195 protein-coding genes, 6 tRNA genes, 5 rRNA genes and 1 pseudogene (2 of these 207 only partly in view) are annotated in these 225,302 nt (G+C 64.2%); 86 read left to right on the top strand and 121 right to left on the bottom strand.

All coding sequences use genetic code 11. From position 1 onward, the window contains the following. A protein-coding gene (locus tag ADJ79_RS08750) for a DUF937 domain-containing protein (protein ID WP_050715632.1) crosses the window boundary here: on the top strand, positions 1-58 show its 3' portion. The gene continues 599 nt to the left of window position 1, outside the view; only the last 58 of its 657 coding nucleotides appear in the window; its start codon lies beyond the left edge, outside the window; its stop codon occupies positions 56-58. Between the two features lie 245 nt (positions 59-303). Next, positions 304-2,112 carry a glutamine--tRNA ligase/YqeY domain fusion protein gene (locus ADJ79_RS08745; protein WP_050715631.1) on the top strand — a complete coding sequence of 603 codons (1,809 nt, stop codon included), beginning with the start codon at positions 304-306 and terminating at the stop codon, positions 2,110-2,112. Between the two features lie 286 nt (positions 2,113-2,398). Here ADJ79_RS08745 and ADJ79_RS08740 read toward each other — a convergent pair whose 3' ends face one another. Both ADJ79_RS08740 and ADJ79_RS08735 read right to left on the bottom strand, forming a co-directional pair. After that, positions 2,399-4,207 (bottom strand): M61 family metallopeptidase, encoded by a 1,809-nt coding sequence (locus ADJ79_RS08740; protein WP_050715630.1) that lies wholly within the window; start codon positions 4,205-4,207, stop codon positions 2,399-2,401. A 179-nt stretch (positions 4,208-4,386) separates the two neighbouring features. Further along, complete coding sequence (locus ADJ79_RS08735; RefSeq protein WP_050715629.1) at positions 4,387-5,097, bottom strand: DsbC family protein; 711 nt, start codon at positions 5,095-5,097, stop codon at positions 4,387-4,389. Positions 5,098-5,507: 410 nt separating this feature from the next. On the opposite strand from ADJ79_RS08735, the gene ADJ79_RS08730 reads away from it, so the two are divergent. Then, on the top strand, positions 5,508-6,161 hold the full coding sequence (locus tag ADJ79_RS08730) for a glutathione S-transferase family protein (RefSeq protein WP_050715628.1): 654 nt from the start codon (positions 5,508-5,510) through the stop codon (positions 6,159-6,161). A 177-nt stretch (positions 6,162-6,338) separates the two neighbouring features. Here ADJ79_RS08730 and ADJ79_RS14310 read toward each other — a convergent pair whose 3' ends face one another. Next, a complete protein-coding gene (locus ADJ79_RS14310) occupies positions 6,339-6,488 on the bottom strand; it encodes a hypothetical protein (protein WP_156304107.1) in 150 nt (49 codons plus the stop codon). On the opposite strand from ADJ79_RS14310, the gene ADJ79_RS08725 reads away from it, so the two are divergent. Further along, entirely contained in the window at positions 6,487-7,116 is a 630-nt protein-coding gene (locus ADJ79_RS08725; RefSeq protein ID WP_050716529.1) for a Crp/Fnr family transcriptional regulator, read from the top strand. The two genes, ADJ79_RS14310 and ADJ79_RS08725, sit on opposite strands and share 2 nt — an antisense overlap. 184 nt (positions 7,117-7,300) lie before the next feature. Here the strand turns inward: ADJ79_RS08725 and ADJ79_RS08720 are convergent, their stop codons facing one another. The 4 genes from ADJ79_RS08720 to ADJ79_RS08705 form a co-directional block, all read right to left on the bottom strand. After that, positions 7,301-8,080, bottom strand: a complete 780-nt coding sequence (locus ADJ79_RS08720) for a nucleotidyltransferase family protein (protein ID WP_050715627.1) — start codon at positions 8,078-8,080, stop codon at positions 7,301-7,303. An 8-nt stretch (positions 8,081-8,088) separates the two neighbouring features. Further along, positions 8,089-8,520, bottom strand: a complete 432-nt coding sequence (locus ADJ79_RS08715) for a hypothetical protein (RefSeq protein ID WP_050715626.1) — start codon at positions 8,518-8,520, stop codon at positions 8,089-8,091. A gap of 140 nt (positions 8,521-8,660) precedes the next feature. Further along, positions 8,661-10,565 (bottom strand): MFS transporter, encoded by a 1,905-nt coding sequence (locus ADJ79_RS08710; RefSeq protein ID WP_050715625.1) that lies wholly within the window; start codon positions 10,563-10,565, stop codon positions 8,661-8,663. 155 nt (positions 10,566-10,720) lie between these two features. Further along, on the bottom strand, positions 10,721-11,521 hold the full coding sequence (locus tag ADJ79_RS08705) for a hypothetical protein (RefSeq protein ID WP_050715624.1): 801 nt from the start codon (positions 11,519-11,521) through the stop codon (positions 10,721-10,723). Positions 11,522-11,660: 139 nt separating this feature from the next. Here ADJ79_RS08705 and ADJ79_RS08700 point away from each other — a divergent pair, with 139 nt between their 5' ends. Together ADJ79_RS08700 and ADJ79_RS08695 are read left to right on the top strand one after the other, a co-directional pair. Continuing rightward, positions 11,661-12,392 (top strand): helix-turn-helix transcriptional regulator, encoded by a 732-nt coding sequence (locus ADJ79_RS08700; protein WP_050715623.1) that lies wholly within the window; start codon positions 11,661-11,663, stop codon positions 12,390-12,392. A gap of 2 nt (positions 12,393-12,394) precedes the next feature. Next, a complete protein-coding gene (locus ADJ79_RS08695; protein ID WP_050715622.1) occupies positions 12,395-13,786 on the top strand; it encodes an MATE family efflux transporter in 1,392 nt (463 codons plus the stop codon). A gap of 182 nt (positions 13,787-13,968) precedes the next feature. Here ADJ79_RS08695 and ADJ79_RS08690 read toward each other — a convergent pair whose 3' ends face one another. Continuing rightward, on the bottom strand, positions 13,969-15,096 hold the full coding sequence (locus ADJ79_RS08690; protein ID WP_050715621.1) for a Fic family protein: 1,128 nt from the start codon (positions 15,094-15,096) through the stop codon (positions 13,969-13,971). 319 nt (positions 15,097-15,415) lie between these two features. Between ADJ79_RS08690 and ADJ79_RS08685 the strand changes: the two genes are divergently transcribed. Continuing rightward, a complete protein-coding gene (locus ADJ79_RS08685) occupies positions 15,416-15,613 on the top strand; it encodes a heavy-metal-associated domain-containing protein (RefSeq protein ID WP_050715620.1) in 198 nt (65 codons plus the stop codon). A 323-nt stretch (positions 15,614-15,936) separates the two neighbouring features. On the opposite strand, the gene ADJ79_RS08680 is transcribed toward ADJ79_RS08685, so the two are convergent. The 6 genes from ADJ79_RS08680 to proV form a co-directional block, all read right to left on the bottom strand. Next, positions 15,937-16,479, bottom strand: coding sequence for a zf-TFIIB domain-containing protein (locus tag ADJ79_RS08680; protein ID WP_050715619.1), 543 nt, complete (start codon positions 16,477-16,479; stop codon positions 15,937-15,939). Between the two features lie 73 nt (positions 16,480-16,552). Beyond that, a complete protein-coding gene (locus tag ADJ79_RS08675; RefSeq protein WP_050716528.1) occupies positions 16,553-18,079 on the bottom strand; it encodes a serine protease in 1,527 nt (508 codons plus the stop codon). Positions 18,080-18,092: 13 nt separating this feature from the next. After that, a complete protein-coding gene (locus ADJ79_RS14995) occupies positions 18,093-18,407 on the bottom strand; it encodes a hypothetical protein (protein ID WP_172674046.1) in 315 nt (104 codons plus the stop codon). Positions 18,408-18,708: 301 nt separating this feature from the next. Beyond that, positions 18,709-19,734 (bottom strand): glycine betaine/L-proline ABC transporter substrate-binding protein ProX, encoded by a 1,026-nt coding sequence (proX, locus tag ADJ79_RS08665; RefSeq protein ID WP_050715617.1) that lies wholly within the window; start codon positions 19,732-19,734, stop codon positions 18,709-18,711. Positions 19,735-19,784: 50 nt separating this feature from the next. Beyond that, positions 19,785-20,849, bottom strand: a complete 1,065-nt coding sequence (gene proW / locus ADJ79_RS08660; protein ID WP_050715616.1) for a glycine betaine/L-proline ABC transporter permease ProW — start codon at positions 20,847-20,849, stop codon at positions 19,785-19,787. Beyond that, entirely contained in the window at positions 20,846-22,102 is a 1,257-nt protein-coding gene (gene proV / locus ADJ79_RS08655) for a glycine betaine/L-proline ABC transporter ATP-binding protein ProV (RefSeq protein WP_050716527.1), read from the bottom strand. The genes proW and proV overlap by 4 nt, the downstream gene beginning before the upstream one ends. Before the next feature lie 228 nt (positions 22,103-22,330). On the opposite strand from proV, the gene ADJ79_RS14305 reads away from it, so the two are divergent. From ADJ79_RS14305 to ADJ79_RS08630, 7 genes are all read left to right on the top strand, one after another. After that, positions 22,331-22,597 (top strand): hypothetical protein, encoded by a 267-nt coding sequence (locus tag ADJ79_RS14305; protein ID WP_156304106.1) that lies wholly within the window; start codon positions 22,331-22,333, stop codon positions 22,595-22,597. A gap of 8 nt (positions 22,598-22,605) precedes the next feature. Then, on the top strand, positions 22,606-22,893 hold the full coding sequence (locus ADJ79_RS14300) for a hypothetical protein (protein ID WP_156304105.1): 288 nt from the start codon (positions 22,606-22,608) through the stop codon (positions 22,891-22,893). Further along, positions 22,890-23,525, top strand: coding sequence for an aminoacyl-tRNA hydrolase (gene pth, locus ADJ79_RS08650; protein ID WP_050715615.1), 636 nt, complete (start codon positions 22,890-22,892; stop codon positions 23,523-23,525). Before ADJ79_RS14300 ends, pth begins: the two co-directional genes overlap by 4 nt. A gap of 152 nt (positions 23,526-23,677) precedes the next feature. Next, complete coding sequence (gene rpsU / locus ADJ79_RS08645) at positions 23,678-23,890, top strand: 30S ribosomal protein S21 (protein WP_012346814.1); 213 nt, start codon at positions 23,678-23,680, stop codon at positions 23,888-23,890. A gap of 94 nt (positions 23,891-23,984) precedes the next feature. Continuing rightward, positions 23,985-24,431, top strand: coding sequence for a GatB/YqeY domain-containing protein (locus ADJ79_RS08640; RefSeq protein WP_050715614.1), 447 nt, complete (start codon positions 23,985-23,987; stop codon positions 24,429-24,431). 228 nt (positions 24,432-24,659) lie between these two features. Beyond that, positions 24,660-25,220: an HMA2 domain-containing protein gene (locus tag ADJ79_RS08635; protein WP_050715613.1), complete on the top strand. Its 561-nt coding sequence runs from the start codon at positions 24,660-24,662 to the stop codon at positions 25,218-25,220. Positions 25,221-25,370: 150 nt separating this feature from the next. Continuing rightward, positions 25,371-26,012 (top strand): DUF6806 family protein, encoded by a 642-nt coding sequence (locus tag ADJ79_RS08630; RefSeq protein ID WP_050715612.1) that lies wholly within the window; start codon positions 25,371-25,373, stop codon positions 26,010-26,012. Between the two features lie 227 nt (positions 26,013-26,239). Here the strand turns inward: ADJ79_RS08630 and ADJ79_RS08625 are convergent, their stop codons facing one another. Beyond that, positions 26,240-27,430, bottom strand: coding sequence for a phosphatase (locus tag ADJ79_RS08625; protein ID WP_050716526.1), 1,191 nt, complete (start codon positions 27,428-27,430; stop codon positions 26,240-26,242). A gap of 205 nt (positions 27,431-27,635) precedes the next feature. Continuing rightward, the gene (rlmD, locus tag ADJ79_RS08620) at positions 27,636-29,138 is read right to left on the bottom strand and encodes a 23S rRNA (uracil(1939)-C(5))-methyltransferase RlmD (protein WP_050715611.1); all 1,503 of its coding nucleotides are present in this window, start codon (positions 29,136-29,138) and stop codon (positions 27,636-27,638) included. A 122-nt stretch (positions 29,139-29,260) separates the two neighbouring features. On the opposite strand from rlmD, the gene ADJ79_RS14295 reads away from it, so the two are divergent. Beyond that, positions 29,261-29,518 carry a hypothetical protein gene (locus tag ADJ79_RS14295; protein ID WP_156304104.1) on the top strand — a complete coding sequence of 86 codons (258 nt, stop codon included), beginning with the start codon at positions 29,261-29,263 and terminating at the stop codon, positions 29,516-29,518. Between the two features lie 186 nt (positions 29,519-29,704). Here ADJ79_RS14295 and ADJ79_RS08615 read toward each other — a convergent pair whose 3' ends face one another. Beyond that, on the bottom strand, positions 29,705-30,280 hold the full coding sequence (locus tag ADJ79_RS08615; RefSeq protein WP_050715610.1) for an NAD(P)H-dependent oxidoreductase: 576 nt from the start codon (positions 30,278-30,280) through the stop codon (positions 29,705-29,707). Between the two features lie 149 nt (positions 30,281-30,429). Continuing rightward, positions 30,430-32,673, bottom strand: coding sequence for a ribonuclease R (rnr, locus tag ADJ79_RS08610; RefSeq protein ID WP_050715609.1), 2,244 nt, complete (start codon positions 32,671-32,673; stop codon positions 30,430-30,432). Positions 32,674-32,707: 34 nt separating this feature from the next. Between rnr and ADJ79_RS08605 the strand changes: the two genes are divergently transcribed. Then, positions 32,708-32,792: transfer RNA gene (locus tag ADJ79_RS08605), tRNA-Leu, on the top strand. Positions 32,793-33,129: 337 nt separating this feature from the next. Here ADJ79_RS08605 and ADJ79_RS08600 read toward each other — a convergent pair. From ADJ79_RS08600 to phaR, 4 genes are read right to left on the bottom strand one after another with little or no spacing between them, the layout of a single operon-like run. Further along, the gene (locus ADJ79_RS08600; protein WP_050715608.1) at positions 33,130-33,522 is read right to left on the bottom strand and encodes a lysozyme inhibitor LprI family protein; all 393 of its coding nucleotides are present in this window, start codon (positions 33,520-33,522) and stop codon (positions 33,130-33,132) included. Between the two features lie 35 nt (positions 33,523-33,557). Then, positions 33,558-33,821, bottom strand: coding sequence for a putative signal transducing protein (locus tag ADJ79_RS08595; protein WP_050715607.1), 264 nt, complete (start codon positions 33,819-33,821; stop codon positions 33,558-33,560). Positions 33,822-33,846: 25 nt separating this feature from the next. After that, positions 33,847-35,277 (bottom strand): 30S ribosomal protein S12 methylthiotransferase RimO, encoded by a 1,431-nt coding sequence (gene rimO, locus ADJ79_RS08590; protein ID WP_050715606.1) that lies wholly within the window; start codon positions 35,275-35,277, stop codon positions 33,847-33,849. Beyond that, the gene (gene phaR, locus ADJ79_RS08585) at positions 35,252-35,836 is read right to left on the bottom strand and encodes a polyhydroxyalkanoate synthesis repressor PhaR (protein ID WP_050716525.1); all 585 of its coding nucleotides are present in this window, start codon (positions 35,834-35,836) and stop codon (positions 35,252-35,254) included. Before phaR ends, rimO begins: the two co-directional genes overlap by 26 nt. A 326-nt stretch (positions 35,837-36,162) precedes the next feature. On the opposite strand from phaR, the gene ADJ79_RS08580 reads away from it, so the two are divergent. Continuing rightward, positions 36,163-37,452 (top strand): NRAMP family divalent metal transporter, encoded by a 1,290-nt coding sequence (locus tag ADJ79_RS08580; protein ID WP_050716524.1) that lies wholly within the window; start codon positions 36,163-36,165, stop codon positions 37,450-37,452. Positions 37,453-37,455: 3 nt separating this feature from the next. After that, positions 37,456-38,214 (top strand): LamB/YcsF family protein, encoded by a 759-nt coding sequence (locus ADJ79_RS08575; protein ID WP_050715605.1) that lies wholly within the window; start codon positions 37,456-37,458, stop codon positions 38,212-38,214. Positions 38,215-38,308: 94 nt separating this feature from the next. On the opposite strand, the gene ADJ79_RS08570 is transcribed toward ADJ79_RS08575, so the two are convergent. Then, positions 38,309-38,815 (bottom strand): hypothetical protein, encoded by a 507-nt coding sequence (locus ADJ79_RS08570; RefSeq protein ID WP_156304103.1) that lies wholly within the window; start codon positions 38,813-38,815, stop codon positions 38,309-38,311. Between the two features lie 56 nt (positions 38,816-38,871). Here ADJ79_RS08570 and ADJ79_RS08565 point away from each other — a divergent pair, with 56 nt between their 5' ends. From ADJ79_RS08565 to ADJ79_RS08550, 4 genes are all read left to right on the top strand, one after another. After that, a complete protein-coding gene (locus ADJ79_RS08565) occupies positions 38,872-39,645 on the top strand; it encodes a putative hydro-lyase (protein ID WP_050715603.1) in 774 nt (257 codons plus the stop codon). 122 nt (positions 39,646-39,767) lie between these two features. Beyond that, a complete protein-coding gene (locus tag ADJ79_RS08560) occupies positions 39,768-41,471 on the top strand; it encodes a carboxyltransferase domain-containing protein (protein WP_050715602.1) in 1,704 nt (567 codons plus the stop codon). Beyond that, the gene (locus ADJ79_RS08555; RefSeq protein WP_050715601.1) at positions 41,468-43,222 is read left to right on the top strand and encodes a biotin carboxylase N-terminal domain-containing protein; all 1,755 of its coding nucleotides are present in this window, start codon (positions 41,468-41,470) and stop codon (positions 43,220-43,222) included. Before ADJ79_RS08560 ends, ADJ79_RS08555 begins: the two co-directional genes overlap by 4 nt. Before the next feature lie 477 nt (positions 43,223-43,699). Beyond that, positions 43,700-44,575 (top strand): sulfurtransferase, encoded by an 876-nt coding sequence (locus tag ADJ79_RS08550; protein ID WP_050716523.1) that lies wholly within the window; start codon positions 43,700-43,702, stop codon positions 44,573-44,575. Positions 44,576-44,691: 116 nt separating this feature from the next. Here the strand turns inward: ADJ79_RS08550 and ADJ79_RS08545 are convergent, their stop codons facing one another. The 18 genes from ADJ79_RS08545 to ADJ79_RS14290 all read right to left on the bottom strand — a co-directional run bounded on the left by ADJ79_RS08545 (position 44,692) and on the right by ADJ79_RS14290 (position 61,142). After that, positions 44,692-45,309: a glutathione S-transferase N-terminal domain-containing protein gene (locus ADJ79_RS08545; RefSeq protein WP_050715600.1), complete on the bottom strand. Its 618-nt coding sequence runs from the start codon at positions 45,307-45,309 to the stop codon at positions 44,692-44,694. Positions 45,310-45,526: 217 nt separating this feature from the next. Next, entirely contained in the window at positions 45,527-46,159 is a 633-nt protein-coding gene (locus tag ADJ79_RS08540; RefSeq protein ID WP_050715599.1) for a riboflavin synthase, read from the bottom strand. Positions 46,160-46,263: 104 nt separating this feature from the next. Next, positions 46,264-46,340 (bottom strand) — tRNA-Arg (locus ADJ79_RS08535). 433 nt (positions 46,341-46,773) lie between these two features. After that, a complete protein-coding gene (locus ADJ79_RS08530; protein WP_156304102.1) occupies positions 46,774-47,856 on the bottom strand; it encodes an AraC family transcriptional regulator in 1,083 nt (360 codons plus the stop codon). Positions 47,857-47,944: 88 nt separating this feature from the next. Beyond that, positions 47,945-50,107 carry a TonB-dependent receptor gene (locus tag ADJ79_RS08525; protein ID WP_050715597.1) on the bottom strand — a complete coding sequence of 721 codons (2,163 nt, stop codon included), beginning with the start codon at positions 50,105-50,107 and terminating at the stop codon, positions 47,945-47,947. 315 nt (positions 50,108-50,422) lie between these two features. Next, entirely contained in the window at positions 50,423-51,946 is a 1,524-nt protein-coding gene (cls, locus tag ADJ79_RS08520; RefSeq protein WP_050715596.1) for a cardiolipin synthase, read from the bottom strand. Positions 51,947-51,978: 32 nt separating this feature from the next. After that, positions 51,979-52,329 (bottom strand): VOC family protein, encoded by a 351-nt coding sequence (locus tag ADJ79_RS08515; RefSeq protein WP_050716522.1) that lies wholly within the window; start codon positions 52,327-52,329, stop codon positions 51,979-51,981. A 100-nt stretch (positions 52,330-52,429) separates the two neighbouring features. Next, positions 52,430-52,777: a hypothetical protein gene (locus ADJ79_RS08510; protein WP_156304101.1), complete on the bottom strand. Its 348-nt coding sequence runs from the start codon at positions 52,775-52,777 to the stop codon at positions 52,430-52,432. Between the two features lie 631 nt (positions 52,778-53,408). Beyond that, positions 53,409-54,254: a pseudouridine synthase gene (locus ADJ79_RS08505; protein ID WP_082203217.1), complete on the bottom strand. Its 846-nt coding sequence runs from the start codon at positions 54,252-54,254 to the stop codon at positions 53,409-53,411. A 151-nt stretch (positions 54,255-54,405) separates the two neighbouring features. After that, positions 54,406-55,464 carry a cell envelope integrity protein TolA gene (gene tolA, locus ADJ79_RS08500; protein WP_050715593.1) on the bottom strand — a complete coding sequence of 353 codons (1,059 nt, stop codon included), beginning with the start codon at positions 55,462-55,464 and terminating at the stop codon, positions 54,406-54,408. Between the two features lie 38 nt (positions 55,465-55,502). Next, positions 55,503-55,934: an ExbD/TolR family protein gene (locus tag ADJ79_RS08495; RefSeq protein ID WP_050715592.1), complete on the bottom strand. Its 432-nt coding sequence runs from the start codon at positions 55,932-55,934 to the stop codon at positions 55,503-55,505. 24 nt (positions 55,935-55,958) lie between these two features. Continuing rightward, complete coding sequence (tolQ, locus tag ADJ79_RS08490) at positions 55,959-56,666, bottom strand: protein TolQ (protein WP_050715591.1); 708 nt, start codon at positions 56,664-56,666, stop codon at positions 55,959-55,961. Between the two features lie 33 nt (positions 56,667-56,699). Continuing rightward, on the bottom strand, positions 56,700-57,158 hold the full coding sequence (locus ADJ79_RS08485; RefSeq protein WP_050715590.1) for a YbgC/FadM family acyl-CoA thioesterase: 459 nt from the start codon (positions 57,156-57,158) through the stop codon (positions 56,700-56,702). Continuing rightward, positions 57,155-58,342: a pyridoxal phosphate-dependent aminotransferase gene (locus tag ADJ79_RS08480; RefSeq protein WP_050715589.1), complete on the bottom strand. Its 1,188-nt coding sequence runs from the start codon at positions 58,340-58,342 to the stop codon at positions 57,155-57,157. Before ADJ79_RS08480 ends, ADJ79_RS08485 begins: the two co-directional genes overlap by 4 nt. After that, the gene (nusB, locus tag ADJ79_RS08475) at positions 58,339-58,974 is read right to left on the bottom strand and encodes a transcription antitermination factor NusB (RefSeq protein WP_253273804.1); all 636 of its coding nucleotides are present in this window, start codon (positions 58,972-58,974) and stop codon (positions 58,339-58,341) included. Before nusB ends, ADJ79_RS08480 begins: the two co-directional genes overlap by 4 nt. Next, positions 58,971-59,435: a 6,7-dimethyl-8-ribityllumazine synthase gene (gene ribH, locus ADJ79_RS08470; RefSeq protein ID WP_050715588.1), complete on the bottom strand. Its 465-nt coding sequence runs from the start codon at positions 59,433-59,435 to the stop codon at positions 58,971-58,973. The genes nusB and ribH overlap by 4 nt, the downstream gene beginning before the upstream one ends. Before the next feature lie 69 nt (positions 59,436-59,504). Next, on the bottom strand, positions 59,505-60,710 hold the full coding sequence (ribBA, locus tag ADJ79_RS08465; protein WP_082203216.1) for a bifunctional 3,4-dihydroxy-2-butanone-4-phosphate synthase/GTP cyclohydrolase II: 1,206 nt from the start codon (positions 60,708-60,710) through the stop codon (positions 59,505-59,507). 111 nt (positions 60,711-60,821) lie between these two features. After that, the gene (locus ADJ79_RS14290; RefSeq protein WP_156304100.1) at positions 60,822-61,142 is read right to left on the bottom strand and encodes a hypothetical protein; all 321 of its coding nucleotides are present in this window, start codon (positions 61,140-61,142) and stop codon (positions 60,822-60,824) included. Positions 61,143-61,429: 287 nt separating this feature from the next. On the opposite strand from ADJ79_RS14290, the gene ADJ79_RS08460 reads away from it, so the two are divergent. After that, the gene (locus ADJ79_RS08460; RefSeq protein WP_050715587.1) at positions 61,430-61,852 is read left to right on the top strand and encodes an OsmC family protein; all 423 of its coding nucleotides are present in this window, start codon (positions 61,430-61,432) and stop codon (positions 61,850-61,852) included. Between the two features lie 49 nt (positions 61,853-61,901). Here ADJ79_RS08460 and recA read toward each other — a convergent pair whose 3' ends face one another. Beyond that, positions 61,902-63,038 (bottom strand): recombinase RecA, encoded by a 1,137-nt coding sequence (recA, locus tag ADJ79_RS08455; protein WP_050715586.1) that lies wholly within the window; start codon positions 63,036-63,038, stop codon positions 61,902-61,904. Positions 63,039-63,390: 352 nt separating this feature from the next. On the opposite strand from recA, the gene ADJ79_RS08450 reads away from it, so the two are divergent. From ADJ79_RS08450 to ADJ79_RS08440, 3 genes are all read left to right on the top strand, one after another. After that, on the top strand, positions 63,391-65,469 hold the full coding sequence (locus ADJ79_RS08450; protein WP_050715585.1) for a TonB-dependent copper receptor: 2,079 nt from the start codon (positions 63,391-63,393) through the stop codon (positions 65,467-65,469). A 424-nt stretch (positions 65,470-65,893) separates the two neighbouring features. Continuing rightward, positions 65,894-68,068 (top strand): TonB-dependent Fe(3+) dicitrate receptor FecA, encoded by a 2,175-nt coding sequence (gene fecA, locus ADJ79_RS08445; protein ID WP_305809690.1) that lies wholly within the window; start codon positions 65,894-65,896, stop codon positions 68,066-68,068. 4 nt (positions 68,069-68,072) lie between these two features. Continuing rightward, positions 68,073-68,435, top strand: coding sequence for a TonB-dependent receptor domain-containing protein (locus ADJ79_RS08440; RefSeq protein WP_050715584.1), 363 nt, complete (start codon positions 68,073-68,075; stop codon positions 68,433-68,435). A gap of 347 nt (positions 68,436-68,782) precedes the next feature. Here ADJ79_RS08440 and kdsB read toward each other — a convergent pair whose 3' ends face one another. Both kdsB and ADJ79_RS08425 read right to left on the bottom strand, forming a co-directional pair. Beyond that, complete coding sequence (gene kdsB / locus ADJ79_RS08430; RefSeq protein ID WP_050716519.1) at positions 68,783-69,559, bottom strand: 3-deoxy-manno-octulosonate cytidylyltransferase; 777 nt, start codon at positions 69,557-69,559, stop codon at positions 68,783-68,785. Between the two features lie 141 nt (positions 69,560-69,700). After that, positions 69,701-69,928 carry a hypothetical protein gene (locus tag ADJ79_RS08425; protein WP_050715582.1) on the bottom strand — a complete coding sequence of 76 codons (228 nt, stop codon included), beginning with the start codon at positions 69,926-69,928 and terminating at the stop codon, positions 69,701-69,703. Here ADJ79_RS08425 and ADJ79_RS08420 point away from each other — a divergent pair. From ADJ79_RS08420 to ADJ79_RS08405, 4 genes are all read left to right on the top strand, one after another. Beyond that, positions 69,927-70,928 carry a thiamine pyrophosphate-dependent dehydrogenase E1 component subunit alpha gene (locus ADJ79_RS08420; RefSeq protein ID WP_050715581.1) on the top strand — a complete coding sequence of 334 codons (1,002 nt, stop codon included), beginning with the start codon at positions 69,927-69,929 and terminating at the stop codon, positions 70,926-70,928. The genes ADJ79_RS08425 and ADJ79_RS08420 overlap by 2 nt on opposite strands. Beyond that, complete coding sequence (locus tag ADJ79_RS08415; RefSeq protein WP_050715580.1) at positions 70,925-71,917, top strand: alpha-ketoacid dehydrogenase subunit beta; 993 nt, start codon at positions 70,925-70,927, stop codon at positions 71,915-71,917. Before ADJ79_RS08420 ends, ADJ79_RS08415 begins: the two co-directional genes overlap by 4 nt. A 175-nt stretch (positions 71,918-72,092) precedes the next feature. Continuing rightward, positions 72,093-73,130: a DctP family TRAP transporter solute-binding subunit gene (locus ADJ79_RS08410; RefSeq protein WP_050715579.1), complete on the top strand. Its 1,038-nt coding sequence runs from the start codon at positions 72,093-72,095 to the stop codon at positions 73,128-73,130. A 9-nt stretch (positions 73,131-73,139) separates the two neighbouring features. Next, positions 73,140-73,691, top strand: coding sequence for a TRAP transporter small permease (locus ADJ79_RS08405; protein ID WP_216597112.1), 552 nt, complete (start codon positions 73,140-73,142; stop codon positions 73,689-73,691). 211 nt (positions 73,692-73,902) lie between these two features. Here the strand turns inward: ADJ79_RS08405 and glmM are convergent, their stop codons facing one another. Further along, the gene (glmM, locus tag ADJ79_RS08400; RefSeq protein ID WP_050715578.1) at positions 73,903-75,258 is read right to left on the bottom strand and encodes a phosphoglucosamine mutase; all 1,356 of its coding nucleotides are present in this window, start codon (positions 75,256-75,258) and stop codon (positions 73,903-73,905) included. 213 nt (positions 75,259-75,471) lie between these two features. Between glmM and ADJ79_RS08395 the strand changes: the two genes are divergently transcribed. The 9 genes from ADJ79_RS08395 (at position 75,472) to ADJ79_RS08360 (ending at position 82,651) form a co-directional block, all read left to right on the top strand. Further along, complete coding sequence (locus ADJ79_RS08395) at positions 75,472-76,047, top strand: DUF177 domain-containing protein (RefSeq protein ID WP_050715577.1); 576 nt, start codon at positions 75,472-75,474, stop codon at positions 76,045-76,047. A gap of 107 nt (positions 76,048-76,154) precedes the next feature. Then, positions 76,155-76,337, top strand: coding sequence for a 50S ribosomal protein L32 (rpmF, locus tag ADJ79_RS08390; RefSeq protein ID WP_050715576.1), 183 nt, complete (start codon positions 76,155-76,157; stop codon positions 76,335-76,337). Positions 76,338-76,670: 333 nt separating this feature from the next. After that, positions 76,671-77,150 (top strand): DNA polymerase, encoded by a 480-nt coding sequence (locus tag ADJ79_RS08385; protein WP_256381523.1) that lies wholly within the window; start codon positions 76,671-76,673, stop codon positions 77,148-77,150. A 45-nt stretch (positions 77,151-77,195) separates the two neighbouring features. Continuing rightward, positions 77,196-78,458, top strand: coding sequence for a hypothetical protein (locus tag ADJ79_RS15220; RefSeq protein ID WP_156304099.1), 1,263 nt, complete (start codon positions 77,196-77,198; stop codon positions 78,456-78,458). Between the two features lie 117 nt (positions 78,459-78,575). Beyond that, entirely contained in the window at positions 78,576-79,622 is a 1,047-nt protein-coding gene (locus ADJ79_RS15215; RefSeq protein ID WP_216597111.1) for a hypothetical protein, read from the top strand. 74 nt (positions 79,623-79,696) lie between these two features. Then, positions 79,697-79,837, top strand: a complete 141-nt coding sequence (locus ADJ79_RS14275) for a hypothetical protein (protein WP_156304098.1) — start codon at positions 79,697-79,699, stop codon at positions 79,835-79,837. A gap of 101 nt (positions 79,838-79,938) precedes the next feature. Further along, positions 79,939-80,589, top strand: coding sequence for a DUF421 domain-containing protein (locus ADJ79_RS08370; protein WP_050715573.1), 651 nt, complete (start codon positions 79,939-79,941; stop codon positions 80,587-80,589). Beyond that, positions 80,586-81,629, top strand: coding sequence for a phosphate acyltransferase PlsX (gene plsX, locus ADJ79_RS08365; RefSeq protein WP_050715572.1), 1,044 nt, complete (start codon positions 80,586-80,588; stop codon positions 81,627-81,629). Before ADJ79_RS08370 ends, plsX begins: the two co-directional genes overlap by 4 nt. Positions 81,630-81,673: 44 nt before the next feature. Beyond that, positions 81,674-82,651 (top strand): beta-ketoacyl-ACP synthase III, encoded by a 978-nt coding sequence (locus tag ADJ79_RS08360; RefSeq protein ID WP_050715571.1) that lies wholly within the window; start codon positions 81,674-81,676, stop codon positions 82,649-82,651. A gap of 450 nt (positions 82,652-83,101) precedes the next feature. Here the strand turns inward: ADJ79_RS08360 and yihA are convergent, their stop codons facing one another. Further along, a complete protein-coding gene (gene yihA, locus ADJ79_RS08355; protein WP_050715570.1) occupies positions 83,102-83,794 on the bottom strand; it encodes a ribosome biogenesis GTP-binding protein YihA/YsxC in 693 nt (230 codons plus the stop codon). A gap of 89 nt (positions 83,795-83,883) precedes the next feature. Here yihA and ADJ79_RS08350 point away from each other — a divergent pair, with 89 nt between their 5' ends. The 4 genes from ADJ79_RS08350 (at position 83,884) to ADJ79_RS08335 (ending at position 90,302) form a co-directional block, all read left to right on the top strand. Then, on the top strand, positions 83,884-84,597 hold the full coding sequence (locus ADJ79_RS08350; protein ID WP_082203211.1) for a cytochrome c: 714 nt from the start codon (positions 83,884-83,886) through the stop codon (positions 84,595-84,597). Positions 84,598-84,795: 198 nt separating this feature from the next. Then, positions 84,796-86,970: a cytochrome c biogenesis protein ResB gene (locus ADJ79_RS08345; RefSeq protein WP_050716515.1), complete on the top strand. Its 2,175-nt coding sequence runs from the start codon at positions 84,796-84,798 to the stop codon at positions 86,968-86,970. A gap of 2 nt (positions 86,971-86,972) precedes the next feature. Next, positions 86,973-88,349: a c-type cytochrome biogenesis protein CcsB gene (ccsB, locus tag ADJ79_RS08340; protein WP_082203210.1), complete on the top strand. Its 1,377-nt coding sequence runs from the start codon at positions 86,973-86,975 to the stop codon at positions 88,347-88,349. Positions 88,350-88,781: 432 nt separating this feature from the next. After that, positions 88,782-90,302, top strand: coding sequence for a DASS family sodium-coupled anion symporter (locus ADJ79_RS08335; RefSeq protein WP_199170947.1), 1,521 nt, complete (start codon positions 88,782-88,784; stop codon positions 90,300-90,302). A gap of 134 nt (positions 90,303-90,436) precedes the next feature. Here the strand turns inward: ADJ79_RS08335 and ADJ79_RS08330 are convergent, their stop codons facing one another. From ADJ79_RS08330 to ADJ79_RS08320, 3 genes are all read right to left on the bottom strand, one after another. Then, positions 90,437-92,353 (bottom strand): hypothetical protein, encoded by a 1,917-nt coding sequence (locus tag ADJ79_RS08330; protein ID WP_050715569.1) that lies wholly within the window; start codon positions 92,351-92,353, stop codon positions 90,437-90,439. A gap of 200 nt (positions 92,354-92,553) precedes the next feature. Continuing rightward, positions 92,554-92,994 (bottom strand): D-aminoacyl-tRNA deacylase, encoded by a 441-nt coding sequence (gene dtd / locus ADJ79_RS08325; RefSeq protein ID WP_050715568.1) that lies wholly within the window; start codon positions 92,992-92,994, stop codon positions 92,554-92,556. Then, positions 92,991-93,929, bottom strand: coding sequence for a cation diffusion facilitator family transporter (locus ADJ79_RS08320; protein WP_050715567.1), 939 nt, complete (start codon positions 93,927-93,929; stop codon positions 92,991-92,993). The genes dtd and ADJ79_RS08320 overlap by 4 nt, the downstream gene beginning before the upstream one ends. Positions 93,930-94,097: 168 nt before the next feature. Between ADJ79_RS08320 and ADJ79_RS08315 the strand changes: the two genes are divergently transcribed. Then, a complete protein-coding gene (locus ADJ79_RS08315; RefSeq protein ID WP_050715566.1) occupies positions 94,098-94,505 on the top strand; it encodes a septal ring lytic transglycosylase RlpA family protein in 408 nt (135 codons plus the stop codon). A 305-nt stretch (positions 94,506-94,810) separates the two neighbouring features. Here ADJ79_RS08315 and ADJ79_RS08310 read toward each other — a convergent pair whose 3' ends face one another. Next, a complete protein-coding gene (locus ADJ79_RS08310; RefSeq protein ID WP_050716512.1) occupies positions 94,811-95,743 on the bottom strand; it encodes a 23S rRNA (adenine(2030)-N(6))-methyltransferase RlmJ in 933 nt (310 codons plus the stop codon). A gap of 196 nt (positions 95,744-95,939) precedes the next feature. On the opposite strand from ADJ79_RS08310, the gene rplM reads away from it, so the two are divergent. The 4 genes from rplM to erpA all read left to right on the top strand — a co-directional run bounded on the left by rplM (position 95,940) and on the right by erpA (position 97,741). Then, the gene (gene rplM, locus ADJ79_RS08305) at positions 95,940-96,368 is read left to right on the top strand and encodes a 50S ribosomal protein L13 (protein WP_050715565.1); all 429 of its coding nucleotides are present in this window, start codon (positions 95,940-95,942) and stop codon (positions 96,366-96,368) included. A gap of 12 nt (positions 96,369-96,380) precedes the next feature. Further along, entirely contained in the window at positions 96,381-96,773 is a 393-nt protein-coding gene (gene rpsI / locus ADJ79_RS08300) for a 30S ribosomal protein S9 (protein WP_050715564.1), read from the top strand. Between the two features lie 155 nt (positions 96,774-96,928). Then, positions 96,929-97,312 carry a polymer-forming cytoskeletal protein gene (locus ADJ79_RS08295; protein ID WP_172674045.1) on the top strand — a complete coding sequence of 128 codons (384 nt, stop codon included), beginning with the start codon at positions 96,929-96,931 and terminating at the stop codon, positions 97,310-97,312. 87 nt (positions 97,313-97,399) lie between these two features. Further along, complete coding sequence (gene erpA, locus ADJ79_RS08290) at positions 97,400-97,741, top strand: iron-sulfur cluster insertion protein ErpA (RefSeq protein ID WP_102284480.1); 342 nt, start codon at positions 97,400-97,402, stop codon at positions 97,739-97,741. A 67-nt stretch (positions 97,742-97,808) separates the two neighbouring features. On the opposite strand, the gene ADJ79_RS08285 is transcribed toward erpA, so the two are convergent. Beyond that, a complete protein-coding gene (locus ADJ79_RS08285) occupies positions 97,809-99,137 on the bottom strand; it encodes a M23 family metallopeptidase (protein WP_253273803.1) in 1,329 nt (442 codons plus the stop codon). Between the two features lie 150 nt (positions 99,138-99,287). Here ADJ79_RS08285 and tyrS point away from each other — a divergent pair, with 150 nt between their 5' ends. Next, a complete protein-coding gene (gene tyrS / locus ADJ79_RS08280; protein ID WP_050715561.1) occupies positions 99,288-100,538 on the top strand; it encodes a tyrosine--tRNA ligase in 1,251 nt (416 codons plus the stop codon). Positions 100,539-100,820: 282 nt separating this feature from the next. Here tyrS and ADJ79_RS08275 read toward each other — a convergent pair whose 3' ends face one another. Then, on the bottom strand, positions 100,821-101,555 hold the full coding sequence (locus ADJ79_RS08275) for a pseudouridine synthase (RefSeq protein ID WP_050716510.1): 735 nt from the start codon (positions 101,553-101,555) through the stop codon (positions 100,821-100,823). A 226-nt stretch (positions 101,556-101,781) separates the two neighbouring features. Here ADJ79_RS08275 and ADJ79_RS08270 point away from each other — a divergent pair, with 226 nt between their 5' ends. Then, the gene (locus ADJ79_RS08270; RefSeq protein ID WP_050715560.1) at positions 101,782-102,771 is read left to right on the top strand and encodes a nitroreductase; all 990 of its coding nucleotides are present in this window, start codon (positions 101,782-101,784) and stop codon (positions 102,769-102,771) included. A gap of 583 nt (positions 102,772-103,354) precedes the next feature. Here the strand turns inward: ADJ79_RS08270 and secA are convergent. Beyond that, a complete protein-coding gene (secA, locus tag ADJ79_RS08265; protein ID WP_050715559.1) occupies positions 103,355-106,156 on the bottom strand; it encodes a preprotein translocase subunit SecA in 2,802 nt (933 codons plus the stop codon). A 399-nt stretch (positions 106,157-106,555) separates the two neighbouring features. On the opposite strand from secA, the gene ADJ79_RS08260 reads away from it, so the two are divergent. Continuing rightward, positions 106,556-106,897, top strand: a complete 342-nt coding sequence (locus ADJ79_RS08260; protein ID WP_050715558.1) for a DciA family protein — start codon at positions 106,556-106,558, stop codon at positions 106,895-106,897. Positions 106,898-106,918: 21 nt separating this feature from the next. Here the strand turns inward: ADJ79_RS08260 and ADJ79_RS08255 are convergent. The 6 genes from ADJ79_RS08255 to petA form a co-directional block, all read right to left on the bottom strand. Then, a tRNA-Thr gene (locus ADJ79_RS08255) sits at positions 106,919-106,994 on the bottom strand. Between the two features lie 28 nt (positions 106,995-107,022). Continuing rightward, entirely contained in the window at positions 107,023-107,508 is a 486-nt protein-coding gene (locus tag ADJ79_RS13230) for a ClpXP protease specificity-enhancing factor (protein WP_082203208.1), read from the bottom strand. A 25-nt stretch (positions 107,509-107,533) separates the two neighbouring features. Next, positions 107,534-108,145 (bottom strand): glutathione S-transferase N-terminal domain-containing protein, encoded by a 612-nt coding sequence (locus tag ADJ79_RS08245; protein ID WP_050715556.1) that lies wholly within the window; start codon positions 108,143-108,145, stop codon positions 107,534-107,536. Between the two features lie 99 nt (positions 108,146-108,244). After that, the gene (locus ADJ79_RS08240; RefSeq protein WP_050715555.1) at positions 108,245-109,009 is read right to left on the bottom strand and encodes a cytochrome c1; all 765 of its coding nucleotides are present in this window, start codon (positions 109,007-109,009) and stop codon (positions 108,245-108,247) included. A gap of 18 nt (positions 109,010-109,027) precedes the next feature. After that, entirely contained in the window at positions 109,028-110,473 is a 1,446-nt protein-coding gene (locus tag ADJ79_RS08235; RefSeq protein WP_050715554.1) for a cytochrome bc complex cytochrome b subunit, read from the bottom strand. A 12-nt stretch (positions 110,474-110,485) separates the two neighbouring features. After that, positions 110,486-111,082: a ubiquinol-cytochrome c reductase iron-sulfur subunit gene (gene petA, locus ADJ79_RS08230; protein ID WP_050715553.1), complete on the bottom strand. Its 597-nt coding sequence runs from the start codon at positions 111,080-111,082 to the stop codon at positions 110,486-110,488. Between the two features lie 160 nt (positions 111,083-111,242). On the opposite strand from petA, the gene mscL reads away from it, so the two are divergent. Next, positions 111,243-111,656 (top strand): large conductance mechanosensitive channel protein MscL, encoded by a 414-nt coding sequence (gene mscL, locus ADJ79_RS08225; RefSeq protein ID WP_050715552.1) that lies wholly within the window; start codon positions 111,243-111,245, stop codon positions 111,654-111,656. 83 nt (positions 111,657-111,739) lie between these two features. Here mscL and pdxA read toward each other — a convergent pair whose 3' ends face one another. Beyond that, on the bottom strand, positions 111,740-112,756 hold the full coding sequence (pdxA, locus tag ADJ79_RS08220) for a 4-hydroxythreonine-4-phosphate dehydrogenase PdxA (RefSeq protein ID WP_050715551.1): 1,017 nt from the start codon (positions 112,754-112,756) through the stop codon (positions 111,740-111,742). A gap of 141 nt (positions 112,757-112,897) precedes the next feature. Continuing rightward, entirely contained in the window at positions 112,898-113,650 is a 753-nt protein-coding gene (locus ADJ79_RS08215; protein WP_050716509.1) for a Nif3-like dinuclear metal center hexameric protein, read from the bottom strand. Positions 113,651-113,760: 110 nt separating this feature from the next. On the opposite strand from ADJ79_RS08215, the gene ADJ79_RS08210 reads away from it, so the two are divergent. After that, on the top strand, positions 113,761-114,900 hold the full coding sequence (locus ADJ79_RS08210) for a S1C family serine protease (RefSeq protein ID WP_050715550.1): 1,140 nt from the start codon (positions 113,761-113,763) through the stop codon (positions 114,898-114,900). Between the two features lie 342 nt (positions 114,901-115,242). Here the strand turns inward: ADJ79_RS08210 and ADJ79_RS08205 are convergent, their stop codons facing one another. Further along, positions 115,243-115,773, bottom strand: a complete 531-nt coding sequence (locus tag ADJ79_RS08205; RefSeq protein WP_082203207.1) for a CNP1-like family protein — start codon at positions 115,771-115,773, stop codon at positions 115,243-115,245. After that, positions 115,770-116,408, bottom strand: a complete 639-nt coding sequence (locus tag ADJ79_RS08200) for an RNA pyrophosphohydrolase (RefSeq protein WP_050715548.1) — start codon at positions 116,406-116,408, stop codon at positions 115,770-115,772. The genes ADJ79_RS08205 and ADJ79_RS08200 overlap by 4 nt, the downstream gene beginning before the upstream one ends. A gap of 136 nt (positions 116,409-116,544) precedes the next feature. Between ADJ79_RS08200 and ADJ79_RS08195 the strand changes: the two genes are divergently transcribed. Both ADJ79_RS08195 and ADJ79_RS08190 read left to right on the top strand, forming a co-directional pair. Then, complete coding sequence (locus tag ADJ79_RS08195) at positions 116,545-118,287, top strand: proline--tRNA ligase (protein WP_050715547.1); 1,743 nt, start codon at positions 116,545-116,547, stop codon at positions 118,285-118,287. Continuing rightward, on the top strand, positions 118,284-119,132 hold the full coding sequence (locus tag ADJ79_RS08190) for a lytic transglycosylase domain-containing protein (protein ID WP_082203206.1): 849 nt from the start codon (positions 118,284-118,286) through the stop codon (positions 119,130-119,132). Before ADJ79_RS08195 ends, ADJ79_RS08190 begins: the two co-directional genes overlap by 4 nt. A gap of 155 nt (positions 119,133-119,287) precedes the next feature. Here ADJ79_RS08190 and ADJ79_RS08185 read toward each other — a convergent pair whose 3' ends face one another. The 8 genes from ADJ79_RS08185 to ADJ79_RS08165 form a co-directional block, all read right to left on the bottom strand. Next, positions 119,288-119,869 carry a GspH/FimT family pseudopilin gene (locus ADJ79_RS08185; RefSeq protein WP_050715546.1) on the bottom strand — a complete coding sequence of 194 codons (582 nt, stop codon included), beginning with the start codon at positions 119,867-119,869 and terminating at the stop codon, positions 119,288-119,290. Next, positions 119,866-120,339 carry a type IV pilin protein gene (locus ADJ79_RS13225; RefSeq protein WP_082203205.1) on the bottom strand — a complete coding sequence of 158 codons (474 nt, stop codon included), beginning with the start codon at positions 120,337-120,339 and terminating at the stop codon, positions 119,866-119,868. The genes ADJ79_RS08185 and ADJ79_RS13225 overlap by 4 nt, the downstream gene beginning before the upstream one ends. Then, entirely contained in the window at positions 120,336-124,847 is a 4,512-nt protein-coding gene (locus ADJ79_RS13220; RefSeq protein ID WP_253273802.1) for a pilus assembly protein, read from the bottom strand. Before ADJ79_RS13220 ends, ADJ79_RS13225 begins: the two co-directional genes overlap by 4 nt. 16 nt (positions 124,848-124,863) lie before the next feature. Then, positions 124,864-125,550: a PilX N-terminal domain-containing pilus assembly protein gene (locus ADJ79_RS13215; protein WP_082203203.1), complete on the bottom strand. Its 687-nt coding sequence runs from the start codon at positions 125,548-125,550 to the stop codon at positions 124,864-124,866. Between the two features lie 32 nt (positions 125,551-125,582). Beyond that, on the bottom strand, positions 125,583-126,614 hold the full coding sequence (locus tag ADJ79_RS13210) for a PilW family protein (protein WP_256381522.1): 1,032 nt from the start codon (positions 126,612-126,614) through the stop codon (positions 125,583-125,585). A 41-nt stretch (positions 126,615-126,655) separates the two neighbouring features. Further along, positions 126,656-127,258, bottom strand: coding sequence for a type IV pilus modification protein PilV (gene pilV / locus ADJ79_RS13205; protein WP_082203382.1), 603 nt, complete (start codon positions 127,256-127,258; stop codon positions 126,656-126,658). A 204-nt stretch (positions 127,259-127,462) separates the two neighbouring features. Continuing rightward, complete coding sequence (gene ftsH / locus ADJ79_RS08170; RefSeq protein ID WP_050715543.1) at positions 127,463-129,370, bottom strand: ATP-dependent zinc metalloprotease FtsH; 1,908 nt, start codon at positions 129,368-129,370, stop codon at positions 127,463-127,465. A 142-nt stretch (positions 129,371-129,512) separates the two neighbouring features. Then, positions 129,513-130,190, bottom strand: a complete 678-nt coding sequence (locus tag ADJ79_RS08165) for an RlmE family RNA methyltransferase (RefSeq protein ID WP_050715542.1) — start codon at positions 130,188-130,190, stop codon at positions 129,513-129,515. A 31-nt stretch (positions 130,191-130,221) separates the two neighbouring features. On the opposite strand from ADJ79_RS08165, the gene ADJ79_RS08160 reads away from it, so the two are divergent. After that, on the top strand, positions 130,222-130,695 hold the full coding sequence (locus ADJ79_RS08160; protein WP_050716508.1) for a YhbY family RNA-binding protein: 474 nt from the start codon (positions 130,222-130,224) through the stop codon (positions 130,693-130,695). 16 nt (positions 130,696-130,711) lie between these two features. Then, complete coding sequence (locus ADJ79_RS08155) at positions 130,712-131,470, top strand: hypothetical protein (protein ID WP_050715541.1); 759 nt, start codon at positions 130,712-130,714, stop codon at positions 131,468-131,470. A gap of 93 nt (positions 131,471-131,563) precedes the next feature. On the opposite strand, the gene proB is transcribed toward ADJ79_RS08155, so the two are convergent. The 7 genes from proB to ADJ79_RS08120 form a co-directional block, all read right to left on the bottom strand. Beyond that, positions 131,564-132,694: a glutamate 5-kinase gene (gene proB, locus ADJ79_RS08150; protein ID WP_050715540.1), complete on the bottom strand. Its 1,131-nt coding sequence runs from the start codon at positions 132,692-132,694 to the stop codon at positions 131,564-131,566. 383 nt (positions 132,695-133,077) lie between these two features. Next, positions 133,078-134,301, bottom strand: coding sequence for an NADH:ubiquinone reductase (Na(+)-transporting) subunit F (gene nqrF / locus ADJ79_RS08145; RefSeq protein WP_050715539.1), 1,224 nt, complete (start codon positions 134,299-134,301; stop codon positions 133,078-133,080). Further along, entirely contained in the window at positions 134,298-134,906 is a 609-nt protein-coding gene (gene nqrE, locus ADJ79_RS08140; RefSeq protein ID WP_050715538.1) for an NADH:ubiquinone reductase (Na(+)-transporting) subunit E, read from the bottom strand. The genes nqrF and nqrE overlap by 4 nt, the downstream gene beginning before the upstream one ends. A 1-nt stretch (position 134,907) precedes the next feature. Then, positions 134,908-135,576, bottom strand: a complete 669-nt coding sequence (locus tag ADJ79_RS08135; RefSeq protein ID WP_050715537.1) for an NADH:ubiquinone reductase (Na(+)-transporting) subunit D — start codon at positions 135,574-135,576, stop codon at positions 134,908-134,910. Between the two features lie 15 nt (positions 135,577-135,591). Continuing rightward, positions 135,592-136,389: a Na(+)-translocating NADH-quinone reductase subunit C gene (locus ADJ79_RS08130; protein ID WP_082203201.1), complete on the bottom strand. Its 798-nt coding sequence runs from the start codon at positions 136,387-136,389 to the stop codon at positions 135,592-135,594. Continuing rightward, entirely contained in the window at positions 136,382-137,593 is a 1,212-nt protein-coding gene (locus ADJ79_RS08125) for an NADH:ubiquinone reductase (Na(+)-transporting) subunit B (protein WP_050715536.1), read from the bottom strand. Before ADJ79_RS08125 ends, ADJ79_RS08130 begins: the two co-directional genes overlap by 8 nt. Positions 137,594-137,599: 6 nt before the next feature. Further along, complete coding sequence (locus tag ADJ79_RS08120) at positions 137,600-138,949, bottom strand: Na(+)-translocating NADH-quinone reductase subunit A (protein WP_050715535.1); 1,350 nt, start codon at positions 138,947-138,949, stop codon at positions 137,600-137,602. A gap of 241 nt (positions 138,950-139,190) precedes the next feature. On the opposite strand from ADJ79_RS08120, the gene ADJ79_RS08115 reads away from it, so the two are divergent. The 5 genes from ADJ79_RS08115 (at position 139,191) to ADJ79_RS08095 (ending at position 144,270) form a co-directional block, all read left to right on the top strand. Next, positions 139,191-139,811, top strand: a complete 621-nt coding sequence (locus ADJ79_RS08115; protein ID WP_050715534.1) for an SCO family protein — start codon at positions 139,191-139,193, stop codon at positions 139,809-139,811. Positions 139,812-139,859: 48 nt separating this feature from the next. Further along, positions 139,860-140,363, top strand: coding sequence for a copper chaperone PCu(A)C (locus tag ADJ79_RS08110; RefSeq protein WP_050715533.1), 504 nt, complete (start codon positions 139,860-139,862; stop codon positions 140,361-140,363). Between the two features lie 574 nt (positions 140,364-140,937). Further along, positions 140,938-141,627, top strand: coding sequence for a MarC family protein (locus ADJ79_RS08105; protein WP_050715532.1), 690 nt, complete (start codon positions 140,938-140,940; stop codon positions 141,625-141,627). Positions 141,628-141,664: 37 nt separating this feature from the next. Further along, positions 141,665-143,140: a D-alanyl-D-alanine carboxypeptidase/D-alanyl-D-alanine-endopeptidase gene (gene dacB, locus ADJ79_RS08100; protein ID WP_050715531.1), complete on the top strand. Its 1,476-nt coding sequence runs from the start codon at positions 141,665-141,667 to the stop codon at positions 143,138-143,140. A 53-nt stretch (positions 143,141-143,193) separates the two neighbouring features. Beyond that, the gene (locus ADJ79_RS08095) at positions 143,194-144,270 is read left to right on the top strand and encodes an acyltransferase (RefSeq protein ID WP_050715530.1); all 1,077 of its coding nucleotides are present in this window, start codon (positions 143,194-143,196) and stop codon (positions 144,268-144,270) included. A gap of 22 nt (positions 144,271-144,292) precedes the next feature. Here ADJ79_RS08095 and ADJ79_RS08090 read toward each other — a convergent pair whose 3' ends face one another. Beyond that, the gene (locus tag ADJ79_RS08090; RefSeq protein WP_050715529.1) at positions 144,293-144,658 is read right to left on the bottom strand and encodes a thioredoxin family protein; all 366 of its coding nucleotides are present in this window, start codon (positions 144,656-144,658) and stop codon (positions 144,293-144,295) included. An 88-nt stretch (positions 144,659-144,746) separates the two neighbouring features. On the opposite strand from ADJ79_RS08090, the gene tsaD reads away from it, so the two are divergent. Together tsaD and ADJ79_RS08080 are read left to right on the top strand one after the other, a co-directional pair. Continuing rightward, on the top strand, positions 144,747-145,802 hold the full coding sequence (tsaD, locus tag ADJ79_RS08085) for a tRNA (adenosine(37)-N6)-threonylcarbamoyltransferase complex transferase subunit TsaD (RefSeq protein WP_050715528.1): 1,056 nt from the start codon (positions 144,747-144,749) through the stop codon (positions 145,800-145,802). Continuing rightward, entirely contained in the window at positions 145,796-146,386 is a 591-nt protein-coding gene (locus ADJ79_RS08080) for a class I SAM-dependent methyltransferase (RefSeq protein ID WP_050715527.1), read from the top strand. The genes tsaD and ADJ79_RS08080 overlap by 7 nt, the downstream gene beginning before the upstream one ends. Positions 146,387-146,537: 151 nt before the next feature. Here ADJ79_RS08080 and asd read toward each other — a convergent pair whose 3' ends face one another. Together asd and ADJ79_RS08070 are read right to left on the bottom strand one after the other, a co-directional pair. Then, complete coding sequence (gene asd, locus ADJ79_RS08075; protein WP_082203199.1) at positions 146,538-147,515, bottom strand: archaetidylserine decarboxylase; 978 nt, start codon at positions 147,513-147,515, stop codon at positions 146,538-146,540. A gap of 228 nt (positions 147,516-147,743) precedes the next feature. Continuing rightward, entirely contained in the window at positions 147,744-149,165 is a 1,422-nt protein-coding gene (locus ADJ79_RS08070) for a malonyl-CoA decarboxylase (protein WP_050715526.1), read from the bottom strand. Between the two features lie 200 nt (positions 149,166-149,365). Here ADJ79_RS08070 and ADJ79_RS15705 point away from each other — a divergent pair, with 200 nt between their 5' ends. After that, positions 149,366-149,476: an IPTL-CTERM sorting domain-containing protein gene (locus ADJ79_RS15705; RefSeq protein WP_156304095.1), complete on the top strand. Its 111-nt coding sequence runs from the start codon at positions 149,366-149,368 to the stop codon at positions 149,474-149,476. A 213-nt stretch (positions 149,477-149,689) separates the two neighbouring features. On the opposite strand, the gene ADJ79_RS08065 is transcribed toward ADJ79_RS15705, so the two are convergent. The 3 genes from ADJ79_RS08065 to ADJ79_RS08055 form a co-directional block, all read right to left on the bottom strand. Beyond that, a tRNA-Arg gene (locus ADJ79_RS08065) sits at positions 149,690-149,765 on the bottom strand. Between the two features lie 22 nt (positions 149,766-149,787). Continuing rightward, on the bottom strand, positions 149,788-150,372 hold the full coding sequence (locus ADJ79_RS08060) for an acyloxyacyl hydrolase (protein WP_050715525.1): 585 nt from the start codon (positions 150,370-150,372) through the stop codon (positions 149,788-149,790). Then, positions 150,311-151,021: a TetR family transcriptional regulator gene (locus tag ADJ79_RS08055; RefSeq protein WP_082203197.1), complete on the bottom strand. Its 711-nt coding sequence runs from the start codon at positions 151,019-151,021 to the stop codon at positions 150,311-150,313. The genes ADJ79_RS08060 and ADJ79_RS08055 overlap by 62 nt, the downstream gene beginning before the upstream one ends. Before the next feature lie 191 nt (positions 151,022-151,212). Here ADJ79_RS08055 and ADJ79_RS08050 point away from each other — a divergent pair, with 191 nt between their 5' ends. The 8 genes from ADJ79_RS08050 to ADJ79_RS08015 all read left to right on the top strand — a co-directional run bounded on the left by ADJ79_RS08050 (position 151,213) and on the right by ADJ79_RS08015 (position 164,169). Next, a complete protein-coding gene (locus ADJ79_RS08050) occupies positions 151,213-152,502 on the top strand; it encodes an efflux RND transporter periplasmic adaptor subunit (RefSeq protein ID WP_305809689.1) in 1,290 nt (429 codons plus the stop codon). Positions 152,503-152,529: 27 nt separating this feature from the next. Continuing rightward, the gene (locus tag ADJ79_RS08045) at positions 152,530-155,712 is read left to right on the top strand and encodes an efflux RND transporter permease subunit (RefSeq protein WP_050715524.1); all 3,183 of its coding nucleotides are present in this window, start codon (positions 152,530-152,532) and stop codon (positions 155,710-155,712) included. 25 nt (positions 155,713-155,737) lie between these two features. After that, on the top strand, positions 155,738-157,222 hold the full coding sequence (locus tag ADJ79_RS08040; protein ID WP_305809688.1) for an efflux transporter outer membrane subunit: 1,485 nt from the start codon (positions 155,738-155,740) through the stop codon (positions 157,220-157,222). 116 nt (positions 157,223-157,338) lie between these two features. Beyond that, positions 157,339-157,869: a c-type cytochrome gene (locus ADJ79_RS08035; RefSeq protein ID WP_050715522.1), complete on the top strand. Its 531-nt coding sequence runs from the start codon at positions 157,339-157,341 to the stop codon at positions 157,867-157,869. Between the two features lie 638 nt (positions 157,870-158,507). Beyond that, a complete protein-coding gene (locus tag ADJ79_RS08030) occupies positions 158,508-159,656 on the top strand; it encodes an HlyD family efflux transporter periplasmic adaptor subunit (protein WP_082203381.1) in 1,149 nt (382 codons plus the stop codon). Between the two features lie 259 nt (positions 159,657-159,915). Then, entirely contained in the window at positions 159,916-161,772 is a 1,857-nt protein-coding gene (locus ADJ79_RS08025) for an ATP-binding cassette domain-containing protein (protein WP_050715521.1), read from the top strand. 103 nt (positions 161,773-161,875) lie between these two features. Continuing rightward, positions 161,876-163,033 (top strand): ABC transporter permease, encoded by a 1,158-nt coding sequence (locus ADJ79_RS08020; RefSeq protein WP_050715520.1) that lies wholly within the window; start codon positions 161,876-161,878, stop codon positions 163,031-163,033. Between the two features lie 5 nt (positions 163,034-163,038). Beyond that, positions 163,039-164,169, top strand: coding sequence for an ABC transporter permease (locus ADJ79_RS08015; protein ID WP_050715519.1), 1,131 nt, complete (start codon positions 163,039-163,041; stop codon positions 164,167-164,169). Between the two features lie 79 nt (positions 164,170-164,248). On the opposite strand, the gene ADJ79_RS08010 is transcribed toward ADJ79_RS08015, so the two are convergent. Further along, a complete protein-coding gene (locus ADJ79_RS08010) occupies positions 164,249-165,394 on the bottom strand; it encodes a hypothetical protein (protein ID WP_050715518.1) in 1,146 nt (381 codons plus the stop codon). A gap of 160 nt (positions 165,395-165,554) precedes the next feature. Further along, complete coding sequence (cyaY, locus tag ADJ79_RS08005; RefSeq protein ID WP_050715517.1) at positions 165,555-165,884, bottom strand: iron donor protein CyaY; 330 nt, start codon at positions 165,882-165,884, stop codon at positions 165,555-165,557. A 14-nt stretch (positions 165,885-165,898) separates the two neighbouring features. Between cyaY and ADJ79_RS08000 the strand changes: the two genes are divergently transcribed. Both ADJ79_RS08000 and lysA read left to right on the top strand, forming a co-directional pair. Then, positions 165,899-166,171, top strand: coding sequence for a lipoprotein (locus ADJ79_RS08000; protein WP_082203196.1), 273 nt, complete (start codon positions 165,899-165,901; stop codon positions 166,169-166,171). Beyond that, positions 166,168-167,448, top strand: coding sequence for a diaminopimelate decarboxylase (gene lysA, locus ADJ79_RS07995; RefSeq protein ID WP_050715516.1), 1,281 nt, complete (start codon positions 166,168-166,170; stop codon positions 167,446-167,448). The genes ADJ79_RS08000 and lysA overlap by 4 nt, the downstream gene beginning before the upstream one ends. Positions 167,449-167,726: 278 nt before the next feature. Here lysA and ADJ79_RS07990 read toward each other — a convergent pair whose 3' ends face one another. Next, positions 167,727-168,854 carry an acyl-CoA dehydrogenase family protein gene (locus ADJ79_RS07990; RefSeq protein WP_050715515.1) on the bottom strand — a complete coding sequence of 376 codons (1,128 nt, stop codon included), beginning with the start codon at positions 168,852-168,854 and terminating at the stop codon, positions 167,727-167,729. 177 nt (positions 168,855-169,031) lie between these two features. Here ADJ79_RS07990 and ADJ79_RS07985 point away from each other — a divergent pair, with 177 nt between their 5' ends. Beyond that, positions 169,032-170,336 carry a solute carrier family 23 protein gene (locus tag ADJ79_RS07985; RefSeq protein WP_050715514.1) on the top strand — a complete coding sequence of 435 codons (1,305 nt, stop codon included), beginning with the start codon at positions 169,032-169,034 and terminating at the stop codon, positions 170,334-170,336. 104 nt (positions 170,337-170,440) lie between these two features. On the opposite strand, the gene ADJ79_RS07980 is transcribed toward ADJ79_RS07985, so the two are convergent. From ADJ79_RS07980 to trxA, 3 genes are all read right to left on the bottom strand, one after another. Further along, positions 170,441-170,695: a type B 50S ribosomal protein L31 gene (locus tag ADJ79_RS07980; RefSeq protein WP_050716503.1), complete on the bottom strand. Its 255-nt coding sequence runs from the start codon at positions 170,693-170,695 to the stop codon at positions 170,441-170,443. A gap of 208 nt (positions 170,696-170,903) precedes the next feature. Further along, on the bottom strand, positions 170,904-172,169 hold the full coding sequence (rho, locus tag ADJ79_RS07975; RefSeq protein WP_050715513.1) for a transcription termination factor Rho: 1,266 nt from the start codon (positions 172,167-172,169) through the stop codon (positions 170,904-170,906). Between the two features lie 309 nt (positions 172,170-172,478). Next, a complete protein-coding gene (gene trxA, locus ADJ79_RS07970) occupies positions 172,479-172,808 on the bottom strand; it encodes a thioredoxin TrxA (RefSeq protein ID WP_050715512.1) in 330 nt (109 codons plus the stop codon). Positions 172,809-172,897: 89 nt separating this feature from the next. On the opposite strand from trxA, the gene ADJ79_RS07965 reads away from it, so the two are divergent. Further along, positions 172,898-175,525 (top strand): PD-(D/E)XK nuclease family protein, encoded by a 2,628-nt coding sequence (locus ADJ79_RS07965; protein ID WP_253273801.1) that lies wholly within the window; start codon positions 172,898-172,900, stop codon positions 175,523-175,525. Positions 175,526-175,551: 26 nt separating this feature from the next. On the opposite strand, the gene ADJ79_RS07960 is transcribed toward ADJ79_RS07965, so the two are convergent. Beyond that, positions 175,552-177,102 carry a subtype B tannase gene (locus ADJ79_RS07960; RefSeq protein WP_082203195.1) on the bottom strand — a complete coding sequence of 517 codons (1,551 nt, stop codon included), beginning with the start codon at positions 177,100-177,102 and terminating at the stop codon, positions 175,552-175,554. 324 nt (positions 177,103-177,426) lie between these two features. On the opposite strand from ADJ79_RS07960, the gene ftsY reads away from it, so the two are divergent. Further along, positions 177,427-178,800, top strand: a complete 1,374-nt coding sequence (ftsY, locus tag ADJ79_RS07955) for a signal recognition particle-docking protein FtsY (RefSeq protein ID WP_082203194.1) — start codon at positions 177,427-177,429, stop codon at positions 178,798-178,800. A 292-nt stretch (positions 178,801-179,092) separates the two neighbouring features. On the opposite strand, the gene ADJ79_RS07950 is transcribed toward ftsY, so the two are convergent. The 4 genes from ADJ79_RS07950 to ADJ79_RS07935 all read right to left on the bottom strand — a co-directional run bounded on the left by ADJ79_RS07950 (position 179,093) and on the right by ADJ79_RS07935 (position 184,180). Beyond that, on the bottom strand, positions 179,093-179,983 hold the full coding sequence (locus ADJ79_RS07950) for an ABC transporter ATP-binding protein (protein WP_050715511.1): 891 nt from the start codon (positions 179,981-179,983) through the stop codon (positions 179,093-179,095). Beyond that, positions 179,980-180,792: an ABC transporter permease gene (locus ADJ79_RS07945; RefSeq protein ID WP_050715510.1), complete on the bottom strand. Its 813-nt coding sequence runs from the start codon at positions 180,790-180,792 to the stop codon at positions 179,980-179,982. Before ADJ79_RS07945 ends, ADJ79_RS07950 begins: the two co-directional genes overlap by 4 nt. Beyond that, on the bottom strand, positions 180,789-181,844 hold the full coding sequence (locus ADJ79_RS07940) for an ABC transporter substrate-binding protein (RefSeq protein WP_050715509.1): 1,056 nt from the start codon (positions 181,842-181,844) through the stop codon (positions 180,789-180,791). Before ADJ79_RS07940 ends, ADJ79_RS07945 begins: the two co-directional genes overlap by 4 nt. Before the next feature lie 236 nt (positions 181,845-182,080). Beyond that, positions 182,081-184,180 carry a TonB-dependent receptor gene (locus ADJ79_RS07935; protein WP_050715508.1) on the bottom strand — a complete coding sequence of 700 codons (2,100 nt, stop codon included), beginning with the start codon at positions 184,178-184,180 and terminating at the stop codon, positions 182,081-182,083. 391 nt (positions 184,181-184,571) lie between these two features. On the opposite strand from ADJ79_RS07935, the gene ADJ79_RS13200 reads away from it, so the two are divergent. Continuing rightward, a complete protein-coding gene (locus ADJ79_RS13200) occupies positions 184,572-185,852 on the top strand; it encodes a DUF4198 domain-containing protein (RefSeq protein WP_156304094.1) in 1,281 nt (426 codons plus the stop codon). Positions 185,853-186,115: 263 nt separating this feature from the next. On the opposite strand, the gene ttcA is transcribed toward ADJ79_RS13200, so the two are convergent. The 4 genes and pseudogenes from ttcA to ADJ79_RS14260 form a co-directional block, all read right to left on the bottom strand. Further along, positions 186,116-187,009, bottom strand: coding sequence for a tRNA 2-thiocytidine(32) synthetase TtcA (gene ttcA, locus ADJ79_RS07925; RefSeq protein WP_050715506.1), 894 nt, complete (start codon positions 187,007-187,009; stop codon positions 186,116-186,118). Between the two features lie 91 nt (positions 187,010-187,100). Then, on the bottom strand, positions 187,101-187,460 hold the full coding sequence (locus tag ADJ79_RS15445; RefSeq protein ID WP_172674102.1) for a dihydroneopterin aldolase: 360 nt from the start codon (positions 187,458-187,460) through the stop codon (positions 187,101-187,103). 72 nt (positions 187,461-187,532) lie between these two features. Next, positions 187,533-188,294: pseudogene (locus ADJ79_RS15440) on the bottom strand (SDR family oxidoreductase); the annotation flags it as partial. An 878-nt stretch (positions 188,295-189,172) separates the two neighbouring features. After that, positions 189,173-189,532, bottom strand: coding sequence for a hypothetical protein (locus tag ADJ79_RS14260; protein WP_156304093.1), 360 nt, complete (start codon positions 189,530-189,532; stop codon positions 189,173-189,175). A 72-nt stretch (positions 189,533-189,604) separates the two neighbouring features. Here ADJ79_RS14260 and ADJ79_RS07910 point away from each other — a divergent pair, with 72 nt between their 5' ends. The 6 genes from ADJ79_RS07910 to ADJ79_RS07885 all read left to right on the top strand — a co-directional run bounded on the left by ADJ79_RS07910 (position 189,605) and on the right by ADJ79_RS07885 (position 196,121). Further along, positions 189,605-190,822, top strand: a complete 1,218-nt coding sequence (locus tag ADJ79_RS07910) for a class I SAM-dependent methyltransferase (protein WP_050715504.1) — start codon at positions 189,605-189,607, stop codon at positions 190,820-190,822. Positions 190,823-191,441: 619 nt separating this feature from the next. Next, complete coding sequence (locus tag ADJ79_RS07905; protein WP_050715503.1) at positions 191,442-191,855, top strand: DUF2170 family protein; 414 nt, start codon at positions 191,442-191,444, stop codon at positions 191,853-191,855. 49 nt (positions 191,856-191,904) lie between these two features. Then, positions 191,905-192,657 carry a PspA/IM30 family protein gene (locus tag ADJ79_RS07900; protein ID WP_050715502.1) on the top strand — a complete coding sequence of 251 codons (753 nt, stop codon included), beginning with the start codon at positions 191,905-191,907 and terminating at the stop codon, positions 192,655-192,657. Beyond that, positions 192,654-193,037 (top strand): hypothetical protein, encoded by a 384-nt coding sequence (locus tag ADJ79_RS07895; protein ID WP_050715501.1) that lies wholly within the window; start codon positions 192,654-192,656, stop codon positions 193,035-193,037. Before ADJ79_RS07900 ends, ADJ79_RS07895 begins: the two co-directional genes overlap by 4 nt. Positions 193,038-193,249: 212 nt before the next feature. Continuing rightward, a complete protein-coding gene (locus ADJ79_RS07890; protein WP_050715500.1) occupies positions 193,250-193,930 on the top strand; it encodes a hypothetical protein in 681 nt (226 codons plus the stop codon). Positions 193,931-193,988: 58 nt separating this feature from the next. Then, entirely contained in the window at positions 193,989-196,121 is a 2,133-nt protein-coding gene (locus ADJ79_RS07885; RefSeq protein WP_050715499.1) for a hypothetical protein, read from the top strand. Between the two features lie 273 nt (positions 196,122-196,394). Here the strand turns inward: ADJ79_RS07885 and ADJ79_RS07880 are convergent, their stop codons facing one another. The 13 genes from ADJ79_RS07880 to ADJ79_RS07820 all read right to left on the bottom strand — a co-directional run bounded on the left by ADJ79_RS07880 (position 196,395) and on the right by ADJ79_RS07820 (position 211,852). After that, complete coding sequence (locus ADJ79_RS07880) at positions 196,395-197,345, bottom strand: tyrosine recombinase XerC (RefSeq protein WP_050715498.1); 951 nt, start codon at positions 197,343-197,345, stop codon at positions 196,395-196,397. Between the two features lie 98 nt (positions 197,346-197,443). After that, positions 197,444-198,283 (bottom strand): glycosyltransferase family 2 protein, encoded by an 840-nt coding sequence (locus ADJ79_RS07875; RefSeq protein WP_050715497.1) that lies wholly within the window; start codon positions 198,281-198,283, stop codon positions 197,444-197,446. A gap of 20 nt (positions 198,284-198,303) precedes the next feature. Beyond that, positions 198,304-198,861, bottom strand: coding sequence for a dTDP-4-dehydrorhamnose 3,5-epimerase (rfbC, locus tag ADJ79_RS07870; RefSeq protein WP_050715496.1), 558 nt, complete (start codon positions 198,859-198,861; stop codon positions 198,304-198,306). Between the two features lie 59 nt (positions 198,862-198,920). Beyond that, positions 198,921-199,526 (bottom strand): GNAT family N-acetyltransferase, encoded by a 606-nt coding sequence (locus tag ADJ79_RS07865; protein WP_050715495.1) that lies wholly within the window; start codon positions 199,524-199,526, stop codon positions 198,921-198,923. Next, positions 199,523-201,364: a hypothetical protein gene (locus ADJ79_RS07860; protein ID WP_050715494.1), complete on the bottom strand. Its 1,842-nt coding sequence runs from the start codon at positions 201,362-201,364 to the stop codon at positions 199,523-199,525. Before ADJ79_RS07860 ends, ADJ79_RS07865 begins: the two co-directional genes overlap by 4 nt. Further along, positions 201,351-201,749, bottom strand: coding sequence for a GtrA family protein (locus tag ADJ79_RS07855; protein ID WP_050715493.1), 399 nt, complete (start codon positions 201,747-201,749; stop codon positions 201,351-201,353). Before ADJ79_RS07855 ends, ADJ79_RS07860 begins: the two co-directional genes overlap by 14 nt. Next, positions 201,746-202,519 (bottom strand): WxcM-like domain-containing protein, encoded by a 774-nt coding sequence (locus tag ADJ79_RS07850; RefSeq protein WP_050715492.1) that lies wholly within the window; start codon positions 202,517-202,519, stop codon positions 201,746-201,748. Before ADJ79_RS07850 ends, ADJ79_RS07855 begins: the two co-directional genes overlap by 4 nt. Positions 202,520-202,523: 4 nt before the next feature. Next, entirely contained in the window at positions 202,524-203,447 is a 924-nt protein-coding gene (locus ADJ79_RS07845; RefSeq protein ID WP_050715491.1) for a glycosyltransferase family 2 protein, read from the bottom strand. Beyond that, positions 203,441-204,580: a DegT/DnrJ/EryC1/StrS aminotransferase family protein gene (locus tag ADJ79_RS07840; protein ID WP_050715490.1), complete on the bottom strand. Its 1,140-nt coding sequence runs from the start codon at positions 204,578-204,580 to the stop codon at positions 203,441-203,443. The genes ADJ79_RS07845 and ADJ79_RS07840 overlap by 7 nt, the downstream gene beginning before the upstream one ends. A gap of 17 nt (positions 204,581-204,597) precedes the next feature. Beyond that, positions 204,598-205,497 (bottom strand): glucose-1-phosphate thymidylyltransferase RfbA, encoded by a 900-nt coding sequence (gene rfbA, locus ADJ79_RS07835; RefSeq protein ID WP_050715489.1) that lies wholly within the window; start codon positions 205,495-205,497, stop codon positions 204,598-204,600. Further along, complete coding sequence (rfbD, locus tag ADJ79_RS07830; RefSeq protein ID WP_050715488.1) at positions 205,494-206,399, bottom strand: dTDP-4-dehydrorhamnose reductase; 906 nt, start codon at positions 206,397-206,399, stop codon at positions 205,494-205,496. Before rfbD ends, rfbA begins: the two co-directional genes overlap by 4 nt. Beyond that, a complete protein-coding gene (gene rfbB, locus ADJ79_RS07825) occupies positions 206,396-207,487 on the bottom strand; it encodes a dTDP-glucose 4,6-dehydratase (protein WP_050715487.1) in 1,092 nt (363 codons plus the stop codon). The genes rfbD and rfbB overlap by 4 nt, the downstream gene beginning before the upstream one ends. Positions 207,488-207,679: 192 nt before the next feature. After that, the gene (locus tag ADJ79_RS07820) at positions 207,680-211,852 is read right to left on the bottom strand and encodes a YhdP family protein (RefSeq protein ID WP_050715486.1); all 4,173 of its coding nucleotides are present in this window, start codon (positions 211,850-211,852) and stop codon (positions 207,680-207,682) included. A gap of 36 nt (positions 211,853-211,888) precedes the next feature. Here ADJ79_RS07820 and glnE point away from each other — a divergent pair, with 36 nt between their 5' ends. Beyond that, the gene (gene glnE / locus ADJ79_RS07815; protein ID WP_082203378.1) at positions 211,889-214,810 is read left to right on the top strand and encodes a bifunctional [glutamate--ammonia ligase]-adenylyl-L-tyrosine phosphorylase/[glutamate--ammonia-ligase] adenylyltransferase; all 2,922 of its coding nucleotides are present in this window, start codon (positions 211,889-211,891) and stop codon (positions 214,808-214,810) included. Between the two features lie 436 nt (positions 214,811-215,246). On the opposite strand, the gene ADJ79_RS13195 is transcribed toward glnE, so the two are convergent. The 9 genes from ADJ79_RS13195 to ADJ79_RS07765 form a co-directional block, all read right to left on the bottom strand. Continuing rightward, entirely contained in the window at positions 215,247-216,248 is a 1,002-nt protein-coding gene (locus tag ADJ79_RS13195; protein ID WP_082203190.1) for a porin, read from the bottom strand. Positions 216,249-216,478: 230 nt separating this feature from the next. Next, positions 216,479-217,939, bottom strand: a complete 1,461-nt coding sequence (gene tldD, locus ADJ79_RS13190) for a metalloprotease TldD (RefSeq protein ID WP_082203189.1) — start codon at positions 217,937-217,939, stop codon at positions 216,479-216,481. Between the two features lie 53 nt (positions 217,940-217,992). Next, positions 217,993-218,105: ribosomal RNA gene (rrf, locus tag ADJ79_RS07795) — 5S ribosomal RNA — on the bottom strand. A 144-nt stretch (positions 218,106-218,249) separates the two neighbouring features. Further along, positions 218,250-221,123, bottom strand: a 23S ribosomal RNA gene (locus ADJ79_RS07790). Between the two features lie 229 nt (positions 221,124-221,352). Beyond that, positions 221,353-221,428, bottom strand: a tRNA-Ala gene (locus ADJ79_RS07785). A gap of 14 nt (positions 221,429-221,442) precedes the next feature. Further along, positions 221,443-221,519 (bottom strand) — tRNA-Ile (locus ADJ79_RS07780). A gap of 79 nt (positions 221,520-221,598) precedes the next feature. Next, positions 221,599-223,127: ribosomal RNA gene (locus tag ADJ79_RS07775) — 16S ribosomal RNA — on the bottom strand. A 281-nt stretch (positions 223,128-223,408) separates the two neighbouring features. Further along, positions 223,409-223,521 (bottom strand): 5S ribosomal RNA (rrf, locus tag ADJ79_RS07770). A 144-nt stretch (positions 223,522-223,665) separates the two neighbouring features. Beyond that, positions 223,666-225,302: ribosomal RNA gene (locus ADJ79_RS07765) — 23S ribosomal RNA — on the bottom strand; it runs 1,237 nt beyond the window's last position. Together the 16S, 23S and 5S rRNA genes with 2 tRNA genes alongside form the textbook arrangement of a ribosomal RNA operon.

Here is a 225,302-nt window from a genome sequence, read left to right as displayed (position 1 = left end):
GCTGGACGCAGGCGATCTGCTCAAGCTCGGCAGCCGCCTGCTGGGCGGCAAGAGCTGACCGCAGCACGCTGAAAGACGCCATAGAAACAGGAGCAAATATGAGGGGCAGAAAACACCCCTCAGCGCAGATTCCACTAAGACCTCATGCTATGGATACAGGAGCGAAATAAAGCCGCGCTGCGCCCCTGACCCGCGCCCTGCCCGTTGCGGCCCGCCGCTTCCTGCGCGGCCAGGCTTTGGGCAGGCGCGCGGCCCTCTGGCCGCAGGGGGAGCGCAGGGGGAGTTTTCCTAGAATCAGCGGCCATGTCTTCCACCAAAGAAACACCTGTTCCCGGCAATTTCTTGCGCCACGTCATCGAAAACGACTTGGCGCAGGGCACGTATCAAAGCCGCCACTGGGGCGGCAGCCCCGGAGACGGCGCGCACCACGCCGCCGGCGCGCCCGATCCGGCCCGCATCCGCACCCGCTTTCCGCCTGAACCCAATGGCTATTTGCACATCGGGCACGCCAAAAGCATTTGGCTCAATTTCAGCCTGGCGCGGGAATACGGCGGCGTGTGCCACCTGCGCTTTGACGACACCAACCCCGAAAAGGAAGACCAGGAATACGTGGACAGCATCCGCGAAGCCATTCGCTGGCTGGGCTACGACCATCACCTGGCCGACGACCCGGCGCGCCCCGGCATCCGCCAGCCGCACGAATACTTTGCCAGCGACTATTTCGACTTCATGCACCGCGCCGCCGTCTATCTGATCGAAGCGGGCCTGGCCTACGTGGACGAGCAAACGCCTGACGAAATGCGCATCAACCGGGGCGACTTCAACACCCCCGGCAAAAACAGCCCCTGGCGCGAGCGCAGCCCGGCGCAAAACCTGGCGCGCTTTGCCGAAATGAGGGCAGGCCAACACCCCGACGGCAGCATGGTGCTGCGCGCCAAGATCGACATGGCCTCGCCCAACATCAACATGCGCGACCCGGCCATCTACCGCATCCGCCACGCCGCGCACCACAACACGGGCGACAAATGGTGCATCTACCCCATGTACACCTTCGCGCACCCGATTGAAGACGCGCTGGAGCAAATCACCCACAGCATCTGCACGCTCGAATTTGAAGACCAGCGCCCTTTTTACGACTGGCTGCTGGCGCGCCTGACCGAAGGCGGCCTGCTGAAGGCCCCGCCGCCGCGCCAATACGAATTTGCGCGGCTGAACGTCAGCCACGTCATCACCAGCAAGCGCAAGCTGCGCCAGCTTGTGGAAGAAGGCCACGTGAGCGGCTGGGACGACCCGCGCATGCCCACCCTGGCCGGCCTGCGCCGCCGGGGCTACACGCCCGAAAGCCTCAAGCTCTTTGCCGAGCGCAGCGGCGTCACCAAATCCGGCGGCTGGACCGACTACGCCGCGCTGGACGCCGCCTTGCGCGAAACGCTCGACCCCGTCGCCCCGCGCGCGATGGCCGTGCTGGAGCCGCTGCGCCTGGTCATTGAAAACTGGGAAGAAGTCTTTGGCAGCGCCGCGCATCAGCAAGCCTGCCAGGCCCCCGTGCACCCCCATCTGCCCGCGCTGGGCCAGCGCAGCTTTACGCTGGGCAAAGAAATATGGATCGAGCGCAGCGACTTTGAGGAAACCCCGCCCAAGGGCTTTTTCCGCCTCTTTCCGGGGAACAAGGTGCGCCTGAAATACGGCTACGTCATTGAATGCACGGGCGCGGAAAAAGACGCCACGGGCCAAATCACCCGCGTGCGCGCGCGCCTGCTGCCCGGCACCCAATCCGGCACCCCCGGCGCCGACAGCGTCAAAGTCAAAGGCGTCATCACCTGGGTGAACACCGCCGACGCCCTGCCCGCTCAAGTGCGCCTGTACGACCGCCTCTTTACCGAAGAGCAGCCCGACGCAGGCGGCCGCGACTTTCTGACCGCGCTCAACCCGCAAAGCCTGCGCGTTGCGCGCGCCTGGGTGGAACCCACCCTCGCCAAAGCCCAGGCCGAAGACCGCTACCAATTCGAACGCCACGGCTTTTTCGTGGCCGACCGGCGCGAGCACACCGTCAGCGGCCGCAATCTGGTGTTCAACCGCATCACGGGCCTGCGCGACTCGTGGGGCAAGTAAGCGGCTCACCGCGCTTTGGATGCCTGCGCACGATCTCCTGCACAGCCAAGAGCGCGAGATGAATGAGCTGCAAGCCGGCCGCCCGGCAGCCGCCCGCAGCTCTTCCAGGGCTTGAGTGCCGTGGCGGCAACGCCTGAGCGCTTTGCGGAACCTGTTCTTGCAACCTATCCGCAGAGACGAAGCCTGGATTGGAAGATCGCAAACACGTTCCCCGTGCTTGCAGCCCGGCGAGGATTGCAGCGCCAAGGCCGCCCCCAAGCGCCCGCAGCGGGCCGTGAACGGGCGCTCAATGCCAAGGCCAGCCTTGGCTTGCCCTGCCTTCGCCGCCCACGCTGGCAGCCGCTTCCAGCTTCCATGTGCCTTCGGCTTTTTCCGGCAGGGCCAGGGGCAGGCGCAGCAGGCGGCCCTGGCGGGAGATGAGGGCGAGCGCGCGGCGGCCGGGGCGCAGGTAGAGGGGCAAATCGTCCAGCGCGGCCAGACGCCAGCCCGCATGGGCGCTTGCGCCGGTTTCTTCATCGCTTGTTTGCTCATCGCCTGTTTCCACGCCCAGCCACTCGTCGCCGGGGGCCATGCCGGCGGCTTGCGCCGCGCCGCCGTCCAGCACGTGGGTGAGGGTGACGAGGCCGTTTTTTTCGCTGGCGCGCAGGCCCAGCGTTTGTGCGGGCGTGGGCGGCTGGCGCGTGGCGGTGATGCCGTGGGCGGCCAGCAACTCGGCCACGGGCAGCTCTTGCGTGCCGTGCACCCAGGCAGCCAGTTCGGCGGCAAAGCTGCGGCCTGTCAGCTCTTGCAAGGCGGCGGCAACGTCGCTTTCGGTCATGGGGCCGGCTTTGCAGCGCCGCCAGAGCAGGCGCATGGCGTCATCGAGCGTGGCGGGCTGTTTTTCGCGGCGCAGGCTCAGGTCAAGGCACAGGGCCACGAGCGCGCCTTTGGCGTAGTAGCTGACGGTGGCGTTGGGGGTGTGGGCTTCGGGGCGGTAGTACTTCACCCAGGCGTCAAAGCTGGCTTCGGCCACGGGCTGCACGTGGCGGCCGGGCGTTTGCCAGACCTGGTTGAGCGACTTGGCCAGCAGTTTCAGGTAGGCGGCGCGGTCAATCAGGCCTGCGCGCAACAGCAGCAAGTCGTCGTAGTAGCTGGTGAAGCCTTCAAAGAACCACAGCAGGCGCGTGTAGTTTTCCTGCCCGTAGTCGTAGCGGGCGAATTCGGCAGGGCGCAGGCGTTTGACGTTCCAGGTGTGAAAGTATTCGTGGCTGATGAGGCCCAGCAGGGTGGCGTAGCCCTCGCTGGCGTCGCTTTGCCCCAGGCGCGGCAGGTCGCGCCGGGCGCAGATGAGCGCCGTGCAGCAGCGGTGCTCCAGCCCGCCGTAGCCGCCGGGCGTGGCGTTGAGCATGAAAAGGTAGTGCGGCTGCGGCGGCTTGCCGCGCGCGCCGTGCCACAGGCGGGCGGCGGCCTCGCAGATTTTTTGCGTGTCGCGCAGCAGGCGCTGGCCGTCAAATGACGGGGGCGCGCCAGCCACCACAAAGCGGTGCGGCACGCCGCGCACGCTGAATTCGCCCTGCCAGAACGCGCCCATTTCCACGGGGCTGTCGGCCAGTTCGTCGTAGCTGGCGGCCAGGTAGCTGCCGAAGCCGTCTGCGTCCACGCTTTGCGCCGTCAGGGCCGTGGCCACGCGCCAGTGTGCGGCTGTGGGGTCTGCGGGCCGGTGCAGGGTGATGGCGTGCGGGCCATCAGCCAGCTCGGGCACGCGCAGCAGCAGCGCGGTGGCGTTGAAAAAGCCGCGCGCGGCGTCCAGCCAGGCGGCGCGCACGGAATCATCAAAGGCATAAACCTCGTAGCGGATGACCAGCGGCTTGCCGGGCGCGGCCTGCACTTGCCAGGTGCATTTGTCCACGGCCTGCGCCGGGCAAACCGCCCTGCCCTGCCGCGCCGTCAGGCCGCTCACGTGGCGGGCGAACTCGCGCACGAGGTAGCTGCCCGGTATCCACACCGGCAGCGCCACGCGCTGGAGCGCCTGCGGGCGGGCGATGGTGAGGGTGACGGCCCAGCGGTGCGCATTCAGGCTGGCAGGGCGAATGTCGTAATGCAGCGGATGAGGCATGAGGAAGCTAAAAAGAGGAGCAAATCCAGGAGCCTGAAAACGGCTTTCGCGCCCATTCCACTAGGACATCATGCTATGAAACAAGAAGCAAATTCAGGCCATCCAAACCCAGCGGGAAAATGGCGGGCGGCAGAAGCAAAAACCCCCGCTCCAGGGGCGGGGGCGCGAGGCTTGCAGCTTTACTTGGCGGCGTTCAGCATCTCGTCCATGCGGCTGCCCGGAATGGCGCCCGGCACGCGCGCGCCGTTGGCAAACACGATGGTGGGCGTGCCGGTGATGCGGTTGGCCCGCGCGAATTCCAGATTGGCCGTGATGGCGGCCTGGTCGCACTCGGCGGCGGCAGGCTCCACCTGCTTTTGCATCCAGGCTTGCCAGGTCTTGAGCGGATCCTTGGCGCACCAGATGTTCTTGGCTTTCTCCACCGAACCCTGGCCCAGGATGGGGATGAGGAAGGTGTAGATCGTCACGTTGTCCAGATCGGCGATCTCGTGCTCCAGCTTGTGGCAGTAGTGGCAATTCGGGTCTTCAAAAATGGCCACCTTGCGCTCGCCCTTGCCGCGCACTTGCTTGATGGCGTTTTTCAGCGGCAGAGCGTCAAACTGAATGGCCGTGAGCTTTTCAATGCGCTCTTCCGTCAGGTTCTTGCGCGCGCGCGTGTCGATGAGATTGCCCTGCAAAACGAAATCGCCCTTGGCGTCGGCGTAGAGAATGTCGTTGCCCACGCGGATTTCGTACACCCCTTGCATCGGCGTCTTGCTCACCTCGTCAATGTTGGAGAGCGAAGGCAGCCGCTGGCCCAGGGTTTTGCGCAAATCGGCCTCTTGCGCCAGGGCGGCCGTCAGCGGCAGGGCCAAGGCCAGAGCGGCCAGCAGTGAAGCGGTTTTTTTCATGAGTCGTTTCGGAAAAAAGTTGAAAAAGAGCTGAAGGCGGGCGAGCGTAGCGCAAAGCCCCTGCGTCCGCCGCCGCGCTGCCATCAGTGCACACACGGCGCGAATGGTTCCCGGCGCGGGCAACCCGTTCATCAAGACCAGGGCAAAAGCGCGCGCTTTTGGCGCCCGGAACGCCCGCAAGCTCTGAAGCAGCCCGAAGCAAGCCAGAAAGAGCGCACCAAACGGGCGGAGCTTAAACGGGCGGAGCTTGCAGCCGCTTTGTGTGCGCAAACAAAAACCGCAAGGCAGCCCAGCCTGGGAAGAACGGAGAAAATGAAATACCCAAACAGGCCGTCTGAAAAAGCCTGCTGACAAAAATTGACGCGCCCTGCCTGTATCATGGGTCTTTTCAACCCCGCAGGAGAAACACCATGCACCGTTTCACGCTCTACACCCACCCTTATTCCCGCGGCACTAACGTAGTCTGGATGCTGAAAGAATGCGGCGCGCAATACGACGTCAAACTGATTCCGTTCGGCGAAGCCATGAAATCCGCCGATTACCGGGCGGTCAATCCGATGGGCAAAGTTCCCGCACTCAAGGCAGACGGCACCGTGCTGACCGAAACCGCCGCCATCATCACCTTTTTAGCCGAGCAGTTTCCCGACAAACATCTGATTCCGGCCGCCGATTCGTTGGCACGCGGCGAGTTCTACCGCTGGCTGTGTTTCTCCATCCACCTCGAATACGCCGGATTCGACAAAATCCACCGTGTACCGGACAGCGATCAGCGGCGCAAAGAGACAGGCTACGGCGATTTCGACACTGCCTTCGCCACCCTGCGCGACCATCTGGCCAAACACGACTTTATCGTCGGCGACCGCTTTTCCGCACTCGACGTATATTTCACCGGCCTGCTGATCCACTTTATCCGCACCATACCGAAGCGCGGCATACCCCCGGTTTTCGTAACGGACGAACCGGTCTTCTCCGCCTATATCGACCGCCACACCGCCCGCCCCGCCTTTGCCGAAACGATGGCTTGGGCGCAACAGGCTGCAGCGGAATTGGAAAAACAGGCTTGAGGCCGTCTGAAAACGGTATCCGGCCCCAGCGGGCCGCCGCCATATTGAAAATGAAATGAACCTGGCCGCGTCAAAACTGAAACACCCGTTTCATCCGGCCTGGAAAGCGGAATAAACGCTGGGCCGGCTTTCGCAAAGCCATGACATGGATCATTTTTGAAGCCAGGCCTGCCGCGCTCATGCATGACGCAGATCAATCATGATTTCCGGCAGATATTCAAAAGAAACCGGAATCCGGCCCTGAAAATCCATAAGCAAAGCCCGCCAAGGTTGCAATTGACATTTGTCAATGCGGCGGCGCGCCGCTCCCGGCAAAGTGCGGCCCATGCTTGCCAGCCCTCCATTTGATCTGCCCGGCGAAAAACGCATTGCCGAACGCGGCACAGTGCTCATGGACAGCCATGCGGACACCACGCATGCCGTGTATGTGGAAGCGGGCCGCGTGGTGCTGGGGCGCTTGCAGCAAGGGCACATGGCGCACAACATGGGCGTGGTGGAAGGCCCGCTGTGGCTCAACGCAGGCTGCGCGGTGCTGGGCGAGCGCCCCATTGCCGATGCCGTGGCCGACACGCGCGTTCGCCTGGTGTGCGTGCCGCTGCCCGCCTTTCAGTCTTGCATGCAGACGCTGCCCAGCGCCGCGCGCGCCGTGCTGCAAGACATGGCGCGCGTGCATCGCCTGCAAATTCACATGGGCATCAGCCGCGCGGCCAAGGCCGCCGAGGCGCGCTGCGCCGAATGGCTGCTGGCCAATGCCCGGGCTGATGAAAAAACCCCCGGCGCGCTGGCCGTTCAGCTGAGCCAGCGCAAGCGCCTGATCGCCGCCCAGCTGGGCGTGACGCCCGAGACCTTCTCGCGCGTGCTGCGCCAGCTGCGCGAGCGCAATCTCGTCAGCGGCACGGGCCGCCTGCTGCGCCTGCCCGACCCGGATGGCCTGCGCAAGTGCGCCGGGGTTTGACTTTGCGCCAGGGCCGGGCAAGGCCGCAAGCGGGTTTTGCCGCATCAAAAAGAAGAGCGGATTTCATGGGGTCCAAAACGGCCTTTGCGCCCGTTCTACCAAGACCTCATGCTATGAATCGAGGAGCTGAATCAACGCTTTCCCGCCCGTCTTGCCGCCGGGCAGGGCCGAAGGCGGCGGGCGCTCACGCATTGAGCGCGGCCAGGCGCTGGGGCGTGCCCACGTCGGCCCATTCGCCCGTGTAGAGCTGGCCGCTGACCTGGCCGGCGGCGATGGCGCGGCGCAGCAGGGGCGCAAGCGGGGCGGGCTGGCCTTGCGGGTTGCCGGGCGCGATGCCGCACCAGGGCGGCTCGAAGAGGGCGCGGCGGTAGAGGGCGATGGCGCTGAAGGTGTGGCGCGCGCCTTCGGCTTGCAGCAGGCCGCCGGGGGCGAGGGCGAAGTCGCCTGCCGGGTGGTGGGGCGGGTTGGGCACGAGCCAGAGGTGGGCGAGCAGGCCGCTGGCGGCAAAGCGGGCGGCGTCTTGCGCGGCAAAGGGAAATTGCGGGGCGTGGATGTCGCCCGCCACGGCCCAGAAAACGTCTGGGCTGCTGGCGGCCAGCCAGGGCAGGGCGCGGGCGATGCCGCCAGCGGTTTCAAGGGTGTAGCCGAAGTCGCGCTCTTCTTCGGAGAGGATGAGTTCGGGCCTGGCCGGCAGGCCGGGCGGCCGCTGGATGCCGCCCGCGCTGCCTGGCGCCTGCGCCCATTCCCGTGCCCATTGGCGTATCTGCCCGCCCAGCCAGCCGGTGTTGATGACGATGCGGCGCACGCCCGCAGCGGCCAGGGCGCGCGCGTGCCACTGCATGAGGGGCTGGCCGCGCACGGGCAGCAGGGGTTTGGGGCAGGCGTCGGTCAGGGGCCGCATGCGCTGGCCCCGGCCTGCCGCCAGGATGATGGCGGCGGGCGCTTGCCAAGCGGCTTCAGGCATGGCGCTGCTCAGCCGCCGATGTGCATGGCGAATTCGGCGCCGTCGTTCATGCGGCATTTGCCGCTGCCCAGGGCGCTGTCGTTCATGCGGTAGGTGCAGTTGATGTAGTTGCCGCGCTCGCCCGCGCCGTTGGCCGTGCCTTCGCGCGAGCTGGCCGACTGGCGGGTGGCGTCGCCCGTGAAGCGTTCGCCGCCGATGATGGCGCTGAAGGCGCCGTGGCCCGTGTGGTTGTGGGTGACGGTGGCCTGCACCAGGCCGTAGCGGCGGGCCGCTTCGTTTTGCGGATACAGGCGTGCGGTGAATTGCGCGGCGGGCGGCGTGGCGGGCTGCACGGCGGCGGGCTGCACGGTCACGGGTTTGCCGTCCGGCCCCATGGGCACGACGTAGCAGCCGGCCAGCAAGGCGGCGGCGGCCAGGGTGAGGGCAAGGGTTTTGGTCATGGTGTGGTCTCCACAGGGGTGAAAGAAACGGGAAATGTATTCAGAAAGAGGAGCTGATTTGGCGGGCGAAAAATGGCTCCCGCGCACGTTCTACTAGGACATCATGCTATGAATCAAGGAGCGAAATGCGGGCCTTGGCGTCAGTCAATCAGCGCCTGCACGCGCGCTTGCAGCTCGCGCGGGCTGGTGGCGTCGCCCGATACGGGCGGCCCCGCGCGCAAGGCCACGCGGTTGAACACGCCGCGCCTGAAGGGGCGGGTCATGGCGCCGGCCTTTTCAATGCGGCTGAAAAACGATCCCCACAGGTTGGACAGGCCCAGCGGCGCCACGGGCACATCTGCCAGGCCCTGCTCGCGGGCGCGGGCCAGAATTTTCATGATGCCGCCCTTGAAGGGCTGCAACTGCCCGTCGCGCGTGATGCCGCCTTCGGGAAAGATGCACACCACTTCGCCCGCTTGCAGCGCGCGCACGGCCTGCTCGAAGGCGGCGTGATAGACCAGCGGCTCTTCATGGTGCGGCGCAATGGGGATGGCGCGCGCCATGCGAAAAACCAGGCCCAGGCCGGGGGCGCGGAAGATGCGGCTGTCCATGATGAAGCGCACATCGCGCGGGCAGGCGGCCATGATCAGCACGGGGTCGATGAAGCTGACGTGGTTGGCCACCAAAAGGGCCGGCCCCGTGGCGGGCACGTGCTCCATGCCCCGCACCTGGAAGCGGTAAGTCAGCCGCGCAATCAGCTTGGCCGCCAGCCGCAGCAGCAGGCCCGGGGCCGTGCGCACGGCGTAAAGGGCTGCCAGCACATTCACCAGCCCCACGGCGGCAAACAGCGCCTGCGTGGAAAAGCCCGCGCGCAGCAGCAGCGCGGCCAGCACGCTGGCGGCAATCATGAACAGCGCGTTGAGGATGTTGTTGGCCGCAATCACGCGCGCGCGGCGCTCGGGCGCGGCCTGCGCCTGAATCAGCGCGTAAAGCGGCACGCTGTAGATGCCCGCGCTGAAACTGAGCAGCGCCAGATCCGCCATCACGCGCCAGTGGCCGGGGCGGGCCACGAATTCGGCCACGGAAAGCGCCGTGCCATCGGCCACGGCGGGCAGCGCCTGCACGGCGGCATACAGGTCAATGGAAAACACGCTCATGCCGATGGCCCCCAGCGGCGCTAGGCCCGGCTCCACATGCCCTTGCGAGAGCTTTTCGCACCACAGCGAGCCTGCGCCTATGCCCACTGAAAACACCGTCAGCAAAAGCGCCGCCACCTGCTCGCTGCCGTGCAGCGACTCTTTGGCGAAGGCCGGAAAGTTGGCCAGAAACACCGCGCCAAAGAACCACATCCACGAAATGCCGATGAGCGCCATGAACACCGGCCACTGCTGCCTGGCCAGCGCCAGATTGCGCCAGGTTTCGGCCACGGGGTTCCAGCAAATTCGCAACTGCGGCGCGGCCGCCGGCGTGGGCGGCACCCCGTGCGAGGCGGCCAGCCCCAGCAGCGCCAGCGCCAGGCAGGCCAGCGCGGCGTACTGCGGGCCGTGATCAGGCAGCGCCACCAGCAGGCCGCCTGCCACGCTGCCCAGCAAGATGGCCACGAAAGTGCCCATCTCCACCATGCCGTTGCCGCCCGTCAGCTCGCTCTCATTCAGATGGCAGGGCAGGTAGGCGTATTTCACGGGGCCGAACAGCGTGGAATGCACGCCCATCAGAAACACGCAGCCCAGCAGCAAGGCCGCGTCATGCCGCCAAAAGCCCACGGCGGCCAGCAGCATCACGGCCACTTCCAGCCGCTTGATCCACACGATGAGCGCGCGCTTGTCGAACTTGTCGGCCAGCTGCCCGCTGGTGGCCGACAGCAGCAGAAACGGCAGGATGAACACCGCGCCGATGACCAGCCCCGCCATGTCAGGCGGCAGCCACGCGGCGCCCAGCTGCCAGGTGGCCATCACGGTGAAAGAGAACTTGAACAGGTTGTCATTGGCCGCGCCGCAAAACTGCGTCCAGAAAAACGGGGCGAAACGGCGCTGGGCCAGAAGGCCGAACTGGCTGGAATGGCTCATTTTTTTGCAGGAAATCTGAATCGGTCGGAAGCGCTGCCGCAGGCTGGGTTTGCGGGGCCAAACCGGCCCCTGGCCCTTGTGGAATGGGCGCGGGCAGCTATCTTTTTTGAAGTTCTGGCGGGTTGAAAGCGTGTATCCGGAGCGCGCGGATTGTGTCAGTGTGTCAAGCTGCGCCCGTGCAGCCTTTTGAGCGCCGCCAGCACCGGCCAGGCCGCCGCCGCAGCGGCCACGTGCTTGAGGCTGTGGCCTGAAATCACGCCATGCAGCGCGTGAAACACCGCGTGATCGCCCATCTCCAGCGCCTTGGCAAGGGCGTAGATGCCCAGCACGCCCAGCGTGGAAAAGCCCAGCGCTCCTGCGTGAGCCTTTGCATCCGGACTGAACGGACTGAACGGACTGTGTGGGCGGCGCAGCGCCAGCAGCGCCAGCAGCAGCGCGCCGCCTGCTTGCAGCACGGCCCAGGGCGTCATGTTGCCCGTGCGCCAGTCCCACACGGCCGCCAGCGGCCCCAGCGCCAAAAGCAGCGCGGCCAGCGCCAGGCCCGCGCGGCCGCTCACGCGGTCCGCCGCCGCCAGGCCCACGATGCCCGCAAAGGCCACGGCCATGCCCGCGCGGTCCAGCGCCAGCCCGGCGTTTTCAGGGTGCAAGTGGTAGATGCCCGAGCACAGCGCCGTCAGCGCCAGCCCCGCGAAAAACAGCGCGGCCAGCATGCGCTGCGGCTGCGCCAGCCCCGTGGCGCGGCGCAGCCAGGCCAGGCCCCACGCACCGGCCAGCGCAAAGGGCAGGTTGGTGAGCACGTCCATCGCAAACGGCAGCCCGCCCAGCGCGCGCTGATCGGCAAAGTGGTGATAGTGCGCGGGCAAATGCGTGGCCGGCGCCAGCGCGGCCAGCGCCACAAGACCCAGCGTCAGGCCCAGCGTCAGGCGCTCGGCGGCGGCAGTGGAAAGGTGTTTCATGGCTTGTTCCTTTGGATGGGGATGAAACAGCGGGTAAAACCGCGAATGCCGCGCAGTCTGGGCGCGAACGCCGCAAAAAGCCGCAAAATTTGCGACTTGAACGCCAAGTCTGAACCTGCGGTATCAAAATCAAATACTCATGAGCACCACCGCCGATCTCATCGCCGCCCTGAAAAAAGAACTCAAGGCCGCGCAAATGACTTACGCCGATCTGGCGCGGCAGCTGAACCTGGCCGAGTCCAGCGTCAAGCGCATGCTGGCGCGCGGCGACATGCCGCTTTCGCGCATCGACGCCATCTGCCGCGCCCTGCGGCTGGACTTCGCCGAGCTGGCCCGCCGCGTGGCCGAGGCGCAGCCGCTGCTCAAGGAGCTGACGCTGGAGCAGGAAAAAGCCGTGGTGGCCGACGAAAAGCTGCTGCTCGTGTCCATCTGCGTGCTCAGTCAGTGGACGCTGGAGCAAATGACCGGCGCCTACCGCCTGACCGAGGCCGAATGCGTGAAATGCCTGGCGCAGCTGGACCGCATCGGCATCATCGATCTCAAGCCCGGCAACCGCTACCGCCTCAAGCTCGCCAAGGCCTTCCGCTGGCGGCCGCACGGGCCGGTGATGAACTTTTTCCGCGACAACGTGGCGCTGGACTACTACAGCGGCGGCTTTGACGGCCCCGCCGAAGGGCTGCTGCTGGTGCACGGCAGCGTCAGCCGCAGCCTGGCGCCGGTGTTTCTGGAACGCTTGCAGCGCGTGGCGCAAGACTTCGCCCAGCAGCACCTGGCCGACCAGAAGCTGCCCGAGGCCGCGCGCGAGGGCTATACGCTCGTGCTCGCCATGCGGCGCTGGGAATTCGATGCCTTCATGCGGCTGCGCAGGTGAGCATGGCGCGCGCCCCTGAACACCCCGCCCGCCCCGCTAGCGCCGCCCGGAGCCGGGGCGGCGAGCTGGCCGCCATCGCCCGCCACGCCGCCGTGGTGCTGGCCGGGCAGCTGGCCGCCGTGGCCTTTGGCCTGGCCGACACGCTCATTGCCGGGCGCTACTCGCAAGACGCGCTGGCCGCGCTGTCTGTCAGCGTGGCCGTTTACGTGACCGTGCAGGTGGGCCTGATGGGCCTGTTGCAGGCCCTGCTGCCCGTGTGGGCCGAGCTGCGCGGCGCGGGCCGCCTGCGGCAGCTGGGCCAGTCGGTGCGCCAGTCGCTTTACCTGCTGGCCGCCGCCAGCGCGCTGGGCATGGCCGTGCTGCTCATGCCCGGCCCCCTGCTGGACGCCGCGCAAGTGCCCGAGGCCTTGCAGGCCGAAGCGCGCCGCTACCTGGCCGTGCAAGCCTGGGCACTGCCGCCCGCGCTGTTTTTCCGCCTCTACAGCACGCTCAACCAGAGCCTGGGGCAGCCCCGGCTGGTCACGGCCCTGCAAATTGGCGCAGTGCTGCCCAAGGCGGCCCTTTCGGCCTGGTTCACCTTTGGCGGCCTGGGCGTGCCCGCGCAAGGCGCGGCAGGCTGCGCCTGGGCCACGCTGGCCGTTTACGCGGGCCTCATGCTCGCCGCGCTGGCGCTGCTGCGCGGGCGGCCCCTGTACGCGCCCTACGCCATCTGGCAAAAGCCGGAGCGGCCCGACTGGCGGCAGCTTGCCGCCTTCTTGCGCCTGGGCGTGCCCGCCGCGCTGGCGGTCGTGGTGGAAGTGACCTCGTTCACCTTCATGGCCCTGCTCGTCGCCCGCCTGGGCGCGCTGGCCGCCGCCAGCCACCAAATCGCCGCCAGCGTGGCCACCGTGGTCTTCATGGCCCCGCTGGCGCTGGGCATTGCCGCCAGCGCCCGCATCAGCCACTGGCTGGGCGCGGGCCAGCCCGCCCGCGCGCGCCACGCCGCCGCCGTGGGCATGGCCGCAACGGCCGTGCTGGCCGCCTGCACCGCCAGCCTGATCGCCCTGGCCGCAGGCCCCATCGCGCGGCTGTATGTGGGCGACGCCGCCATTGCCGCCGCCGCGGCCGCGCTGCTGCCCGCCGTGGCCGCCTACCACCTGGGCGACGCCCTTCAGGCCGCCAGCCTCTTCGCGCTGCGCAGCTACCGCATCACCACCCTGCCCTTCGTCATCTACGCCGTGCTGCTGTGGGGCCTGGGCCTGCCTACGGGCCATGCCCTGGCCTTCACCGGCCTGGGGCCTTGGCCCGCCTGGCGCTCGCCCCTGGCCTTCTGGTGCGCCATCGCCCTGGCCCAGGGCCTGACGGGCCTGACCCTGGCAGCCACGCTGTGGCGCGCGGCACTGAAAAAACGCTGAAAACCAGGCCCCAGGCTTCGCGCATTTCGCTCTTTTTGTGAGAGCAGATTTCAAGCCCTCAAAAACGCCCCTGTCGCACAGTTTGACGGGACCTGCCGCTATCGAGAAAGTAGCGAAAAAGAGAGCTTGCGGGGCGCGATCGGCGGCAAAAACCGGTTTGCGGCCAGACTTTGAACCAGCTCCTATACCCGCACTTTGCGCATCAGGGGCTCAAAGCGGTAAATCGCTGGGCGCTGCCCGGCAGGCTCGCGCACGGTTTCCAGCAGCCCTTGTTGCAGCAGCACGCGGCTGAAACGCGCGGCTGTCTGCCCCGGGATGCCCGCGTTGCGGATGAAGCGGCTGTTGCTGAAAACCGGATTGGCAAACAAGTAATCCAGCGCCGCCACGGCATGCCTGGACGCAAGCACGTCGGCAAAGCGCGGCTTCATCTCTTCATAAAGGTCGCGGATGCCCTGCGCTGCGGCCAGATTCGCCTCGGCCTGCCGCGCCACGGCTTCCAGGAAGAAGGCGCACCAGCCGTCCCAGTCCCCTTGCGCGGACACATTGCGCAGGCGTTGCACATACTCATCCTTGTGGTCTTCAAGGTAGCGGCTGATGTAGAAGTGCGGCTCGGCAATCGCCCGGCCGCGCCACAGCATCAGCGTGATCAGCATCCGGCCCAGGCGGCCATTGCCGTCTTCAAACGGATGCAGCGCCTCGAATTCGGCATGCGCCAGCGCCGTGCGCAGCAGAACGGGCATGGCCTCGTCATCCATCAGGCGAAACAGCGCTTGCATGCCGCCGGGCAAATGCTCCGGCGCCACTGGCACAAAGCTCACCTGGCCGCTTCCGCGTTCGCCCACGTAGTTCTGCTCGTGTTTGTAGGCTCCGGGCGACTTGCCGGCCCCGCGCCCAAAGGAAAGCAGCTGCCGGTGCATGCTTTTGAGCAGCGATTCGGACAAGGGGCGCCCCTCCTGCATCATGGCTTGCGCCGTATTCATGGCCCGGCGATAGAGGGCTGTTTCCACCGCGTCAGAACGCAGCTCGCGTGAAGCGCGCTCGTTATCGCCATGACCGAACTCGGCTTCCAGCAGCAGAACTTCATCCAGCGTGCTGATCGTGCCCTCCATGCGTGAAGACACCACCGCTTCCTGCCCGCGCAACGGCGCCACGAACAGCTCGCTGTTGTGCAGGCCGCGCAGCATCTGGTCATAGCGCGCCAGCGCCGCCGTGGCGTCCAGCAGCCCCTGCATCAATCGCGCGTAATTTGGCGCACCAGGCGGAAACTGCCCCAAGTGATAGTGAACGGCGGAAGTGAAGTCCAGCGGCATGCCTTATCTCCTGCGGCCTGCATTGTCATTAAAAAACGCAATCATATTAACGACAACGCGATTTGTGCTTGCGCCATCAAGAGCAAACCGCGTTGTGATTCAAAAAATTGATTTCATGAACGACAAAGCAGCTTGCCCTTGCTCCATGAAGGACAAACCGTGTTGTCATTCAGATTGGACGGCAAATGAATGACAAGCAAGCGCATGCTGGCGTGCGGCGGCGCGGCGCATGAAAGCGCCCGGCCCGCCGCGCTTGAATGCGGCGCAGCCAGTCTCATCTTCAACACTTCACCGCAACTCCAGAAGAAAGGAAACAGCCATGACACACCAATTCACCGTCGAGGGCATGACCTGCGGCCACTGCGAAGCCGCCGTCACCCGCGCCATCAAACAGTTGGACGCCGCCGCGCAAGTGAGCATCGACCGCGCGCAAAAGAGCGTGCGCGTGGAATCCGGCCAGCCGCGCGAGGCGCTGGCCGCCGCCATCCGCGAAGAAGGCTACGAAGTGCTGGCCTGAAAACCGGCCCCGGCCCTGCCCGCCGCCCGGCCGCAAACGCTGGAGCAAGCGGAAGAACGGGCGGGAGAGAGCGGATCAGCAGCGCTTTTTCGCTCCCTTATCCATAGCATGATGTCCTAGTAGAAACTGCGCAGATGGGCGTTTTAGCCCCTTGAATTTGCTCCTGTTTTGGACATGGCTTGGCGGGCGGGACTGGCTCCAAAACCCCGCCCGCCATCCACTGGCCGCGCCTGAGCCTTCCGCTGACGGCCATGCGGCGCAGGCCAGGATTGGCCCCACCCAAGGCCGCGCTTCGTCCTCACGGCCCAATCATGAACAGGCGCTCAAGGCCGGCTCAGCCATTGCAGGATGAGGTTGCGCTTGGGGTGGCCCTGCAGCCATTCGCGCAGCGCCTGCGTCTTGGCTGCGTCTTCTTCGCCCAGTTGCTGGCGCAGGCGCTCGCGGGCGGTCTGGGCCTGCTGCTCGGCGCGGATGCGGTGCTGCCAGGCTTGCGTGAAGATGCGGGGCACGTGGCGGCTCAATTGCAGCGCGCGCAGCAGACGCCACTCGCCGCCATCCAGCCAGGCTTCGTCGCAGGCGGGGCACAAATCCAGTGCGTTGCTCACGCCGTGGCCAATGCGGTAGCGGCTCATGAGGCGGCTGCATTTGGGGCAGCGCAGGGCGCGCTGGCCATCGGGCACGGGCTGCACGTCAGCGGCTGGGGCGCCGGCCTCGGCATCCTGCGGCAGCGGGGCGCGCTCCGCCCAGTCACGGTAATGGGCCAGGCCCACGAGCGCGCCCTGGCAGCTCTGGCAGCTTTCGCCAACCAGGCCGTCCTCCAGCCGGGCGGCGCGCAGCAATATGGTTTGGCAGCGGGGGCAATACATGATTTGTCCGATAAAAAACCGCCACGGCGGCAGGCCGTGGCGGCGTTTCAATGCGCCTTGGAGAGGCTGCGGTTTACGGATTCAGCCAGCGGCTGAGAGCGGCGCTATAGGCCAGGTCGAAGCGGCCATAGGCATCGCCGCCCTCGCGGTTGGCGCAGCTGGCGTCACCGCCGAAGAGCTGGCCAACGACATAGCGGGTGCTGCCAATGGTGCGGAACAGACCGGAGCCGCTGCTGCCGCCTTCGGTCGTGCCTTGGCTCCACACCACAGCCAAAAAGTTCTGCGGCGTGGCGCTGGTCTGCAAGGCCGTGCCTTGGCTCGTTTGAACCTGGCGGGCATAGGCTTTCACAGTGCCAATGCTGTATTTCTGCAAATCGCCCCGCGGGTTATGCACGCCTGTCACTTCCGTTTCAAGGCCAACCACGCCGCCAAAGTACGAGCCGGCATAGCGCACGCCTGCAGGCGGCTGTTCATTGAGCTGCATGAACGCGGTGTCGGTGTTGGCCGATGCGTAGAGCATGCGCGCGCCGCCGCTCAGCTGCCGCGCGCCGCTGTACATGCTGTTGGCGCTGCCGCAGCTGGCGGCGCGGAAGAACCAGCGCGTTTGCAGCGTGGAAGCCACGGCCTGCGTGGACAGGCAGTGGTTGGCCGTGAGGAAGTAGGGCGTGCCGCTGTTTTTGGCGTCGTTCATCAGCGTGCCGGTGCATACGTATTGCTTGCCGTCGCTGGCGAAGCTCATCTGCGCTTCGGCGCGGCTTTCGGTGTTCAACAGCGCGCTGTTGCAGGTGACATTGAGGTTGCAGCTTCCGGCGTCGCCGACGCCCTTGAGCTGGAAGTCATGCACGCGGGCGGGGTCGATCACGTTGTGCATGACCGAGGGGACGGACAGCTGCACGTCTGTGGTGCGGACGGTGGCGGGCAGCTCGATTTCCAGCGTGGTCGCCGCGCCGCCGAAGTCAGGCCCCCAGTAAGTGACGGCCTCGTCGCCCTTCACGCCCGCCTGCCGGTTAAGCGCCAGCAGCTCCAGCACTTTTTTCGCGCTGACTTCCACGACTTCGCCGCCTGCGGCGTCATTCACGTCGCCATAAAAGCGCAGCACGGCCTCTTCAGGCAGCTGCTCCACTTTCAAGCCCAAGCGCACGCCGTAGGCCTGGTCAGACGTGAAGCGGATAGCCGCCACTTGCGCGCCATCGGCCGTGGGCGTCCAGTTCAGCAGGCCGGCGAAATCGCCCGCTGCGGCGGTGGCCTGCGCAGGGCGGGCCAAGCCGATTTGCAGAGGCACGCCGGGGCCGCTGTTCTGGTTCAGCACCTCATCAGACTTGGCTTGCGCCAGCGCGCCAAGGTCCACCTGCGCGATGGGCGCCTGCGCGGGCAGGCGGCTGCGGGCCGCTGCCTTGGCTTCGACCTTGGCTGGCAGGTCATACGGCTCAATGCGGCCTGTGGCGCTGGGGTTGGAAGGGTTAGAAGGGTTGGAAGGATTGTTGGGGTTAGGCGTGGGCACGGGCACCTCGCCGCCGTCGTCATCGCCGCCGCAAGCGGCCAGCATCATCGCCGTCAGGACGGCGGCGGCCATCAGGCTGGTTTTGGTCTTAAAGGTCATGGTGTGCATCTCCTCACATGAAAAAAGGGCGGAATGCGCCCGTCAAGAAAAGCGGAAAGCGGGCTTGTTCTGATGATTCACGCACAAGCGCCGCAGGTGTTTTGAGTCTGAACGAAAAAATGCGAAGCCCGTCTTTTAAGTAGTTACCCTGTGTATCAGAGCGTGAATGGAAGAGGCATTTCATCGAGGCCAACCCGCCGTCCAATATCGAAACAGGAGCAGATTCAGCAGGGTCGAAATACCGTTTCTCGCAGTCTGCACTAGGACGTCTTGCTATTGATAGAAGAGCAAAACCACGCCACGGACTCAGCTGGGCATGTCCATTCATTCACTGCTCGCGCCTTGCGGCTCGCCCCGATTTGGCGGAAGACGCGCAAGAAGGCAGCAATCTGTCCCGCGCAATGCCAGCCGGGCAGGAAGGCCAGCTCCTGCGCCATCCGCCTGAACGAGCGGCCGGGCAGCGAGAAGTTTTGCAGCATTGCCTTTCCGCAAGTGAACGCCCACAGACAATCTTTGAACCGGCTCATATGCCTTTCAGGCTGATTCAAAAAGAGGAGCAAATTCAGATGCTCTAAAACCTGCTCTGCGCTGTATCCACTAGGACTTCATGCTATGTAATCAGGAGCTAATCAGCGGGCCGCCGCGCGGGCTTGCTCCAGCCAGCCGTCGAAGGTGGCCTGGTGCGCGCGAATCCAGCGCTGCACGTGGCGTTCGATGTCGGCGGGCTTGTTTTCGCCGTCTTTCATGCGCAGGTTCTGGGCGTTGATGTCGCCCACGGGCAGCTGCATGACGGCAAAGAGCCGGGCGGCGTCGGGGTGCGCGTCGGTAAATGCCTTGTTGGCCACGATTTGCTGCTGGTTGGCGATGAAGCCGTAGTTTTTGCCGTTGGGCAGCTGGGTGTCTTGCCCGGCTTGCTCGCCGGGCAGCGCGGTAAAGGGCACTTGCAGCCAGGCCACTTCCTGGCCGGGGCGCAGCACGCCGCTGACCCAGTAGGGCGTCCAGGTGTAGTAGAGGATGGGTTTGCCCTGCCGCCAGCGGGTGATGGTGTCGGCCATGAGGGCGGCGTAAGCGCCTTGCACGTGGGTGACGGTGTCGCGCAGCCCGTAGGCGCTGAGCTGGTGCTCGATGACGGCTTCGCAGCCCCAGCCGGGGTTGCAGCCGGTCAAGTCGGCCTTGCCGTCGCCGTCGGCGTCGAACAGGCGGGCGATTTCGGGGTTTTTGAGCTGGTCGATGTGGGTGATGCGGTGCTGCTCGGCGGTTTTGCGGTCGATCAGGTAGCCCTGCACGGCGCCGGTGGAGTAGGCCCCCTGGCGGTAAAGGCGCGCGTCGCCGCCGGCGTTTTTGTAGAAGTCGGCGTGCAGGGGGTTCCAGTGCGCGGCCAGCAAGGTGGCGTCGCCGTTGGCGATGGCCAGGTGGCCCGTGGCGTATTCGATTTCCCGGATGGGCTGCACGTCATAGCCCAGCTGCTCCAGCGCTTTGACCACCAGCAGGGTCTGGAAGGTTTCTTCGGCGATGGAGCTTTGGATGGGATAGACCTTGACGCCTTGGCCCGGCTGGCGGCCTTCGGCCCGGGCGCTGGCGGCAAAGGCCGCAAAAGCCAGCGCCAGGCTGGCGGCAAAACAGGCGGCAAAGAAGGCGCGGCGTAGCGGTTTCATGCAAGCGTTTCCTTTCACGGGGTGGGTAAGAACCTGTTCCAAGCGGGCAGTCAGCGCTGGAACAGCCGCGCAATCAGCCCCGCCGGGCCGCTTTGCCACCAGTGGCGCACGCCCCGGCGGGGCTGGCCCATGCCCTGGGTGATGCGGTCCAGCGTGATGGCCAGCAGCACGATGCCCAGGCCGCCCACGGCGGCCAGCCCCATGTCCAGCCGGCCGATGCCGCGCAGCACCATTTGCCCCAGGCCGCCCACGGCGATCATGGAGGCGATGACCACCATCGACAGGCTGAGCATGAGCGCCTGGTTGATGCCCGCCATGATGGAAGGCAGCGCCAGCGGCAGCTGCACTTTCAGCAGCATCTGCATGGGCGAGGCGCCGTAGGCGTGGGCGGCCTCGATCAGGTCGGGCCGCACCTGGCGGATGCCCAGGTTGGTCAGCCGCACCAGCGGCGGCAGCGCGAACACGATGGTGACGATGACGCCCGGCACGTTGCCAATGCCAAAGAGCATGACCACGGGCACCAGATAAACGAAGGCGGGCGTGGTCTGCATGGCGTCCAGTAGCGGGCGGATGAGGCGCTGCGCGCGGTCGCTGGCGGCCAGCGCGATGCCCAGCGGCAGCCCGATGACGATGCAAAACAGCAGCGAGGTGAGCACCAGCGCCAGCGTGACCATGGCCTGCTCCCACACGCCCAGCGCCGCCACCACGGCCAGCGAGAGCACGGCCCCGAGGGCCGTGGCGCGCCCTGCGAACTGCCAGGCCAGCAGCCCCAGCAGGGCCGCCATCACGGGCATGGGCGTGCCGGTCAGCAGGCGCTCTACGCCGCCGAGCGTGCCGTCAATGGGCGCGCGCACAGCCTGAAAGAAGGGGCGGAACTGCTCCACGAACCAGCCCAGCCCCTGGTTGATGGCGGCCTCGATCGCATCGGCATGGCCCGCCAGCGCGTCGGCCGCGCCGTGCGCAGCGGCAGGGCCGGCGCCAGCGGCGGCTTCCACTGCATCGGAGGCATCGTCCAGCCAGTCGGCAGGGGCTGCGGAAGCGGCGGCCTGCCAGGGGTCGTCTCCAGTGGCGTTGGCAAGGGGGGCGGCATCCAGTTTCAGAGGGGTATCGCTCATGCGGCGCTCCTTTGCGTGTCGGCGTTGGCGGGAGGGGCTTGCGGCGGCAGCGGCGGCGTGCCCGGGTCCAGAAACTTCAGCAGCGTGCTCTTGCTGATGGCGCCCAGAAAGCGCCCGGCTTCGCCCACCACGGGCACGGCATACGGCGCTTGCGCCACCTGGCCCACCAGATCGGCCACGGGCGCGCCCGCCTCGATCAGCGGCACATCCGCCAGCATGGCGTGCTGCAAGCCCAGCGGGCCGGTGTGGCCGTGCAGCGCGGCGCGCAGCGCGTCTTGCGACACCACGCCTTCAAACTGCTGGCGCGAATTGACGATGTAGGCATGGCTGCGGTCTGACTCCTGCAGCAGCGCCAGCACGGGCCGGCAGCCGCGATCGGCGTGATGCGAGACGTAAACCACCGCCGGCTTGCGGGCAATGTCCGCCGCCTTGAACACCGCCGAGGCGTCCACGCCGCGCACGAAGTCGCGCACAAAGGCATTGGCTGGCGCGCGCAGGATTTCGTCCGGCGTGCCGATTTGCACCACCTGCCCGTCGCGCATGATGGCGATGCGGTCGCCAATGCGCATGGCCTCCTGCAAATCGTGCGAAATGAAAACGATGGTGCGCCGCCGCAGCTGCTGCAAACGCAGCAGCTCGCCCTGCATTTCAGCGCGGATGATGGGGTCCAGCGCCGAAAACGCCTCGTCCATCAGCAAGATGGCCGGGTCAGACGCCAGCGCCCGCGCCAGCCCCACGCGCTGCTGCATGCCGCCCGAAAGCTCGTCCGGGTATTGGGCGCCCCAGCCGCCCAGGCCCACCTGCTCCAGCGCCTGCGCGGCCTGCCGCTGGCGCTCATCGCGCGGCACGCCCGCCAGCTCCAGGCCAAACGCCGTGTTGTCCAGCACCGTCATGTGCGGCATCAGCGCAAACGACTGGAACACCATGCTGATGTCCTTGCGCCGCAGCGCGCGCAAGGCGGCGGCAGGCAGCGCGTTGATGTCCTGCCCCTCAATCACCACGCGCCCGGCCGTCGGTTCAATCAGCCCGTTGAGCATGCGCACCAGCGTGGATTTGCCCGAACCCGACAGCCCCATGATGACGAACAGCTCGCCCGCCTCGATGGTGAAATCGGCGTCAAACACACCAATGGACTGCCCCGTTTTTTCCAGAATCTGCTGCTTGCCCGCGCCTTCGCGCGCCAGCGCAAGCGCCTGCTGGGGATGGTTGCCGAACACCTTGAAAACATGCTCGACGCGGATTTGCTTGGCCATGAGGCGCACTCCTTGTCGTCGGCGGCGCGGCCGACCAGGGGATGCCGAAAGGCGCAAGGCCAAAGACCCATTGCCCATTCCCTGGTTCGACAAGCCCTCAATGAACCGCGCCCGGCGCGAAAAAGCGGCCCGCGCCCGGCAGGCGCGGCGCCCTTTCGCTGAAGGGAAATCAGGGGCGCGCGGCCCCTGGCGAAGGGTGATGACCCTGTTGCGGGGCCATGCAAAGAGGTGAAGACGCGCAGCGCCTTCGGTCAGGGAAAAATGTCCGGGGCATTATACACGGAATATCGACCAGAATATTCATTCATCATTAAGGAAAACCCTGATCCGCCTTCGGAAAATCCGCTCGCGCCCTTTCTGCGGCAAATGAAATTGCCCTGCCTCTGTAATCTGCGCGAAAACGGCATGGTGCATGCGCCGCGCGGCTCAACCGCTTTCCAACAGACTTTTATCAGCCTTTTACCGGCCCTTCCTGATCATTCGACCGCCATTTAGTTCATTCAATGGCTCCGGGCAATAAAAACGGTTTTTCCAATTTTCTTCTCAACATAAATAGGCATTTATCCAGATCAGGCGCCACGCGTCATGGCGGACAAATCGTCTTTCTGGCCTTAGAAAATCACCAGATATATTTCAATCTCGCCATCGCCCCATTCAATTTGGCTGCGCCTGAAATCAAGACATGCTGCCGGAAGATTTCAAACCTCATGGCCGGCTCCATCCTGACTGGAACCGGCCAGGAAAATACGCCGCTGCAAGAGCAGCGCTTCCACAATAATCGCCGCCCATGATCAAACTCTTTGTTGGCCTGGGCAACCCCGGGCCTGAATATGCCGACACGCGCCACAACGCGGGTTTCTGGTGGATTGACCAGATCGCCCGCCAGCTGGGCGCAACGCTGGCGCCCGAGCGCGCCTTTCACGGCCACGCGGCGCGCGCCAGCGTGCAAGGGCAATCCGTCTGGCTGCTCAAGCCGCAGACGTTCATGAACCTCTCCGGCAAGGCCGTGGCGGCGCTGGCGCGTTTTTACAAAATCGCGCCGCAGGAAATTCTGGTGGCGCACGACGAGCTGGATCTGCCTGCGGGCGAGGCCAAACTCAAGCAAGGCGGCGGCCACGCCGGGCACAACGGCCTGCGCGACATTCATGCGCAACTGGGCAGCGGCGATTACTGGCGGCTGCGCCTGGGCATTGGCCATCCCGGCCACAAGGCGGAAGTGGCGGCCTGGGTGCTGCGCAAGCCGCCGCTGGATGAACGCATCGGCATCGAACAAGCCATGGACCGCGCCGCCCAAGCCTTCCCTTTGCTGGCGGCGAGCGAAATGGCGCAGGCCACGCAGATCATTCACACCAGCAAGCCGCCCCGCCCCAAGCCGCCGCGCAAGCCGCAGCAGGCGGCGCCTGCTCCTGACGTTTCTGAATGAGGCGTGGCTGGCTATAATGCGCGGCTTTGCTGGCAAAAGCCCCGCGGCCACATACTAGTTTCTGAAAGCGGGGCGACTTTTGCGGCGCATGGCGCGGGAGCTGATCTGGCCCGTGCCCGCTGGCCGCACATTCATGGAAAACCTTCATTTAAATGACCACCATCCGTGTGAAAGAAAACGAGCCGTTTGACGTGGCCCTGCGCCGCTTCAAGCGCACCATCGAAAAGCTGGGTCTGCTGACCGAACTGCGCGCCCGCGAGTTCTATGAAAAGCCCACCGCCGAGCGCAAGCGCAAGAAGGCCGCTGCCGTCAAGCGCCACTACAAGCGCGTGCGCAGCATGCAGCTGCCCAAAAAGCTGTACTGAACGCACGGCTCACACGCACGTTTTCAAAAGGCTCGCCGGGGACGCTCAGCGAGCCTTTTTTCATTGGCCCCGCGCCACAAGCCGAAAGTGAAAAATGACCCTCAAGGAACGCATCACTGAAGACATGAAAGCCGCCATGCGCGCCAAGGACAGCGCGCGCCTGGGCGCCATACGCCTGCTGCAAGCGGCCATCAAGCAAAAGGAAGTGGATGAGCGCGTGACGCTGGATGACGCGGCCGTCGCCGCCATCGTGGACAAGCTCGCCAAGCAGCGCAAGGACAGCATCGCCGCCTTCACCCAGGCGGGCCGCCAGGACCTGGCCGACAAGGAAACCGCCGAACTGGCCGTGCTGCAAGCCTATCTGCCCGCGCGCCTGTCCGCCGAAGAAGTGGCCGCCGCCGTCAAGGCGCTGGTGGCTGAAGTGGGCGCCAGCGGCCCCGCCGGCATGGGCAAAGTGATGGGCGCAGCCAAAGCGCGCCTGGCGGGCAAGGCCGACATGGCCGCCGTCTCCGCCGCCGTCAAGGCCGCGCTGGCCGGATAAGGCGCGCCTATCCGGCTTTCTGCTCCTGTTTCGCTTTTGATTCAGGAGCAAATCCAGCGCCTGAAAAACGGCTTTGGCGCAATTTCCACGGGGACATCGCGCTATTGTTCAAGGAGCAAATAGCCTCCTTTCCCGGCAAGCGCGCCGCCAGCGCGGGCAAGGCGCGCCACGCCAGCACAAATGAGCGGCCATTCCTACAATCCGCGCCTTTTTTCCTGAAAGTTCTCCATGAATTCACTCGTGGCCTCGGCTCTGCCGGGGCGCGTGCGCTTGCGCGGGCCGGTGCTGCGGCAAGCGCGGGCGCTGGCCCAGGCGCGCAGCGCCTTGCAGGCGCAGCCGGGCGTGATCCGCGTGCAAACCAATGCCCGCGTGGGCAGCCTGCTGCTGCATTACGACGCGGCCACGCTGCCGCAGCCGCAGGCCGAAGCCTTGCTGGCCGCCGCCGTGCAAGCCGCCTTGCAGCCCGCCGCCAACGATGACGCAGGCGCTGCGGCCCGCCCGTCCAGCCCTGCACCGCGCCAGCCCCGGCAAAACCGCCGCGCAGCCGCCAGCGCCGCGCGGGCGGCCCATCTGAGCGTGCCCGCCGCGCCGCCAGCGCCACACCCGCATCACGCACCCGCGCGCAATGTCATCAACCGCTGGGCCAAGCGCGGCATGCTGCTCACGCTGGGCGCTTCGCTGGCGCTGGCCGCCACGGGGGCCAAGCGCGGGCACGCGGCGCTGGGCGGCGTGTTCGTGCTGCTGCTGGGCGTGCATTTGGCCGTGCACCGCCGCCGCCTGCTCAAGTAAAAAACCGTTCAGAGGCTGGCCGTGTCCGTCCAAGTCCGCCCTTTTGCACCCACGGACGGGCCGTGAACAGGCGCCAAGCCCCCACGGGCATAATCTTTCGCGCTGCGGGCCTGCCCGGCCCGACCGCCTTCACAAACCAAGGAAAACGCCATGAGCGCCAATGACAATGCCTTTGAAATCCATGTGCATGGCGATGTGAAACTGCGCCCCGGCACCCGCCTGGAGGCCATTGAAGAGGCGCTCAAGCCCCTGTGGCAGTACGCGGGCGCGCGCTCGCTGGCTGGCGGCGCAGCCAGCCTGTACGAGGAAGAGCCAGGCATCCGCTACGACACCATCACGCGCACCTTGCAAATGTGCTGGACGGTGGAAGGCGGCGAAGACTTCCGCCAGCAGCTCGATGACCTGTGCATGAACCTCAATGACCTGGCCGAGTACGGCGCGCCTATCGAAGTCTCGTTCTACGACGTGGATTTCGATGAAGACGACGAAGACGAAGGCCGCGAGGCGCGCGATGACTTCGTGCTGCTGTTCATCGGCCCCACGCCGCAGGCCATCATGCAGGTGCAGCGCGACTTGCTCGTGGAAGACGTGGTGCGCCTGATGGAGCGCCATTTCGACAGCGCCGAGCTGGGCGGCGTGGTGCATGCCATTGACCAGCTCTTTGCCAACCGTTTCAACGACCTGACCAGCTCGCTGGACATGAGCCGCCCCCGTGGCGGCTCCGGCAGCCCAGGCGGTTCAGGCAACGCGGGCGGCCACGGCGGCGGGCGCAGGCCGCGCCATCTGCACTGACGCGCTCTTGGCCCACCGCACAAGCGCCGCTTCTCGCGGCGCTTTTTTTCGGCCACGCGCCTGTCAATGCCCATGCGGGAAGGATTTTCAGCTCCTCTATCCATAGCATGATGTCCTAGTGAAAAGGGCGCAAGAGCCATTTTTTGCCCCCTTAGATTTGCTCTTTTTTTTGGTTTCCGGCCCGCCAGCTGGCCAATGACCAGAGCCTCTGCGCCCGGCAGCCCGCTTCAGCCCAGACCAGCCAGCGTTTGCACGGCCTGCACGCGCGCCGCCCGCAGCGCCTGGCCAATCTGCGCGCCCCTGGCTCCGCTGGCGGCGGCCTGGCGGGCGATGGCGGCGGCGTCCACGCTCTGCGCGGCAGCCAGCGCGGCCAGCAGGCGCTGGCGGGGCGGCCAGGGCGCGGCGGAGGGGGCTGGCCCGCCGGGCTTGCAGCCCGCCTCTTTTCCGCCCTGCTCCGCGCGGGCTACGCATTCGCAGGCCAGCAGGGCCTGTTCAAAGCGGGCGGGGCGGCGCAGCGCATCGCCCGCTTGCAGCAGATCAACCAGGGCGGCGGCAGGCAGCGCGGCGCTGGCTTCTATGGCCGGGCGCTGGCGGGTCAGCAGGTCGGCCAGCGCCTGGCAATCGGCGGGCGGGCGCAGGCGTTCGTGCAAGCTGGCAAGCGCGGCGGGGGCGATGTCCGCCGTCAGGCAGGCGTAGCGCGCGGGCAAGGGGGCGTTCAGCCGCGCGGCTTCGTCCAGCGCGCGCTCCAGGCGCGGGCCGTGGGTGATGTATGACGCGGCCAGTTCGGGCAGGGCGGCGGCCAGCGCGCCGCAGCCGTGCAGCACATGCAGCATGCGCGAGGGGCGCGGCTGCATCAGGCCGCGCGCCAGCTCTTGCCACACGCGCTCGGGCACCAGATGGGCGGCTTCGCCTGCTTGCACCATGCTGCGCAGCAGGGCCTGCGTTTCAGGAGCAATGGAAAAGGCGTGAAAGCGCGCGGCAAAGCGCGCCAGGCGCAGGATGCGCACGGGGTCTTCACGGAAGGCATCGGTCACATGCCGCAGCACGCCCGCGCGCAAGTCGCGCAGGCCGCCAAAGGGGTCGATGAGCGCGGCCTCATCGCCTGCCCAGTTCGCGGGGGCGGCAATGGCGTTGATGGTCAGGTCGCGCCGCGCCAGGTCTTCTTCCAGCGTGACGGCGGGGCTGGCCTGCACGGCAAAGCCCCGGTAGCCGGGAGCGCTTTTGCGCTCGGTGCGCGCCAGGGCGTATTCCTCGTGCGTTTGCGGGTGCAGGAAAACGGGAAAGTCCTTGCCCACGGGCACAAAGCCGCGCGCGGCCATGTCTTCGGGCGTGGCGCCCACCACCACCCAGTCGCGGTCGTGCACGGGCAGGCCCAGCAGACGGTCGCGCACGGCGCCGCCAACCATGTAGGTTCGCAAGGGGGGCAAGGGCGTGGCGGAAGCAGTCATGAGGCAGGTTTCCGGACGGCCCGGACGCGCCAGAAGGCATCAAAAACAGAAGCAAATTTTATAGACCGAAAAATAGGCCCTGCGCAGTATTCACTAGGACCTCATGCTATTGATAAAGGAGCAAAAAACCTGCTCGCCCCTTGCCCTGCTCTTTCAGCCCCCTCGCCGCTGCGCTTTACGCCGCCCGCTCGAACACGGCCACGCTTTCCACGTGGGCGGTGTGGGGGAACATGTTCACCACGCCAGCGGCGCGGCAACGGTAGCCCGCCTGGTGCACGAGCAGGCCCGCATCGCGGGCGAGGGTGGCGGGGTTGCAGCTGACGTAAACGATGCGGCGCGGCGGCTGCCAGCTGGCAAAAGCCGCCAGGGTTTGGGCTGAAACGGGCGGCGGCGCTTCGCTGCTTTCGCCTGCTGTTTCGGATGCGTTTTCCGCTGCTGCTTCCGCTGTTGCCGCTGCGCCCAGCCGCGCCTGATGAATGGCGGCCAGCGATTTGGCCAGGGCAAAAGCGCCTTCACGCGGCGGGTCGATCAGCCAGCGCTCGGCCTGGCCGTCGGCCATGAGTTGTCCGGGCGTCATCTCGAACAGGTTGCGGGCGGCAAAGCTCACGGGCGCCAGGCCGGGGCGCTGGTTGGCTTGCAGGTTCTGGCGGGCGCGGGCCACCAGGGCGGGGCTGCCTTCAATGCCCAGCACTTCGCCCGCGCGCGTGGCCAGCGGCAGGGTGAAGTTGCCCAGGCCGCAGAACCAGTCGATCACGCGCTCGCCGCGCTGCGCGTCCAGCAGGCGCAGCGCGCAGCTGACGAGCACGCGGTTGATGTGCGGATTGACTTGCGTGAAGTCGGTGGGGCGAAAGGGCATGGTGATGCCGAATTCGGGCAGGCTGTAGGCCAGCGGCGGGGCGCTTTCACCGCCTTCGCCGTCTTCATCGAGCCGGTGCGCGCTGTCCGGCCCCTTGGGCTGGAGCCACCACTGGATGGGATGCTGGCGGCCCTGCTCGCGGGCGAAGGCGCGCAGGCGCGCCAGGTCGGCCTCGCTCAAAGGCTCCAGATGGCGCAGCACCAGGGCCGTGACGCCATCGCCGCAGGCCACTTCGATTTGCGGGCAGGTGTCGCGCGCGTGCATGCCGGCGATGAGCTGGCGCAGCGGCAGCAGCCAGCCGCTCACATGCGGCGGCAAGATGGCGCAAGAGCGCATGTCGGCGATGTAGCGGCTTTTGCGCTCATGAAAGCCGATGAGCACTTCGCCTTTTTTCACCACATGCCGCACCGACAGGCGCGCGCGCCAGCGGTAGCCCCAGGCGGGGCCGTGGATGGGCGCCAGCACGTTGGCCGGGCGCACTTTGCCCAGCCGCCAGAGGTTGTCTTCCAGCACGCGCTGCTTGACGGCCACTTGCGCGGCGGCGTCCAGATGCTGCATCTTGCAGCCGCCGCACGCGCCCGCGTGCAGGCCAAAGTGCGGGCAGCCGGGGCGCACGCGCTGGCTGCTTTCGCGGTGCACGGCCAGCAAGCTGGCGGCTTCCCAGTTGTTTTTCTTGCGGTGCACGTTGGCAGAGACGATTTCGCCGGGCAGCGCGCCTTCGACGAAGACGACTTTGCCGTCGGGGCGGCGGGCGATGCCTTGCGCGTCCATGTCAAGGGCCTCAATCTCAAGCCAGCCTTCAGGGAGAGGTTCGGTAGTCAAAGAGGGCTACGACAAAGATGTTGAATTGAAAAAAATGGCTGCGGATGGACGCGGTGGTCTGGCTGACGCTTGACTGGTGGCCGGGCGAGCCGTGGGCAGTAAAAAAAGTATCTTGACACAAAGTGTTCACCGCAGGTGTGGGCACGGACAAGCCGATCATCAGCAATGGTCGCCATCGTGCCAGCCCAACGGAACGCCACGGCACAGGCAACCGGCAGCACAGCAAAAAACACATGACTTCATCTGCTCGAAACGCACCAATCAAGGCGTTTTTCCGCGAAGGCGATTCCTTCGAGGGCGCGTGCTTGGGCTGCGTTCACTTCCATTTCTGCAGGACCAACGAATGCTTCAGCGCAGCGCGGCTGCTTGCATTCATCTGAAACGATGCAATGAAAACCGCAGGCGGAGTGCTATTTGACTAATTGCCGGGCACATTTGTAATAAGGTGAGCGGCATATCAAAAGCAGCCTGTAAACCTTGGGGATGGAAATCAGGCGGCTTTGCCCGTGCTGCGGGCTGGTTTCAGTTTTCAGGCAGCCTTTTACCTGTTTCAAGCCACTCGAAAATCAAACGCTTCGGCTTAAATCTTCCAAGAATGCCTTCCGCTGTTCGGCGGTGGATTTGTCCATATTGCCGAAGTTGAGCCATTGGCGTTTGGCAATACCAATGCCTTTCAGGGTGTGGCCCAGCATCGCTTTGCCAATACCGTTGCCGCAAAACCATTTCAGATACCATGTGGGGGCGGTGGATGTGCTGATGACCAGCGCTTCCTTGATGTGAGTCAGATTGCCTTTCAAGCCTGTGGCGGTGGGAACGTAAGCCAATGTTTTGAGAAAAACCTTGTCTTCAAATCCTTTGACAATGGCCGGCATATCCGCCCACCAGACAGGAAAGATGAAAATCAGGCGGCTGGTTGTTTTCAAGATTTCCTGATAACGCAAAACGAGCGGATCCAAGGCTTTCCCCTGGTTAAACAAGGCAAGTTCCTCTTTAGTGTAGGCGGGGTTGAAACCGTCCGCATACAAATCAATCAGCTGATATTTTTCTCCTTTTCCATCCAGTAGCTGCCGCACACGCTGCAAAATGCCGTGATTGAAACTTTCATCGTATGGGTGGGCATAAATAATCGTGGTAAATGACACTTTATACTCCTGGCATGGAAAAGGTTGTGCAGATTGAAAGCGGGTTGGCATTACTTTGACGGAAGCAGTTAAACAGAATGCCTGCTATCCGTTTCATGGGTTCAGGAATAAACGCGCCAGAGCACTCCCGGTGGCCCGCCAGGCCGGATTCAGCGCCTGCCTGATGAGGAGCGTGCGGAAGAACGGGCGGCCCGGGGCTTGGCGGCTCTGGCCGCTTTAGCCGCTTTGGCCGCTTTTGCGGCCCTGGGCTTGCGGTCTGTCTTGGCGGCGGCGGGGCGGGCGGTTTTGCGGCCGGCGGGCGCGTCAGCGGGCGCGGGCGGCCCGTCTGCGCTGGCGGCAGGCAGGCAAAAGTCGATGCGGCGGCCGTCCAGATCGACGCGGGCGACTTGCACGCGCAGCGGCTGGCCCAGGGTGTAGCGCGTGCCGCTGCGCTCGCCGCGCAGCTCTTGCCGGGCTTCGTCAAAGCGGTAGTAGTCGCCAGCCAGTTCCGAGACGTGAATCAGCCCTTCCACGTAAAGGTCTTTCAGGGTGACGAAAAGGCCAAAGCTGGTGACGGCGCTGACCGTGCCTTCAAACACTTCGCCCAGGTGCTGCTGCATGTATTGGCATTTGAGCCAGGCTTGCACGTCGCGGCTGGCTTCGTCGGCGCGGCGCTCGCACGCGCTGCAATGCAGTCCGGCCGCTTCCCAGGCCTGATGGGCCTTGGCGGTTTTGCGCGGGAGGTTTTCCGCCGCGCTGGCCGGGCGGGCGTTTTTTTGCAGGCGCTGGCGGAGTTTTTCATGCGCTTCGCCAAACGCGGGCAGCTTGGGCAGGGCGTATTTGCGGCCCGCGAGCATGGCTTTGATGACGCGGTGCACCAGCAAATCAGGGTAGCGGCGGATGGGGCTGGTGAAGTGCGTGTAGGCGGGGTAGGCTAGGCCGAAGTGGCCGCTGTTGGCGGGGGTGTAGAGGGCCTGGCTCATGGAGCGCAGGAGCACGGCGTGGATTTGGGCGGCGTCGGGCCGGGCGGCGACTTGTTCGGCGATGCGCTGGATGTCGGCAGGCTGCGGCTCATCAGGCACGGCGGCGCGCACGCCCAGGGCGGCCAGGTAGCTGCGCAAGGTGGCGAGCTTGTCGGGCGGGGGCGCGTCGTGCACGCGGAAAAGGCCCTCGCGCTTGCCTTCGAGCATGAAGTCGGCGGCGCAGACGTTGGCGGCGAGCATGGCTTCTTCAATCAGGCGGTGCGCGTCGTTGCGCTCGCGCGGCAGGATTTGCGTGATGCGACCCGCTTCGTCGCAGACGATTTGGGTTTCAACGCTGTCCAGCTCCACCGCGCCGCGCGCGTGGCGGGCGGCCAGCAGTGCGCGGTAAGCGCTGGCGAGGTTTTGCAGCTGGGGCAGCAGGGCTTGCTGCCCGGGCGTGGCGCCGCCGGTCTCGCCTGCGAGCCAGGCGGCGGCCTGCGTGTAGGTCAGGCGCGCGTGGCTGTGGATGACGGCGGGGTAGAACTGGTAGGCGGTGATGGCGCCTTGCCGGTCAATCAGCATGTCGCACACGAGCGCGAGGCGGTCCACCTGCGGGTTGAGCGAGCACAGGCCGTTGCTGAGTTTTTCCGGCAGCATGGGGATGACGCGGCGCGGGAAATAAACGCTGGTGGCGCGCTCGAAGGCGTCCGCGTCGAGCGCGTCGCCGTTGGTCACGTAGTGGCTCACGTCGGCAATGGCCACGAGCAGCCGCCAGCCATTGGGCCGCTTGCCACGGCCTGACGCCACGGCGGGCTGGCAATAGACAGCGTCGTCAAAGTCGCGGGCGTCTTCGCCGTCGATGGTCACAAAGGGCACATCGGTCAAATCAATGCGGCCTTTGCGCTCGGCGGGCTGCACGGCGTCTGGCAGCGCCTGGGCCTGCGCCAGCGCGGCGGGGGAGAACTCGTGCGGCACGCCGAATTTGCGCACGGCAATTTCGATTTCCATGCCCGCGTCGTCCGCGTCGCCCAGCACTTCGGTCACGCGGCCCGTGGGCTGGGCATGCAGCGCCGGCTCGCCCGTGAAGGCGATGACGGCGATTTGCCCTTCGCGCGCGCGGCCCATGCCGCGTTTTTCAAGCAGCACGTCTTGCCCGTAGCGGCGGTCTTCCGGCCGGGCCAGCCACACGCCGCTTTCGCGCACGAGGCGGGCGATGAGCGGGCGCGGCGGGCGGCTGATGATGGACAGCACCCGCCCTTCGGCGCGGCCCTTGCGGTCAAACTGCGTCACGGCGGCGCGCACGCGGTCGCCGTGCAGCACGGCGCGCATTTGCGCGGGCGGCAGGTACAGGTCAGGGCCGCCATCGTCGCGCAGCACGAAGCCGTGGCCGTCGCGGTGGCCCTGCACAGAGCCTTCCAGTTCATTTTTCATGCGTGTTTTGTCTGTTTTCATTTTTATGCTGTAGAATTCGCGCTTTCCCTGAAACGCCCAGGTGGCGGAATTGGTAGACGCACTAGTTTCAGGTACTAGCGGGTAACTCCGTGGAGGTTCGAGTCCTCTCCTGGGCACCACACATGAAGCCTTGCGGCAAAAACCGCAAGGCTTTTTTTTGCCCATTGCATTGCCCATCGCAAGGCTTTTTTTGTCTGCCGCCAGGCGCATGGCCATGCTGGAGGCCGTGGATCGAGCGCCGGATTGCCGCCGCTGGCCGTTTGCAGCGGCCCGCTTTCTTGCTTGGCAACGGCTGCATGGATGGGGGGCATTTTCGCTCCTGTATCAATAGCATGATGTCCTAGTGGAAAGGGCGCAGGCGCCGTTTTTGGCAGGCTCAAATTTGCTCCTTTTTCTGATCTTGTGCGCCTGCCGTCCGGCCCGGCTGGACGGCGCAGGCGGGCGGCGGTTTCGCGCTCAATCAACGATGTAGCCATTCATCAGCCAGTGGCGCAGCGCCTGGCGGCGCTCCATGTGCTGCTGGATCATGCAGGCGTGGTGGCGGCTGTTGCCCGGGGCCCCGGCCTCGCCGCGCAGCGGGGCCAGCCGGTTGCAGTGCTGGCGGGCGGCGCGCCGCCACTGGTTCTGGTCGTTGCGCAGGGCCGGGCGCTCATGGGCGGCCAGCGCGGTGAGCACGTCGCCATACAGCGTTTCGGTGACGGCGCGGGCCGCCTCGAAGTCTTGCAGGGTGCAGGTTTCGGGCGTGCAAGCGCCCTGGGGCGATGCCGCTGGCTGCGCCAGGGCGCTGGCAGCCGTCAGCGCCAGCATGGCCAGCAGGCGGGCCTTGCGGAGGGCTTGGCGAGCGGGCATGGCTCTTTTTCCTTTCGGAGCGGCTTGCGGCGCGTTCACGGCGCTTCGTCCTTCATTTGATCTTCCAGCGCGCGCCCGAATTCGCCGCTTTGCCAGCGGGCGACAAGGGCGCGGGCGGCTTCGGCCTGCTCGGCGGGCACTTGCACGCGCACGCCGCCCAGCGCGGGCGAAACCAGCAGGTCGGCCGTGGCGTGGTGCTCGCCCAGCAGCGTGGCCGCCATGCCTTCGCTGCGCAGCAGGTTGCACACGATGCGCGCATCCCACGGATTGAGTTCGCTGTGGATGGTCGCCAGCTTCATGGTTTCTGCCCTTTCGTGTTGCGGTTCAGATCGGCACGCCCACCAGGTCATGCCCTTCGGCGGCGACGATGCGCGCCTTGGTGAACGCGCCCGCCTTGAGCGTCTTGCTGATTTTTTCGGGCGGCAGCAGGCGCACCACGCCGTCGATTTCGGGCGCGTCGGCGTAGCTGCGGCCCACGCCGCCGCGCCGGCCCTGCGCGGGAGCCGAGTCCACCAGCACCTGCATGACGCTGCCCACGCGGCGGCGCAGGCGGGCAGAGGAGACTTCTTCGGCCACGGCCATGAAGCGGGCGCGGCGCTCCTCGCGCTCTTCGGCGGCCAGCTGGCCCGGCAGTTCATTGGCCGCCGCGCCCTGCACGGGGCTGTAGGCGAAGCAGCCGGCGCGGTCAATCTGCGCCTCGCGCACAAAGTCGAGCAAATGCCGGAATTCGGCCTCCGTCTCGCCCGGGAAACCGGCGATGAAGGTGGAGCGGATGACCAGCTCCGGGCATTGCTCGCGCCAGCGGGCGATGCGCTCGAGGTTTTTTTCGCCGCTGGCCGGGCGCTTCATGCGGCGCAGCACGTCGGGGTGGCTGTGCTGGAAAGGCACGTCCAGATACGGCAGCACGCGGCCCTGTGCCATCAGCGGCAGCACGTCGTCCACGTGCGGGTAGGGGTAGACGTAATGCAGCCGCACCCAGGCGCCGTGCGGCTCGGCCAGCGCGGCCAGCGCCTGCACCAGCTCCAGCAGGCGGGTCTTGATGGGGCGGCCCTCCCAGAAGCCCGTGCGGTACTTCACGTCCAGCCCGTAGGCGGAGGTGTCCTGGCTGACCACCAGCAGCTCTTTCACGCCGCCTTCAAACAGCGCCTTGGCTTCCTTGAGCACGTTGCCAATCGGGCGGCTGACCAGGTCGCCCCGCATGGAAGGGATGATGCAGAACGTGCAGCGGTGGTTGCAGCCCTCGCTGATCTTGATGTAGGCGTAGTGGCGCGGAGTGAGCTTCACGCCCGCCTCGCCCACCACGCCCGGCGTGCCCGGCACCAGGTCGGTGAACGGATCGTGCGGCTTGGGGCAGTGCTGGTGCACGGCGTCCATCACTTCCTGCGTGGCCTGCGGGCCGGTCACGGCCAGCACGCTGGGGTGCAGGCTCTTGACCAGGTTGTCTTCCTCGCCCGGCCGGGCATTGACCGTTTTGCGCGCGCCCAGGCAGCCGGTGACGATGACCTTGCCATTGACGTTCAGCGCCTCGCCAATCGTGTCCAGGCTTTCCTTCACCGCTTCGTCGATGAAGCCGCAGGTATTGACGATGACCAGGTCAGCCCCCTCGAACGACTTGCCCGTCACGTAGCCTTCGGCGGAGAGCTGGGTGATGATGAGTTCCGAGTCCGTCAGGTTCTTCGGGCAGCCCAGGGAGACAAAGCCCACGCGCGGGGCGGGGCCTGGAGCGGATTCAGTCGGGGAGGTCGTCGTGGTCATTCTTGTCGGGTGTCATCGTGGAAGAAGCGGGCCGCAGGCCGAAAGCGCCCAGCACCTGCCCGGCCTGCGCGTGCATCTGCTGCTGCATGTGCGCCAGCAGCGCCTGCGACTGCCCGAAATAGCCGCCCATCACGCCCGGCTGCATGAACGCACGCCAGTTCTCGGGCGAGAGCGACTGCGCCTGCTCGGCCAGCCGCGCCTGCACATCCATCATGGCGTCAATGCTGCGCTCCAGATACGCGCCCATCAGCCCCTGCATGGCGTGGCCGTAAAAGCGGATCAGATTGGCCAGCAGCTGCTCGCTGAACATGGGCGCGCCGCCCGCTTCCTCCTCCAGCATGATCTGAAGCAGGATGCTGCGCGTGAGGTCTTCGCCCGTGCGCGCGTCACGCACCACGAACGGCGCGCGCTGCATCACCAGCGCCCGCACGTCCGCCAGCGTCACGTAGGCAGACGCCTGCGTGTCATACAGCCTGCGGTTGGGATATTTCTTGATGACGCGCTCGCTGCCCTGGGCGTGGCCAGCAGCGCCAGCAGAAGAAGAAGCATGGGAAGGCATGGGCGCGGCGGATTCTAGGCGGCTGCCCGCTTGCTGCAAAAACCATAGCTGCCCGCGCCCATTCCACCAGGACTTGCGGGCGATTTGGCTTGCAATGCCTCGTCTGCAACGCCTGCCTGCCAGGTTCCGTCCGCACGCTTTTGCCGCCGGGCGGCGGAAATCCCTTGGCAGGGTAATTCCCGAGAGGGAAATCCCCATGCGCCACGGCGGCGCTGCGCCCCAACAATCCGCGCCTGTTTTTGCGCGGGGAGCCAGCTCGCGGGGCCTTGCTGCCGCAGCTGGCGCTGCCGTGCGCTTTTTGGCCCCAGCAACAGGAGCAATCCGCCATGAGCCTGCCTTCCGCAGATTCCAACGCGTGCGCAGCGTCCGTCCAACCGTCGGCGTCTGCGTCCAGCGAGCCGACCGAGTTCATTCGCTCGCGGCGCTCGTCCATCATCGCCGCCATTTTTCTGATGGCCACTTCGGCCATCGGCCCCGGCTTCATCACGCAAACAGCCACATTCACCACCAAGCTGGGGGCGGCGTTCGCCTTCGGCATTCTGGCTTCGGTGCTGATTGACTTCGTGGTGCAAATCAACATCTGGCGCATGGTGGCGCTGGCGCGGCGCGATGCCTCCTCGCTGGCCAACGCGGCGCTGCCGGGCAGCGGGCACGTGCTGGCGCTGCTGGTGATGTTTGGCGGGCTGGTCTTCAACGTGGGCAACATCGCGGGCGCGGGCCTGGGGCTGGACGCGCTGATGGGCCTGCCGCCAGCCTGGGGCGGGGCGCTGAGCGCGGCCATCGCGCTGGGCATCTTCGCCTCCAGGCGCGCGGGCATGGCTGTGGACAAGCTCATCATCTTCCTGGGCATTCTGATGATTGCGCTGACGGTGTATGTGGCCATCGTCTCCGGCCCGCCCGTGGGCGAGGCGCTGCGCCAGACCGTGATGCCTGAAGTGGTGGACTGGGTGATGATCACCACCATCGTGGGCGGCACGGTGGGCGGCTACATCACCTACGCGGGCGCGCACCGCCTGCTGGACCGGGGCATGACGGGCGAGGAAAACCTCAAGGCCGTCACCAGCGGCGCGCTCAACGGCATTGCCGTCACGGGCGTGATGCGCTACGTGCTCTTTCTGGCCATTCTGGGCGTGGTCAGCGGCGGCGTGGTCATCGACATCTCCGGCAAGGGCGCGAACCCGGCGGCGCAAGCCTTTCAGGCCGCTGCGGGCAATTTGGGCCTGCGCTTTTTCGGCCTGGTGCTGTGGGCGGCGGCCATCACCAGCGTGATCGGGGCGGCCTACACCTCCATGTCTTTCCTCACGGCCTTCAGGCCCGGCATTTCGGAAAGTGCGCGCAACAAGGCCACGGTGGTGTTCATCCTGGTGTCGCTGGCCGTGTTTCTGGGCCTGGGCAAAGCGCCTTCGGCGCTGCTGGTGTTTGCGGGCGGCTTCAACGGCCTCATCCTGCCGCTGGGCATGACGCTCTTCATGTACGTCGGCTGGGCGCGCCCTGATTTGCTGGGCGGCAAAACCTATTCACGCCCGCTGCTGGCGCTGGGCTCGGCCGTGTGCCTGCTGACCTGGTACATGGGCTACAAATCGTTTGGCGGCGTTTTCAAATTCATCATGGGATAAGGCATGGCGCACATCGATCTGAACAGCGACCTGGGTGAAAGCCTGGGCGCGTGGCGCATGGGCGATGACGAGGCCATGCTCGGCATCGTCACCAGCGCCAACGTGGCCTGCGGCTTTCACGCGGGCGACGCGGCGGGCATCCTGCGCACGCTGCGCGCCGCCGCCGAGCGCGGCGTGAGCGTGGGCGCGCACGTGGCCTACCCCGATCTGGCCGGCTTTGGCCGCCGCAACATGGACGTGGCCAGCGCCGATTTGCGCGCCGATGTCATCTACCAGATTGGCGCACTGCAAGGGCTGGCGCGCGTGGCCGGCACGCAGGTGCGCTACGTCAAGCCGCACGGCGCGCTCTACAACACCATCGCGCACGACGAGCGCCAGGCGGCGGACGTGATCGAAGCCATCCGCGCCATTGATCCCGGCCTGGCGCTGGTGGCGCTGGCTGGCTCGCCCCTGGTGGGCTGGGCGCAAGCGGCGGGCTTGCGCGTGGTGGCCGAAGCCTTTGCCGACCGCGCCTACACCCCGCAAGGCACGCTGGTCAACCGCCGCCAAAGCGGCGCGGTGCTGCACGACGCGCCCCAGGTGGCCGCGCGCATGCTGCGCCTGGTGCAGCACGGCGTGGTGGAAGCCATCGACGGCACGCTCACCCCCATACAGGCCGATTCCATTTGCGTGCACGGCGACAGCCCCGGCGCCGTGGACATGGCCCGCCAGGTGCGCCAAACGCTACTGGAAGCGGGGGTTGAATTGAAGGCGTTCGCGTGAGAAACGCCACTTGAAACGCATCAATAAAAATGCCCCGTCAAATAAAAACGGGGCCTTTTTTGGAAAAACGGTTTTCTGATTATCTGCGCAGGCATCAGCAATTTTCTTCCTGCCGGAAATTGCAGCATCCGATACCGCCACAGCACCGTATTCCCTTCGTGCCGGAACCGCATTGTTTCTCGCAGCAATTGTCTTCATTGCTTTTGAGAAGATCATGCGCCGTCAAATCTGACGCCGTATCGCAAGACGATGATTCCGGAATCTTGCCGCCGATTTTTTCTTCCACCTGCTCCTTCGTCATGGGCGAAATCACCATGTCGATAACGGTATTGAAACGCTCATTCCTGCTTTCAAAATGGAACGGCTTGCCCATTTTGGCAAGAGCAACCCATTCGCTGGCCAGGGACAGGGCGCCATCCGCGCCAGGCACGAAAACCATGCCTGAAACACGGCCAATGCGTTCTCCGCCCTCGTCCGCGCCCACCGGCCCCAGGGTGTAGTCCGCCCGCAAGGCCGCATGATCCCCCGTGAAATCCCCGTGGAATCCCCGTGGAATCCCCGTGGAATGGGCGCAGGCAGCTATCCTTTTTAAAGCGTTCAAGCGGCGCGTCTGTTTTCCGTCTTTTCATTCGTCCATCTTTTTTTCAGGCTTTTTTCATGACTCCAGCCCAATCCGCGCGTCTTGCCTATCGCCAGGGCCTCGTTGCGCCCACGGCGGGCGTGGCGCCCGGCCTGACGCAGGCCAACCTGATCGCCCTGCCCCGCGACTGGGCATGGGACTTTCTGCTTTTCGCCCAGCGCAACCCCAAGCCCTGTCCCGTGCTGGACGTGACTGAGCCGGGCAGCTTCACAACCGTGCTGGCGCAAGGGGCCGACTTGCGCACCGATCTGCCCCTGTACCGCGTGTGGCGCGATGGCCGGCTGGCGGAAGAAACGCCGGATGCGCGCGCGTTCTGGAACGAGCAGCCCGATCTGGTCACGTTCCTGATCGGGTGCAGCTTCACGTTCGAGACGCCGCTGGCGCAGGCGGGCATTGAGGTGCGCCACATCGCGCTGGGCTGCAACGTGCCCATGTTCAAGACAAACATCGCCTGCCGCCCGGCGGGCCGCCTGCATGGGCCGATGGTGGTTTCCATGCGCCCCATCGCGGCCAGCCGCGTGGCCGATGCCTGCCGCATTTCGGGCCGCTACCCCGGCGTGCACGGCGCGCCGGTGCACGTGGGCGATCCGGCGGCCATTGGCATTGCCGATGTGCAGCGGCCCGACTTTGGCGATGCCGTGCCCATCCGCGCGGGCGAAGTGCCCGTGTTCTGGGCCTGCGGCGTCACGCCCCAGGCGGCGGTGATGGCTTCGGGCGTGCCCTTCGCCATCACGCACGCGCCGGGGCACATGTTCATAACCGACGTGGCGGATGAGGCGTATCACGCGTAGCCCGTTTCAGCCCCCTGTTTCAGGCATCAAATCGCCCGCAAGTCCGCATGGAACAAGCGCGGGCAGCTATCAAAACAAGAGCGAAACAGCTCTATCCCGATTTCATCTTCTTTCTTTCCAGCATGAGATTTCTCCCCGTCACCGCAGGCGCTTTGCTTGTCGAGCTGCCCGATCTGCCCCGCACGCTGGCGCTGCTGCGCGCGCTGCAAGCTGGCCCGCCCGAGGGCGTGACCGAAGTCATTCCGGCCGCGCGCACGCTGCTGGTTCATTACGAGCCGTGGCGCCTGGACGATGCGCAACTGGCCGCCGCCGTGGCCGCCATTGCGCAAAAGGCAGAAAGTGCCGCACAAAGTGCAGCAGAAAGCGGCGCGCCGCCTGAAGAAGCGGCCGGGGCGCTGGTGCACATTCCCGTGCGCTACGACGGCGAAGACCTGGCCGAAGTGGCCGCGCATCTGGGCTTGAGCGCAGCGCAAGTCATCGCCCGCCACACGGCGCAGCCCTGGCAGGTGGCCTTTGCGGGCTTTGCGCCGGGCTTTGCCTATTTGAGCGGGGGCGATGCGGTGTTTGACGTGCCGCGCCGCGCCAGCCCGCGCACGCGCATTCCGCCGGGGGCCGTGGCGCTGGCGGGGCGCTTTTCGGGCGTGTACCCGCGCGCCAGCCCCGGCGGCTGGCAGCTGATCGGGCAAACCGAAGTGCCCATGTGGGACCTGGCCCGCACGCCGCCTGCGCTGCTGCAACCGGGCCAGCGCGTGCAGTTTGTGGATGCAGCCACCGAAGCGGGCCGCGAGCTGCTGGAGCGCTGGCGGACGCCATCGCGCTGCGCCGTGGCCGCTTCTTCTTCTGCGCCAGACTCTTGCGCGCCAGACGGGGGCGGCGATGGCGAAGCGCCCGTGCTGGAAGTGCTGGCCCCCGGCTTGCAGGCGCTGGTGCAGGACTTGGGCCGCCCCGGCCAGGCGGGGCAAGGCGTTTCGGCCTCCGGCGCGCTGGACCGGGGCGCTTTTCTGGCTGCCAACCGGCTGGTGGGCAACCATTTCAACGCGCCCGCGCTGGAGCTGCTGCACGGCGGCTTCACCGTGCGCGCGCTGGGGCCTGCCGTGGTGGCCGTCACGGGCGCCGAAGGCCCGCTCACCTTGCGGCGGCAAGACGGCGCGGCCCTGCCCGCTGCGCGCCACGCGCCGCTGGCGCTGCAAGCGGGCGACACCCTTGCGCTGGGCGCGCCTGAAGCGGGGCTGCGCAGCTACCTGGCCGCGCGCGGCGGCTTTGCCGCGCAGCCCGTGCTGGGCAGCTGCGCGAGCGACACGCTGGCGGGCATTGGCCCCGCGCCGCTGGCCGCCGGGCAGCGCCTTGGCCTGGGCCGCCGCGAAAGCCGCCACGGCCCGCTGGCCAGCGTGGCCGCGCACCCCGAAGCCGCTTCGCCGCACCTGCCCCGCCCGGGTGATGCGGCCGCCGTGTGGCTGGACATCACCTTCGGCCCGCGCGCCGACTGGTTCAGCCCGCAAGCGCTGGCGCTGCTGCTGGAGCAGCCCTGGCAAGTCACGCCCCAGTCCAACCGCGTGGGGCTGCGCCTGGCTGGCAGCCAGCCCTTGCAGCGCGCCGCCGCTTTTGAAGGCGCGGAGCTGCCCTCTGAAGGCACGGCGCTGGGCGCGCTGCAAGTGCCCGCCAACGGGCAGCCCGTGCTGTTTCTGGCCGATCACCCGCTCACGGGCGGTTACCCCGTCGTGGGCTGCGTGGCCGCGCACCATCTCGATCTGGCCGCGCAACTGCCTGCGGGCACGCTCATCCGCTTTCGCGCACAAAGTCCTTTTCAGGAAATCTGCCTCTCATGAAAAAAGTCCTCATCGCCAACCGGGGCGAAATCGCCGTCCGCATCATCCGCGCCTGCGCCGACTACGGCGTGGCATCCGTGGCCGTCTATGCCGACGCCGACATCGACGCGCCGCACGCGCGCCTGGCCACTGAAGCCTGGGCGCTGCACGGCGAGCGCCCCGCCGACACCTATCTGAACATCGACAAGCTGATCGGCATCGCCCGCCAAAGCGGCGCCGACGCCGTGCACCCCGGCTACGGCTTTCTCTCCGAAAACGCCCGCTTTGCGCAAGCCGTCATCGACGCGGGGCTGAAGTGGATTGGCCCGCCGCCCGAAGCCATCGCCCGCCTGGGCGACAAAGTCTCGGCCCGCCAAATCGCGCAGCAAGCGGGCGCGCCGCTGGTGGCCGGCACCCCCGGCCCCGTGCAAGACGCGCAGCAAGTGCTGGCCTTTGCCCGCGAACACGGCCTGCCCATCGCCATCAAAGCCGCCTTTGGCGGCGGCGGGCGCGGCCTGAAAGTGGCCTGGCACATGGAAGAAGTGGCCGAGCTGTATCACTCCGCCGTGCGCGAAGCCACCGCCGCCTTTGGCCGGGGCGAATGCTTCGTGGAGCAATACCTGCACCAGCCGCGCCATGTGGAAGTGCAAGTCATGGCCGACGCGCACGGGCGCATCGCCATCCTCGGCACGCGCGACTGCTCCTTGCAGCGGCGCAACCAAAAGCTCGTGGAAGAAGCCCCCGCCCCTTTCCTGAGCGACGCACAGCGCCAGCGCCTGCACCAGGCCGCGCGCGACATCTGCGCCCGCGCGGGCTACGTGGGCGCGGGCACGGCGGAATTTCTGGTCAGCCGCAGCGGCGCCATCTCCTTTCTGGAAGTGAACACGCGCCTGCAAGTGGAGCACCCCGTCACCGAAGAAACCACCGGCTGCGACCTCGTCATCGAACAACTGCGCATCGCCGACGGCCTGCCCCTGTCCGTGCCTGACGAAGCGGCCCCGCGCGGCCACGCCATTGAATTTCGCATCAACGCCGAAGACGTGGCGCGCGGCTTTTTGCCCATGCCCGGCCGCATCACCGCCTTTGCGCCGCCCGGCGGCCCCGGCGTGCGCGTCGACAGCGGCGTGCAAAGCGGCTCGCTCATCGCCCCGCAGTTCGACTCGATGATGGCCAAGCTCATCATCTGGGCGCCCACCCGCGCCCAGGCGCTGGCGCGCGCGCGCCGCGCCCTGGCCGAATTCCACATCGAAGGCGTGCCCAGCGTGCTGCCCTTTCACCGCGCCGTGCTCCAGTCGCCCGCCTTCTGCGCCGAAAACGCCGAAGACTTCACCGTGCACACCCGCTGGATCGAAACCGGCTTTGCCGACGAGCTGGCCAGCCTGCCCGCTGCCCGCCCCGAACCGGCCAGCGCCGCCTTGCTGCGCCTGCCCATCGAAATCGACGGCCGCCGCCACACCCTGGCCCTGCCCGCCGCCCTGCTGGCCGCCCTGCCCGCCAGCGGCGCGCAGCCGGGCGCCAAACCGGGCGGGCAGGCTGGCGGGCCAAGCGACGAGCAGGCAGACGAAAGCGCCATCCCCGCCCCCGCCGCCGCCACGCTCCACGCCTGGAAAGCCGACGACGGCGCCGCCGTGCAAGCCGGCCAGCTCATCGCCGTGATGGAAGCCATGAAGATGGAAATGCAAGTCACCGCCCCCAAAACCGGCGTGCTGCGCCACGCCGTGCCCGCCGGCCAAACCGTGGCCCTGGGCCAGACCATCGGGCGCATCGAGTAGCGGGCAGAAACCCGCCCGCCGCCTGGCCCCGGAAACCTACCCAGAGGCCCGCCGCAAGGAGCGAAAGGCAAACCGGGACGAGCTGCAAGGCGCAAACCTGGCCGCATGCTCTCCCACTCCCACCTCCACAGAAGCCCTGCTTGTCGAAAACAGGAGCAAATCCAGGGGCATTGAATCGGCTCCCGCGCTTATTCCACTAGGACCTCACGCTATGGATACAGGAGCGAATACAGCCCTTCCTTCCCATCCGGCTCGCGGGGTTCTGCGCCTTCGCGCCAGCCGCCTTTTCGCCGCGCGGGGCTTCAAGTCATGCCCCAAGAATCCGCCTGGGTTGCGCCGTATCGCTTGGCTGGCTTTCAGCCTGCCTTGAGAGACGCGGGCCGCGCGCCGCGCGCCGCGCGCTTGCAGCCAGCCGCCCCGCATGGCCGCAGCCCACAATCAGCGCTTTCCTTCACCGCCCTATTTCAGGAGACCGCCATGACGCACCGCTACACCCGCCTCATCACCGCCGAACAGCTCGCGCAGCTGCAAGCCGAAGGCGCGCCACTGATGGTGTTTGACTGCTCCTTCAACCTGTTCGAGCCTGAAGAAGCCGACCGCCTGTTCGCCCAAAGCCACATCGCGGGCAGCCAGCAGGCGCACCTGGAGCGCAACTTGAGCGCCCAGCCCGGCCAAAGCGCCGCCAGCGGCGGCCGCCACCCGCTGCCCACGCGCGAAGCCTTCGCCAGCTGGCTGGGCCGCTGCGGCTTTGCCAACGACATGCAAGCCGTCGTCTACGACCGCAACGGCATGAACTTCTGCGGCCGCCTGTGGTGGATGCTGAAATGGGCCGGGCACGACGCCGTGGCCGTGCTCGACGGCGGCCTGCAAGCCTGGCAGGCCGCAGGCGGCGCGCTGGAAAGCGGCCCGGCCCGCCCGCAGCCCGCCACCCGTTTTGAGCTGAAGCCGCCGCTGCGCCGCCTGCTCACGCAAGCCGAAGTGGCCGCGCGGCTGGGCAGCCCCGCACAAACCCTCATCGACGCGCGCGCCGCCACCCGCTATCTGGGCGAAACCGAGCCGCTGGAAGCTGTGGCGGGCCACATTCCGGGCGCGCTGAACCGCCCCTTTGGCGAAAACCTCACGCCCGAAGGCCGCTTCAAACCCGCCGCCGCCCTGCGCGAGGAATTCACCCGCCTGCTGGCCGGGCGCGATGCCGCCAGCGCCGTCTGCTACTGCGGCAGCGGCGTCAGCACCGTGCCCAACATCATCGCAATGGAGCTGGCCGGCCTGGAGCCGCCCGCCCTCTACGCCGGAAGCTGGAGTGAATGGAGCCGCACACCCGGCGCGGGCGTGGAAACCGGCCCCGCCCGCTAAAAGCCTGTTCACAGTCTGACCGCAGGAGCGAAAAGCGCCGCCCCGGGCGCTTGGCGGCCTTGCGGGCCATCCCGATCCTCTCTTTTGACTCTTGCGGCCAGACTCTGAACAAGCTCTCAAGCCTGCTGCATGCTGCGGCGCAGCTCGCCCACCGCGGCCGGGTGTTTTTCAAGCTGCTCAATGGCCACGGCGCGCACGTCGGCGCGTTCGTTGTAGCGGGCGAAGGCGCGCTGGTTTTCAGCGCTCAGAAACTGCTTGAAGAGCGCCGGATGGCGCAGCTCGGCGTAGGAAAACGCCATGCCCAGCACATGCTGGGCCACTTCATCGCTGGCCGCATCGAGCAGCGGCGCATGCGCCAGGCCCCGGGCCACGGCCTGCCGCGAGCGCTCGATGTGCGGATGCTGCTCGCCCTGGGCGGGCTTGAAACGCTCCAGCGAATACGCCTTGACCACCTGATCGAGCAGCTCGAAGGCATAACCGGCCAGCGCTGCCTGCCGCGCGCCGCGAAAAGGCCGCTCGAACAGGAAGTCAAGAATGAGCGGGCTGTTGACGATGACCACGCCCTCGTCCGTCACCAGGGCCGGCACCTGCGACAGGGGATTGATGGCCGTGAGTTCGGCAGGCGTGGTCCACGGATCGGCGTAGGCCAGCTGCAAATCGTCCAGGCCATGCGCCAGCGCGGCCAGCATGACGATGCGGCTATAGGGCGAGGTGTTGCTGGTAAAGAGCTTCATGACGGTTTCCTTTGCGAAGGGAAAAACAAATGGCGGAGAAACTTCGGGCGGCAGCTCACGCGCCTGGGCACGGCCCCGCGCGCTTTGCGTCTGGCCCGTAGCCCTGATTCAGCCACATCCTCGCGCACGGCAGGGCCGCGCCAGCCCATGCCCATGCTGGCCTTGGTTCAATTGCCGCGTCAGTCCGCGCGGACCCGGGTCGAATGGCAGCAGACGGTTATTGCTTTTGCGGCAGCCAGTCCGGCAGCATGCGCTCCACGTAACGCGCCACGGTGTCGATTTCGAGATTCACCGCGCTGCCCGCTGCCAGCCGGCCCAGCGTGGTGTGCTGCACGGTGTGGGCGATGAGGTTGATGCTGAATTCGCAGCCCTCGGCCGTGTCTTGCACGCTATTGATCGTCAGGCTCACGCCGTTGATGGCGATGGAGCCTTTGTAGGCCACGAATTTCGCCAGCTCGCGCGGCGCCAGCACCCGCAAAAGCCAGCTTTCGCCCACGGGCGCCAGCTGCCGCACCTGTCCGATGCCGTCCACATGGCCGGAGACGATATGGCCGCCCAGCCGGTCCTGGGCGCGCAGGGCTTTTTCCAGGTTCACCGGGCCGGGCGCTGACAGGCCGCAGGTGCGCGCCAGCGATTCCGCTGACACCTCCACGCTGAAGCGGCCCGCTGGCGCATCCAGCGCCGTCACGGTCATGCAGGCGCCGTTGAGCGCAATGCTGTCGCCCAGCGCCACATCGTCCAGGTAGCCCGCAGGCGTTTGCAGCGACAGGCGCACGCCGTAGGCGCTGCCCTGCCCCAGCGGATCCGCTTGCTGGATTTGGCCTATGGCCGTGATGATGCCGGTGAACATGCGCGAACCTCCTTTTTTGCAGCGCCTGCGAAGAAATGAAAGAAAACCAGGCTCCAAACAGAAAAAAGCCCCGCAAACAAGGCGTTTGCGGGGCTTGGAAGAAGTGGCGCGGCTGGCAGGATTCGAACCCACGACCCCTTGGTTCGTAGCCAAGTACTCTATCCAACTGAGCTACAGCCGCGCGAAAATCGGGATTATAGGCACATTTTGGAGCTTCGTCGCCCAGCGGGCGAAAAAGTTCGCGGACTGCGCACAGGCATGGTCTTTTCAGGGCAGCCGAGCGGCCAGACTCGTCTGCCAAAGGCGCCTGTGGAATCAGGTCTGATTTCGCTCTTGTATCTATAGCATGATGTCCTAGTGGAAAAAGCGCAGAAGCCATTTTTCGCCCCTTTAATATGCTCCTGTTTCTGATGAACGGAGCTGCCGCGCTGGCGAAAGCAAGCTGGCTTGAATCGGCATGAGCAGCGCAGCTTCATCCTTGCTTGTCCTGCGCCAGCGCTGCTGTTGCGCGCCTGCGGCCAAACCTTGGGCGGGTTTCACCGACCCATCATCCGCCCGCGCGCCCCGACCGCAGCGGGCGGCCAGCGACAGGCAAGGCGGCTTTCCGGAAATTTTCAGTTCGCGCGCACGTCTGACGGCAGGCAGCCGTGCGCGGCGCGGAAGGCGCGGGCGAAGTGCCCCAGGCTTTGATAGCCGACGTGGCGGGCCACGTCTTGCACGGCGCACGGGCCGCTTTCGAGCAGGGCCAGGGCACAGGCCATGCGCTGCTGGCGCACGAAGGCGGCGATGCCCAGGCCGGTGCGCTGGCGAAAGTGCCGCTTGAGGTAGCACTCGTTCAGGCCCACGCGCCGCGCCAGTTCGGCAATGGAAGGGGCGCGGGCGTATTCGGCGCGCAGGATGTCCACGGCGTCGTCCACGGCGCGCTGCCAGCGGGCGTGGCGGCGGGCGCTGGCTGCGTTGAATGAAGCAGGCGCACTCACGATGGGGCCGTGGTTTGCGGCAGCATCCGTGCCGGGCTGCTCCAGCCACTGGCCAATGAGGGCCAGGGTCAGCCCTTCGATTTGCAGCGCCTGCGCCAACGTGGGCGCGCCGTGGCTGGAAAGCAGCAGGCTCTGAAGCCGGGCGGCGGTTTGCGCCATGCCGGGCGGCAGCGGGCCGTGGCGCTGGAGCTGGCCGGTGTGCTGCTTGCCGCGCAGGCAGCTCTCCAGCCAGCGGGCGGCCTGGCTGTGCAGGCCCTGCAAGTCAGGCGCGCCCAGCCAGCGCTCCAGCAGCGCGCGCGAGGCGGCCACGTGGCAGTGCGAGAAGCCGCCCGCAGACAAGGCCGAGCCGCCTTGCAGCGGGCCGCTTTGGCTGAGCACGCTGCCGGCCGCGCCGCTGTCCAGCCAGCGGCCACGGGCGTCTTGCCACTGGATGCGGCCCGCCAGCGCGACGGTCAGGCCCAGGCAGGGCGCGTAGGGGTCGTCCAGCGTGCCGGGCCTCTCGGCGCGCTGGCGCAGGCGGCCAGCCATGCCGCAAGCCAGCAGGCTGCCGCCCGCCAGCGCTTGCGCGTGCAGCGCACTGTGGCCCAGGGGGTGCTGCACGTGCAGGCTTTGCGCCTGGCGGTCCAGCACGGCGGCTGGCAGCGCACCCGGCGCCATGTGCTGCGCCAGGCTTTCCAGCAGGGTGGGTTCGTGCAAGGGGCGTTGGGAACGGGGCATGGCAGCAGCGCAAAGGCGGAGGGAAAGCGGCCCAGTCTGCCGCGAAGCGCTGGGCGCTGGTTTCCGGTGCGCGGACTTGAACAGGCGCTCAAAAGAAATACACCGCGCCCACGCCCGCGCTGCGCCCGCGCGCGGACATGCCGCCTTGCAGGCCGCCGCCCATGTAGTAGCCGTAGAGGTCGTAGCGGGCATTCAGCAAGTTGTCGGCCCACAGATAAACCTCGACGGCGCCGCTGCTCACGCCCACGCGCAAGTCCAGCTTGCGGTAGCTGCCCAGATCAAAGCTGTTTTCCACGTTGGCGGCGCGCCGGCCCATGTGGCGCAGCGTCAGGCGTGCGTTGAGCGCGGGCGAGCGCAAGCCCCAGAAGGCCGTCAGCTGGCGCTGCCATTGCAGACCCAGCAGGGCCGATAGGCGCGGCACGTCGGGCAAGCGGTAACCATTGCGCACCACGCCGATGGGGGTGGTGACGTCGCCGCTGGCGATGCGCGCGCGCAGCCAGGTCAGGCCGCCGCTGGCCGTCAGCCCCGCGCCCAGCCGCCAGTGGGCCTGCGCTTCCAGGCCTTGGCTGCGGGTATCGACATTGACCATGCGCGTCAGCCGCGTGGCGGGGTTGAAGGCGGCCATGCGGTCGTCTTTGATGCGGTTGTGAAAGAGCGCAGCGTCCAGCCGCAGGCGGCCATCGGCGGATTCGTGTTTGAGGCCCGCTTCCACGCTGTCCACCCGGCCGGGGCGGTAGTAGCTGCCGTCGCCCGCGCCGTCGGAAAAGTCGGAGCCTGAAAAGCCGCCCGATTTGTGCCCGCGCGCCCAGGTGAGGTAAACGCGGGTTTGCGGCGATAGCGCCCAGCCCAGCCCCGCGCGGCCCGTGGTGTAGCGCTCGCGCACGCTGCCGCTGGCCACGCCCGCCGGGGTGCTTTGCGTGCTTTGGTAATGCTTGCGCTCGCGCGTGTGGCGCAGGCCCGCCGTCAGGCTCAGGCCGCTGGCGCCCACAGGCCAGGTGGTTTCGCCATACAGCGCATCGGCATCCACCGAGAAGCTGCGTCCGTCCAGGTTGCGGCTGTCGCGGCGCAGCGCGTTGGCCCCGGCCACCCAGAAGACGCGGCTGCCAAGGCGCGATGACAGACGCAAGTCCTGATTCCACGAGTCGCCCTTGTAGCCCAGCACCTGCGGCATGTCCATGTCCACGCCCATGTACAGGCGCATCATTTCCCGCCCGGTCATGTTGATGTTGAAGCCTTTGTTGCGCTCGTGGCTGGTGACGGAGGTCAGCTGCGCGCCGGAAAAGTCGTGCTGCACTTGCAGCGTGTAAAGGCCGGTGCGGGTGAAGTTGCCGTCCAGCGGATGGGCGCTGGTCAGTTCCTGATCGCTGTAGCGGCCCGTGCCGTGGCGCAAGCGCAGCGCGTTCTGGTAGCGGCCCGATTCGTGGTGCGAGGCGCGCAGCAGCACTTCGGTGGCCGCCTGCGGCTGCCACAGCAAGCTGGCGCGCAGCGCCTCATCGCGCGGGCGCGACACGGGGCGGCCCGTGAGCGTGTTGCGGTACCAGTAATCCTGCCCGCTGTGGCGCAGCGCCAGGCGCGCAGCGGCCTGCTGGCCCAGCGGCGCGTTCAGCACGCCTTCGGCCAGATGCTGGCGGCTGCTGCCCGCCTCGCCGCGCGCGCTGCCCTCCCAGCGCCCCAGCTGCGGCTTGCGGGTGCGGATGTTGATGGCCCCCGCCGTGCTGTTGCGGCCAAAGAGCGTGCCTTGCGGCCCCTTGAGCACTTCCACCTGCTCCACATCCAGCGTGCCCGGCCCCACGTTGCCCACGCTCACGGGCGCGCCGTCCATGTTCACGATGACCGAGTTGTCGTCGCTGCTGCCCTGGTAGAGCGAGCCGACGCCGCGTATGCGCACGTTGGCGTTTTCCACCCCGCCCCAGGAATTGACTTCCACGCCCGGCGTGCCGCGCAGCACGTCTTCCAGGCTGGTCAGGCGGCGTTCCTCCAGCTGCGCCTCATCCAGCACATTCACCGTAAAGGGCAGCTCCTGCACTTTCTCGCGCACCTGCCGCGCCTGCACCGTCACGGCGGGCAGCGTGGGGGCTTCATCACCTTTTGCGCCGCGCGCCCGGGCCTCTCGCGCCTGGGCTTCGTTTTGCTGCGCCAGCGCGGGCAAGGCCGTCAGCGCCGCCAGAACCAGACACGCCGCAGATACAGGCGAAAGGAGCGAAAAGGACGAAAACCGCAAGGCGCGCGAAAGCAAGGCTGCTTGTTTCATGTGAATTTGTCTCCTCAAGTGAAATGAAATGCAAGCAATTCTCATGTGAGGAGACGGTTCCAGGCGGGAATTCTCATTCCGCGCGGGAATTTATGGCCTGCCCTGCCGCGTGGCTGCTGCACTCATGAGTGCGTATTCGCGCAAACCGCCAGAAAAATTAAAAAAGAGAGCAAATCTAAATAGGCGAAAAATGGCTTTTGCATCAGTTGAACTAAAACGTAATGCTACATATAAAGGAGCAAAATCAGATGACTGTCTAAACCCGCTTCTCCCCGGCTGCCTCTCACCCACGCCCTGCCTGCGCCTTGCAGGCTCCTACAGCACCCGCGAAAAGAGCCGGGCCGTGGCTTCCAGCAGGCGCTGGCTGAAAGAGAGCTGGCGGCGGGCGGGCACGCGCCGGCAGAGCGAGAGATCGCGCGTGAACATGGCGGCCAGCTCGGCGTTGAAGGCTTCGTCCAGCACCACGGCGGCGGCTTCAAAGTTGAGGCGGAAGCTGCGGTTGTCGAAATTGGCGCTGCCTACCATGCCGTAGCGGTCATCGACCAGCAGGGTTTTGGCATGGAACATGGCGGCGGTGTATTCAAAGATGAGCACGCCGGCGCGCTGCAATTCGTCAAAGTAGGAGCGCGCGGCGGCGCTGGTGAGCCGCGAGTCGCCGCAGGCGGGCACCATGAGCTTGACCTGCACGCCGCGCAGGGCGGCGCTGGTGAGCGCGAACAAGGTTTCTTCCGTCGGCACGAAGTAGGGCGTGGCCAGCCAGATGCGTTCGCGCGCCAGGCCAATGGCGTCCACCATCGCGCGCAGGATGGCTTCGCCGTCGGTGTCTGGCCCGCTGGCGACGATTTGCACGGGAACTTGCACGGGAACTTGCACGGGAATCTGCGCAGGCTGGCCGGACGGATCGGCCGCCAGGCGCGCCAGACCGGAAGGCGCGCCAAAAAGCGTGTCGCCGGAATGCGCCGAAGGGGTTTTGCCGCTGGCGTAGGCCCAGTCCTGCAAGAAAACGTACTGGAGCCAGCGCACGGCGGCGCCGCGCAGCTCCAAATGCGTGTCGCGCCAGGCCCGCTCGCCGCAGACGTTTTCGTTTTCTTCGTCGGTGATATTGACGCCGCCAATGAAGCCCACGCGCCCGTCGCACACCACGAGCTTGCGGTGGGTGCGCAGATTGACCAGCGGCCGGAAGCGGTCCAGCCGCGCGGGGTGAAACAGCGCCAGCTCGCCGCCTGCGGCCAGCAGCTCTTGCAGCGCCTGGCAGCGGCTGCGGCGGGCGTAGAGCGAAAACGAGCCTATGGCATCGACCAGCAGGCGCACGGCCACGCCTTCGCGCGCCTTGGCCGCCAGGGCGCGCAGCACGGTCTGGCCGGTTTCGTCGGGCCGGAAGATGTAGTACTCCAGATGAATGTGCGCGCGCGCTTGCCCAATGGCTTGCAGCAGCGCTTGCAGCGCCTGGCCGCCGCTGCCCAGCAGGCGCGCGCTGTGGCAGGCGGACATGGGCAGGCCGCAGCAGCGCTCGATCAGCCGCGCGTGCTGCAAGGCCCAGGCGGGCGGCTCGGCCTGCTGGCCGCGCAGCGCCTGCCAGTCGTGCTGCGAAAGCAGGCTGGCGCGGTAATGCCAGCGCTTGAGCCGCTGGCGCTGCACGCGCTGCGGGCCAAAGTAGGCATAAACGGCCAGGCCCACAACGGGCGTGAGGCTGAGCACCAGAATCCACGCCAGCGTGGCCACGGGCGGGCGCTTTTGCAGCACGATCCACGCGGCCAGCGCCAGCGCGTAGGCGGCCCAGACGCCGCCCAGCCACGATAGCCAGGAAACGCTTGCGAGGGGAAGAATGGGCCAGGGCAAGGCAGAAATGCGCCGCGCGCTTCGTATTGAAATTACTTATCTGACCACACCGCCAGTTCATTTCCGGCCGGATCGGTGAAATGAAAACGCCTGCCGCCGGGAAAAGCAAATATTTCCTGCGTGATGACGCCGCCCGCCTGGCGGACTTTGGCGCAGGCCGCTTCCAGATCGGCCGCGTAAATCACGGCCAGCGGCTTGCAAGGCGGGTGGTCGCACGTCATGCCGCTGCCAATGCCGCTGCCGGCGGTGTCCATGTAGTCATCGCCCCACGGCTGATACATCCAGCCAAACGCCTGGCCATAAAAAGCTCTGGCGGCATGCAGGCTTTCGCGGCTGGGCGCAGGAAATTCAATATAGGTAATGTGGCCCTCAGACGGTTTCATGCTGCTTTCCTGGTTTTCAAACAGATAGGCAAACAGGTATGCCGCCCGCATTTTCAGGCCGCCAGCGGCATGTGGCGGGGCGCGGAAAAACGGGACCGGGTCAGCGCTCCTCGCCCGCGTTTTCGCTTTTGCCTGCGTTGGCAGGCACGTCACGCCAGGCAATGTCCTGCACGGCGTCGGAGGGCGTGGCGGCTGGCTGGCTGCGGCTGCGCGGCCAGCGGGCGCTGCCGCCCCAGCGGCTCCAGCGTTGCTGCCAGAAGTCGGCGGGCGAAGCGCGCCGTCCGGCAAGCCACGCCGCCAGCAGGCTGACGATGACCACCACCGCCACCGCCAGCAGCAGCAAGATGGTCAGCGCCAGCGCCCCCAGCACGAACAGCGCGCGCAGCACGGCGGTCAGAAAGCGGCTGAACGGGTTGGAAGCGGAATCAGGAAAAGACGGGCGGGACATGGCATTCCTCATAAGAGCCTGTTTGCAATCGGTCCACGGGCGCGAAAAACGCGGCCCCGGACGGTCTGCGGCTTGCCGTCCTCCCCGGTCCGCCCTGCGCGGCCAAATGGCAAACGGATGGCAAACGGGTTTTTGGGGCAGATAGGGCGTGGCGCGGCAATTGCCAGGGGCGCGCATTGTCTTTGATGCAGGGCGCAGGCGGCGCTTGCGCCAGGCCGCTTCTATTTTTGAACCATGTCAAAGCGTTATGTGCCGCTCGCAACGACCATTCCACCTGCTCCGGTCATGGAGCGCTGGTCAGCGCAAGCTGGCCTGAACGCACACTGATGCTCCTGTCCCTGCTAGCCGCCCGCCATTTCATGGGGGTGCGGGCGATCTGGCGGCGGCTTCACCGCCTTTGCTGCAAAAGCTGCCGAAGCACAGCTTTTGCAGCAAAGGCGGATTTTTTTGCCCGCTGCGGGCTGTCTGCCGCCGGGCGCGTTGAAGCTGCGCGCAGCATGGGTTTGACCGCTTTGTTAGCTCCTTGTTTCATAGCAAGACGTCCTAGTGCATCCAGCGCGAAACAGGTTTTTCATGCCCTTGAATTTGCTCCTTTTTTAAGGGTCATCCAGCTCGGCTCCTGGCGGCGCGTTCAGAAGCGTTCATCTTCGGCCAGATAGCGCCACTGGCCTACGGGCAGCGCGCCCAGGCGCACCTGGCCGATGCGGATGCGCTTGAGGCCGACGACGCGCAGGCCCACCAGTTCGCACATGCGGCGGATTTGGCGTTTCTTGCCTTCGGTCAGCACAAAGCGCAGCTGCTCGGGGTTTTGCCAGTGCACTTGCGCGGGCTTGAGCGGCTGGCCATCCAGGCTCAGGCCGTGGCGCAGCAGGGCCAGGCGCTGCGGTGGAAAAGCGGCTTGCACGTTCTGCGTGACGGGGCCGAAGGCCACGCGCACCAGGTATTCCTTGTCCACGGGCGAGTCTTCGCCAATGATGCGGCGGGCCACGCGCCCGTCTTGCGTGAGCACGAGCAAGCCGGTGGAGTCAATGTCCAGCCGCCCGGCCGGGGCCAGGCCGCGCAGTTGCGCGGGCGCAAAGCGCAGGCGCACGGCGTCGCCCGCCCAGCGGCTGCGCGCGGCAATCAGGCTGGCGGCGGGCGGGTGGCCGTCTTCAGCCTGGCCGCTGACGTAGCCCACGGGCTTGTGCAGCAAGATGGTGACGCGGCTTGCTTGCTGCTGCCCTGCCGCGCGGCTGACGGTGATGCGGTCGCCAGCGGCGACTTTGGCGCCCATTGGCGCGGGCTGGCCATTGACCAGCACCCAGCCTTTGGCAATCCATTCGTCCGCCTCGCGGCGCGAGGCCAGGCCCAGCTCGGCCATGCGCTTGTTCAGCCGCACCAGAGCGCCGCGTTCGGCGGTCAGGCAGGCAGCGGGCATTGCAGGCGCGGGAGCGCGGCGAAGGCGGGAGGGCTGGGGAGCGGACGGGGCGGCGGACATGGCTGCGAGAGCGAAGGAAGGCGAAGAAATCAGCGGAGATCGGCGGGCTGTCTGATGGTGAGTCTGGCGGCGATGTCTGGCGGCGATGGGCCGCCGCGCCGGGCGCCAGCCGGCGCATGCGGCGGGCGGTGCGTTGCGGCCGCCGGGCCGCTCAGTCGTAGGGCCTGAAGACGATGGTGAACTGGGTGTGCACGCGCCCGTCCACGTCGCGCGGCATGGAGCCGGTTTTTTCGACGGCGCGGACGACGGCGCGGTCCCACGCGGGGTTGCCGCTGGCCTTGACCAGGCGGGCGCTGATGAGGGTGCCGTCGGGGGTGGTGCGCACTTCGACTTCAGCCACGGGGTTGCCGTTGATGTCGTCAGGAAAAACGATGTTGGGCTTGACGCGGGCTTTGACGCGGCCTGCGAAGCTGCCGGAAGGGCCGGCGTCGCGGTCGGCCTGGCCGTTGCCGCTGCCGCCGCTGGCGCGGCCTGTGCCGCTGCGGCCGGCATCTGCGCCATCGCTGCCGCTGCCCGCCAGGGCGTTCATGCGGCGCAGGGCTTCGGCGCGGCGGGCGGTTTCGGCTTTTTTGTCGGCTTCGGCTTGGCGGCGTTCTTCGGCGCGGCGCTCGCGGTCGAGTTTTTCTTTTTCCTGCTGAAGCTGTTTTTCGAGGCGCTCTTTCTCCTTCTGGCGCTCTTTTTCCTTTTCGGCGCGTTCTTTCTGCTGTTTTTCTTTTTCCTGGCGTTCTTTTTCCTGGCGTTCTTTTTCTTCGCGCAGCTTGTCCTGCCGTTCTTTTTCGGCGCGTTCCTTTTCCAGGCGCAGTTTTTCCTGGCGCTGCTGCTCGAGCTGGCGCTGGCGCTGCTGTTCTTTTTCTTTCTGCTCGCGGGCGATGTCGGCTTCGCGGGTGTCAGGCTGGGGAGCCGGGGGCCTGGGTTTGGGTTCAGGCGCAGGCTGCGGTTTGGGCTTGGGTTCTGGCGCGGGCTGGGGCCTGGGCTGCGGGGCGGTGCGCACGGCGCGGGGGGCGGCCTGCTGCACGCTGGCAGCCCAGATTTCGGCTTCGATGGCTTCGCTTTGCTCTTCGCTGCGCCGCCAGCTCATGCTGAGCAGCGCGAACACAAGCAGCAGCGCCACGTGTGCGCCAATGGCCCAGGGCAAGGCGGTGAGCAGGCTGGGTTCGGGCGGCGGGGCGAGTTCGGCCGGGTCTGCGGGGGCCGGGTTCATGTCGGGCATGGCGGGCCTTGCTTGGTAGCTGCCGAAAAGGGCGGGGCTTATTTCACGGAGAGCGCGATGCGCTGCACGCCCGCTTCGCGCAGGCGGCCCATGAGGCTCATGACTTGCTGGTAGGGCAGGTTCTTGTCGGCGGCCAGGAGCACGGGCATGTCGGGCTGGCCGGCCAGGGCCTGCTGCACGCTGGCGATGAGGGCGGCTTCGCTCTGGGCGGGCTGCAGAGGGGTGTCCTTGCCGCCGGTGCGGCCCGTGTTGTGGCTGTAGACGCCTTTGTCGTCAATGGCGACGATCATGTAGTTTTCAGGCGGGCGGGAGGATTTGCCAGCGGTGGGCACGTTGATGGCGCCAGGGGTGATGACGGTGGCGGTGACCATGAAGATGATGAGCAGCACCAGCATCACGTCAATGAAGGGAACCATGTTGATTTCATTGACGGAGCGGCGACCACGGCCACGGGAGGCGACGGCGGGCATGGGCGTTTCTCCTTGGGGCGGGCGTCAGATGCGCGCGGCGGCTGGGGAAGCAGGCGCCGGAGCGCCGAGGTTGCGCTGGAGGATGTTGGTGAATTCTTCGATGAAGGTTTCCTGCCGGGTGGCGAGGCGGTCGATGTCGCGCGCGAAGCGGTTGTAGGCCAGCACGGCGGGAATGGCGGTGAACAGGCCCAGCGCCGTGGCCACGAGCGCCTCGGCAATGCCGGGGGCGACGGTGGCGAGGGTGACTTGCTGCAAGCCGGCCAGGCCGGTGAAGGCGTGCATGATGCCCCAGACGGTGCCGAACAGGCCCACGTAAGGGCTGACCGAGCCTGCGGAGGCCAGCAGTGACAGGTGCGTTTCGGCGGCGTCCATCTCGCGCTGGAAGCTGGCGCGCATGGCGCGGCGCGCGCCGTCCAAAAGCGTGCCGGGGTCGGCGATGCGGCGTTCGCGCAGCTTTTGATACTCGCGCATGCCGCAGGCGAAGATGCGCTCCAGCGGGCCGATCTGGCCGGCGTTGCGGCTGGCGTTGTCGTACAAGTCGTTCAGGCTGGCGCCCGACCAGAAATCGCTCTCGAACTGGCTGTTTTGCCGCTGAATGGCGCGCAGCGCGGAGGCTTTGCGGATGATGGCGGCCCAGCTGGCCACGGAGACCAGCAGCAGCAGCAGCATGACGGCCTGCACGACGAAGCTGGCGTGCAAGATGAGCTGGAAGATGGAGAGTTCCTGGTTCATGGTTGGTTTGGCTGTGTGGTGAAAACGGAGCCTTCAGCCGCGCAGGCGCTCAAGCAGAAGGGGCGGAATGCGTTCGGGCCGCATGCCTTCGGCGCTGACCCAGGCCAGGCGGAACTGGCCAGTGACGAGCAGGCGGCCCGCGCGGGTTGCTTCGGGCGCATCAGGCGCATCGGTTTGCCCGCCTTGCAGCCAGATTTGCTGGCCGATGAGCAGCGAGGCCGCGCCCGCCTGCTCCAGAGCGGCGGTGACGGCGATGCGGTCATCCAGCCGCGCCGGATGCAGGTAGTTCACGCTGGCGCGGCTGACGACGAACATGCCGCCTTGCCGCTCGCTCAGACTGCGCTGGCCCAGGCCGCGCGCACGCAGCCATTCGGTGCGGGCACGCTCGAAAAAACGCAGGTAGTTGGCGTAATAGACGATACCGCCCGCATCGGTGTCTTCCCAGTAAATGCGGGCGGCGTAAATGAAGCTGGCGGGGGCGGGTGCGGTCATGCGAGCAGCGCTTTCATGCGGGCCACGGCTTCCTGCAACTGCGGCAGGGCGTTGGCGGTAGAAAAACGCACGCAGCGGGCCGTGCCGTTGGCGCCGAAATCGCGCCCGGGCGTGACGGCCAGGCGCGCGCGCTCCATCAGGGCGAAGGCGAAGTCCCAGCTGTTCATGCCCTCGCCGCCCAGGCGGCGGGCGGCTTCGGCGCAATCAGCCCAGGCGTAGAAAGCGCCGTCTGGCATGACGGGCACCTGCAGGCCCAGCGCGGTCAGCTGCGGCACGAACCAGTCGCGCCGCGCCTTGAATTCGGCGCGGCGGCGCTCGTATTCGGCCAGGCTTTCAGGCTCAAAGCAGGCCAGCGCGGCATGCTGCGCCACGGCGCTGGGGCAAATGAACAGGTGCTGCGCCAGCTGCTCCACCAGCTGCGCCATGCGCGGGGGCACCACCATCCAGCCCAGCCGCCAGCCCGTCATGCAGAAATATTTGCTGAAGCTGTTGATGCTGATGATGTCGGGCGACAGGCGCAGGGCGCTTTGGCCGTAGGCCGCGTCAAAGCTCAGGCCCAGGTAAATCTCGTCCACCAGCGTGAAGCCTTCCCGGCCTTGCACGGCGGCGTGCAGGCGCGCCAGTTCGTCGGCAGCAATCGAAGTGCCCGTGGGGTTGGAAGGCGAAGCCAGCAGCACGCCGCGCGTGCGCGCGCCCCAGGCGGCCTGCACGTGCTGCGCATCCAGCTGAAAGCGCGCCTGCGCCGAGGCGGGCAGCAGCACGGCCCGCGCGCCCGCGCTGGCGACAAACTGGCGGTTGCAGGGGTAGCAGGGGTCGGGCATCAGCACTTCGTCGCCCTCGTCCAGCAGGGCCAGGCAGGCCAGTTGCAGTGCGGCCGAAGCGCCTGCCGTCACGATGATGCGGCTGGCGGGCACGCTTACGCCAAAGCGGCTGGCGTACCAGCCGCTGATGCGCTCGCGCAGCTCGGGCAGGCCGCAGGCGTGGGTGTATTGCGTGCGCCCCTCGCGTATGGCGCGTTCGGCGGCTTCGCGCACCAGCGGCGGGGCGGTGAAATCAGGCTCGCCTATGTTCAGGCGGATCATGGGCGGCCCGCCTTGCGTCTGCATCGCGGCGGCGTGCTTGGCCATTTCCATCACGTAAAAAGGCTCGATGCGCTGCGCGCGCTGCGAGGGGCGAAAACTCATGGCCTGCTCTCGCCCTTGCTGGCCTTGCCTGCGGCGCGGTCGGCCTGCACCTCATGCGGGCGCAGGCGGGGCGCCATGCCGTTGAGCACGGCGTTCACGTATTTGTGCCCGTCGGTGCCGCCAAAGTCCTTGGCCAGCTCGATGTATTCGTTCAGCACCACGCGCCAGGGCACGTCGGGGCAGCGCAGGAATTCAAACGCGCCCATCCACATGCACGCATGCTCGATGGGCGACAGCTCGGCCAGCCTGCGGTCCAGCTGCGGCTCGATCAGCGCGTCCAGCTCCTGGCTTTGCTCGATGCAGCCGTGCAGGAGCGCGTCGTAATGGGCCGAGTCGCACTTGTGAAAGCCGGAAAGATCGCGCGTGAAGGCGTCAATCGCGCTGGCTTCGCCCTTGCCCACCAGAAATTGATACAGCCCCTGCAAGGCAAATTCACGCGCCCGCGAACGGGCCGACTTGATGGAGGATTTGCGTGTGCCGCCCGTGAGTTTGGGCGGCCTGGCGGTTCTCCGGGCTTTCGGGGCGTCGCCAGCGTCTGTGGCTGGGCCAGGCTGCGGCCCCAGGCCGGGAATGAACACTTCACCCGCGCCGCTGGCGCCATTGCCGCCATTCATGCCAAAGCCGCCGCTCATGCCCGCACCTTTTGCAGCAGGCGGGCCATTTCCACGGCCACGCGGGCGGCTTCGCGCCCCTTGTCCAGACGGGCGATGGCCTGCGCCTCGTCTTCGGTGGTGATGATGGCGTTGGCAATGGGCAGGCCGTGATCCAGCGACACGCGCGACACGCCCGCGCCCGATTCATTGGCCACCAGCTCAAAGTGGTAGGTCTCGCCGCGAATCACGCAGCCCAGCGCCACCAGCGCGTCAAACCGGCCCGTGGCCGCCAGCGCGTGCAGCGCCAGCGGCGCTTCCAGCGCGCCGGGCACCTGCACATGCGTGATGTCGGCGGCGGCCACGCCCAGCGCCGCCAGCTCTTGCAGGCAGCCTTGGGCCAGCGCCTGCGTGATACCGGCATTGAAACGCGCCTGCACGATGCCGATGACCAGGCCTGCGCCGTCCAGCTGGGGCGCCGCGCCGCGATTGGCTTCAAACATGAAAAAGCTCTTTCTCTTGTGAATCAGTTCAGTGGGATGAATAAGGCAGGAGCAGCCGACGCAGCGGCTTCAGCCTTGCGCCTGCGGCTCTTGCTGCGGTGAAAGATGCCCCGTCACCTCCAGCCCGAAGCCGCCGGCCATGCTCGGCAGGCGGCGCGGCATGCCCAGCAGCTGCATGCGGCGCACGCCCAGCTCGCGCAGGATTTGCGCGCCCACGCCGTAGCTGCGCAAATCCATGCGTCCGCGCTCGGGCGCATGGCTGGCGCGCGCCTTGCCCTCAAACTGCGCCAGCAGCTGCTCGGCGCTTTCGCCGCAATTGAGCAGCACGGCCACGCCGCGCCCGGTCTTGGCGATGAAGGCCAGGCTCGCATCCACGCTCCAGGAGTGCATGGCGCGGCCCGGCTCCAGCGCGTCCAGCACCGAAAGCGGCTCGTGCACGCGCACGGGCACTTCTTCATCGGGCTGCCACTGGCCTTTGGTCAGCGTCAGATGCAGTGCGCCGCTGGGCGTATCGCGCCACAGCTGCGCCGTGAACTCGCCATGCGCCGTCATCATGGGGCGCGCGGCCACGCGGCTCACCAGCGTTTCATTGCGGCTGCGGTACTCAATCAAATCGGCAATCGTGCCGATCTTCAACCCGTGCTGCGCGGCGAAAAGCTGCAAATCGGGCAGCCGCGCCATCGTGCCGTCGGCATTCATGATTTCGCAAATAACGGCAGCGGGCGTGCAGCCGGCCATGCGCGTCAGATCGCACCCGGCCTCGGTGTGCCCGGCGCGCATCAGCACGCCGCCTTGCACGGCCTGAATGGGAAACACGTGCCCCGGCTGCACCAGGTCTTGCGGCCTGGCCTGCCGCGCCACCGCCGTTTTGATGGTGCGCGCGCGGTCGGCGGCTGAAATGCCGGTGGTCACGCCCTCGGCCGCCTCGATGGAAGTGGTAAAGGCCGTGCCATAACGCGCGCCGTTGTGCTGGCTCATGGGCGACAGGCCCAGCTGCTGGCAGCGCTCTTGCGTGAGCGTCAGGCAAATCAGCCCGCGCGCGTGCGTGGCCATGAAGTTGATGGCCTCCGGCGTCACGAAATCGGCCGCCAGCACCAGATCGCCCTCGTTCTCGCGGTCTTCCTCGTCCACCAGAATCACCATGCGGCCGGCCTTGAGTTCCGCCACGATTTCATGCACTGGCGCAATACCCTGCGCCACAGGCTGCAAGCCTTGCCGGGCGGCAATTTCACGCGCGGCTGCGCTGGAAGCTGGAAGTGCGGAGATATCAGACATGACCGGGATTATTTCAATGAGCGGAATACGGCAAAAGCGCCGCGAAAAATGGTGAATTGTAGCGCCGCCCCTCTTTGCCTTCTTTGCGCCTTGCCATCCATGCCTTGTTTTTCAATCAGACGCAGGGCGGAACACAAAAGGCGCCGATTTGTTTTGCGGTGTTTTCAGGTCATTATCAAAAATCAGTCCGCCAATGCCGTTGATTTTCAAAATTTCCCGAAATTCATTTTCATGAAAACAAATGCGCAACCGGGCAAAAAGAACGCCGGGGTGTGGCAGCGAATCAGAATGCGTTGGCAAGGCGCGAGCCGCAGGCAAGCCTGATGAATCACACGCTGCCCGGCGAAGCGTTTGCAACACCCACGAGTGTCCGAGTCCGCACTTTTCGCCGCAGACAAGCAGCAAACAGGCGCTCAGGCTGGCTTCACCCATTCAAGAACATCAAAAAAGGAGCAAATCCAGGGGCATAAAAATGCCGTTCTGCGCTTTATGCACTAGGACGTCTAGCTATAAATAGAAGAGCTAATCAGTGGCGCCCTGATGCCCGGCCTGGATTCAGGCACTTGAGGCGGAAGGGCGGTTTGCTCTCCGCCAGCGCTCGGGAAACAGCCTGGCTCCGGCGCTGCCGGAAAATGCACCCGGGCCGCTCTCACACGCCGCTTTTTACGCGGGCGGCCCGCCGTTCGAATTGCACGAAACCATCTTGCCAGGAGACCAACATGAACCATCCTCACGCCGCTGTCGCCGTCACCCAGCTGCCGCAGCCTTACCGCGTTCAGCTGAATGACAACCTGGGCCACCAATGGCTGTCTGACGAGCCTGAAGACGCAGGCGGCCAGAACACGGCCACCACGCCTGACCGCATGCTGCTGGGCGCGCTGGGCGCCTGCACCGCCATCACCTTGCGCATGTACGCCCAGCGCAAAGGCTGGCCGCTGACCGGCGTGACGGTGGATTTGCAGCTCAATCCCCAAGGCAAGCCCGAGGCGGGCGCGGGCAATGACATCGCGCGCGTGATCCGGCTGGAGGGTGATCTGGATGCCGGACAGCGCGCCCGCCTGATGCAAATTGCCGATGCCTGCCCCGTTCACAAGCTGCTAACGGGCCAAGTGCGCGTCAGCACAACGGAAGCAGCGGCCTGAGAGGCTGTCCTTTGAACAGGTTTTCAGAGCCTGTTCCCATGGCAGCGCCTCATGGCTGCGGCGCAGCGGCTTCGCCCTCGCCGCCATCGGCAGCGGCTTTGCGGCCCTTGGCGGGCTTGGCATCAAGGCCATCGGGTGCAGCCACGGCCGCTGGCCGCGCGGCAATGCCCAGCGACTCGCGCACCTTGTTCTCGATTTCGCGCGCCAGCTCCGGGTTTTCGCGCAGGAAAGTGCGGGCGTTGTCGCGGCCCTGGCCGATTTTTTCACCCTGGTAGGCGTACCAGGCGCCGGACTTTTCCACCACCTTGGCTTCCACGCCCATGTCGATGATTTCGCCTTCGCGGCTGATGCCCTGGCCGTAGAGGATGTCGAACTGCGCCTGCTTGAAAGGCGGGCTGACTTTGTTTTTCACCACCTTCACGCGCGTTTCATTGCCAATCGGCTCCTCGCCCTTCTTGATGGAGCCGGTGCGGCGGATGTCCAGCCGCACCGAGGCGTAGAACTTCAGCGCGTTGCCGCCCGTGGTGGTTTCGGGGCTACCGAACATCACGCCAATCTTCATGCGAATCTGGTTGATGAAGATCACCGTGCAGTTGGTGCGGTTGATGCTGGCCGTGAGCTTGCGCAGCGCCTGGCTCATCAGCCGCGCTTGCAGGCCGGGCAGGCTGTCGCCCATGTCGCCCTCGATTTCAGCCTTGGGCACCAGCGCCGCCACCGAGTCCACAACCACCAGATCCACCGCGCCGGAGCGCACCAGCGAATCGACGATTTCCAGCGCCTGCTCGCCCGTGTCGGGCTGGCTGATGAGAATGTCCGAGAGTTTGACGCCCAGTTTTTCGGCGTAGCTGGTGTCCAGCGCGTGCTCGGCGTCGATGAAAGCGCAGGTGCCGCCGAGTTTTTGCATTTCGGCCACCACTTGCAGCGTGAGCGTGGTTTTGCCGCTGGATTCGGGGCCGAAGATTTCAATCACCCGCCCGCGCGGCAGCCCGCCCACGCCCAGCGCCACATCCAGCCCCAGCGAGCCGGTGGACACCACCTGGATGTCTTCCGCCTTCTCGCCCTCGCCCAGCCGCATGATCGCGCCCTTGCCAAACTGCTTTTCAATCTGTGCCAGCGCAGCTTGCAGCGCCTTGGCTTTTTCTTCAGCGGCATTGGCAGACGGCGCGTTCTTCGGGGCAGTGCTCATGTGTGTTCCTCGGTCAAAGTGTGAAGGCAAGGACTGTAGCAGGCGGCCTGCGCACGCATGCGGGGAGTGCGGGCTGGCCGCACCCGTCTAGGCCAGATCATGGGCAGGTTCTCAGACGGGCCGCGTGCATGGTTCCTGACGGAGGCGGCGCTGCTGGCAGGGATGATTGATTTCTGGCAAATGGTTTTGACGCGCAGCTAAATGAATTCACAAATATCAATTCATTTTCCGAGAAAATCAACCAATATCAAATCATGTTTTGCCTTTTATATTGCCGCCGCCTGATTGAAAATGGTTTAAGCGGTTATTATCCGCTCACGGGTCGAAATTGCAGTTGAAAAGGATTTCGCAAATGAAAAAAGCCATTTTCTGGGCCATATTGCCGCTGCTCGTTCAAGGCTTTCAGGCGGCGTGGGCTGAAGAAGGGAGCGCGGCGCGCAAACGCGCGGCGGATGAGGAAGACGCCGCGCCGCAGCTGGCCACGGTGGTGGTGCAAGGCCGGCGCGAGACGCCTGCTTTGCAAATGCAGGTTGAAACGCGTTCGGCCAGGCAGCCGCTGCAAAGCGCCGATGCGGCGCGCTTTCTGACGCGCATGCCGGGCTTTGCGGCGCTGCGCAAGGGCGGCGGCAATTCGGAGGCGGTGCTGCGCGGCATGTCTGGCTCGCGGCTGGGCATCCTGGCCGATGGCGTGGAGCTGTACGGCAGCTGCTGGCAGCGCATGGATTCGCCGCTGTCGTACATCTACCCTGATGCCTACGAGCAAGTCACGCTCATCAAGGGGCCGCAAAGCGTGTCGCACGGCGCGGGCATGTCGGCAGGCGTGGTGGAGTTCAAGCGGCGCAGGCCCGTTTTCGAGCAGCCCGGCATCCGCTTTGACGGCGCGGCGCTGGCAGGCAGCTTCGGGCGCAATGACCAGATGGCCGAAGTGCTGGCAGGCCATGCGCAGTGGTACGGGCGCGTGGGCGCCACGCGCTCGGAGAGCCAGTCGTACAAAGACGGCGCGGGCCTGCGGGTGCATTCGGCCTGGCGGCGCTGGAGCGGCGATGCGGCGCTGGGCTGGACGCCTGACGCGCGCACGCTGCTGGAGCTGGCGGGCGGCGCCAGCGACGGGCAGGCGGACTATGCCGACCGCCACTCCGACGCCACGCGCCTGCACCGCGCCTGGTGGAAGCTGAAGCTGGAAAAACAGGCCGTCTCGCCCTGGGTCAAGCGCATCGACGCCTTCATCCACCACAGCCACGCCGATCATGTGATGGACAACTACAGCATGCGCACCATCCACCCTTCGTGGGAAGGCATCCTGATGGTGATGAACCCGCAAAACAAGCTGGATCAGGGGCGCTTGAGCGTGGATTTGGAGCCGGCGAAAAACGTGATCTGGACGCTGGGGCTGGACCGCCAGCGCGTGCGCACCTTCAACCGCATGGCCATGTTCTACCCCGCGCTGGTGGGCGTGCCGGGCCTGCCGCCGGATGTGGTTGAGCGCAACACCACCGATTACCGCCGCATTGAATTGCAGAAGTACCACGACGTGACCAAAACCGGCGCTTTCACCGAGCTTTTGTGGCCGCTGAACGCAGCCAACACGCAGCGCCTGGCAGGCGGCGCGCGGCTGGACCGCGTGGAAATGGAAATGCCTTCAGTGAAAGCCGCTTCGCGGCGCACGCTGCGCAGCGGCTTTGTGCGCTACGAGCGCGACGTGCCGCAGTGGGGCAGCTTCTACGCGGGCCTGGGGCACAGCCAGCGTTTTCCCGACTACTGGGAATACATGTGGATCAACGAACGCGTGGGCGGCGCCAGCTATGCCAGCCTGCGGCCCGAGCGGCTCACGCAGCTGGACGCGGGCTTTGCCATGCAGCGCGGGCGCTGGAGCGCCCAGGTGTCGGGCTTTTATGGCCGCTCCAGGGACTACCTGCTGTTTCACTGGCGGCCTGCCATCTTTGTGGAAAACATCGATGCCCGCCAGTTCGGGCTGGAAGCCCAGGCGCACGCGCAAATCACGCCCGCCTGGTCGGCCGGCGCCTCGCTGACCTGGGTGCGCGGCTTCAACCTCACGCGCCACACCAGCTTGCCCCAGCGCCCGCCGCTGACGGCCACGCTGGAGGCGCGCTACGCGCAAGGCGGCCTGTCGGCAGGCGTGAAGCTGCTGGCGGCCATGCGCCAAAAGCACATCGATTACGGCACGGGCGGCGTGGACGGCTTTGACCAAGGCCCCACGCCCGGCCATGCCACGGTGTCGCTCGACGCAAGCTGGCAAATCCAGCGCGGCCTGACGTTCAGCGCAGGCATCGACAACCTGTTCAACCGCCAATACAGCGAGCATCTGTCCGCAGGCGCCGCTCCAGGCACGCCCCGCTCGCTGGTCGAGCCGCTATCGCGCCTGAACGAGCCGGGCCGCGCCTTCTGGCTGCGTGTGAGCTACCGCTACTAAAAATCCGCAAGCGAGCCGCCCGTGGGCGCGAAAACGCAAATCCGGCTCAAAGCCTGTCCGTAGCCCTGCTTAACTATCAAGACAGGAGCAAATTGAAGGCCCAAAAAAGCGCCTCCATCGCACGGTTTGACGGACTTTGCTGCTATTGCACAAGGAGCGAAAAGGCGAAGGGCTTCGCGGCGGGCGGCCAGGCTTTGAACCCGCTCCAAAGCCTTCCCGCAGCGCCAAAAACTTCAAAAGCGCCAGCCGCCGGGCGCTTTTGCAGCGGGCGGCTGCAATCACATTCATTTGCATATAGACTCCGCCGCCCCTCATTTTTTGCGGCTTCTTTTCATTTGCAACAGATGGCATGCGAATGACGCCCGGCGGGGCCGCCCGGCGCAGGAAAAGCGCCTTTTCCCAAATCCTCCCAAGGAATCCCTTCATGCAAAACCGACCCCCTTTTTGGGCCTGCGCCGTGGCGCTGGCTGCCGCGCTGGCCTGCCATGCCGCCCAGGCGCAGCAGTCCGTGCAATCCGTGCAATCCGTGCAATCCGTGCAATCCGCCCCGTCTGATGCCGTCGATGAAGCCGGCGACGGCGAAGCTGGCAACACGCTCCAGGCCGTCACGGTCAAGGCAGTGGGCGACTGGCTGGGCAACGCCGAAGAGCGCAACGTGCAAAACCACCCGGGCGCGCGCAATGTGATTCGCCGCGCCGAAATGCAGCAAGAAGGGCTGACCACCGTACGCGAGGCGCTCAACCGCATTCCCGGCGTCCATGCGCCGGAAAACAACGGCACGGGCAGCCACGACATGGCGCTGAACATCGGCATTCGCGGCCTCAATCCGCGCCTGGCCAGCCGCTCCACCTTGCTGATGGACGGCATTCCCGTGCCTTACGCGCCCTATGGCCAGCCGCAAATGTCTTTCGGCCCCGTTTCGCTGGGCCTGATGGACGCCGTGGACGTGGTGCGCGGCGGCGGCGCCGTGCGCTACGGCCCGCAGAACGTGGGCGGCATCATCAATTTCGTGACCCGCCGCATTCCTGAAAAGCCTTTCGCGGGCGATGCCAGCGTGCAGCTGCAATCCAGCCCGTCTTCCACGCAATCTTCACCCAAGAAAACCGCCAACCTCATGCTGGGCGGCACCGCTGCCAATGGCCTGGGCATGGCGCTGCTGTATTCCGGCACGCGCGGCAGCGACTGGCGCGAGCACAGCCAGACGCACATTGACGACGTCATCCTCAAAGGGCGCTACCAAATCAAGCCCGCCCACGCCGTTTACGCCACGGTTCAGCACTACGAAGGCCGCGCCGAAATGCCCGGCGGCCTCACGGCTGCGAACTTCCGCCAGGACCCCTACCAGTCCACCCGCCCGCTGGACGGCTTCTGGGGCCGCCGCACCCTGGCCGCTGCCGGCTACCAGCACGAACAGGGCCAGCGCAAAGCCAGCGTGAACACCTTTTTCACCAAAACCCTGCGCAGCGGCTTTCTGGACCAGGGGCGCTTTGTTTCGCTCTCGCCGCGCTATTACTGGGTGCGCGGCATTGAAGGCCACCTGGCCCAGGGCTTTTCCACCGGCCTGAACAGCCACCACGAAATCGGCATGGGCTACCGCTACATCAACGAAGCCAGCCACGAGCTGCGCTACCGCGAGAACATCGGCGCGGGCGCACTGCCCAGCGAGCGCAGCCGCAATGACCGCGACACGCGCGGCCGCACCGAAGCGCACGCCATCAGCCTGGACGACCGCATCGACCTAGGCGAGCACTGGACCATCACGCCAGGCATCCGCTACGAGCGCATCCGCCAGCAGCAAGACAACCTCCTGACCCGCACCCCCTACCGTGGCAACTACCATGCCGTGCTGCCCGCGCTGAACGTCATGTACTGGCTGCGCGAGGGCGTCAGCCTCTACGCCAACACCGAAGGCTCCTTCGGCAGCGTGCAGTACAGCCAGATGCCCAACCGCGTCAAGGCCAAAGACATTTCGCCCGAAAAAGCCCGCACCTGGGAGCTGGGCGTGCGCTACGCGCAAGGGCCGCTCAAGGCCGACGCGGGCCTGTTTCTCATCAACTTCAGCAACCAGTACGAAAGCAGCCAGATCACCAACAGCGTCACTGCGCGCGGCAAAACTCGCCACCAGGGCCTGGAAGGCAGCTTCACCTACCGGCTTGGCCACTGGGGCGCGGCCCTGCAAGGCGTGCAGCTGTATGGCAACTACGCCTATGTGGACGCGCGCATCCGCGAAGCCGGCCCCAACAAGGGCCACCGCGTGCCCTTTTCCTCGCGCCACAAGGGCCTGCTGGGCGTGAGCTACCAGCAAGGCGGGCTGAAACTGGGCTTTGAAGGCGCCTTCCAGTCTTCGCAATACGCCGACAACGCCAACACCGCAGCGCCAAGCGCCGATGGCAGCACGGGCCGCATTCCCGGCTACGCCGTCTGGCACCTGCGCGCGGGCTACGACTTTGGCGGCGCGCTCTCGAACCTGCAACTGAACGTGGGCGTGAAAAACCTCTTCAACCGCTCGTTCTACACGCGCTCCTACGACGACAACAACAAGGGCCTGTACCTTGGCCAGCCCCGCACGGTGTACGTGCAGGCTTCGGTCAAGTTCTGAGCGCTTGCCCCAGCGCCCGCCGCTGACGGCCACGCTGGAGGCGCGCTACGCGCAAGGCGGCCTGTCGGCAGGCGTGAAGCTGCTGGCGGCCATGCGCCAAAAGCACATCGATTACGGCACGGGCGGCGTGGACGGCTTTGACCAAGGCCCCACGCCCGGCCATGCCACGGTGTCGCTCGACGCAAGCTGGCAAATCCAGCGCGGCCTGACGTTCAGCGCAGGCATCGACAACCTGTTCAACCGCCAATACAGCGAGCATCTGTCCGCAGGCGCCGCTCCAGGCACGCCCCGCTCGCTGGTCGAGCCGCTATCGCGCCTGAACGAGCCGGGCCGCGCCTTCTGGCTGCGCGTGAGCTACCGCTACTGAAAGCCCGCAAGCCTGATCCGCAGTCTGTTTGTGAGCACAAAAAGCGCGAACGAAAAGCACGGCCTCAAGCGTTTGTGGGCGTTGCGAACATCTCGCCGGGCTGCGGCTTGCGCCTTGTCGCTCTCCCCGACTCCGATTTGCGCCTCTCGCGCCCAGACAGTGAACAGGTTCTGAAGAAAGCTCTTGCCCGGCAGGCCGCAGAGACTTACCAGTTTTTTGCTCTTATATCCATAGCATGATGTCCTAGTGGATATTGCGCGAGACGGTATTTCGACCCCCCTGGATTTGCTCCTGTTTTTGGCGTACTGTCGGCGGGCGGGGCCGCGCTGAAAGCTCCGCTTCATCCGTCAGCCGCGCTGCTCCTGCGGCTGGCGCGCGAAAACGGCCCGCACGCGGGCCAGGTCTTCTGGCGTGTCCACTCCCGCGCCGGGCGCGCTGGCGGCCACGTGCACGGCAATGCGGTGGCCGTGCCAGAGCGCGCGCAATTGCTCCAGCGATTCCGTCTGCTCAATGGGCGCGGGCGGCATTTGCGGAAAACCGCGCAGAAACGCCGCCCGGTAGCTGTAGATGCCAATGTGGCGCAGCGGCGCAGGCTGCGGCAGCGCGTGAATGCCGCTGGCAAAGCCATCGCGCCACCAGGGCAGCGGGGCGCGGCTGAAGGTCAGCGCCAGGCCCTGCGCGTCGGTTGCCACTTTCACCACATTGGGGTTCACGAAATCGGCCACGCTGTCGATGGCATGCGCGGCGGTGCCCATTTGCGCTGCGGGCATGGCGGGCAGCAGGGCGGCCACGGCGTCGATCAGCGCGGGGTCGATCAGCGGCTCGTCGCCTTGCACGTTCACCACCACGTCATCGCCATCCAGCCCCAGCAGAGCGCAGGCTTCGGCCAGCCGGTCGCTGCCGCTGGGGTGGCCGGCGCGGGTGCCCACGGCCCGCACGCCGTGCGCGGCGCAGGCGGCCAGGATTTCCGGCGCGTCCGCCGCCACCACCACTTGTGCGGCACGGCTTTGCAAGGCGCGCTCGGCCACGCGCACCACCAGGGGCTTGCCCGCCACATCAGCCAGAGGTTTGTTCGGCAGGCGCGTGGAAGCCAGGCGGGCGGGAATCAAAACGGTGTAAGTCATGATGGAGCAAAGCGGGTGGAAAGGATGGTTTTGCGTGAATTGCATTATTCGAGAAATATTCTATTGCGAATGCCTCCGGCGCGAGCGGTTTATTTGTATTTCATTCGCGCAGCCATAAACGGAAAGATATTTGCCAAGTATTTATTGCAAGAACACAAATCCGGGCGAATGCATTTTCAGAAACGCCTTTTCCGGCAAAAGCGTTAAAAAGCGCGCGGGCGGCTCATCAGCCGCTGCGACGCAGGCGCGGCCCCGGCCGGCCGCCTTGCCGCGCGGCCATAAACATATGAGCAAACAGTCTGAAGCGGCCCTTTGCGCGGCAGGTCTGGCCAGGATAATTTGCCGTTTTGCCACCAAAGTCTTTTTCATGACCGATTTGCTTTCGCTGTATCGCACGATGGTGCGCATACGCGCTTTTGAAGATGCCGCCGAAGAGGCCAGCCAGGGCGGCGTGCAGGCCTGGGGCCTGAGCGCCTCGGCCAAGCCGGCGCTGGTGCGCGGGCCGCTGCATCTGTCCACGGGGCAGGAGGCCGTGCCGGCGGGGGTATGCGCGCATTTGCGCCCTTCGGACCTCATCACGTCCACCCATCGCGGCCACGGCCACACGCTGGCCAAAGGGGCCGATCCGGCGCGCATGATGGCCGAGCTGTTTGGCCGCGCCACGGGCTACAACCAGGGCAAGGGCGGCTCCATGCACATTGCCGATTTTTCCGTGGGCATGCTGGGCGCCAACGGCGTGGTGGCTGCGGGCCTGGCCATAGCGGCAGGCGCGGCGCACGCGCTCAAGCGGCGCGGGCGGGGCGAGGTGGCCGTGAGTTTTTTTGGCGACGGGGCCATCAATCGCGGCCCCTTTCTGGAGGCGCTGAACTGGGCCGTGGTGTACGGGCTGCCCGTGCTCTTCGTGTGCGAGGACAACCGCATTTCCGCCACCACTGAATCGGCTCCCATGACAGGCGGCGAAGGCGCGAGCGGGCGCGCCGCCGCGCTGGGCGTGCCTGGCGTGAAGGTGGACGGCAATGACGTGCAGGCCGTCTGCCGCGAAGCGGGCCGCCTGATGGCCCAAGTGCGCGGCGGCAGCGGCCCGCGCCTGCTGCACGCCATGACCGAGCGGCAAAAGGGCCACGTCTCCGTCGATAAAGCCGCCTACCGCAAGCCGCAGGACGTGGAGCGCGCCCTGGCGGACGACCCCATCCGCCGCGCCCGCGCCGCGCTGGAGCGGCAGGGCCTGGCCGCGCAGGCCGATGCCATCGAGCGCGAGGCCAGGGCCGAAATTGACGCCGCCCTGGCCGCCGCCGAAGCCGCCCCTTTCCCCGCCCGCGAGGCGGCCTATCAGGAAATCGCCAACACCGGCGAAGGAGTCTGGAAATGACGCAAGCGCGCACCCTCACCTACGCGCAGGCCGCCGCGCTGGCGCTGGCTGAAGCCATGCAGGCCGATGAGCGCGTGCTCGCCTTGGGCGAAGACCTGGGCCGGGGCGGCGTGTTCGGCCAGTACCGCGATCCGGACGATCCGAACGGCCAGCCGCTGGTGAAACGCTTTGGCCCCGAACGCATCATGGACACGCCCATTTCGGAGGCCGCCATCGTCGGCGCAGGCGTGGGCATGGCCCTGGCAGGCCTGCGCCCCGTGGTGGAGCTGCGCGTGGTTGATTTCGCGCTGTGCGCCATCGACGAAGTGGTGAACCAGGCCGCCAAAAACCGCTTTATGTTCGGCGGCCAGGGCCGCGTGCCGCTTGTCATGCGCATGCCCATCGGGCTGTGGAGCGCCTCCGCCGCGCAGCACTCGCAGTCGCTGGAAGCGTGGTTCGCGCACATACCGGGCCTGACCGTCGTCACCCCCGCCACGCCCGCCGACAACTACGGCCTGCTGCACGCGGCGCTGGCCAGCGGCGACCCCGTGGTTTACATGGAGCACAAGGAACTCTGGAGCCGCCAGGGCGAAGTGCCCGCAGGCCATGCCGTGCCGCTGGGCAAGGCCGCCCGCCTGCACGAAGGGCAGGACTTGCTCATCGTCGCCTGGTCGCGCCAGGCCCTTGTGGCGCAAGAAGCCGCGCAGCAACTGGCGCAGCAAGGCATACACGCCGAAGTGCTGGACTTGCGCACCCTCTGGCCCTGGGACCAGGGCGCCGTGCTCGAAGCCGCCGCCCGCACGGGCCGCGTGCTCGTCACCCATGAGGCCGTGCAGGTTGCCGGCTTTGGCGCCGAAGTGGCCGCCACGGTGGCTGAACACACCGGCGCCAAAGTCGCCCGCCTGGGCGCGCCCCGCATTCCCGTGGGCTACGCGCCTGCGCTGGAAGACGAGTCGCGCGTGGGAGCGGAAAAAGTGGCCGCAGCGGCCCGTGCGCTGCTGCGGCGGTGAGGCCGCGCATTGCTGGCGCAAAGCCCCATTCACTTCAAATTTGATAGCTGCCCGCGCAGATTCCACGGGGACCAACGGCCTTTTTGGCACTGATTTCAGCACTGCCCTCAATCCTGTTTCCAGCCCTGATGCCGCACGGCCTCTTCCCTCTCTTTTCCTTGTTGGAGCAACACCTATGAAACCCGTTTTCAAAATCCTGATGACTGCTTTGGCCGCTGCTGCCACGCTGGCTGCCGCGCCCGCCGCGTGGGCGCAAGGCCAGTACAAGCCGGAATACCGGATGTCCACCAATGTGAACAATGCCTTTGCGCTGGGGCGCGGGGCCGAGCTGTGGGCGAAGCTGGTGAATGAGCGCACGAACGGGCGCATTCATGTGAAGTGGTATCCCGGCTCTTCGCTGGTGGGCGGCGAGACCACGCGCGAATTCACGGCGCTGCGGCAGGGCGCGCTGGATTTCAATGTGTCCTCGGTCATCAACTGGGCGCCGCACATCAAGGAGCTGAATCTGTTTTTGCTGCCGTTTCTGGTGCCGGATGAAAAGGCGTTTGACGCGCTGATTGACGGCGAAGTGGGCAAGGCGCTTTTCGCGCTGGTGGAAAAGCGCGGCGTGGTGCCGCTGGCCTGGGGTGAAAATGGCGCGCGTGAAATCAGCAATTCAAAGCGTGAAATCCGCAAGCCGGAAGATTTGAAGGGCATGAAATTCCGCACGGTCGGCTCGCCCATTTTCAATGACATTTACGCGGCGCTGGGAGCCAACCCCACGCAAATGTCATTTGCCGATGCGCAGCCGGCGCTGCAAAGCGGCGCGGTGGACGGGCAGGAAAACCCGGTTTCCATCTTCGTGGCGGCCAAAATGACGGGGCTGAATCAGAAATACCTGACCAAATGGAATTACGTGAATGACCCGCTGGTTTTCGCCGTCTCGCAAAAAGCATGGAAGAGCTGGTCGCCTGAAGACCAGAAAATCGTGCGCGAGGCGGCCATTGAGGCGGCCAGGGCTGAAATCGCCGATGCCCGCAAGGGCGTGACGGGCAGCGACGACGCGCTGCTGAAAGAGGCCGCCGCCGCTGGCGCGAAGGTGACGGTGCTCACGCCCGGGGAGCAGCAAGCCTTCGCGCGCGCCACGCAGCCGGTGATCGAGAAGTGGACGCCCGTGATTGGCGCTGACCTGGTGCGCAAGGCGCAGCAGGCGGTGGCCGCTTCGCGCCAGTAAGGGCTGGCCATGAGCGAAAGGCAAACGCAATCGCCCGCCATGCCGCCCGCCAATATGCCGCCCGATATGCCGCCTGTTGCGCCAGAGGCAGACGGCCCGGCGGCGCGCCCGCCGCGCCCTTTTCATGTGGAGGAGGCGGTGGCCGCAGCCATCATGGCGGCGCTGTGCCTGATCACGCTGGCAAATGTGCTCACGCGCTACCTCAGCAGCATTTCGCTGGCGTTCACGGAAGAGTTCTCGGTGTTTCTGCTGGTGGCGCTCACCTTCGTGGGCGCGGCCACGGCGTTCACGCGCGGGCATCACCTGGCCATCACTTTTCTGGCGGACAAGTTGCCGCCGCGCTGGCGGCGCTGGCAGCGGCGCTTCGCCTTGCTGTGCGCGCTGGCGGTGTTTGGCGTGCTGGCCTGGCAGGGGGCGCTGATGTTCTGGGACGACTACGAAACCGGCGTGACTTCCCCTGGCCTGGGCCTGCCGCAGTGGTGGTACACGCTGTCGGTGCCGGTGCTTTCCCTGCTGGTGGCGCTGCGCATCGCGCAGCGGCTTTTCAGGCGCACGCCGTGAACGTCTGGCTCAAATACGCCACTACGGCCGCCGTTCAGGGCTGTTGATTGCGCAGGGAAATTCTGTTCAGAAGTTTGGCCTGCAAGGGGTGAAGGAGCGTGAAGAAGCGGATTGGGATGGGCTGCAAGGCTTAAACCACGGACGGGCTTGGGTTGCCCGGCGAAGATTCGCAACGCCGCATAGCGCCCAAAGCCGCGCCAGCTACGGGCTTTCAGCCCGCCCGCAAGGCATCGGCCAGCGACTGGGCCAGGCGCTGGGCCTGGGCGGCATCGGGGCACTCGACCATCACGCGCACCAGCGGTTCGGTGCCGCTGGCGCGAATGAGCACGCGGCCCGCGCGGCCCAATTCGGCTTCGGCGGCGCGCGTGGCCTGTTGCAGGCGGGGGTTGTTTTGCCAGTCTTGGCCGGGGGCCAGGCGCACGTTGATGAGCGGCTGCGGGAAAAGCTGCACGCCTGCCAGCGCCTCGGCCAGCGTGCGGCCCGTTTGCACCAGCGCGTGGAGCACTTGCAAGGCGCTGACGATGCCGTCGCCCGTGGTGTGCTTGTCCAGCACGAGCAGGTGGCCCGATCCTTCGCCGCCCAGCGGCCAGCGGCGCGCCATCAGTTCTTCGAGCACGTAGCGGTCGCCCACTTTCGCGCGCACGAGTTGCAGGCCGCGCTGTTGCAGCGCCAGTTCCACGGCCATGTTGGTCATGAGTGTGCCCACCACGCCCGCCAGGGGCGCGCCTTGCTCCAGCCGGTGCAGCGCCAGGAGGTAAAGCAGCTCGTCGCCGGTGTAAAGGCGCCCGTTTCCGTCCACCATTTGCAGGCGGTCGGCGTCGCCATCCAGCGCAATGCCAATGTGCGCGCCATGCTGGCGCACGGCCTGCTGCAAGGCCTGCGGATGCGTGGCGCCCACGCCGTCGTTGATGTTCAGGCCGTCGGGCTGGTTGCCAATGGCGATGACTTCGGCCCCCAGCTCGTGAAAAACGGCAGGGGCGATCTGGTAGGCCGCGCCGTGGGCGGCGTCCACCATGATCTTCAGCCCGCGCAAACTCAAATCTGCGCCGAAAGTGCTTTTGCAGAACTCGATGTAGCGGCCCGCCGCGTCGTCCAGCCGGCGCGAGCGGCCCAGCGCGGCCGATTCCACCCATTGCGGGGCTTCTTGCAGCGCCGCTTCCACTTGCTGCTCCCATTCGTCGGGCAGCTTGGCGCCATCGGCGCTGAAAAACTTGATGCCGTTGTCGGCGTAGCGGTTGTGGCTGGCGCTGATGACCACGCCCAGGCTGGCGCGCTGCGCCCGCGTGAGGTAGGCCACGGCGGGCGTGGGCACGGGGCCGAGCAGCAGCGCGCCCACGCCAGCGGAGTTCAGGCCCGATTCGAGCGCGCTTTCCAGCATGTAGCCGGAAATGCGCGTGTCTTTGCCAATGAGCACGAGCGGGCTGCCTGACTGGCCTTGTGCGCTTTGTGACTGGCGCTTGAGCACGCGGCCCACGGCGTGCCCCAGGCGCAGCACGAAATCAGGCGTGATGGGCGGCTGCCCCACCGTGCCGCGTATGCCGTCGGTGCCGAAATACTGGCGGGTCATGATCCGGAAAGTCCTTTTGCGAAGAAGCGAAGGCGCGATTGTCTAGGACGGCTGCCTACATCAAAAACAGGAGCAAATTTATGACTCTAAAATACCGCCCTGCGCACATTTCACTAGGACATATTGCTATCAATCAAGTAGCGTAAGCTGACCGAAAATGAACGCCATTCCCGGCCAGCGCGGAACGCGGGCCGCCCGCCCTACACTCGCCCGATGCAATCCGACTACGCCCCCGAATCCCTTGACGTGGCCTCTTTCTCGGCCACGGCCAGCCGCCTGCAGGGCGTCAGCCCGCTGGAGCAATACCCGCGCCTGGCGCAAGACTGCCTGCCCGCGCCGGAAGGCGTGCAGGTGCGCTGGCTGGCCCGTGGTCTGCGGCTGGCGCTGCCTGGCGCGGGCGTGCTGCCCGCCCTGCACCTGCAAGCGCAGGCCGAGCTGCCTCTGGCCTGCCAGCTGTGCCTGGGCAGCGTGCGCACGCCCGTGACGGTGGACCGGCGCTTTGCTTTCGCCGCCAGCGAAGAAGCCGCAGCCCGGCTGGACGAACAGGCCGAAGACGTGGATGTGCTGGCGCTCGCGCCCCGGCTGAATCTGCACGCCCTGATTGAAGACGAGCTGCTGATGGCGCTGCCGCTGACGCCGCGCCACGCCAACGCCTGCCCGGAACACGTGCCCATGTCGGCCCAGTCCGAAGGCTTTGACGCGGCGGCCCGCCGCCCCAGCCCGTTTGCCGCGTTGGCCGCGCTCAAGGACGGCGGCGAGAGCGGCCCTGCCAATGGCGCGAAAGCGTGAGCTGGCTATAATCCGCCGCTTTGGCATCTCGGTGCCAGCTCGTTTTTCCATCTCTTTCACGCTCTGCCGCCCGCGCCGCGCTAGCGGCAGTTTCACAAGGAGCCATCATGGCTGTTCAACAGAACAAAAAATCGCCTTCCAAGCGCGGAATGCACCGCTCGCACAATGCCCTCACCGCCCCCGGCATTGCAGAAGAACCCACCACGGGCGAAATTCACCTGCGCCACCACATCAGCCCCAACGGCTTTTACCGTGGCCGCCAGGTCATCAAGCCCAAGTCGCAAGACTGAGGCGAGTCTTTCCGGCAGCAGAAATCAGGCTGCCAGCGGCGCTCCCGTCATCCCAAAGGCCCGGCACTACGCCTGATCTGCGTAGCCTCCGGGCCTTCGTTGTTCATGGAACCGGCGTTTTATGGCGCGGGCCTCTTGGAACCTGTTCAAAGTCTGTCGGCGGGTGTGAAAAACCCGGCCTCGGGCAGCCTGCGGCGTTGCACGTCTTCACCGCCCCCAAGGCCCGTCTGCGGTTTGCACCTTGCAGCCCACTCCGATTCCCGAGCTTTCGCCCCTCACGGCCAAACTCAACCAAAACCATCAACTTCGCGGCTTGATTGACGGCATGGGCCAATACGGCCTCGCCAAGTCGCTGGGTATAGGCAGCCTGTCCGCCAAAACCTTCATCGCCCGCTACTTCGCCCGCACCTTGGCGTTGCCGAATACATGCAGCGCACCAAAGAACAAGCCGCAGTCCAAGGCTTCGTCGAGAACCCGTCCGGCCGCCGCCTCTACCTGCCCGACATCCGCAACAAAAACGCCAACGCCCGCGCCGGAGCCGAACGCGCCGCCATCAACGCCCCCATGCAAGGCACTGCATCCGACCTCATCAAACGCGCCATGACAGACGTGTCCCGCTGGCTTTCAGACGGCCTGAAAAGCAAGCTAATCATGCAGGCGCATGACGAACTGGTGCTGGAAGCGCCCGAAGCCAAACTGGATTTAGTCAAAGAAAAACGGTCACAGATGATGGCGAAAGTGAATGAAGGGATATTGAAAGCGCCGCTGATAGAAGAGGTCGGCGTGAGCATGAATTGTGGAAAAGCGCATTGAGATTATGTAGTATTCAAGAGATTGTTTCAAGAAGGGGATAAAACGATGAACATCCTAAATTTAATTAAAGAAGGCGTAAGTTTATTCAAGAATAAAAAATTTGATGAAGCAATTACGAAACTGAGTCAGGCTTCAGGAAAAATTGAAAATAAAGATAGCCAGATTCAGGAGCGAAATGATATTCAGTTTTGGCTAGGCCGTTGCTATTTTGAGCAGGCAATGAAAACCAAAGGAGAGGCTTCTACACGGTTGTTTGAACAGGCAATTGAACACCACCAACAACAATTGAGGCTTGCCGAACAGTTGGGGGGCGAAAACGGTATTCAGGAACAGATCTATGCCCAATCTTGGCTAGGCCGTTGCTATTTTGAGCAGGCGATGAAAGCCAAAGGTGAGGCTTCTACACGGTTGTTTGAACAGGCAATTGAACACCACCAACAGCAATTGAGGCTTGCCGAACAGTTGGAGGGCGAAAACGGTATTCAGGGACAGATCTATGCCCAATCTTGGCTAGGCCGTTGCTATTTTGAGCAGGCGATGAAAGCCAAAGGTGAGGCTTCTACACGGTTGTTTGAACAGGCAATTGAACACCACCAACAGCAATTGAGGCTTGCCGAACAGTTGGAGGGCGAAAACGGTATTCAGGGACAGATCTATGCCGAGGCTTGGCTAGGCCGCTGCTATTTAGAGCAGGCCAAGCAAGCTAAAGGAAAGGATGCGGAACATTTATTTGGACAGGCAGTTAAACACCGCCAACAGCAATTGAGACTTGCTAAACAGCTGGGGGACGAAAACGGTATTCAGGAACAGATCAGTGCCCAACATTGGCTAGGCCGTTGCTATTTTGAACAGGCGATGAAAGCCGAAGAAGAGGCTTCTAAACATTTGTTTGGACTTGCAATTAAACGCCACCAACAGCAACTGAGGCTTGCCAAACAGTTGGAAGACAAGCAAAACAGCATTCAAAAGCAAATCAATGCCCAATCTTGGTTAGGCCGTTGCTATTTAGAGCAGGCGATGAGAGCCGAAGAAGAGGCTTCTGAACATTTGTTTGGACAGGCAGTTGAACATTACCAATCTCAATTACGGCTTATCGAACAGCTGACAGATGAACAAGGCCGTCTCCGGCAACAAGACAATGCCCAATTTTTGCTAGGCCGTTGTTATTTCAGACAGGCCATAAAGGCAGAAAAAGAAGCAGCAGCTAAGTTACCCGAACAGGACAATAAATATTTTCAAAAACGGCTAGATTTTTTTAAGCACTTACCACCATTAGTTCGAAAAAAATGGGGAATATATTTTGAATAGAAAAAACAGGAAATACAGAAAAAACTATTTGAAGACAACCTATTTAAGGATAACAAAGAAAATTTAACAAGCGCTATTTCTGCCATTTTAGCGGTTTTAAATATTCCACCCATTGAATTGGACTCAACTCCACTTGCCCATTATACTTCACCTTCCGCATGCGAGAAATTATTCGGCATTGTTCATGATAAAAATGATGTTAATAATAAAGAAAAGGATCCAGTTGACAAGCAGCAGGCCACTCCAATGAGAATCAGCAGCTCCACCTATATGAACGATCCAACAGAAGGAGAGGGCTTATTAGAGCTGCTAAATCTTCAGGATTTAGAATTGGAAAACAAAGTCGATTGCCCTGACCATAATGCTTTTTTTGCCTGCTTTTCCAGCCGTATAAACGATTTGAACCAGTTCCGTCTGTATGGCAAAGAAAATGGTGTTGAGGCATCGGGCTGTTGTTTGGTATTTAATAAAGATGGGAATTGGTTGAAAGAGCCCGATGTTTCCGTCTCATTCCGTAGCATGGCAAAAAAAGGGGATGAATATTCGAGGGAACAGCCGGTAGAAGCAGATATATCTGATGCAGATTTGGAAGATGTAAACCTACCGCTTTATCAAGTAGCTTATATTGCTTATAAAGATGAATATCTTGCTGGAGATAAATGTAGAATATGGTTACCGAGTGAGGATGATCAAAAATTCGGCATTCAATTAGAGCCTGTAGGAAAAAATTCAAGTTGGCATGATTTTCGCATCGACGAGCTTGAAAAAGCATTGAAGCAGTTAATTGATTTTTTCAAGGAAAAATCCAATATCAATGATGAAGACAGAGAAGCTTTGGAATATATTCGCTATCCTTTGGAATATATCCGCTATCTGTTTAAAGATTTTGCATTCCGCGATGAAGAAGAGTTTCGCTTGCTAAAAATCGAAAAAATCGGTTCAAACAAAATCGAATATTGCGAAACTACGCAATCTATCTATCTGCCTTATGCTGATGCGCGCGATATTGTGGATGAAGTGATTTTGGGGACAAATTACGAAAAAAGCGGGAAAGGGCGCAAGGCGGAAGCGTTTCAGCATTTGATGCGGAAGCATTACCCAAATACTAAAGTTTCCCGCTCGTCGTTGCCGATTAATGCCAATCCGCCGATCAAGAAGGATTAGCCAGCAGCAGGCCGGATATTTAAGCCACTGCCATCCCAAAGTCGTCGGATTCGAGAATCCGACCGGCCAAACTGGTGCTGGAAGTACCCGAAGCCGAACTGGATTGGGTAAAAGAAAAACTGCCGCAGATGATGGCGAAGGTGGATGCGGGGATATCGAAAGCGCCGCTGGTGGCTGAAGCTGGTGTGGGAACAAATTGGGAAGATGTGCATTAATATTGTTGGGTACAATTCTGCTGGCAATTCATGGGGACGCAAGTACAGATCCAACCTGAACCGCGCCCGCCAAAAATGCTATTTCTAAGAGTCATACGCTGATGTTTTACATAATCGTTGCAGTCAAACTCATCTTGGGCCTATTGGCGCTTGTGCTGGTGATTAATTTGACCGGAAAGGGCAATCTTGCGCCCGCTTCGGCCAGCGACCAGGTGCAGAACTATGTGCTTGGCGGTATTGTCGGTGGTGTCATCTACAATACTGATATTTCCATCCCTGTATTCATGTTGATTTTGGCCATTTGGTTTGCGGCGGTTTTATCGCTGCGTTGGCTGAAAAAACATAATAATTGGGTCAAGAGATGGGTGGACGGGCAACCTGTCATGTTGATTTCACGCGGCAAAATCGATGTAGACGCGGCGCGCAAGGCAGGCATCTCGGCAAATGATTTATCCTTCAAGCTGCGTATGCAGGGCATTTATGCGGTCAAAGATGTCAAGCAGGCCATTCTTGAGCAGGACGGGCAGCTCATCATCACGTCTTTTGGCGAGGAAAATCCGAAATATCCGTTGATTACTGACGGCAGCATTCAGCCAGCCACACTGGAAATGATTGATAAAGATGAAAATTGGCTGCTGGCTGAATTGAAAACTCAGGGAATAACGGACGTTGGAACGGTATTTCTTGCGGAATACGACAGCGGAAAGATTACAGTAACAAGTTCTCTCCCGAATCAAGGCTTACACATATGACCATTCTGGCCATTGATTGCATGGGCGGCGACCACGGCACGCAAGTCACGCTGCCAGCCTGCCGCCAGTTTCTGAAGCAGCATGACGACGCCAGCCTGCTGCTGGTGGGGCAGCCCGAGGCGCTGGCGGGTTTTGCGCATCCCCGTGCGCGCGTGGTGCCCGCCAGCGAAATCGTGAGCATGGACGACCCTGTGGAAGTAGCCCTGCGGCGCAAAAAAGACTCGTCCATGCGGGTGGCCATCGAGCAGGTGAAAGGCGGCCAGGCCGACGTGGCCCTGTCCGCCGGCAATACAGGTGCGCTCATGGCCATTGCCCGCTACGTGCTGAAAACCGCTGAAGGCATTGACCGCCCCGCCATCGCCTACCCCATGCCCAACAGCAAGGGCGGCGCCACCACCATGCTCGATCTGGGCGCCAACGTGGACTGCACCGCCGAGCACCTGCTGCAATTTGCCGTGCTGGGATCGGCCCTGGTTTCAGCCCTGAGCGGCAAGCCCGACCCGCTCGTAGGCCTGCTCAACATCGGTGAAGAAGCCATCAAGGGCAGCGAAGAAATCAAGCGCGCTGGCGAGCTGCTGCGCCAGGCCGCGCAAACCGGCGTGATCAACTTTTACGGCAATGTGGAGGGCAACGACACCTTCAAGGGCACCACCGACATCGTGGTATGCGACGGCTTCGTGGGCAACGTGGCGCTGAAAACCACCGAAGGGCTGGCCAGCATGATTGCGGGCTTTCTGCGCGAAGAGTTCTCGCGCAACCTGCTCACCAAACTGGCCGCGCTGGCGGCCATGCCCGTGCTGGGCGCGCTGAAAAAGCGCATCGACCCGCGCCGCCACAACGGTGCGGCCCTGCTGGGGCTGCGCGGCCTGGTCTTCAAGAGCCACGGCGGCGCTGATGAATTCGCGTTCTGCTGCGCCATGACCCGCGCGTATGATGCGGCCCGCCACGGACTGCTGGGCCGCGTGCAGGAGCGCATCACGCGCGCCGCGCCGCTGCTGGCCTGCGCCGCCCCCCAGCCGGCCGTCACCACGACAAACTGAAAACGCCGCCCTCTTGGGCGGCGTGTTTTTTGGAGACATTTTTCATGACACGCTACACCCGCATCACCGGCACAGGCAGCTTTCTGCCCGCGCGCCGCGTCTCCAACGACGAACTGGCGGCCGAGCTGGCCGCGCGCGGCATTGAGACTTCAGACGCCTGGATCACCGAGCGCACCGGCATCCGCGCCCGCCACTTTGCCGACCCTGCAACCCCCGCCAGCCAGCTGGCCGTGCCCGCCGCGCAAGCGGCCATGCAAGCCGCAGGCGCGCAGCCGCAAGACATTGATCTGCTCATCGTCGCCACCTCCACGCCCGACATGGTGTTTCCCGCCACCGCCGCCATCGTGCAGCGCCAGCTGGGCATTGCGGGCAGCCCCGCCTTCGACGTGCAGGCCGTGTGCAGCGGCTTCATCTACGCCCTCACCGTGGCCGACGCCATGATCCGCGCCGGCGGCGCGCGGCGCGCCCTGGTCATTGGCGCGGAAGTATTCAGCCGCATCCTCGACTTCAACGACCGCACCACCTGCGTGCTCTTTGGCGACGGCGCGGGCGCCGTGGTGCTTGAAGCCAGCGACACCCCCGGCATCCTCGCCACCGACTTGCACGCCGACGGCAGGCATGTGGACATCCTTTGCGTGCCCGGCCACGTCAGCGGCGGCCACGCGCTGGGCACGCCCCTGCTGCACATGGACGGGCAGGCCGTTTTCAAGCTCGCCGTCAGCCTGCTCGACAAAACCGCCCGCGCCGTGCTGGAAAAAGCTGGCAAAACCGCCGCTGACGTGGACTGGCTCATTCCCCACCAAGCCAATTTGCGCATCATGCAAGGCACGGCCAGAAAGCTCGGCCTGCCGCCCGAAAAAATCATCGTCACCCTGCAAGAGCACGGCAACACCTCTGCCGCTTCCATTCCGCTGGCGCTGGACCACGCCGTGCGCAGCGGCCAAGTCCGCCCCGGCCAAACCGCCCTGCTCGAAGGCGTGGGCGGCGGCTTTACCTGGGGTTCCGTGCTGCTGACCCTGTAGCCTGCGGCCAGCCGCCGTTTTCGGAAGGCGCGGCGGCCAACACTGATTTCACCCGGGCGGAGCAGCCCGTGGGCGCAAAAAAAGCGGGCTGAAGCGGGCGCACCGCAGGCGGCCAGGCAGCCCGGCGAGCGGAACTGAACGGCAAACGCGCAAGGCCAGGCGCGCAGCGCCGAATGTGCGGCGCCACTGCGCCACTCTTTTCATCGCGCTGATTTGCTCCTCTATCAATAGCATGACGTCCTAGTGGAATCTGCGCGATAGGGTGTTTTACCCCCATTGAATTCGCTCCTGTTTTCGATATTCCTGGCAAGCAAAATTCGATTGGAGACACCGCCTTGCCTGGCGCAGCTCCATTCATCGGCCGCGCCTGCGCCGCCCAGACTGCTGCTCCCGCTTCGTCCGCCTCATGAGCGGGCCGTGAGCAGATGACAAGCGCCTCAAAACCTGCTCTCAGGCCAAAGCCTGTTCTGGCCCGCCAGCCTGCTCCACCCGCGCGCGCAGCCAGCAGGCGGCTTCGGCCACGCCCTGGCGCTTGAGGGCAGAAAAAAGCATCACATCGCCGCCGCCCGCTTGCAAGCGGGCGATGGACAGCGCCTTGGCCTGCTCGCTGCGGTTGAGCTTGTCGGCCTTGGTCAGCAGCACCAGAAAAGGCAGGCCCTGCTCCACGCGCGGGCGAATGACCTCCAGCAGCGCCTCGTCCAGTTCCTTGATGCCGTGGCGCGGATCGCAAAGCATGACCACCGCCGCCAGATTGGCGCGCGTGAGCAGGTAATTGACCATGACTTGCTGCCAGCGCAGCTTGTCGGCCTGCGGCACGGCGGCATAGCCATAGCCGGGCAAATCGGCCAGCACGGCATCGGTCTGGCCCCGGCGGCCCAGGGCGAACAGATTGATGTGCTGGGTGCGCCCCGGCGTTTTGGAAGCGAAGGCCAGGCGGTTTTGCTGCGTCAGCGTATTGATGGCCGTGGACTTGCCCGCGTTGGAGCGGCCCACGAAGGCGATTTCAGGCACTTGCAGCGCGGGCAGCTGGTGCAGCTGGGCGGCCGTGGTGAGAAAACGCGCCGTGTGCAGCCAGCCAAGCGCAAGGGCGCTGGCGGTGTCAAGAGGGTTTTTCTCGCGCGTGTAAGAGGGGGTAAGCGGCATGGGGCGGGCATTGTAGAATTCGCCGCATCTGTATCAGGGCATTCCCGGCCTGGTGCAGTTTTTTCCATAACCATCAAGACGATACCCACATGAAGTCGCCCGCCTTCTTCCTCGCAGCCGCCTTGATTGCGGCTTGCGCGCACGCTGCCGAAGGGACTGCTGCCGAGGCGCCCGCCGAGCAAGCGCCCGCCACCGAAGCGCCCGCTGCCGCCGCCGAACAGGCTCCTGCCGCCGCCGCTCCTGCTGCTTCGCCGCAAAAGATTGATTTGGCGCAAGGCGAGGCGTCTTATTCAGGCATCTGCCTGGCCTGCCACGGCGAAGGCGGCGCTGGCGTGGCTGACATTCCCACGCAGCCCCGGCTGGCGCACCAGCACCCCGACTATTTCATCAAGCAAATGATGGAATTTCGCAGCGGCGCGCGCGAAAACGCCGTGATGGAAGGCATGGCACAGGCCGTGTCGGAAGAAGACATTCACAACATCGCCGCCTGGCTGCTGGCGCAAAAACCCGCGCAAGGCGCCGCTGCCGACAAGGAGCTGGCGCAGCTGGGCGAGCGCATTTACCGTGGCGGCGTGGCCGACCGCAAGATACCCGCTTGCGCTGGCTGCCACAGCCCCAACGGCGCGGGCATTCCGGCGCAATACCCGCGCCTGGCAGGCCAGTTTTCCGACTACACGATCGCGCAGCTGAACCAGTTCCGCGATGGCACACGCAAGAACAACCAGTCCATGGCTGATATTGCGGGCAAGATGAATGACCGCGAAATCAAGGCGGTGGCCGAATACATCGCCGGCCTGCATTAAGCGCCGGGCCGTCTTACCAGCGATTTTTGCCAACGAGCGCGCCGCCAGTTTGCACCCGCAAGCTGGCGGCGCGTTTTTGCCTGCACAAAAAGAAAAACGCAGCAAGCCGCCGGGCCAAGGCGAACGGGCAACAATCGCCGCTCCCGAGCGCAGCTTTTCGCTGCCGCCTGTTTCTTGTCTGCCTTGAAAACCACCTGCATGAGCACCTCCAGCACAGAAGGCCCTGCCGCGCGGCGCGGCTGGCCCGCCTTGCGGCAGGCGGCGGAGCTGCTGTCATCCATGCGCTTTGCCATTGCGCTGCTCACGGTCATCTGCATTGCCTCGGTCATTGGCACCGTGATTCAGCAGCACGACTCGATGGCTGGCTATGTGAGCAAGTTCGGGCCGTTCTGGGCCGGGCTGTTCATGGCGCTGAAGCTCAATGCGGTTTACAGCGCCTGGTGGTTTCTGCTGATTCTGGCTTTTCTGGTGGTCAGCACCAGCCTGTGCATCGCGCGGCACGCGCCCAAGATGCTGGCCGATCTGAAAGCATTCAAGGAAGACATCCGCGTGCAAAGCCTGCGCGCCTTCCATTACAAGGCCGAAGCCGCGCTGCCCGCCGCGCCCGCCCAGGAGGCGCAGCGCATCCGCCAGGCGCTGGCGGCCAGCGGCTGGCGCGTGCGGCTGCAAAAACGCGAAACGCCCGAAGGCGAAGGCTGGATGGTGGCGGCCAAAGCCGGGGCGGCCAACAAGCTCGGCTACATTGCCGCGCACAGCGCCATCGTGCTGGTGTGCCTGGGCGGGCTGCTGGATGGCGACTTGTTCATCCGCGCGCAAACCTGGCTGGGCGGCAAGTCGGTCTATACGGGCGGCGGGCTGGTGTCGCAAGTGGGGCCGCAGCACCGGCTCTCGCCCGCCAACCCGGCTTTCCGGGGCAATCTGGTGGTCGCCGAAGGCACGGCATCGGACACCGTGGTGCTGGCGCAGCCGGATGGCGTGCTCTTGCAGGAGCTGCCATTTGCCATTGAACTCAAGAAATTCACCATTGAGTATTACGACACGGGCATGCCGCGCCTGTTTGCCAGCGACATCGTGATTCACGACAAGGAAGGCGGCGGCAAGCGCGAGGCCCGCGTGGAAGTGAACCACCCCGTCAAGCACAAAGGCATCAGCATCTACCAAAGCAGTTTTGACGACGGCGGCTCGCGCCTGAAGCTGGCCCTGGTTCCGCTGGGCGCAGCGGACATCGCGCCAGCCGAGCTGCAAGGCACCGTGGGCGACAGCCTGCCGCTGAACGTGCAGGGCGAAAGCCTGACGCTGGAACTGGGCGAGCTGCGCGTCATGAACGTGGAAGACGTGGCGCAAGAGCAGCCCGGCATGGCTGCACCCGCCGGGCCGGATCGCGGCCTGGCCCACGCCATCGAGCAGCGCCTGGGCGCGGCTGACAAAACCGTCACGCAGCGCCATTTGCGCAACGTCGGCCCCAGCTTCAGCTACCGCCTGCGCGACGCCGCCGGGCAGGCCCGCGAATACAACAACTACATGCTGCCCATCGACATGGGCGATGGCGGCCCCAGCGTCTTTTTGCTGGGCGTGCGCCTGTCGGCCAGCGACTCCATGCGCTATTTGCGCATTCCGGCCGACGAAAACCAGTCGCTGCAAGGCTTCACGCGCCTGCGCGCCGCCTTGCAAGACGCCCGCCAGCGCGAAGCCGCCGTGGCCCGCTACGTGGCGCGCAACCTGGAAGGCGGGCGCGCCAGCCTGGCCGGGCAGCTCACCCTCTCCGCCCGCCGCATGCTGGGGCTGTTTGCGGGCGTGGACGCCATCCGGGGCCGCAAGCCTGGCGGGCTGCAAGCCATCGCCGATTTCGTGGAAGAAGCCGTGCCGCCTGCCGAGCGCGAAACCGCCGCCCAGGCCCTGCTGCGCCTGCTCAACGGCGTGCTGTTCGAGCTGAACCAGGCCGTGCGCGAGGCCCACGGCCAAAAGCCCCTGTCTGAAGACGACCCGCAAGCCATCGCCTGGGTGCAGCACGCGGCCGTCGCGCTGTCTGACGTGAACCTCTACCCCGCCGCCTTCACGCTCGAACTCAAAGACTTCACCCACGTGCAGGCCAGCGTCATGCAAGTGGCGCGCGCGCCCGGCCAGGCCGTGGTCTATCTGGGCTGCCTGCTGCTGATTGCCGGCATCTTCGGCATGCTCTACGTGCGCGATCGCCGCCTGTGGATTTGGCTGGCTCCGGCTGCCAGCGGGCCGGGCGCGCAGGCCGTGGCCGCCTTCTCATCCAACCGCAAAACGCTGGACGCCGACCGGGAATTTGCCCAAATCAAGGCGCGGCTTTTGCAACTTCCGGCAAGCTCATGTGCCGCCATGCAGCCCACAACCACGCTTTCCTGACGATGAACACCGCCGCCGCCACACCCTCCGCCGCCCCTGCGGCCACGCCGCCGGAAAACGCCGCCCTGGCCGCCGCGCCCGCGCCGGACGCGGGCTATTTCGCCCGCCGCACCTGGGGCGACTGGCTGTTTGCCGCCATCGCCGCCGCTGGCGCGGGCTTTGCCCTGTGGCGCTACCGGCAGGCCATGGACGGCTACGAAACCGCCATCCTCCTGGCCACGCTGCCCATCGTCATCTGGCTGGGCTGGTTCTGGCGGCCCCTGCGCCACCTCATGCTCGTCTGCGGCGGCCTGGCGCTGCTGGCCATTGCCAGCTACGGGGGCGACCTGGGCCGCGCCGAAACCGTCTTCTGGCTCAAATTCCTGCTGTCCAGCCAGTCGGCCATTCTCTGGATGAGCGTGCTCTTTTTCATGAGCACCGTCTTTTACTGGGCCGGCATGTTCATCCGGCAGCCAGCGGCTTCTCTTGAAAGCCTGGGCAGCAAGCTGGCCTGGGGCGCCGTGGCGCTGGCGCTCACCGGCACGCTGGTGCGCTGGTACGAAAGCCACCACATCGGCGCGGGCATCGGCCACATCCCGGTCAGCAACCTGTATGAAGTTTTCATCATGTTCTGCTGGATGACCACGCTTTTTTACCTGTACTACGAGGAGCAATACCGCACGCGCGCGCTGGGCGCGTTCGTCATGCTCGTGGTCAGCGCCGCCGTGGGCTTTTTGCTGTGGTACACGCTCGTGCGCGAAGCGCACCAGATCCAGCCGCTCATCCCCGCCCTGCAAAGCTGGTGGATGAAGCTGCACGTGCCTGCCAATTTCATCGGCTACGGCACCTTCGCGCTGGCGGCCATGGTCGCTTTCGCCTATCTCATCAAGCAGCAGGCCGGCGAGCAGCAGCGGCATCGCATCGCGTCCATGTGGCTGCTGGGCATGGCCGTGTGCTTTGTGCCCCTGGCCTTCCGCCAGCGCGCAGAAGGCGCAGGCGGCGGCTACTGGCTGGGCTACACCATCGTGGCCGCCGCCATCGTCGGCCTCATCGTGCTGGGCCGCAAGCGCATTGCCCAGCGGCTGCCTTCCTTCGAGGTGCTCGATGACGTGATGTACAAGGCCATCGCCGTGGGCTTTGCCTTCTTCACCATTGCCACCGTGCTGGGCGCTTTCTGGGCCGCCGATGCCTGGGGCGGCTACTGGAGCTGGGACCCCAAGGAAACCTGGGCGCTCATCGTCTGGCTCAACTACGCCAGCTGGCTGCACATGCGCCTGATCAAGGGCCTGCGCGGCACTGTGGCCGCCTGGTGGGCGCTGGCGGGCCTGGCCATCACCACCTTCGCCTTCATCGGCGTGAACATGTTCATCACCAGCCTGCACAGCTACGGCTCGATTTAGGTGCCTGTGCGCAGGTGCGCAAAGCGCAGATCCGGGCGCTTTTGCGGCCTTGCGAATCCTGCCGGGCTGCGCCGGGCTGCTGCCGGGCTGCAATTGGGCGGAAAGGCAGCCCGTATTCGCTCCTGTATCAATAGCGCGATGTCCTAGTCGAATGGGCGCAGGGCCTGTTTTTCAGGCCATTGATTCGCTCCTTTTTCCAAAGCGCAAATAACGCTCTGGCCATCCCGGCCCGGCTCGCCTGCCCAGGGCAAGCGCCTGCTGCGTTTCATGCCGCGCCGCTGCTGGCGGCTCCGGCCCGGAGCCTTCTTTTCCGAACGCCGCCTGCGCCGGAATCCATGCTGCGGCCGCGCCCTTTGGCCATGCGCACAATACGGCGCGGGAAAGGCGCTTTCCCGCGCCATTTCCTCCTTCAACCAACGAAAGAGTTGCAACATGGCAGAAAAAACAGACCAAAAAACAGTCCGGCAACCGGCTCAAGACCCGGCGAAAGGCAAGCTGGGTTTCAAGCTTTTGCCAGCAGGCATTGCACTGGCGCTGGCGCTGCTGATCGCGTTCGCCATTCCCGTGCCGCAGGGCGTGACGCCCCGGGCCTGGCATCTGCTGGCGATGTTCGTGGGCGTGATCGCCGCCATCATCGGCAAGGCCATGCCCATCGGCGCGCTGTCGATGGTGGCCATCACGCTGGTGGCCGTGACGGGGGTGACGGCGGACGCGCCTGAAAACGCCATCAAGGATGCGCTTTCGAGCTTTGCCAATCCGCTGATCTGGCTGATTGGCGCTTCCATCATGATTTCGCGCGGGCTGCTGAAAACGGGGCTGGGCGCGCGCATTGGCTACTTTTTCATCGCGCTGTTTGGCCGCAAGACGCTGGGCATTGGCTACAGCCTGGCGCTGTCGGAGCTGCTGCTGGCGCCGGTGACGCCCAGCAACACCGCGCGCGCCGGCGGCATCATCCATCCGGTGATGAAGGCCATTGCCGCCAGCTACGACTCGGACCCCGAAAAAGGCACGCAAGGGCGCATGGGCCGCTATCTGGCGCTGGTCAATTACCACGGCAACCCCATCAGCTCGGCCATGTTCATCACGGCCACCGCGCCCAATCCGCTGGTGGTGGACATCGTGGCCAAGGCCACGAACTCCAGCATCAAGCTCAGCTGGGGCACATGGGCGCTGGCCATGCTACTGCCGGGCCTGGCGGCCATGCTGCTGATGCCGCTGGCGCTGTATTGGCTCTACCCGCCCGAAATCAGGGAAACGCCCAACGCCGCCGCTTTTGCCAAGGAGCGCCTGGCCGAGCTGGGGCCGATGAACCGGGGCGAAAAAATCATGCTCGCCATCTTCGCGCTGCTGCTGGCGCTGTGGGCTGGCGTGCCCGCCCACATTGGCGGCCCGGCCTGGGCGGTGGACGCCACGGCCACGGCCTTCATCGGCCTGAGCCTGCTGCTGCTCACCGGCGTGCTGAGCTGGGAAGATGTGCTCAAGGAAAAAAGCGCGTGGGACACCATCACCTGGTTCGCCGCGCTGGTGATGATGGCCACGTTCCTGAACAAGCTCGGCCTGATCGCCTGGTTTTCGCACATGCTGGAGGGCGGCATTTCCCATCTGGGCCTGGGCTGGGCGGGCGCGGCCAGCCTGCTGGTGCTGGCCTATCTGTATGCGCACTACATGTTTGCCAGCACCACGGCGCACATCACGGCCATGCTGGGCGCGTTTTACGCCGCCGGCATTGCGCTGGGCGCGCCGCCCATGCTGTTTGCCCTGCTGATGGCCGCCGCCTCCAGTCTGATGATGACGCTGACCCACTACGCCACAGGCTCCTCGCCCGTGATCTACGGCTCGGGCTACACCACGCTGGGCGAGTGGTGGAAGGCGGGCTTTGCCATGAGCGTGCTGAACCTGCTGGTTTTCACCCTCATCGGCGGCGTTTGGTGGAAGGCGCTGGGGTACTGGTGAGAACCGGCTCCAGCCACTTCGCCGATCATCAAAAAGAGGAGCTGATACAAGGGGCCAAAAAACGGCCTCTGCGCCTATTCCACTAGGACCTCTAGCTATGGTTTAAATAGCGAAACAAGGCTCTAGGCAGGCTCTCAGGGCATGTTCTGCGGGCGATCCGGCTTGCCCGCCTTGCCCATCACGCCCTGCACGGCGCGGTAGAGCGCATCCGAGCCGTGCAGGGGGTTGGCGGGGTCGAAGGCGAAAGGATTGGGCTGCGCCGCCTGGGCGCCCTGCCCTGCCTGGCGGGCTGGCTCTGGCGGGTGCAGAAAGAAAGACAGCGTTTGTGCGCCGTGGGCCTGGTGGCGCAGCAGCACGCGGCGCAGTTCGGCGGCGCTCATGGCGTGCATGGGGTGGAATTCGGTGACGCTGTAGCGGCCCTGGCGCGAGCGGGCGAGCCAGTCGAAAAAACTGTCGTCCTGCGTGGCTTCGCCGTAGAGGTTGATGCCCAGCTGCACATGGCCAAAGGGCTTGAGCGACGCTTCAGAGGCAAAGCGCGTGCCGTCCCAGCCGGCTTTTTCAGCGGGGTAAATCTGCTGGGTGCGGCGGGGCACACCGGCCAGGCAGGTGCGCTCCAGCAGCGCGTCAAAGTGGCGCAGGTAGGCCACCACCTGCTCGGCGCGCCAGGCGTGCCAGAGGGCGGCCAGCGGGTTGTAGAAGACGGCGGCGTGGTCTTGCGGCGTGTCAATCCAGTAGGCCGCGCCGGAGCCGCCTGCCGGCTGCATGGGCGGCAGGGCCGCCTGCATGGGCTGGGGGCGGGGGGTGGACTGCTGGCGGTCCATCACGGCCACGTGGCGCGCGCCCATGTGGATGAGGCGCGGGCCGTCTTCCAGCGCCAGATCGATGCGGTGCAAGCCCGCTGGCAGCCGGGCAAAAGGCAGGTCATAGCGCCAGCCGACTTGGGCCGTACCCAGATCGGGGCGGGCCGCCGCCACGTCTTGCCGCATGAAGCGCGCAGGCACGCGGGCGGCAAAGCGCCCGTTCAGATACACGCGCACCCAGGCCGGGCCGCTGGCCGCGTGCGCCCAGCCGCTGACGGGCAGCAGGCCGTGCGCGGTGGCGTCCAGATGCTGCCAGTAGTGCGCCAGCGGCTGGCGGCGGATGTCGCGCGAAGGCGGCTGCACGTCGTCAAACGAGGCAAAGGGCGCGCCGCCCAGCCAGGCGTTCAGCGCCCCGATGTCGCCCGCAAAGCGCCGCACCAGCCAGCGCGAGAAGCCCTGGCGCGAAGCGGCGCTGTAGTCGGTAATCACATAGTCGCTGCCCGCGCCCATGCCGGCCTCGAAATCGGGGTAGAGGTGATGCACTTCGCCCAGCAGGTTGATGCCCGCAATGCGCGCGCGCGCCGCAGGCGGCATCTGGCACAGGGCGTCCGCCAGCGCGCGGATGGCCTGCTCGCGCCGGCGGGTGATGGGGTTGTCGGTGCGGGCGATGCTCCACGGATACAGCGGCCAGCCCATGTAGCGGTCCGGCGGCAGCGGGCCGGCGGGCGTGGCGGCCATGTTGTCGGGGTTTTGCGCCAGCGCGGTCTCGATGGGCGCTTCTTCGGAAAAGTGGGTGGAAAAGAGATACAGCACCACCGGGCGCGGCACGCCTTCAATCGTGCGCGCAATGCGCCGCAGCGCCTCTTCATTGACGGCCCAGCGCCCTTCCGGCGCGGGGGCGGCCTGCGCGTGCGGCTCGAACAAATTGAGCAGCGGCACCACCAGCGTGTAGCCCAGCAGAAAGCGGCCATCGGCGCTCTCGCGCGGCCCCAGCGCCTGCAAGGCGCGCTCTATGCGCGGCGCGGCCGAGCCGTCAGGCGCCGTGCAGGCGGCGTCAGCGGGCGCGCCGCGCGACCCCAGCGCCAGGCAGTTGTGCAGCCCGCCCAGGGCCGGGGCCAGCAAAAGCGGCGCGCGCCCGGCCTGCCACAGCCAGGCGGAAAAAGCCGCCAGCGCCGCAAAAATGGCGGCGGCCAGCGCCAGGCACAGGGCGTTGATGGGGCGGTCGTTGCGGCAAGCGGGCGTGGCACTCATGGAAGAAAACCGGAAAAACGTGGGGGAACAAGAACGGGCAATGAACAGGCGGGGCCGTTTGGCGCGCCTTCAGAAACAGAAGCAAATTCAAGGGGGTCTAAATACCATCCAGCGCAATTTCCACTAGGACATCTTGCTATTGATAAAGGAGCTAGATAAGGCCGTAGCCCCCAGCCCACGGCCAGGCTCCGAACAGGCTCTCAGCCCATTTGCAGCGCAATGGTGACGGGGCCGTCGTTGATCAGCGCCACCTGCATGTCGGCTCCGAACTGGCCCGTGGCCACCTCGGGGTGCGCGGCGCGGGCGCGGGCCACGAAATCGTCATACAGCTCGCGGCCCAGGGCGGGCGGCGCGGCGCCCGCAAAGCTGGGGCGGTTGCCGCTGGATGCGTCGGCGGCCAGCGTGAACTGGCTGACGATGAGCAGGCCGCCCGCAGCGTCTTGCACGCTGCGGTTCATCTTGCCCTGCCCATCGGCAAAGATGCGCAGCTTGAGAATCTTGGCCAGCAGCCGCTCGCCCGTGGCGGGGGTGTCTTGCGGCTCGGCGCAAATGAAAACCAGCAGGCCCGCGCCAATGCGGCCCGTCACCTGGCCGGCAATGCGCACCTCGGCCTGCGACACGCGCTGAATCAGTGCTTTCATGACAGGCGGCTTTCTTCAGAAGATGGGCTTTGTGCCGCCTCGTCCGGCTCGGGCGGCAGGATCTGAATGAGTGCGCACAGGCCGGGCACGCCTTCGGCCAGCGCGGCGGCCACCTGGGCGCGCAAGGCGGCCGCTTGCGTCAGCGTCCACTCAGGCGGCAGGTGCATGTGCAAATCGGCAAAGCGGCGCTGCCCGGCCTGGCGGGTGCGCACGTGGTCAAAGCGCGCCACGCCATCGGCTTCAAAGCGCGCCAGCACGGCCTGAATCTGCGCCAGGGTTTCGGCCTGCACGGCCTCATCCATCAGCCCTTGCGACGATCGCCACAGCAGGCCAAAGCCTTCGCGCAAGATATTCAGCGCCACCAGCAGGGCCATGAGCGGATCCAGCCACAGCCAGCCCGTCAGCGGCGCCAGCAGCACGCCCGCCAGCACGCCGGCGGAAGTCCACACATCCGTCAGCAAATGGCGGGCATCGGCCTCCAGCGCCAGCGAGCGGTGCACACGCGCGGCGCGCAGCATGAGCCAGGCCAGCGCGCCATTGAGCGCAGAGCTGCCCACCGCCAGCGCCAGCCCCCAGCCCGCCAGCGCCACCGGCTGGGGCTGCGCCAGGCGCGGCAGCGCCGCCCAGGCAATGGCCGCAGCGGCCGCCAAAATGAGCAGCCCCTCGAACGCGGAGGCAAAGTACTCGGCCTTGTAGTGCCCGTAAGGGTGCCCCTCGTCGGCAGGGCGGCTGGCCACGGTGAGCATGAGCAGGCCAAAGCCCGCTCCGGCCAGATTGACGACGGACTCCAGCGCATCCGACAGCAGCCCGACGGAGCCGGTGAGCTGCCAGGCCAGCGCCTTGAGCGCAATGGCCGCGCAAGCCACGGCGGCGGACGCAGCCATGAGGCGGCGCGGCGTCAGCCAGTGCAAAAAAGCGTTTCCGGAAACAGGCATGAAAACAGGAAGAAAGCGGAAAAAACAGCGCGCGAGCCACTCGGACAAGGCGCGCCAAAGAATGCGGATTGTGGCCACAGCCGCTGAAACGGCTGCTTGCGCCTGCCTTTTTCCCGTTACCGCGCGGCTTGGGCGGCATGGACAAAGCGCTTTCTAAAATCGCCGCCCATGTTCACGCGCCGCCCGACTCTCGCCGCCCGGCTCCGCACCGCCTTCTGCCTGGGGCTGGCCCTGCTGACAACGGCCTGCGCCCACGGCTCGCTGCCTTCGCAGGCATCCGGCCGCGTGCTGGAGCAAGGCCGCGCCTCCTGGTACGGCGCAGACTTCCAGGGCCGGCGCACGGCCAGCGGCGAGCGCTTTGACATGCACGCATTCACCGCCGCCCACAAGACCCTGCCCTTTGGCACCCGCGTGCTGGTGCGCAACCCCCGCAACGGCAAACAGGTGGTGGTGCGCATCAACGACCGGGGCCCCTTCTCCCACAGCCGCATCATTGATTTGAGCCGCGCCGCCGCCCGCCATCTGGGGCTGGAAGGCAGCGGCCACGGGCACGTCGTGCTGCACGAAGCGCAATAGGCGCCAGAAAAGCGGCGGCAGCAAGCCTGCTCCGCATGCCGCCGCTCCCCGGAACGCATCCCCCTCTTTCCGCGCCCACCGCGCCCCGGCCCTGAACTGGCCCGGCCTGCGCCAATTCAGCTCTTGTTTCAATAGCATGAGGTCCTAGTGGAACGGGCGCAAGCGCTATTGATGGCGGCCTGAATTTGCTCCTGTTTTCAATGCGCCGCCGCTTCCCTGCCTGCCCGCGAGAAGCTGCGGGCCGAAACGGGCGGCAAACGCAAAACGGCCTTTGCCACGCCCGCAGTGCGCCTTGAACGGTTTTTTTATTTCAGCCCGCCCGTCTCCACCGTCCAGCCCTGCCCGGCCCCACGCTTGAGCGCATTCAGCACGGCGGGCAGGGCCGCGCGCAGGGCGGCGGGCAAGGTATGCGGCGGGTTGATGACGAACACGCCGCTGGCCGACAGGCCCGCCTGCCCCTTGGCCGCGCCCACGTTCAGCGTGGCGTGAAGCCAGCCGCGCCGCGCCTGATTGGCCAGGGTCTTGAGGCGGCGCGGCAGGCCGTGCGCTTCAGGCCGGGCGATGATGGGGTGCCAGACGAGATACACGCCCGTGGCAAAGCGTTGCAGGCATTGCTGGATGGCGGCGGCCGCGCGGGCGTAGTCGGTCTTGATTTCGTAGCTGGGGTCCATCAGCGCCAGCGCGCGGCGCGAACCGCCAGCCGCTGCGGGCGGCGGCAGCAGGGCGGGCAGGGCGGCAAAGCCGTCTTCGGTCTGAATGGTGATTTGGCGGCCCGCCTGCAACTGGGCCACATTGGCTTGCAGCGCGTGAATATCAGACGGATGCAGCTCGAACAGGCGCAGGCGGTCGTGCACGGCGGCGCGCTCTTGCGCCGCCATGAGGCGCTGCATGATGAAGGGCGATCCGGGGTAGATGCGCCAGCTTTTGCCCGGCGCGTTGAAGCTGGCGACCATGTCGAGATAGTCGCGCAGGGCTTCGGGCGCGGGCGCGCCGCCATCAGCCTGCCCATTGGCCTGCGCATTGGCCTGCGCCTGCAAGGCCAGCACGCCTTGCGCGGCCTCGCCGGAAGTGCGGGCGGCCTCGCTGTCCAGCCGGTACAGGCCCGCGCCCGCATGGGTGTCCGCCAGCAAAAGCGGCGCGGGCTTGGCCATGAGATGCCGCAGCGTGGCAATCAGAGTCAGATGCTTGAGCGCGTCGGCATGATTGCCGGCGTGAAAGGCGTGGCGGTAACTGAACATGGGGCAATCGTAATGGCAGCGCATGTGTAGAATCGCCGGTTTTTTGTAGCGCCGCCCGCTCCGCGACAAAACGCGCTTTTGCCGGCATTTTTGCCAGCTTCGGCGCGCCAGCCGCCTGAGAGATTCCCGCCAGAGGAATGCCGACCGCGGAAAAGAGCGGGCCAGCCACTTCACTTTCCCCGAAAAGGAAAAAACCATGAAAACGTTCAGCGCAAAACCCGCTGACGTGAAGCATGAGTGGTTTGTGATTGACGCCACCGACAAGGTGCTCGGCAGGGTAGCCAGCGAAGTTGCCCTCCGTCTGCGCGGCAAGCACAAAGCCATTTACACGCCTCACGTCGATACCGGCGACTTCATCATCGTCGTCAATGCCGCCAAGCTCCGCGTGACCGGCAACAAGGAACTGAGCAAAAAGTATTACCGCCACACCGGCTACCCCGGCGGCATCCGCATGACCGCCTTCCGCGACATGCAGGCCAAGCACCCTGGCCGCGCGCTGGAAAAGGCCGTCAAGGGCATGCTGCCCAAAGGCCCGCTGGGCTACGCCATGATCAAGAAGCTGAAGGTGTATGGCGGCGCAGAGCATCCGCACACCGCCCAGCAGCCCAAAACGCTGGAAATCTGATAGGAGCCGTCAATGATTGGTGAATGGAACAATGGCACAGGCCGCCGCAAATCCAGCGTGGCCCGCGTGTTTCTGAAAAAAGGCTCCGGCAAGATCACGGTCAATGGCAAGTCCATCGAGGAATACTTTGGCCGCCAGACCTCCATCATGATCTGCAAGCAGCCGCTGGTGCTGACCGAAAACACGGAAACCTTCGACGTGATGGTGAACGTGCGCGGCGGCGGCGAATCCGGCCAGGCCGGTGCAGTGCGTCACGGCATCACCCGCGCGCTGATTGATTACGACGCCAACCTCAAGCCGCAGCTGTCCGCAGCCGGCTACGTGACCCGCGACGCCCGCGAAGTGGAGCGCAAGAAGGTCGGCCTGCACTCCGCCCGCCGCCGCAAGCAGTTCAGCAAGCGCTGATTCTGGCGCTCACGCTGGCACGGTGCGGCAAAGCTGCCTTCTGTGCTACAAGCAAGCCGTGCCGCCCGCAAGGGCCGCACGGTTTTTCTTTGGCCCCGCCACGCCCACTTCAGAGGAGATGCAAGCTCATGTTCAACCAGAAAAAACATCCGCCAATGCGCAACGCCATTGGCGCCGGCATGCAGGTGCAGGGGCCGTGCACGTTTGAAGACGGCCTTCAGATCGACGGCACCGTGCTGGGCGATGTGCTGCCCGCCTCGGAGCAGAGCGTCAGCAAAATCGTGATCGGCCCCACGGGCCAGGTGCAGGGCACGATTCGCGCGGATTTCATCGTGATCGCGGGCACCGTGATCGGCAATGTGCAGGCGCTCGAAGCGCTGGAACTCCAGGCCAGCGCCCATGTGCAAAGCGAGGCCATCCAGTACCGCACGCTTGAAATGCAAACGGGCGCCGTCATCTCAGGGCAATTGCAGCCGCAGCTGATGCCGCCTTCCACGCCCGCAAAAACCATTTTGACAGGCGAAGATCAGGCGGTTTGATAGACTGGCCGCGATTTCCGCATTGAATATAAATACAGGAGTTACCCCATGAATGCCGCCCCTGAGACCCAAGCTGCCGCTCCGGCCATGCCGGACCCCATCGTCTTTACCGATAGCGCCGCCGCCAAGGTGGCCGATCTCATTGCCGAAGAAGGCAACCCCGATTTGAAGCTGCGCGTGTTCGTGCAGGGCGGCGGATGCTCCGGCTTTCAATATGGCTTCACGTTCGACGAAATCGCCAATGAAGACGACACGACGATGACCAAGAATGGCGTTTCGCTGCTGATTGACGCCATGAGCTTCCAATATCTGGTCGGCGCTGAAATTGACTACAAGGAAGATTTGCAGGGCGCGCAATTCGTCATCCGCAATCCAAATGCCGAAACCACTTGCGGCTGCGGCTCGTCATTTTCCGTAGCGGAAGAATAAATTCCACAAATAAAAAAGGGCGCTTCTTAAAGCGCCCTTTTTTATTTTCCAGGAATATGAAATGAATTCATTCGAAAGCTGCGCCCGCCATTTGTTTGGCTGATTCCAGCTGGGCCTGCATATCAAGAGAAAGCTGGGCAAATGTTTCTTTTTTCGCCACCGAAGCCAGCACGGCGCCGCTTTGCTCGGCCAGCGCCACTGTCGGATTGACGGGCTTGTTTTCCACGCGGAACTCGAAATGCAGGTGCGGCCCCGTCGCGCGGCCCGTGGCGCCCACGGCGCCGATCACATCGCCCTGCGACACCTTCTGCCCAGGCTTCACGTCAATGCGCGAAAGGTGCGCGTACACCGTCGAATCCTTGCCGTTGAGGTGGCTGATGTAAATCACGTTGCCATAACCGTTTTGCGCGCCGGCCACCGTCACGGTGCCGTCGCCAATGGTGCGCACGGGCGTGCCCGTGGGCGCGGCGTAATCCACGCCCGTGTGCTTGTGCGTGTAGCCCAGAATGGGATGATGGCGCTCGCCAAATTTGCTGGTCACGCGCAGCACAGGCAGCGGAGCCGCCAGATAGGCGCGCCGCAGGCTCTCACCAGCAAAGTCAAAGTAGCCGCCTTGCCCGGGGTTGCCGCTTTCCTGGAACCAGACCGCCTCATGCGCTTTGCCGCGATTGACGAACTCTGCGCTCAGCACGCGGCCTGCGCGGACCGGCTCGCCATCAGCTTCCAGCGTCTCGTACACCACCGAAAAGCTGTCGCCCTTGCGCAGGCCTTTGTGGAAGTTGATGACCGAGCCAAAAATATCGGCCAGCTGATACGTCACGCTGTCAGGCAGATTGACCTCATCGGCCGCCGCGAAGAGCGACGAGCGGATGACCCCGCTTGCCACGCGCTGGCCCACTTGCAGCGGCGCCGTTTCCACGCGGGCTGTCAAGCCGGCTTCCGTCTTTTCCACGATCAGCCGCCTGAATTCCTGGCTTCCCGGCTTGTCCAGCCAGTGCGTGCGCAAGGAAAGGAGCTTTTGCCCGTCATCGGCCTGCACTGCCACGGGCCGCCCCGTGCGGCTGAACAGCGCGTTGCGCGCGTCCACATGGCCGCGCAGAAAACGCGCCGCCTCGGCATCCACCACCCCCATGCGCGCCAGCAGCGCTTCCGGCGTATCGCTGCTGCGCGTGCTGCCATTGCGGTACAGCGTCAGCGCGCCGCCGCCTTGCGCGGCCACGTCTGCCTGCACAGGCTCCGTCACCAGCCGCACCAGTTTGGGCGGCTCGGCGGGCGTCAGCGCGGCCATGGCAAACGTGCCAGCGCCCATTAAAAAGGCGGTGATGGCCGCCGTCGTGCGTTTCGGGTTGCGCTGAATCAGTCCAGCAATGAACAAGACAATGGCAGAAGGCTTCACGGGGATATCCGGGTCAAGGCGGGAAGCGGCAGACTGTAGCCTACACACTACAATTTGAGTCGTTTTCTTTGCTTTTGGCAAAGCGGGCGAGTATAGCCATGCGCCTTGCACGCAAAACCTGCTTTGCCTTTCCTTTCCCCAGCTTTACATATGACACAGCCTCCCGCGCAAGCCGCTTCAAGCCCCTTTCCCATCACCGACCGCGTGCGCGAAGCCATGCAAATCACCCTGCGCGGCTGCGATGAACTGCTGCCCGCCACCGACTGGGAACAAAAACTCGCCCGCGCCGAAGCCACCGGCCAGCCGCTGCGCATCAAACTGGGCCTGGACCCCACCGCGCCCGACATCCATCTGGGCCACACCGTCGTGCTCAACAAGCTGCGCCAGCTGCAAAACCTGGGCCACACCGTCATCTTCCTCATTGGCGACTTCACCACCCTCATTGGCGACCCCAGCGGCCGCAACACCACCCGCCCGCCGCTGAGCGCCGAACAAATCCGCGCCAACGCCGAAACCTATCGCGCCCAGGCCTACAAAGTGCTCAGCCCTGAAAAAACCGAGCTGCGCTACAACAGCGAGTGGTGCGACCAGCTGGGCGCGCGCGGCATGATCCAGCTGGCGGCCCAATACACCGTCGCCCGCATGATGGAGCGCAACGACTTTCACGCGCGCTTTCACTCCGGCGCCTCCATCAGCCTGCACGAATTCCTCTACCCCCTGCTGCAAGGCTACGACTCCGTCGCCCTCAAAAGCGACCTCGAACTCGGCGGCACCGACCAGAAATTCAACCTCCTCATGGGCCGCCACCTGCAAATCGAACACGGGCAGGAACCCCAATGCGCGCTCACCATGCCCCTGCTCGTGGGGCTGGACGGCGTGGACAAAATGTCCAAAAGCAAAGGCAACTACATCGGCATCACCGAAGACGCCAACACCATGTTCGCCAAAGTCCTGTCCATCAGCGACGAACTCATGTGGCGCTGGTACCCCCTGCTGTCTTTCCAGAGCCTGGCCGGCATTGAAAAACTCCAGGCCGAAGTCGCCGCAGGCCGCAACCCAAAAGAAGCCAAAGTCATGCTCGCGCGCGAAATCACCACGCGCTTTCACAGCGCCCAGGCAGCCAGCGCTGCCGAGCAAGACTTCATCAACCGCAGCAAAGGCGGCGTGCCCGACGACATTGCGCAAGTGCAGCTGAGCGCCGGCAGCGAGGGCCTGGGCATCGGCCTGGTGCTCAAGCAATCGGGCCTGGCCCCTTCCACCAGCGAAGCCAACCGCCTGATAGACGGCGGCGGCGTGCGCGTAGACAGCGCCGTCATCAGCGACAAGGCCCTGAAGCTGCGCCCCGGCACTTACGTGGTGCAAGTGGGCAAGCGCAAATTCGCCCGCGTCACCCTGGCCTGAAAACCCATGTGCGGCCTGCTCCTGCTGGCCTGAATACACCAAAAACAGGAGCAAATATGAGGGGCCTGAAATGCCGTTCCTCGCAAATTCCACCAAGACCTCATGCTATTGATTCAGAAGCGAAAAATTCCTCGCTTCCCGCCCGCGCCTTGCCCATTCCAAACCGCTTCTTCACGCTGAAAGACGGGGCGCGAACAAACGCCGGAAACCTGTTCAGAGTCTGACCATGAGGGGCGAAAGCGCGGCCCCGGGCGCTCTTAGGCCTTGCCCATCTTCAGCGGGTCACAAAGGCTGCAGCAAGGCCAGCTGCGCCTCGTCCAGCCAGCGCCACTGGCCGGGGGCCAGATCAGCGGGCAAGGCAAGCTGGCCAATGCGGCTGCGGTGCAGCGCCGTCACGCGGTTGCCCACGGCAGCCAGCATGCGCTTGACCTGGTGGTACTTGCCCTCGGTCAGCGTCAGGCGCAAGGCATGACTGCCCGTCGCCTCGCAAGCGGCAGCGCGCACGGGCTGGGGATCGTCATGAAGAACCACCCCCTCCAGCAGCCGGGCAATTTGCGCGGCAGTCACCGCATGCGCTGCGCTCACCTCATACACCTTGGGCACATGGCGGCGCGGGGCGTTCATGCGGTGAATGAAAGCGCCATCGTCACTGAGCAACAACAAGCCAGTCGTATCCTGATCCAGCCGGCCCACAGCCTGCACACCGCTGGCCCTGCCACCCTTGGCGGCAGGGCGCTGCCGCAGCATGGCAGGCAGCAAGGCATAAATGCTGGGCCAGGCGCTGGGACGCTGCGAACACTCATAGCCCGCTGGCTTGTGAAGCATGAGATACGCAGGACTGCGGCACTCCCAGGGCTGCCCCTGCACGGCAATGCGCAGGCCCTGCGGCGGAAAAACAGCCGCCGGGTCAGTGCAAACGCCGCCTTGCACTTGCACCAGCCCCTGCGCAATCAGCCCCGCGCACTGACGGCGCGTGCCAAAACCCTGGGCAAAAAGAAGGTCATCCAAACGTTGCATGGCGAAAAGCATAGGCACCTGTTGCAGGCTTGCAGCCTTGGTCAAACCGTTGCCCGATATTGTTGCTACAGAATTAACAGCATGACGTCCTAGTGGAAACTGCGCGAAATGGCATTTCCAGCCCCTTGAATTCGCTCCTGTTTTTAAGCTTTTCTGCGCCGCCAGGCCAGTGCAGCCAGACCCGAAGCGCCGCGCGAGAATCCGGCCGGACATTGCGAGAGTCATCATGCGTCTTTCCTCACCCGACACCCTCCAGCTCATTACCGCCGCCACCCGCGCTCCATCTGGTCATAACTCGCAGCCGTGGTATTTTGAAATCAACGCCAATGAAATTGCCATTTTTCCCGATCCCGCAAGGGCGCTGCCCGCCGTGGACGGCAACCGCCGGGAATTGTTCATCAGCCTGGGATGCGCGGCTGAAAATCTTTGCCTGCAAGCTTCAGCCTTGCATTACGCCGCCCAGACGGAAATAAGCGGCGATGGAAGCATCAGAATACAGCTTCAAAAATCAGACAGCATTATTCCAAGCCCGCTTTCTGCCTATATTGAACAGCGGCAGACAAACCGCTCAACATACAATCACAAAATCATTCCGGAAGATATTTTGTGCGCCATTCTGGAGGAATGGGCCGGAAATGAAATAAAAATCCATCTGTTCAAGAAGGATGACAGCGCCTTCAAGCTGCTGACCGAAGCCGTCACGCAGGGCAATGAAGCGCAAATGAACGACCCCGCCTTCAAGGCGGAGTTGCTTTCATGGGTGCGCTTCAACAAAAAGCACGCCGAAAGCACGGGCGACGGCCTCAGCTACGCCGCCCTGGGCGCGCCCAGTCTGCCCCGCTGGATCAGCGAACCCATCGTGAAATCCATGCTCAACGGCAAATCACAAAACAAATCCGATTTGAAAAAAATCGCATCTTCATCCCATTTGGCGCTTATCACCAGCCCGGCCGATGATGTTTTTTCATGGATCAGCACGGGGCGCGCGCTCCAGCGTTTTCTGCTTTCGCTGACCCGGGCAGGCATTGCCAGCGCATACCTGAATCAGCCTTGCGAAGTCGCTGAAATACGCGGGAAATTGCGCGAGAAACTTTTTCACGCGACCCGTGAATATCCACAACTGCTGCTGCGCATCGGCTATGCAAAGCCGCTTCCGCGCGCCGGAAGAAGGCCGCTTCGGGAAGTCATGAAATCTGAATATGGGATGGCCTATTGAACGTGCCCGTTCAGCCCATTTTCCGCAAGCAAAAGGGCAAGGCGGCCACTAGCTCTTTTTACGCGAAAAACCAGCCGTGGCGGTGTATGGCTTGCGAGCTGCCTCACACATGGCTGACGCGCGAGGGGAGAACGCATCAGCAATCGGAATGAGCATGGCGTGAGCGGAGGAAAGAGGCAGTATTTAGCTCCTTTAACCATAGCACGATGTCCTAGTGGAATCAGCGCAAACCGGTATTTCTACCCCTTGAATTTGCTCCTGTTTCCGATGCCCTCATCTGCCAAGCACCGGGCAACCCGGAGGATGCGCCAGCCGCCCGCCTTGGGCGCTTCTGAACGGGCTTCATGAGCGGCGCCTGATTCAATTCCGCAAAACGTACGGCAGGCCGCTTGGCTGAGATGCGCCAGGGCAGCGCGGCACATCGCACGCGCGAAATGAAGGTTGACCGTTTTGAAAGCTGGCTGTTTTCTTTGAAGGCGCGCCCTGCTCCGCCCTGACCCGGCGGCGCACCAAAACGAACGGGGCGCAGGTGTTGCCTTGCGCCCCGTGCAGTGCAGCGGCCAGCCAGCCGCCTATCAGTCCATCAACTCAAGGCGCCGTGGCAGTTCTTGTAGCGCTTGCCGCTGCCGCAGGGGCAGGGGTCGTTGCGGCCCACGCGGGGCACTTCGCCTGCGGCCAGGCCCGCGCCTGCCGCCCCGGCCACGGTGCTGCGTGCGCTGCCGGCCGGGGTTTGGGGCAGGGTCTGCGCCTCACCCGTTTCCGAGGGTGCGGTGTAGGTAACGTTGCTGACGCGCTCGGCCTGCTGGCTGATGCTGCCAGCGGCTTCATCAGCCTGCTCGCGGGTTTGCACGCGCACATTGATGAGCACGCGGGTGACTTCGTTTTTCACTGTGTCCAGCATTTGGCTGAAGAGTTCAAAGGCTTCGCGCTTGTATTCCTGCTTGGGCTGCTTCTGGGCGTAGCCGCGCAGGTGGATGCCCTGGCGCAGGTAGTCGAGCGCGGAGAGGTGCTCGCGCCAGTTGCTGTCGATGGATTGCAGGAGCACGGAGCGCTCGAAGGGGCGGAAGTTTTCCGCACCAACCAGGGCCACTTTGGCGGCGTAGGCTTCGTCGGCGGCCACGCGCACGGCTTCGACGATTTCCTGATCGGTGATGGAGCTGGAGGATTCCACGGACTTTTGCAGGGGCAGCTCAATCTGCCAGTCCTGCGCCAGGGCTTTTTCAAGGCCGGGCAGGTCCCATTGCTCTTCTACCGAGTCGGCGGGCACGTATTGGCGCACAAGGTCTTCAAAGCAGCCGTGGCGCAAGGCGGTGATCTGGGCGGTGAGGTCTTGCGCGTTGAGGATGTCGTTGCGCTGCTGGTAGATGACTTTGCGCTGGTCGTTGGCGACGTCGTCGTATTCGAGCAGCTGTTTGCGGATGTCGAAGTTGCGGCCTTCCACTTTGCGCTGGGCGCTTTCGATGGCGCGGGTGACCATGCCGGCTTCAATGGCTTCGCCTTCAGGCATTTTGAGGCGGTCCATGATGGCGCGCACGCGGTCGCCCGCGAAGATGCGCATGAGCGCGTCGTCCAGGCTGAGATAAAAGCGCGAGGAGCCGGGGTCGCCCTGGCGGCCCGAGCGGCCGCGCAGCTGGTTGTCGATGCGGCGGCTTTCGTGCCTTTCGGTGGCGATGATGCGCAGGCCGCCCAGGGATTTGACTTTTTCGTGGTCGGCCTGCCATTGCTGGCGCAGCTGCTGGATGCGGCTGGCGCGGGTGGCTTCGTCAAGCGATTCGTCGGCTTCGATGGCGGCGACGGTTTTTTCGATGTTGCCGCCCAGCACGATGTCGGTGCCGCGCCCGGCCATGTTGGTGGCGATGGTGATGACGCCGGGGCGCCCGGCCTGGGCGACGATGTCGGCTTCGCTGGCGTGCTGCTTGGCGTTGAGCACCTGGTGCGGCAGGTTCTCCTTTTTCAGCAGGTTGGAGATGATTTCGGAGTTTTCGATGGAGGTGGTGCCCACGAGCACGGGCTGGCCGCGCTTGTGGCATTCGCGAATGTCGGCGAGCGCGGCGGCGTATTTTTCGGGGGTGGTTTTGTAAACGCGGTCGAGCTGGTCGTCGCGCTTGTTGGGGCGGTTGGGCGGGATGACGACGGTTTCCAGCCCGTAGATTTCCTGGAATTCGTAGGCTTCGGTGTCGGCCGTGCCCGTCATGCCCGAGAGCTTGGCGTAGAGGCGGAAGTAGTTCTGGAAGGTGATGGAGGCCAGCGTCTGGTTTTCGGCCTGGATGGGCACGCCTTCCTTGGCCTCCACGGCCTGGTGCAGGCCGTCGCTCCAGCGGCGGCCGGTCATGAGGCGGCCCGTGAATTCATCGACGATGACGATTTCGGGGCCGTTTTCGCCGTTTTGCACCACGTAGTGCTGGTCGCGGTGATACAGGTGCGCGGCGCGCAAGGCGGCGTAGAGGTGGTGCACCAGCGCGATGTTGGCGGGGTCATACAGCGACGCGCCTTCGGCAATGAGGCCGCGCGCGGCCAGGATGCGCTCGGCGTTTTCGTAGCCTTGTTCGGTGAGATAGACCTGATGGGACTTTTCGTCCACGGTGAAGTCGCCAGGCTTGATGACGCCTTCGCCCGTGCGCGGATCGGCTTCGCCTTCCTGCCGGGTGAGCTGGGGGGCCACTTCGTTCATGGCCAGATAGATGGCGGTCTGGTCTTCGGCCTGGCCGCTGATGATGAGCGGCGTGCGCGCTTCGTCAATGAGGATGGAGTCCACCTCGTCCACGATGGCGTAGTTGAGCTGGCGCTGCACGCGATCGCCCGGCTCGTACACCATGTTGTCGCGCAGGTAGTCAAAGCCGTATTCGTTGTTGGTGCCGTAGGTGATGTCGGCGCCGTAGGCGGCCTGCTTTTCTTCGCGCGGCATGTAAGGCAGGTTCACGCCCACCGTCAGACCCAGGAAGTTGTAGAGGCGCGCCATCCATTGCGCGTCGCGGTTGGCCAGGTAGTCATTGACCGTGACCACATGCACGCCCTTGCCCGTGAGCGCGTTCAGATACACGGGCAGCGTGGCCGTGAGCGTTTTGCCTTCGCCCGTGCGCATTTCGGCAATCTTGCCCTCGTGCAGGGCCATGCCGCCGATCAGCTGCACGTCAAAGTGGCGCATCTTCATCACGCGCTTGGAGGCTTCGCGCACCACGGCGAAAGCTTCCGGCAGAAGCTGATCCAGCGTTTCGCCCTTGCCCAGCCGCTCTTTGAACTCTTGCGTTTTGGCGCTGATTTGCTCGTCGGACAGCTTCTCGAACTGCGGCTCCAGCGCGTTGATGCGCGCCACCGTCTTGCGGTATTGCTTGAGCAGGCGATCGTTACGGCTGCCAAAGAGCTTGGTCAAAAGAGTAAGGGGCATACGCGGCGGAAATCGGAAAATGTTCGGTCAAAGAAAAAGCCAAGCAAGGGCGGAAACAATCCGCCGCTCGCAAGGCGGCGAGGCATTTTAGAACCTGTGCACAGTCTGGCCGCGAGGGGCAAAAGAGCGAATCAGGATAGGCTGCAAGGCGCGAACCGCAAGCGGGCCTCATGGCCTGCTGGCTGCCCGGCCAGAGATTGACAACGCCACAGATCGCCCAAGGCCGCGCTTTTGTGTCTACAGACAAACTCTGAACAGGTTTTCGGAGCGCGCATCTCCTTCCTGAGCCTGGTTATGAAGGCCTTGCGCTTGCCTGCTGGCAATAATGCGCGCAGAAAGCGGAGCGGGCTGCGCTGCCAGCTATAGCCGCTTTGCAACATTTCAATACTTTCATCCGCCATGAGCATCACGTTGAAAACCCCCATGAACATGCAGCAAGCCATGCACGGCTCACCCATGCTTGCGCAACTGATGCGAATGGCGGAGGAAACCCGTGCGTGCATGGCCGTCATCCGCCCCCTGCTGCCCGCTTCGCTACGTGGCGCCGTGCGCCCAGGCCCCATGCAAGACGGCACTTGGTGCCTGCTTATCGCCCACACAGCCGCCGCAGCAAAGCTGCGCCAGCTCGCTCCGGCCCTGCTAGCGGCCCTGCGCGCCAAGGGGCATGAGGTGCAGACCCTTCGCTTCAAGGTCCAGCCGCCGCCCGATTCAAAAATCCAAGAAAAAACCCGCTGGCCGTGAGCGGCTGGCGGGTTGTTAATGTGGTGCCGGTTGTCGGACTCGAACTGACGACCTACCGCTTACAAGGCGGGTGCTCTACCAACTGAGCTAAACCGGCTGAAACTCAAAGGGGCGGATTCTAACCACTATTTGACGATTCTCAGCGATGGCCTGCCGCCGCTTGGCGCAGGAGGCTCGTCATCCGGCCCGGCATCTTTGCCAGAACCGGGTGGCGAAACAGGCCGTAGTTGAGGTTTCTCGGCTATGGGCGCCTCAGATTCGCCGTCTGCGCCTGGCATTTTCCCTGCTCCAGCCTCTTGGCTCGCCTCCGGGAATGCCATGCCCTGCCCCGTTTCCCGCGCATAGATCGCGAGCACCCGATTGACGGGTATGAAAATATCTCGCGGCACGCCGCCAAAACGGGCCTTGAATTCAATATAGTCATTGCCCATTTTCAAGCCATTGGTCGCGTCAAAACCAATGTTAAGCACAATCTGCCCATTCTGAACAAATTCTCTGGGCACCTGAACGGTTTCATCCACACGTACCGCAATATGGGGGGTCAGCCCATTGTCGCTACACCATTCATACAAGGCGCGCAGCAAATACGGCTGGGTAGAGGTGGTTTCCAATTCAGCCTCCTGAAGTTCCCAATCATTACTTCCGCATGACTTTTTCAGACGGCGTCAGTGCCTCAATATACGCAGGCCGGGAAAAGATGCGCTCCGCATATTTGAGAAGCGGCGCCGCATTCTTGCTCAGCTCAATTCCATAGTAATCAAGCCTCCAGAGCAGAGGCGCCAATGCGACATCCAGCATGGAGAAATGCTCGCCCAGGATATATTTGTTCTTCAAAAATACAGGCGCCATTTGCGTCAGGCGATCGCGAATATTTCCCCGCGCTTTTTCCAGCGCCTTTTCATTGGTCCGGCCCACACGATGTTCCAGCACGCTTACGTGAGAAAACAGCTCTTTTTCAAAATTGAGCAGGAAAAGGCGCACCCGCGCCCGGTCCACCGGATCGCCCGGCATAAGCTGCGGATGGGGGAAACGCTCATCAATATATTCATTGATGATATTTGATTCATAAAGAATCAGATCTCTTTCCACCAGAATAGGCACCTGCCCATAAGGGTTCATCACACTGATATCTTCCGGCTTATTGAACAGGTCGACATCACGGATTTCAAAATCCATTCCCTTCTCGAACAGCACAAAACGGCAACGATGCGAAAAGGGGCAGGTTGTTCCTGAATAAAGCACCATCATGGCGGGAGGCTCCTAAAAAACCGAAAGAGTGGGCAGCGCAAATGCACCGTCCACTCTATTTACTGCCCGGTCAAAACCGGGCACGCAGAATAAAAGACTTTATTTGACGTCTTTCCAGAATGCCTTGTTCAAATTCCAGGCAGCAAAAGTAAACAAAGCCAGGAACAGCATGGCAAAGATGCCTATCTTCACGCGCTTGTTCTGGGCCGGTTCACCCATCCATTGCAGGAAATTGACCAAATCACCCACATTTTTGTCGTAATCGGCAGCGGTCATGGCACCCGGTGTCACTTCTTCCCACCCTTTGTGCACTTGCACTTGCTGGCCATGTGACTCATGCGTTTCAAACAGAGGCTTGCGCTCACCCTGCAATTCCCACAACGGGTGCGGCATGCCAATACTGGGAAATGCCAAGTTATTCCAGCCAGTGGGTTTGGTGGGATCTCGATAGTAAGAACGCAGCAGGGTGTAGATGTAATCTGCGCCCGTGCCATTGGAGCCAGCCCGAGAGCGAGCAATCAATGTCAAATCCGGCGGATTGGCGCCAAACCATTTTTTGGCCTCGATGGGATCAATCGCGGCTTTCATGACGTTGCCCACCTTGTCAGTGGTGAACATCAGATTTTCCTTGATTTGCTCTTCCGTCAAGCCAATGTCTTGCAAACGGTTGTAGCGCATGAACGCCGCTGAATGGCAGCTCAGGCAGTAATTGACAAAGATGCGTGCGCCGTTTTGCAGCGACGCCTGGTTTGTCACGTCAATAGGGGCCTTATCCCAAGGGATTCCGCCGCTTGAAGCGTGGGCGCTGATGACCAGATTCGCTGCCAGCATCAGGCCAGCGACCAGTTTCTTGTGGAATTTCATTTTTATGCTCCGGCAAATTCAGTGCGGTGTGAAGGTGACGCGATCAGGCACAGGTTTGGGCGTGCCAATTCGCGACCACCACGGCATCAGCAGGAAGAAGCCGAAGTAAAACAGCGTGCCAATCATGGCGACCAGTTCATTGGTCATCCAGCTCAAGGCAGGCGCGGCAAAAATCGGGCCGGGGAGCATGATGCCCAGCACCATCAGAATGCCAAACCACACCACGAACACGGCATAAAGCCATTTATGCCAGCCGGGGCGATAGCGGATGGACTTGACGGGACTCCAGTCCAGCCACGGCAGGAAGAACAGGATGATGACAGCGCCGCCCATGACGACCACGCCCCAGAACTTCGCGTCAAACGTCTTGAGCAGGAAAGCCGCCAAGACAGCCGCGCCAGCAACCCCCACCTTGATCAACATGGGCAAGCGTGTACGCAGGAACACGAACGCCGCTGCCAGCAGGACGATGACGCACAGCACATTGACCATCGTGTCGGTTGTGGCGCGCAGCATGGAATAGAACGGCGTGAAATACCACACAGGCGCGATGTGCGCTGGCGTAACCAGCGGATCGGCCGGAATGAAGTTGTTGTATTCCAGGAAATAGCCGCCGAATTCAGGCGCGAAGAAAACCACGGCGAAATAGACCATGAAAAACACGCCTACGCCCAAAATGTCGTGAACCGTGTAGTAGGGGTGGAATGGGACGCCATCCGCAGGCGCAGTAGGCGACCAGCGGTTGCCTTTGGGGCCTTGCTTGATCTCCACACCATCAGGGTTGTTGGAGCCCACGTCATGCAGAGCAAGCAAATGCGCCACCACCAGTCCGAGCAGCACCAGCGGCACGGCGATAACGTGAAAGCTGAAGAAGCGGTTCAGTGTGGCGTCACTTACCACGTAGTCACCACGAATGAGCAGGGACAGATCGGATCCGATAAATGGAATCGCGGAAAACAGGTTCACGATCACCTGCGCGCCCCAGAAAGACATTTGTCCCCAAGGCAGCAGATAACCCATGAATGCTTCAGCCATCAAGCACAGGAAAATGGCGCAGCCGAAAATCCAGACCAGCTCCCGTGGCTTGCGGTAGCTGCCATACAGCAATCCGCGGAACATGTGCAGATAAACCACGATGAAGAAAGCGGATGCCCCCGTGGAGTGCATGTAGCGAATGATCCAGCCGCCCGGCACGTCGCGCATAATGTATTCGACCGACTCGAACGCCTTGGCCGCATCAGGCTTGTAGTGCATCACCAGAAAAATGCCCGTGACGATTTGGATCACCAGCACCAGCAATGCCAGCGAGCCAAAGATGTACCAGACGTTGAAATTCTTCGGCGCGTAGTACTCCGACATGTGCTTGCGGTAAGCCTCAAACGCAGTCGGAAAGCGGTTGTCAAACCAGTTGGTCACCTTGGCAACCAATGGCGCATTCGGAGAAATTTCCTTGAATTCAGCCATGTCCGCCTCCCATCACGCTTCGGAATCGTCGCCAACCAAAATCTTGGTTTCGGACAGGAATTTGTAGGGAGGCACTTCAAGATTGTCTGGCGCGGGTTTGTTTTTGAACACGCGGCCAGCCAGATCGAATGTGGAGCCATGGCATGGGCAGAAAAATCCGCCTTCCCAGTTGTCAGGCAGCGAAGGCTGAGGACCGGTCTGGAACTTGTCCACTGGCGAGCAGCCAAGGTGCGTGCAAATCCCCACGACAACCAGAAACTCTTCCTTGCGTGAGCGCCATTCGTTTTGCGCGTACGCAGGCGTGGGATATGCCTTGCGTTCCGACTTGGGGTCGGCCACTTCGGAGTCCGTATTCTTCAGCGTCGCCAGCATCTCTGGAGTACGGCGCAAAACCCAGACGGGCTTGCCACGCCATTCGACGATGACCTTTTCGCCAGGCTGAAGCTTGGAAATGTCCACTTCCACAGGTGCGCCAGCGGCTTTGGCTCTTTCTGACGGCTGGAAGCTGCCAACAAAAGGGGTTGCCAGCGCGCCTGCGCCGACCGCGCCGACGACGCCCGTGGTAATCAGCCACGTCCTTTTGCTGCTATCTACCGGGGTATCACTCATGGGAGTCCTCTGGTGTGTTTTTGTGTATCGGGGGTAGCTCAGGATTGTAGCGGAGCCATCTTTCTGACATGGCCCGTTTCAAATTGGCCGCTTTTGACGTACATCAGTGCCTGACAATACGCGGCCTCTTCCATTTCATGTTTCAAAAGGAGAAAGCTTCATGTCCATGTTGCAGGAGTTCAAGGAGTTCGCCGTCAAGGGCAATGTGATGGATCTGGCCGTGGGCGTCATCATTGGCGGCGCGTTCGGCAAGATCGTCGATTCGGTGGTGGGCGATCTCATCATGCCGCTGGTGGGCAAGGTGCTGGGCGGGCTGGATTTTTCCAGCTATTACATCCCGCTGTCCGGACAGGAATACGGGCTGCCGCTGGCCGAAGCCAAGAAGGCGGGCGCCGTGTTCGCCTATGGCAACTTCGTCACCGTCTCGCTCAATTTCGTCATTCTGGCGTTCATCATCTTCATCATGGTCAAGCAGATGAACCGCCTGCGCCGCGCCGAGCCGCCCGCCGAACCTGCTGCTCCGCCTGAAGAAGTGGTGCTGTTGCGCGAGATCCGCGACAGCCTCAAGCGCTGAAAGCGTCTTCTCCATTTCTGCTGTTTTCCATGCCAGCGCCCGCTTTCATGCGGGCGTTTTTCCAGGCGCGGGTCTCTCCTCTCTCATTCGCCTGCCAGCGCGCGCGCCGTGCGCACGGCGGCCAGCAGACTGCCGGCGCTGGCCTGGCCTGTGGCCGCCAGATCGAAGGCCGTACCGTGGTCGGGGCTGGTGCGCACGAAGGGCAGACCGAGCGTCACGTTCACGCCTTTTTCCACGCCAAGGTATTTCACGGGAATCAGCCCCTGGTCGTGGTACATAGCCACGACCACGTCGAATGCGCCCTGGCGCGCGCGCATGAAAACGGTGTCAGGCGCGAAAGGGCCTTGCGCATTCATGCCCTGCGCGCGGGCGGCGGCTATGGCGGGGGCAATGTGCTCGATTTCCTCACGGCCAAACCGGCCGCCTTCGCCCGCGTGCGGGTTCAGCCCCGCCACGGCCATGCGCGGCGGCCGGCCCAAGGCGCGCGCCAAGGCCGCGTGAGTGATTTGCAGGGTGCGCAGCACGCTGGCCTGCGTGACTTGCTCAATGGCTTCGCGCAGCGGCATGTGAATGGTGACCAGCACCGTGCGCAGCTCGTCATTGGCCAGCATCATGCGCACGGGCACTTGCTCCACCGGCACGCCCAGGTGCGCCGCTGCTTCAGCCTGAAGCAGCTCGGTGTGGCCTGGAAAGCGGCTGAATGGCTCGCCTGCGGCAGCCAGCGCCTCCTTGTGCAGCGGGGCCGTGACCACTGCCGCCACCTCGCCGCGCAGAGCCGCGCGCGCCGCCCAGACAACGGCTTCGCCCGCCATGCGGCCTGCAGCGGCGCTCACGCGGCCCGACTCCGGCAACCCGGACGGAGCCTGAACCACAGGCAGCACGGGAATGCAGCGCGGCGGAGCATGCAACGCCTCATTGGCTTGCTCCAGGCGGGCCACGGGCAGGCCGCCCAGCCAGCCAGCAGCGCGGCGCATCACGGCCACGCTGCCCGCCACAAAGCAGCCGCGCATGGCTTCGGGCGCGTCTTGAAAGGCTTTGGCGATGATCTCGGGGCCGATGCCCGCCGCATCGCCCTGGGTGATGGCAAATGGTTTCTGCATAAGGTTTGCAAATTCAGCGCAGACTGCTTCTGAAAGCAGAGCAAATTTACTGCCCTGAAAACCGCTGATGTCCTAGAAGAGAAAGCGCAGGCCGCTATTGAATCAGAAGCAAAAAAAATCGACTCTCTTGCTGTCTTCGGCTCAAGCCGGGTTGTCTATCTCGATGAACTCATGCGCCAGCCCCAGCTGGTGCGCCACATGCGCGGCCAGGGCGGGGGCGCCGTAGCGCTCGGTGGCGTGGTGGCCGCAGGCGTAAAAGGCCACGCCGCACTCGCGCGCCAGATGGGCCTGGGGTTCGGAGATTTCGCCCGTGATGAAGGCATCGGCCCCCGCCGCAATGGCGCCTTCAAAAAAGCCTTGCGCGCCGCCGCTGCACCAGGCCAGCTTGCGAATGGGCGCAGGCGGCCCGTAAATGGCAATGGGCGGCCTTTGCAGCGCTTGCGCCAGGTGATCGGCCAGCGCCTGGCCGTCTTCGTAAGCTGCCTCGCCCAGCCAGCCCAGCTGCTGCTCGCCAAAGCGGCCCGTGGGCTGCCAGCCCAGGCGCCGGGCCAGTTGCGCGTTGTTGCCGTGCTCGGGGTGCGCGTCCAGCGGCAGGTGGTAGGCGTAGAGGTTCACGTCGTGCGCCAGCAGGCGCGCCAGGCGCTGCTTCATCCAGCCCGTGACGCGCCCGTCCTGCCCGCGCCAGAACAGGCCGTGGTGCACGAAGATGGCATCGGCCCCGGCGGCTATGGCCGCCTCAATCAGCGCCAGGCTGGCCGTCACGCCGCTGACCAGCTTGCCAATTCGCTCGCGGCCCTCCACTTGCAGGCCGTTTGGCCCGTAGTCCTTGAACAGCGCCGGTTGCAGCGCCTCGTCGAAAGCGGCCAGCAGCGTGGCCCGGTCGGTTGTGCTCATGGCTGACAATGCTGCCATGTTTGCGGCGCGTTCAGCGCCGCGCCTGCCGCCCGCAAAAACAGGCTTTGCCCGCCTGCGCGGGCGCAGGCTTGAACCGTCAAGGAATTCCAATGAAAAAGCTGTGGCTTTTTTTCTCGCAGGCTGTCACCGTTTTCGTGGCCGCATGGTTCGTCATTGCCACTTTGCAGCCGCAGTGGCTGGCAGCGCCCGCCCCGCCGCCAGCGGTCAGCGCGCCGCTCGTTCTGCCCGCGCCGCAGGTGTCGGCCGCCGCGCAGCCGGGCAGCCTGGCCGCCGCCGTCAGGCGCGCCGCGCCTGCCGTGGTCAGCATCAACACCAGCCGCGTCACGCGCCATCCGTTTGCCGATGACCCGTGGTTTCGCCTCTTTTTCGGGCAGCAGGGCAGCCAGTCGCAAAGCGGGCTGGGTTCGGGCGTGATCATGTCGGCCGATGGCTATGTGCTGACCAACAACCACGTGGTGCAAGAGGCCGACCACATCGAGGCCGTGCTGGCCGATGGCCGCCGAGCCAACGCCCGCGTGATTGGCGCCGACCCCGAGTCCGACCTGGCCGTGCTCAAGATTGATTTGCCCGACTTGCCCGTGATGACGCCCAGCGACTCGGACCGCATTGAGGTGGGCGACCGCGTGCTGGCCATTGGCAACCCCTTTGGCGTGGGGCAAACCGTCACCAGCGGCATCGTCAGCGCCCTGGGGCGCGATCAGCTGGGCATCAACACCTTCGAGAACTTCATCCAGACCGACGCGGCCATCAACCCCGGCAACTCCGGCGGCGCGCTCACCGACGAGCAAGGGCGCCTGCTGGGCATCAACACTGCCATTTACTCGCGCTCCGGCGGCAGCTTGGGCATCGGCTTTGCCATTCCCGTCAATGTGGCGCGGCAGGCGCTGCAAGACATCGTGCAAAACGGGCGCGTCGTGCGCGGCTGGATCGGCGTGGAATCCACCGCCCTCACGCCCGAGCTGGCCGAAAACCTGGGCGCAGCCAGCGCGCAAGGCGTCATCATCACCGGCGTGCTCAATGGCGGCCCGGCCGCGCGCGCGGGCATGCGGCCAGGCGACGTCGTCACCCGCATCAACGGCCGGCCCATCCGCACCGTGGCTGAACTGCGCGCCGGCATCACCGCCCTGCGCCCCGGCACAGCCGCCACCTTCACCGCCTTGCGCCAGGGCCAAAACGTGGAAATGCAGCTCGTGCCCGGCCAGCGGCCCAGCGTGGCGCAGCGGCAGTAGCGAGCCAGCCCCGCCCTGCCCCGCCGATTGCGGCGGTCTGCCCCCGGCTTCAAGAACTGGCTACAGGCCACTGCGGGCCTTGGAAAATCAGCCGCCACGCCCGCCGTGGCGCATCGAAAACAAGAGCAAATTCAGGTGGGATGAAATGCCGCTCTGCGCCCGATCCACTAGGACATCATGCTATGGATTCAGAAGCAAACTCAGGCTTTCCCTTTCTGCCACCGCGCCACCGTTTTGGCCATGCAGGCGGTTATGGCAAAGACAGGGGCAAGGGATGCACGGACTGCTTCAAGCAAAGCCCCGTTCGGGGGCTGTGGCAAGAGGATGGGCCGGGGCGCCGTTTCAGCCCCTGTACAGCACGTTGCGGCCGCCGCTTTGCAGGCCGCGCACGATGGAGCGCACGTCGGTGTTGACGGCCGGGCCAATGCACATGCCGTCTCGCGCCAAAACCCGCACGTACGGTTGCTGGCGCGGGCCGTACATGTCTTCCCACTCCATGCCTGCCGCCAGCCAGGGACCATCCGCCTGCCGGCGCGCGAACACGCGCCACTGTCCGCCATTGCAGCGGATGCCTTCATAGGTGGCCACGCGGGCGCTGATGCCGCGCATGACAGCCACGTAGCGCACCACGCCCGCCTGCGCGTCCACGCTGATGGTTTCAGGCGCAATGCCAATGCGCACGGTGCTGCCGCGAGGCTGTTCAATTTCAACCAGGCGCGCTTCGTCATAAGCGGGCGGCAGGTCCGCTTTCAGCGCCGTGCCTGCAGGTGGAGCGGCAGGCTCGGGCAGCCGCTCGGGGCGGCCACAGGCGGCCAGCGCCAAAGCAGCCAGCAACGGCAGAGAAAGGGAGAAAGCAGTGCGGCGGCAGATCATGGCTGTGCGTGTTCAGTGGCGGGAGGCGCGTCATCCAGCCGCCAGAAAGCGGGCGGGCCGCTGGCTGGCCCCAGCGGAGCGGGTTCGGAATCCGGCGGCAAATTGCAGGCCGCCACGGGCGTGCGGATGCCGCTGCGCAGGTAGCGGTTGCGATGCTCCGGCGGGCGCGGCAGAAAGCGCGCCAGCTCGGTGAGCGCCATTTCATACACGCCGCGCTTGAACTCAATCACCACATCCAGCGGCACCCAGTAATCGTTCCAGCGCCAGGCATCGAATTCAGGGTGATCGGTGGCGCGCAGGTTCAGGTTCCAGTCATGAGTGATGAGCTGCAGCAGAAACCAAATCTGTTTCTGCCCCCGGTAGCGGCCGCGCGCGTCGCGGCGGATAAAGCGGTCGGGCACCTCGTAGCGCAACCAGTCACGGGTACGGGCGACGATGCGCACGTGCTCCGGCTTCAGGCCGATTTCCTCATGCAGCTCGCGGTACATGGCCTGCTCCGGGGTTTCGCCCCGGTCAATGCCGCCTTGCGGAAACTGCCAGGAATGGGTGCGTATGCGTTTGCCCCAAAAAACCTGGTTTTTCTGGTTGAGCAAGATGATGCCGACATTCGGGCGAAAGCCTTCCCGGTCAAGCATAATCAAACTCCAATTTCAAAATGTTGCGGGCCATTATGCCCGCGCGTCATGTCAAGGGGCCTGTCAACGGCCTCTTGCCGTTTGGGGCCAGGGCTTGCCGCGCGCCTGCGGCCCTTTTCCACCATTCGCATCTGTCATGAAAGCCTCGCAGTTCCTCATCTCCACCCTGAAAGAAGCCCCGGCGGACGCCGAAGTCATCAGCCACCAGCTCATGACCCGAGCGGGCATGATCAAGAAGCTGGGCGCGGGCATCTACACCTACATGCCCATGGGGCTGCGCGTTATCCAGAAAGTAGAGGCTATCGTGCGCGAGGAAATGAACCGCGCCGGCGCCATTGAATGCCTTATGCCGATGGTGCAGCCCAGCGAGCTGTGGCGTGAAACAGGGCGCTTCGACAAGATGGGGCCGGAGCTTCTGCGCATCAAGGACCGCCACGAGCGCGACTTCGTGCTGCAACCCACCAGCGAAGAAGCCGTGACGGACATCGCCCGCCAGGAATTCAAAAGCTACAAGCAGCTGCCGCGCAACCTCTACCAGATACAGACCAAGTTCCGCGACGAACGCCGCCCGCGCTTTGGCCTGATGCGCGGGCGCGAATTCATCATGAAAGACGCCTACAGCTTCGACCGCGACGAAGCCAGCGCGCGCCAGAGCTACCAGAAAATGGCCGCAGCCTACCGCGCCATTTTTGACCGCTTCGGCCTCACCTACCGCGCCGTGGCAGCCGACTCGGGCAGCATCGGCGGCGACATGAGCGAAGAATTCCAGGTGATTGCCGCCACCGGCGAAGACGCCATCGTCTACAGCACCGGCAGCCGCTACGCCGCCAACATGGAAAAAGCCGAAAGCGCCCCCCCCAAAGGCCCGCGCCCGCCCGCTGCGCAGCCCATGACCCCAACCCCCACGCCCGGCAAAGCCACCTGCGCCGACGTGGCCGAACTGCTGAAGCTGCCCTTGCAGCGCACCGTCAAATCCCTCGTGCTGGCCACGGACGAGCTGAACGGCGCAGGGGAAATTACCCGAACCCGCATCTGGCTGCTGCTGCTGCGCGGCGACCACGACATGAACGAAGTGAAAGTCAGCAAAGTGCCGGGCCTGGCGGACTTTCGCTTTGCCAGCGTGGCCGAAATCCTGGAACACTTTGGCGCCGAGCCGGGCTACCTCGGCCCCATTGGCCTGAAAAAACCCGTGACCGTCGTGGCTGACCGCGAAGTAGCCGTCATGGCCGACTGGGTGTGCGGCGCCAACAAAAAAGACTTCCACATCACCGGCGTGAACTGGGGGCGCGACCTGCCGGAGCCGGACATCGTGGCCGATTTGCGCAACGCCGTCGCAGGCGACCCCTCGCCAGACGGGCAAGGCCAGCTGGCCATCGAGCGCGGCATTGAAATCGGCCACATCTTCTACCTGGGCACGAAATACAGCGCCGCCATGAACGCCACCTTTTTGGACGAAGACGGCAAGCCCAAGCCCTTCCAAATGGGCTGCTACGGCATCGGCATCACCCGCCTGCCCGCCGCCGCCATCGAACAAAACCACGACGCGCGCGGCATCATTTGGCCCGACGCCATCGCGCCCTTTACCGTCGTCATCTGCCCCGTGGGCATGGACCGCAGCGAAGCCGTGCGCCAAGCCGCCGAAAGCCTACACGCCGAACTGCTGGCTGCTGGCGTGGATGTCATTTTGGATGACCGTGGCGAGCGCCCCGGCGTGATGTTTGCCGACTGGGAACTGATCGGCGTGCCGCACCGCGTCACCATCGGCGAGCGGGGACTGAAAGAAGGCCAGGTTGAATACCAGCACCGCCGTGACGAAACCGCCGCCAAAGTGCCTGCCGACGGCATCGCTGCCTTCGTCAAAGCGCGGCTTGCCGCATGAGCCGCCAGCCAGGCCCGAGCGACCCGCAACGCCGCCAGACCCTGCGGCAACTGGCCCTGCTGCCCGGCCTGCTGGCGCTGGCGCAACCGGCGCGCGCCGGCGGGCAAATTGAAGAGCCGCTGGCCGACTCCGTGCGTACCGCACTCAGCTCGGCCATCGCCAACAGCGCCCCGCCCGTGCCCATCTTCGCCAGCACCGCAGCGCGCCTGGCCTACCTGCGCTGGCTCTCGGCCATGAGCGACCGCCTCTACAAACGCATGCCCGACCTCGACCGCCGCGTGGACTTTCTGCAAACTGTCTGGTACGAATCCCGCCGCGCCGGGCTGGAAACCTCGCTCGTGCTGGGCCTCATCCAGGTAGAAAGCGGCTTTCGCAAATACGCCGTCTCCGTCGTCGGCGCGCGCGGCTACATGCAAATCATGCCGTTCTGGACCCGCGTCATCGGCGACGGCGACCCCGGCAAACTCTTTCACATGCAGACCAACCTGCGCTTTGGCTGCGTCATCTTGCGCCACTACCTGGACCGCGAACGCGGCGACATGTTTATGGCCCTGGGCCGCTACAACGGCTCGCGCGGCAAACCGCAGTATCCCAATGCCGTTTTCGCAGCGCAGCGCCCTTGGGAATATGTGGATCACGCACCCCCGCCAGCGCTTTCCGCTACTCCAGCGCCCGAGCCTCCAACATCATCCGCTGCGCCTACTTCATCAGCTCCAATGGCCGCCTCCCCGCCCACTTCCCGTGCAGCGTCGCACCCTATCCCGGCATCCGCCATACCGCCCGCCCGCAAAGGACATAGCGTCAGCGGCGCCGTCACAAATGCAATCAAGCCTGCTTCACCCTGATTTCTGTCATTCAAGCGGCAGTCTTTAAACGGCGGTAAAAAACAACCTTCCCGCCGTTATCTTCCACAAAATTCATTCGCGCAAACGCGCTCCAATCCTGCTGTACATCATTAATAAAAAAACCGCCAGCAGATGGCGGTTTTGAGAGATAAACGCTATTCTGTGCAGGTGGCGTCCTCTTTTGGCCGACAGGCGCGCACTCTGCCTGAGCGGGCGATCTTGATGCGGCGGGTCACGTTATCCTGCTCCGCCACTGGAACATCCGTGCGCTTAAGCGTCAATGTCGTATTGGGAACCGAAGCATTATTCCCCTTGGCGAAACCGGAGCCATCGAAAGCGACAAGCGTGCCGGATGAACCCGTCACATCGGTTTTGCTGGAAATCTGAATAAAGCTATCCTGGTCATGGCTTTCATGCTCCACAATCACGATATCTTTTGACCGGTCCAGCTGCATATTCATATCCGTATCCACAAAGATGATCCAGCCAGTATTCCAATCCGAACCGTCTTTAGGCTGCATCAGTGCGAACATATTCCGCTTCATAGCCTCACCGCGGGTCGCATTGATGGCCGCAACCATCCCGTTCGTATACGAATTCAGCCTGGCGTTTCGATAGGCCGATACAAAACTCGGCCCTGCCAGCGTAAGCAAAATGGCAGCAATCGCAATCACCACCATCAGCTCAATGAGCGTGAAGCCGTGACTCCTGCAATTCGGGCAGATAGAAGTTTTCATGGCCAGCACAGTTGAAATTGTGAAGATTTCGCCGATCCTGTGCAGTCTTTCACGCCTGTGCTGGTCAGACTAAGATCGCCCACCAGAGGATCATTGATGACAGGAGATGCCACAACCTTAATGCATTCCTTGACCGTTGGCGTATAGCTCCCCGAAGCCGGGCAAGCTTCCGCCTTCAGCTTGTACGTCGTAGTTGAATCGCCAACTTTTGTTTTGAAAGGCACGCTGCTATCACCAAGCGAGAAATCCTTGTATGTGTTGTATTGCGTCATATAACGTTCTTGCTGCTGCATGGTTTCAGCAAGCGCCGCGCGGGCCTCCGCACGGCGCCCTTTGCGAACCGACTCCTGGTAGGAAGGATAGGCTATTGCTGCCAATATTCCCACAATGGCAACCACAATCATCAGCTCCACCAATGTAAAACCTTTTTGCCTCGCTAGTGAAGAAGCGTTTACTAAACAATATTTCATTGTTTTCTCAACTCCTGATAGTTATTAATTTGCCGCCAACTCAGCCTTCCCACGGGGAAAACCTGAGTTCCAGCCTGCCGCGCGGAAATACTATTAATGCCGGGCGTGACAGCCACTTGTGGGCGCGAACGCATGCGCCTACCCGTGCTATCTGCGGCCGTTTCAGTTGTCCCCGGATCATTAGCCAAAACCAAGGGTTGGCCTGGTATGCCAACATTGGAGCGTGTAACATCTCCTCTAGCGGAAAAAAGATCAACATAGTAACCATTCCCTCCGCCGCCAGATACGCCACAAATACCCACAGCAGTAGCAGCATCTGGAATCAGGCTATTGAACATAACAGTCGTACTCAACGAAATATAAGTTGAGTCATAAACAATCCGCTCACCAGTTTCGGGTAAATCATAATACCACCCCGAGCGCTCCTCTCCAGAAGAACTCGTCGCACGCCCCCAGAAGAAACGGTCATCTGGTTTGAGCTTGTTATCCGTGTCCTTTACGACTTTCCGCAAACGATCCCGTCCCGGAATACCAACCACTCCTGAAGTAGCGCCTTTAGTCGTTCCATCATCAAAAAGAACATAATAAGTATTCTGTTGCGTGCTCTTTGGATCCTTGGGCTCGATATATTTTCCGGTACCAAATCCTACAAAGTAAGTACCTTGTGTATTTCCTCTCAGAATGGTAGGAGCAGCTGTGATCGGTTGTATGCCTCCAGACGCATCTTTTGCTATATACATCGGATAGGCTTTACTCCCTGTAGAAAATCTGGAAAGCTTGCTGGCAGTCCAGTCCGATAATCCATTTTCCGCAAAATTCAAGGCCCATAAATTACCATGCAGATCGCCTGCAAATACCGCCTCAACAACGCCATCACTGTTTCTGAATGCCTCCAGATTGACTATACCTGTCGGCCGCACCTGACTGGAACCATCGATAGGCTCTATTAAATCCGACTTGAACGGCAATTCTATCTTATAAAAATTACTATTAAGCGACCAAGCCGTTCCAGGGGATTTATCTAGCGCGAGCAAGAATATAACAGGATTACCAGTCGAGCTAAACTTTCCACTAATGGGATCTTTCGTATAGTTATTCACGCCAGCAGGTACCATCGCAAACCAACGTGTCTTTACGGTTTCATCCTTGGGTGCACTAGTGCGCATACGCACTAAGCGAGGCTTGCCGAGTACATATCCCATATCGGCATCATGGCTAGGAGTAAATTCCCACAATACCTTGGACGAATCAAACTTAACAGGGTCTGTAATATCAAGTGCAAAAACCCCGCGCCCCCCACCGCCTGTACCTGAAACAAGCACGGATTTCCAAACAGGATTGTCTGCATCAGTGCTGACATTGACGTCACCCGCGACAGGCGATGCATCCACGTATGCTTGGTGATTGCCTGCTTGGTTATATGCGGGATCGGTCAGTGCTCCCAGCTTAGGACCAAGCCAGCTTGGAATATAGGCAAAAATTTCTTTGCCCGTTTTCGCATCAAACGCATGCAGCATGCCGTCATTTGCACCAATATACACTACAGGCTTCCGATTCGCATTAGCCTCAACAAAACTGCCATAGTTTTTGTCCATGCCGGTACGATACGCTGGTGCGCCAACATACTGCGCGCCAGAATTCACAATATCACCCAACGCGCTTGAACGCTGGCGGAATTGCCCAGAACCACTTCCTTCATGCGTTTTACCGCCGCGCAAATAAGCCACCCGTTCCTTCCAGCGGCCATCCTGCGCAGATGTCGGGTGGAATCTATCCAGATCCGCTTGCAAGGCCCTTTCAATGGTGCCTTCTGAAAATTTCGTCGCTACCGGACTTGATGGATTATCTCCATACTTGCCAACAACGATATTGCGCGCCTCTCCATTTGCAATCATAGTATCCAGCTGCTGTTTGGCAGACCAAACCGCATTTCCAAGCTCAGGCGTTACATTATCAGATCCAATCTTCAACGCAAACGCCTGCAAATCGCCTGTCCAACCACTTGTATCGTATGAAGCTTGATAAACATGAGAGTCATTTTGAGTCAACGCGCCACTAGAAGCTGCGGCCCCTGCAATACTCCTCTGAGCATAAGTAGCCTCGCTGAAGATCTTATCAAAAGCAGCCAAAACACTACGTCCGTCGCTTTGAAGAAAATAGGATTGCGGCTCCATCTGCCGACTAGCATCTTGCCAGACATCATTGTTTACGCTTCCATTCTGATCATAGAACGGGTTGCCTTTGAGATTATAAGGACGGTTATCTGCATCAGGCTGATCACGAAAACCACCGTATTTGGCTGCTGTGTAATACTGGTTATTAGTGCGACGTTTCGTATCGTCGGCCTCTAACGCGTACTCGTTTACGTCAAAGATGAACGTTTTAACACGCAGACCCGGACGCTGCTTGGCGGGCTGAGCCGTCCAATCCGCGCCACGTATATCGTGCGTATGCGCCCAATATGCCAAACCAATAATGGGAGCACTCCTTTGTGTATCTCCCGCAGCGGGGGAGGAGTATGAAGCTGTATTTGGATTGGAGGTCGTTTGCGTTGCGCCGCTCCCGTCGACGTATGACATGCTCGCCTTGCTTTCAAACGCCTGGACCACCTTCGTCCAATAACGGGAATCTATGATGTTTTTCGCCGTATCCTGAAAAGGAAGCCGGTTGTTATTAGGATCATAGCTTTGCGAATTATGCGTATTAACATCGCCAATCAAGGCAATATTGTTTCGGACACAAGAGTAATCAGCCTCCTTAGGTCGTCCGGCGAACGGGTCCAACTCCGTCCAATCCTTGTAAATCGGAAAACCGTCATACATCGCCGAGGTCAGATCCTTCACAGCATCAGAGCTGGGGGGCAAGCCCTGCAAGTAGCGCAACGCCTCATAATACAACTCGCTGGAAGGGTCGTAAACCTTGTAATTGCCAGGCCTGTCTGGCAAGAGACGTCCAAACTTGTTCAGATAATTGACCACACCGCTCGTGTTATAGGATGTATCATTATCCGGATTTTCCTTAAAAACTCCCGTCACAGCGTCCCATTCAGCATTCGGATTGCCGCCTGACGGCGTCGTATCAACTCCATACGCATCAAAAGTGCGCTGCCCCACAAATTTCATAGGTGCCCGCAATACCCCCCCGTAGCGACCCTTCTTGCCATTTTGGTAGCTAAGAGTGTTGTCAATCGCATAGCCAAATGCAGAAAGACGCAGTTGATCGCTATATCGCTGAATAGTGCCTTCCGGCTTATAGTTGCCATCAGGATAACTTCCGCACATTTTGTAGTCGCGAACGTCCCTTAATTGTCCGGCCCCATCCTTGCCGCACACTTCTACGCGAGCATAAAAGAACCCGTCTGAATTCATTAGCCCCGCCATCGGTTTTATCGGCGCCGTATAACACTGTTTCACCTTGCCAACCGCTGGATCCTTGCCGAACGTCTCGTTATTGCAACGCACCACGCCTTTAGCCGCAGCCCGAATCCAGCCCTTAGAAGCCTCGCCGTAATAGACCCAGTGCGTGCTTTCCCCCACTCTGCATATCTCATTTTCACCAGCACAGCGAGTGCCCTGCCCGGGAGAAAAAAACGACCCAGCCTGCACACCACCTTTGGGATCACCCAGGGTATAGCTCAATGTTGCACTCGTCGCTTCACCCGTATTCCTCGCCACCTCATTACAACTACCTCGAGTACCTCTTTTACTCAATCCGAAATAAATCCGGTTCAGTATATTAGCAACCCAAATCGTTTCGGCCTTATTATCATTCGCCCGTTTAACCATTTCGTTAGGAATGGCTCCTGAAAAGCGACCGTCGGTTCCCTTTTTTAAACCTTTTGCCGGGAAGTTCTGCGAATTCCAGAAACAGCTCGGCCCATCCCCCTTAGAAGCAGGGGCAAGCGTGCCATCAGGAAGAACAGCACGCTGCAAAATTGTCAGCCCCGGTTGGTCAATAATCCGATCCCCCCCGGAAAGCGCCAAACGCAGCATGTCAATCGCTGAGTTGCTAGCCCAGTTCAGAAAGTTCCCGCTAAATGCGTCAGCGCATTTGTGATTCTGCGCCCTTTCCTTAATCGCGAAACGCTTGTAATCCGAAAGCGTTTTTCCTGCGATTGGCACCTCTGACGGCCTATCAATATAGGAATAACACAACTCTGCATTATAATAACCAATATACTCCTTACCTGGATCGTAAGAGGTGTCTTCTTCTGCATACCTCGTATGCACATACTGCGCACCAACCGTCGGAAATTCCACAGATAGCGCAAGTGTCAACGCAGGCTTATCCCCTTGCATCGATGCATGTAACGGCACGGAGGAAATATCCAACGGCCTGATATTGGGCATCGACTGACTCCATACTAAAATTGGGAAGGAAACAGCCACGCCCCCAAAGACAATCGGTTTAACCAGCGCCCTTTTATACACAGAGGAGCAGACCGACATAACAATAGAAACCGCAACCGCGCGCGCAACAGAGGTTTGCTTTAACACTTTCTTCAACACAATATATCTCCCACAGTTAATTACGATAAATACTCTGAACAGCAGCCTGAATATCCTTTCGAGGGCCAAAACCCAAGGATGTAATTCGATAGACGCGCCCGCCAGCTTTTACTGTCGTGTTAGGATCTGCTGCTGATGCATATCTGGCCCCTACCATCCCGCCACCAGCATTCAGCGACTCAATATCCGACACATCTTCAATAATATACCGAGGTTCATAGGCTGGCTGAATACCCTTGCCATCATTCTGATTTGCGCTAGCAAATGACAGCCCCGTAAAAGCACCAAATTCGACGCTAGGCGAAGCGCTTCCCGTTTCAGCAATATCGACCGCCAGCCAAGTAGGGCGGCTCTTGCCTTTCACCTTCGTTTCATAGAAGCAAAAACCTCTCCAATCGCCATTTGTTTGACACCCCGTGGTTGGAATATTGACATGGCCACTCAGGATTTTCTGGGTCCGGCTATTCGACGAGTTATTAGGCCCTTGAACTTCAATTTCGGCCCCAACCAACCCCATTTCAGCAGCTTGCCATGCCAGATCCATATCGCGGTCATTCCTTGCTCCTCGCTCGCTCATCATGGTAATCTGCACACTAGCCGCCCCAAGCAAAGACACAATAAGCAAAATTAACAAAACAGTCAGAAGTGAGATGCCGCGCTGTTTCTCTATTAATTCAGCGCGCCAATGTGTCCGTTTTCGCATTTTTATTCGCCTCAAGATGGAATATTTCACATTCAGGGTGTCGGAACAACGACATCACACGGCACAGTAGAATTCTCAGGCTGATACCCCTGATTCTGACAATTCCTCAACTGAACTGTAAATGTGACAGTTTGATGAAGTCGATTGTCCTTGGTGATAAATTCACTACCAGGATCTGCACTATTGGCATAGCGCGCATCTCCAAATGGATAATGTTTTATTTCCGCATTATTAGGAGCTGTCCCTCTGGGACCCTGCAAAACAAGACCAATACGCAAACTTCGGACTCTTCGCCAATTTGTATATGTCGCAACAGGATCACCGACCACAGTTAATTGGTCGGCTCTGAGATAACCATTGGGCACGCTGCTGGAATGTCCTGTCGGCGCTTTGTTTGGAGTGACATTGTCAACTCCATACAAAACCTGAAACGTCTCGACATTTTTGATTAGAGGCTGAACATCGTATAATCCTTTTGCATTTTGAGTTGCACACATCAAAGACATACCCCCCTCACCCGCAGGTTTTCCAAGATAAAAGACACTAATAATACGATCTTTGCGATCAATGGACGCCTTATCTGGCGAAACACCCATGCAATTGATCATGCTTTTATCCGATAAACTAGATTTTGGGTCAAGTTTCACCACCTGATTTTGCAAAATCAAGACATCACTTCCATAACCTTCGCTACTCGCTGAACGCGATTTAACATTATTTATCGGATCTGACGCACTTGGAATTCCATTATTATATCCAAACACGCTTGGCATGAAATCAGCAATATTTAAACCCGTACCGGATTTATAAAGACTCTCCGTACCATAATAAGGCTGCGTAGCCGACTTCAGATCTTCAAATCCCGTTTGAACGCCAAGACGCTGAATGATGCTGGCAGCAAAGCGTGCGTCATCGCGCAATTGCGAGGCTGCATCGACCTCCCTGGCTCCACGCTGGCTCACACCCAAGGCAGCAACAGCAACTGCGATTACCAAAAGCCCTACTGCCATCGCCACCAGCAGCTCGACTAGCGTCATGCCACGTAAATTCCTTTGCCTCCCCATGGAGAAGGAAAGAACATTCATCTTCACAGTCTTCATAGACGTCATTTACCAATTAGAACAGGGATAACGACAAAAGGACGCGCCGCCGTATCGTTGGCTTGCAAAATCTTGCTGTCCGTGGTCTCCCTCGTCCAACCGATTTTGATGGATGTAATCGCATTGCCTGAACCCGCTGGAGTAGCATCACAATCCCATGATGGCAGCCCATCTCGGTTATACGGATTAGCATCAATGCAGACTTTCACGCGCGCCCCGGAAAGCGAGCGTTCAACCCGCGCCAGCCATTCACTCATTTCTGCATTCGCCACATCCGTGGTCGTCGCGCAGGTTTTTCCTATATTCAAACAGTCGGAAGGATTGCTCGGCTCCATATTCGTGCCAGACCATTCCCCGTGATATGGATTTCCAGAGGTTTTCACCGCCACTTCGGCATTTGCGCGCATCATTTCGCCCAGCTCGCGCGCCAAGCCAACCGCAACCGATTGCGCACGGGCATCGCGGTTGTTTTTCAATGCCGTGGCTTGCAGCCCCACAGCGCCCAGCAAGCCGAAAGACAGAATGATGATGGAGATCAGCACCTCCAACAGCGAAAAGCCGCGCGCGCGGCGCCTGCTTCGGCCATAAAGAAGAGTTTGTGATTTCATGTCGGCAATCCTAGCGTTGACATTCTGGATGTGAAGGAGAGCTATCGGACGATCTGCGCCGTCTGTCGCATCTTGTTGCGCGCGACATGCAGTTTCCGCTGCTCGCACCATGTTCCATCCTTCGCAACGCAGCACATGCAAAAAAGCGGAGCCTGGAAACAGGCTCCGCTTTTTGTGGTCAATGCTCTTTTCTTGCCTTGCGTCTCACGCCGCAGTGGGTGCGTGATCGGCGACAGGCGTGCCGCCTGAGGGGCCGCCGCCTGAGGGGCTTGAGTGCGGCGCGTGGTCTTGCGGCGGGCGCGGCGGGCGGCCGGCCATGATGTCGAGTACCTGGTCGCGGTCGATGGTTTCCCACTGCATCAGCGCCTCGGTCATGGCTTCGACCTTGTCGCGGTTTGCTTCCAGAATCTTTTGCGCCACGGCGTACTGCTCGTCCAGGATGCGGCGGATTTCAGCATCCACTTTCTGCATGGTGGCCTCGCTGATGTTGGTGGTTTTGGTCACGCTGCGGCCCAAGAACACCTCGCTCTCGTTTTCGGCATACACCATCGGGCCGAGTTCGGCGCTCATACCATAACGGGTGACCATGTCGCGGGCGATTTTGGTGGCGCGCTCGTAGTCGTTGGAAGCGCCCGTGGAAATCTTTTTGACGAACAGGTCTTCAGCGATGCGGCCGCCAAAGAGGATGCTGATTTCGTTGAGCATCTGGTCGTAGTACTGGCTGTATTTGTCGCGCTCGGGCAGCTGCCAAGTCACGCCCAGGGCGCGGCCACGGGGCATGATGGTGACTTTGTGCACGGGGTCGGTGCCCGGCAGGATTTCGGCAATGATGGCGTGGCCCGATTCGTGGTATGCGGTGGCGCGCTTTTCGTCGTCGGTCATCACCATCGAGCGGCGTTCCGGCCCCATGTAGATCTTGTCTTTGGCTTTTTCGAAGTCCTGCATTTCCACCACGCGGGCGTTGCGGCGTGCGGCCATGAGGGCGGCTTCGTTGCAGAGGTTGGCCAGATCGGCGCCGCTCATGCCGGGGGTGCCACGGGCAATGACGGTGGCGCTCACGTCCTGCCCGATGGGAATCTTGCGCATGTGCACGCCCAGAATCTGCTCGCGGCCGCGAATGTCGGGCAACGTGACGTATACCTGCCGGTCAAAGCGGCCAGGGCGCATCAGGGCGGAATCCAGAATGTCTGGGCGGTTGGTGGCGGCCACCACGATCACGCCCAGGTTGGTTTCAAAACCGTCCATTTCCACCAGCATCTGGTTGAGCGTCTGCTCACGCTCGTCGTTGCCGCCGCCCAGGCCCGCGCCGCGCTGGCGGCCTACGGCGTCAATTTCGTCAATGAAGATGATGCAGGGGGCGTTTTTCTTGGCGTTTTCAAACATGTCGCGCACGCGGGCCGCACCCACGCCGACGAACATCTCCACGAAATCGGAGCCGCTGATGCTGAAAAACGGCACCTTGGCTTCGCCCGCGATGGACTTGGCCAGCAACGTCTTGCCCGTGCCAGGCGGCCCGACCAGCAGCAGGCCGCGCGGAATGCGGCCGCCCAGTTTCTGGAACTTCTGCGGGTCCTTGAGGAAGTCCACCACTTCCTTGACTTCTTCCTTGGCTTCGTCGCAGCCGGCCACGTCGGCGAAGGTGACCTGGTTGTTGTTTTCGTCCAGCATGCGCGCCTTGCTCTTGCCAAAGCTGAAGGCGCCGCCCTTGCCGCCGCCTTGCATCTGGCGCATGAAATAGATCCACACGCCGATGAGCAGCAGCATCGGCCCCCAGCTCATGAGAATGCGCAGCAGCAAGGAGCCTTCGTCGCGCGGCTTGACGTCGAATTTCACGTTGTGATTGACCAGATCGCCCACCAGCCCCCGGTCCAAGTAGGTGGCCTGGGTATGCACGCGGCGATCGTCGCTCATCACGGCCACGATGTCTGCGCCGCTGGGGCCTTCCTGAATGGTGGCGCTTTTCACGCGGCCATTGCGCACGTCCTGAAGAAAGTCGGAATACGCCACATGGCCTGCGCTGGCCGCGCTGCTTTCAAACTGCTTGAACACCGCAAACAGCACCAGCGCCACTATCAGCCAGACAGCCACTTTTGAAAACAGTTGATTCTTCAAGCCACACGCTCCAGTCAGGAGAAAAGGAAAAAGGGATGCTCTTCAAAGCTTTTTCAGCTGCGGTTCATTCTAGGTATTTCAAGCCTGCCAAAGGGTTCGCGGGCGCGCCGTCCCCGACGCGGACTGCGGCTTTTGCACGCTTTCAACGGTTTTCGCCGCGCAGTGGGCGCTTGAGTCCCACACCGACCAGAAAGGTTTCCGCCGAGCGGCCGCGCGAGGCTTTGGGTTTGATGGGCTTGGCGACCCGGAACGTGTCTTTGAACAGCTTGACCAGCTGGCTGTAGCCGCTGCCGTGAAACACTTTGGCCACCAGCGCGCCGCCGGGCTTCAGATGGTTTTGCGCGAAGTCCACCGCCAGCTCCACCAGGTGGCTGATGCGTGCGGCGTCCGCCGATTCGATGCCTGACAGGTTGGGCGCCATGTCAGAGATCACCACATCCACCGCGCGCCCGGCCAGCGCCTCGCGCAGGCGCGCCAGCACGTCTTCTTCGCGGAAGTCGCCTTGCAGCCAGGTCACGCCTTCAATCGGCTCCATCGGCAAGATGTCCAGCGCCACGATGGCGCCGTTCAGCTCCCCCGCAGCCGCGCCTTGCGGCGAGAGGCGGCGGCGCGCGTACTGGCTCCACGCCCCCGGCGCGCTGCCCAAGTCCACCACCACGCAGCCGGGGCGAATCAGGCGCAGCGCCTCATCAATCTCCTTGAGCTTGTAAGCCGCGCGCGAGCGGTAGCCTTCCTTTTGGGCCAGTTTCACATAGGGGTCATTCACATGGTCGTGCAGCCATGCCTTGTTGAGCTTTTTGCTCTTCGTTCCAGACTTCATGGCCCGTATTTTCAAGGGACAATCCTTTCCCATGCCCCAACTTGAACTCTCTCCCGCCGAGCGCAAGGCGCTCAAAGGCGACGCACACCACCTTGATCCCGTCGTCATGATCGGCGCCGACGGCCTCACCGATGCCGTGCGCAAGGAAACCGACGCCGCCCTGAACGCCCACGGCCTCATCAAAATTCGCGTGCTGGGCGATGACCGCGCCGCCCGCGAAGCGATCTACGCGCAGCTGGCCGACGAGCTGAACGCCGCTTGCGTGCAGCACATTGGCAAGCTGCTGGTGCTCTGGCGCCCCATGCCCGAAAAAACGCGCGCGCCTGATGAAAACCGCAAGCCCGGCCCGCGCGAAGTCAAGGTCATCAAATACAGCTCGCGCGGCGGCCAGCGGCCCGAAGTCAAGCGCCTGCGCGTGCTCGGCAACCAGCGCCTGACGGCGGGCGGCAAGATCAAGAAAGCCCAGCCCAAGCAGAAATCGGCCAAGAAAGGCCGCCCGGACTGATTGCGCCCCGCCGCCCATGACCCACGCCGCCGCGCCGCAAACCGCCCGCCACATCCTGTGCATGAAATGGGGCCGGAAATACGGCCCCGAATACGTCAACCGCCTCTACGGCATGGCGCGCCGCCATCTGCAAGGCGATTTCCGCTTCATCTGCCTCACGGACGACGCCAGCGGCATCCGCCCTGAAGTGCAGTGCCTGCCCATCCCGCCGCTGGCGCTGCCTCCGGGCATACCCGAGCGCGGCTGGACCAAGCTCACCACCTTCAGCCGCAGCCTGTGCGACGAATACGGCCTGCGCGGCACGGCCCTTTTTCTGGATATTGACGTCGTCATCGTCGGCAGCCTGGACGAGTTTTTCACCCAGCCGGGCGAATTTCTCATCATCCACGACTACAAGCGCCCCTGGCGCATCACGGGCAATTCCTCTGTCTATCGCTTCGAGCTGGGCGCGCACCCCGACGTGCTGGAACATTTCCGCACGCACTTTGAATCCATTCGCCGGCAGTTCCGCAACGAGCAGGCCTATCTCTCGGACTTTCTGCACCGCCAGGGCAGGCTGGCCTACTGGCCCGCCCAGTGGTGCCCCAGCTTCAAATACCACAGCATTCCGCGCTGGCCCGCCAATTACTTCAAGCCGCCCGCCATACCGGCGGGCGCACGCATCGTCATCTTTCACGGCGAATGCAACCCGCCCGACGCGCTGGCCGGCCGCCGCAACCGGCGCTTTCGATACATCCGCCCCGCGCTCTGGGTGGGCGAGCACTGGCGGGAATAGGCGAAGAAATAGATGGCATTCGCTCCCGAAACAATAGCGACCTGCGCAGCATCCACGGCGACAAAGGGGCAATTCAGCCCCTTGAATCCGCTTCTAATCCAATAGCGCCAGATTATCCCGGTGCACCATTTCCGGCTCCACCGCATAGCCCAGAGTGGCGGCAATCTCGGCTGAAGGCTTGCGGCACAGCAGCCGCGCTTCGGCGCTGGAGTAGTTGGCCAGCCCGCGCGCCAGCTCCGCGCCGCCCTCGTCAAGAATGGCGATCACGTCGCCGCGCGCGAACTGCCCCTGCACAGCCGTCATGCCTATGGGCAGCAGACTCTTGCCTTCATCTCGCAGCTTGGCAGCGGCGCCCGCGTCAATGCGCACACTGCCTTGCAATTGCAGATGGTCCAGCATCCACTGCTTGCGGGCGTGATGCCGGCGCGTGGGCGCCACCAGCAAAGTGCCAATGCGCTCGCCGCGCGCCAGGCGCAGCAGCGCATCAGGCTCGCGGCCCCAGGCAATGACGGTGCTGGCGCCCGATCCGGCCGCGCGCTTGGCCGCCAGCACCTTGGTGATCATGCCGCCCGTGCCGATGCCGGAGCCTGCGCCGCCAGCCATGCGCTCCAACCCGGCATCGCCCGCCTGCGCCTCGTGCACGAACTCGGCAGCGGGGTCATGGCGCGGATCGGCGGTGTACAGGCCCTGCTGGTCCGTCAGGATGATGAGCAGATCGGCATCCACCAGATTGGCCACCAGCGCGCCCAGCGTGTCGTTGTCGCCAAAGCGGATTTCGTGCGTAACCACCGTGTCGTTTTCATTGATGACAGGCAGCACGCCGTGGCCCAGCAGGGTCAGCAGCGTGCTGCGCGCGTTCAGGTAGCGCTCGCGGTCGGCCAGGTCGGCGTGCGTCAGCAGCACCTGCGCGCTGCCCAGGCCGTGGCTGACCAGCTGGCGCTCGTACATCTGCGCCAGCCCCATCTGCCCCACGGCGGCGGCGGCTTGCAGTTCATGAACGGCATGGGGCCGACGCGCCCAGCCCAGACGCTTCATGCCCTCGGCAATGGCCCCGCTGGAAACCATGATGATTTCGCGCCCCTCGCGCACCAGGGCGGCCATCTGGCGGCACCACTGCCCCACGGCCTGCTCGTCCAGCCCGCGCCCTTCGTTGGTGACAAGGCTGGAGCCAACTTTGATAACGATGCGTCTGGCTTCGCTCAGAACAGGAGAGAGGGGTTGCATGACGGAACAGCTCGGCAAAAAAGCAAAAGTGTAGAGCGCGCGCCCTGCCCGCCCCCAGCTCAGCGCGGCGCCTGTGGGCGGGGATGCGCCAAGGCGCAGGCAGCGAGCAGACAGTGGGCGGACAGGCTCATTTCGCTCCTTGTTTAATAGCAAGATGTCCTAGTGGAATCTGCGCAGAAGGGCATTTCACCCCCACCGAATTAGCTCCTGTTTTTTGATGCAAGCAGGCGGACGGAAGCAGTCCAAGGCCCCGTCCCGACCGCCCCCGCCGCGCCCGGTTGCACGCATTAAAAATGCCAGCAGCTTTTCAGCCGTTGGCATTTGCATAAAGCGCGTTTTCTGCTTTGCCCCGCGCCCTGGGTCGCTAGGAAGAAACAGCCGCGTCAGCCGCCGAAATCGTCCAGGAAGATGCTGTCGCGCTCCACGCCCAAATCCAGCAGCATCTTGATGACGGCGGCGTTCATCATGGGCGGGCCGCACATGTAGAACTCGCAGTCTTCGGGCGCGGGGTGGTTTTTGAGGTAGTCCTCGTAGAGCACGTTGTGGATGAAGCCGGTGGGGCCGCTCCAGTGGTCTTCAGGCTGCGGGTCGGAGAGCGCCAGGTGCCAGGTGAAATTGGGGTTTTCGGCGGCCAGGCGGTCAAATTCTTCAACGTAGAAGGCTTCGCGCAGGGAGCGCGCGCCGTACCAGAAGGAAATCTTGCGCTGGCTGTGCAGGCGCTTGAGCTGGTCAAAGATGTGCGAGCGCATGGGGGCCATGCCCGCGCCGCCGCCGATGAAGACCATTTCGGCGTCTGTTTCCTTGGCGAAAAACTCGCCAAAGGGGCCATAGACGGTGACTTTGTCGCCCGGCTTGAGGCCAAACACCCACGAGGACATCTTGCCGGGGGGGATGTCGTCGCGGCCGGGCGGCGGGGTGGCGACGCGGATGTTGAATTTGACGATGCCTTTTTCTTCGGGGTAGTTGGCCATCGAATAGGCGCGCACGGTGGTTTCTTCCACTTTGGAGACGTAGCGCCAGAGGTTGTATTTGTCCCAGTCGGCGCGGTATTCATCGGCAATGTCGAAGTCTTTGTAGGCCACGGTGTGCGGCGGGCATTCGAGCTGCACGTAGCCGCCGGCGCGGAAATTGACGTGTTCGCCTTCGGGCAGGCGCAGGGTGAGTTCCTTGATGAAGGTGGCGACGTTGGGGTTGGATTCGACCGTGCATTCCCACTTTTTCACGCCGAAGACTTCTTCGGGCACGCGAATCTTCATGTTTTGCTTGACCGCCGTCTGGCACGACAGGCGCCAGCCTTCGCCCGCTTCGCGCCGGGTGAAGTGCGGCTCTTCGGTGGGCAGCATTTCGCCGCCGCCTTCTTCAACGACGCATTTGCACTGCGCGCAGGTGCCGCCGCCGCCGCAGGCCGAGGACAGGAAGATGTTTTGCGCCGCCAGCGTTTGCAGCAGCTTGCCGCCGGAAGGGACGGTGATGCGGCGTTCGCCATTGATTTCAATGGCGACATCGCCGCTGGAGACGAGTTTGGAGCGCGCAAAGAGAATGAGCACGACCAGCGCCAGCACGATGCCGGTGAACATGCCTACGCCGAGCAGGATTTCGGTGGTCATATTTGCACCCCCGAGAAGGACATGAAGCCCAGCGCCATCAGCCCGATGGTGATGAAGGTGATGCCCAGGCCGCGCAGGCCGGCGGGCGTGTCGCTGTATTTGAGCTTTTCACGTATGCCCGCCAGCGCGGCAATGGCCAGCGCCCACGACAGGCCGGAGCCGACGCCATAGACGGCGCTTTCGGCAAAGGTGTAGTCGCGCTCGACCATGAAAAGCGTGCCGCCCATGATGGCGCAGTTCACCGTGATGAGGGGCAGGAACACGCCCAGCGCGTTGTAGAGGCTGGGCACGTATTTGTCGAGCAGCATTTCCAGAATCTGCACGATGGCGGCGATGACACCGATGTAGGACAGCAGGCCCAGAAAGCCCAGATCCACCTCCGGCAGGCCCGCCCAGGCCAGCGCGCCGTCTTTGAGCAGCCAGCGGTAAAGCAGGTTGTTGGCAGGCACCGTGATGGCCTGCACCACCACCACGGCCACGCCCAGGCCAATGGCCGTTTGCACCTTTTTGGAAATGGCGATGAAGGTGCACATGCCCAGAAAGAAGGCCAGCGCCATGTTCTCGATGAACACGGAGCGGAAAAAAAGGCTGAGGTAGTGCTCCATGTCAGATGCCCTCCCTGTTGCTGACTTGCGGGGCCAGATGCCAGGCGGCGGCTTCCACCTGGTCTTTCTTCCAGGTGCGCAAGGCCCAGATGATCAGGCCAATGAGGAAAAAGGCCGAAGGCGGCAGCAGCAGCAGGCCGTTGGGCACGTACCAGCCGCCGTCATTGACCACGGGCAAGATGGTGTGGCCCAGCAGCTTGCCCGCGCCAAACAGCTCGCGGAAGATGCCCAGCGTGATGAGCATGGCGCTGTAGCCCAGCCCGTTGCCAATGCCGTCAAAAAACGAGAGTACGGGCGGGTTCTGCATGGCAAAGGCTTCGGCGCGGCCCATGACGATGCAGTTGGTGATGATCAGCCCCACGAATACCGACAGCTGCTTGGACAGCGAAAAGGCGAAGGCCTTGAGCGCCTGATCCACCACGATGACCAGCGAGGCGATGATGACCATCTGCACGATCATGCGGATGGAAGATGGGATTTGCGCCCGGATGGCCGAGATGAACAGGTTGGAAAAAGCCGTCACCAGCGTGAGCGCAATGGACATGACCAGCGCCGTTTTCAGGTTGGAGGTGACGGCCAGCGCCGAGCAAATGCCCAGGATTTGCAGGGTGATGGGGTTGTTCTTCAGGACAGGGTCGAGCAGAACCTGCCTGATCGTGGGTTGTGCCATGTGTGTCAGTCCTTGTCAGTGCGTGCCTTGTTCTTCGCGCAAATGGGCCAGCAGCGGGCCGAAGCCCTTGGGGCCGAGCCAGAAATTGAGCAGGTGGCTCACGCCGTTGCTGGTGAGCGTGGCGCCTGCCAGGCCGTCCACCTGGTGCAACGCCTGCGGGCTGGCCGGATCAACATTGCCTTTGACGATGCGAATGGCGGGCTGGCCCTCGCCGTCCATCACCTGCTTGCCGGGCCACAGCGCTTTCCAGCGCGGGTTGTCCACTTCGCCGCCCAGGCCGGGCGTTTCGGCATGCTGGTAAAAGCCCAGGCCCACCACGGTTTTGAAGTCGTTTTTCAGCGCGATAAAGCCGTGCAGCGTGGACCACAGGCCGTAGCCGCGCACGGGCAGGATGATGGTTTGCAGCGCGCCCGCGTCTTCCACCAGGTAAACGACCGAATAGCGCTCGCGGCGGCGGATGGAAGCGATGTCGTCGCTGGCCGCCAGCGGAGCCGACAGGGCCGGGTCTTGCGCGGCCTTGAGCGCGTCAAACGTGGCGGCGTCTTGCGCGTCGGAAAAGCGCCCGGCGTCCAGATCGACCAGGCGGGGCTGGATGCGCTCCTTGAAGATGCGCTGCACTTCGGCTGCGGGCGCGGCGGCATCGGCCAGATGGGCGATCGCCAGGATGTTGCGCTGCTTGTCCAGCTCGCGGTTGATCACCTGTGCGGGTTTCAGCCCCACGGCCGCGCCCGCCACCACCACCGAGCACACCAGACACACCATGAGCGCCACCAGCAGCGTGCGGCGCGTGGATTCTTGCTTGACTTCAGACACGGCGTGCGGCCCTCCGCTTGATGTTGGCCTGCATCACGAAATAGTCGATGAGCGGCGCAAACAGGTTGCCAAACAGGATGGCGAGCATCATCCCTTCGGGGAAAGCGGGGTTGATGACGCGGATCATCACCACCATCACGCCAATCAGAATGCCGAAGGCCCATTTGCCCGCGTTCGTCATGGCGGCCGATACCGGATCGGTTGCCATGAACATCATGCCGAAGGCATAGCCGCCCAGCACCAGATGCCAGTACCAGGGCATGGCGAACATGGGGTTGGAGGCCGAGCCGATCCAGTTGAACAGCGTGCTCAAGGCCACCATGCCCAGCATCACGCCCGCCACGATGCGCCAGGCCGCAATGCGCATGACCAGCAGCGCGCCGCCGCCCAGCAAAATGGCCAGCGTGCTCGTCTCGCCCACCGAACCGGGCATGAAGCCGAGGAAAGCATCCATCCAGCTCAGGCCATGCGCGGGCAGCGCCTGCACGCCGCCAGCGGCGGCCTGACTCAGCGCCGTGGCGCCTGCGTAGCCATCCACCACATTCCACACCGCGTCGCCCGAAATGAAAGCCGGGTAGGCGAAGAACAAAAAGGCGCGCCCGGCCAGCGCCGGATTGATGAAGTTCTTGCCCGTGCCGCCAAACACTTCCTTGCCCAGCACCACGCCAAAGCTGATGCCCAGCGCCACCAGCCACAGCGGAATGGTGGGCGGCAGCGTGAGCGCAAACAGCACGGAAGTGACAAAAAAGCCCTCGTTCACCTCGTGCCTGCGGATGGTGGCAAACAGCACCTCCCAAAAGCCCCCCACCGCGAAGGTGACGGCGTAGATGGGCACGAACCACAGCGCCCCGCCCAGCAGGTTGTGCCAGACGCTTGAGGGATCAAACCCGGCCAGGTGGCGCAGCACTTCAAAGCGCCAGCCCGTTTGCGCTGCCAGCAAATCAGGCTGCGCGGCAAAAGCCAGATTGGCCTGGTAGCCCACATTCCACATGCCAAAGAACATGGCCGGGAAGGTGCACAGCCACACCAGAATCATCATGCGCTTCAGGTCCAGGCAGTCGCGCACGTGCGCCGTGCTGCGCGTCACGCTGCCGGGGCGGTACAAAAAGGTGTCGGTCGCTTCATAAAGCGCAAACCACCGGTGCAGGCGGCCGCCTTCCTCGAAGTGCGGCGCCAGCCGGTCTAGCAAAGATCGCAAACCCATTTTTCTTCAGCCCTCCTTCTCGATGCGGGCCAGCACGTCCCGCAGGATGGGGCCGTATTCATATTTGCCTGCGCACACGTAGGTGCACAGGGCCAGGTCTTCTTCGTCCAGCTCCAGGCAGCCGAGCTTTTGCGCCATCTCGGTGTCTCCCACGATGAGATAGCGCAAAAGCTGCGTGGGCAGAATGTCCAGCGGCATCACCGCCTCATAGTTGCCGATGGGCACCATCGCGCGCGGGCTGCCTTGCGTGGACGTGGTCATGGGCAGCAGGCGCCGCCCCATGAAGCTCGACAGGAAAGCCCCCGTCACCGAATGCTTGTCCGCGCCCAGCCGCAGAAAGTGCAGCATCTCGCGCTCGCGCCCTTCGTGCAGGCAGCTCACCTGCACGTGATAGCGGCCCAGAAAGCCGTAAGGCCCCTGCGCCGTGCGCCCGCCCAGCACCGAGCCGGAAATCACGCGGTTTTCGCCTTCCGCCAGCTCGCCAGCCGTCAGCTCCTGCAAATTGGCTCCCAGCCGCGTGCGCAGCAGGCGCGGCTGTTTCACCACCGGCCCGCCCAGCGCCACCACGCGCTGCGTCCACAGCCGCCCCGTGGCAAACAGCTTGCCTGTGGCAATCACATCCTGATAGCCGATGTGCCACACGCTGCGCGCGGCATCCACCGGATGCAGAAAGTGAATGTGCGTGCCCGGCAGCCCCGCCGGATGCGGCCCCGCGAAAGTTTCAACGCGCACGCCCGGCACATCTTCGCCCGGCAAGGCCGCGCCTTCCGCTTTGCACAGCCACACGGGCGCCAGCCGCGAAAGCGCCAGCAGCCCGCGCCGGAAATCATCTGCATGCGCCTTGATGATGGGCGCCGGATCAGCCGCCAGCGGGTGCGTGTCCATCGCCGTCACGAAAATGGCCTGCGCCACCGCATCTGCCGCTGGCACCTTGCTGAAAGGCCGCGTGCGCAGCGCCGTCCACTGGCCAGACTGCAAAAGGTTCTCGCGCACCTGCGCTGCGTCCAGCTGCGCCAGCGCTGCGTCGTCATAGCGCGCGAAAGACAGCGCTTCTTTCTGCTCTGGCGCGCCGTCCACGTCAATCACCACCGACTGCAACACGCGCCGCTCGCCCCGGTTGATCGCGCTGACCACGCCCGCAGCAGGCGCCGTCACGTGCACGCCGGGCCGCGTTTTGTCGGAAAACAGCGGCTGGCCCGTCTTCACCCGATCGCCCACCTGAACGGCCATCGAAGGCTTGAGGCCGTGATAGTCCGCGCCGATGACAGCCACGCTGCGCACGGCCTGCGCATCGCTGACTTGCGGCTGGGGGCTTCCCTCAATGGGGAGGTCCAGGCCGCGCTTGATCTTGACCATCTCGCTTGCCTTACATCATGGGATAAAAGGGTCGCATTCTACGAGACGTAACCGAGTGTGATGCCCGCGTGAGCAGCCGCAAAACCGCTGGCGGCGCGCCATGACGGGCATTGCACAATCGCCCCTTCGCTCGTGGCGGAAGGCTGCCTGCCAGCATGCCTGCCACATCCACCCTGTGCAGCAAGAGCCTGTTTGCAATCTGGCCGCAAATGCAAACACGCTCCAAGAAGGAGGTTTTTGCGTGACTCCCATCTCCCGCCGCCTGGCACTGGCGCAACTGGCCCTGGCCGCCCTGCTGGCCGCTTGCAGCCCGCAGACCGACCAGCAGCCCGCTGCACTGCCGGAGCCTTTTCGGGGCGTGAACCTGACCGGCAGCCCCAAATACGGCAAAGACTTCCACCTGCCCGATGCCGATGGCAAGGAGCGCAGCCTGGCCGACTTCAAAGGCAAGGCCGTGCTGCTGTACTTTGGCTTCGTGCAGTGCCCCGACATCTGCCCCACGTCGCTGCTGCGCGCTGCCGAGGTCAAGAAGATGCTGGGCAAGGATGGCGAGCGCCTGCAAGTCATCTTCGTCACCGTCGATCCCGAGCGCGACACGCCCGAGGTGCTGCGCGCCTACATGAACGCATTCGACCCCAGCTTCATCGCCTTGCGCGGCAGCAGCGAGCAGCTGGCCAAGGTGGCCGAAGACTTCAAGGTCTACTACCGCAAGGTGCCCACCGGCAGCAGCTACACCATGGACCATACGGCCCACTCCTATGTATTCGATCCGCAGGGCCGCCTGCGGCTGGCGCTGCGCCACGAGCAAACGCCGCAGGACTACGCCCACGACATCAGCCTGCTGCTGAAAGCGCCGCACTGACGCGTCCAACCGTTTTTTTTTGACCCCCAAGAGAAAGGAACCTCAGCCATGAAACGCCTTGCCCTGACCCTGGCCAGCCTCACACTCTGCGCCAGCGCCTTCGCGCAGCAAGTCAGCATTCACTCGCCCTGGGTGCGCGGCACCGTGCCTGAACAAAAAGCCACCGGCCTGTTCATGAACATCGAAGCCGCGCAAGACGTGCGGCTGATCGGCGGCGCATCGCCCGTCGCAGGCGTGGTTGAAATCCACGAAATGAGCATGGACCAGGGCGTGATGAAGATGCGCCAGCTGGAAAACGGCCTGCCCATCGCCAAGGGCCAGCCCGTCGAACTCAAGCCCGGCGGCTATCACGTCATGCTGATGGAACTCAAGCAGCCCCTGAAAGGCGGCGACACCGTGCCCGTCACGCTCACGTTTGAAGACGCCGCCAGCAAAAAGCAATTCACCCAGCAAATCCAGGCCCCCGTGACCGAGCTGGGCCAGCAGCACGGCAGCGGCCACGATCATCACGACGGTCACGGCCACGAAGGCCACGCGGGCCACAAGCACTGAGCCGCACTCTCAAGTGTCCGTTCATGGACCCGTCCATGATCTGGCCATGAGACAGTGGACCGGAATGGGCTGCAAGGCACAGACAGTCCTTGTGGCCCGGCGAGGATTTGCAACGCCGCAAAGCGCCTGAAGGCGGCAATGCAAGCGGACGCGGCCTTTCACGGCAGCAGGCCATCCGCCAGCGCCGCCGCCAGGCTCCGCGCAGGAGTTTTTCGCTCCCCCGGCCTGTTCACGGCCTGCCCGCAAGGAGCCACGGCCAGACTGACGGAAGCCGCTGGCAGGCCGCTTGATTTTGCTCCTCTATCCATAGCATGATGTCCTAGTGCAATCTGCGCGAGGCGGCATTTTTGATGCCCTGTATTTGCTCCTGTTTTCGATTCATTCAGCTGAAGGGGCAGCGGATCGGGAAGCGGAATGGGCTGCAAAGCGAAAACCGCAGACGGGTTTGATGGCCCGCTTGCGGCCCGGCGAGGATGGGCTGCGCCGCAGACTGTCCGGTTTGCACTCACGAACAGACCGTAAGCAAGCTCCAAGGCCGGGGTGGGCGTGGCAATTCGATACATTCGCCGCTTCTATGGAAATCTTCTTGCTGCTGACCGCCCTTGCCAAAGCGCTGATATTCGTGCTGGCGGCCATTCTTCCCATCATCAATCCGCTGGCCATGGCGCCCACTTTTCTGTCGCTGACGGAAGGCGCGAGCAAGGGCACGCGCTCCATTTTGGCCAAGCGCATTGGCTTCAATTCTTTTTTGCTGCTCTCGGGCGCGATGCTGTTTGGCTCTTACGTGCTGGACTTTTTCGGCGTGTCGCTGGGTATCGTGCGGGTGGCGGGCGGCATGATCGTGGCCCGCACGGCCTGGCAGCTGCTCAACAGCCGCGTGCAAGAGAAAAGCCCGCGCAGCCAGCTGGCCGAGACCTATACCGCCGAGCAGGCGCGCAGCCAGGCTTTTTATCCCCTCACTTTTCCCATCTCCTGCGGCCCCGGCTCCATTGCGGCGGCCATCACCGTGGGCGCGGCGCTGTTCGATCCGAAGTGGAGCGTGCTGCTGGCGCGCATGGCTGGCGCCGTGGCGGCCAATTTCCTGACCGGGCTGACGGTGTATCTGGTTTATCGCAACGCGCGGCGGCTGCTGGAGCCGCTGGGCGAGGCGGGCATGGTGGTGTTTTTGCGCCTGTCGGCCTTCATCCTGCTGTGCGTGGGCGTGCAGATTGTTTGGGACGGCTTCAGCGAGCTGGCGCGCCAGCTGGCCGCCGAGCTGATCTGAGAACCTGTCCAGAGCGCTTTTTGCAGAAAACTTCCAAATGAACACAACTTTCCGCCGCCTCTTTGCAATGACCCTGGCGCTGGCCGCCGCGCTGTGCGGCAGCGTCCGCGCGCAAGCGCCGCTGCCGCCTGAAGTGGCCCACGCCTTGCGCCGCGCCCAGGTGCCCGAGAGCGCGCTGGCGCTGCTGATCGAGCCGGTTTCCGTGCCGCAGGCCATGCCCGCCAGCGGCGAGGCCGCCACGCCCACGCCCGCGCACAACCCGCAGCGCCTGGCCTGGCAGGCCGACGAGCCGATGAACCCCGCCTCCGTCATGAAGATGGTGACCACCTACGCGGGGCTGGACATGCTGGGCCCCGCCCACTTCTGGCGCACGCGCGTGTATGCGCAAGGCCCCATCAGCGGCGGCGTGCTCAAAGGCAACCTGCTCATACAGGGCAGCGGCGACCCCAAGCTGGTGCACGAGCGCCTGCAAGAGCTTTTGCAGGCCGTGATGGACAAGGGCATTCTGGAAATCCGTGGCGACATCATTCTGGACAACGGCATCTTCGCCGTGTCCGCGCGCGACCCCGGCGCGTTTGACGACGAGCCTCTGCGCCCCTACAACGCCGCGCCCGACGGGCTGCTCGTCAATTTCAAATCCATCATCTACAAATTCACTCCGGCCGCCGGCGGCAAGCGCGCGGCCATCACCACGGAGCCGCCCATCAGCGGCGTGCGCATACCCGCCAGCATTGCCACGGCCAAGGGCGCCTGCGGCGACTGGCGCAGCAAGATACGCGCCAATTTCACCCATCCCGCGCAGGTGAGCTTTGCGGGCCGCTATCCGGCGCGCTGCGGCGAGCAAACCTGGGCCGTGGCCTATATCGACCCCGCCAGCTACGCCAGCCGCGTGATTGACGCCATGTGGCGCGGCATTGGCGGCAAGCTCACCGGCCAGGTGAAAAACCTGCCCAACCAGCCCACGCAAGGCGAGCTGGTGGCCACCGGCTACTCGCTGCCGCTGGCCTCCATCATTGCCGACATCAACAAGTTCTCCAACAACGTGATGGCGCAGCAGCTCTTTCTCACCCTCTCGGCCAATGACGGGCACAGGGGCAGCTTTGAAGCCTCGCGCGGGGCGCTGCGCCGCTGGTGGGCGGGCAACCGGTGGCTGGGCGCGCTGCCTGCGCCCATTGCCGAAAACGGCGCGGGCCTCTCGCGCCTGGCGCGCGTGACGCCGCGCGCGCTCGTCGCCCTCTTGCAGCAAGCCGCGCGCAGCCCCAATGCCGCCGCGTTTGAAAATTCCCTGAGCGTGGCGGGCGTGGACGGCACCACGCGCGACATGACCGCGCCCGAAGTGCTGGGCCGCGCCCACCTGAAAACCGGCACCTTGCGCGACGTGACCGCCATCGCCGGCTATGTGCAGGGCCAAAGCGGCCGCCGCTACGCCGTGGCCGCCATCATCAACCACCCCAACGCGCCTGCCGCCCGCCCTGCCCTGCGCCAGCTCGTGGCCTGGGCCGCGCGCGACTGATTTCGCCCGCCCGTCAATCCGCAATTGCAGCCCCGCGCCTGAAGTCACATCCAATGAACCCAAAAAACGACTGGCTCCAGGCGCTGCGCGCGCTGGCGGCACTGGCCGTGCTGTTTTTCCACATGGCGCCGCACTGGGCCCTCTCGCCGCACCTGGCCCCTGCTCAAGCGTGGATGCACTGGGGCTTTTCAGGCGTGGATGTCTTTTTCGTTCTCAGCGGCTTCGTCGTCTATCAGACGGCCGACAAGACCAGCTACAGCGCCAGGCGCTTTTTGCTGCGGCGCGGGCTGCGCATCTACCTGGGCTACTGGCCCGTGCTGCTGCTGACGGCCACCCTGGCCTGGGCCGCCAGCGCCTGGCCGCCGCTGGGCAAAGCCGTGCGCAGCGCCCTGCTGCTCAGCCCCAGCCTGTTTGACAACTGGGTGCCCACGGCCTGGTCGCTCACCTATGAGCTGTATTTCTATTTGTGGATTGCGCTGGTCTTTCTTTTCGCGCCCCGCTGGCGCGCGTCCGCCATGCTGGCGGCTTTTACAGGGCTGCTGCTGTGGAACGCCGCCTGGTACTTCTGGCGCTACCCGACCGTGCAGGCGGGCCTGCAACCCGCGCGTTTTGCGCTGACGGGCCTGGGCCTTGAATTTCTCGCGGGCGCGCTGTGGGCGCACCTGCGCAAGCGCCACGCCTGCCTGCACGCGGCCGCCCACGCCAAATGGCTGGCGCTGGCGGGCGCGTGCTGCATCGTCTATGGCCTGGGCATGGGCAGCCAGTCGCCCATGTATGACCGCATTGAGTTCATGCGCGCGGCCACCTTCGGCGTGGCAGGTTTTGGCTTTTTGCTGGTGGCGCTGGCTTTTTCAGACTGGCAATGGCGCACCCCCCGCCCCCTGGTGGCGCTGGGCGACGCTTCTTACGCCCTGTACCTGCTGCATCCGCTGCTGCTGGACCAAAGCAGCCACCTGCGCGTGCGGCTGCCCGCTGGCAGCCTGCTGGCGCTGGACGCTTTTTTGCTGGCGCTGCCCGTGGTCATCAGCGCCATTTCCCTGCTGTGGTTCCGCTGGATTGAATGGCCTTTGTTCAACCGCGCCGCCGCCAGCGGCTGGGCGCGGCGGCTGACGGGCCATCCGGCGCGCTGAACCGGTTTTCAGTCTGCCCCACTCAAGCCTGGCCGGGCAGTTTCTCCTGCGCCGCGCGCAGCAACCGCTCGATCTGGCCGGCCTGCGGCAGCACCGGCCCGTAAAAGAGCGTGGCGCTGGCCGTGCCGATGAGCAGGGTGGGAAAGTCCTGCACGTCCGCATCGCCCAGCGCGTCGGCTTCGTCTTCAATGTCGATCCAGCGAAAGGCCAGATCGGGCCGCGCGCGGGCGGCGGCCTCGAAGGTGGCCTGCCACTGGCGGCAGGTGTCGCACCAGGCGGCGCACAGGCACAGCACGGCCAGCGGAGCGGGGCGTTCGGCAGGGCTGTCGGCAGAGTGCGCGGCCAGCGTTTGCGCCAGAAGGGTTTGCAGCGATGCGTGGGATGTCATGTGAAGCGCCCGCAAGGGGCCTGAAAGGCGGCCCGTTCACGGCCGGTTCAAAGAGAGAAAAGGGCGGATTTTCTACACTCGCCGCCCTATGACTGTGGTTCTGGGCATTGAATCTTCGTGCGACGAAACCGGCGTGGCGCTGGTGGAAATCGGGCCTGGCGGCGCGCCGCGCCTGCTGGGCGAGGCGCTGCACTCGCAAGTGGCCATGCACGCCGACTACGGCGGCGTGGTGCCCGAGCTGGCCAGCCGCGATCACATCCGCCGCGTCATTCCGCTGGCGCAGCAGGCGCTGGCGCAGGCGCAGCGCACGCTGGCGGACGTGGACTTCATCGCCTACACGCGCGGCCCCGGCCTGGCGGGCGCGCTGCTGGTGGGCGCGGGCGTGGCCTGCGCGCTGGCGGCCGCGCGCGGCCTGCCGGTGCTGGGCGTGCATCACCTGGAGGGGCATTTGCTCTCGCCTTTTTTGAGCGATGACGCGCCGCGCTTTCCCTTCGTGGCCCTGCTGGTCAGCGGCGGGCACACGCAGCTGATGCGCGTGGACGGCGTGGGCCGCTACGCCCTGCTGGGCGAGACGATTGACGACGCGGCGGGCGAAGCCTTCGACAAATCCGCCAAGCTGCTGGGCCTGGGCTACCCCGGCGGCCCGGCGCTGGCGCGGCTGGCCGAGGCGGGCCGCGCCGATGCCTATGCGCTGCCGCGCCCGCTGCTGCACAGCGGCAATCTGGACTTTTCATTTGCGGGGCTGAAAACCGCCGTGCTCACGCAAGTTCGCAAGCTGCCCGCCGGACCAGACGCGGCCACGCGCGCCGATCTGGCCGCCAGCACGCAAGCGGCCATTGTGGACGTGCTGGTGAAAAAGTCGCTGGCCGCGCTCAAGGCCACGGGGCTGGACCGCCTGGTGGTGGCTGGCGGCGTGAGCGCCAACCGCCTGCTGCGCCAGCAGATGGACGCCGCCTGCGCCGCCCGCCGCGCGCGCGTGCACTACCCCGAGCCGCGCTTGTGCACCGACAACGGCGCCATGATCGCCGCCGCCGCCGCCTTGCGCTGGCAGGCCGGGCTGGCGCGGCCCGAGCGGCGCTACGCCTTTGATGTGAAGCCCCGCTGGCCGCTGGAGCAAATCAGCCAGGGCGGCCCGGCATGCTGAACGCGCGCGAGTTCAGCCACCGCCTGCTGCAAGAAGTCATCACGCCCGCCAGCACCGTGATCGACGCCACGGCGGGCAACGGGCACGACACGCTGTTTCTGGCCCGGCTCGTGCCCGCAGGCCGCGTGTACGCCTTTGACATTCAGGCCGCCGCCATCGAGCAAACGCGCCAGCGCCTGGCCCGGCACGCGCTGGCCTGGCCCGCCGAACCTGCTGCGCCCGTCACGCTCATTCACGACTCGCACGCGCGCCTGGACCGGCACCTGCCTGCTGACGAGGCCGTTTGCGCCGCCATCTTCAACCTGGGCTACCTGCCCGGCAGCAACAAAAGCGTGATCACGCAAGGCGAGAGCACCTGGCGCGCCGTCGAAAGCATTCAGGCCCGGCTGCGCCCGGGCGGGCGCATCGCCATCGTGGCCTACCACGGCCACGACGGCGGCGCGGACGAAATGGCGCTGCTGCAACGCCGCCTGGCCGCGCTGGATGCGCGGCAGTGGCAGGTGCTTCAGTACCAGTTCATCAACCAGCCCAACTGCCCGCCCGTGTGCTTTGGCATCAGCAAAAAAGCGCCGGAGCGCGGCTGAGAGCATGGCCCGGCGGCCCTGCTTATTCAAAAGAAGGAGCAAATTCAAGGGGCATCAAATGCCGGGTAGCGCAATATCCACTAGGACATCATGCTATGGATAAAGGAGCTAAATAGCAGGCAGAGCAACCGCCTTCCCGCCTGCTCATGGCTCAAACAGCGCCTGCGCCTTGCTCATCCCCATCCGCCTGGCCGGCATTCCCGGGCGGGGCGTGAACAGCCCCCTGCTGGTCTGAAGCGGACGGCGCGCCGCCCTCCGGCGCATCAGCGGCATCGGACGCTGAAGGCGGGCCGAAACTGGCCAGCGCCTGCCCCATGCGCACGCCCTGGCCGGGCAGCAGGCCCTCGGCAAAGCGCAGCTGCGCCTCGCGCGGCCACAGCAGGATGACCGTGGAGCCAAGCAAAAAGCGCCCCATCTCCGCGCCCTGCGCCAGTGTCAGCGCGCGCTCGTCGCTGTAGCGCCACTGGCGCGGGTAATAGGTGCGCGGCGGGTTCACCGTGCCGTGCCACACGGTGGCCATGCTGCCGACGATGGCGGCGCCCACCATCACCAGCGCCAGCGGGCCGCAGGCGGTGTCGAACACGCTGATCACGCGCTCATTGCGTGCAAACAGGCCCGGCACGGCTTCAGCCGTGGCGAAATTCACCGAATACAGATCGCCCGGCACGTAAATCATCTGCCGCAGCCGCCCCTCGCAAGGCATGTGGATGCGGTGGTAATCGCGCGGGCTGAGGTAGATGGTGGCGAAGTGCCCGCCATTGAACAGGCCCGCCAGCGCCTCGTCGCCGCCCAGCAAAGCCGTGGCGCTGTAGTGATGCCCCTTGGCCTGAATGAGCTGCCCCAGCTGTATGGGGCCAAGCTGGCTGATGACGCCATCTGCCGGGCACACCCAATCGGCCTGCGCCAGCGGGCGCGCGCCTTCGCGCAAAGCGCGGGCGAAAAAGTCATTGAACGTGGCGTAGCTGGCAATGTCCGGATTGGCCGCCTCGCTCATGTCCACCTTGTAGCGGGCGATAAAGCGGCGAATGAGAAAAGGCGCATGCGGCCCCGGCCTGCGGGCCAGCCAGCCCGCCAGTTGAGTGAGCAGGCGCTTGGGCAGCAGGTGCTGGGCGGTAACGGCTAGGTTCATGGCTGTGGCTGTCGGAAAAAAGCGGATTGTCCTTGCAGACGCCTTGCAAAAGGAGAAGGCGGCGGGCCAGCCATGGCCCGCGCCGCTTCAAAACAGACCTTGGGCCATCAGCCCTTGAACCCGTTCACCGCCTGAGTGCGATGGGCGGCGGGCCGGAATGGGCTGCAAAACCTGTTCAAAGCCTGGCCGCAGAGGCGCGAAAAGCGCGAACAGGCTGCCGGCAGGCTTTCACTCGCGCAAGCTCTCCACCGCGCTGGAAACGGCCATTTTTCCCTGCGCCAGCAAGGCGCGGTGCTTGTCCAGGCGCCGCAAGTCGTAGTAGTAATTGACCATCAGCCCCCAGGACTGCTTCAGGCCCTTGGCCGACGGATCGCCCAGCCAGTTGATGCGCTCCACGCGCGCGCCGTTGCCCAGGTGAAAGCGCGCCACGGCGTCCAGCGGGCGCTTTTGCGCGTCCGTCTCGCGCCCCAGGTAGCGCGCAGCCGCCGCCAGCAGCCAGCGCGCCAGGGGCGACTTTTCATCCAGCGCCGCCACGCCCTCCAGCGCCTTGAGCAGCGCCTCGGCCGTCACTTCGCCCTTATCGCCTTTATCGCCCTTACCGGCCGCGCCCAGCTGCCGCGCCAGCGCCTGGCGCGAGCGCGAGCTGGCCGCTTGCAGCAGCTCGCCAGCATGAGCCTGCACCCAGCCGCGCAAGCCTGGGATGGGCGAGAGCGTGGCAAAGGTCTTGATCTGGCCGAATTCGGCGCGCAGCGCCTCCACCACGCGCTTGATGAGCGAATCGCCAAAGCTCACGCCTTTGAGGCCCTGCTGCGTGTTGCTGATGGAATAGAAGATGGCCGTATTGGCGCGGCTGAGATCGGCGTGCGCGGCGCTTTCATCCAGCAGCGGCGGGATGCTGGCGGCCATCTCTTGCAGCAGCGCCACCTCCACAAAAATGAGCGGCTCGCCCGGCAGGCGGGGGTGAAAAAAGCCGTAGCAGCGGCGGTCTTCGTCCAGGCGGTTTTTGGCGTCGGCCCAGCTGGTGATGTCGTGCACCGCCTCGTATTTGATGAGCTTTTCCACCAGCGCCGCAGGCGACTGCCAGCTGATGCGCTGCAAGTCCAGAAACGCCACGTCAAACCAGGTGGAAAACAGCGCCTGAAGCTCGGCATCGAGCGCCAGCAGACGCTTGTCGCTCTTGAGGGCGGGCAGCAGCTCGGCGCGCATGTCCACCAGAAAACGCATGCCGTCAGGAAAAGCCGCAAAGCGCTGCAACAGCCGCGTGCGCGGCGAAATGAAAGCGCGGCGCAAACGCACTTCGGCCTGGGCCTCGGCCGGCGTGCCCAGCGCGGCCTCATAGTCGCGCCGCGCCTCTTCCAGCATGCTCACGTCGGGGGCGAACTGCTCGCTCATCAGCAGCCAGCAATCGTGGCGCTGCTGCGCCGTGGCCCGCGCGTACCACTGCGCCACGCCAGCTGCCAGGCGCGCGCCTTCCACATCGCTAATCAGCGGATTGCCCACGGCCTGCAACTCGGCCAGCGTGCGGCGCAGCACGCGCGGCGACAGCGCCTCGCCCTGACGGCCCAAAAGCGAACCCAAGCGCTCGCGCATGGTGCGGGCCGTAGCGCTTTCGGCAGCGGGAGACAAAGCCGGACCAGCCGTCTTTTTCATAGCAAACCTCCTGGTTTTTTGAACACAAGAGCGCCCAAGGCGCGCTCAAGGAAAACAGCTCCCGGACAAGATATATCCGTTTTCTTTTTTAGGCACAGGCGGAGTTTCCCTAGGTGCCCTTTTGCAATCTCCTGCACGGCAGGGCCAGAAGCGCGCGATGAATGAACTGCCAGCGCCAATGCAAAGCGCCGTGGCGATGAATGCTGATGGCAGCTTCAGCGCTCAGCGTGCCCGCGCTGGATGGGCGGACGCTCTTGGGCTTGAGCGGCTTGCTGGGCGGCTTGGCGGCCAGCCGTCAGCGCAGGGAATGAGAAGCTCAAGCAAGGCTTTTTCGCTCCTTGATTGATAGCGATACGTCCTAGGAAATACAGCGCGAACGCCGATTTCAATAACCTGTATTCGCTCCTCTTTTTAATATGAAAAGAGCTTGCAAAGCTCCAGCGGCAAGCGCATAAAAAAGCCGGCGCAGCTTTCGGAAGCTGTGCCGGCTTTTTGAATAAAGAGATGCGAAAACGGAAACTGCTTGGCGCGGCTGGCGGGGATCGAACCCACGACCCTCGGCTTCGGAGGCCGATACTCTATCCACTGAGCTACAGCCGCAAGGGGGCGGATTATCCCCGATTCAGAAGCTGGCCTGGTAGCGCAGTTGCAGGAAGTTTTCGCCTGGATTGGGGCGTTTGATGCCAGCGTTGGAGACGTGCTGGATGCGCAGCACGAATGCGTGGCGGCGCTCTGCGTCCAGCCACAGGCCCGCGCCCGCGTGCGAGGCGAAGTTGTAGCGGGTGCTCATTTCGCGGCGGCGGTTGGCGTAGTGCCGGTCGGTGAGCGAAAAGCCGATGCCCAGGTCGAAAAACCAGCGCGAGGCGGCTGTTGGGCTGGTGCGCAAAGTGGGCGTGATGCCCAGGGTGGTGGCATGGGCGTAGCCTGCGGGGCCGCCGTCTTGGCGGCGCGCGGCCCAGTGGGCCAGCCAGGCGTCCCAGTAGCCCTGCCAGTGCCAGCCGCCCCATTGGCGCTGAAAGCCCTGCCAAGGCAGCAGCACGCCGATGGTCTGGCTGTGCGCGGCGTGCGGCGAAGCGCCAAGCTGCGCGTAAACGGCATAGGGCTGGCTGGCCGGGAGCGCGTCGGTTTGGGACGGCTGCGCAGGTTCAGCCGTGGCGGACCAGGAGGCCAGCAGGCTGCAAATGGTGAGCGTGATTTGGCGTTTCATGAGCTTGCGGGTTTTGCGCATGGGAAAGGCGCAAGGCAGGGCAGTTTTGCAAGCCGCCCAGCGCTGCGTCAACCATAACGGGCGCGACTTGCGAGAGTTGGAGCGTATGGGGACGAAACAGCCACAGCTGCGTCAGGCCCAGCAGGGTGGATTTGAGATGGATGGAGGCCAGCGCCACGTCCAGATCGGCCGGCTGGCGCTTTTGCGCCACGCACATTTGCAGCGCCGTGTGGATGTTTTGCTGCCACATGTCGAAGTAGCGGGTCATCACGGCGACGATGGCGGCGTTTTCTTCGGTGTGCTCGCACTTGAGGTGCAGCACGCTGCTGAATTTGCGGTAGGCCTCGTCGCGCTCCAGGCGCTCGAAGCTGTTGAGAAACGCCTGCCGCAAACTTTGCAGCATGTCGGCGGCATTGCGGATGTCGGCCTCCAGCTGGTTGCTGACCACATCGAAGATGCGGGCGAACAGTGCATCAAACAAATCTTCCTTGTTCTTGAAGTGCCAGTAGAGCGCGCCGCGCGTGACGCCGGCGGCCTGCGCGATTTCGTGCAGCGAGGCGCGCGCGACGCCGCGCTGGTGGAAAACGTCCAGCGCGGCTTGCATGAGGCGTTCGCGCGTTTCTTGCGCCTGGGCTTTGGTTCTACGCATGGCTGACTGCAATACAAATCAGCGGGATTCTATACATGCGTGCATGGATGTATGTATCTGACGTAAATTGCAGGGTTTCCCCTTGAATTCCGGCGCAAACATTCATTCATGTATGTATGATGCGCGGCTTCAGTATCTTTCTTCCGGCCGCGTCATGTGCATGGCGCGGCCCGTTTTTTCTCTTTCACGACATGCAGAAAGCAGGCAAGCAGATGAGCATCCGTCTTTCAAAACAACTGGGGCTGGCCGCGCTGGCGGTGGCCGCTGCCTTCACGCTGGCCGCGTGCAGCGAGAGCATCGCTGCGGAAGAAGGCGGGCAGCCCAAAAACGAACAAGCTGGCGGCCAGCCGAAAGAGCGTCCGGCCCCCGTCGTGGGCGTGGTGACGGTGCACGCCCGGCAGGTGGCCACGGCGGTGGATTTGCCGGGCCGCCTGGCCGCTCGGCGCGTGGCCGATGTGCGTCCGCAAGTGGGCGGCATCATCAAAAAGCGCCTGTTTGAAGAAGGCAGCCAGGTCAAGGCCGGGCAGGCGCTTTACCAGATTGACGATGCGGTGTATCTGGCCAATCTGGAAAGCGCCCGCGCGCAGCTGGCCACGGCGCAAGCCGCGCTGGCCAAGGCCAATGCGGATTTGACGCGCTACAAGCCGCTGGTGGCCGCCAGCGTGATCAGCCAGCAGGAATACGACGCGGCCGTGGCCTCCAGGCAGTCCGCGCAGGCCAGCGTGAAGGCGGCCAATGCGGCCATCCGCTCGGCGCAAATCAATGTGAATTACTCGCGCATCACGGCGCCCATTTCGGGCTATATCGGCCAGTCTTACGTGTCAGAGGGCGCGCTGGTGACGGCGGGAGACGCCAACAAGCTGGCAACGATTCAGCAAACGCACCCCATGTATGTGAACGTCACGCAATCGGCCGCCGAGGTGATGAAGCTCAAGCAGGAAATTGCCGATGGCAAACGCAAGTTGGTCAATGGCGCGGTGGAGGTGAGCATCAAATTTGAAAACGGTCAGGAATACGCCCACAAAGGCCGCCTGCTGTTTGCCGACCCGACGGTGGACGAGGCCACGGGCCAGCTGACTTTGCGCGCCGAAGTGCCCAACCCCGACAACGTGCTGCTGCCCGGCCTTTACGTGCGCGTGGGGCTGTCGCAGGGCGATATCGGCAATGCCTTTGTCGTGCCCCAGCAGGCCGTCACGCGCGGCAAGCAAGACACGCTGATGATCGTCAATTCCGAAGGCGGCATGGAGCCGCGCGTGATCACCATCGCGGGCCAGCAAGGCGGCGACTGGATCGTGACGGACGGCCTCAAGGATGGCGACAAAGTCATTGTGGAAGGCATCATGCTGGCGGGCATGAGCGGCTCGCCCAAAGTGCAAACGCGCGAGTGGACGCCTGGCGGCGGCGCGGCGCAGCCAGGCGCGGCAGCGGGCGCAGCGCCCGCGCAGCAAGAACAACAACAGCCGCAACAACAGGGCCGCTAAGCCGGCGCGCCAGGCAAAGGAGCATTCATGGCCCGTTTCTTCATTGATCGCCCCATCTTCGCGTGGGTGATCTCCATTTTCATCATCATCGCTGGCGTCATCGGCATCCGCAATCTGCCGGTTTCGCAATACCCGTCGGTGGCCGCGCCCACCATCCGGCTATCAGCCACTTATCCGGGCGCTTCCGCGCAAGTGCTGGAAGACAGCGTGCTGGCCGTCATCGAGCGCAACATGAACGGCATCGAGGGGCTGGACTACATGAGCACCAGCGCTTCGGCCAATGGCGTGGGCGAAGTCAGCCTGACCTTCACGCCCGAAACCGACGAAGACCTAGCACAGGTGAACGTGCAGAACAAGCTCTCGGAAGTCACGGCGCTGCTGCCTGCCACGGTGCAGCAAAACGGCATCACGGTGTCCAAGTCGCGCTCCAACTTCCTGATGGTGCTCATGTTCGACTCCAAGGTGATGGAAACCGAGGACATCGCCGACTACGTGGAGCGCAACGTCCGCCCCGAAATCCAGCGCGTGAGCGGCGTGGGCGAGGCGCGGCTGTTCGGCGCGCAGCGCGCCATGCGCGTGTGGGTCGATCCGAAAAAGCTGAAGAACTACAACCTCTCTTTCCTGGACGTGTCTTCGGCCATTTCGGCGCAGAACGCGCAGATTTCCGCCGGCTCCATCGGATCCCTGCCTGCCGAGGCCGGGCAAACCATCACGGCCACCGTCACGGCGCAAGGACAGCTGAGCACGCCGCAAGAGTTCGGCAACATCATCTTGCGCTCCACTACCGGCGGCGCGAACGTTTATCTGAAAGACGTGGCCCGCGTGGAGCTGGGCAGCCAGAGCTATGACACATCCACGCGCCTGAACGGCAAGCAGGCCGTGGGCATGGCCGTCATGCTCTCCAACAGCGGTAACGCCATCGCCACGGCCACGGCTGTCAAAGCCAAGATGGAGCAGCTGCAGAAATTTTTCCCGCAAGACCTGTCCTGGTCAGCGCCTTACGACACCTCCACATTCGTCGGCCTGTCCATTGAAGCGGTGGTGCACACGCTGCTTGAAGCCGTCGTGCTGGTGTTTCTGGTGATGTTTCTGTTTTTGCAAAACATCCGCTACACGCTCATTCCCACCATCGTGGTGCCTATTTCGCTGCTGGGCGCATTTGCGGGCATCTGGTATCTGGGCATGTCCATCAATGTGCTGACCATGTTCGCCATGGTGCTGGTCATCGGCATCGTGGTGGACGACGCCATCGTGGTGGTGGAAAACGTCGAGCGCATCATGAGCGAAGAAGGCCTGCCGCCGCTGCAAGCCACCAAGAAAGCCATGAGCCAGATTTCCGGCGCGGTGATCGGCATCACGGCGGTGCTCATTTCCGTGTTCGTGCCGCTGGCCATGTTCAGCGGGGCCACGGGCAACATCTACCGGCAGTTCGCGCTGACCATGGCGCTGGCCATCGCCTTCTCGGCCTTTTTGGCCTTGTCGCTCACGCCCGCGCTGTGCGGCACGCTGCTTAAGCCCGTGCCCAAAGGCCATCACATGGAAAAAAGCGGCTTTTTCGGCTGGTTCAACCGGGGCTTCAGCGCCACCACGCATGGCTATGAAGGCATCGTGGCCCGCTTGCTGCGCCGCTCTTTGAGCCTGATGGTGGTTTATCTGGCGCTGGCCGCTGGCGCGGTGTGGGTGTACATGCGCCTGCCCACGTCCTTTCTGCCCAATGAAGACCAGGGCACGCTGATGGTGAGCATGCAGCTGCCCGCTGGCGCAACCAAGGCCCGCACCGACGCCACGCTGGCCACGGTCACGCAGATTGCCACGTCCATGCCCGAAGTGGACAGCATGATTGGCGTTTCCGGCTTCAGCTTCACCGGCTCCGGCCAGAACATGGCCATGGGCTTTGTCATGCTCAAAGACTGGAGCCAGCGCAAGGCGCCGGGCAGCGACGCCGCCTCGGTGGCCGGCAAGATCACCGGCGCCATGATGGGCATGGTGAAAGACGGCTTTGCCTTTGCCGTCAGTCCGCCTGCCATCATGGAGTTGGGCACCAGCTCGGGCTTCAAGTTCTTCCTGCAAGACCGCAACAACAACGGCCATGCCGCCTTGCTGGCTGCGCGCAACAAGCTGCTGGGCCAAATGCGCTCCAGCAAAATGTTCAACGCGCAAAACACCCGCACCGGCGGCCTGGAAGACGCGCCCCAGCTCAAGATTGACATCAACCGCGCCGCTGCCGCTGCGCAAGGCATTGACTTTTCCAGCATCCGCTCCGTGCTGGCGATGGCGCTGGGTTCGTCCTACATCAATGACTTTCCCAACAATGGCCGCCTGCAACGCGTGATCGTGCAAGCCGATGCCTCTTCGCGCATGCAACCCGAAGATGTTCTGGCGCTGACGGTGCCCAACTCCTCGGGCCAGGCCGTGCCGCTGTCTACCGTGGCCTCGGCTTCATGGGAAGAAGGCGTGCAGCAAAGCCAGCGCTTCAATGGCTACCCGGCCATGCAAATCGAAGGCGCGGCCGCCAGCGGCTACTCCTCGGGCGAGGCCATGGCCGAAGTGCAGCGCATGGTCGATGAAATGGGCAGCGGCTACAGCCTGGAATGGGCGGAGCAGTCGCGCGAAGAAGTCAAGGGCAGCGCGCAAACCGTCATCCTCTACGCCTTCGCCATCCTGGCCGTGTTTCTGGCGCTGGCGGCGCTGTATGAAAGCTGGTCGATTCCGCTGGCCGTCATTCTGGTGGTGCCGCTGGGCTTTCTGGGCGTGGTGCTGGGCACAACGGGCCGCAACTGGTTCAACGCCGTGCCCACTTACCTCAATGACATCTACTTTCAGGTCGGCCTGATCACCGTGATCGGCCTGTCCGCGAAGAACGCCATCCTGATCATCGAATTTGCCAAAGACGTGCAAGAGCAAGGCAAAACCGCGCTGCAAGCCGCGCTGCAAGCCGCGCACCTGCGTTTCCGCCCCATTCTGATGACCTCGTTCGCCTTCATTCTGGGCGTGGTGCCACTGTATCTGGCCTCGGGCGCCAGCTCGGCCAGCCAGCGCGCCATCGGCACCTCGGTGCTGTGGGGCATGCTGATTGGCACGCTGCTGTCGGTGTTCTTCGTACCCATGTTCTACGTGCTGGTGCGCAAATTCTTTAAGGGCGGCAAAAAGGCGGCCGCGCCTGAAGCCGCGCTGGCTGCGCCCGCAGAATCCGGGCCGCAACACGGATGACCCCGCATCAAGAGGATCCAACAACATGAACGACACCTCCACTTCCTTCATGCGCCGCCTGGCCGTGCCGCTGGCCGCCGCCCTCATGCTTGCGGGCTGCTCGCTCACGCCCCGATACGAGCGCCCCGCCGCGCCCGTGCCCGCACACTGGCCCGGCGCGCAGCCCGCCGAAGGCGGCCCAGCCGAAGACCAGGCCCAAACCCTGGCCGCGCCCGACCTGCCCTGGGAACAGTTCGTGCAAGACGAACGCCTGCGCGAAATCATCCGCCAGGCGCTGCAAAACAACCGCGATCTGCGCGTGGCCCGCCACAGCGTCGAGCAAATGCGCGCCAGCTACCAAATCGCCCGCGCCAACCAGTTCCCCACGCTGGGCGCCAGCGGCAGCTACACGCGCTCTGCGCCCGCCACCGTGCCGGGCGGCGCCAGCGTCAACTCCAACGCCAGCCTGAGCGTGGGCATCACCGCGTGGGAAATCGACTTCTTCGGCCGCATCGCCGCCCTCAAGCAAGCCGCGCTGGCCCAGTATCTGGCCACCGAAGAAGCGCAGAAAAACACGCAAATCAGCCTCATCGCCGCCATCAGCAGCGCGTGGCTGTCGCTGCAAACGCACACCGAACTGCTGGCCCTGGCCGAACGCACGCTCGCCACACGCGAAGAGTCGCTCAAGCTCACCCGGCTGCGCCTTGACAACGGCGTGGCCACCGCGCTGGACATGCGCCAGGCCGAATCGCAGGCCGCCGCCGCCCGCGCCAGCCGCGCCGAGCAAAAGCGCCTGCGCGCCGAAGGCCTGAGCAACCTGGCCCTGCTGGCAGGCCAGCCCATCGCAGAGCAACTGCTGCCCAAGGCCGATGAAACGCAGCTCTCGGGCTTTGCCGACGTGCCCGCCGGCCTGTCTTCCGACGTGCTGCTGCGCCGCCCCGACATCCGCCAGGCCGAGCAGCAACTCATCGCCGCCAACGCCAACATCGGCGCAGCCCGCGCGGCCTACTTCCCCACCATCAGCCTCACGGCCGGACTGGGGCGCGCCAGCAGCGACCTGGACGGCCTGTTTGGCAGCGGCGGCCAGCGCGCGTGGAACTTTGCGCCCGCCATCTCCCTGCCCATCTTCGACATGGGCCGCAACCGCGCAGGCGTGGAATCGGCGCAAGCCGCCCGCGACATCGCTGTGGCCCGGTACGAAAAAGCCATCCAGACCGCCTTCAAGGAAGTGGCCGATGCCCTCACCGCCCGCCAGGCGCTGGCCGAGCAGCTTCAGGCCCAGCAACAGCAAACCGACGCCGAACGCGAGCGCTACCGCCTCGTCGATTTGAGCTACCGCAACGGCGTGGCCAACAGCCTGGACCTGCTCGATGCCCAGCGCTCGCTCTTTGGCGTCGAACAAGCGCTGGCCCAAACCCGGCTGGCGCAGCGCGCCAACGAAATCACGCTCTACAAAGCCCTGGGCGGCGGCTGGAACCAGACGCAGCCTGAATCTGACCAAAAACAAGAAAAAGAAACGTCAAAAGAGTGAGAAAACGGGGTTTTTTCACCCGAAACCTATAATTTGCGCCCTTCAGCAGGGCCTGAAGCCCAACACGGCTTCAGGCCCTGTTTTCCATCCTGACCCCGCCCCAAAAAGAGGCCGCCATGAGCGAAAACACGCAACCCACGTCCAGCGACCAGCCCGAATCTTTCAAATGGCTGCTATGGCCCGTCATTGCCGCCGTCGTGGCGCTGACGCTCTTTAGCCTGACCCAGCCCGCTCCCGGCAGCTATGGCAGTCTCACGCGCAGCGGCGAAGGGGCCGGGAGCGTCGATGCGCGCATCGCCAAAGTCGGCGCGCTCAACCTGGCAGGCCAGGCCGCTACGCAAACCGCCTCCGCCGAAGCCGCTGCCGCGCCCGCTGAAGCAGCTGCGCCCGCGCCCGCCGCAGCCGCCACGGGCGAAGTGCCTGCCCTGTACAAGAAAAGCTGCGCCATGTGCCACGGCACGGGCGCAGGCGGCGCGCCCAAGGTGGGCGACAAGGACGCCTGGGCGCCGCGCATCGCCACGGGCATGGACGAACTCATGAAAGTGGCCATCAACGGCCGGGGCGGCATGCCCGCGCGCGGCGGCACCAAGGCCAGCGACGACGAGCTGAAAACCGTCGTCGAATACATGGTGGCGCATTCCCAATAATCCGCTCCCCCGAACGCCCGGCTGCTTTCCAAAACCCTGTTCAGCGCCTTCCCGCAAAGGGCGAAAGCAATGAATCAGGATGGGCTGCCTTGGGGGCAGGCCTGAATGCACGGCGATATTGGGATCGCCGGGAATGGATGGCCTCATGCCCTCAAACCGGCCCATCCGCCTTCCGCCCGCAATGGCTCTGCGTCCCTGACTGAAAACCGGCCCAAAGTCCGCCCGCAGTGCGAAAAGCGCGGCCACGGGCGCCCTCTTCCTGCTTGCCTCCGGCTGGCGCTTGCAGGCGGCCAAAGCCGCTTGCAAGGATGAACAGCGGCAAGCTGGCTTTTCAGCTTTTCAATGCCCGTGGCGCGTGCAAGAACGTGCAAGAGGCCGCTGCGAAGACGGCATAGCCAGCGGCCTTTCTGACCGTGCCGCTTGCAGCAGGTCCGGCCGCGCCGCTTCATTCATCCGCCGCAACGCTCCGCTCCGGGCGGCGTGAGCGATCCAGAACCCGCTGTCTGTTTTCCGGCCGCGCGTTGGCACGGGCGCTTTCGGCGGGCAAGGCTTCGCGCCATTTCTGCGCAACCCCTTCCGGCAAGCAAGGCGCGCCTCTGCGGGTTAAAAATTAAATTTAATTTAATATGATGCCCGCCATGCTGATCTCCACCCTTTCCCTGCTTTCCGGCGGCACGGCGCATGCCTTGCCGCGCCGCGCTTCGCGCTCCGGGCGGCTTCTTGCGCGCGGCCTGGCGCATGCCATTCGGGTTTTCCGCCTGTGCCGGGCCGTGCGCTGCGCTTTGGGGCTGGCCGTTTGCGGGGCGGCGCTGGCGCTTTCCGCCTGCTCGAAGGGCGGGGCGGGCGATGGCGCGCTCACGCTGTACGGCAATGTGGACATCCGGCAAATCGCGCTGGCGTTTGAAGGCTCCGGCCGCGTGCTGGAAATGGCCGTGGACGAAGGCGCGCGCGTGCAGGCCGGGCAGACGCTGGCCGTGCTGGACACGCAGACGCTGGCTTTGCAGGCCGCACAGGCGCGCGCGCAAATCGAGGCGCAGCGCCAGAGCTTGCGCAAGCTGGAAAGCGGCACGCGCCCGCAGGAGGTGGCGCAGGCGCAAAGCCGCGTGGCCGCCGCCCGCGCCGATGCCGCCAGGGCGCGGCAAGACCTGGCCCGGCTGCGCCAGCTGGCTGGCGGCGGCGCGGCCAGCCGCCAGGCGCTGGAGCACGCGCAGACCGCCGCGCAGGTGGCCGAGGCCAAAGTCCGCGAAACGCAAGAGGCGCTGCGGCTGGCGCAGATTGGCCCGCGCGAGGAAGACATTGCCGCCGCCCGCGCGCAACTGAAAGCCGCCGAGGCCGCGCTGGCCCTGCTGGAGCATCAGATTGAGCAGGGCGCACTGCGCGCGCCCGTCAGCGCCGTGGTGCGCGCGCGCCTGTTGGAGCCGGGCGACATGGCCAGCCCCCAGCGGCCCGCCTACACGCTGGCGCTCACCCAGCCCAAATGGGTGCGCGTGTATGTGGCCGAGCCGGATCTGGGCCGCGTGGCTCCCGGCATGCCCGCCGCCGTCACGACCGACAGCCAGCCGGATTCGCCCCTGCGCGGCACGGTGGGCTACATCGCCTCCGTGGCCGAATTCACGCCCCGGCAGGTGCAAACGGCCGAGCTGCGCACCAGCCTCGTCTATGAAGTGCGCGTGCAGGTGGATGACCCGGCCGACGCCTTGCGGCTGGGCCAGCCCGCCACCGTGCGGCTGCAAGGCGCGCCTGCCGCCGGCCAGCCTGCCCGTGCGCCCGCTGGCGGGCAGCCGTGAGCGGATTCATCTTCGCCCGCCTCCATGCCCTCCGCTGGCCAGCCGGTCCGGCTGAAGGCCGGGGGCGCACTGCCAGATGGCATCAGAAACAGGAGCAAATTCAACGGGGTTGAAATGCCTTCTTGCGCAGTTTCCACTAGGACATCATGCTATTGATACAGGAGCGAAATGATGCCGCCTGGCCCATCTGCCGCCTGCGCTGCGCGCCCCCCAATCCGCCCGTTTCGCGGCGGGCGGGCCGTGCCCGGGCTGTAACGCCATGAGCTTCATCGTCCAGGCCCAAGGCATCAGCAAGACCTTCGCCGCGCCCGCAGGCGGGCGGCTGCACGCGCTGCGCGAGGTGTCGCTGCAAGCGCGCGCGGGGCAGCTCACGGCGCTGGTCGGGCCGGATGGCGCGGGCAAAACCACCCTCATGCGCCTGCTGGCCGCCCTGCTGGCGCCTGACGCGGGGCGCCTTGCCGTGCTGGGCCATGAGCTGGGCCAGGGCGGCGCGCGCCAGCCGCAGGCCGTGCAAAGCCGCATCAGCTACATGCCGCAGCGCTTTGGCCTGTATGAAGACTTGAGCGTGCAGGAAAACCTTGACCTGTATGCCGATCTGCACGGCGTGCCGCCCGCCGTGCGCGGCGCGCGCTACGCCCGGCTGCTGGAGATGACCGGCCTGGCGCGCTTTACCGGGCGTCCGGCGGGCAAGCTCTCCGGCGGCATGAAGCAAAAGCTGGGCCTGGCCTGCACGCTGGTGCGCTCGCCCGATTTGCTGCTGCTGGACGAACCCAGCGTGGGCGTCGATCCCCTCTCGCGGCGCGACCTCTGGGCCATCGTGCAGCAGCTGGTGGAGGCCGAGGGCCTGAGCGTCATCGTCAGCACCGCCTACATGGACGAAGCCGCGCGCTGCGCCCAGGTGTTCGTGCTGCACCAGGGCCGCGTGCTTGCGCAGGGCGCGCCGCAAAGCCTGCGGGAAAAGGCGGCGGGGCTGACCTGCACGGCCTGGCCGCCCGCCGGACAGCCCCCGCGCCAGTTGCAGGCGCGCCTGATTGACGCGCGCCGCCTGATCGCCGACGCCGTGCCCGCTGGCGGCGCGGTGCGCTACATCCGCCAGCCCCATGCCAGCGCCGCCGATGTGGCTGCGCTGCTGCAAGGCGCGGCCACGCAGCCGCGCCCGGCCGAGCTGGAAGACGCCTTCATGCTCCTGCTGCGCCAGCATGAAGACGGCGCGCAGGCTGGCGAGGGCGCGGCAGCGGAAGCGGCGGCGGAGCCGGAAGTGGCGCAAGCCGCCGCAGAAGCCGCCGCAAACGTAGCCGCCAAAGAGCGCCCCGCCATCGCCGTGCGCGATCTGGTGCGCCGCTTTGGCGGCTTCACGGCGGTGGCCAGCACTTCGTTTGAGGTGGCGCGCGGCGAAATCTTCGGCCTGCTCGGCCCCAACGGCGCGGGCAAGACCACCACTTTCCGCATGCTCTGCGGCCTGCTGCCGGCCACCAGCGGCCAGCTTGAGGTGGCGGGGCTGAACCTGCGCACGGCCCGCGCCCAGGCGCGGGGGCGCATCGGCTACGTCTCGCAGAAATTCGCCCTCTACGGCAACCTGAGCGCGCGCGAGAACCTGGCATTTTTCGGCGGCGCCTATGGCTTGCGCGGGCGCGAGCTGAGCCGCCGCGTGAGCGAGAGCCTGGCCGAATTCGGCCTGGACGGCAGCGCCCCCAGCGGCCTGCTGCCCGGCGGCTACAAGCAGCGCCTGGCGATGGCCGCCGCCCTCATCCACCGCCCGCAAATTCTGTTTCTGGATGAGCCGACCAGCGGCATCGACCCGCTGGCGCGCCGCGCTTTCTGGCGCGCCATCACCGCGCTGGCGCAAGGCGGGGTGACCGTCATCGTCACCACCCATTTCATGGAAGAGGCCGAGTACTGCGACCGCATCGCCATTCAGGACGCGGGCCGCCTGCTCGCGCTGGGCACGCCGCAGCAGGTGCGCCAGCTGGCCGGCGGCGCGCCCGATATGGACAGCGCCTTCATCGCCATCGTCGAGCAGGCGCGCGCCAGCGCATCAGAAACAGAAGCAAATTCAGGCAAGGAAAAAAGCCGCTGGCGCTTATTCCACCAGGACCCATTGCTATCAAGAAAGTAGCGAAAAAAATGCCTTCCCCAGACTCGATCCTGAAAGCGGGCCTCATGACCGCATCGCCTGCCTGTTGCATTCGCGCCGCGCGGGCGGCAGGCGGGCCGCTGCAATGAGCGCCCCGCTGCCTGCGGGCGGCTTTTTGCGCCGCCTGGCCGCACTCACGCGCAAGGAGACGCGGCAGATGCTGCGCGACAAGAGCAATCTGCTCATGGGCCTGCTGCTGCCGCTGGCGCTGATATGGCTGTTTGGCTACGGCCTGTCGTTTGACGTGAACCGCGTGCCGGTGGCCGTGGTGCTGCAAGACCCGGCCCCGGCGGCGCGGCAGGCGCTGGCCGGGCTGCAAGGCTCGCGCTACTTTGACGCGCGCTGGATGACGGACATGCACGCCGCCCGGCAAGCCATGCGCCAGGGCGAGGTAGACGCCATCGTGCAGGCGCCGGGCGACTTCGCGGCGCGGCTGGCGGCGGGCGATGCGGCGGTGCAGCTCATCCTGAACGGCCTGGACGCCACCACGGCCAGCGCGGTGGAAGGCTACGTGGAGGCGGCGCTGGCGCTGCCCGCCGCGAAAGAGGCCGGCCGCGCCGCCGCCCGCACGGGCGCGCAGGCCGCGCGGGTGGAAGTGATGCAGCGCCTGTGGTTCAACGAAGCGGGCATCAGCGTCTGGTATCTGGTGCCGGGGCTGGTGGTGCTCATCCTCACGCTGATCGGGGCGTTTCTGACTTCGCTGCTGATCGCGCGCGAATGGGAGCGCGGCACGCTGGAGGCGCTGTTCGTCACGCCCGCGCGGCCGCTGGAAATCGTGCTGTCCAAGCTTGCGCCCTGGCTGCTGGTGGGGCTGGCGGATGTGGTCATGTGCCTGCTGGCGGCGCGCCTGACCTTTCACGTGCCCATGCGCGGGCCGCTGGCGCTGGTTTTGGCGGCGGCGCTTCTCTATCTGACCGTGTCGCTGCTGCTGGGGCTGTTCATCTCGGGCGTCACGCGCAACCAGTTCCAGGCCAGCCAGGTGGCGCTGCTGGCGAGCTTTCTGCCCGCCACGGTGCTCTCGGGCTTCATGTTTGACCTGCGCAACATGCCTGCCGCCGTGCAGTTCATCGGGCAGCTGATGCCCGCCTCGCACTTCATGGGCGTGATGAAAACGCTGTTTCTGGCGGGCGCGGACAGCGCGGCCACGCAGGCGGCCATCGCGCGCGGCATGGCCACGCTCGCGGCCTACGCGCTGGCGCTGGCCTGGGCCACGCAGCGCACGCTGCGCAAAACACTGGACTGAAGCCCATGTTCCGCACCTTCATTTCCGCCTTGGCCGATGCCTGCTGGCGCACTGCCGCGCTGATGCGCAAGGAGCTGCTGGCGCTGCTGAAAGACCCGGCCAACCGCATCATCTTGCTCGTGCCCGCGCTGCTTCAGGCGCTGCTGTTCGGCTACGCGCTGAGCTTTGAGCTGAAGCACGCGCCCTACGCCGTGCTGGAGCCGAGCCGCAGCGCCGCCTCCGCCGCCTTGCTGGCGCGGCTGGACAGCACGGGCGTTTTCAAGCGCGTGGCCACGCTTTCTTCGGCCAGCCAGATCGCCCCGGCCATAGACAGCGGGCGGGCGCTGGCCGTCATCACCTTCCCGCCCGATTTCGCGCAGCGCCTGGCGCAAGGGCAGGCCGCGCCCGTGCAAGTGGTGCTGGACGCGCGCAACTCCTCCACCGCCGCAGCGGCGGGCAGCCAGATCGCCGCCATCGCCGCGCGCTACAACGAGCAGGAGCTGGGGCTTGCGCCCGGCATCCGCGTGCAGCGGCGGGCGTGGTTCAACCCCAACCTGGACTCCGGCTGGCACCTGCTGCCGGGGCTGATCGCCTCGCTCAGCATGATCCAGACCATGCTGCTGGCCGCCTTGAGCGTGGCGCGCGAGCGCGAGCAGGGCACGTTTGACCAGCTGCTCGTCACGCCGCTGACGCCGCTGCAAATTCTCATCGGCAAGGCGCTGCCGGCCATGCTGGTGGGGCTGCTGCAATCGAGCCTCGTGCTGCTCATCATCCGCTTCTGGTTCCAGGTGCCGATGGCCGGCTCCCTCTGGCTGCTCTACCTGGGCCTGCTGGCCTTCAACGCGGCCACCGTGGGCGTGGGGCTGTCGGTTTCGGCGCTGTCGCTGACCATGCAGCAGGCCATGCTCTACAACTTCATGCTCGTCATGCCCATGACCTTGCTGTCGGGCCTGATGACCCCCGTGCGCAACATGCCGCAGGCGCTGCAAACGGTCACGCATGCGAACCCGCTGCGCTTTGGCGTCAGCATCGTGCGCCGCGTCTATCTGGAAGGCGCCACGCTGGCCGACGTGGCCCCCGATTTCCTGCCCCTGCTCGCCATGACCGCCCTTTCCCTGCCCCTGGCCGCCTGGCTGTTCAGAAACCGGCTGGGGTGAAGGCGCGTGCAGCCAGCCTGTTTTTCGCTACCGTATTCATAGCATGATGTCCTAGAGGAATGTGCGCGAAGCGGCTTTTTCACCCCGCCAGATTTGCTTCTGTTTTTGATGCCCTGCGGCGCGGGCGCGTGAGCCAGCACAGCAGCAAGGCGGCCGCTCCGGCCAGGCTGGGCAGCCAGGCCGGCAGCGTGGCCAGCCAGCGGGCGGCCAGGCGCAGGGCCTGGCCCTTGTAGGCCACCTTGGCGGCGCGGGCGCTGTATTTGGCAAAGCGCGCGGCGCCCATTTCGTTCAGCGCGCGCAGGCCCTGGCGGCCATAGGTGGCGGCCCTTTGCACGGCAGCCGGCCCCATGCGCTCGGTCAGCGCCAGGCTTTCGGCAAGCGGCGCGCCGGTGATGTCTTGCAGCACGGCAGCGCGCGCGCCGTGGGCGCGGGCCAGGCGCGCAGCGCGCGAGAGCGAGGCGGCGTCGGTGGTGGCGGCCAGCAGGCGCGCGCCGCCGGGCGTGGCAGCCAGCGCGCTGACGTCGGCCAAGGTGCCCTTCAAACCGGCCAGCTCGTGCGCCATTTCGCTCAGGCGGCGCTGCTGGCGCAGGCGCGCGGCGGCGCGCATGAGCATCTCGCCCAGCCAGCCGGGCAGCGCGTTCGCGCGGCGCAGCCATTTGAGGGCCGACAAGCCGCTTTTGGCCGTGGCGGCGGCCGCGACGGCGGGCGCGGTGGCGCCGCCGGAGGGCGCGGCAGCGGCGGCTCCGCCCGCCTGCACCGCCGTGGCGGCCACACCCAGGCTGGCCAGGGCGATGAGCACGGGGTCGGTTTCTTCGCCTTGCGCGTAGAGCCAGCCCTGCCGGGCGAGGTCGCGCAGGTCGCCAATCACCAGAAAGTCGCTGATGACGCCGGCGGCCTGGCCCACGGCTTCGTCGCTTTGGCCGCTCCACACGCCTTCGGCGGCTTTGCCGGCCTGGTAGGCGAGGCTTTCGCGCCGGGCGGCGATTTCCCGCGCCAGATGCTGCGCCGCCGGATCGCCGCGCACGTAGCCGTAGGCCATGAAGTAGTCGAGATACTGCGCGGCTTCGGCGTAGCGCTCTTGCGCCACCAGCTCGCGCGTGCGCGGCAGCGGGTCGGTGCGGGTGAGGGCCAGCACGGCAAGCTGTTCATGCACCGGCCCTTGCGTGAGCCACAGGGGCGCGCCCAGCAGGGCCAGGCTGATCAGGACGGCAAGAAGGCGGAGCATGGCGCAAGAGGGCAAAGCGAAGAGGGCAAAGCGTCAGGTTCTTGCTATTTTGTCCATAGCATGCAGTCCTGGTGGACATTGCGGGAACGGGCTTTTCAGGCCCCTTGAATTCGCTCCTGTTTTTGAATGCCGCGCGGCGGCGCGGTTTCAGGCGGCGGATTCAGGCCGTGAACGCCAGCGGGCGGCCCGCGCAGTCGCTGGCAAGGGTGGAGAGATCGGCAAAGAAGTCGTTGCCGGTTTTGGTGTCGTGCCAGATGCCGTCCGCCCAGCGGTAGTGGAAGCCGCCTGCGCGCGCGGCCATCCAGATTTCGTGCAAGGGGCGTTGCAGGTTGATGACGAGCTGGCTGCCGTTGGCGAAGGTGAGCGTCATCAGGCCGCCCGCGCGCTGGTTGTCGATGTCGGCGTCGGTGTCTTCGTTGAGGGCGTCGCACTGCTCCTCAACACGGCGCAAAAGGGCTTCTGCCAAATCAAGGTATTCAATGTCGGTCATTACAATCATTTTTCATGAAGCAGCACGCGAATATTTTATTAATCCCGTTAATCCGCCCGATTAATCGCATATTTGCGGCTTGCGCGGCGGTTGGGCTGGCCGGCGCTTTGGCGGGCTGCGGCCAGCGCGGGCCGCTGTATTTGCCCGACACGCCGGCTGCCCGCCAGCGGGCCACGCTGCCCGAGACGCTCTGGCCTGCGGGCCATGAAGCGGCGGAACCCGCTGCCGAACCTGCCGCTGAATCTGCCCGCCCGGCCCTGCCGCAACCTGATTTTTCTGCCCCATGAATTCATTTCCCTTGCCCGGCGCGCCGGTTTTTCACCGCAGTGAAAACGGCGCGTTGATGATTGAAGACCTTGGCCTGGATGAGCTGGCCCAGGAGCACGGCACGCCGCTTTTCGTTTACTCGCAGGCGGCCATTGAAAGCGCGCTGTCGGCCTGGCAGCGCGGGCTGGCCGGGCGCGACGCGCTGGTGTGCTACGCCGTCAAGGCCAATTCCTCGCAGGCCATTCTCAGCTTGCTGGCGCAGGCCGGCTGCGGGTTTGACATCGTCTCCGGCGGCGAGCTGGCGCGCGCGCTGGCCGCTGGCGCGGAGCCGGGAAAAATCGTCTTTTCCGGCGTGGGCAAGACCCGCCGCGAGATGCAGGCCGCGCTGGAGGCGGGCATTGGCTGCTTCAACGTGGAAAGCGAAGCCGAGCTGCTGGCCCTCAACGACGTGGCCGCCGCCTGCGGCCTGACGGCGCCCGTGAGCATCCGCGTCAATCCTGACGTGGACGCGCGCACGCACCCCTACATCTCCACCGGCCTGCGCGACAACAAGTTCGGCATCGCCCACGGCCACGCCCTGGCCGCCTGCCAGCTGGCCGCTTCGCTGCCGGGGCTGCGCGTGGCGGGCATCGGCTGCCACATCGGCTCGCAAATCACCGAGGCCGCGCCGTATCTGGACGCGCTGGAGCGCGTGCTCGATTTGCTCGAAGCCATCGAGGCCGCCGGCGTGCCGCTGGGCCAGATTGACCTGGGCGGCGGCCTGGGCATTGCCTACGCCGATGAAACGCCCCCCGCCGCCGACGCGCTGTGCCAGCTGCTGCTGGCGCGGCTGGATGCGCGCGGCCACGGCCAGCGCCGCCTCATCGTGGAGCCGGGGCGCGCGCTGGTGGGCAACGCGGGCGTGTGCCTGACCGAGGTGCTGTACCTGAAGCCGGGCGAGGACAAGGGCTTTTGCATCGTGGATGCCGCCATGAACGACGTGCCGCGCCCCGCGCTGTATGAGGCTTTTCACCGCATCGAACCCTTGCAGGCCGCAGCCGAAGGCGCGCCCGAGCGCGTGTATGACGTGGTCGGCCCCGTGTGCGAAAGCGGCGACTGGCTGGGCCGCCGCCGCCTGCTGGCCGTGCAGCCCGGCGACAGGCTCGCCGTGTTTTCCGCCGGCGCTTACTGCATGAGCATGGCCAGCAACTACAACAGCCGCCCGCGCGCAGCCGAAGTGCTGGTCAGCGGCGGCATGGCCCGCGTCATCCGCCAGCGCGAAACCATCGAAGACTTGCTGCGCGGCGAGCTGCCCTGAAAGCCTGTTCGGAAAACAGGCTCCGGAAAAGGCGCGCCCGCCGCCAGGGCCGGAGGCGAGCCAGGGAGCGCGCCGGAAACAGGCCAGGCGCAGGCGGCAGACACGAAGGGCTGAAGCTAGGCGCTTTTCGCTCCTTTATCCGTAGCAATGGGTCCTAGTGGAACCAGCGCAAAGCGGTATTTCAGCCTCTTGAATTTGCTCCTGTTTTTGATGCAATCCGGCAGGCGCTGCTCCCGCTGCCAGTGCCTGGCGCTTGCGGGCGGGCCGCAAGCCGCTTTCTACAGCGCGCGGCTGATGATGATTTTTTGCACGTCGCTGGTGCCTTCGTAGATTTGGCACACGCGCACGTCGCGGTAGATGCGCTCGACGGGAAAGTCTGCCGTCACGCCGTAGCCGCCCAGGGTCTGGATGGCGGTGGAGCACACGTGTTCTGCCGCTTCGCTGGCAAAGAGCTTGGCCATGGCGGCTTCTTTCAGGCAGGGCTGGCCTGCGTCGCGCAGGGCGGCGGCGTGCCAGATGAGCTGGCGGGCCGCTTCTAGGCGCGTGGCGCAGTCAGCCAGGCGGAAGGCCACGGCCTGGTGCTCGAAGATGGGCACGCCAAAGGCTTCGCGCTCCTTGGCGTAGCGGATGGCGAACTCCAGCGCGCTGCGCGCCATGCCCACGCTTTGCGAGGCGATGCCGATGCGTCCGCCTTCAAGGGCGGACAGGGCGATCTTGTAGCCCTCGCCTTCTTCGCCAATGCGGTTCTGGCCGGGAATGCGGCAGTCTTGCAGCAGGATTTGCGCGGTGTCGCTGCTGTGCTGGCCCAGCTTGCGCTCCAGGCCAGCCACTTTCCAGCCCGGGTTGCTGGTGGGCACGATGAAGGCGCTCAGGCCCTTTTTGCCTGCGTTTTTGTCGGTGACGGCGATGACGATGGCGGCCTGGCCGTTCTGGCCGCTGGTGATGAATTGCTTGACGCCGTTGAGCGCGTATTCGCCGCCTTCGCGCGTGGCGGTGGTGCGCACGGCCGATGCGTCGCTGCCCGCGTGAGGCTCGGTCAGGCAGAAAGCGCCCAGGATGTCGCCGCGCGCGGCAGGAACCAGCCATTGCTGTTTTTGCGCCTGCGTGCCGTATTTCATGAGGATGGCGTTGTAGGGGCAGTTGGTCACGCTGATGGCGGTGCTGGTGCCGCCGTCGCCTGCGGCTATTTCTTCGAGCACGAGCGAGAGCGTCAGGTAGTCCAGCCCCGCGCCGCCGTACTCTTCGGGCACGCAAATGCCGTAGCAGCCCAGCGCGGCCAGGCCCTTGTGGGCCTGCCGGGGAAAGGTGTGATCGCGGTCCCACTGGGCGGCATGGGGCCAGAGTTCTTCCTGCGCGAAGGCGCGCACGGCGTCGCGGATCATTTTCTGGTCTTGCGTCAGCAGCATGGCTGGTCTCCTGGGTTGGTTGGGGAAAGGCGTTTTTTATAGGCGGCGCGCGCGCCTGGCAATGCCTGCAAACCCTGCCTTCGCGCCTACCATCAGGGCCGCATGCCGCACGCTTGCGCAGTGATCGCGCAGCGCTTGCGTGTCCGCGCATTCGAGAACTTGAGGAGAGTCCGGAAAATGAGCTTGTTTCAATGGCAGCCGCGCCCCATGCAGGCGCTGCAAGGCGGCGGCGTGATTGCGCCCGATGAGCGCCTGCCCTGGCCGCAGACGGCGGCAATGGGGGTGCAGCACGTGATCGCCATGTTCGGCGCAACGGTGCTGGCGCCCATCCTCATGGGTTTTGACCCGAACGTCGCCATTCTCATGAGCGGCATGGGCACGCTGCTGTTCTACCTGGTCACGGGCGGGCGGGTGCCGAGCTATCTGGGTTCGTCATTTGCCTTCATCGGCGTGGTGATTGCGGCCACGGGCTACGGCGGGCAGGGGCCGAATGCGCAGATGGCCGTGGCGCTGGGCGGCATCATGGCCTGCGGCGTCATTTACATGCTGCTGGGCGCGCTGGTGCAGGCCGTGGGCGCAGGCTGGATCGAGCGGCTGATGCCGCCGGTGGTCACCGGCTCGGTGGTGGCCGTGATCGGCCTGAACCTGGCGCGCGTGCCCATCAAGAACATGGCGCCCACGCCGTTTGACGCCTGGATGCAGGCGGCCACTTTCCTGTGCGTGGCGCTCATTGCGGTGTTTGCGCGCGGCATGCTCCAGCGCCTGCTCATCCTGGCCGGGCTGCTGGCGGCCACGGCGCTGTATGCCGTGCTGACCAACGGGCTGGGGCTGGGCGCGCCCATAGACACATCGGGCATCGCCGCCGCGCCCTGGCTGGGGCTGCCCCGGCTGGCAGCGCCAGCGTTTGACCCCAACGCCATCGCCCTCATCGCACCGGTGGCGCTCATTCTGGTGGTGGAAAACCTGGGCCACCTCAAGGCCGTGGCGGCCATGACGGGCCGCAGCATGGACGCCCACATGGGCCGCGCCTTCATGGGCGACGGGCTGGCCACCATCCTCAGCGCCGCGTCAGGCGGCACGGGCGTGACCACGTATGCCGAAAACATTGGCGTGATGGCCGCCACGCGCATCTATTCCACCGCCGTGTTCGTCGTGGCCGCATGCATGGCGCTGCTGCTGGGTTTTTCGCCCAAGTTCGGCGCGCTCATTCAGGCCATTCCGCCTGCGGTGATGGGGGGCGTTTCCATCGTGGTGTTTGGCCTCATCACGGTGGCCGGGGCGCGCATCTGGGTGGAAAACAAGGTGAATTTCGCCGACAGCGCCAATTTGCTGACGGCGGCCATCACGCTGGTGCTGGGCACGGGCGATTTCACGCTGGGTTTTGGCCGCTTCGAGCTGGGCGGCATTGGCACGGCCACTTTCGGCGCGATCTTGCTGCACGCGCTGCTGCGCCGGGGGCGGCGCGGCCTGACGGCCAGGTAAGAGGGCGTGTGCGGCGGCAAACCGCCGTCCGCGCGCGAGCAACAAAAAAGGCAGCGCGAGGCTGCCTTTTTTGCGGAGATTCGCGGAAAGAGCGCCCCCGCTTTTCAGCGGGCCACCTTGCCGTAGCGGTTGCGGAATTTCTCGACGCGCCCGCCCATGTTGTCCACCGACTTTTGCGTGCCAGTGTAGAAGGGATGCGATTCGCTGGAAGTGTCGAGCTTGAACAGGGGCAGTTCGCGGCCATCGTCCATCTTCACGGTTTCCTTGGTGTTCACGCAGGAGCGGGTGACGAATTTGAAGCCGTTGGACAGGTCCACGAAGCAGACTTCGCGGTATTCGGGGTGGATGCCTTCGCGCATGGATGTTTCCTTTGGGCTGATGCGGCAGCCACGCTGGCCCATCCAGCGCACTTGCCGCGAAAAAACGGGGGATTCTAGGGTTTTGGGGCCGTCTGGCAAGCCGCTTCTGAAAGAGGAGCAGATTCAGGGCCGCCTGAATACGCTTTCCCGCAATGAATACGGGGACGTCTTGCTATGAATCAAGGAGCTAATCTGGCCGGGCGGGGCGTCAGCCGCCCCGGCGCATCATGTCGAAGAACTCGACATTGGTTTTGGTGGCCTTCATGCTCTTGATGACCATTTCCATGGCCTCGATTTCGTCCATGTTGTACATGAACTGGCGCAGGATGCGGGTTTTTTGCAGCACGTCGGGCGGCAGCAGCAGCTCTTCGCGGCGGGTGCCGCTGCGGTTGAGCTGGATGCTGGGGAACACGCGCTTTTCATAGAGGCGCCGGTCCAGATGGATTTCACTGTTGCCGGTGCCCTTGAACTCTTCAAAAATGACTTCGTCCATGCGGCTGCCGGTGTCGATCAGCGCGGTGGCGATGATGGTGAGCGAGCCGCCTTCTTCCACGTTGCGCGCCGCGCCCAGAAAGCGCTTGGGGCGGTGCAGCGCGTTGGCGTCCACGCCGCCGGTGAGCACTTTGCCGCTGGAGGGCACCACGTTGTTGTAGGCGCGGGCCAGGCGGGTGATGGAGTCCAGCAGGATGACCACGTCTTTTTTCAGCTCGACCAGGCGTTTGGCGCGCTCGATCACCATTTCGGCCACGTGCACGTGGCGCGAGGCCGGTTCGTCAAACGTGGAGGCGATGACTTCGGCCTTGACGGAGCGCTGCATGTCCGTGACTTCTTCGGGGCGCTCGTCCACCAGCAGCACCATCATGTGGCTGTCGGGGTAGTTGGTGCTGATGGCGTGGGCGATGGTTTGCATCATCACCGTTTTGCCGCTCTTGGGTGGCGCCACGATGAGGGCGCGCTGGCCTTTGCCGATGGGGGCGATCACGTCGATGATGCGGCCCGTGATGTTTTCCTCGCCCTTGAAGTTGTCGCGCTCCAGCCGCATCAGCTCCTTCGGAAAGAGCGGCGTGAGGTTCTCGAACATGATCTTGTGCTTGTTCTGCTCGGGCGGCAGGCCATTGACCTTGTCGAGCTTGGTCAGCGCGAAATAGCGTTCGCCGTCCTTGGGGATGCGCACCTCGCCTTCAATCATGTCGCCCGTGTGCAGGTTGAAGCGGCGCACCTGGCTGGGGCTGATGTAGATGTCGTCCGTGCTGGCGGTGTAGCTGGTGTCGGGGCTGCGCAGAAAGCCGAAGCCGTCGGGCAGGATTTCCAGCACGCCGTCGGCAAAAACCTGCTCGCCGGCGCGAGCGCGCTTTTTGATGATGGCGAACATCAGCTCCTGCTTGCGCATGCGGCCGGTGTTTTCGATTTCCAGTGCCTCGGCCTGCTTGAGCACTTCGGAGACGTGCAGGGCCTTGAGTTCGTTCAGGTGCATGGAACCAGTCTGGCAGTGATTTCAGCCCGCAAGGCAGGCTGCGTGGGTTGCAAAAGAAGAAAGGGAAAGGGCGCGGCGCAATGGCGCGGGGAAAGGGCTGTGCAAACCTGAACCGGTTGCGGCCCTGGCTCCAGTGGCGGCAGGCGTTGCTGGCCTGCTTTCGCCGCTTGCGGCGCGCAAGAAGCGCGCGGCGCGCCAGCCAGGCGCCTGGCTGGCAAGGGGCGGATTATTGCAGGAAAACCCAAAAGAAAAAGGCATGCGCCGCAACGGGCCGCATGCCTTCTGGAGGTGGCGCAAAAGCGCCAAGAGTCAGACGTGCTGATCCACCAGCGCCGCCATCTGCGCCTTGGTCATGGCGCCAACTTTGGTGGCGGCCAGCTGGCCGTTTTTGAAGACCATGAGCGTGGGAATGCCGCGAATGCCAAAACGCGCGGGCGTGGCAGTGTTTTCGTCGATGTTCATCTTCACGATCTGCAACTTGCCTTCGTAGGCGGCGGCCAGTTCGTCCAGCGCGGGGGCGATGGACCGGCACGGGCCGCACCATTCAGCCCAGAAGTCCAGCAGCACGGGCTTGTCGGACTGGAGAACGTCGGCTTCAAACGAGGCGTCGCTGGTGTGCTTGATGAGTGCGCTTGCCATGAGAAAAGGCTCCTGTGTAACGATAAAGTCATTCTATTTTTGCAGAAACTTTCGCCGCCCGTCTGCGGCCTCTTGCACAGCTCTTTGCCATGAACGGCATGGTTTTTTCTCCTGATTCTTCCTGTGGCGCATCTTCGGTCCCGTCCGTTTTGCCCCTTTGGCGCGAGGCGCTGGCGCGTGTGCGAGAGCACCTGGACGTATGCAAGGCGCATCCGGCCCGCAGCGTGGTGCTGCTGCCTTTCGCGCAGCTGCTGCCGGTGGCGCAAAGCCAGTGGGCCGCGCTGTATCCCGATGGCTTTGCGCCGCACTTCGAGACCACGCACACCTGGGCGCAGCGCCTGGCCTGCTTCACGCCCGGCCCGTATGACATCAGCTTCAGCGCCGCGCGCGACGCGCTCACTGCCCGCGACCTGCTGGAAAGCGCGCGCATGGCGCTGCCGCGTGATGCTGCCCGCGACGCCTTCACGCCCTTGCTGGTGCAGGCGGCCCTGCAAGTGGCTCCGCTGGCCGCTGCCGTGCCGTCGCACCAGCGGGCGGACTGGGGCCGCTGGGCCGCTGAAGCCGTGCCTGCGCCGTCTGATGGCTGGCTGGCGCACGAAAACGCCCTGATGCGCCTGGCCCTGCGTTGGGCCGCCGCCAGCGACTACGCCACCGACGTGCTTTTTGCTGCGCGCACGCTGGAGCAAACGGATGCGCTCATTGCCTTTCATGGCGCGCAGGCCGACGAGCTGACCGGCTCGCTCATTGACTTTTTCACCCCTGAAAAAGCCATTTCCCTGCCGCTGCCCGCGCCGCCCGCGCCAGAGGCTTCATCCGCCGCAGAGCGCATCCGCCTGCACTCCGTGCCGGATGCAGAAAGCGAAGCCCGGCGCGCCGCCGCTTGCGTGCTGGCGCACCGGGCCGCCGGGCGCGCCCCCGTGGCTCTGGCCAGCAGCGACCGCGCTCTCATGCGCCGCGTGCGCGCCTTGCTGGGCGACCGCCTGAACGTGCGCGACGAAACGGGCTGGAAGCTCTCCACCACCCAGTCCGCCGCCATCCTCATGGCCGCCCTGCACGCCTGCGCCCGCCAGGCCAGCAGCGACGACGTGCTGGCCTGGCTCAAGCTCGCCCCCGCCGCCAGCGCCTGGCCCGCGCGCGCCGTGCCCGAGCTGGAAGCCTATCTGCGCCGCCATGCCGTGAGCCAGTGGCCCCAGAGCCTGCCGGAAGACGCGCCGCCCCATCTGGAGCAGGCCCTGCAAGCCATCCATGCCGCGCGCGCCGCCTGCCAGGCCCCGCGCGCCCTGCCCGCCTGGCTGACGGCCCTGCGCGATCTGCTGCAAGCTGCTGGCCAGTGGGAGCCGCTGGCGCAAGACGCCGCTGGCGCGCGCGTGCTGGAAACCCTTTTGCTGACAGATGCCGACGCCCTGCACGAGCTGCCCGCCGCCCGCCAGCGCCTGAGCCTGCCCGCCTTCACCGCCTGGGCGGCTGACGCGCTGGAAGCCGCCAGCTTCATTCCGCCTGCCGCGCCCCAGCCCGACCTCATCTTGCTGCCGCTGGCGCAAGTCATGGGCCGGCCGCTTGCCGCGCTGGTGCTGCCCGGCTGCGATGAAAACCACCTGCCCCTGGCCCCCGAGCCGCCCGGCTTGTGGACGCCGCCGCAGCGCGCCCACTTGCGCCTGCCCACGCAAGCTGCGCAGCAGGCCGCCCAGCAAACCGCCTGGCAGCACGCCCTGGCCGTGCCTTGTGTGGACTTGCTCTGGCGGCAAGGCGACGAGCGCGGCCAGCCCCTGCTCGCCAGCCCGCTGGTGCGCCATCTCGCGCTGCAACTGGGGCTGAATGAAACGGCAGACGATCCCTGCTCCACCCGCGCCATTGACCCCGCGCCCACGCCGCGCCCCGCGCCGCAAGGCAGCGCCCTGCCGGTTGTCACGCTCTCGGCCAGCGCCTATGGCGACTTGCGCGCCTGCCCCTACCGCTTTTTCGCCCTGCGCCAGCTCAATCTGAAGGAAGCGCCCGAACTCGATGCCGGGCCTGACAAACGCGACTTCGGCAACTGGCTGCACGCCACGCTCCACCACTTTCATGAACGCCTGAAAGCCGACCCGCAAGCAGACCGCCCCGCCCGCGCCGCCTGGCTGGATGAAGCCGCCCAGGCCGTCACGCAAGAAAAAGCCCTGTCAGAAAGCGACTTTTTGCCTTTCTCCGCCCAGTGGCCCGCCTTGCGCGAGAGCTATCTGGACTGGCTGACGGAGCATGAAAAGCAAGGCCATCACTACGAGCGCGGCGAAGAAGATGCCGCCGCCGCCCTCGGCCCCGTCACCCTGCAAGGCCGAATTGACCGTATCGACCGTATTGACCGCATCGACAGCGCCCCCGGCCAGCCCCCCCGGCGCCTGCTGCTGGACTACAAAACCGAAAGCCTGGACCGCACCAAGGGCCGCGTGAAAGACGCTGAAGACATCCAGCTGCCCTTTTACGCCGCCTTGCTGCCCGATGACGAAGTGCAGGCCGCCTACCTCAGCGTCAGCGAACGCGCGCCTGTCCAGACCGTCGATCAGCCCAGCCTCACCGCCTTGCGGGACGCCCTTGTGCAAGGCGTTTCGCACGACATGCGCGCCATCGCCGCAGGCGCGCCCTTGCCGGCGCTGGGCGAAGGCAGCGCCTGCACCTGGTGCGCCGCGCGCGGCCTGTGCCGCCGTGATTTCTGGAGCGAAGCGCCCGCCTCACCCCGGCCATAGCCGCCCGCCGGGGTTGGCTGCGGCCGTTACGGGTCGATGGCGTCCATCCAGGCAAAAAGCTCATCCAGGTCGTAGTCGCCGCCGTGGGGGCGCTCCCAGGACAGGGCGAAGTCCACGACGTAGCTGCGGTTTTGCAGGGTAAGGGCGAGGATGGCGGGAATGGCCAGCGACGTGTCGCTGTCCTTGCTGCCCTGGCGTATGCGCCAGTAGCGCGCCGTCCAGCTGCCCGCCCAGCCGGCGTAGCTCATGGCGTTCATCTGGCGCACCGTGGCCTTGTCGGCGCGCAGCGCCTGGCCTTCGGGCGCGTGCTCGGCGGAATAGGCGGTGAAGTGGCGCTTGTCATGGCGGGCGTCGCCGAAAAGCTGGTTTTCGCCGCTGGACAGGTCCAGCGCGTCAAACGCGGGCGGCGTTTTCATGCGGCCCAGGTGGCGCAGGTAGCGATCAAAGTCCAGCCCCGTCACTTCCCCGTCCTTGATTTGCAGCCAGCCGAAGGACGAAAGGTTCTGCCCTTCATCCAGCGCCTTTTGCGCAGAGGCGGTCACGAGCGCGGCCAGGTAGCGGCGGAAGGTGCCTTGGCCCTCGGCGTCCAGCGTCAGCAGGCGGCCGTAGGCGTTCCTGAGGCCCAGGCTGTTGAGATAGGGCGCGAAAGCGGAGGCCAGCGCGGCGGAAACGGCCTTTTGCTCCGCATTGAGCGTGCCTGCCACGGTCTTGCGCTGCACCTTGTAGTCGAGCATCGAGATGTCGATTTTTTTGTAATCGTCGATGCCCCTGAACTGCCACTCGTAGGCCGCATCGGCGTGCTCCAGATTGGTGATGGGGCAGTAGGCGGAGACGGCGAAGATGTGATCGCGCTCCTCGGCTGCGCCCGCCTCCTTCAGGGCGGCGGCGTAATCGTCATGGTTGCCGCTGGCGCCCAGCAGGGCCGAAAGCGCACCGCCCGCGCTCGTGCCGTTGGAGATGATTTTGTCGGTGTCGCCGGGCATGCGCGAGTCGTTGTAGCGCAGCCAGCGCACGGCGGCTTTCAGATCAATGATGGCCGCCGGGGCCTTGCCGCTGGCCTGCGTGCGCCCGCGCGCGCCGGGCGAAGCCACCACGTAGCCCTTTACCAGCGCCATGGCAATGGCGTTGGGCGCATCGCTTCTGGCTTCGCCGTCCATGCCGCGCGCTGCTGGCGTGCCGGGCTTGGCGGGCATGTAGCCGCCAATCTGGTTGGGCAGGAAGATGGGCGCGGTCTTGGCGTCGTAGCGCCCCACCTGGCCGCCGTTGAAATAAGCCTCCGGAATGTAGATGTTCATCACCTGATAGTCGCTTTGCGCAGGGCGGCTCACGTAAGGCACGCCTTCCCAGGCGCGCACCGTCACGCTTTGCCCGCCCGCGCTCACCTGCTGCGTGGTGTAGCGCCCGGCGTCAAACACCAGCGGATCGGCCGCAGGCGCGACAGAAGCAACTGGACCGGCAATGGCCTCCGGCTGCTGCCGCAGATCGCCCGCAGGCGCGGCAGAAGCCGAAGGAGCGCTCTGGCAGGCGGCCAGCGCCAAAGCGGCCAGCGGCGCAAGAAGGAAAGGCAGGCGGAGCATGGAAGCATCCTTTCAGGGTTGGGCAGACAAAAAGACGCCGGCAAGACCGCGCCTTGCACGCATGGCCAGGGCCGCAAACCGCGCACAGACAGCCCAGGCCATGCATGGGGCAGACTCTATATAGCTCCTGTATCAATAGCACGATGTCCTAGTGAAATAAGCGCAGAAGCCCTTTTTGATCCCTTCAAATTTGCTTCTGTTTTTGATGAATCGGATCGGCCACCCCGGGCGGTCGGCGCGCCAGGCGGGCGCCGGGCCATGCGAAGCGCAGCGTCCTGCCGGGGCCTTCCTAGAATCGCCGCGCACTACAAAGGCTTTTGTCACATGTTCAGCTTTTTCCGCCGCAAGAAAACCGAAGCCGGGCCTGAGGCCGGGCCTGAAGCTGGCGCATCTTCCGCAGATGCCCCCGCAGATGCAGCCCCGGCTGCGCCCGCGCCTGAGCCGGAACCGGCCGGGCCGGCCCCGGGCTGGCTGGCCCGCCTGCGCGGCGGCCTGACGGGCGCGGCCCCGGCATCGCCCGCCTCCCCCGCCGCGCCATCACAAGCGCAAGAAAGCGCGCTGCCCGCTGAAACCGCCGCGCCTCAAGTCTCGCCAGTCACGCCTGCCGCGCCTGCTGAAGCGCCGCCCGCAGCCGCCGCCTCTGCGCCCCCCGCCCCCGCTCCGGCGGCCCCTGCCGCCGCCGCGCCCGCCGCCTTGCCGTCTGCGGCGCCTGACCTGTCCGAGCCGCCTGCGCCGCCCGCGCCGCAGGCTGAACCCGCGCCCGCCCCTGCCGCCACGCCTGAACCCGCCCCGCCAGCGAACCGCGCAAGCTGGTTCGTCCGCCTCAAAAGCGGCCTGAAAAAAACCGGCAGCAGCCTCACCACCGTCTTTACCGGCACGCAAATTGACGAAGCGCTGTATGAAGACCTGGAAACCGCCCTGCTCATGGCCGACGCGGGCGTGGCCGCCACGCAATACCTGCTCCATGACTTGCGCCAGCGTGTCAAACAGGCCCGCGCAACCGAACCCGCCCAGGTGCGCGCCCTGCTGGCCGACGCGCTGGCCGATTTGCTTGCGCCGCTGCAAAAGCCGCTGGTCGTGGGCGAGTACTGCCCCACCGTCATCATGGTGGCGGGCGTGAACGGCGCGGGCAAAACCACTTCCATCGGCAAGCTCACGCGCCACCTGGCCGACGCGGGCTGCTCCGTGCTGCTGGCCGCCGCCGACACCTTCCGCGCCGCCGCCCGCGAGCAGCTGGGCGTGTGGGCCGACCGCAACCGCGTGGAAATCATCAGCCAGCAAGGCGCTGACCCTTCCGCCGTCAGCTTCGACGCCGTGGCCGCCGGCCGCGCCCGCCAGGTGGACGCCGTGCTGGTCGATACCGCCGGCCGCCTGCACACCCAGGCGCACCTGATGCAGGAGCTGCAAAAAATCCGCCGCGTCGTCACCAAGGCCGATGCCACCGCCCCGCACGAAGTGCTGCTGGTCATTGACGGCAACACCGGCCAGAACGCGCTGGCGCAGGTCAAGGCCTTTGACGAGGCCATTCAGCTCACGGGCCTGATCGTCACCAAGCTCGACGGCACCGCCAAAGGCGGCGTGCTGGCCGCCATCGCCCGCGAAAAGCCCGTGCCCGTCTATTTCATCGGCGTGGGCGAAAAACTCGAAGACCTGCAGACCTTCAACGCCCGCGAATTCGCCCAGGCCCTGCTGGCCTGAGGCCTGTTCAAAGCCTGGCCGCAAGGGGCCAAAAAAGCGCAGACGCCTGGGCCAGGCTTTCTGTGCATCAATCGGCTGTCCGGGGCGTGGGCGGCATTCCTGGCGGGGCCATTCGCAGTGGATGGATGGCACTTTTTAGCTCCTCTATCCATAGCATGATGTCCTAGAGGAAATTGCGCGAAGCGGCATTTTGACCCCTCCGAATTCGCTCCTGTTTTTGATTCAGCTTGACGGCGCAGGCTTGCCCGCCCCGGCTGGCGAGGCGGCGCGGCGGCCCTTTTTCCGCTGGCCTTCAGCAGCGCGCGCTGGCGGCAGGCGTTGCGGCGGCAACGGCGCTGCCGCTGGCCAGCGGGGCGCAGCCATCGGCAGGCGTGGCGGGCACGGCAGATGAAGCGGAGGGCGGGCTGGCCAGGGCGGCGGGCATGTTGAAGGCGGCGCGCACGGCGGGCTGGGCGAGCAGCAGGCTGGTTTGGCGGTAGATCCAGTCGTCGCCGCGCTGGGCGGGCGGCAGGGGCAGGTCCAGCCGCCAGACCATGCGGCCGGGCTGCCCGGCCATGACGATGACGGTGTCGGCCAGGGTGACGGCTTCCATCACGTCGTGCGTGATCATGAGCACGGCCAGCTGGCGGCGGGCCATTTCGGCCAGCAGCAGGCGGTGCATCTGGCCTTTGAGGCCGATGTCCAGCGCGGCAAACGGCTCGTCCATCAAGAGCAAATCCGGCTCCAGCACGAGGGCGCGGGCCAGGGCGGCGCGGCTTTGCATGCCGCCGGAGAGTTCGCCGGGAAACTGCGCCAGGGCGATGTCGTCCAGCCCCAGCGCGTGGCCCATGCGGCGGGCGGCGGCCAGGCGCGCGGCTTTGGGCGTGCGCCGCGCTTTCAGGCCCAGGGCGATGTTGCCGAGCACGGTTTGCCACGGCAGCAGGTGCGGCTGCTGAAAGAGCATGGCGCTGCGGGCAAAGCGGTTGTCAATCTGCCCTTCCTGCACGGTCAGCAGCCCCGCGCACAGGTGCAGCAGGGTGGTTTTGCCGCAGCCGGAAGGGCCGACCAGCGCGATGGCGCGGCCTGCGGGCAGGGTAAAGCCGATGTCTTCCAGCACGCTGCGGGTGGCCCAGGCGTGGTTCAGTTGCCTGACGGCGAGGGCGGCTTCAGGCGCGGGTGCGGGTGTAGACACGGGGGCCGTCATGCCAGCCCTTCCCGGCGCGCGCCCGCTTCGCGCCAGCGCTCGATTTCGCGCTTGACAGGCTCCAGCAGCAAATATTCCAGCGCCAGCAGCAACAGCACGACGGCGCCGATCCAGGCCAGGGTGGCGGGCATGTCGAGCTGGGCGCGGCTGGAGGCCAGGGCCGCGCCCACGCCGTCGGATGAAGCCAGCAGCTCGGCCATGACGACCACGCGCCAGGAGCTGCCCAGCGCCACGATCCAGGCCGGAAAGAGGTAGGAGATGACGTGGGGCAGATAGATGTCGGTCACGCGCATGTGCCAGGGCAAGGCGAAAACTTGCGAGAGATCGCGCCAGCGCTGCTCCAGCGTGCGCGCGCCCTGCATGCCGCCCGCGAAAACAACAGGAAAGCTGGCGATGAAGACGGTGAAAACGGGCGTGCCGTCGCCCGTGCCGAACCAGAGCATGGCCAGCACCAGCCAGGCGATGGGCGGCGTGCCCAGCAGCACCGTGACCCAGGGGCGGGCCATCATGGAAGCCGTCATGGAAACGCCGGCGGCCACGCCCGCCACGCTGCCCAGGCCCACGGCCAGCGCCAGCCCGGCCAGCGCGCGGCGGGCGGAGATGGCCAGGGTGGGCCACAGCGGCCCGCCGCTGGCGGCGAACTGGCGCAGGGTGTCCGCCGTTTCCAGCGGGGTGGGCAGCACCAGCGGGCCATACAGGCCCGCGAGAAATTCCCACAGGGCCACGAGCAGCAACAGGCTGGCAATGGCCCCCCAGCCGCCCCACAGGTAGCCAGGCAAGGCGGCCAGCCAGGAGCGCAGCAGCGTCATGAAGCCAAAGCAGCCGCTGCCGGAGGCTGGTAATAAAAGCCGTCATCCGGCAGCTTGCCGCCAATCAGGCCGGGCTGCATTTGCGCGAGCTGCTGGTAGAAAAACTCCAGCTCGGGGCGGGCCTGGCTGGCGGACACGAGTTCGGCCTTGTCCACGCGCATGGCGTCGGCCACGGCTTCGGGCGTGAGCGTGTCGATGTGCTTGACCACCATCTTTCCGCACTCTTCAGGATGGGCCTTGCACCACTGGATGGCTTCGGCGTGCGCCTGCTGAAAGCGCTCAATGAGCGCGGCGTTGCCCAGCTGCCCGCCCAGCATGGCGATGCCCGCCTGCGGAATGCGCGGCGCGCGCCCCAGCAGGCGGCCCCATTCGGCCTGAATGTCGATGCCGCGATGCAGCTCCGGCGCAATGATGCTGACCGGAAAGGAGCCGCTTTTGCGCAGGCCCATCGAAACGGCCGGCTCGGCCAGCAGGGCGTTGTCGGTGCGGCGCATGAGCAGCAGCTGCATGGCTTCCATCGGCGTGGCCACGTAGCGCAGCTTCACGTCCTTGTCGGGGTCCATGCCCGCCTTTTGCGCCAGCAGGCGGAAGGTGCAGTCGGGCATGTCGCCCTTGAAGTGCATCGTGAGTTCCTGGCCCTTGAGGTCTTCAATGCGCTTGATGTTGGCGTCGCGCGTGAGCACCCACAGGATGCCCCAGATGGTGATGCTCAAAAGCTTCAGAGGCACGCCCTTGTTGTAGAGATTGGCGGGCACGTTGCTGGGCATGGCCAAAAAATCGGCCGATTTGTTCACGGCCATGGCGCGCAGCTGGTCGGGGCTTTTCCAGGAGACGAACTCCACTTGCTCGGCCACATCGGCCAGCGCCCCGCTTTCGGCCATGCGGATGAGCGGGTAGGACACGGTGGCGAACGGCCCGGCCAGCGTGAGTTTGGGAATGCGCCGGGCCGGTGTTGCAGCGGGTGTCGCGGCAGGTTGTTGCGCAAAAGCGGGCAGGGCCAGCGCCGCGCCAGCGGCCAGCAGGCGGCGGCGGCTGAGTTTGGGGGGGGTCATGGTGCGTGCCTCGTTAAAAAAATCAGAACTTCAGAACCAGTCCAGAGCCTGGCCGTGGAGGGAGAAAGCGCCAGCCGGGCGCGGCCCGGACTTGACGCGCTTACTCCTTCTTTGAGAGCAAATTCAGGGCCTCAAAAATGCCCTTCTCGCACATTTCCGCAGGACCTCATGCTATTTGATCCATAGCGAAATAAGCGATGGCTTTGGAGCGGTTTGGGCCGCCTGCGGACAGGTTTTCAGAACTTGCCTTCCCACGATACGCCAAAGCTGCGGCCCGGCGCTTTCACCTCCATGCCTGGCAGGCCCTCGGCCAGGTGCTCGTGGTAGCGCTTGTCACCCACGTTCCTGATGGCAAAGCGCAGCGACTGCTGCGGGGCAAAGCGCCAGGTGGCGCCGATGTCCACCACGCCGTAGCCGGCCGTGGCGTCTTCCGTGCCGCGCGCAAAACGCGTGGCCACGCGGCTTTGGCGGCGCACCAGGCGCACGCCCGCATCGGCCGACCAGGCGGGGGTCAAGCGCCCTTCCCAGGCCAGCGAAAGCTCGTCGGCGGGCATCTGGAACAGCGGCTCGTCATAGTCGCCATTCGTGCCGCGAATGCGCGTGTAGGCCGCTTGCAGCCAGTGGCCGGGCAGCATCTGCCAGCGCAGGCCCGCCTCAAAGCCGGTGAGGGTGGCGTGGCCCAGGTTCACCGTCTGCATGCAGTAGCGCGCCTGCTGCGCGCCGCAGGCGGCCACGGCGGCCGGGCCGGAAAGCTGCATGCCCGTGATGTAGTCGGAAATGCGGGTGCGGAAGGCGGCGACCTGGTAGCTGAGCTTGTCGCTCTCGCCCTTGAGGCCCAGCTCGAACTGCGTGGCCGTTTCGGGCTTGATTTGCGGGCTGCCCGCGTAATAAAAGCCGTTGCTGCGCGCGCCGGACTGGTAGCGCTCGCGCAAATCTGCCGCGCGGAAGGCGCGCGAGAGGCTGGCGTAGGGGCGCAGCAGGGGCGCGGCCTCGTACATCACGCCCAGGCTGGCGGAGGTGGCGCCGTCGCTGCGGTCCAGCCCCCGGGTGACGCTGCGGTTTTTCATGCTGGTGGCGCTGCCCTTGACGCGGTCATAGCGCAGGCCCGCCAGCACATTCAGCTTGCCAAAGCGCATGTCGTCTTGCAGATACAGGCCCGTGGCCTGCACGCGGCCATGCGTGAAAGGCAGGTTGGGAACGAACTGCGTGAACTGCGGCGGGCGGCCCTGGCGGCTGTCGGGGCTGGCGGCCATGCGCCAGGCGTTCAGGCCGAAGGAAAGCAGATGCTGCGGGTGCGCCAGCCAGTCGGCGCGCGCATCCAGCCCGTTGGTGGCGAACGTCACGTCGTTGGTGATGATGTCGCGCCCCAGGCGCGAAGAGCGCACGTAGATGGTGCGGTGCATTTCCTGCCGGTAAATGCGCGCGTCCACATTCAGCGGATGGCTGCCCGCGCCCTTGCGGCTGTAGCCCACTTCATACAGGCGGCGCGTCTGGCGCGGCGAGTGGGTGGTGATGGCGCCCACGGCGGGCAGCGGGTGCGGGCGCGTCGCACCGGGGTACCACACGTCGTCATCGCGGTGCTGCTGCACCGACACGCGCAGCTGCTGCGCGCCATCCAGCCGGTAGCGGTACTGGCCGATGAACGCGCCCGAGTCATAGCCCGTGTGCGCAACGCGGCCGCGCGGCTCCTTGTAATCCTTGTTGCGCGTCAGCGAAGCGCCCAGCATCAGCGCGTGATCGCCCTGGCTGAAATTACCCACGCCCGCGCCGCGCAAGCCCCGGCTGGCCGAGTCATAGCCCGCGCTGGCATGGAACTTCACGCCCGGCTCAAAGCGCGCCTGCGGCAGCCGCACATTGACCGCGCCGCCCAAAGCGCCCGTGCCATACAGCACCGAAGCCGGGCCTTTCACCACTTCCACGCGATCGGCCAGCCCCAACGACATGAACGAGGCCACGGCCCCCGCCGGCTGCGCGGAGTTGAGCCGCATGCCATCGACCAGCAGCACCACGCTGTCGCGCTTGAGGCCGCGAATCACCGGATTCATGCCCTGCGCGCCATCCAGCGAAACGGCCAGCCCCGGCTCGCCGCGCACGGCCTCGCCCACATTGCGCGCCTGCTTGCGCGACAAGTCTTCGCGCGTGAGCACTGTGGTGGCAATGGGCGTTTCGGCGGCATCGGCCGCGTAGCCCTTGGCCGTGACGGTGACAGTAGCCAGGCTGGCGTCATCCGACGGATCAGGCGGGCGGTTTTCCTGCGCGTTCGGTGCGCTTTGCGCGTGAACATGCGCGGCCAGCAGGGCGGCTGCGGCCAGGGCGATACGGGAAGGGCGGTTCATCTCGGTCGTACTCCTCATCAAACAAAGCAAATTACTTAAAGTTTATTGAAACTGTTGCGCAATGGCAATGATTTGTATCAACAGCATCAGGGTCTTGAACGCACAAAAACGCATGAGCGAGGCCAGAAAGCAAGGATTAGCAGCAATTCCCATTCATAATCGCACCCTCTCACGCCTGCCGCAGACGTGAAAGGCGGGCCAATGGCCTGTTGCGCAAGGCGCACAAAATTTCCAAAACCACATAGGCGAGCCGGTTTTTAATTAAAAACGATTCTTGTTTGGTGTACACTCCCGCCCATCGACGCGATTGATGCCGCGCGCATCAGCCCAGTCATCCAGATCATCGTGGGAGACATCGGGGCAGCCAGCCTTGATGTCGTTTAGCTAGCCAGTGGCTCCGGCGTGCCGGTTCCAGTTAGCCAAGCTTTTTTTGCCAGGGGCGCTCTCCAGAGCGCCCTTTGTCGTTTCTGGGCGTCATATCCGGGCGCAGCGTTTTCCCACTTCTCCACTTCTCTTTTCCCGGAACGATTCCATGCGCCTGTCCGCTCCATCCCGCTCTCTGCCCGTGGCGCCCTGCTTTTCTGCACCGTTTGCCACTGCGGGCCGCGCTCATTCCCGGCAGGAGCAAGCCACGCCAGCCAGCCCCAGCGCGAAGTGGCGCGAAAAGCGCGGTTTCGGAAGCTCTTGTGGCGCGCAAATCCTCGCTGGTCACTACACCCCTCTGCGGTTTGCGTCTTGCGCTCATTGCGACCGGCTCCCTTTTCTCTCGCAGCCAGACCTTGAGCCTGTTCTGAAATTCAAAAACTTCCGAATTGGCTGTGCCAGATATTGCGCCAGCGCCTTTTCAATACGTCACGCTGGCACCCTGCGGCGTCGGCATGCCTATGTGAAATCACGCATCCATAGACGGCAAATTGCAGAAGCCGGCCCGCCTGATGTTATCGTCACTCTTTTTCAACCCCAGGAAAAGGCCATGAAAAAACTACTGACCGCAGCGTTGCTTGCTCCATTGACCGCTTTCGCAAACGGCATCTGGATCAGCCCGCATTACGGCGAGATGGGCATTGTCTATGGCATGGGCTATGCCGACGACGCTTACGCGCCGCAGAAAGTGCGCTTTGTCAAAGGCTATACCGCAAACTTCAAGCCAGCCAGCGTGGAAATAAAAGCCCATGAAAAGCACAGCACCGTGCAGGCTGCTGCCGATGCCGCCGTTCTCACTGCATTTTTCGATAACGGCTACTGGGAAAAAGACCCGAATGGCAAATGGAAGGAAGTGGAAAAAAGCGCCATCAGCAAACCTGCCGATACATCCACCTCACTCAAATACAACATTACCCTTCTGAAGCCATATCAGAGCCGCATGCAGCCTTTTGACCTGCCTGCACAAATCATTCCCGGCATTGACCCTTCCACGCTGAAGCAGGGCGAATCACTGCCCGTGACTGTTTATGTCGAAGGCAAGCCGCAGGCGGGCATAGAAATCACCGCTGATTACATCAATGATTTCGCCAACCGCGTGAAAACAGATGAAAAGGGGCAGGCCGTGCTGACTGTGCGCAACGCAGGCCATAATGTGGTGGCCGCGCTGATCAATCACCCCACGCCGCAAAATGAACACGCGCATTTGCAGCGCAATGTCGCCACTTTGTCTTTCAAATCGACCAAATAATCTTCTTCGACTGTGAGAACGCCATGCTCCCGTGTCGTTTCGCTCCCCGCCATTTCAGTTCATTCGCCAGGCAAGCAGGCGATGAATGAGTGGCGCGCGGGGCCGGTTTTATAGCGCTGAAAGAGCAGGCATTTTGCTCCTTTATCCATAGCATAGGGTCCTAGTGGAATTTGCGCTAGACGGCATTCAGACCCCGCCAAATTTGCTCATGTTTTTGCGCCCTCTCAGCCTGCGGACTGCCTGAGGGCGTCAGTGGAGAAGCATCACTGCCCCATCACCAGCGGCACGCCTGCAAAGGGCTTGCCCACGGTTTCAGGGAAAGTTTCTTCGTCAAAGACGATGTCGCCATTTTCGTCGGCCACGCCGGTGGTTTTCAGGTTTTTGAAGTCAAACAGGCTGGCATCCATCAAATGCGATGGAACGGCGTTTTGCAGCGCAGTGAACATGGTTTCCAGGCGGCCCGGGTATTTTTTGTCCCATTCGCGCAGCATTTGGCCGACCATTTTGCGCTGCATGTTTTCCTGGCTGCCGCATAAATTGCAGGGAATAATGGGAAACTGCCGGTGCTCGGCCCAGCGGATCAAATCATTTTCAGCCACATAGGCCAATGGGCGGATCACAATGAATTCGCCATTATCACTGGTGAGTTTGGGCGGCATGCCCTTGAGTTTGCCGCCGAAAAACATGTTCAGGAAAAAGGTTTGCAGCATGTCGTCGCGGTGGTGGCCCAGCGCGATTTTGTTGCAGCCCAGGCGGCGCGCCACGCTGTAGAGAATGCCCCGGCGCAGGCGCGAGCACAGGCTGCAAGTGGTTTTGCCCTCGGGAATTTTGGCTTTGACAATGCTGTAGGTGTCTTGCGCTTCAATATGGAAAGGCACGCCCGCCTGCGTGAGATAGGCGGGCAATACTTCTTCGGGAAAACCGGGCTGCTTCTGGTCCAGATTGACGGCCACCAGCTCAAATGGCACGGGCGCGCGCTGGCGCAGTTTCATCAGAATATCGAGCAGGCCGTAGCTGTCTTTGCCGCCTGACATGCAAACCATGACGCGGTCGCCTTTTTCAATCATGTTGAAATCGCCGATGGCCTGGCCTACCTGGCGGCAAAGGCGTTTTTCGAGCTTGTTGGCTTCAAAAGCCTGTTTGTCGTGGGAATTCATTTTGTCCTTGTGTATGAAAACGGATTGAAACGGGGCGGGCGAATATAGCGAAAAAGCCTTTTTGCCGTAACGGGCGGCGCATAAAGGCGGCTTACCACTGCCCCGTTTGCATGCGCAGCGCCACTTCGCAGTCGTCAAAAATTTCGAGTTTGGCGATTTTCACGCGCACGCCCAGCACGCCGGGCAGCATCAGCAGGCGCTGGCTGAGCTTGCCAATCAGCGTCTCCAGCAGGTTCACATGCTCGGCGGTGCATTCGTCAATGATGATTTGGCGCACCTTGCGGTAGTCGAGCACGTGGGTGATGTCGTCGTCTTGCGGGCGCAAGGGCTGGGGGCCGAGGTTGAGTTCGGCATCCACCTGAATGGGCTGGGGCGTGTTAATTTCATGCGCCAGGATGCCCAGGCTGGCGGCAAAGCGCAGCCCGGTGAGCGTGAGCAGGCGCTGGCCCATATCAGGCCGCGCAGCAGGCGGAACAGCAGGCGGGGCGGCGGATGAAGCGCCAGCAGAAACAGGCGCTGCGCCCATCATGGAAAAGTCCCGCTCGAAGGGCATGAGGTGCTGCCCGCCATCGACCAGCAGCGTGGCGCCCGTGATGGCGGGCGTTGCCAGCACGAAGGCCACGGCGGCGGCCACGTCTTGCGGTGTGGACGACTTGCCCAGCGGGCTTTGCGCATGCAGCCGCTCAAACACCGCTTCGCTGGGCATGAGGTGGCTGCTCAGCGTCAGCCCCGGCGCAATGGCCGCCACGCGCACGCGCGGCGCCAGCGCCTGCGCCAGCAAGGTGGTGGCCGCGTGCAGGGCCGCCTTGCTCAAGGTGTAGCTCAGAAAGTCGGGATTGGGGTTGAAGAGCTTCTGATCCAGCAAATTGACCACGCAGCCCGCCGCCGCAGGCGCCTGGCGCCCGGCCAGATGGGCGGCCAGCGCCTGCGCCAGCAGCACGGGCGCCGCCGCGTTCACCTGCATGTGCGCGCGCAACAGCGCGGGGGCAAACGTGGCGGCGTCGTCAAACTCGAACAGCGCGGCGCTGTTCACCACGGCGTCCACCCGCCCGAAATGCGCCGCCACGCGCGGCACCAGGGCGCGCGCGGCGGCCTCATCGGCCAGATCGGCCTCAAACACCGCGCCGCCGCATTCGGCTGCCGTGGCCTGCGCCTCGGCCTGCGAGCGATGACAGTGAACGGCCACCCGCCAGCCCGCGCGGGCCAGATGCAGGGCAATGGCGCGGCCCAGACGGCGGCCCGCGCCGGTGACGAGAACAACGGCTTGATTAACGGCTGGATTCATTGGGCTGATTGTGCGGGGCGAGCCGCTGCGCCAGCGGCGGCCTGATGAATGACTGAGTGCGGGAACGCCTGTTCCGGGGATACGGGCAACCCCATCGAGCGCGTCCCAGCCGCGCCATTCGGGCTTGTGAAAAGAAATGCCCTGCGCAATTTCCCAAAGCTCGAATTTCAAATCGCCATGTTCAGACTGTTTAATCTGCCCATAAACAAGGCAATGCCCATCTACAATGAGCCGGTATTCTTCTCCGCCTGATCCGCCGCCTGCTTCACGGCTGATTTCATATTCAAATCTGCGGTTTCCAGAACGCAGCGCTGCGACAGCCCGGCAGGGCAAACGCAAGCCAGCCGCACAGAAACCATAATTGCGTTTCACACGCCTGTCTTTTCCAGGCGGGCCAAAAACAGGCCATTGGCGTGCTTTTATTCATCGCCATGCCCGTTTCCGGTATGCCAGGGCATTCGGCCAATGATTGGAGCATACAAACAAATATGGCGTATATAAGAACATATCAGCCTGTGCAGCATATGAGGAAATGGCGCGCGCATCACGTGAAAGAGTTTGCTCATGATCTGGCCATGAAGGGCGAAAGCGCGGATCGGGATCGGAAATGGGGATGGGCCGCAAGGTGTAAATCACAAACAGGCCTTACTGCTGCTGCCCAGCGAGGATTTGCAAGGCCACAGAGCGCCCGATTCCGCGCTTCTCACACCCACCGACAGATTGTGAACAGGTTTTAAAATGCTCGTACGGCGAACCTCCTGCGCTGCTTCAGCTGCGGGCCAATCCCGGGCAGCGGGCCCAAGGCCATTCCGGCCGCATGAAACGCTTGTTTTGATATGAGGCACATTCATGGCGGCATTCAGCAACCCGAAACTCCGTTACCGCAAAGAATGCCGCATCGACAATATGGCAAAGCCCAGGGCATAAATGATCAATGAACCGGCCAGCAGGCCAAGCCAAACAGGGTCGGCATTTTTTGCCCTGCCTTTTGCCACATGCATGAAAAAAACAACCCAGCCCGTGCTGCCCGCCAGAATAGGCAGCACCTGAAAAAGCGCCAGAAACCAAACCGGCACCTTGATATAATATGATATTAACAATAAAAAAAGCGCATAAACGACTATCGGCACAATAGGCAGGCATAAAATCAGCCACAGCAGCGGCCACAGGCATCCGGCAGGTTTCTCATGCTGATTTTCTGCGCCCTCTTGTCCGGTGTGTATATCTTCCTTGTTCATGATTTCGTTTTTGAGAAAATTCGCCCATGATTTTATATTGCTTGAGCTGATATTTTGAAATGATCTTTCCCAATGACTGAAAACAATCCCCTGCAAGAGCTGATTGCCAGGCGCATCGCCGCCGCTGGCGGCTGGCTGCCGTTTGATGAATTCATGCGTCTGGCGCTTTACGCGCCGGGCCTGGGTTATTACGCGCGGGGCGCACGCACGTTCGGGCTGGGGCCGGGCGATGGGAGCGATTTCGTGACCGCGCCGGAGCTTTCGCCCCTGTTTGGCCGCGCGCTGGCGGCGCAGGTGGCGCAGGCATTTGATGAAACGGGCGCGAGCGAAGTCTGGGAATTTGGCGCGGGCAGCGGGGCGCTGGCGGCCAGCCTGCTGGCGGAGCTGGAGCGGCTGGGGCGGCCCGCGCAGCGCTATGTGATCGTGGACATTTCCTCCGCCTTGCGCGCGCGCCAGCAGCAGCGCCTGGCCGCCTGGCCGCAGGTGCAATGGGCCAGCGCCCTGCCGCAGGCGCTGCGCGGCGTGGTCATTGGCAATGAGGTGCTGGATGCCATGCCCGTCAAGCTGCTGGCGCGCCTGGGGGGGCGCTGGCGCGAGCGCGGCGTGGCGCTCGCGCCAGCGCCCTGCATGCCCAAAACGCCGGAAACGCCGGAAACGCCCGTGAACAGGGCGCAGGCAGCTATCAAAACAAAAGCGAGCGCCATGCCGGGCGGTCCTTTCTTCGTCTGGCAAGACCGTCCCACAAACCTGCGCCCGCCTGTGGAACCCGAGGAAATGGACGCCAGCGAAAGCGAGCGCGGCATGGCGGCGGATGTGGTGACGGAAATCCACCCCCAGGCGCAGGCCTTCATCGCCACCGTGGCCGAGCGGCTGCGCGCGGGCGGCGCGGGCGCGGCGTTTTTCATTGACTACGGCTTTCCCGAAGCCGAGTACTACCACCCCCAGCGCCGCAGCGGCACGCTGGCCTGCCACCGCGCGCACCGCATGGACGGCGACCCGCTCAGCGCCGTGGGCGAGAAGGACATCACCGCTCATATCGACTTCACCGCCGCCGCACTGGCCGCGCAGGATGCGGGGCTGCACGTGCTGGGCTATACCTCGCAGGCGCATTTCCTCATCAATTGCGGCCTGCCCGCGCTGATGGAGCAGGCCAGCCTGCCCGAGCGCGCCGCCGCCATGAAGTTGCTGGCCGAGCATGAGATGGGCGAGCTGTTCAAGGTGCTGGGCCTGGCCACCCGCGAGTGGCCCGCGCTGGGCTTTGCTGTGGGCGACCGCACGCACCGGCTTTGAAGAAGGCGCGTTTTCCCTCTTTCTCCTCCTTCAGCGACGGCGTGCGGCCATGTCCATCTGGCCCGAATCGGGCGTGGTCAGGCTGCATGGGCGCGTTTCTGCGGGCCTGTCCAAAGTCTGTCCGTGGGCGCGAAAAAAGCACAGACTCGGGCGCTCTTGGACCTTGCGAATGCATCTTCGGGCCGCAAGCGGACAGTCAGGCCCGTTTGCGGTTTGCGCCTTGCTGCCCATCCCGGTTTGCGCTCCTCCCGGCCAGGCTCTGAACAGATTCCGGGAGAGCGGCAGACTGAAATGAGCGCACCGATTTCGCTCCTGAATTCATAGCTGCAGGTCCTGGTGAATATTGCGCTGGCAGGCATTTTTGCCGCCTGAATCTGCTCCTGTTTTCAATAAGACTGGGCGGAGCCGCGCCCGGCAGGGCGGCCAGACTGCAACCTCTGCCGCGCAGTCACGCGCGCTGCCACATCTCTTCATGTGTCTCTCCACTTGCGCGCGCTGCGAGGCGCGCATGTATTTTTTTTGCCTTTCAGATTGACATGCCATGTCAAAAATCGACATACTATGCCCGTTACGGGCCGCAACCGCCGCCTGCGCCAACCCTGAGGAGAGGAGAAAACGAATGACCTTGCTGGAGCAACTGAGCAACCTGGACGCGCTCACGTCCGTGCTGATGGGCGGCGCTGCCGTGCAGCTGCAGCCCATTGCTGGCGATGTGCCGGTGGTGCAAGTCAGCATTGAGGGGCGCGAGGAGCTGCCCATCTTCATCACCTGCTCTGACAGTCAGCTTCTGTGCCTGTGCTATCTGTGGACGGAAGCCGACATCCGCCCCGACCGCCGCGCCGAGCTGCTGGAGGCGCTGCTGGAGCTAAACCCGGCGGTGCCTCTGTCGTCTTTTGGCCGCGTGGGCGGGCGCTACGTGCTCACGGGCGCGCTGGCCCGCACGGCCCGCGCGGAAGACGTGGCCAATGAAGTGGCCGTGCTCTCCGACAACGCGCTGGACGCCCTGGGCGCGCTGGCCGACTACCTGAACTGACCCACCCGATCCGGCCACACCGGAAACCGCCCTGGAAAGGAGAAAACCCATGTCCGTCATCAAGAAACTCGTCACACTGCTGCGCGGCAGCGCCCGCGAACTGGGCCAGAGCATGGTCGATGCGAACGCCACCCGCATCTACGAGCAGGAAATCACCGACGCCAAAGCCAGCATCGGCCAGGCCAAGACCGAGCTGACCGGCGTGATGGCCCAGCAAATGCAAACCGCGCGCGAAATCGAGCGCATCAAGGCCGACGTTTTGCGCCACGAAAACATGGCCCTGCAAGCGCTGGACAAGCAAAAAGACGATCTGGCGCTGGAAGTGGCCGCCCGCGTGGCCGCGCTGGAAGCCGAGCTGCAAGCGCAAACCGAGGCGCACGCCGCCTACGCGCTGCAAGTCAGCCGCCTCAAAGACCTCATCCGCAGCGCCGAAGCCCGCGTGCGCGAGCACGAGCGCGAAATCGGCATCGCCAAAACCACCGAAAGCGTCTATCGCGCCACGCAAAGCATCTCCGAGAGCATGGGCGCCAGCGGCTCGAGGCTGACCAGCGCGCGCGAATCGCTGGAGCGCATCCGAAAGCGCCATGAGGAGCTGGCCGACCGCATGGCCGCCGCCGAAGAGCTGGACGCCGAATTCGGCCACCGCGCGCTGGAGCGCAAGCTGGCCGAAGCAGGCATCGGCGAAGACCCGAAAGTCAAGGCGCAAGACGTGATGGCCCGCCTGCGCGCGCGCCGCGCCAGCCTGGCCCTGCCCGCCCCCGGCGCGGCCGGCCCCGCAGACGCCGGAGCCAGCGCCGCATGAGCGCCGCCCCGAAAAACGCCCCGCCAGTGCAAAAGCCCCCGCGCTGGCAGGGCAACGAACAGGCGCTGCGGGCCGTGCAAGTGGCGTTTGACGTGGAAGAGGCCGTGATGGAAGCCATCCGCGTGGCCGCCTTTCACGGCAACGTCTCCACCTCCACGCAAATCCGCCAGGTGCTGGGCCTGCCCGTGCCCGCCCGCCCCAAGCGCCCGCGCCTGACCGTCACCCTCAGCGAGAGCGACTACGCCCTGCTGGCCAGCCGCTACGGCCTGAAGCCGGACGACCGCCTGGGCATCAAGGAAAAAGCCACGCGCGAGCTGATGGCGTTCGTGCCGCCCCAAATGCCCCAAATGGCGAAACCCGGCGAAAAGAGCGGTTCATGAAGCGGCCAAGCGTCCGGCCGCTTTTCAGCGCCTGTTCTCTGAACGGCTTTTCGGGCCCCAATCAGCGTTTTGTCCTAGTGAAACCTGCGCAGGCCGCTATCGTTTCAAGAGCGCACGGCAGCTTGGGCGGCCCAGCGGCTGCGGCGGCTTGCCTGCCTTGATTTCGGCATTACGCATTACATTTCGCAGCGTCATTCAACATCTTTTAGCCAATGTCTTCCCTGTTTGCCGCCCTGACCTCGTTTCCCGCCGTCGTCTATACCGTGCTGCTGGGCGTGGTGCTGGTTTACTGGCTGCTGGCCATCATCGGGCTGGTGGATTTCGAGGCGGGCGCGGATATGGACATTGGCGCAGACGCGGCAGATGCGGGCGATGCGGGTGATATCGGCGATGCGGGCGATGGCGGGCCGGAGGGCCTGAGCGGCCTGGCCGCCTGGCTGGTGGCGTTCGGGCTGAACGGAGTGCCGTTTTCCATTGTCGTGAGCCTGCTGGCGCTGGTGGGCTGGTTCCTGACCGGCATGGCCAGCCTGACGCTGCTGCCGCTCGTGCCTGACGCCCTGCGCTGGGCGGCGGGCGCGGGCGTGCTGCTGGCGGCGGCGGCGCTGTCCATCGTGATTGCCGCGCAGCTGGTGCGGCCCATGCGCGGGCTGTTCGTCACGCATCGCGCCATCAGCAATGCCGCTCTGGTGGGGCAGGTGTGCAAGGTGCTCACGGGCGTGGTGGACGAGCGCCAGGGCCGCGCCGAGGTGGCGCAGCGCGGCGCGGGCATCAACATCCGCGTCTGGGCGCCCGCCCCCAACAGCCTGCGGCGCGGCGACGCGGCGCTGATTACCGAATACGACCCCGCCCGCCAGCGCTACCGCATTGACGCGCTGCCGCCCGATCACGCCTGATTTCTTTCCTTTTTCTTCCACCCGCGGCCCCCGGCCTTTTCCGCATCCAGAGTCCGTCATGACCGAATCCACCCTGCTCATCCTTTTTGCCATCGGCGCGCTTGCCGTCCTCATCCTGGGCGCGTTCGCCATGTTCGCCAAGTTCTACCGCAAGGTAGAGCAAGGCACGGCCATGATCGTCAATACGCTGCGGGCCGCGCCGGAAGTCACGTTCACGGGGCGCATGGTCTATCCCGTCATCCACAAGGCGGAGCTGATGGACATTTCGCTCAAGACCATCGACATCGACCGCTCCGGCGACCAGGGCCTGATCTGCCAGGACAACATCCGCGCCGACATCAAGGTGAAATTCTTCGTGCGCGTGAACCAGACCAGCGAAGACGTGCTGCGCGTGGCTCAGGGCATCGGCTGCGCGCGCGCATCCAACCAGCAGACGCTGGAAGACCTGTTTTCCGCCAAGTTCTCCGAGGCGCTCAAAACCGTGGGCAAGTCGCTGGACTTCGTGGACCTGTACCAGGCGCGCGACCGCTTCCGCGACAAGATCATTGAGCAAATCGGCGACGACCTCTCCGGCTACGTGCTGGAAGACGCCGCCATTGACTATCTGGAGCAAACCCCGCTGGCCAAGCTGGACGCCACCAACATTCTTGACGCGCAGGGCATCAAGAAAATCACCGAGCTGACAGCGGTCGAACACGTCGTGACCAACGAGCTGCGCCGCAACGAGGAAATGCAGATCAAGAAAAAAGACGTGGAAACGCAAGAAGCCCTGCTGGAGCTGGAGCGCCAGCAGGCCGACGCCACCGCCCGCCAAAAACGCGAAGTGGCCGCCGTGCAGGCCCGCGAAGAAGCCGAAACCGCCAAGATCCGCGCCGAAGAGCAGACCCGCGCCGATCTGGCCCGCCTGCAAGCCGAGCAGCAAGTGGCCGTGCAGCAGGAAAACGTGCAGCGCGAAAAGGAAGTGGCCGAAAACAACCGCAAGCGCGCCGTCGTCATCGAGCAAGAGCGCGTGACCCGCGCCAAAGACCTGGAAGTGGTGGCCCGCGAAAAAGAAGTGACCTTGCAGCGCATCGACGCCGACCGCGCCGTCGAATTGCAGAAAAAGGCCATTGCCGACGTGATACGCGAGCGCATCGTGGTCGAGCGCACCGTGGCCGAGCAGGAAGAAGCCATCAAGGAAGTGCGCGAAGTGGCCGAAGCCGACCGCACCGCCAAGGCCACCGTCATCACCGCAGAAGCCGCCGCGCAGGAAAAGCTGGTCATGGAAGTCAAGGCCGCCGAAGCGCAAGAGCGCCGCGCGCGCCACAAAGCCGCCGAAGAGCTGCTGCTGGCCGACGCCCGCCTGAAAGTGGCCGAGCGCGAAGCCGAAGCCAAAAAGCGCGAAGCCGAAGGCGTGGAAGCCCTCAGCGCCGCCCCCGGCCTGGCCGAAGCCAAAGTGCAAATGGCCGCCGCCAGCGCCCATCTGGCGCAAATGGAAGCCGAGGCCAGCGGCACGGAAAAAGTGGGCCGCGCCCAGGCGCAAGTGACCGAAGCGCAGGCGCAAGCCGAAGCCGTGGGCCTGCGCGCCCGCATGCAGGCCGAGGCCGATGGCAAGGAAAAAATCGGCCAGGCCGAGGCCAGCGTGCGCACCGTCGAAGCCGAAGCCCTCACCCGCACGGGCGACGCCGAAGCGCACAACATCGACGTGAAATTCAGCGCCGAAGCGCGCGGCCTGAAAGAAAAATTCGAGGCCATGAAGGCCATGAGCGCCGAAACCCGCGAGCACGAGGAATACCGCATGCGGCTGGAGCGCGCCCACATCGAGGCCATGAGCGCCATCGAAGCGCAAACCCGCATTGCCAAAGAGCAGGCCCAGGTGCTGGGCACGGCGCTGGGCAAGGCCAACATCGACATCGTCGGCGGCGACGCGGCCTACTTCGACAGCTTTGTCAAATCGCTTTCCGTGGGCAAAGGCATCGACAGCGCCATCGCCAAGAGCCAGACGCTGCAAACCGCCTTCAAAGACCAGCTCGAAGGCAAGCGCGACGTGCTGGAAGACCTCAAGCAGCTTCTGGGCGCCGCCGGCCAGTCATCCAGCCAGCTGCAAAGCCTGGGCGTGACGGCGCTGCTCACCAAGATAGCCACCCAGGGCAGCGACGCCGAAAAAGACGCCTTGCGCACCCTGCTGGGCAGCCTGAACCGCCAGAGCTGACCGCCGCTGGCGGCAGGCCGCGCGCCGTCCGGGCGCAGGCCGTGAAGCAGGCCGTGAACGGGCTGAAGGAATGGCTTATTTAGCTCCTTTAACCATAGCATGAGGTCCTAGTGGAATCTGCGCAAAGCAGTATTCCAGGCCCTCATATTTGCTCCTGTTTTCGAAGCCACCGGGCAGGCAGCGCCGACCTTGGAAGCCTGTTCAGCGTCTGGCCGTGAGGGGCGCAGATCATGAGCAGGTTCTGAAGCCCGCTGGCCAGGCCGTGGGCCGGGCCTACTTGCGGCGCTGGCCCGCGCGCGGGTGCGCGGCGTCGTACGCCTGCGCCAGATGCTGAAAGTCCAGCCGTGTATAGACCTGCGTGGCGGCGATGCTGGCGTGGCCCATGATTTCCTGCACGCCGCGCAAGTCCTGGCTCGATTGCAGCAGATGGCTGGCAAAGCAGTGGCGCAGCATGTGCGGGTGCAGGCTGGCGGATGCGCCCGTGAGAGCGCCCCGGCGCTTGATGCGCAGCTGCACCGAGCGCACGCTCAAGCGCGTGCCGTGGCGGCCCAGAAAAAGGGCGCGCGCGGCATCTTCGCTGGCGGGAGCAACTTGCCCGCGCACAGCCAGCCAGCGGCGCAGCGCCTCAATGGCCTTGCGGCCCAGCGGCACGCTGCGGCGCTTGCCGCCCTTGCCCAGCACCTGCACTTCAGCGGCAGGCAGATCAATCCAGCCCTGGCCGCCTTGCCAGGCCGCGTCGCTGGCGGCCACGTTCAGGCCGGTGAGTTCGCTCACGCGCAGGCCGCAGCCGTAGAGCAGCTCGAAGATGGCGGCGTCGCGCGCCTCGTGCCAGGGGCTGTCTTGCGGCACGCTGGCATCAGCCAGACGCACGGTTTCATCCACCGGCAAGGCTTTGGGCAAGAGGCGCTCGCGGCGCGGCAGGCGCAGGCCCTGCGCGGGGTTGGCGTCCGCCAGCCCATTGCGGCCCAGCCAGGCGTAAAAGCCGCGCCAGCCCGAGAGGATGAGCGCCATGCCGCGCGGGCTGCGCCCGGCCGTGCGCATGCGGGTCACCCAGGAGCGGATCTGCGCATGCCGCACGCGCGGCAGCGGCGTGCCCGCCTGGGCGGCGCTGTCGCCCAGCAGGCGCAAGGCGGCGGCGTATGCCTTCAGGCTGTTGTCGGCCAGGCGCTTTTCGTGGCGCAGATGGTCAAGGTAGCGGGCAATGAGGTCGGCGTCGGCTGACATGGTGTTTATTGCTTCTGAATCAGGAGCAAATTTAAAGCACGAAAAACGGCTGAAGTCCTTTGTGAACGGGCGCTGCAACTATCAATAGAGGAGCGAAATCAGCCCTCTTTTCCGCTTGCCTGCATGCGCCTGTAGCTGGCGTAAACCGGTGAGGTCCAGAGCCGCAGCAGGCTGCACAGGTGCCAGGCCAGATAGCGGCCGCTGCGGTGGCTGGCGCGCTGGGCGGCGTGGATGACGCTGGCGCCGCCGGCGCGGGCCAGCCGCCAGCCCGCCAGTTGCAGGCGCAGGCAGAAATCCACGTCTTCGCCATACATGAAGTAGCGCGTGTCAAAGCCGCCCAGCTCGCGCCAGGCTTGCGCGCGCACCAGCCAGAAAGCGGCGTTGCTCCAGTCAGGCGCGGCATCCGGCCCGGGCTGCCCGGGCGCCGTGCCGCAGCGCAGCCCCAGGCGGCGGCGCGCCTGCCACCACGCGCGCGCGGCAATGGAGGCGGGCGTGGGCAGCAGGCGTTCGTGGTCTTGCGGCAGGCCATCGGCGCCCAGCTGGCGGGGCCACACGCACCCGGTCTGCGGCTGGGCCAGCGCCTGCATCAGGGCGGGCCAGGGGTTGCCAAGCAGGGTGACGTCAGGGTTGAGCACGGCGAAAGCGGCCTGCGCGCCAGCGGCCTGAGCAGCTTGTGTGGCCCAGAAAGGCTCGGCATGGCGGGCGAAGGCCTGGTTGTGATTGGCTCCAAAGCCCTGCGGCCGGGCATTGGCCTGCACCACCAGATCAAACGGCCAGGGCTGCCGCCCCGCAGCGGCCAGTTCCGGTTCCGGCAAATTGAGGGTGAGCACCACGCGCATGGGCAGCGGCGGCTGCATCTGGCTTGCCTGGCCTATCTGGCGCAGCAGGGCCAGCGCCTGCTCGCCGTGGCCGTGGCTGACGATGGAAACCACCAGCATGCGGGGGCACTCCGCCGCTTTCAGGCAAACGTTTCAGCCTGGGCCAGCGCGGGGGCCGCGCGGTCTTTTTCCGACAGCAGCGGCTCGGCGATGCCATGCGCGGCCAGGGGCCAGTCCACGCCGATGGCCGGATCGTTCCAGGCCACGCCGCGCTCATGCTCCGGCGCGTAGTAATCCGTGGTTTTGTAGAGGAAGTCGGCGGTGTCGGACAGCACCACGAAGCCGTGCGCGAAGCCCGGCGGCAGCCACAGCTGGCGGTGGTTGTCTTCGCTCAGCTCCACGCCCACCCATTGGCCGAAGGCGGGAGAGCTTTTGCGCATGTCCACCGCCACGTCAAACACCGCGCCGCGCACCACGCGCACCAGCTTGCCCTGCGGCTGCCGGATCTGGTAGTGCAGCCCGCGCAAAACGCCCTTGCGGCTGCGGCTGTGGTTGTCCTGCACGAAGCGGACATCCAGGCCCGTGGCCTGGGCGAAAGCGCGGTGGTTGTAGCTTTCGGAGAAAAAGCCGCGCGCGTCGCCAAACACGCGCGGCTCCAGAACGAGCACGCCCTCAAGGGCGGTTGGAATGACTTTCATGGTGGGCTTTCAGGGTAAGAGCCGGTTCACAAGAGCTGTCTGCGCCTTGCAGCCCATCATCACTGGGCCGCGTTTTCGCCCTTCATGGCCAGATCATGAACAGGCTCCAAGACGCGGATGCCGTCCGGCAGGTAGCGGCGGTATTTTTGCAGCGCGGCCTGCAAGGCGGCGGGCGGCAGTTCATATTGATAGTGGCCATTGGCCGCGCCCGTGCGGTGCGCGCCGAAGTTTTCATGAAAGCGCCAGACGCTGGCGTTTTCCTGCCGCACTTCAAACCAGGCGGAATCAAAACCCAGCCAGAGCGCGTAGTGATAGACCATGAGCGCCGATTCGATGCCGCAGCGGGCAGGCAGGCCAGGCAGCAGCAGCCACGATCCCCAGCAAAAGGCCGTGCCGCGCGCGTCATACAGGCGCACCGTGCCCAGCGGCGCGCCGTTTTGCCCATCGGCAATGACGAAATACGCCTGCCCCTGGCTGCCTGCATAGCGGCGCAGCCAGTCCACCTGCGCCTGCACTTGCGGCGGCACGGCGGAGAGATGGCGGGCGCGCACGGGGTCGCTGCGCAGGGCATGGATGAAGGGGGCGTCAGCCTCGCAGGCGTCGCGCAAAAGCAGCGTGCGGCCTTGCACGCAGCGCGCTTTGCGAATGACGGGCAGTGCAGTCATGGCGCTTTCTCCGGCAGCAGGCAGGCCACACGCAGCTCGTCCACGCGGAATTCGCCCTGGCCTTCCAGCGGATCCAGCCGCAACTCCGGCTCCAGCCCTTCAGGGCTTTCGATCACGAATTCGATCAGGGCGGCGCGCTCGCGGCTGGCCGCATAGGGCTTGCGCACGGAACGGCCTTCTTCAAATCCGGCCTGCCCGCGCAGGCGGTAGAAAAGCTGCGCCACACCGCTTTGGCCAGCGCGCAGCAGGGCCTGCACGCCCAGCACGCGGCATGCCGCAGCGCGGTCTGCGGGCAAGGCCAGCAGCAGCTGCGCGTCGCCCAGCCCTTGCAGCCAGCCATCTTCCAGCTGCCGTGCCTGCTGCCACCGCATTTGCCCAGGCTCCAGGCGCAGCATTTCGTGCCCAAAGCCATCCCGCCCGGCAATGGGCAGATAGCGCACGAAAGAAGCGCCCACGCGCCGCGCATGCAAATAGGCGCGCGTGAAGTCGGTGATGCCCACGGCGTCAAACCCCGGGCACAGCACGGGCTGGCCGCTGCCCAGCTGGCGGGCCAGGCAGCGAATTTCACCGGCGCGAAAGGCCGAGGCGCTGCGGTAGTAGGCCGCCACGTCAAAAACGCCGCGCGCGGCTGCCAGCGCCAGCGCCGCCAGCAGCAGCGCCGCCAGCGCGCGCGCGGCGCGGCGGCGCAAGGCCACGGCCAGCGTGGCCGCCAGCCAAGGCGGCAAAAGCGTGGCCCAGAAGAAATGAAAACGCCCATACGCCAAACGGAACAGGGCGGCGGCGCCTTGCTCGTCAGCGCCGCGCAGCCCCGCGCGCCCCAGGCTTACCAGCGCCAGATAGGCCAGCACCACAGCCAGCAGGGGCAGCCAGACCAGTGCCAGCCGCCTGCGCCGCGCCCCGCCAGCTGCCCAGGCGCCCCGCAAGGCGAAAGCAGCAGCGGCCAGCAGCGCCAGCGCCAGCAGCGCCACCCAGGCCGCCTCCAGCGCCAGCGATTCAAAGCCGTGTCCGCTGGCGCGCCCCAGCTTGCCCGCCATGAACCACCAGAAATCGCCCTCGTGCGGCCAGGTCAGGCGCATGGACTGGCCCAGGCTGTCCGCCCCAGGTTTGCGCGTCAGGCCCATCTGCAACGCCGTGGTCAGCAGCCCCGCCAGGGCCAGCGCCGCGCCGCCGCTCATGCCGCGCGCGCGCAGCGCCTGCGGCGGCATGCGCCAGGCAAGCAGCCACCAGCCGCCGCCCATGACCAAAGCGCCCACAGCGCCCGACACGTAGGAAAGCCCCGCCAGCAGCCCCAGGGCCAGCACGCCCGCCAGCTGCCAGCCGCCAGCTGCCGCATCGGGCCGGGCGCGGCCAAAGTTCAGCCAGGCCGCCCCCAGCAGCGCCAGCAGGGGCAGGGCCTGGTGATAGGCCAGGTTCTGCTCGCCCCAGTAGCTGCCGGACTGGAGCATGAATACCGTGAAGGCGAACGCCAGCGCCTGCCAGACCGGCTGGCGCAGCGCCCAGCCCAGCAGCCGCCATTGCAGCCAGAGCAGGCCGCCCAGCACGCCCAGCATGGAAAGCGTCTGATACGGCAGCGGGTTGCCGCCCAGCCAGCGCTGGGCCAGGGCGTCCAGCGCCAGCCCCACGGGCGCGATGGTGTTGTTGGCGGCTTCAAACAGGCGCGCCGGGGCAAGCGAAGTGGTTTGCTCCGTGTTGTAGGCCCGCCAGTCGTCCAGAAACGGCAGGTCCGTGCCCCAGCGCAGCCAGGCCAATACATTGGCGGCCAGCATGAATAGCGGCAGCGCCACGCAGGCGCGCGGCAGGGCCTGGCGCAGGCGGGCAAGGCAGTCAGCGCCGGACATGGGGTGTGAATATCCAGCGCTGCAAAACGAACATGAGCGGCGCAACCGCCAGCGCAGCCGCCAGCGGCGCAGCCCACTGCGGGCCATGCAGCGCAGCCACCCAGGCCTGCACCACGGCCAGCCCCAGCCCCAGCTGCAGCAAATGGCTGGCCGCCACCCACAGCAGCGAAAAAGGCCGCCCCGGCCGCGCGAACACGGCGTGGCGCAGCAATGCAAACGACAGGGCAATGCCCGCCACGAATGCCAGCACATAGGCCGCGCGGTAGTCCATCGCCTGCAGCAGGGCCAGATACAGCGCGTAGCTCGCCAGCGTGTTCAGCCCGCCGGCCAGCAAGTAGCGGACGCTTTCGCCAGCCAGGCGCGCCGCGCCCTCGCCCGCTTTCATGCCAACTCCTTTGCCAGCGCGAGGAATTCGCCGTAGTCGCGGATGTAGTCCGCCGGGTCGTAGGGCAGCGAAGCCAGCACAAGCAGCATGGCCCCTTCGGAATAGCGGTACTGCGTGCCCCACACCATGGGAGGCAGATGCAGGCCCAGGCCGGGGCTGTCCAGGCAGAACTCTTCGCGCTGGCGGCCATCGTCCACCCGCACGCGCACGGAGCCTTTGACGGCCATGAGGAACTGCTCGCACTGGCGGTGCGCGTGCTCGCCGCGCACTTCCGCATTGGGCACGTTGTAGATGAGAAAGCTGCGCCGCACGACGAAAGGCAGATCGCGCCCCAGCTCGGCAGCGCACAGGTCGCCCCGCATGTCTTGCACTTCGCGCAGCCGGTACAGGCGCACGCCCCGCACGGCGCTGGCCAGCGCGCCGCCGCGCGCCGCAGGCGGCGCCTGCCAGTGCGCTGGCGTATCCACATAGCCAGCGATGGTGGCCGCTTGCGCCTGCACGATGGCGCGCGGCGGCACGTGGCGCGTGACGACGGCCCCCGCTTCGATGCGGGCCTGCGCCCCCACGCGCACGCCAGCAGCAACCACCGCGCCTTCACCCACCCGCGCGCCCGCGCCAATCACTGCGCCTTCACCCACGCAGGCCGCAGCGGCCAGCACACAGCCCGCTTCCAGCACGGCTCCAGCGGCGGCCACGGCCAGCGGCCCCGCGCTCACACCCGGCTCCACGCGGGCCAGGGCCAGTTGCGCGCTGGAATGGATGTTTGCCATGCTCTCAAAACCTTTGCACGCGCAGCGCCAGCGCCTGCGGGCGCTGCTTGGTGTTTTCATAGGCGCGCCAGGCGTATGCGCCAACGATGCCCAGGCTCAGGAGATTGAGCGCGCCGAAAAAAAGAATGACGATCAGCGTCATCGCATAGCCGGGCACGTCAATCCAGCCCATCAAGCGGCCCACGATGGCCGCGCCGCCCAGCGCCAGCGCCACCAGCACGCCCAGCCCTCCGGCGCGCACCAGCAGGCGCAGGGGCAAGTCGGAGAAGGCAAACACGCTGTCAGCCAGATAGGCCACTTTCTTGCGCCACGTCCAGGCCGACTGGCCGTGGCGGCGCGGCAGGCGCACATAGGGCACGCCAGCGCGCCTGAAACCCAGCCAGAAAATCTGCGCGATGAGTGAGCTGCGGCGCTCTTGCAGCGCCAGCAGGGCATCGCGGAATGCGCGGTTGCACGCGAACACATCCACGCCTCCCGGCGGCATGTCGGCCACCACGTAGCGGCGGTACAGCGCCCAGAACAGCTGCGACTGCCAGCGCTGCCACCATGGGTCGTGCCGCATGGCGCGCTCGGCGATCACCACATCCGCCTGGTCTTGCTCCAGCAAGGCGAGCATTTGCAGCGCCAGCTCTGGCGGCTCTTGCAGATCAGCCGCCATCACGGCGAAGAAGTCGCCCGCTGCCAGCTCCAGCCCCATGCGCACGGCGGCAAATGCGCCGAAGTTGCGCGTGAGCAGAACCAGCGTGGCCCGCAGGCCCGTGGCGGGCAGGCGCTCCTGCAAGATGGCATAGCTGCGGTCGGGGCTGCCATCTACCACCAGCACCACTTCCAGCGATCCGGCAAGCTGGCCGTTCATGTCTTGCAGCGCCGCCAGCAGATCGGGCAGCGACTCCTCGTTTTTGTAAACGGGCACGATCAGGCTCAGCATGCGCCCCCCTGGCTGAAAAAGGCCCGAACCGCTTCTGTCACGCGCCCGATTTGCGCTGGCGACAAGGCCGGGTGGCACGGCAGCGAAATCACTTCAGCGCATGCCGCCTCCGTCACAGGCAGGGCAAACGCGCTTTCAACGCGGCGAACCGGCTGGCGATGGTCAGCGATGGGGTAGTGAACTTCGCAGCCCACGCCCTGCGCCAGCAGATGGGCGCGCAAGGCATCGCGCCGGGGCGTGCGCAACACGTACAAATGGGCCACGTGGCTTTCATCCAGCCCGGACGGGCAGCGCACGGGCAGCCCGGCAAAGGCGGCGTTGTAGTGCGCGGCCACGGCACGGCGCGCGGCGTTGGCGGCATCCAGAAGCGGCAGCTTCGCCAGCAGCACGGCCGCCTGCAATTCGTCCAGGCGGCTGTTCATGCCGCCGGGCAGGGCCACTTCGTATTTGCGCTGCTGCCAGCCGTATTGCCGCAGGGCGCGCAGCCGCCGGGCCAGTGCGCCGTCAGAAGTGGTCAGCGCTCCGCCATCGCCTACGGCGCCCAGGTTCTTGGTGGGGTAGAAGCTGAAGCACGCCACATTGGCCCATGCACCCGCCTTGCGCCCGCCCAGAATCGCGCCGTGGGCCTGCGCCGCGTCTTCCACCAGCGGCACGCGTGCCTGGGCGCACAGGGCCGCCAGCGCGGGCATGTCCGCCATCCGCCCGTAAAGGTGCGTGGCGATGACGGCAGCGGGCTTGTCTGCCCCGCGCAGCGCTTGCGCCAGCGCGGCGGGCGCAAGAGTCAGGCTGTCTTCGTCCACTTCCACGTACTGCGGCGCAGCGCCTGTCTGGGCAATGGCCGTGCTGGCGTAGTAACCCGCATTGGCCGCCGCCGCCACGCGCTGGCCTGGCCCCACGCCCAGCGCACGCAGTGCCAGCGTCAGCGCATCCGTGCCGTTGGCCACGCCAATGGCATGCGCCGCGCCCACGTAGTCGGCAAAGGCGGTCTCGAAGGCACGCACCTGGGGGCCAAGCACGAATTGCCCCTGCTCCAGCACGCGCTGAATGCAGACGCTCAAATCAAGGCCAAAGGCAGCCCCTTGCGCCGTAAAGAAAGGCACGGCATCCGGCGTAGCGGGCGGCGGGCAATGCATGGTGGCGAGCTGCTTGTTCAGGCTTGCTCTGGCGCTCCGCCATCGCGCAGCAGCCCCAGCAGGTAGCGGCCGTAGCCGTTTTTGGCCAGCGGCTGGGCCAGTTTTTCGAGCTGGGCGCTGTCGATGAGGCCTTTGCGCCAGGCGATTTCTTCGGGGCAGGCAATCTTCAGGCCCTGGCGCTGCTCCAGCGTGGCGATGAACTGGCTGGCCTGCATCAGGCTTTCGTGCGTGCCGGTGTCCAGCCAGGCGTAGCCGCGCTGCATGATTTGCACCTTGAGCTGGCGCTTTTGCAGATAGGCGTCATTGACGCTGGTGATTTCCAGCTCGCCGCGCGCGCTGGGCTTGACGGCTTTGGCGATGTCCGTCACTTGCGCGTCATAGAAATACAGGCCGGTGACGGCGTAGTTGCTCTTGGGGCGGGCCGGTTTTTCTTCAATGCTCGTGGCGCGGCCCTGCGCGTCGAAGGCCACGACACCGTAGCGCTCGGGGTCTTGCACGTGGTAGGCAAAGACGGTGGCGCCTTCAGCCCGGGCGCTGGCTTCGGCCAGCAGCGCTTCAAAGTCGTGGCCGTAGAAGATGTTGTCGCCCAGCACCAGGGCGCTGGGCGCGCCGTTCAGAAAGCGCTCGCCAATGATGAACGCCTGCGCCAGTCCGTCGGGGCTGGGCTGCACGGCGTATTGCAGGTTCAAACCCCACTGGCTGCCGTCACCCAGCAGCTGCTGAAAGCGCGGCGTGTCTTGCGGGGTGCTGATGACCAGCATGTCGCGGATGCCCGCCAGCATGAGCGTGGCCAGCGGGTAATAAATCATGGGCTTGTCATACACCGGCAGCAGCTGCTTGCTGATGGCCAGGGTGGCCGGGTGCAGCCGGGTGCCGGAGCCGCCGGCCAGGATGATGCCTTTGCGTGGCTGGGTCATGCGATGCCTTTGCTTTCAAGAATTTCACGCAGCACGCGCGTCACGCCCTGCTGCCAGGGCGGCATTTGCAGGCCGAAGGCCGCTTGCAAGCGCCGCGTGTCCAGCCGCGAGTTGAGCGGGCGGCGGGCGGCGGCGGGGTATTGGCTGGAGGCGATGGGCTGCACGCCGCCGGCAGCGGTTTTGACGCCCTGCGGCCTGGCCTGCCGGGCCAGGGCCAGCACGTATTGCGCGTAGTCAAACCAGCTGGCTTCGCCCGCTGCCGTCAGGTGATACAACCCGGCCTTGGCGGGCTGCTGAAGGGTTTGCGAGATGGCGTGGGCCGTCACGTCGGCGATCAGCTCGGCGCCGGTGGGCGCGCCTTTTTGGTCGTCAATGACGGTCAGGCGCTCGCGCGTAGCGGCCAGCCGCAGCATGGTTTTGATGAAGTTGTCGCCATGCGCGGCATACACCCAGCTGGTGCGGAAGGTGAGATGCGCGCAGCCGCTGGCGGCAATGGCCTGCTCGCCTGCCAGCTTGGTGGCGCCATAAACGTTCAGCGGCCCGGTGGCGTCGCTTTCCTGCCAGGGGGCGCTGCCGCTGCCGTCAAACACGTAATCGGTGCTGTAGTGCACCAGCAGCGCGCCGCTGGCGGCGGCTTCGCGGGCCAGGGCGGCGGGCGCTTCGGTGTTGATGAGGCGGGCCAGCTGCGGCTCGCTTTCGGCCTTGTCCACGGCCGTGTAGGCGGCAGCATTCACGATGACTTGCGGCTTTGCGGCGCGCACGGCAGCGGCCAGCCCTTGCGGGTCTGCCAGATCGCCGCCTGCGTCCTTGCGCTCCAGCGCCACGATTTCGCCCAGCGGGGCCAGGGCGCGCTGCAATTGCCAGCCGACCTGGCCGTTTTTGCCCAGCAGCAGGATTTTCATGAGGCCGCTCCCGTGTGTGCGTCTGCGCCTTCATGGCCGTATTGGGCGGCCACCCATTCGCGGTAGGCGCCGCTTTGCACGCCTTGCACCCATTCGGGGTTGTCCAGATACCAGCGCACGGTTTTGCGGATGCCGCTGTCAAAGGTTTCGGCGGGCCGCCAGCCCAGCTCGCGCTCGATCTTGCGCGCGTCAATGGCATAGCGGCGGTCGTGGCCGGGGCGGTCTTGCACGTGGGTGATTTGCGCGCGGTAGCTGCGGCCATCGGGGCGCGGACGCATTTCGTCGAGCAAATCGCAAATGGTGTGCACGATGGCCAGATTGGTTTTCTCGTTCCAGCCGCCCACGTTGTAGGTTTCGCCCGCGCGGCCCGCCTGCAGCACGCGGCAGATGGCGCTGCAATGGTCTTTCACGTAGAGCCAGTCGCGCACTTGCTGGCCATCGCCATACACGGGCAGCGGCTTGCCCGCCAGGGCGTTGACGATCATCAGCGGAATGAGCTTTTCCGGAAAGTGATACGGCCCGTAGTTGTTGCTGCAATGGGTGGTCAGCACCGGCAGCCCGTAGGTGTGATGCCAGGCGCGCGCCAGGTGGTCGCTGGCGGCCTTGCTGGCGCTGTAGGGGCTGTTGGGTTCGTAGGCGTGCTTTTCGGTGAAGGCGGGCGCATCGGGCGCGAGCGTGCCGTACACCTCGTCGGTGGAAACGTGCAAAAAGCGGAAAGCCGCCTTGTCCGCCTCATCCAGCGCCAGCCAGTAGGTGCGGGCCGCTTCGAGCAGGCCAAAGGTGCCGACGATGTTGGTGGCGATGAAGTCTTGCGCGCCGTGAATGGAGCGGTCCACATGGCTTTCGGCGGCAAAGTGGACGATGGCGCGCGGGCGGCGTTCGGCCAGCAGGCGGGCTACCAGGGCGCTGTCGCCAATGTCGCCCTGCACGAAAACGTGGCGCGCATCGCCTTGCAGGCTGGCCAGATTGGCCAGATTGCCCGCGTAGGTGAGCTTGTCAAGGTTGAGCACAGGCTCGTTGCCGGCGGCCAGCCAGTCGAGCACGAAATTGCTGCCGATGAAACCGGCCCCGCCGGTGACAAGAATCATGGGAAGTCGCTTTCCTGAAACGAAAAGCCCGGCGCCATGCCGGCAGCCGGACGGGCGCGGATTATTTCACGCAGCCTGCGCACGCCAGCCAAGCGTCTTGTTCAGAAAGAGGAGCAAATTTAACGGCCGGAAAACGGCCCCTGCGCAATTTCCACTAGGACCTCATGCTATTGATAAAGGAGCAAAAACAAGCTATCCGCCGGATGTGGCCTGGGGTTCGGCGGGCGTTTCGTCCTTGCGTTCTTCCTTGCGCTCGATCTGCTGCACGACGGGGTCGCTCCAGCTGCCGGTGATGCGGAATTCGCGCATGGCGGCGCGCGAGAGGGGCTTGCGCAAGGCGAGCTGGGCGATGAAGGCGATGGCGCCGGCGGCAGGATTGACGAAGGCGGTGGCCAGGGCGGCGTTGCCGGCGTCGATTTCGGGCATGACCAGGGCGGTGAGGTCTTGCGTTTCGCGGGCGATGTCGGCGCTGCCCTGCATGAGCACGGTGGCGTTGGCGCTGCTGATGCGCAAGTTGGTGGTGCGGGCCACACCGGCGGCCACGCTGACGTCGGCGCTGGCCTGGTCAAAGGCGAAACCGGCGCTGAACAGGTCGCGGAAATCCAGCGTGAGGCGGCGCGGCAGCGCTTGCAGGCTGAGCACGCCCAGCAGCTTGGCCGCGCCGGGGTCGGCTTTGAGAAATTGGCCCTCGCCCATGTCCAGCCGCAGGTGGCCGCCCAGGCTGGGGTAGTGGGGGGCGGCGGGCGAGCCACTCCAGTGCAGCTGGCCGGTGATTTGGCCTTTGCCGCCGCGCAGGGTGTCGGGCATGCCCAGGCGCGCGAGCAGATGGCCTGCGTTGGCCGCCTCGAGCGTGAAGTCCAGCCGGGTGCGGCGCGCACTCCCTTTGGCGGGGGCGGCCCAGGAGCCGTGGGCGCTCAAGATGGCGTCGGGGTTTTGCAGGCGCAAGGTGTTGAGCTGCCACTGGCCTTCGGCGGCGTTTCCGGACGCGTGATGGACGGCGCGGATGTCCAGCTGGCCCAGGTTTTTGCCGTGCAGGCGCATGTCTTGCACACTGATGTCGAGCGCGGGAATGCGCGAGAGGGTTTGGGCGGGCGCTTCGCCGCTGGCGCTTTCTTCGGTTTTTTCGGCTTCTTCGGTTTTTTCGGCGCTGGCCGTGGCCGCTTCTTCTGGCAGCGCTGCATCAGGCTCGGGCCAGTGCAGGCGCTCCAGCCGGGCGCGCAGCAGGCCCGCGTCTTGGCCTTGCGCGGGGCGGTATTCGATTTGGCCTGCCAGTTCGTCGGCATGGACTTTGGCGCTCCAGCGGCTGCCCTGGCGGGCGGCGTCGGCCTGCACGGCGTGCAGGGTGCGGCGGCCGATGAGGAGCTGGCGCGCGTGCAGGTGCGCGCGGTCGGGCATGTAGCTGCTGGAGGCGCTGGAGGCGGGGGCCGCCTGGGCGTCGCCGGCGCCGGGGAAGATGGCGTCCAGCGCGTCTTGCCATTCGGCGGCGGGCAGGGCGTCCAGCGCGGCATGGGCGGTCACGCCGCTGGCGGGCAGGGCGGCGGCGCTGGCGGCATGCACGCTGGTCTCGCCCAATGCCAGTGCGCCGCGCAGCACGCGGCCGCCCTGGCTGGCGCTTTGCTGCTCATATTCGGCGCGAAAGCGTTTGCCCGCACGGATGGTCAGGCGCTGCAAGCCGCCGGGCAGGGCGCGCCGTTCGTAGAGCAGGGGCCAGGCATCGGCGGCGGGCTTGTCCAGCGGGGCGGGCAGCTTGAATGAGAGGCCGCGCAGATCGCTTTTCACCGTCACGTCAGGCTCGCCATCGGCAAAGCCCAGCGCCACTTCATAGCTGGCGCTGCCGCTGGCGCGCGTGGCCAGGCCCGGCACGCCGCTCCAGTTTTTCATCAGGCGCAGGCCCTCGGCGCTGGCGGTGCCGCTGGCGCTGATGCGTACGCTGTGGGCGGGGGGGCCATCGGCTGCGTTGCCTGCTGTTTCACTGGCTGCTTTGCCAGCCGCCACGCTGCCGCCGCTGATGCGCACGGGGCCGCCCAGCGCTTGCGCGTGCGTGTCATGCAGGGCAAAGCCTTGTTCGTTGAAGCTCACGCGCCCTTGCGCCTGGGTCAGCGGCGGCGCGTTGGGGCTGAAGCGGATGGCGTTGCCCGCCAGGGTGGCTTCGCCGCTGGCTTTGGATTTTTCAATGTGCTCGATGGGCAGGTTCAGCGAGAGCGCCAGACGCGCCTTGCCGTCGGCTTCGGCCTCGTCCAGCGCGTGCTGCGTGAAGCCTGCCACGGGCGAAGCGCGCACGATGCCCAGCGCGGCGGCCAGATCGCCCTGGCCCTGGGCCTTGACTTGCACCACGGCGCGGGCCATGTCGTCAATGCGGGCGGCAATCTGGTCAAAGCGCCAGCCGGGGTGGCCTTGCACGTCGGCGCTGGCGTTTTCCACGCGCATGCCGTTGCCTTCAAAAATGAGCTGGCCCGCCAGGTTTTTCAGCGGCGGCCAGGCGGGCTGGCCTTCGGGCTGGAGGCTGCGGGGCACGTAGGCCATGAGCACGTTTTTCACGCGGCCCGCAAAACGGAACTGGCCGTGCTGGCCGGGTTCGTCAAACGGGACATGGCGCAAGTCGCCCTGAATGGCCACGTCCACATCTTGCGCCAGCCCTTCGCGCACGGCGTCGCGCACGTAGTGGCGCGCTTCTGGCGGAATGACCAGCGGCAAGTAGCGGTGTACGCGCGCGCCATTGGCGCGGGCAAAGCGCCCTTTCAAGTCGAGCACGCCGGGAAAGCGCGGCTGACCCGCCGCTTCGTCGCCGGTGTGCCAGCGGACGGCAAAGCGGCCGGTGGCGTCGGCGCTGTCCACGTCAATGCTGTCGGCCTGCACGCTGATGCGGCGGCCTTGCACTTGCCAGTGCGCCTTTGTTTTGAGCTGGCCCAGGGCAATGCGCGGCTCTTCAAACACGCCGGGGAAAGTGAGGCCGCCACGGGCGATGAGCACTTCGGCCGTGCCGCCTTGGGCGCTGGCGTCCACATCCAGCGTGGCGCCGTCCAGCCCCGGCGTGCCGGAAGCGGCATCGGCCCCGATGGACAAGGCGCTGGCGCGGAGCTTGAGGCTCCAGTCGGCAATGGCGGGGGCATCCGCCGTGGCGGCTTCGGCGGGCGGCGGCGCGTTGCGCCAGGCGGCGTTCAGGCTGTCCACCTGGCCCTGGATGGCGCGCGCGCGCAAGTGCTGGTGCGCCGCTTCGCCCAAGGGCAAAGCGGCGGCCAGGCGGGCCAGGGCGGCCAGATCGAGCTTGTCGGCGTGCAGCTGGCCGCCGGTTTTTTCCAGCTTCAGGCTGAAATTGCCGCCGGGCCAGACCGCGCCGCTGGCGTCTTCAAATTGCAGGTTTTCCGTGCGCAGGGAGATGCCGCTGCCGGCCCATTGCCAGTGTGCGCGGCCCGCCAGCGAGCGCAAGGCCAGCGGCGGCAGGCGCGGCGCCAGCACGGCGGAAACGCTGGCCAGCGACACATCCAGCGTGGCCTCGGCCTGCCGCCCTTCGCGCACGCTGGCCCAGGCGCGCAGCGCGCCCCGGCCTTCGCGCAGTTCCACGCCCAGATCGCCCGCATGGGCATAGCGGCGCAGCTGCGCCACGTCCACGCGCGGGAAATCGGCATAGGCCTGCCCGCTCCACTGCCGCCACTGTCCGGCGTGCAAAGACAGCAGCGGCTGGCGGAAATACCCCACCAGCGTGAAGCGCTCGCCCCACTCCTTTTGCGGCGTGGCTTGCAGCTGCATGACGTGACTGCGGCGGCCATTGCGAAACAGCAGGCTCACGTCGGTCAGGGTGACGGGCGGCGCGGCGCGCGTTTCGTCCACCCAGCGCACCTGGCCGCCTTGCAGCAGCAGCTCCGGCTGCGAGAAAAACCAGTCGGCAAGCCGCGTGTCGGCGCTGGCGTCGCCCGAAGCATCCAGCCCGGCCACCAGCAGGCGGCCATCGGCGCGGCGGCGCAGCTGCACCTGGGCGCCGTCTATCACCAGCTGCTCAAAGCCCAGGCGCCAGAGCGAGCGCACGGAAAAGGCGGCCAGCACGCGCGGCACTTTCAGCCCGGCTTCGCCTTCTGCGCCATCCGCGCTGTTTTCGCCATCCGGCGCGTTCGGGTGCACCGTCACGCCGTGCAGGGTGATGACGGGAATCAGCCCGTTGGAAACCGCCTCGATGCGCTCGGCCGTCACCCTTGCCCCCATCGCGCGCGAGGCCAGGCGCTCCAGCCGTGGGCGCAAATCGTCGATACGCGGCACAATGAACCAGTGCAAAAAGCCCCACGCCACCGATGACAGCAGCACCAGCGACACCAGCAGCCACAGCAGCACTTTCAGCAGGCGGGCGGCAAGTCGGAAAAATGAATCAAGCAAAGTGGGGCACCCAGGCTGGCATCGAAGCCAAAAATTATGACTTGCACCCAGACGCCAGCTCCTGATTTGCCAGCCCCTGATTGGCCCGCCCTTGATTTTTCCGAGCATCTGGTCTCTGCCTGCCAAGGCTGCGAGCAGCCGCAAGCCTGCGGCCTGACGCCCCCCGCCTCCCCGCCCCCCGCGCCGCCTGCCGAAGCCGGTTTTTTTGACGGCCTGGCCGCCCACTCGCGCCTGGTGCAGCGCCTGCGCCGTCGCTACGCAGGCGAGCTGCCCCTGCTGGCGCCCGGCGCGCCCGATCGCGCCAGCATGGCCGCCGCCTTTGCCGCACTGCGCGCGCAGGGGCATGACACGGGCGCGGCCTTGCGCATCACGCGCCAATTGGTCGTCGAGCGCCTGGCCGTGCTGGACTGCGAGCAGCAGGCCCCGCTGGAAGTGGTCACGCGCGCCATGACCGAGCTGGCCGAATTCGCGCTGGACGAAGCCTGCCGCCACGCCTTCGCCGCGCTGGACGGGCGCCACGGCGCGCCGCTGAACGGGCGCGGCCAGCGCGTGCCCTTCTGGGTGATTGGCATGGGCAAGCTGGGCGCGCGCGAGCTGAACGTCTCCAGCGACATCGACCTCATCTATCTGCATGAAAGCGACGGCGACACCGCAGGCCGCGCAGACGGGCGCGGCAGCGTCAGCATGCAGGAATACTTCACCCGCGTGGCCCGCCAGATACACGCGCTGGTCGGCGAAGTCACCGAACACGGCTTTGTCTTTCGCATCGACCTGGCCTTGCGCCCCAACGGCAAAAGCGGCCCCGCCGTTTGCGCACTGGACACCCTGGCGCAGTACATGCACGTGCAAGGCCGCGAATGGGAACGGCTGGCCTGGCTCAAAAGCCGCGTGGTTGCGCCGCAAGGCATCACGCCCGAAGCCGCGCGGGCACTGCGCGGCGTGGTGCTGCCCTTTGTCTTTCGCAAATACCTGGACTACAACGTCTTTGAAGCCTTGCGCGCGCTGCATCGCCAAATTCGCGAACAGGCCAGCAAGCGCAGCGCGGGCCGCCCCGGCGGCGCGTGCGACGTGAAACTCTCGCGCGGCGGCATCCGCGAAATCGAATTCATCGTGCAACTGCTGCAAGTGGTGCGCGGCGGCCAGTTTCCCGAACTGCGCACGCGCGCCACCTTGCAAGCCCTGCCGCGCCTGGCGCGCGCCGCGCTCATGCCCGAAGACCGCGCACAGGCGCTGGCCGCCGCCTACACCTTTTTGCGCCGCGTGGAACACCGCATCCAGTATCTGGACGACCAGCAAACCCACCTGCTGCCCACGGCCGATGCCGACCTCGACTGGCTGGCGCGCAGCATGGGTTACGCGCAAACCGGCGCGCTGCTGGACGACTTGCAGGCACACCGCGAAGTCGTCGCGCACGAATTCGACAGCCTGCTCGGCGGCAGCCAGGCGCACCGCCCATGCGACAAATGCCGCGCCGCCCAGCCTGAACAAACCGCAGCGCCCCATGCCGCGCGCCCTGACGCCAGCCGCAACGCCCCCCAGCTGGAAACCGCGCCGCCCGGCCTTCAGGAGCTGCTCCAGCACCTTCCCCCCGCCGCGCAGCAGCGCCTGCAAGCTTGGGCCACCCACCCGCGCGTGCAGGCCCTGCGCGAACAAGCGCACGCCCGCCTCATGCACCTGCTGCGCCGCAGCGCCGCCTGGCTGGCCGAAGGCCGCATCAGCGAAGAAGCCGTGCTGCGCATGGCCGACTGGCTGGAGCCGCTCTTGCGCCGCGAAAGCTACCTGGCCCTGCTCATGGAGCGCCCCGCCGTGCACGAACGCCTGCTGCGCGTGCTGGGCGCCGCCCGCTGGCCCGCCCGCTACGTGCGCCAGCACCCCGGCGTCATCGACGAACTCGCCAGCCCCGGCCTCATGCAGCAGCGCTTTGACGCCGCCGCCTTCGAGCAAACCCTGCACGAGCGCCTGGCCGCCCTGGCCAGCACCGGCGAAGACGACGAAGAAACCCTGCTTGACCTGCTGCGCCGCGCCCACCACGCCGAAGTCTTCCGCACCCTCGCGCGCGATGTGGAAGGCGCGCTCACCGTCGAACAAGTCGCCGACGACCTCTCCGCCCTGGCCGACGCCACCTTGCGCGTGGCCATCCAGTGGTGCTGGGCGCGCTACCGCAAACGCCATCGCAGTCAGCCCGCGCTGGGCGTCATCGGCTACGGCAAGCTCGGCGGCAAAGAACTGGGCTACGGCAGCGACCTGGACCTTGTCTTCGTCTTTGATGACGACGACCCCGCTGCCCCCGACATCTACTCAGGCTTTGCCCGCAAGCTCATCACCTGGTTCACCACCCGCACCGGCGAAGGCGACCTCTTTGAAATCGACACCGCCCTGCGTCCCAACGGCAACAGCGGCCTGCTCGTCACCAGCTTCGCCGCCTACGCCAGCTACCAGCAGCAACGCGGCAGCAACACCGCCTGGACCTGGGAACACCAGGCCATGACCCGCGCCCGCTACGTCTGCGGCCTGCCCCAGCTCGCCCCGCGCTTTGACGCCGTGCGCCACGCCGTCATCACCGCCGAACGCAACCGGCCCGCCCTGCGCGACGAAATCGCCGCCATGCGCCACAAAATGCGCGCCGCCCACGCCACGCCGCCCGGCGTGTTCGACATCAAACAAAGCGCCGGCGGCATGATCGACGCCGAATTCAGCGTGCAATACCTCGTGCTCGCCCACGCCCGCCAGCACCCGCAGCTCGAACCCAACCTCGGCAACATCGCCCTGCTGCAACGCGCCGAAGCCGCCGCCTTGCTGCCCGCCGGCGCAGGCCAGGCCGCCGCCAACGCCTACCGCGCCTTGCGCCACGCCCAGCACATCGCCCGCCTCAACGAAGCCGGCAACCGTTTCAACGAACCCGCCTTCGCCAGCGAACGCGCCGCCATCCAGGCCGTATGGCAGCACCTTTTCGGCTGAGCGCAAAGCCGCGCCCTCGTTCCCTCCCTCAGTTATGAACAGACAAACTCTGGGATGACTCTGGCCCTATCAAGCCTTTCAGCAGTTCATGTAAGCGAGCGGGCAACAGCACGTCACTGCCATTCATTGATTATCAGTCGCTGAGCCTCAATATCAATCAGCAAGACTTCACTTCAGAGTTGTGGCAGCCCTGTCCTTGTATTAAGCACAAAACTATATAACCAATCGAATTCCTAGCAAACGCCTGGCACTCCCTGCGAATCCAGATATTAATTACTTCAGCCGAATAAGACATCAGATTATCTTCACAACCAGAATTAACCTGTGCACCAACTCAGTGCAATCCGGAGGCCACCGCGAAATACCAATCAGAAAAGAAAAAGCCGCCCAAAGGCGGCTTTTTCAAAGCTGACACAGCTTCAAGCTGTCTTCATCATCAGAAGTTGTGGCGCAGACCGACACCGTAGTTATTGGTGCTATCGAGGCGCAGGTAGTCTGCATACAGGAATGTGCGCTTGGACAGAGCGTACTTAGCTTCGACTACAGCGTTGGTGTATTTCTTGTACTTCACAGTGGAGTCATAAGCGTTTTGATGCTTTGTATCGCGTGCAACATCAAGGGCCACGCTCACATTGTCAAACTTGACCAAGCCGCCAATCGTAAACCCGCTGCGACGATTCACGCCAAGCACGTTTCCTGCATCATCCGCGACCTCATGATTGCGAGCGTCGTTATAACTTGCCGCCAGAGTAAACATGCCAAAATCATATTTGGCCCCTAACGCGTAATTAGCCTTTTCCTTGCTAACTTTATTATATGAGAAACCAACACCCAGCGGTCCATTGGCATAAATCAGGTTGGCATCAATCTTATGATTTTTACCATTGAGGTGGTAATCGCCCTTCGTAACAAAACCAATCTCACCGCTAAAGCCCCCAAAAACTGGTGTCTTGTAGCTAAATTGGCTATTATTGCGCGCAGAACTACGACCAACAAAGCCATATGTATTACCGACCACAGAATAACCAGGAGCTCCAAGCAGCTCCCACACCTCCATACCATTATAGCTGGGCGTAAACGCACGTCCCATCTTAAATTGACCGAAGCCTCCTTCTACCCACACATTAGCTTGGCGCCCATAACCACTAATAGCGGCACCATTTTCTGCATTAATAGATTGCTCATAATTAAAACCAACCTTAAGGCCTCCGCCCAGATCCTCTACACCGCGAAAGCCAATCCGACTTGCACCATTGTTTACAATGGCATTGCCATGCATTTGAGTTTTAACATTCGGACGCTTTACGCCCAATGTTGCGGGGTTGTAATCAACGCGACCAACACCAAGATCAACAACGCCATACAGCGTCACAGAAGATTGGGCCATAACGGCACCGGAAGCGGCCAGCACAGCCAACGCAATCAGGGATTTTTTCATTGCAAATTCTCCAAGGTTAAACACATAAGGCGCAGGCCAAGCGAAGCACTAGCATCCGCGTTGATTTGGCCCCAGCCAACCCCCCGCACGGGAAGCCATATGTATTGGGCCAGACTCTCGTGAAAACTGCAAAGCAAATGATGCGTTCCACCTCCCGCCTGTTGCAATCTGACGACAGCGAAAGCGATTTTCGCCTTCGTCATCTGCCAAAAAACAACAATCACACAACCTCAAGCGGTACCGCCCACTGTCATTTGCTCAATGCGCAACGTGGGCTGGCCCACGCCCACAGGTACGCTTTGTCCTTGTTTGCCGCAAGTGCCAACACCCGCATCCAAGCGCATATCATTTCCTATCATGGAAATCCTCTGAAGCACTTGCGGCCCATTGCCAATCAGCGTTGCCCCTTTGACGGGGTAACGAATTTTTCCGTTTTCTACCCAGAAAGCTTCGCTGGTTGAAAAAACGAAATTTCCGCTCGTCACATCCACTTGTCCTCCAGCAAAGTTCACGGCGTACAAGCCCTTTTTAATACTGGAAATCACCTCTTCCGGTGCGCAATCGCCATTTGCCATATAAGTGTTGGTCATTCTCGGCATAGGCAGGTGGGCATAGCCCTGCCTTCGGCCATTACCCGTCAAAGCTTGCTTCATGAGACGCGCATTCTGGGCGTCTTGCATGTACCCTTTTAGAACGCCATTTTCGATGAGCAGAGTGGCTTGCGTTGGATTGCCTTCGTCATCTACATTCAGGCTACCGCGCCGCCCTGATATAGTGCCATCATCCCAAACAGTCACGCCTCGGGCCGCAACTCTTTCGCCAATCCGGCCCGCGAAGACACTGGCCCCTTTGCGATTGAAGTCCCCTTCCAATCCATGTCCCACTGCTTCATGCAACAAAATTCCAGGCCAGCCAGGCCCCAACACCACGGTCATTTCACCAGCAGGAGCAGATCTAGCTTCCAGATTTGTCAGGGCTGCTCGAGTAGCTCGAGCCACATAGGTGTCAAGCTGATCTTCTGAAAAATATTCCAATCCGCTTCTGGCACCGCCACCCGCCGACCCCACTTCGCGTCGACCGTTTTGCTCCGCGATGACCGTCAAGGAACAATGAACCAATGGCCTGACATCAGCAACTACGGCTCCATCCAATCGCGCAATGAGCACAATCTCCCACTCAGAGGACAGGCTAGCCATTACCTGCACGATACGCGGATCCACCGCTCTCGCCTTCCTGTCTACTTGTTCCAGCAAGGCAGCCTTCTGAAGACTGTTAAGGGAAAGCAGGGGATTGGCTTCGCCATACAAACGGCCTTTTTGCGTACATCCCGCCTTGATACCAATTGACTTTGAAGGAGTCTGAGCTGTGCGCGCCATTATCCGCACAGTTTTAGCCGCATTCATCACAGCAAGCTTGGACAGGCTATCAGAATATGCAAAAGCAGTTTTCTCACCAGATACTGCCCGCACGCCCACTCCTTGACTGATACTAAATCCCCCCGTCTTGATGCTCCCCTCGTCAAACCCCCAGTTCTCAGCGCACGAATATTGGAGAAAAATATCCGCATCATCAACGCATCGAGATCCAATTAAATTCAAGGCATCTTTGAGGCTTTGCCATGTCAAGTCATCTTGAGCCAACAAATAGCGCTCCGCCAAATCAAGAGAAGATTCACCATGAACAAGTCTCACTTCCTAATCCCCAAATAAAAAAAGCACCCATTCGGGTGCTTTTCAATCAATGAGCCTGACGATGTCCTACTTTCGCACGGGAGTCCGCACTATCATCGGCGCTAAGGTGTTTCACTGTCCTGTTCGGGATGGGAAGGAGTGGATCCGCCTTGCTATGGTCATCAAGCTTTAACTTTTTGCAATAAAGAACGCTCAGAATGTTCGCATGATTCAAGCGCACTCATTGTCAACCCATAGAATTCTATCAGCATTCAATCATGACTGCACGCATCCGGCTCTTTCTTGATGTTTCATTGAGCATCAAAGTTATAGGGTCAAGCCTCACGAGCAATTAGTACTGGTTAGCTTAATGCATTGCTGCACTTCCACACCCAGCCTATCAACGTCCTGGTCTTGAACGACTCTTCAGGGGGATCAATCCCCGGCAGATCTCATCTTGAAACGAGTTTCCCGCTTAGATGCTTTCAGCGGTTATCTCTTCCGCACATAGCTACCCTGCAATGCCACTGGCGTGACAACAGGTACACCAGAGGTGCGTCCACTCCGGTCCTCTCGTACTAGGAGCAGGCTTTCTCAAATCTGCAACGCCCACGGAAGATAGGGACCAAACTGTCTCACGACGTTTTAAACCCAGCTCACGTACCTCTTTAAATGGCGAACAGCCATACCCTTGGGACCGACTACAGCCCCAGGATGAGATGAGCCGACATCGAGGTGCCAAACACCGCCGTCGATATGAACTCTTGGGCGGTATCAGCCTGTTATCCCCAGAGTACCTTTTATCCGTTGAGCGATGGCCCTTCCATACAGAACCACCGGATCACTATGTCCTGCTTTCGCACCTGCTCGACTTGTCAGTCTCGCAGTTAAGCACGCTTGCGCCATTGCACTATCGTCACGATGTCCGACCGTAACTAGCGTACCTTCGAACTCCTCCGTTACGCTTTGGGAGGAGACCGCCCCAGTCAAACTGCCTACCATGCACTGTTCCCCGTCCTGATTCAAGGACGCAGGTTAGAACCTCAAACACACCAGGGTGGTATTTCAACAGCGGCTCCGTAGCAACTGGCGTCACCACTTCAAAGCCTCCCACCTATCCTACACAGATCTGTTCAAAGTCCAATACAAAGCTACAGTAAAGGTTCATGGGGTCTTTCCGTCTATCCGCGGGGAGATTGCATCATCACAAACATTTCAACTTCGCTGAGTCTCAGGAGGAGACAGTGTGGCCATCGTTACGCCATTCGTGCAGGTCGGAACTTACCCGACAAGGAATTTCGCTACCTTAGGACCGTTATAGTTACGGCCGCCGTTTACTGGGACTTCGATCAAGAGCTTGCACCCCATCACTTAATCTTCCAGCACCGGGCAGGCGTCACACCCTATACGTCCACTTTCGTGTTTGCAGAGTGCTGTGTTTTTAATAAACAGTCGCAGCCACCTATTTTTTGCAACCCATTCATGCTCAGATGTTCTCATCACACTACTAGGGCACACCTTCTCCCGAAGTTACGGTGTCAATTTGCCGAGTTCCTTCTCCTGAGTTCTCTCAAGCGCCTTAGAATACTCATCTCGCGCACCAGTGTCGGTTTGCGGTACGGTCGTGTGCAGCTGAAGCTTAGTGGCTTTTCCTGGAACCTCGTTCAGTTGCTTCGCAAGCAAGCTTGCTCGATCGATGGCCTGGGCACATATGCACCGGATTTGCCTGATGCACACCTACTTCCACCTAAACCGGGATATCCAAAACCCGGACAACCTATTAAGATCCGTCCCCACATCGCACTGCACATCGGTACAGGAATATTAACCTGTTTCCCATCAGCTACGCATCTCTGCCTTACCTTAGGGGCCGACTTACTCTACGCCGATGAACGTTGCATAGAAAACCTTGCGCTTACGGCGAGCGGGCTTTTCACCCGCTTTAACGCTACTCATGTCAGCATTCGCACTTCTGATATCTCCAGCAGCCTTCTCAGACTGCCTTCACAGACTTACAGAACGCTCTCCTACCACACACATTGCTGTGCATCCGCAGCTTCGGTAACTGGCTTGAGCCCCGTTACATCTTCCGCGCAAGACGACTCGATCAGTGAGCTATTACGCTTTCTTTAAATGGTGGCTGCTTCTAAGCCAACATCCTGACTGTTTTAGCCTTCTCACTTCGTTTCCCACTTAGCCAATTTTAGGGACCTTAGCTGGCGGTCTGGGTTGTTTCCCTCTCGTGTCCGGACGTTAGCACCCGGTGCACTGTCTCCCACGCTCTGCTCTTTGGTATTCGGAGTTTGCCTTGGTTTGGTAAGTCGCCATGACCCCCTAGCCAAAACAGTGCTCTACCCCCAAAGGCAATACGTGAGGCACTACCTAAATAGTTTTCGGAGAGAACCAGCTATTTCCAGGTTTGTTTAGCCTTTCACCCCTATCCACAACTCATCCGCTGGTTTTGCAACACCAGTCGGTTCGGACCTCCAGTACCTGTTACGGCACCTTCATCCTGGTCATGGATAGATCACCTGGTTTCGGGTCTACACCCAGCGACTCAAACGCCCTATTCGGACTCGATTTCTCTGCGGCTCCCCTACTCGGTTAACCTCGCCACTGAATGTAAGTCGCTGACCCATTATACAAAAGGTACGCCGTCACCCAAAAGGGCTCCGACTTTTTGTAAGCATGCGGTTTCAGAATCTATTTCACTCCCCTCCCGGGGTTCTTTTCGCCTTTCCCTCACGGTACTTGTTCACTATCGGTCGATGATGAGTATTTAGCCTTGGAGGATGGTCCCCCCATATTCAGACAGGATTACACGTGTCCCGCCCTACTTGTTACCAGTCTAGTACCACACATTCGCTTTCGCATACAGGGCTATCACCTGCTATGGCCGAGTTTTCCACCTCGTTTTGCTAACGATTGCGCTATCACTGGAAGGCTGATCCAATTTCGCTCGCCACTACTTTCGGAATCTCGGTTGATGTCTTTTCCTCAAGCTACTTAGATGTTTCAGTTCGCTTGGTTCGCCTTTGCTTTCTATGTATTCAAAAGCAAATACCCTGTTCGGGTGGGTTTCCCCATTCGGAAATCTCCGGATCAAAGTTCATTTGCCAACTCACCGGAGCTTATCGCAGGCTATCACGTCCTTCTTCGCCTATCATCGCCAAGGCATCCACCACATGCTCTTATTCACTTGACCCTATAACTTTGACGTCAATCAAAGCTCATCAAGCTTTATCAGACATTCGTCTGACACATTCTTCGCCAAACCCAATCTCAATTGGGCGCGATGCAATCAGATGATTGCCGACGCTCTCGCATCGACAATGCTGATTCGACTCTATGAATTGTTAAAGAACAGCCTTGGCTTTAAAAGCCAATTCCAAAACAATCTCAGTAACTGTTTTGGAATAAGCTCCTATAGATTTTGGTGGAGGATGACGGGATCGAACCGACGACCCCCTGCTTGCAAAGCAGGTGCTCTCCCAGCTGAGCTAATCCCCCTTCTATCAGGATTGTGGTGGGTCTGGTTGGCCTCGAACCAACGACCCCCGCCTTATCAAGACGGTGCTCTAACCAACTGAGCTACAGACCCGAACTTCATATCGGCCGCCGGCAATTGCCATCCAACAACCGATAAGCGTGGACATTTGCGCAAAGTGCATTCATTCCAGAAAGGAGGTGATCCAGCCGCACCTTCCGATACGGCTACCTTGTTACGACTTCACCCCAGTCACGAACCCCGCCGTGGTAAGCGCCCTCCTTGCGGTTAGGCTACCCACTTCTGGCGAGACCCGCTCCCATGGTGTGACGGGCGGTGTGTACAAGACCCGGGAACGTATTCACCGCGACATGCTGATCCGCGATTACTAGCGATTCCGACTTCACGCAGTCGAGTTGCAGACTGCGATCCGGACTACGACTGGCTTTGTGGGATTAGCTCCCCCTTGCGGGTTGGCAACCCTCTGTACCAGCCATTGTATGACGTGTGTAGCCCCACCTATAAGGGCCATGAGGACTTGACGTCATCCCCACCTTCCTCCGGCTTGTCACCGGCAGTCCCATTAGAGTGCCCTTGCGTAGCAACTAATGGTAAGGGTTGCGCTCGTTGCGGGACTTAACCCAACATCTCACGACACGAGCTGACGACAGCCATGCAGCACCTGTGTTACGGCTCCCTTTCGGGCACCAAGCCATCTCTGGCAAGTTCCGTACATGTCAAAGGTGGGTAAGGTTTTTCGCGTTGCATCGAATTAAACCACATCATCCACCGCTTGTGCGGGTCCCCGTCAATTCCTTTGAGTTTCAACCTTGCGGCCGTACTCCCCAGGCGGTCAACTTCACGCGTTAGCTTCGTTACTGAAAAAATGAATTCCCAACAACCAGTTGACATCGTTTAGGGCGTGGACTACCAGGGTATCTAATCCTGTTTGCTCCCCACGCTTTCGTGCATGAGCGTCAGTGCAGGCCCAGGAGACTGCCTTCGCCATCGGTGTTCCTCCGCATATCTACGCATTTCACTGCTACACGCGGAATTCCATCTCCCTCTGCCGCACTCCAGTTCCGCAGTCACCAATGCAGTTCCCAGGTTGAGCCCGGGGATTTCACATCGGTCTTACGAAACCGCCTGCGCACGCTTTACGCCCAGTAATTCCGATTAACGCTTGCACCCTACGTATTACCGCGGCTGCTGGCACGTAGTTAGCCGGTGCTTATTCTTACAGTACCGTCATGAGACCCAGATATTAGCCAGGCCTTTTTCGTTCTGTACAAAAGCAGTTTACAACCCGAGGGCCTTCATCCTGCACGCGGAATGGCTGGATCAGGCTTGCGCCCATTGTCCAAAATTCCCCACTGCTGCCTCCCGTAGGAGTCTGGGCCGTGTCTCAGTCCCAGTGTGGCTGATCATCCTCTCAGACCAGCTACAGATCGCAGGCTTGGTAAGCCTTTACCTCACCAACTACCTAATCTGCCATCGGCCGCTCCAAACGCGCAAGGCCCGAAGGTCCCCTGCTTTCATCCTCAGATCTCATGCGGTATTAATCCGGCTTTCGCCGGGCTATCCCCCACGTCTGGGCACGTTCCGATGTATTACTCACCCGTTCGCCGCTCGCCGCCAGGTTGCCCCGCGCTGCCGCTCGACTTGCATGTGTAAAGCATTCCGCCAGCGTTCAATCTGAGCCAGGATCAAACTCTACAGTTCGATCTTGAAATTTATACTCTCTCGAGTTGACTCAATTAACGGAAATAAAAGTGTTCTTCACTTCTGTCTCATGAGCATTTGAGGCGCCATCAAGACGCCCGGTTACCAGAACCGTTGCACTCCGCAATCCAAATGCCCACGCTTATCGGCTGCTTCTTTTTAAAGACCATCAAATCCCGGTTTAGCTCAGTCTCCTCAACCGGATTCGCTGCGATCAGCGAAGCTGCTAAGTATAGCACAAGTTTAAAAAAGCACCCATTCGGGTGCTTTTCAATCAATGAGCCTGACGATGTCCTACTTTCGCACGGGAGTCCGCACTATCATCGGCGCTAAGGTGTTTCACTGTCCTGTTCGGGATGGGAAGGAGTGGATCCGCCTTGCTATGGTCATCAAGCTTTAACTTTTTGCAATAAAGAACGCTCAGAATGTTCGCATGATTCAAGCGCACTCATTGTCAACCCATAGAATTCTATCAGCATTCAATCATGACTGCACGCATCCGGCTCTTTCTTGATGTTTCATTGAGCATCAAAGTTATAGGGTCAAGCCTCACGAGCAATTAGTACTGGTTAGCTTAATGCATTGCTGCACTTCCACACCCAGCCTATCAACGTCCTGGTCTTGAACGACTCTTCAGGGGGATCAATCCCCGGCAGATCTCATCTTGAAACGAGTTTCCCGCTTAGATGCTTTCAGCGGTTATCTCTTCCGCACATAGCTACCCTGCAATGCCACTGGCGTGACAACAGGTACACCAGAGGTGCGTCCACTCCGGTCCTCTCGTACTAGGAGCAGGCTTTCTCAAATCTGCAACGCCCACGGAAGATAGGGACCAAACTGTCTCACGACGTTTTAAACCCAGCTCACGTACCTCTTTAAATGGCGAACAGCCATACCCTTGGGACCGACTACAGCCCCAGGATGAGATGAGCCGACATCGAGGTGCCAAACACCGCCGTCGATATGAACTCTTGGGCGGTATCAGCCTGTTATCCCCAGAGTACCTTTTATCCGTTGAGCGATGGCCCTTCCATACAGAACCACCGGATCACTATGTCCTGCTTTCGCACCTGCTCGACTTGTCAGTCTCGCAGTTAAGCACGCTTGCGCCATTGCACTATCGTCACGATGTCCGACCGTAACTAGCGTACCTTCGAACTCCTCCGTTACGCTTTGGGAGGAGACCGCCCCAGTCAAACTGCCTACCATGCACTGTTCCCCGTCCTGATTCAAGGACGCAGGTTAGAACCTCAAACACACCAGGGTGGTATTTCAACAGCGGCTCCGTAGCAACTGGCGTCACCACTTCAAAGCCTCCCACCTATCCTACACAGATCTGTTCAAAGTCCAATACAAAGCTACAGTAAAGGTTCATGGGGTCTTTCCGTCTATCCGCGGGGAGATTGCATCATCACAAACATTTCAACTTCGCTGAGTCTCAGGAGGAGACAGTGTGGCCATCGTTACGCCATTCGTGCAGGTCGGAACTTACCCGACAAGGAATTTCGCTACCTTAGGACCGTTATAGTTACGGCCGCCGTTTACTGGGACTTCGATCAAGAGCTTGCACCCCATCACTTAATCTTCCAGCACCGGGCAGGCGTCACACCCTATACGTCCACTTTCGTGTTTGCAGAGTGCTGTGTTTTTAATAAACAGTCGCAGCCACCTATTTTTTGCAACCCATTCATGCTCAGATGTTCTCATCACACTACTAGGGCACACCTTCTCCCGAAGTTACGGTGTCAATTTGCCGAGTTCCTTCTCCTGAGTTCTCTCAAGCGCCTTAGAATACTCATCTCGCGCACCAGTGTCGGTTTGCGGTACGGTCGTGTGCAGCTGAAGCTTAGTGGCTTTTCCTGGAACCTCGTTCAGTTGCTTCGCAAGCAAGCTTGCTCGATCGATGGCCTGGGCACATATGCACCGGATTTGCCTGATGCACACCTACTTCCACCTAAACCGGGATATCCAAAACCCGGACAACCTATTAAGATCCGTCCCCACATCGCACTGCACATCGGTACAGGAATATTAACCTGTTTCCCATCAGCTACGCATCTCTGCCTTACCTTAGGGGCCGACTTACTCTACGCCGATGAACGTTGCATAGAAAACCTTGCGCTTACGGCGAGCGGGCTTTTCACCCGCTTTAACGCTACTCATGTCAGCATTCGC

Origin of the sequence: Ottowia sp. oral taxon 894 (assembly GCF_001262075.1) — a bacterium.
In the GTDB taxonomy this organism is placed as follows: Bacteria; Pseudomonadota; Gammaproteobacteria; order Burkholderiales; family Burkholderiaceae_C; genus Ottowia; species Ottowia massiliensis.
The sequence above is the reverse complement of the archived record's forward strand: the minus strand, read 5'-3'. Positions and strand labels throughout refer to the sequence as shown.

What these genes read in the sequence shown, in the direction of transcription:
- ADJ79_RS08745 (WP_050715631.1), top strand. Translation starts at nt 304, where the DNA reads ATGTCTTCCACCAAAGAAACACCTGTTCCCGGCAATTTCTTGCGCCAC.
- ADJ79_RS08740 (WP_050715630.1), bottom strand. Translation starts at nt 4,207, where the DNA reads ATGCCTCATCCGCTGCATTACGACATTCGCCCTGCCAGCCTGAATGCG.
- ADJ79_RS08735 (WP_050715629.1), bottom strand. Translation starts at nt 5,097, where the DNA reads ATGAAAAAAACCGCTTCACTGCTGGCCGCTCTGGCCTTGGCCCTGCCG.
- ADJ79_RS08730 (WP_050715628.1), top strand. Translation starts at nt 5,508, where the DNA reads ATGCACCGTTTCACGCTCTACACCCACCCTTATTCCCGCGGCACTAAC.
- ADJ79_RS08725 (WP_050716529.1), top strand. Translation starts at nt 6,487, where the DNA reads ATGCTTGCCAGCCCTCCATTTGATCTGCCCGGCGAAAAACGCATTGCC.
- ADJ79_RS14310 (WP_156304107.1), bottom strand. Translation starts at nt 6,488, where the DNA reads ATGGGCCGCACTTTGCCGGGAGCGGCGCGCCGCCGCATTGACAAATGT.
- ADJ79_RS08720 (WP_050715627.1), bottom strand. Translation starts at nt 8,080, where the DNA reads ATGCCTGAAGCCGCTTGGCAAGCGCCCGCCGCCATCATCCTGGCGGCA.
- ADJ79_RS08715 (WP_050715626.1), bottom strand. Translation starts at nt 8,520, where the DNA reads ATGACCAAAACCCTTGCCCTCACCCTGGCCGCCGCCGCCTTGCTGGCC.
- ADJ79_RS08710 (WP_050715625.1), bottom strand. Translation starts at nt 10,565, where the DNA reads ATGAGCCATTCCAGCCAGTTCGGCCTTCTGGCCCAGCGCCGTTTCGCC.
- ADJ79_RS08705 (WP_050715624.1), bottom strand. Translation starts at nt 11,521, where the DNA reads ATGAAACACCTTTCCACTGCCGCCGCCGAGCGCCTGACGCTGGGCCTG.
- ADJ79_RS08700 (WP_050715623.1), top strand. Translation starts at nt 11,661, where the DNA reads ATGAGCACCACCGCCGATCTCATCGCCGCCCTGAAAAAAGAACTCAAG.
- ADJ79_RS08695 (WP_050715622.1), top strand. Translation starts at nt 12,395, where the DNA reads ATGGCGCGCGCCCCTGAACACCCCGCCCGCCCCGCTAGCGCCGCCCGG.
- ADJ79_RS08690 (WP_050715621.1), bottom strand. Translation starts at nt 15,096, where the DNA reads ATGCCGCTGGACTTCACTTCCGCCGTTCACTATCACTTGGGGCAGTTT.
- ADJ79_RS08685 (WP_050715620.1), top strand. Translation starts at nt 15,416, where the DNA reads ATGACACACCAATTCACCGTCGAGGGCATGACCTGCGGCCACTGCGAA.
- ADJ79_RS08680 (WP_050715619.1), bottom strand. Translation starts at nt 16,479, where the DNA reads ATGTATTGCCCCCGCTGCCAAACCATATTGCTGCGCGCCGCCCGGCTG.
- ADJ79_RS08675 (WP_050716528.1), bottom strand. Translation starts at nt 18,079, where the DNA reads ATGACCTTTAAGACCAAAACCAGCCTGATGGCCGCCGCCGTCCTGACG.
- ADJ79_RS14995 (WP_172674046.1), bottom strand. Translation starts at nt 18,407, where the DNA reads ATGAATGGACATGCCCAGCTGAGTCCGTGGCGTGGTTTTGCTCTTCTA.
- proX (WP_050715617.1), bottom strand. Translation starts at nt 19,734, where the DNA reads ATGAAACCGCTACGCCGCGCCTTCTTTGCCGCCTGTTTTGCCGCCAGC.
- proW (WP_050715616.1), bottom strand. Translation starts at nt 20,849, where the DNA reads ATGAGCGATACCCCTCTGAAACTGGATGCCGCCCCCCTTGCCAACGCC.
- proV (WP_050716527.1), bottom strand. Translation starts at nt 22,102, where the DNA reads ATGGCCAAGCAAATCCGCGTCGAGCATGTTTTCAAGGTGTTCGGCAAC.
- ADJ79_RS14300 (WP_156304105.1), top strand. Translation starts at nt 22,606, where the DNA reads ATGGCTCCGGGCAATAAAAACGGTTTTTCCAATTTTCTTCTCAACATA.
- pth (WP_050715615.1), top strand. Translation starts at nt 22,890, where the DNA reads ATGATCAAACTCTTTGTTGGCCTGGGCAACCCCGGGCCTGAATATGCC.
- rpsU (WP_012346814.1), top strand. Translation starts at nt 23,678, where the DNA reads ATGACCACCATCCGTGTGAAAGAAAACGAGCCGTTTGACGTGGCCCTG.
- ADJ79_RS08640 (WP_050715614.1), top strand. Translation starts at nt 23,985, where the DNA reads ATGACCCTCAAGGAACGCATCACTGAAGACATGAAAGCCGCCATGCGC.
- ADJ79_RS08635 (WP_050715613.1), top strand. Translation starts at nt 24,660, where the DNA reads ATGAATTCACTCGTGGCCTCGGCTCTGCCGGGGCGCGTGCGCTTGCGC.
- ADJ79_RS08630 (WP_050715612.1), top strand. Translation starts at nt 25,371, where the DNA reads ATGAGCGCCAATGACAATGCCTTTGAAATCCATGTGCATGGCGATGTG.
- rnr (WP_050715609.1), bottom strand. Translation starts at nt 32,673, where the DNA reads ATGAAAACAGACAAAACACGCATGAAAAATGAACTGGAAGGCTCTGTG.
- ADJ79_RS08600 (WP_050715608.1), bottom strand. Translation starts at nt 33,522, where the DNA reads ATGCCCGCTCGCCAAGCCCTCCGCAAGGCCCGCCTGCTGGCCATGCTG.
- ADJ79_RS08595 (WP_050715607.1), bottom strand. Translation starts at nt 33,821, where the DNA reads ATGAAGCTGGCGACCATCCACAGCGAACTCAATCCGTGGGATGCGCGC.
- rimO (WP_050715606.1), bottom strand. Translation starts at nt 35,277, where the DNA reads ATGACCACGACGACCTCCCCGACTGAATCCGCTCCAGGCCCCGCCCCG.
- phaR (WP_050716525.1), bottom strand. Translation starts at nt 35,836, where the DNA reads ATGCCTTCCCATGCTTCTTCTTCTGCTGGCGCTGCTGGCCACGCCCAG.
- ADJ79_RS08580 (WP_050716524.1), top strand. Translation starts at nt 36,163, where the DNA reads ATGAGCCTGCCTTCCGCAGATTCCAACGCGTGCGCAGCGTCCGTCCAA.
- ADJ79_RS08575 (WP_050715605.1), top strand. Translation starts at nt 37,456, where the DNA reads ATGGCGCACATCGATCTGAACAGCGACCTGGGTGAAAGCCTGGGCGCG.
- ADJ79_RS08565 (WP_050715603.1), top strand. Translation starts at nt 38,872, where the DNA reads ATGACTCCAGCCCAATCCGCGCGTCTTGCCTATCGCCAGGGCCTCGTT.
- ADJ79_RS08560 (WP_050715602.1), top strand. Translation starts at nt 39,768, where the DNA reads ATGAGATTTCTCCCCGTCACCGCAGGCGCTTTGCTTGTCGAGCTGCCC.
- ADJ79_RS08555 (WP_050715601.1), top strand. Translation starts at nt 41,468, where the DNA reads ATGAAAAAAGTCCTCATCGCCAACCGGGGCGAAATCGCCGTCCGCATC.
- ADJ79_RS08550 (WP_050716523.1), top strand. Translation starts at nt 43,700, where the DNA reads ATGACGCACCGCTACACCCGCCTCATCACCGCCGAACAGCTCGCGCAG.
- ADJ79_RS08545 (WP_050715600.1), bottom strand. Translation starts at nt 45,309, where the DNA reads ATGAAGCTCTTTACCAGCAACACCTCGCCCTATAGCCGCATCGTCATG.
- ADJ79_RS08540 (WP_050715599.1), bottom strand. Translation starts at nt 46,159, where the DNA reads ATGTTCACCGGCATCATCACGGCCATAGGCCAAATCCAGCAAGCGGAT.
- ADJ79_RS08530 (WP_156304102.1), bottom strand. Translation starts at nt 47,856, where the DNA reads ATGCCCCGTTCCCAACGCCCCTTGCACGAACCCACCCTGCTGGAAAGC.
- ADJ79_RS08525 (WP_050715597.1), bottom strand. Translation starts at nt 50,107, where the DNA reads ATGAAACAAGCAGCCTTGCTTTCGCGCGCCTTGCGGTTTTCGTCCTTT.
- ADJ79_RS08515 (WP_050716522.1), bottom strand. Translation starts at nt 52,329, where the DNA reads ATGAAACCGTCTGAGGGCCACATTACCTATATTGAATTTCCTGCGCCC.
- ADJ79_RS08510 (WP_156304101.1), bottom strand. Translation starts at nt 52,777, where the DNA reads ATGTCCCGCCCGTCTTTTCCTGATTCCGCTTCCAACCCGTTCAGCCGC.
- ADJ79_RS08505 (WP_082203217.1), bottom strand. Translation starts at nt 54,254, where the DNA reads ATGTCCGCCGCCCCGTCCGCTCCCCAGCCCTCCCGCCTTCGCCGCGCT.
- tolA (WP_050715593.1), bottom strand. Translation starts at nt 55,464, where the DNA reads ATGCCCGACATGAACCCGGCCCCCGCAGACCCGGCCGAACTCGCCCCG.
- ADJ79_RS08495 (WP_050715592.1), bottom strand. Translation starts at nt 55,934, where the DNA reads ATGCCCGCCGTCGCCTCCCGTGGCCGTGGTCGCCGCTCCGTCAATGAA.
- tolQ (WP_050715591.1), bottom strand. Translation starts at nt 56,666, where the DNA reads ATGAACCAGGAACTCTCCATCTTCCAGCTCATCTTGCACGCCAGCTTC.
- ADJ79_RS08485 (WP_050715590.1), bottom strand. Translation starts at nt 57,158, where the DNA reads ATGACCGCACCCGCCCCCGCCAGCTTCATTTACGCCGCCCGCATTTAC.
- ADJ79_RS08480 (WP_050715589.1), bottom strand. Translation starts at nt 58,342, where the DNA reads ATGAGTTTTCGCCCCTCGCAGCGCGCGCAGCGCATCGAGCCTTTTTAC.
- nusB (WP_253273804.1), bottom strand. Translation starts at nt 58,974, where the DNA reads ATGAGCGGCGGCTTTGGCATGAATGGCGGCAATGGCGCCAGCGGCGCG.
- ribH (WP_050715588.1), bottom strand. Translation starts at nt 59,435, where the DNA reads ATGTTTGAAGCCAATCGCGGCGCGGCGCCCCAGCTGGACGGCGCAGGC.
- ribBA (WP_082203216.1), bottom strand. Translation starts at nt 60,710, where the DNA reads ATGTCTGATATCTCCGCACTTCCAGCTTCCAGCGCAGCCGCGCGTGAA.
- ADJ79_RS14290 (WP_156304100.1), bottom strand. Translation starts at nt 61,142, where the DNA reads ATGGGTGAAGCCAGCCTGAGCGCCTGTTTGCTGCTTGTCTGCGGCGAA.
- ADJ79_RS08460 (WP_050715587.1), top strand. Translation starts at nt 61,430, where the DNA reads ATGAACCATCCTCACGCCGCTGTCGCCGTCACCCAGCTGCCGCAGCCT.
- recA (WP_050715586.1), bottom strand. Translation starts at nt 63,038, where the DNA reads ATGAGCACTGCCCCGAAGAACGCGCCGTCTGCCAATGCCGCTGAAGAA.
- ADJ79_RS08450 (WP_050715585.1), top strand. Translation starts at nt 63,391, where the DNA reads ATGAAAAAAGCCATTTTCTGGGCCATATTGCCGCTGCTCGTTCAAGGC.
- fecA (WP_305809690.1), top strand. Translation starts at nt 65,894, where the DNA reads ATGCAAAACCGACCCCCTTTTTGGGCCTGCGCCGTGGCGCTGGCTGCC.
- kdsB (WP_050716519.1), bottom strand. Translation starts at nt 69,559, where the DNA reads ATGACTTACACCGTTTTGATTCCCGCCCGCCTGGCTTCCACGCGCCTG.
- ADJ79_RS08420 (WP_050715581.1), top strand. Translation starts at nt 69,927, where the DNA reads ATGACCGATTTGCTTTCGCTGTATCGCACGATGGTGCGCATACGCGCT.
- ADJ79_RS08425 (WP_050715582.1), bottom strand. Translation starts at nt 69,928, where the DNA reads ATGAAAAAGACTTTGGTGGCAAAACGGCAAATTATCCTGGCCAGACCT.
- ADJ79_RS08415 (WP_050715580.1), top strand. Translation starts at nt 70,925, where the DNA reads ATGACGCAAGCGCGCACCCTCACCTACGCGCAGGCCGCCGCGCTGGCG.
- ADJ79_RS08410 (WP_050715579.1), top strand. Translation starts at nt 72,093, where the DNA reads ATGAAACCCGTTTTCAAAATCCTGATGACTGCTTTGGCCGCTGCTGCC.
- ADJ79_RS08405 (WP_216597112.1), top strand. Translation starts at nt 73,140, where the DNA reads ATGAGCGAAAGGCAAACGCAATCGCCCGCCATGCCGCCCGCCAATATG.
- glmM (WP_050715578.1), bottom strand. Translation starts at nt 75,258, where the DNA reads ATGACCCGCCAGTATTTCGGCACCGACGGCATACGCGGCACGGTGGGG.
- ADJ79_RS08395 (WP_050715577.1), top strand. Translation starts at nt 75,472, where the DNA reads ATGCAATCCGACTACGCCCCCGAATCCCTTGACGTGGCCTCTTTCTCG.
- rpmF (WP_050715576.1), top strand. Translation starts at nt 76,155, where the DNA reads ATGGCTGTTCAACAGAACAAAAAATCGCCTTCCAAGCGCGGAATGCAC.
- ADJ79_RS15220 (WP_156304099.1), top strand. Translation starts at nt 77,196, where the DNA reads ATGAACATCCTAAATTTAATTAAAGAAGGCGTAAGTTTATTCAAGAAT.
- ADJ79_RS08370 (WP_050715573.1), top strand. Translation starts at nt 79,939, where the DNA reads ATGTTTTACATAATCGTTGCAGTCAAACTCATCTTGGGCCTATTGGCG.
- plsX (WP_050715572.1), top strand. Translation starts at nt 80,586, where the DNA reads ATGACCATTCTGGCCATTGATTGCATGGGCGGCGACCACGGCACGCAA.
- ADJ79_RS08360 (WP_050715571.1), top strand. Translation starts at nt 81,674, where the DNA reads ATGACACGCTACACCCGCATCACCGGCACAGGCAGCTTTCTGCCCGCG.
- yihA (WP_050715570.1), bottom strand. Translation starts at nt 83,794, where the DNA reads ATGCCGCTTACCCCCTCTTACACGCGCGAGAAAAACCCTCTTGACACC.
- ADJ79_RS08350 (WP_082203211.1), top strand. Translation starts at nt 83,884, where the DNA reads ATGAAGTCGCCCGCCTTCTTCCTCGCAGCCGCCTTGATTGCGGCTTGC.
- ADJ79_RS08345 (WP_050716515.1), top strand. Translation starts at nt 84,796, where the DNA reads ATGAGCACCTCCAGCACAGAAGGCCCTGCCGCGCGGCGCGGCTGGCCC.
- ccsB (WP_082203210.1), top strand. Translation starts at nt 86,973, where the DNA reads ATGAACACCGCCGCCGCCACACCCTCCGCCGCCCCTGCGGCCACGCCG.
- ADJ79_RS08335 (WP_199170947.1), top strand. Translation starts at nt 88,782, where the DNA reads ATGGCAGAAAAAACAGACCAAAAAACAGTCCGGCAACCGGCTCAAGAC.
- ADJ79_RS08330 (WP_050715569.1), bottom strand. Translation starts at nt 92,353, where the DNA reads ATGAGTGCCACGCCCGCTTGCCGCAACGACCGCCCCATCAACGCCCTG.
- dtd (WP_050715568.1), bottom strand. Translation starts at nt 92,994, where the DNA reads ATGAAAGCACTGATTCAGCGCGTGTCGCAGGCCGAGGTGCGCATTGCC.
- ADJ79_RS08320 (WP_050715567.1), bottom strand. Translation starts at nt 93,929, where the DNA reads ATGCCTGTTTCCGGAAACGCTTTTTTGCACTGGCTGACGCCGCGCCGC.
- ADJ79_RS08315 (WP_050715566.1), top strand. Translation starts at nt 94,098, where the DNA reads ATGTTCACGCGCCGCCCGACTCTCGCCGCCCGGCTCCGCACCGCCTTC.
- ADJ79_RS08310 (WP_050716512.1), bottom strand. Translation starts at nt 95,743, where the DNA reads ATGTTCAGTTACCGCCACGCCTTTCACGCCGGCAATCATGCCGACGCG.
- rplM (WP_050715565.1), top strand. Translation starts at nt 95,940, where the DNA reads ATGAAAACGTTCAGCGCAAAACCCGCTGACGTGAAGCATGAGTGGTTT.
- rpsI (WP_050715564.1), top strand. Translation starts at nt 96,381, where the DNA reads ATGATTGGTGAATGGAACAATGGCACAGGCCGCCGCAAATCCAGCGTG.
- ADJ79_RS08295 (WP_172674045.1), top strand. Translation starts at nt 96,929, where the DNA reads ATGCGCAACGCCATTGGCGCCGGCATGCAGGTGCAGGGGCCGTGCACG.
- erpA (WP_102284480.1), top strand. Translation starts at nt 97,400, where the DNA reads ATGCCGGACCCCATCGTCTTTACCGATAGCGCCGCCGCCAAGGTGGCC.
- tyrS (WP_050715561.1), top strand. Translation starts at nt 99,288, where the DNA reads ATGACACAGCCTCCCGCGCAAGCCGCTTCAAGCCCCTTTCCCATCACC.
- ADJ79_RS08275 (WP_050716510.1), bottom strand. Translation starts at nt 101,555, where the DNA reads ATGCAACGTTTGGATGACCTTCTTTTTGCCCAGGGTTTTGGCACGCGC.
- ADJ79_RS08270 (WP_050715560.1), top strand. Translation starts at nt 101,782, where the DNA reads ATGCGTCTTTCCTCACCCGACACCCTCCAGCTCATTACCGCCGCCACC.
- secA (WP_050715559.1), bottom strand. Translation starts at nt 106,156, where the DNA reads ATGCCCCTTACTCTTTTGACCAAGCTCTTTGGCAGCCGTAACGATCGC.
- ADJ79_RS08260 (WP_050715558.1), top strand. Translation starts at nt 106,556, where the DNA reads ATGAGCATCACGTTGAAAACCCCCATGAACATGCAGCAAGCCATGCAC.
- ADJ79_RS08245 (WP_050715556.1), bottom strand. Translation starts at nt 108,145, where the DNA reads ATGATGGTGCTTTATTCAGGAACAACCTGCCCCTTTTCGCATCGTTGC.
- ADJ79_RS08240 (WP_050715555.1), bottom strand. Translation starts at nt 109,009, where the DNA reads ATGAAATTCCACAAGAAACTGGTCGCTGGCCTGATGCTGGCAGCGAAT.
- ADJ79_RS08235 (WP_050715554.1), bottom strand. Translation starts at nt 110,473, where the DNA reads ATGGCTGAATTCAAGGAAATTTCTCCGAATGCGCCATTGGTTGCCAAG.
- petA (WP_050715553.1), bottom strand. Translation starts at nt 111,082, where the DNA reads ATGAGTGATACCCCGGTAGATAGCAGCAAAAGGACGTGGCTGATTACC.
- mscL (WP_050715552.1), top strand. Translation starts at nt 111,243, where the DNA reads ATGTCCATGTTGCAGGAGTTCAAGGAGTTCGCCGTCAAGGGCAATGTG.
- pdxA (WP_050715551.1), bottom strand. Translation starts at nt 112,756, where the DNA reads ATGCAGAAACCATTTGCCATCACCCAGGGCGATGCGGCGGGCATCGGC.
- ADJ79_RS08215 (WP_050716509.1), bottom strand. Translation starts at nt 113,650, where the DNA reads ATGAGCACAACCGACCGGGCCACGCTGCTGGCCGCTTTCGACGAGGCG.
- ADJ79_RS08210 (WP_050715550.1), top strand. Translation starts at nt 113,761, where the DNA reads ATGAAAAAGCTGTGGCTTTTTTTCTCGCAGGCTGTCACCGTTTTCGTG.
- ADJ79_RS08205 (WP_082203207.1), bottom strand. Translation starts at nt 115,773, where the DNA reads ATGATCTGCCGCCGCACTGCTTTCTCCCTTTCTCTGCCGTTGCTGGCT.
- ADJ79_RS08200 (WP_050715548.1), bottom strand. Translation starts at nt 116,408, where the DNA reads ATGCTTGACCGGGAAGGCTTTCGCCCGAATGTCGGCATCATCTTGCTC.
- ADJ79_RS08195 (WP_050715547.1), top strand. Translation starts at nt 116,545, where the DNA reads ATGAAAGCCTCGCAGTTCCTCATCTCCACCCTGAAAGAAGCCCCGGCG.
- ADJ79_RS08190 (WP_082203206.1), top strand. Translation starts at nt 118,284, where the DNA reads ATGAGCCGCCAGCCAGGCCCGAGCGACCCGCAACGCCGCCAGACCCTG.
- ADJ79_RS08185 (WP_050715546.1), bottom strand. Translation starts at nt 119,869, where the DNA reads ATGAAAACTTCTATCTGCCCGAATTGCAGGAGTCACGGCTTCACGCTC.
- ADJ79_RS13225 (WP_082203205.1), bottom strand. Translation starts at nt 120,339, where the DNA reads ATGAAATATTGTTTAGTAAACGCTTCTTCACTAGCGAGGCAAAAAGGT.
- ADJ79_RS13215 (WP_082203203.1), bottom strand. Translation starts at nt 125,550, where the DNA reads ATGCGAAAACGGACACATTGGCGCGCTGAATTAATAGAGAAACAGCGC.
- ADJ79_RS13210 (WP_256381522.1), bottom strand. Translation starts at nt 126,614, where the DNA reads ATGGGGAGGCAAAGGAATTTACGTGGCATGACGCTAGTCGAGCTGCTG.
- pilV (WP_082203382.1), bottom strand. Translation starts at nt 127,258, where the DNA reads ATGAAATCACAAACTCTTCTTTATGGCCGAAGCAGGCGCCGCGCGCGC.
- ADJ79_RS08165 (WP_050715542.1), bottom strand. Translation starts at nt 130,190, where the DNA reads ATGAAGTCTGGAACGAAGAGCAAAAAGCTCAACAAGGCATGGCTGCAC.
- ADJ79_RS08160 (WP_050716508.1), top strand. Translation starts at nt 130,222, where the DNA reads ATGCCCCAACTTGAACTCTCTCCCGCCGAGCGCAAGGCGCTCAAAGGC.
- ADJ79_RS08155 (WP_050715541.1), top strand. Translation starts at nt 130,712, where the DNA reads ATGACCCACGCCGCCGCGCCGCAAACCGCCCGCCACATCCTGTGCATG.
- proB (WP_050715540.1), bottom strand. Translation starts at nt 132,694, where the DNA reads ATGCAACCCCTCTCTCCTGTTCTGAGCGAAGCCAGACGCATCGTTATC.
- nqrF (WP_050715539.1), bottom strand. Translation starts at nt 134,301, where the DNA reads ATGACCACCGAAATCCTGCTCGGCGTAGGCATGTTCACCGGCATCGTG.
- nqrE (WP_050715538.1), bottom strand. Translation starts at nt 134,906, where the DNA reads ATGGAGCACTACCTCAGCCTTTTTTTCCGCTCCGTGTTCATCGAGAAC.
- ADJ79_RS08135 (WP_050715537.1), bottom strand. Translation starts at nt 135,576, where the DNA reads ATGGCACAACCCACGATCAGGCAGGTTCTGCTCGACCCTGTCCTGAAG.
- ADJ79_RS08125 (WP_050715536.1), bottom strand. Translation starts at nt 137,593, where the DNA reads ATGGGTTTGCGATCTTTGCTAGACCGGCTGGCGCCGCACTTCGAGGAA.
- ADJ79_RS08120 (WP_050715535.1), bottom strand. Translation starts at nt 138,949, where the DNA reads ATGGTCAAGATCAAGCGCGGCCTGGACCTCCCCATTGAGGGAAGCCCC.
- ADJ79_RS08110 (WP_050715533.1), top strand. Translation starts at nt 139,860, where the DNA reads ATGAAACGCCTTGCCCTGACCCTGGCCAGCCTCACACTCTGCGCCAGC.
- ADJ79_RS08105 (WP_050715532.1), top strand. Translation starts at nt 140,938, where the DNA reads ATGGAAATCTTCTTGCTGCTGACCGCCCTTGCCAAAGCGCTGATATTC.
- dacB (WP_050715531.1), top strand. Translation starts at nt 141,665, where the DNA reads ATGAACACAACTTTCCGCCGCCTCTTTGCAATGACCCTGGCGCTGGCC.
- ADJ79_RS08095 (WP_050715530.1), top strand. Translation starts at nt 143,194, where the DNA reads ATGAACCCAAAAAACGACTGGCTCCAGGCGCTGCGCGCGCTGGCGGCA.
- ADJ79_RS08090 (WP_050715529.1), bottom strand. Translation starts at nt 144,658, where the DNA reads ATGACATCCCACGCATCGCTGCAAACCCTTCTGGCGCAAACGCTGGCC.
- tsaD (WP_050715528.1), top strand. Translation starts at nt 144,747, where the DNA reads ATGACTGTGGTTCTGGGCATTGAATCTTCGTGCGACGAAACCGGCGTG.
- ADJ79_RS08080 (WP_050715527.1), top strand. Translation starts at nt 145,796, where the DNA reads ATGCTGAACGCGCGCGAGTTCAGCCACCGCCTGCTGCAAGAAGTCATC.
- asd (WP_082203199.1), bottom strand. Translation starts at nt 147,515, where the DNA reads ATGAACCTAGCCGTTACCGCCCAGCACCTGCTGCCCAAGCGCCTGCTC.
- ADJ79_RS08070 (WP_050715526.1), bottom strand. Translation starts at nt 149,165, where the DNA reads ATGAAAAAGACGGCTGGTCCGGCTTTGTCTCCCGCTGCCGAAAGCGCT.
- ADJ79_RS15705 (WP_156304095.1), top strand. Translation starts at nt 149,366, where the DNA reads ATGCTGATGGCAGCTTCAGCGCTCAGCGTGCCCGCGCTGGATGGGCGG.
- ADJ79_RS08060 (WP_050715525.1), bottom strand. Translation starts at nt 150,372, where the DNA reads ATGAAACGCCAAATCACGCTCACCATTTGCAGCCTGCTGGCCTCCTGG.
- ADJ79_RS08055 (WP_082203197.1), bottom strand. Translation starts at nt 151,021, where the DNA reads ATGCGTAGAACCAAAGCCCAGGCGCAAGAAACGCGCGAACGCCTCATG.
- ADJ79_RS08050 (WP_305809689.1), top strand. Translation starts at nt 151,213, where the DNA reads ATGCAGAAAGCAGGCAAGCAGATGAGCATCCGTCTTTCAAAACAACTG.
- ADJ79_RS08045 (WP_050715524.1), top strand. Translation starts at nt 152,530, where the DNA reads ATGGCCCGTTTCTTCATTGATCGCCCCATCTTCGCGTGGGTGATCTCC.
- ADJ79_RS08040 (WP_305809688.1), top strand. Translation starts at nt 155,738, where the DNA reads ATGAACGACACCTCCACTTCCTTCATGCGCCGCCTGGCCGTGCCGCTG.
- ADJ79_RS08035 (WP_050715522.1), top strand. Translation starts at nt 157,339, where the DNA reads ATGAGCGAAAACACGCAACCCACGTCCAGCGACCAGCCCGAATCTTTC.
- ADJ79_RS08030 (WP_082203381.1), top strand. Translation starts at nt 158,508, where the DNA reads ATGCTGATCTCCACCCTTTCCCTGCTTTCCGGCGGCACGGCGCATGCC.
- ADJ79_RS08025 (WP_050715521.1), top strand. Translation starts at nt 159,916, where the DNA reads ATGAGCTTCATCGTCCAGGCCCAAGGCATCAGCAAGACCTTCGCCGCG.
- ADJ79_RS08020 (WP_050715520.1), top strand. Translation starts at nt 161,876, where the DNA reads ATGAGCGCCCCGCTGCCTGCGGGCGGCTTTTTGCGCCGCCTGGCCGCA.
- ADJ79_RS08015 (WP_050715519.1), top strand. Translation starts at nt 163,039, where the DNA reads ATGTTCCGCACCTTCATTTCCGCCTTGGCCGATGCCTGCTGGCGCACT.
- ADJ79_RS08010 (WP_050715518.1), bottom strand. Translation starts at nt 165,394, where the DNA reads ATGCTCCGCCTTCTTGCCGTCCTGATCAGCCTGGCCCTGCTGGGCGCG.
- cyaY (WP_050715517.1), bottom strand. Translation starts at nt 165,884, where the DNA reads ATGACCGACATTGAATACCTTGATTTGGCAGAAGCCCTTTTGCGCCGT.
- ADJ79_RS08000 (WP_082203196.1), top strand. Translation starts at nt 165,899, where the DNA reads ATGAAGCAGCACGCGAATATTTTATTAATCCCGTTAATCCGCCCGATT.
- lysA (WP_050715516.1), top strand. Translation starts at nt 166,168, where the DNA reads ATGAATTCATTTCCCTTGCCCGGCGCGCCGGTTTTTCACCGCAGTGAA.
- ADJ79_RS07990 (WP_050715515.1), bottom strand. Translation starts at nt 168,854, where the DNA reads ATGCTGCTGACGCAAGACCAGAAAATGATCCGCGACGCCGTGCGCGCC.
- ADJ79_RS07985 (WP_050715514.1), top strand. Translation starts at nt 169,032, where the DNA reads ATGAGCTTGTTTCAATGGCAGCCGCGCCCCATGCAGGCGCTGCAAGGC.
- ADJ79_RS07980 (WP_050716503.1), bottom strand. Translation starts at nt 170,695, where the DNA reads ATGCGCGAAGGCATCCACCCCGAATACCGCGAAGTCTGCTTCGTGGAC.
- rho (WP_050715513.1), bottom strand. Translation starts at nt 172,169, where the DNA reads ATGCACCTGAACGAACTCAAGGCCCTGCACGTCTCCGAAGTGCTCAAG.
- trxA (WP_050715512.1), bottom strand. Translation starts at nt 172,808, where the DNA reads ATGGCAAGCGCACTCATCAAGCACACCAGCGACGCCTCGTTTGAAGCC.
- ADJ79_RS07965 (WP_253273801.1), top strand. Translation starts at nt 172,898, where the DNA reads ATGAACGGCATGGTTTTTTCTCCTGATTCTTCCTGTGGCGCATCTTCG.
- ADJ79_RS07960 (WP_082203195.1), bottom strand. Translation starts at nt 177,102, where the DNA reads ATGCTCCGCCTGCCTTTCCTTCTTGCGCCGCTGGCCGCTTTGGCGCTG.
- ftsY (WP_082203194.1), top strand. Translation starts at nt 177,427, where the DNA reads ATGTTCAGCTTTTTCCGCCGCAAGAAAACCGAAGCCGGGCCTGAGGCC.
- ADJ79_RS07950 (WP_050715511.1), bottom strand. Translation starts at nt 179,983, where the DNA reads ATGACGGCCCCCGTGTCTACACCCGCACCCGCGCCTGAAGCCGCCCTC.
- ADJ79_RS07945 (WP_050715510.1), bottom strand. Translation starts at nt 180,792, where the DNA reads ATGACGCTGCTGCGCTCCTGGCTGGCCGCCTTGCCTGGCTACCTGTGG.
- ADJ79_RS07940 (WP_050715509.1), bottom strand. Translation starts at nt 181,844, where the DNA reads ATGACCCCCCCCAAACTCAGCCGCCGCCGCCTGCTGGCCGCTGGCGCG.
- ADJ79_RS07935 (WP_050715508.1), bottom strand. Translation starts at nt 184,180, where the DNA reads ATGAACCGCCCTTCCCGTATCGCCCTGGCCGCAGCCGCCCTGCTGGCC.
- ttcA (WP_050715506.1), bottom strand. Translation starts at nt 187,009, where the DNA reads ATGAATTCCCACGACAAACAGGCTTTTGAAGCCAACAAGCTCGAAAAA.
- ADJ79_RS15445 (WP_172674102.1), bottom strand. Translation starts at nt 187,460, where the DNA reads ATGGGCCAGCGCCTGCTCACGCTCACCGGGCTGCGCTTTGCCGCCAGC.
- ADJ79_RS14260 (WP_156304093.1), bottom strand. Translation starts at nt 189,532, where the DNA reads ATGAACAAGGAAGATATACACACCGGACAAGAGGGCGCAGAAAATCAG.
- ADJ79_RS07910 (WP_050715504.1), top strand. Translation starts at nt 189,605, where the DNA reads ATGACTGAAAACAATCCCCTGCAAGAGCTGATTGCCAGGCGCATCGCC.
- ADJ79_RS07905 (WP_050715503.1), top strand. Translation starts at nt 191,442, where the DNA reads ATGACCTTGCTGGAGCAACTGAGCAACCTGGACGCGCTCACGTCCGTG.
- ADJ79_RS07900 (WP_050715502.1), top strand. Translation starts at nt 191,905, where the DNA reads ATGTCCGTCATCAAGAAACTCGTCACACTGCTGCGCGGCAGCGCCCGC.
- ADJ79_RS07895 (WP_050715501.1), top strand. Translation starts at nt 192,654, where the DNA reads ATGAGCGCCGCCCCGAAAAACGCCCCGCCAGTGCAAAAGCCCCCGCGC.
- ADJ79_RS07890 (WP_050715500.1), top strand. Translation starts at nt 193,250, where the DNA reads ATGTCTTCCCTGTTTGCCGCCCTGACCTCGTTTCCCGCCGTCGTCTAT.
- ADJ79_RS07885 (WP_050715499.1), top strand. Translation starts at nt 193,989, where the DNA reads ATGACCGAATCCACCCTGCTCATCCTTTTTGCCATCGGCGCGCTTGCC.
- ADJ79_RS07880 (WP_050715498.1), bottom strand. Translation starts at nt 197,345, where the DNA reads ATGTCAGCCGACGCCGACCTCATTGCCCGCTACCTTGACCATCTGCGC.
- ADJ79_RS07875 (WP_050715497.1), bottom strand. Translation starts at nt 198,283, where the DNA reads ATGCTGGTGGTTTCCATCGTCAGCCACGGCCACGGCGAGCAGGCGCTG.
- rfbC (WP_050715496.1), bottom strand. Translation starts at nt 198,861, where the DNA reads ATGAAAGTCATTCCAACCGCCCTTGAGGGCGTGCTCGTTCTGGAGCCG.
- ADJ79_RS07865 (WP_050715495.1), bottom strand. Translation starts at nt 199,526, where the DNA reads ATGACTGCACTGCCCGTCATTCGCAAAGCGCGCTGCGTGCAAGGCCGC.
- ADJ79_RS07860 (WP_050715494.1), bottom strand. Translation starts at nt 201,364, where the DNA reads ATGTCCGGCGCTGACTGCCTTGCCCGCCTGCGCCAGGCCCTGCCGCGC.
- ADJ79_RS07855 (WP_050715493.1), bottom strand. Translation starts at nt 201,749, where the DNA reads ATGAAAGCGGGCGAGGGCGCGGCGCGCCTGGCTGGCGAAAGCGTCCGC.
- ADJ79_RS07850 (WP_050715492.1), bottom strand. Translation starts at nt 202,519, where the DNA reads ATGGCAAACATCCATTCCAGCGCGCAACTGGCCCTGGCCCGCGTGGAG.
- ADJ79_RS07845 (WP_050715491.1), bottom strand. Translation starts at nt 203,447, where the DNA reads ATGCTGAGCCTGATCGTGCCCGTTTACAAAAACGAGGAGTCGCTGCCC.
- ADJ79_RS07840 (WP_050715490.1), bottom strand. Translation starts at nt 204,580, where the DNA reads ATGCATTGCCCGCCGCCCGCTACGCCGGATGCCGTGCCTTTCTTTACG.
- rfbA (WP_050715489.1), bottom strand. Translation starts at nt 205,497, where the DNA reads ATGACCCAGCCACGCAAAGGCATCATCCTGGCCGGCGGCTCCGGCACC.
- rfbD (WP_050715488.1), bottom strand. Translation starts at nt 206,399, where the DNA reads ATGAAAATCCTGCTGCTGGGCAAAAACGGCCAGGTCGGCTGGCAATTG.
- rfbB (WP_050715487.1), bottom strand. Translation starts at nt 207,487, where the DNA reads ATGATTCTTGTCACCGGCGGGGCCGGTTTCATCGGCAGCAATTTCGTG.
- glnE (WP_082203378.1), top strand. Translation starts at nt 211,889, where the DNA reads ATGACTTGCACCCAGACGCCAGCTCCTGATTTGCCAGCCCCTGATTGG.
- ADJ79_RS13195 (WP_082203190.1), bottom strand. Translation starts at nt 216,248, where the DNA reads ATGAAAAAATCCCTGATTGCGTTGGCTGTGCTGGCCGCTTCCGGTGCC.